The sequence below is a fragment of the Rhizobium sp. ZPR4 genome, assembly GCF_040215725.1.
GTDB lineage: Bacteria > Pseudomonadota > Alphaproteobacteria > Rhizobiales > Rhizobiaceae > Rhizobium > Rhizobium rhizogenes_D.
This window is the reverse complement of sequence record NZ_CP157967.1, coordinates 3,826,236-4,051,792: the sequence shown is the minus strand read 5'-3', so window position 1 is coordinate 4,051,792 and position 225,557 is coordinate 3,826,236. Positions and strand designations below refer to the sequence as shown.

The following is a 225,557-nucleotide window of genomic DNA, read 5'->3' as shown; positions in this document are numbered from 1 at the left end:
GACATCCGCGCCCATCCGACGGGCGATATGGGTTCGATCGGCATGGCGGGCTCGCCCGAGCAGATGATCCAGACCGCCGTCGGCGGCAACCGCGCCGAAAACCGCTATATCGAGCTGGTGGTCAAGGGTGCGACGGCGAAGATTTCGCCGATCCTGCGTGTAGCCTCCGACCAGTCCGGCGGCTTCATCGCTTCCTGCCGCAATCCCTTGCGTGCGTCTTACGTCCGCACGCACGCGGCACTCGGCGGCATCTCCATGGCGCTTTCGCTCGGCGAAGCGATCATCGAGGCGGAAAAGAAGGGCGGCAGCGCCGTCATCGACGCCATCTGCAAGACGACGGGCGGTCATATCCTGGCCGAAGGCACCATCACGAAGAAGGACGTCGTCTACACGAAGGAAGCCTTCGATATCGGCACCGTCACCGTCGGCTCAGGCGACAAGGCCGTCGTCATGCATGTGATGAACGAATACATGGCCGTCGAGGATACCGGCGGCAAGCGGCTCGCGACCTTCCCCTCCGTCATATCAACGCTGTCGCCGGAAGGCGAGCCCTTGAGCGTCGGCCAGCTGCACGAAGGCATGAAGGTTTTCATCCTGCATGTGCCGATGGATATCATTCCGCTCTCTGCCAGCGTGCTCGACCCGACTGTCTATCCCTCCGTCGAAAAGGCGATGGGGATCGAGATCGCGAAATACGCGCTAGAGCCGGATGATTTTAGGTCTGTTCGACCTAAAATCTGAATCCGCTCTAGAATCAGAGAAGTAGAGCGTGATGTCGTCCGAAAACCGCCTACACTTTTCGGCATCACGCTCTGGCCGGCAAGAAAGGCTGAAAAGCACAGGAGGCTTGAATGGCCCGCGACGCCGGTCTTGAGGAATTGCTGAGAGACGAGCTTGGGGAACGACCCGGGCTTAGCGAGAAAGCGATGTTCGGCGGCTGGGCCTTTCTGCTCAATGGCCATCTGCTGTGCGGCGCCCGTGACGACGGGATGCTGATCCGCCTTGGCAAAGGCAACGACACCTGGGCGCTGGAGCAGCATGACGTCAAACCCATGCTGTCCCGCGGCCGGGAAATGCAGGGATGGGTGCGCGCCGGGCCGGGAGCCTATGGCAACGACATGCTGCGCAAGCGGCTGCTTCTGGCCGCGCTGGACTTCGTCGAAGGCCTGCCGCCGAAATAGCCGGGCCGCCGAAACAACAAAGAAAACAGGGAAGGGAAATCCATGCCGAAAGCCAATCCACGTCACCCGAAATTCCCCATTCCGGGCGGCCCGGAGCTGCGTGCGAAAGGCTGGCGGCAGGAGGCCCTGCTGCGGCTGCTCGAAAACGTGCTCTCGGTCGGCGAAGATCCCGACAATCTCGTCGTCTATGCTGCTCTTGGCAAGGCGGCCCGCAACTGGGCGGCGCATAAGGGCATCGTCAAGGCGCTGACCGAGATGGATGAGAACCAGACCCTGCTCATCCAATCCGGCAAGCCGATCGGCCTCATCCGCACGCATGACAAGGCGCCGCTCGTCATCATGGCGAACTGCAACATCGTCGGGCAATGGGCAAAGGCCGAGGTGTTCTACGAACTACAGCGCAAGGGCTTGATCTGCTGGGGCGGCCTGACGGCCGGCGCCTGGCAATATATCGGCAGCCAGGGTGTGATCCAGGGTACCTACGAAATCTTCATGCGCATCGCCGAGCGCCGCTTCGGCGGCGATCTCTTCGGCCGTTTCGTGCTGACCGCCGGGCTCGGCGGCATGGGCGGCGCGCAGCCGCTCGCCGGCCGCATGGCGGGTGCTGCGATCCTCTGCGTCGATATCGATGCGGAACGCGCCAGGAAGCGCCAGGAAATCGGCTATTTGCAGGAAATCGCCCCGGACCTCGATTCCGCGCTGGCGATGATCGATGCGGCGGTCAAGGAGAAGCGGGCGCTATCCGTCGGCCTCGTCGGCAATGCGGCCGAGATCTATCCCGAGATTGCACGCCGCGGCATCGTGCCCGATATCGTCACCGATCAGACCTCGGCCCACGATCTCGTCTATGGCTATGTGCCAAAGGGCATGAATCTGCAGCAAGTTAGGGATCTTCGCGACGACGGTCAGGGCCAACTGATGGCGGCAAGCCGCGCCTCGATCGTCGAGCACGTGAAGGCCATGCTGGATTTCCAGAAAAAGGGTTCCGAAGTCTTCGACAACGGCAACCTGATCCGCACCCAGGCGAAGGAAGGCGGCGTCGCGAACGCCTTCGATATCCCGATCTTCACCGAAGCCTATCTGCGGCCGCTCTTCTGCCGCGCTATCGGCCCGTTCCGCTGGATGGCGCTTTCGGGCGAGGAAAGCGATATCGCCCGCATCGACGATCTGCTTCTGGAAATGTTCCCGGACAACAAGATCATCACCAACTGGATCAAGCTTGCCCGTGAGCATGTGCCGTTCGAAGGGCTGCCAGCGCGTATTGCATGGCTCGGCCATGGTGAGCGCACAGCACTTGCCCGCCGCGTCAACGAGCTTGTCGCAAGCGGCGCGCTGAAGGGTCCGATCGCGTTTTCGCGCGACCATCTCGATGCTGGCGCCATGGCACACCCGAACATCATGACCGAAGGCATGAAGGACGGCTCCGACGCTATCGCCGACTGGCCGCTGATCGACGCCATGATGCTCTGCTCGTCCATGGCCGACCTTGTTGTCGTCCATTCGGGCGGCGGCGGCTATGCCGGCTACATGACGAGCTGCGGCGTCACGGTGGTCGCCGACGGCACGGCTGCCGCCGACGAACGGCTAGACCATGCGCTCACCAACGACACGGCCCTCGGCGTCATGCGCTACGCCGATGCCGGCTATGAGGAAGCGCTGGACGAAGTTGCGAAAAAGGATGTGCCCTATATCCGTTTGGGATAAGCGCGTCTATTCTTGGCAGCTTCTAGAGACTATGGTCCCGGGCAATTCGAAACAACCTGTTTGACACGCAATTCCGGACGAAAAACCGCTACGCGTTTTTCCCGGAATTGCTTTGGAGAGTTGCCCGTGATCCCCTGGACCTTGCTCGACACTGCGAAAATCCCCGGCGGCGGCGAGCTGCGCTTGAAGCAGCGCGGCCAGGAATTCTCCATCATGCTCGGCACCAACGAGCTGATGAACAGCCGCCTGAGCGGCTCCGAGCGCGCACTTGCGACACTTTCCTGCGAGAAAATCAAAGGCCGGAAGACGCCGCACATACTGATCGGCGGTCTCGGCATGGGCTTTACCTTGCGCGCGGCCCTCGGCGAACTCGGCTCGGACGCCAAGGTTACGGTCGCGGAGCTGGTTCCGGCTGTCGTGACCTGGGCACGCGGGCCGATGGCGACGGTCTTTGATGGCTGCCTCGATGATCCTCGTGTGGCCATCCACGAGGGTGACGTGCGCCCACTTATCCGCGCCCGCAAGGCGGCTTACGACGCCATCCTGCTCGATGTCGACAACGGCCCTGATGGCATCACGTCGGAGGCCAATGACGGCCTTTACGACTATCAGGGTCTGAAGGCGGCGCGTGATGCGCTGCGGCCCGGTGGCGTCCTTGCGGTCTGGTCTTCGGGACCTGACGAGCGCTTTACAAAGCGTCTGCGCGACAGCGGCTTTACCGCCGAGGTGGTCAACATGCGCGCCAATGGCAAGACAGGCGCGCGTCACGTCATTTGGCTAGCCACCAAAAGCTAGACCATTTCGCTAGAGATAGCGCGTTTCCTCCGGTGCGCGATCGAAGCGATCGTCGCGGCCGTCGAAATATCCAACGGGAAGCGAGGCGAGTTCCTCATCGGTGGCATCGTCCAGGCAGCTGATGCTGATCGCATAGAACTTGCCGCCGAGTGCGGGATTTTCGCCCCAGTTGAAGGAGCTGATGCCGCAATTCTTGCAAAAGAGGTGGTGCAGGATGCGCGGGCCGAACTGATATTCGCCGATGCTGTCTTCGCCCGAGGTCAGGCGGAAATCGGCAGGCGTGGCGACGGCCAGCCAGTTGCGCTTCTTCCTGCAGATCGAGCAGTTGCATTTGAAGGTGCCGCCCTGCAGATCGAGATCGGCTTCGTAAGCGACGGCGCCGCAATGGCAGCTTCCATGATAGGTCTTCTTCATCACTCTCATCCTTCCCTTGAGGTGGCTTCTGCGTAGGCAACGTATTTGTCGAGGGCCTGCTCCCAGCCGCCCGTCTGCAATCTCAGTTCGGTATCATCAGGCAGTTCGACCTTGCGGAAGACGAGACGCGTCTTCTCGCCAAGCTCTTGAAATTGCACGGTCACCTGCATGGGATGGCCGGGTTTTCCATCCTGATTTTCCCAGGCGAACGTGAAGACGAGGCGCTCGGGCGGAACGATCTCCAGATAGCGCCCGTGGCTCCAATATTCCTTGCCCTCCTGCGTCAGAATGCAATGCCGCCAGGCGCCGCCCTCCCGCAGGTCGACGGAGACCGATGAGGCCGTCGTGGTCTGCGGTCCCCACCAGCGCATCAGATGTTCAGGCTCGGTCCAAAGGCGAAACAGCAGGGCACGCGGCGCGGCAATATCGCGGGTCAGCACGATCTCACGCGGCGGGCGCAAGCTGCCGCCCTCAGTTGCTGGGGTCATTCTTTCCTCCCTTTTGCAATAGTGCCGCGTAGGCTTCCAGGCGATCGAGATTGTCGTTCCAGAACTGACGGTAGTTCTCCAGCCAGTCATCGACCTGCCGCAGCGGCTTCGGCTCCAGCCGGCAGGGTCGCCATTGTGCCTCCCTCCCCTTTGAAATCAGGCCAGCCTTTTCCAGTACCTTCAGATGCTTGGAGACAGCGACCAGCGACATGTCGAAAGGTTCAGCCAATTCCGAAACGGATGCCTCGCCAGTCGCCAGCCGCGCCAGGATCGCCCGGCGGGTTGGATCGGCAAGGGCTGAAAGGGTCATGCTCAATGTGTCCATGCGGATTAATAAACCATACAGTTAATTAACTTATAGGTTTAATATAGGCCAAAAATTCGGGAGTCAAGCAGCCGCATTCAGAGGCAAGCCTGATAAGAAGCAATCCGTATGGAGTTGTATGATCTCAGGAGAGACTATTGGACACTTCGATCAAGTTGTTGTCCGGATCGCGGAAATAGACCGAGAGAATGGGACCGGTTGCGCCCGTTCGGCGCACGGGGCCTTCCTCGATTACGACGCCCTCGGCCTGCAAGTGTGTGATGATGTCATCGAGCGGCGTGGTGCTGATAAAGCAAAGATCGGCCGAACCTGGCGTCGGCCGTTCGGCCTTAGGCTCGAACTCATGTCCCGCACGGTGCAGGTTGATCTTCTGTGTGCCGAAGGTCAGGGCCTTGCGGCCCTCCCCGAAGGTTTCGACACCCATGCCGAGGACGCGGGCATAGAATTCGCAGCTTTCATCGATGCTCGCAACCGTGAGCACCAGATGATCGAGGTGGTCAATGCGGATCATGGCAACCTCCTGGGCTCAGCGACGCGCCAGCCTGGCAACGGCAAGGGCGCTGATGAGACATAGTGCCAGCATGACGAGGATGAAGGCAACCACGGCATTCCAACCATCGGCAAGCCAGAAATAACCGCCGACCGAACCGGCGATGCTGGAGCCGAGATAATAGGCCAGCAGGTAAAGCGAGGAGGCGTGTCCCTTGAAGCCGCGGGCAAGCCGGCCCACCAGCGCACTGGCGACGGAGTGGGCCATGAAGAACCCGATCGTCACCAGGACGATGCCGAGAATGATCAGCGGCAGCGAACTGGAAAGCGTGACTGCCGCACCGACCGCTGCGATGAGCACACCGATCGGCAGCACGATGAAATGGCCGATGCGATCACCGAGGAGGCCTGCGACCCAGGAGGCGACGATGCCGAAGAGATAGGCGGTAAAGATCAGGCCCAGCTCGGTCTGGCTGAGATTGTAAGGCGCGGCGACGAGGCGGAAGCCGGCATAATTATAGACCGTGACGAAGGAGCCCATGACGAGAAAGGCGATGGCAAAGAGAAATGGCAGCGCTGCATTGCCGAAGTGGCCGCCCCAGGCCTTTACGTGAAAGCCGGCATCGAAGCCCTTGCGCGGCGTGAAATTGCGCGACGGCGGCAGCAGGTAAAGAAAGCCGACTGCGGCGATCAGGCCGAGAATGCCGACCGTTGCCAGCGCCGGGCGCCAGCTCAGATATTCGGCGATCGTACCCGTCACAACGCGCCCGGCCATGCCGCCGAAGGCGTTGCCGGCGATATAGAGACCCATGGCGCCACCGAGGCCCCGCGGCTCGATCTCTTCCGCCAAATAGGTCATGGCGACGGCTGGCACGCCGCCCAGAAGGAAGCCTTCAAGCGCACGGACGACCAGCAGCATATGCCAGCTCGGAGACACCGCGCAGATGATCGTACAGATGGCCGCGCCGAGCAGCGAAATGAACATCAGACTGCGGCGGCCGAGGCTTTCGGAAACGGCAGCAGCGCCGAAGATCGCAAAGGCCAGGAAGCCGGTCGAAAGCGATAGAGACAGCGAACTCGCGGCAGGCGTAACACCGAAATCCTGAGAGAAGATCGGCATCAGCGGTTGCACACAATAAAGCAACGAAAAGGTGGCAAATCCGGACAGGAACAGCGCGATGGTCGCGCGGCGGAAGGCAGGCGTGCCGCGTGTCAGGAATTGGCGAAGCTCCGTCGGCGGCTCGCTCTTAACGAGCGTCAATTCAGGAGCTGATGGAACTTCGGAAGCAGTGATTTCCTGCTTGCCAACGGCGCGAGACATGGGGGCACCCAACCTTTCTTGCGCTAAAATCTAGCCAGATCATCTCCATTAGTCCAATATATGGAACAGGCGATCTCAATAGCTTTTGGAGATAGCGATGGAGCTGCGTCATATCCGCTATTTTCTGGCGCTCGCGGAAGTGGGGAATTTCACCCGCGCCGCGGCCAATCTCGGCATCGGCCAGCCGCCGCTCAGCCAGCAGATCCGGGACCTGGAAAACGAGGTGGGCGCGCAACTGTTCCACCGCGTCCCGCATGGCGCGGAGCTAACGGCCGCCGGCGAGGCCTTTCTGGTCGAAGCGAGAGCGGCTGTCGATGCGGCGGAAAAGGCAAAACTTGCCGCCCAACGCGCCAATCGCGGCGAGATCGGCCGCCTATCACTCGGCTTTACAGCGTCTTCCGCCTTCAACACCATCGTCACGGCTACGATCCGAGAGTTTCGGGGGCACTGGCCGGAGGTGCGGTTGTCGCTGACCGAGATGAACACCAATGCGCTGATGGAACGGCTGATGCGCGGCGAGATCGATGCTGCTTTCATTCGTCCGGGCCTCGAAGATCCCAGGGATGTGCGCCTGAAGCGCTTTGCCGACGAGCCGATGCTGATTGCACTGCCGGCCCATCATCCGCTGGCGAAAAAGGAGCGCGTGCCGATCGCGGCGCTCGCGGGCGAGCCTTTCATTCTCTTCCCGCGCATGGTGGGGCTTAGCCTCTACGACGATATTGTCGGGGCCTGTCGCGAGGCGGGCTTCGACCTCGTGGTGACGCAGGAGGCGCCGCAGATCCCTTCCGTCGTCAATCTCGTCGCCGCCAATCTCGGCGTTTCCATCGTCCCCGCCTCCATCGCGCAGATCAAGCTCGATGGCGTCGCCTACAGGCCGATCGACGGGCCGCCGGTTGTCGCGCGTCTCGGCCTTGCCAGCCTCAAGGCGCAGCGATCGCCCGTTATTGCCAATCTCATGAGCCTGATTGCATAGTTAGCCAGAGCATTTCCGTTTCAGGAGTCACGGAAATGCTCTGGCTATTTGTTTTCACGCAATTCCGGACGCAAAACCGCTTCACACTTTTGCTGGAATTGCTCCAGCTCCCAATAGGGCGGATCGTCAAAAGCCTTCTTCAAGTGATCGGCCATCGCGCGGAGTTTGGCCGAGGGATTGCGTCCCTCCGGATGGGCCATGAAGATGAACTCCGGCTCCGGCCGATAGCCGACATCGATTTCGACGAGCCGCCCTTCCCTCACCGAAGGCCCGGTGATGAAGGCCGGCAGCAAGGCAATGCCGAGCCCGGCAATCGCTGCATCGTGGAGGACATCGCCGTTGTTGACGCCCAATGCCAGCTTCGCACGGATGACGACAGCACCCTCCGGCCCCTCGAACCGCCAATCGGCGACGCCGCGATTGGTGTAGAAAATACCGCGATGATCTTCGAGATCGGAGAGCGAGGCGGGTTTGCCGTGGCGGCTGAGATAATCCGGCGAAGCCACGAGAAGGCGGCGGCTGCGGGCGAGCTTCCACGCGACAAGACGTGAGTCGGCAATCAGGCCATGACGAATGATCGCGTCATAGCCATCCGAGGCGGCATCGACCCGGCGGTCGTCGAGATCGAGCGTCAGCTCGATTTCCGGATGTTCGGCGAGAAAAGGATAGAGAGCCGGCCCCAGATGCAGGCGCCCGAAGGTGACGGGCGCGGCGATGCGCAGAGGCCCCATCAACGTGCCGCGCCGCTCGGCGAGATCGGCGGCGGCCTCGCGCACCTCCTGCGCGATGCGGGTCGCGCGCTGCAGAAAGGCGGTGCCGTCCTCTGTCAGGGTCAGCTTGCGGGTCGTACGGTGAAGCAGGGTCGCGCCCAATGCCTTTTCCATGTCCGACAGGCGCTCGCTGACGACGGATTTCGACAGGCGCAGGCGTCGCGCCGCCTCGCTGATCGAGCCGGCCTCTGCTACGGTCACAAACGTCACGATCCCGTCGATTTTCAACATCGTTCGGCGTTTCCGAATTCGAATTCCATTATTTGCAGACTAATCCGAACGATCGGAAAAGGCCATCTTCCGTGTATCGGACAAACCGAAAGTCACATCCTCACACAGGAAATGGAACAATGAACCGCTTGAATGGAAAAGTTGCAATCGTCACCGGCGCCAGCTCCGGCATCGGCCGCACCACGGCAAAGCTCTTCGCCGCCGAAGGCGCCAAGGTCATCATCGGTGCTCGCCGCGCGGCAGAGCTTGAAAGCCTTGCCGCCGAGATCAAGGCTACCGGCGGTGAAGCTGCCGTATTGGCTGGCGATGTACGCTCGGAAGACTACCACAAGGCACTGGTCGCCCTTGCCGTCGAGCGCTACGGCAAGCTTGATATTGCCTTCAACAATGCCGGCACGCTCGGCGAGGCCGGTCCCAGCACCGAAGTTTCGGAGGCGGGCTTTGCCGAAGCATTGACGATCAACCTCACCGCATCGTTCCTCGCCGCCAAGCATCAGATCGGCGAAATGATCAAGCACGGCGGTGGTTCGGTGATCTTCACATCGACCTTCGTCGGCCATACCGTCAGCTTCCCCGGCGTTGCCGCCTATGCGGCTAGCAAATCCGGCCTGATCGGCTTGACGCAGACGCTAGCCGCCGAATTCGGCCCGCAGAATGTGCGCGTCAATGCCGTACTGCCAGGTGCCGTCGATACCGATATGTATCGCGAAATGAACGACACGGCCGACAAGCAGGCTTTCGTCACCAACCTGCATGCGCTGAAGCGCGTTGCCGGCCCCGAAGAGATTGCCCGCTCGGTGCTCTATCTCGCCTCCGATGACGCAAGCTTCGTCAGCGGCACGGCTTCGCTCGTTGACGGCGGCCTTTCGATTACGCGCACCTGATCTCGTGGCTTGCCGACGCAACGATCGCACCGGCAACTTCGGAACACGGACATGATCCCGCAAGACATGAATTGGTTGCGGGATCATGCCGCTGGAATGCTTTGAATAGCTAAGGATAGGTTGTGGATTCTATCTTCCTTGCGGCCTTTCCGATCAGAACATCGTATTATTGTTCTTCGACGTCTCGGGGATCGGCTGCACCGAATCCCAATGTTCCTGGATCTTGTTGTCCTCGACCCGGAAGATATCAACGATGGCGCTGCCGCGGTCGCCGGGCTGGCGAATGGCGTGGACGCGCAGGATGACATAATCGCCGTCGACCATCACGCGCTTGATCTCGCTCTTCGACTGCGGATAGTTTTTCTTCAGGTACTCAAGGAAACCACGCAGGCCTTCGGGACCATCGGCGGCCATCGGATTGTGCTGGATGTACTTGCCGAGATATTTGGAGGCAGCGTCGAAATCCTTGTCGTTCAGCGCCTTCTGGTAGAAATCCAGAACGATCTCCTTGTTCTTCTGCTCTTGCGGCGAATAGGCACGCTCGGCAAAGGCCGGCATGGCAGCGGCCATGATTGGCAGGGCGATCATCGCGACTTTCATCAGCTTCAAGGCGTTGCTCCTTTGGTCGTTAACGTGTTCACTTTTGTCGAGACCAAGGGTAGGGGCAAATGACAAGGACGTGAGGGCGACGTGATCGTCTGCCTGAAATGGCAGGAGGGACGGCTCACAACCGTAATGAGAGAATGCCGCGATTGCCTATGACACACCAAAGGCTTAGGCTTACGAGCAAAAGAACAGGCGACGGGTTCAGGCATGGTTCTCGCAGGAAAGCGCATCCTTCTCATCATCTCCGGCGGTATCGCGGCCTATAAGAGCCTCGATCTCATCCGCCGATTGCGCGAGCGCGGCGCAAGCGTGCGGCCCGTCATGACATCGGGTGCGCAGGAGTTCATCACGCCGCTTGCCGTCGGCGCGCTGGCCGCCGACCATGTCTTCACCGATCTGTTTTCACGTCAGGACGAGCAGGATGTCGGCCATATCAGGCTGGCGCGCGACTGCGATCTCGTGCTGATCGCGCCGGCAACGGCCGATCTGCTCGCCAAGATGGCAAACGGGCTGGCGGACGATCTTGCCTCGACCGTATTGCTCGCCACGGACCGGCCCGTGCTCGCCGCCCCCGCCATGAACCCGAAGATGTGGGCGCATCCGGCGACCAAGCGCAACATCGAGACGCTGCGTGGCGATGGCATCGCCTTCGTCGGGCCGATGACCGGCGAAATGGCCGAGAGCGGCGAGGTCGGCGCCGGCCGGATGGCGGAACCGCTCGATATCGTCGCCGCTGTTGAGAGACGTCTGGATAACGGCGCCAAGCCGCTTGCCGGCAAGAAGGCGATCGTCACTTCGGGACCGACGCATGAGCCGATCGACCCTGTACGTTATATCGCCAACCGCTCATCGGGACGGCAAGGTCATGCGATCGCCGCAGCGCTCGCGGCGCTCGGTGCCGATGTCACCCTCGTTTCCGGCCCGGTCACCATACCCGATCCGGTTGGCCTCAACGTCATCCATGTCGAGCGGGCAGATGAGATGCGTGATGCCGTTCTGGCTGCTCTGCCCGCCGATATAGCCGTGATGGTGGCGGCGGTTGCGGACTGGCGCGTCGCCTCGGCGTCGGATCAGAAGATCAAGAAGCATCCGGGCGAGTCGATCCCGACGCTGGCGCTCACGGAAAATCCGGACATTCTGAAGACGGTCGGCCATCACACGCAGCGACCGAAACTCGTCATCGGCTTTGCCGCCGAGACGCAGGATGTCGAGAGCAATGCCCGCGCCAAGCTGGAACGCAAGGGTGCCGACTTCATCGTTGCCAACGACGTTTCACCGGCGACCGGCATCATGGGTGGCACGCACAACCGTGTGAAGATCATCAGCCATCACGGTGTCGAACAGTGGCCCGATCTCGACAAGGATGAGGTGGCCGTGCGGCTCGCGGCACTGATCGCAGCTCAGTTTACGCAGGGATAGCGGCTATCGGCTGGCGCTCTGCGGCTGCTCGCTCTTCCGGCTGGAAGGGCGTGACGTGGACGCCGGTGTCATCGATCATGACCGCGCTGCCATCGGGGATCTCGCGCCAGGCATCCACATCGTCGTTCAGCGGCTCGGAAACGAGGCAATTGCCGGACCCGACCGGTGAGGCGTAAAGCGTCGGTGCCTTGCGGTCGGTCGCATAGCGTATGGCATAAAGCGACTTGCCGTCGGAAAAGGCCGCCGTAAAGCGCACCAGCACCGATCCGGTCAGATGCAATGACAGCCCCTCAACGAAGCCGATGGTTTCAGCCATCGCCGCGATCGGATTGGCATCCATGCCGAAATGCATTGCCAGCAGGAACAGAAGTTCGGAATCGGTGGTGCCGCTGCGGGCATTGAAAAGCCGGTCGTCGAGCATGGCTTCCATCGGCCGGCGAAGGCGGTCGAAATTGGAAATCTGGCCGTTGTGCTGGAACGACCAGTTCTCGAAGACGAAGGGATGGCAATTGTCGCGCCGCGTGCCGCCGCCGGTGGCCGCGCGGACATGGGCGAGGAAGAGCGGCGAGCGGATCTGCCGCGCAAGGCTCTTCAGATTGCAATCGGACCAAGCCGGCAGGATATCGCGATAGCGCCCGGGCTCCGGCCGATCGCCGTACCAGGCGATGCCGAAACCATCACCGTTGGTCGCCGTCTTGGCGCGGGTGGCGCAATGGGATTGTTCGATCAGGGAGTGGGCAGGTGAAGACACCAGCTCCTCCAGATAGAGGGGGTCTCCACGATAGGCTGCCCAGCGACACATACGTCTTTCTCTCCGATTCCCGCTGTCTTCCTGTCCTGCGGGAGAATGGCAAATCTTGGACGATTGTTTATGCAGAATGGGTAATAAAGTCTTAATTTTCCATGCCGCGATCTGCAACATGACAGATATTTGACGCTCCGTCCGATCACGTTTGGCGTCGCAACATTTTCTTCGTGAAGCCCGATGCCACAGGGCTTCGACCGGAGATTTGGCAACGCAGGAAATTTCCATGCGACAAGAAGTGTGAAGCTCCAATGGATCGCCCCCCTTGCATCGGCTCGAATTTGAGCTACCTTTGAGTTGTCTGAAACGTAACGAAAGGAAGGTGATCCAATGTCTAGTGGGATTTCGGTCTTGGTATCTGGCATGGAAATGGTTGTGAACGTTGCGAGGCAGCCCTCGCTCTGACCAACACCTTCCCGAAGCGTTCGCCGCTTCAGGCCAGTTACGGGCCAAAGCTCATGGGGGGTCGCTTAAGGCGGCCCCTTTTGCATTCATAGGCGCCGTTATCCAGGCGATCGCCACCGCCTCCCCGCAAGCAATTTCGTTTTTTTCCTTGCCGAATGGGAAGAACGCGTTAGCTAAGGCAGCATGTCTTCTCAGGAACAGCCCGAACAGGGTGAAGCCAAGCCGAGGCCGCTGAACGAGCCGGCCCTTACCGCACTCTCATTGTATCCGCAGGACTGGGCCTTGTTCCTCGACATCGATGGAACCCTGCTCGATCTTGCCGAAAGACCGGAAGCGATCGTTGTTCCGGACTATCTGCCCGGAACGCTGCATGCGCTATCCCGTCAACTCGGCGGCGCGCTCGCCTTGGTGACAGGCCGCGCCATCGAATTCGTCGATCCCCTTTTCGCCCCTTTCCGCTTTCCCGTCGCCGGTCTGCATGGCGCGGAACGGCGCGATGCGGCTGGACGGCTGCGGCGCGCGCATATTCCGCCCGCTTTCCAGGCGTTGAAGGACGTCATTCGACATGAAGCGCTCGCCTGGCCCGGCGCCATCGTCGAGGATAAGGGGGCTGCCGTCGCGGTTCACTTCCGGCATGCACCGGCAAACGAGGCTGCGATCAGTGAAGCCATGCAACGCCATCTGGAGGAAGCCGGTCCCGACTGGACCCTGCAGCGCGGCAAGATGGTAATCGAAATCTGCCCTTCCCACGCCAGCAAGGGACATGCGGTCGAGGCGTTTCTCACCGAGGAGCCGTTCGAGGGACGCCGCCCGGTCGCGATCGGTGACGACGTGACCGACGAGACGATGTTTGCCGCCGCCAACCGTGTCGGCGGCCAATCCGTGCGCATTGGCGATGCCAGCGGAAAAACGCTGGCGCGTGCATCCATTGCCTCGCCCGCGCGTTTAAGAGACGTGCTGGCAACGCTCGTCAAATAATCCATCGATCCATACGGCGCCCTCCAGCTTCTGATTTTTTCGCAATTCCGAACGGAAGCCGCTGCGCATTTTTTCCCGGAATTGCCTTGGCCTTCTCGAAAGGAAGAATTCGTTGAGTCGTCTCATCATCGTTTCCAACCGCGTTTCCGTGCCCGACCACAAGGGCGCGGCAGCCGCCGGTGGCCTTGCCGTGGCGCTGCAGGCTGCCCTTGCCGAGCGCGGCGGCATCTGGATGGGCTGGTCCGGAAAATCGAGCGGCGACGTCGAGCCGGAACCGCTGCAGATGACGCAGGACGGCAATATCACCTATGCCCTCACCGATCTGACCCAGACCGACGTCGAGGAATATTATCAGGGCTTTGCCAACCGCGTGCTCTGGCCGATCTGCCACTACAGGCTCGATCTTGCCGAATATGCCCGCAAGGAAATGACCGGCTATTTCCGCGTCAACCGCTTCTTTGCCCATCGGCTGGCGCCGCTCATCGAACCCGACGACATCATCTGGGTGCATGACTATCATCTCATTCCGCTGGCGGCGGAGCTCAGGCAAATGGGTCTGAAGAACCGTATCGGCTTCTTCCTGCACATTCCCTGGCCGCCGGCCGATGTCGTGCTTGCCATGCCGGTGCATGAAGAGATCATGCGTGGTCTTTCCTCCTACGACCTGCTCGGGTTCCAGACGGACCATGATCTGGAAAACTTCGCGGGCTGCCTGAAACGCGAGGGCATGGGCATCGAGAAAAGCCCCGGCCACTTCAGCGCCCATGGCCATGATTTTCGCGGCGGCGCCTATTCGATCGGCATCGAGACGGCAGGCTTTGCCGAATTCGCCCGCAGGGCCGCGTCGCACAGCATGGTGCAGAAGGTCCGCCAGAGCATCGAAGGTCGCGACCTGATCCTCGGCGTCGACCGACTCGACTACTCCAAGGGCATCACGCAGCGCATCGACGCCTTCGAGCGCTTCATCACCAACAACCCGGCTCACCAACGCAACGTCACCTATCTGCAGATCACGCCGAAATCGCGCTCGGAAGTGCCGGAATACGAGGCAATGCAGCATGCCGTCGCCGAACAGGCCGGCCGGGTCAACGGCGCGATCGGCACGGTCGACTGGGTTCCCATCCGCTATATCAACCGCTCGATCAGCCGCCCGATCCTGGCGGGTCTCTACAGGCTCGCGAAGGTTGGGCTGGTGACGCCGCTGCGCGACGGCATGAACCTCGTTGCCAAGGAATATGTTGCTGCGCAGGACCCGGATAATCCCGGTGTGCTGGTGCTCTCGCGCTTTGCCGGCGCCGCGCGAAAGCTGAAGGGTGCCCTTTTGGTCAACCCGTATGATGTCGACGGCACCGCCAACGCGCTGGCGCGCGCCATCAACATGCCACTGCAGGAGCGGCAGGAGCGCTGGCGCGGCATGATGGACTATCTGCTTGAGAATGACGTATCGCACTGGTGCGAGACGTTTCTTAACGATCTCACGTCGGAATAGCTCACGTTTGCCCGGCGGCGGCCTCGGCAAGCAACCATTGCGCCAACTGCTCGGCATGCGGGTTCGGCGCCGATGGCGGCAACAGCCAATAGCCGCGCTCCGGCGCTTCCAGCATCGGGCCGGCCATCACCACTGTCCGGGCGGCCAGCAGGGTGTCGACTAGACCCATCCAGCCGATCGCAACGCCCTGCTCGCTGAGGGCTGCCTGCACGACCAGCGAATAGGTGTTGAAACGCAGGTCGCCGCGCCCGGCATAGGCATCGCGGGCAATGCCGAATGCCGAAAGATAGCTCTCCCAGTCGAACCAGGGCGATGGCATCTCCGAATCGAGATGGACGAGCGTCGTGCCGGCGAGCTGCGAGGGATCGGTGAACGGGCCGTGCCGGTCGGCAAAACCTCTGGTGCAGATCGGCACGACCTTCTCCGGCAGAAGCAAGGTGGCTGTCTGACCGAACTCGCTGCGCGTGCCGAAGAAGACGGCGATATCGCCGCTCTCCGGCGCGCCGCGATCCAGCCGCTGCGTGGCGACGATCTGGATATCCACCTCGGGATGGAGAAGCCGGAATGCGTGCATGCGCGGGATCAGCCAGAGAGCGGAAAAGGCGTAGTCGGTCCGCAGGCGAACGGACGGACGCTCCGCCTCGATACGAAAACTGCGCACCAGACTATCGACGCTACCGACGGATTTCTCGACGATCTCGAACAGGCGCTGACCTTCCGGCGAGAGCGCGACGCCGCGATGCTGGCGGCGAAACAGGGGGACACCTATCTGCTCTTCGATGCGGCGGATCTGGTAACTGACGGCGGGTTGCGTCAGGCCAAGCGCCGAAGCCGCGGCAGACAGGCTGCCCGAACGCCCCACCTCCAGAAAGATCCGCAGCCAGCCAAGATCGACCAGACGTTCAGCCATAAAATTTCCTTTTGCCAGCCATCGAAAAATGCCCGCTTCACAGGAGGAACTCTAGTGATGTTCAATAAAAGAATCCAATAACAAGAGGGAGCCTTCGTCATGCGCATGTCTGCAACGGGTCGGCTGGCCGCCGGCGCTCTTCTTTCCGTCCTTTCCTTTGCCGGCATCGCCCGGGCCGATGGCGATAGCTGCAAGACCATCCATATGTCGGACCCCGGCTGGACCGACATCACCTCGACCAACGGCGTGACCGGCGTATTACTGACCGCGCTCGGCTACGAGCCAGATATCAAGACCCTCTCCGTGCCGATTGGCTACCAGGCCATGAAGACGGGCGAGATCGATGTCTTCCTCGGCAACTGGATGCCGGCGCAAAAGGCTTTCGTTGACGATCTCAACAAGGCGAAGGCAGCCGAGGTGTTGAACCGCAATCTTGAGGGAGCGAAGTTCACGCTCGCTGTCCCGACCTATGCCGCTGACAAGGGCATCAAAGACTTCGCAGATCTGCAGAAACATGGCGACGATTTCGGCCGCAAGATCTATGGCATCGAGCCGGGTGCGCCGGCCAATGCCAATATCCAGAAGATGATCGACGCCAACGATTTTGGCCTGAAGGGCTGGGAGCTGGTGGAATCGAGCGAGCAGGCCATGCTGTCGCAGGTCGAGCGCGCCTCGAAGGACAAGCAGGCGATCGTCTTCCTCGCCTGGGCGCCGCATCCGATGAACGAGCGGTTCAAGATCGCCTATCTCTCCGGCGGCGACGCCTATTTCGGCGCGAATTACGGCGGCGCCGAAGTCTATACGCTGGCGCGCACCGGCTGGTCGGCGCAATGCCCGAATGCCGCCAAGCTCTTCCATAACCTGACCTTCGACATCGGCATGGAAAATTCGCTGATGGGTTCGATCCTCGGCGGCGACAGCGCCAAGGATGCGGCGACCGCCTGGTTGAAGGCGCATCCGGATGCCTTGACGCCCTGGCTTGCCGGCGTCACCACTATCGACGGCAAGCCCGGCCTCGACGCCGTCAAAGCCGCCATCGGCCTCTGAGTTTCAAGAAAGACACCAGCATGTCCCGCCCGAATATCCTCATCCTCATGGTCGATCAGTTCAACGGGACATTCTTTCCCGACGGCCCGGCCGATTTCCTGCATGCGCCGGTCCTGAAGGCGCTGGCGAAGCGCTCCGTGCGCTTTGCCAATAGCTATACGGCAAGCCCGCTCTGTGCGCCGGCGCGCGCCTCCTTCATGTCCGGGCAACTGCCGAGCCGCACCCGCGTCTACGACAATGCCGCCGAATTCTGCTCGGACATTCCGACCTTTGCCCATCACCTTCGCGCCGCCGGCTATCAAACGGCGCTGTCGGGCAAGATGCACTTCGTCGGCCCGGACCAGATGCACGGCTTCGAGGAGCGCCTGACGACGGACATTTATCCCGCCGATTTCGGCTGGACGCCCGACTATACCAAGCCCGGCGAGCGCATCGACTGGTGGTATCACAATCTCGGCTCGGTGACCGGCGCGGGCACTGCCGAGATCACCAACCAGATGGAGTATGACGACGAGGTCGCCTATCATGCGACCCGCAAGCTCTACGACCTCTCCCGCCGCCAAGACGAACGGCCTTGGTGCCTGACCGTCAGCTTCACGCATCCGCACGACCCCTATGTCGCGCGCCGCCGTTTCTGGGATCTCTATGAGGATTGCCCGGCGCTCGACCCTGAGGTTGGCGAGATTCCCTTCGATCAGCAGGACCCGCATTCGCAGCGGCTGATGAAGGCGTGCGACCACACCGCTTTCGACATCACGCCGGAGCAGATCCGCCGGGCGCGGCGCGGCTATTTCGCCAACATCTCCTATGTCGACGAAAAGATCGGCGAGATTCTCGAAACGCTCGAGCGCGGCCGTATGGCCGACAACACTATCATCCTCTTCGTCTCCGACCATGGCGACATGCTCGGCGAGCGCGGGCTCTGGTTCAAGATGAACTTCTTCGAGGGCTCGGCTCGCGTGCCGCTGATGATCGCAGCCCCCGGCTGGCAGCCGAAGCGGATCGACCAGCCGGTTTCGACGCTGGACGTGACGCCGACGCTAGCCGCCCTTGCCGGCATCGACATTGCCTCGCTGCGTCGCTGGACCGATGGCGAGGACCTGACGCCGCTGGCTCTTGGAACCGGAGGCCGGAGTCCCGTGCCGATGGAATATGCCGCGGAGGGCTCCGAAGCGCCGCTCGTTGCCTTACGCGACGGCCACTACAAGCTGACCCTTTGCGAGAAGGACCCGCCGATGCTCTTCAATATCGCCGAGGACCCGAAGGAGCTTAATAACCTGGCCAGTGACCCGGCCTATGCGGAAACGCTGAACCGGCTGACGGCGCAGGCCATGACACGCTGGAACCTTGCAAGCTTCGACGCTGCCGTGCGCGAAAGCCAGGCACGGCGATGGGTTGTTTACACCGCCCTGCGTAACGGCGCCTATTATCCCTGGGACTACCAGCCACTGCAGAAGGCCTCGGAGCGCTACATGCGCAACCACATGGATCTCAACGTGCTGGAGGAGAACCAGCGGTTTCCGCGCGGGGAATAGGGCGAACAGGATTTCGGTAGCCCATTGCCGGTTGAGGCGATAAGGTCGCGCGCATCACAAGGGAGACTATCCATGAAAATCAGCGCAAGAAACCGCCTCAAAGGCAAGGTCGTCGAAGTCACCAAGGGTGCGACGACCGCGCATGTCCGCATCGATATCGGCAACGGCTCGATCGTGACTTCCTCGATCACCAACGAGGCCGTCGACGAGCTGGGCTTGACGGTAGGATCTTCGGCCTATGCCGTCATCAAGGCATCCGACGTCATGGTCGCTGTCGACTAACGCAGTTCCAGGAAAAGCGCGCAGCGGTTTTCCGTCCGGAATTGCGTAAAACAATCTAAGCATCGCGCTTCTGGCAGTAATGCGCGGTTTCGCCGTCGCCGGTCTGGAAATCTCCGGGCTGCGGCGGCGCGATCGGTTTGAATAGAGTGCGATCCGGCTTCAGATCGAGCAGCGGCGTGCCGTCCAGGCAATCGAGGCCGCGCACCAGCAGCACGGGACCCTCGACGGCTTCCAGCTTGACGATGGACGTACCAATGGGATTGGGCCGAACGGGTGAGCGCAGCGAGAAGGTGCCATGCACCTTGCCATTGCTGGCCGGGCTTTGCAGCACGAGGTCCCGCCGAGACCGATCCAGCCAATAGAGAACTTCCAGCCGCTCGAAGACATCCACCCCCTTCAGTGCCGGCACCCAGGGTTCGAAGATCTCGATCCGGCAGATCGGGCCGTCATGCCTGCCCTGCCGTGGCGTCTCCATGCGCGATGTCCAGGGTGTGGAGATGCGGCCGATGAATGTGAGACCGGCATCCGAGGCTGCGGGCGGTTCGACAGCCACCTCGTTTTCGCGAATTTCGTTTTCCCGAACCATGAATGCCTCCCTGATCCCTGCGGTTACTTCAGGCCCTTCAGCAGGGTCGTCAGCTGATCATCGGTCAGATCGACCTGATAGAACAGCTTGTAGAACTGCTTCACGTCATCGGCAAAGTCGCTGCGGAAGAGCTTCGGATAGAGCAGCTTCTCCATCCAGCGCACGCCGAGCAGCCGATTGACGCCGGGTGGGGAATCGAACCAGCCGAAGGGCAAGGATGGCGGCACGAAGATCTTGCCATCCTTGACGGCTTTGATCGCAGCCCATTGTGGATCGCTCTTTACCGAAGCCGCGAAACTGGGGTTCTCGGCGATGATGATATCCGGATTCCAACCGACGACCTGCTGCGGCGTGACCTTGGTGAGCCCACCTTTGCCGGCGGCAGCGGCGACATTCATCGTGCCCACGGCATCGAGAATTTCGAGGTTGATAGAGCCGGAGAGCCCGGTTTCCAGACCATCGGCGCCGCGGCCGTAATAAACGCGCGGGCGCGGATCGTTCGGCAGCGTCGCCAGCTTTTCGTTCAGATCCTTGATCGCCGAATCGGCGTAGTCGGCAAGTTTGTCGGCGCGATCCTTGACGCCGATCAGGGCGCCGAGATCGCGAAGCGTATCGGCGGTGCGGGCAAAGCTGCCATCGACCAGGACATAGGGGATATGCGTTTGAGACTGCACCTTGTCGGCCAGAGCCTTGTAGGTTGGGTCGACCGTGCCGGCATCGAGGATGATGTCAGGCTTGGCATCGATGACCGCCTGCGCGCTGATCGTGCCGTCCTTGCCCGTCAGGCGCCCGATGGTGGGCAGCGCCCGCACCGATGGCAGCAGATAGGCCTTGGCGGCGTCATCGGGCGCGTGAACCCAGCCCACCAGCTTTTCAGGCGCCAGCACGTAGACCAACGCGGTTGCCGGCGGCCCGGCCACCAGAATGCGGTTGATCTTGTCCGGCACCGACACCGTGCGTCCAGCCGCATCGGTGATGATTCGCGCCTCGGCTGCGACCGGCATCAGGCCAACAAAGGCCAGAGCAAGAACCGCAAGAAATCTTATCATGAAAGCTGCTCGTTCTGATCGAGGGGACCCCGGGGCGGCACTATGGCATAGCGCTATATCGGATGGAACATCGCGAAGGCACTATTCCAAAACGAAACGCATCCGAACCGATCACGTCGGCTTGAGGCATGATTGGCCGGGCTTTCATTACATCGCATGTAATTGAGAACGGCATTCGCCCTGGAGTATCTAAAGACCATCTTCTTGCAGGAAGAGCTTTTAGCCCTTCAACGAAAGAGAGCTTTAGCCCGGCATGACGTCGATGGCCACGACGTCACTCGAACGGCAAGCTCAGGAGAATTCCATGACGACCATGTCATTCACCAAGAAAGAAGCCCCGCAATGGCTGCTCGCCTTCTGGCGGGAAATCGACGACAAGACCTTCGGCGAAGGCTTTGATTGCCTGGCGGAAGACGCCACATGCAATCTCGGCATTGCCGACTGGAAGGGGCGCGAGACCATTCGCCAGAACCTGCGCGCCTTCATCGATACCGGCTTCACGGCATTGCACGATGTCACCGAATATTGGGACGCCGGATCGCTGAAAGTGTTCAGAGGAACCGTGACCATGACCCCTAATGACCGCACCCAGCCGGTGGTCAAACCGGTCATGACGCATTTCTTCTACATGGACGAGGCAGACCCGACGAAAGTACGCCATTGGTACGGCTCGGTCGGGCCGGTCGCTTTCTCATAAGAACCGAAGCAGGCGGGGCTGCCCAATATGGCCCCGCCACATCAAACGAACGAAGCGAGGCTTTGCAGGATGAGTTCCCTTCGCGCCGAACCGAGATTGTCGAACGAGCTCGGACCGCAGCTGCGCGCATGGCGCGACACACGCGGCAAGAGCCAGCTCGAGCTCTCCCTCGATACCGGCATTTCGCAGCGGCAGATCAGCTTTATCGAAAGCGGCAGGAGTACGCCCGGCCGCCAGAATGTCCTGCGGCTCGCCGATGCCCTGGACGTGCCGTTCCGCGAGCGCAACACGCTGCTACTCGCCGCCGGCTATGCGCCGATCTACTCCGAAGGAAGCTTTGACGATCAGGAGATGCAGGGCGTCAGCAACGCACTCAAGCGCATGCTGCTTCAGCACGAGCCCTTCCCCGCCATCGTGATGGACCGCTACTGGAATGTCCTGATGACCAACAATGCGACGCTGCGCTTCTTCGGTCACTTCACCGATATGGACGCACGCCCGAAGCCGCGCAATCTCCTGCATCTGATGTTCGATCCGTTAGGCATGCGGCCCTTCATTCCGGATTGGGAGAAGACGGCCGAAAGCCTTATGGGGCGTGTTTTCCGCGAGTCGGTCGGTCGCGTCATCGACGCACGGACGAAGGAGCTTATCGATAGCCTGCTCGCCTACCCTGACGTGAACGCCGAATGGCAGACATCGCCGGCGATCGAGAATGCGCCAGTGATCCCCCTGTCCTTCGTGAAGGACGGGCATGTTCTGGAATTCTTCTCACTGGTGACGACAGTCGGAACGCCGCAGATGATCACGACCCAGGAGTTGCGGGTCGAATGCATGTTTCCGCTCGATGACGCCACGGAGACATGTTACGCCGCGCTGATGAACGCAGCCGAAGGGTGATGCCACAGGCCGATTGCCTGTGGCTGCAGTCTCCGACATCAGGCCGCCTTGACGGCGTGATATTCCTTGATGGCGACCATCTTGATAGCCGGGTAACGTTCGGCCTCGTAGCGCAGCGAGAAGCCGTCCTGTGCGAGGAAGACCGGATCGCCGTCGAGATCGCGGGCGATATCACCACGACGTGCGGTGACGAACTTTTCGAGGTCGGCGGACTGGTCAGCCGAGATCCAGCGGCAGACGGAGAAGCGCGACATTTCGAAGGAAACCGGCAGGCCATATTCGGCCATCAGCCGCTCCTTCAACACGTCGAGCTGCAGCGCGCCAACCACGCCGACGATGGCGGGAGACCCGTCTTCCGGCGAGAAGAGCTGCACGACGCCTTCTTCGGCCATCTGCTGCAGCGCTTCCTTGAGCTTCTTTGCCTTCATCGCATCTTCGAGACGAACGCGGCGCAGGATTTCCGGTGAGAAGTTCGGCACGCCCTGGAAGACGAGGGATTCGCCTTCCGTCAACGTATCACCGATGCGCAGCGTTCCATGGTTCGGGATGCCGACGACATCGCCGGCATAGGCGGTATCGGCGAGCTGGCGCTGCGAGGCGAAGAAGAACTGCGGCGCTGTGAGACCGAGCTGCTTGCCGGTGCGCGACAGCCGCGCCTTCATGCCGCGCTCCAGCTTGCCGGAGCAGATGCGGGCAAAGGCGATGCGGTCGCGGTGGTTCGGGTCCATGTTGGCCTGGATCTTGAAGACGAAGGCCGTCATCTTGTCGTCGGTGGCGTGAACCGTTCTGATATCGGCGACCTGGTCGCGCGGCGGCGGCGCGAATGCGCCGAGCGCATTGATGAGATCGCGAACACCGAAGTTGCGCAGCGCCGAGCCGAAGAAGACCGGCGTCATGTGACCTTCGAGGAAGGATTCCCGGTCGAAAGGACGGCAGGCCTCGATCGCCAGTTCCGTCTCGTCGATGAAGGCCTGACGCTCGTTTTCCGGCAACCGGTCTGCAACGGCCTGCGGGCCGTTTACCTTGGTCGCCTCGACCTCGGTATCGGAACCGCGCACGGTGTTGTCGGCAATATGATAGGAGCCGCAGAAGGTCTTGGAGCGGCCGATCGGCCAGGTGATCGGCGCCGTATCCAGCGCCAGCTTCTCTTCGACCTCATCGAGAATCTCGAAGGGATCACGGCTTTCGCGGTCCATCTTGTTGATGAAGGTGATGATCGGGATGTCGCGCATACGGCAGACTTCGAACAGCTTCAGCGTCCGCGGCTCGATACCCTTGGCGGCGTCGATGACCATGACCGCGGCGTCGACAGCCGTCAGCGTGCGATAGGTGTCGTCGGCGAAGTCTTCGTGACCGGGCGTATCGAGAATGTTGAAGACATTGCCTTCATATTCGAAGGTCATGACGGAGGTGACGACCGAGATGCCACGCTCACGCTCGATCTTCATCCAGTCGGAGCGCGTCTGCATGCGATCCTTCTTCGCCTTGACTTCGCCGGCGAGCTGAATGGCGCCGCCGAACAGCAGCAGCTTTTCGGTGAGCGTCGTCTTGCCCGCGTCCGGGTGAGCGATAATAGCGAATGTGCGGCGGCGGGAGACCGCCTCGGCTAGACTTTCGGCCATGCGTGTGAATCCTGTGAATTGCGGCCGTATCTAGCGACTCAAAGCTCCAAATGCAATTGACTCCGGCTTTCGAAGGCAAACTATTGCCGCATGACCATTCACACCGATATCACTCCGACCTTGAACCTCATTCGCCGGCCGCATGGCGAGGGCCTGGAACTGCCCGCCTACGAGACCAAGGGCGCGGCCGGTATGGACCTGCGTGCCGCCATCGACGACGGTGCGACGCTGACGATCGCACCGTGGACTCGGGTGCTCGTTCCAACAGGCTTTATCTTCGAAGTCCCCGAAGGCTTCGAGGCGCAGATCCGTCCGCGTTCTGGGCTTGCCTTCAAGCATGGCATCACCTGCCTGAACTCGCCCGGAACCATTGATAGCGACTATCGCGGCGAAGTGAAGGTGCTGCTGGCCAACCTCAGCGAGGAGCCGTTCGAGATCACCCGTGGCATGCGCATCGCGCAGATGGTGATAGCGCCGGTCATGCAGGTGCGTATCGCCGAGATTGCCGAGATCAGCGAAACTACGCGCGGAGCAGGCGGTTTCGGCTCGACCGGCGTGTGATGCCGGAGCTTGCCCAAGCGCTTGGCCTGACCCTGCGCCAGGATTATTTCGCTGATCGCGCCGCATGGTCGAGCCTCGTTGATCTGTTGCAAGACACGTTCTCGATCGACGTCAGCATTCAAGACCAATTCGGCGGCCCGGACCCGACAAGCATGCCCTTCGGCTACTTTGATAGCGAGGGGCGCTGCGTCGCCAATTTCAGCGCCTTTTCCATGCCGATGGTCATCAATGGCCGTGTCATCAAGGCAGCAGGCTATCAATCGGGTGCGGTCCGGCCAGAATGGCGCGAGCGAGGCCTCTATCGCGATCTCATGCAGCGCGCCTTTGCCCGAACTGCAGCCGAAGGCTACGAACTCGATCTCCTGCTCACCGACAAGCCGGCGCTCTATGAGCGTTACGGCTTTCGCATCCTGCCGCAACATATCTCCGTCGCGCGAGTGCCAAAGCCCCAGAAATCCGATTTGACTGCCCGGCAGCTCTCGCTGGAAACACCTGAAGATCTGCACATGGTCAAGACGCTGCTGCAAGACCGGCAGCCGGTCTCCACCCGATTTGCCGTTGTCAGGCAGATGGAGATGTTTCTGCTGAATGCCTCTTTCAACTCTGCGATCCGCCTGACGGCGCTTGCTGACGACACGGTCGTTGCGTGGACGTTCGACGGCGCCACCTTCTGGATTCTCGATGTGGTGGGGCCAGCCATCCCCTCACTGACAACCATCCTGTCTGCGCTCGACATCGAACCCGAGCGTATCGAAATCTGCTTTTCTCCGGATCGCCTGGATTGCGAGGCGTCGCTGGAGCCCTATGAGGGCTATACGATGCTGATGGTGCGCGGCAAAGCGGCGGACGATATCGCCGGACCGCTCATGCTCTCGCCGATGGCGGAATTTTAGCGCGAAAGCGGCGGCAGCCGACGCTTGACGGGCGTCGCCTTGATCATCGAGGTATTCGTCTCGGCGCGTTCCGTGATCTTGTCCAATATTCCATCGAGTTCGCCCATGGAGCGCACCACCAGCCTCCCGATGAAGCAATCATCGCCGGTGACCTTGTCGCATTCGATGAACTCCGGCGTCTCCTGAATAATCCGCTCGACCACATGCAACTGGCCGGGCAGAGGCCGGATGCGAACGATCGCCTGCAGCGGATAGCCGATGGCCTCCGGCGCGATATCGACGGTGAAGGCTGAAATAATACCCCGCTCTTCCAGCCGCCGCAGCCGTTCCGCGGCACTCGGCGACGAGAGGCCGGCTGCTTCGGCAAGCTCTTTCAAGGATATCCGCGCATTGCGCGCCAGCGACGCGAGCATCCGCTGATCGGTATCATCGAGATTCAAGGCCGCATTAGGAGCACTCATGTTATAGCCTCGTTTAATTAGGCAAGTTCGCAGGATTACCTTATTAAACTTATATCACCTGCCCCTGACCCGCAATATGATTGGCTCCGATAGATGGGAGCCAAGGCGATGAACGAGATAAAGCGCGGCACGATGGAAATGACGGCGGCGATGCTGATTTCAGGCACGATCGGCTGGTTCGTGCTGATGTCCGGGCAGGCCGTAACCGGGGTCGTCTTCTGGCGTTGCTTCTTCGGCGCGCTGACGCTGCTTATCATCTGCGCGGCCATGGGTCTGCTGCGTCCCGGCATCCTCACTCTCAAGACGTTTTCCATCGCGGTCGGCGGCGGGATCGCCATCGTCCTCAACTGGCTGCTGCTTTTCGCGGCCTATTCCCACGCTTCCATTTCCATCGCCACGACGGTCTACAATACGCAGCCCTTCATGCTGCTCGGGCTTGGCGCAATGTTCCTCGGCGAACGGATTACCTTCACCAAGCTCTTCTGGCTTGGCCTCGCCTTTGCCGGCATGGCAGTCATTGTCGAAGGCAAGCCGGCCGAAGCTGCCGGTTCGGGAAGCTATGCGATCGGCATCTTGCTTTCGCTGGGTGCGGCCTTCTTCTATGCGCTGGCGGCGATCGCCGCCAAATGGCTGAAGGGCACGCCGCCGCATCTGATCGCGCTGATCCAGGTGTCGACGGGCATCCTGATGCTGGCGCCCTTCACCAATTTCTCGGCGGCACCCCAGGATGTTGGCGGATGGTCGATCCTCGTTACCATGGGCGTCGTCCATACCGGAGTAATGTATGTGCTGCTCTACGGCGCCATCCAGAAGCTGCCGACGCATCTGACTGGCGCGCTGTCCTTCATCTATCCGATCGCCGCCATCGTCGTCGACCGCTTCGCCTTCGGCCATGTGCTCGGCGTCGCGCAGATCTTCGGTGCAATCATCATTCTCGGGGCTGCGGCCGGCATGAATCTTGGCTGGACGATCCCCCTGCCCTGGCATAGAAACATCGATCTTTCCAAGAGGACGGCCGAATGATCACCTGCTACCTGCGCTATGTCATCGACCCCTACAAGCTTGCACAGTTCGAGCATTACGCCAAGCTCTGGATTCCACTGGTCAACCGGCTGGGCGGCATGCATCACGGCTATTTCATGCCGCATGAGGGCGCCAATAACGTCGCTTTGGCGCTTTTCAGCTTCCCGAGCCTTACCGCCTATGAGGAATATCGGCTGAAAATACCCGAAGATGCGGAATGCCAGGCCGCCCTTGCCTATGGCGAGGAAACACGCTGCATCATCAGCTACGAGCGCAGCTTCATGCGGCCGGTATTCTAAGGTTATTGAGCCGGATTCGGACAGACTTCGGAGCGACCGTCGAGGCCTTCGGCCATCTTTTCGAATGTCGCCGTCGATCCGGCCTTGCTCCCGCCGATGCGCAGCACATAGAGGCTGTCGAAATCCTTGCCATGCCATTTCGGCACGGCCTTCGCATTACCGCCGTTCTCGCTCATCAGCTGACGGGCGAGATCGACGATCTGCTTGTGCTCCCACGCGACGAAGATCAGTTTGCCGGCATAATCCGGCTTCTTCAGCTCGGATTTCAGATCGTCGATATCCTCATAACCGAAGCTGGTATCGACAGGCAGCCCGAGCGCAATGGCAGTCGGCTCGATGGTCGCAAGCGGCCGGATATAATCGTAGGAAGTGCCGGAATCCTTCTTCCGCTTCGATGGATCAGGCGCGAAGATCGCCGCCGGCTTGCCGAAGAGTTTTGTCAGCACCGGTGGTAAAGCCAGCGCTCGGTTGAGGCCCTGGCAGCTCAATTGGCCAAGACCCGCCTCGGGCTTTTCGCCATGGCGCATGAAGACGATCGTCTGCGTGCCCGTCTCCGCCGCCGAAGCGGCGCTCCAGAGCGATGCGAGTGCCAGAAGGCTGGTGGCGAGCGGCAGCGAAGCGCTCCGCATCACCGCTGGGCCTCGAAAGCCATGCGCACGGCGAGCCCGGCCAGCACAGTGCCCATCAGCCAGCGCTGCACCAGCGCGAAGGACGGGCGGCGGGTGAGGAACATCGCGATCCAGCCAGCACTCAGCGCGAAGATGGCATTGAATGTCACGCTGATGATGATCTGCGCAAAACCGAGAACGAGCGATTGAGTAAAGACGCTGCCGGCGACGGGATCGATGAACTGCGGCAGCAACGACAAATAAAGGATTGCGACCTTCGGATTGAGCAGGCTGGTGACCAGCCCCATGGTGAAGAGCCGGCGCGTGCTATCCTTCGGCAGCTCGCGCACCTGAAAGGCGGAACGGCCGCCAGGCTTCAGCGCATTCCAGGCAAGCCAGGCGAGATAGGCCGCACCCGCAAGCCGCAGCGCATCATAGGCGAAGGGAACGGCAAAGACGAAGGCGGTGATACCGAGCGCGGCCGAGAACATGTAGAAGAGGAAGCCGCAGGCGACGCCGCCGAGCGAGATCAGGCCCGCCGCCGGCCCCTGCGAGATCGAACGCGACACCAGATAGATCATATTCGGCCCGGGTGTCAGCACCATGCCGAGAGCGATCAGGGCAAAGGCGATCATGCTGGTCAGATGCGGCATAGAGCCTCCGGCGGGAAAAGGGCTTCAGAAGGAAATTTCGGTGGACGCGACCAGCTTGATTTCATGCGGCCCGGCATCGAAGCCGTCAAGCAGCATATTGTGATGGGTGACAATGTCTTCGAAGCTCAGCCGGCCCATATCCGCCGTGGTGTGCCCGTCCGCAATCAACGTCACGTCGAAGCCCAGCGAAACGGCGCGCCGCACAGTCGTATCCACGCAGAATTGCGTCATGCAGCCGCCGACGATGAGATGGGTGATACCCCGCGCCCGCAGCCGCGCCTCCAGATCCGTCTCGAAGAAGGAATCGCAGCTTGTCTTATGCACGACGACATCGCCGGCTTCGGGCGCGATTTCCCGGCGCAGCTGCCAGCCCTCGCTGCGCTTGACCAGCCGATGCCCCGGCGCGCCGTCATGCTGGACGATAAAGGCCGGAATGCCGGCTGCGCGGGCGCTGTGTTTCAGCGCCGCAAGCTTGGCGATAACAGCCTCGAGCGCGGCATCAATGGCCGGTTGACGCTCCGGTTTCCCGAGGCCTGTCAGGATGGAATTCTGAAGATCGATCAGGAGCAATGCGGAAGACATGATATCCTTGGGCAAAGCAGTTTCGACGCGCCGTTAACGCCTTGGTAATATGTTCGCGGCGCCGGCGCAATCGCTTGAAAACGCAGAAGTGGTGCGATAGAGCGAATACCATCTCAGGAGGAAAGCTTCATGACGCTCGCGGCCCTGTTTGCCTATTGCGGCGCTCTCTTCATCGCCGCCGCCATCCCCGGTCCAGGCATTACGGCGATCGTGGCGCGGGCGCTTGGCTCCGGCTTTCGCGAGACCTTCTTCATGGGCCTCGGTCTCGTGCTCGGCGACACGATCTACCTGACTGCCGTGATCCTCGGCCTCGCCTTCGTGGTGCAGACCTTCACCGAGGTCTTCATCGTCATCAAGATCGCCGGTGCGCTCTATCTCGGCTACATCGCCTGGAAGCTCTGGACGGCGGGCCTGCTTGCGGCCGATATCGCGGCCAAGAAATCCAACGGCGCCAGCATGTCCTTCCTCTCGGGCCTGCTTGTCACGCTCGGCAATCCGAAGACCATGCTTTTCTACGTCGCGCTGGTGCCGACGCTGATCGATATCGGCAGCATTGGCCTGCGCGAATACGCAACCCTGGTGGCAGCGACTTTCGTCATTCTTCTGATCGTTCTCGTGCCCTATATGCTGCTGGCGTCGCGGGCGCGCACCTTTCTCAAGAAGCCGAGGGCGCTGCAGATCCTGAACCGGGTCGCCGCCAGCATCCTCGCCGCCACCGCCGCCTTCATCGCAGCGCGCGCCGCCTGAAAAAAACATTCTCAACAAAGGCGATTGGGAGATTCTTTTCTCACGCACCTTGCGCGGCGAACGTGTGCACACTCTGGTTTCCGCAGCCGTTTGATCCTATTGTCATTGCATAAATCCAATATAGGGAGAGCTACCCATGTCCGACACCCGCAAACCCGGCCGCGGCCGCGTCTATGCCTCGATCACCGAGACCATCGGCGATACGCCGATCGTCCGCCTCGACAAGCTGGCGAAGGAGAAGGGCGTCAAGGCCAACCTCTTGGCAAAGCTCGAATTCTTCAACCCCATCGCGTCCGTGAAGGATCGTATCGGCGTCGCCATGATCGAGAGCCTGGAAACCCAGGGCAAGATCGCTCCCGGCCGGACCGTGCTGATCGAGCCGACCTCAGGCAACACAGGCATTGCGCTTGCCTTTGCCGCAGCCGCCAAAGGCTACCGGCTGATCCTTACCATGCCGGAGACCATGTCGATCGAGCGTCGCAAGATGCTGGCGCTGCTCGGCGCCGAGCTGGTGCTGACCGAGGGACCGAAGGGCATGAAGGGAGCGATTGCCAAGGCCGAAGAACTGGCCGCGTCGCTGCCGGATGCCATCATTCCGCAGCAGTTCGAAAATCCCGCCAATCCGGAAATCCATCGCAAGACGACGGCTGAGGAAATCTGGAACGATACCGACGGCAAGGTCGACATCTTCGTTTCCGGCATCGGCACCGGCGGAACGATCACCGGCGTCGGCCAGGTGCTGAAGGCCCGCAAGCCAGACATCAAGGTCATCGCCGTCGAGCCGACGGATTCGCCGGTTCTTTCGGGCGGCAATCCCGGCCCGCACAAGATCCAGGGCATCGGTGCCGGCTTCGCGCCGAAGGTTCTCGATACGCATGTCTATGACGAGGTAATCACCGTCAGCAATGACGAGGCGTTTCAACAGGCCCGGCTCGTCGCAAAGCTCGAAGGCGTGCCTGTTGGTATTTCCTCCGGCGCGGCGCTGACGGCAGCCATCAAGATTGGCCAGCGTCCCGAAAACGAAGGCAAGACCATCGTCGTCATCATCCCCTCCTTCGCCGAGCGCTATCTGTCGACGGCGCTGTTCGAAGGCCTTGGCGGCTGAAATGAGCTGCAATAAATTGATTGAGAAAGGGGTGCTGCGGCGCCCCTTTTTTGTTCGGACAAGCCGAAGACAGCACCGTGCCACCTCAGCTCCGGATTTTCAGGCATGCGCGGCCAGCCGCTCGCCGGCGATGCGATAGGAGATGGCTTCAGCAAGGTGGATGCGCCCAACGGTTGGTTTATCGTCCAGATCGGCAAGCGTTCGCGCGACCTTGAGGATGCGATGATAGCCACGGGCGGAGAATTTCATTTTCTCGGCGGCATCACGCAGCAGCTGTAGGCCTGATGCATCCGGCTCGGCGATGGTTTCGATCATCGCGGTCGAGCAGCGGGCGTTGGTGGTGATCTCCATCATGCCAGCCCGTTCGAAACGCTCCCGCTGCCGTTCGCGGGCACGGGCGACACGCAAAGCAACATCGGCGCTGCTTTCCGAGGCCGTTGGCCGGATGAGATCAGCGGCGGAGACCGCCGGCACATCGATGCGGATATCGATACGATCGAGCAGCGGGCCGGAAATGCGACCTTGATAATCGCTCGCGCAGCGCGGCCCACGGGCGCAGGTGTGCCCCGGCTCGCCAGCCATGCCGCAGCGGCACGGGTTCATCGCCGCCACGAGTTGGATACCGGCCGGATAGGCGACGCGATGATTTGCTCTGGCGATAACACACTCGCCGGTTTCGAGCGGCTGACGCAGCGCATCGAGCGCCTGCGGTGAAAACTCCGGCAGCTCGTCGAGGAAGAGAATGCCGTGATGGGCGAGCGACACCTCGCCAGGCCGCGCGCGCAGACCGCCGCCGACCAGCGCCGCCATGGTGGCCGAATGATGCGGCGCGCGATAGGGCCGCCGGTCGGAGAGCTTGCCGCCCGAAAGCTGGCCGGCGATCGAATGGATCATCGACACTTCAAGCAGCTCGTTCGTCGACAAGGGCGGCAGGATCGATGGCAGGCGCGAGGCGAGCATCGACTTGCCGGAGCCAGGAGGCCCGACGAAAAGAAGATTGTGCCCGCCGGCCGCCGCCACTTCCAGGGCGCGCTTGGCGCTTTCCTGCCCCTTGATATCGGCAAGATCGGGCAGATTGGCAGCACTCGCGCGAACGGAGGGCTCCGGCCGTGACAGGACCTGCGTACCACGGAAATGATTGGCGAGCGCGATCAGGCTGCGCGGCGCCAGAATGTCCATCTCCTTGCCGGCCCAGGCAGCTTCCGGCCCGCTTTCGGCCGGGCAGATCAGGCCCTTGCCCGCAGCGTTGGCGGCGATCGCCGCGGGAAGCGCGCCGGCAACAGGCGCAATCGTGCCATCGAGATTGAGCTCGCCGATAACGGTGTAGGACGACAGGGCATCGGCAGGGATCGCGCCGAGCGCCGCCATCAGGCCGAGCGCGATGGCAAGGTCGAAATGGCTACCTTCTTTCGGCAGATCCGCCGGCGCAAGATTGACTGTCACTTTCTTTGGCGGCAGCGCAAGGCCGGAAGCGTGCAGCGCTGCCTGAACCCTTTCCCGGCTCTCTGCGACAGCCTTGTCCGGCAGACCGACGATATGCATCAGCACCTTGCCGGGCGCGATCATAACCTGCACTTCGACGGGTACGCCCTCAATGCCCTGAAACGCCACCGTACTGACGCGCGCTACCATGCCCTATCCCCTGTCGCGGAACCCGTTTGCCGTTACGTGCCCCGATCAGCAAACTTCGGGTTGCAATCTGGCACAAGACAAGGAATGAAACAAGAACAATAAATGAACAGAAGCTTCTCTCAGTCATGCCGAAATCATCGACATGACTGAGTGCGCATTATTGTCCAGCTGGAAGCGTGGTCGAGAACAGCCGATCAGGCCCGCTTGGCCTCGATCGCATCCCAGAGCAGGCTGGCGATGTCGGCGCCGCCGAAGCGCTTCACTTCGCGGATGCCGGTCGGCGACGTCACGTTGATCTCGGTCATGTAGTCGCCGATGACGTCGATGCCGACGAGCAGGAAGCCACGCTCCTTCAGCGCGGGGCCGATGCGGGCGCAGATTTCCTTTTCGCGCGCCGTCAGATCGGTCGCTTCGGCACGGCCGCCGACATGCATGTTGGAGCGGGCGTCATGCTCGGCCGGTACGCGGTTGATCGCGCCGACGGCCTCACCATCGACGAGGATGATGCGCTTGTCACCCTTGCGCACGTCAGGCAGATATTGCTGTGCGATGAACGGCTCGCGGAAGAGCTGGCCGAACATTTCGAGTAGCGACGAGAGATTGCGGTCGTCGCGCGTCGAATGGAAAACGCCAGCGCCGCCATTGCCGTAAAGCGGTTTCAGGATGATATCGCCCATCTCCTCACGGAAGCGGCGGATTTCGCCGGCATCGCGGGTGATCAGCGTCTTCGGCATGAGATCGGCAAATTCGGTGACGAAGATCTTTTCGGGCGAGTTGCGCACCCAGGCCGGATCGTTGACGACGAGCGTCTTCGGGTGGATGCGTTCGAGCAGATGCGTCGAGGTGATGTAGGCCATGTCGAATGGCGGGTCCTGGCGCAGCAGCACCACGTCCATGGTCGAGAGGTCGACGCGCTCGGCCTCGCCGAGCTCGAAGTGATTGCCCTTCACATCGCGCAGGATCATCGGTTCGACGGAGGCATAGATCTTGCCGTCGCGCATGCTCAGCCGCTCGGGCGTATAGTGGAAGAGCTTGTAGCCGCGGTTCTGCGCCTCGAGGCTCATGGCGAAGGTCGAGTCGCCCGCAATGTTGATGCTCCGGACATGGTCCATCTGGACCGCAACATTCTTGATACCAGCCATAGTCAGCCCTCGCTCGAATTTGCGGACAGATGTAGGTCGGCCCGCCTGCAAACGCAACGGCTATTCAATCGCTTCCGTGGAGCTGTGCGGCACTCAGGCGGCAAGGCCCTGCGTGTTGCCTTGCCGGACGAGGTTGCGCAGACGATAAGCCATGGTCAAAGGCTTCGGGAACGGCTTGCGCAGGAAGGCGACCTTGCGCAGATAGCGGTCGATGCGCCATGTCGCCCAGGTGCCGCCGGCGAAATAGGCGACATCGCCGGCATGCAGCGTGCGCTCGACACCGTCTTCCGTGGTGATGTGAACCTCGCCTTCGAGGATCATCACCGTTTCATCCCAGCCGAAATACCAGCGGAATTCGCCTGCGGTGCAATCCCACAGCGCAGTCATCGCGGCATCGTCCTGTCCGCGCGAGTGCTCGGCGATACGGGCAACCGGATCGCCCGACAATATCCAGGAGCGTTCGATCGGCGACGGCTTCATTTCCATCTCGTCGCTGGCGCCCGCCACGAAATTCTTCGACGGCGACATCGCAACAACGACCGGGACGGCACGCGCGGCAAAGGCCGCCATGCTCGCCAACATCAGTTTCAAGACCATGCAATCCCCCAAATTCCATGCGCGTCTACGATCTCATCGCATGGAAGGAGTAACGGCACGGTTCATCAAACCGAACGCATTTTAACGATTGCAGCGATTAAAGCGCATCGCGATCTTTCAGATTCGCTTCTCGCGCTTTAACCCTTTGATTTCATGCATGTCGTTGTCGCAAAACCGCCGCACACTTTTGCGCGACATGCACTAGGCGGAAAAACCTTCGATCGTGCAGACGATCATGTCGTGATCGGAGAGCGGCTTGCCCTCTCCGTTGAGAGAGGAAACGAGGTGGCTCTCGCCGATCTTCAGGCCGCGGGCGATGAACCAGTCGAGCTTCATGGCGCGATCGGGAAAGCGCGTGATCAGGCTCGGGCGCGTGCTTGTCTGGTCGAGCGGGCCGCCGTGGCATTCGAAGCCTCGACCCTCGGCCATGGCGAACAGCGTATCGGTCGCGTAATCGCCGCCGGTGTGGTTGCCGGTGTTGAGATCGCCGCCGATCAGGATCGGCAGGCCGGGCGCGAAGGCCTCGACCGCATCGATCAACGCCGCCATTTGACGCTCGCGATAGGCAGCGGTCGCCACACTTTCGAGATGAACGGAAACGGCAACCATCGGGCCGGCCTTCGTCTCGACGATGGCGCCGACGGCGCAGCGATCGCCGATGCGCGGCTGCTCGTTGCTGTCGTTGAACCAGACGGCCTCGCCCGGCAGGCGGATCAGGAACGCATCCTTCAGAGCGACCGAGGCCATCAGCGCATTGCCGTGAAAGCCCTTCTCATTGAAATCATCGCGGCAGTAGGAGCGCTCGATTTCCGAACCGAGGCTGAGCTCCAGGAACTCGACGCCATAGGCATGGTTCATGCCGAGTTCGCCGGCGACGATAGCGGTGGGGTCGCGCTGCTCGGTGCGGGCCATGCCCAGATCCATTTCCGACAGCAGAATAAGCGGCGCTCCGGTTTCCCGCAGCTTGGCCGCGCTCTCCTCGGGAAACAGGCAGCGCTCGAGGTTCCAGGCGGCGACCGTGAACGGGAAGACCAAGGCCTCGACCTGCGCATCCGCCCCGTCGATGCGCACCGTATTCAGGCAGGCAAGCGATGCGAGCTTCGCGGCATGAACGGTGGGGATCTTTTCGAGAGAGACGAAGCTCTTGCGCTCTTCCTGCGAGGGAACGGTGAAGGCGGAAACGGTATTGCGGATCATGGTGAAGCCTGTCGAAATGAGGAGCGCCGGCGAAAAAGCCGCGAGTGCTGGTTGCCCGGCAATAGGCTGATTTTGTGACGGTCCTGTAACGCCTCAGTCAAAACGCATCGGGAAAATGCTGCGGCCAGCGGCCGGGCAGCATGGCGACGATATCATAGCGCTGCGAGAGGCGGGCGAAATCCGGCTGGCGGGCAAGCCAGAGATCGCTTGCGGCACGGATTCGCCTTTGCGAAGAGACGGAAACGGCGTCGATCGCCTCCTGCGCGCCGCGCCGCGACTTGACCTCGACGAAGACGGCGAGATCGCCCTTGCGGGCGACGATATCGATTTCACCAAGCTTGGTGCGGTGGCGGATCGCCAGGATGCGATAGCCCTTGAGCATCAGGAAGGCTGCGGCGAGATATTCGGCGATATGCCCGCGCCGCCAGGCCTTTTGCCGTTTCCGCGTCTCGCCTGTCTCAGGCCTCGGATCAAGCATGGCGCTCCTTCATATCGAGCAGGCGCTGATACAGCTCCTTGCGCGGCAGGCCGGTGAGGCGTGCAGCCTCGGTCGCGGCCTTGGCGGTCGGCATTGTCCCTGAGAGATCGGCCAGGATCGCATCGACATCGGCCTCCGCCGTGACGCTTTCGGCGGGCGGACCGACGAGCCAGACGATTTCGCCCTTCACATTGTCGACGGCATCATAGAATGCGGCGAGTTCGGACAATGTGCCGCGTCGGAATTCCTCGAAGGTCTTCGTCAGCTCGCGGCAGACGGCACCTGCGCGCTCGCCCCCAAGCACATCGGCGGCGGCGGCAAGGGTTGCGGCGATGCGATGCGGCGATTCAAAGAAGATGAGAGTGGCAGGCACGGCTGCCAGCTCGGCCAGCCGGTCCCGCCGGCCTTTATCCTTGGCCGGCAGGAAACCGGCGAAGAAGAAGGCGTCGTTCGGAAGACCGGAGCCGACAAGGGCTGCGAGCGGCGCCGAGGCGCCGGGGATCGGAACGACCTTGTAGCCCGCCTCGATCGCCTGCACCGCCAGCCGGTAGCCGGGATCGGAGACGAGCGGCGTGCCGGCATCCGACACCAGCGCCACCGAGCGGCCGGCCTCCAACGCCTGCAGCAGCCGCGGACCGGCCTCATCGGCATTGTATTCGTGATAGGCATAGGGCTTGTTCTGGATGCCATAGCGGTCGAGCAGAACGCGGGTGACGCGCGTGTCCTCGCAGGCGAGCACATCGGCGCCGGCGAGCGTTTCCAGCGCCCTCAGCGTGATGTCGCCGAGATTGCCGATGGGTGTCGCGACGAGATAGAGCGCCGGTTCGAGGGGGCGGGCCGGAATCTGATTGTTATGCAGGCGGAAACTGCGCGCTCCGCCGCTCAATTGGTCTTCGTTCATGCCGGTCCTGAATTCGCTTGGGATAAGCAGCCTTTATGGGCGAGGCGCGCACGGACGGCAAGAGCGGTGCAATTCCTGTGGAGCATTGTCGACGAAATGTCGAATTGGCCCTTGGCAATTGATCCATGCCTCTTGCATTCAGAGGGAGAAGTCTGCCAAGTTGCCTGTCCAATCTTTCGGGCCTCGTCCGAAAACATGTCGCTCGGGCGCCTCGGGCCGCCCGGCAAGTCACGGTCGAAAGCGGTAGCATCCATGCGTATAACAATTGAGCGGTCGAACCTCCTGAAGTCGCTGAACCACGTACATCGCGTGGTCGAGCGCCGCAACACGATCCCGATCCTGTCCAACGTGCTTCTGAAGGCCGATGGCACGAACCTCGACATGAAGGCGACCGACCTCGACCTCGAAATCACCGAGGCAACGCCCGCCAATGTCGAGCAGGCCGGCGCCACCACGGTTCCCGCTCATCTGCTCTACGACATCGTGCGCAAACTGTCCGACGGCTCGGAAGTGCTGCTGGCCACCAATGCCGACGGCAGCTCGATGACGGTCGCCTCCGGCCGCTCGAAGTTCTCGCTGCAATGCCTGCCGGAATCCGATTTCCCGGATCTCACCGCCGGCAGCTTCAGCCACTCCTTCAAGCTGAAGGCGGCCGATCTGAAGATGCTGATCGACCGGACGCAGTTCGCGATCTCCACCGAGGAGACCCGCTATTATCTCAACGGCATCTTCTTCCACACGATCGAAAGCGATGGTGACCTGAAGCTTCGGGCAGTCGCCACCGACGGCCATCGCCTGGCCCGCGCCGATGTTACCGCCCCCTCGGGCTCGGAAGGCATGCCCGGCATCATCATTCCGCGCAAGACGGTCGGCGAACTTCAAAAGCTGGTGGATTCGCCGGACGCGGTCGTCACGGTCGAAGTGTCCGACGCCAAGATCCGTCTGACGATCGGCTCCATCGTCATGACGTCGAAGCTGATCGATGGCACCTTCCCGGACTATCAGCGAGTCATCCCGGCCAACAACGACAAGGAAATGCGCGTCGATTGTCAGACCTTCGCCCAGGCCGTCGACCGCGTATCGACGATCTCTTCCGAGCGCGGCCGCGCCGTGAAGCTCGCTCTGTCCGACGGCCAGCTGCTGCTGACGGTCAACAACCCGGATTCGGGCAGCGCGACCGAAGAAGTCGCCGTCGGCTATGAGATGGACCCGATGGAAATCGGCTTCAATGCGAAGTATCTCCTCGATATCACCGCGCAGCTTTCGGGCGATTCCGCTGTGTTCCTGCTGGCCGATGCCGGCTCGCCGACGCTCATCCGCGACACGGCCGGCGACGACGCGCTCTATGTGCTGATGCCGATGCGCGTGTAGAGCATGATGCCGAAAAGTGTGAGCGGTTTTCGGACAACATCATGCTCCACTTCTTTGATTCCAGAGCCGGATGATTTTAGGTCGAACAGACCTAAAATCATCCGGCTCTGGCGAAACCAAAGCGCCCTTTGATGCGTTCATACAACGCAGGGGCGCTTTTATTTGGTCCTTTGTCGATTGCGACATTTTCTCTTGTTATTGCGTCATCCCGTTGCAAGATCCTAGAGAAGCGGTATGTAAGTCGCGACGGTAACATCTGGTGGGGGGAGAGCATGGCGCTGCGTCTCAAGGAACGGCTGGGCAAGAAGTTCGACGAGGAGATTCGTTTCTTCAAAGGCATGATGCAGGGACCAAAGACCGTCGGGTCGATCGTTCCCACCTCGTCGATCACGGCCCGCAAGATGGCTGGTGTCATCAACACCCAATCCGGCCTGCCAGTGTTGGAACTCGGACCGGGAACCGGGGCGATCACCAAGGCGATCCTCGGACGCGGCATCGAACCGGAGAACTTGGTCGCCATCGAATATTCGACCGATTTCTACAATCATCTCGTACGCCGTTACCCTGGCGTCAACTTCATCAATGGCGATGCCTTCGATCTCGATACGACGCTCGGCGTGCTGCGCGGACAGACCTTCGATTGCGTCGTCTCAGGCATTCCGCTCCTCAATTTCCCGATGAAGGCGCGCGTCGCCTTACTGGAAAGCCTTTTGGACCGCATGCCGCCCGGTCGGCCCATGGTGCAGATTTCCTATGGACCGGTTTCACCGATCATCGCCAAGCCGGATCGCTACCATATCCGCCACTACGACTTCATCGTCCGCAACATTCCGCCGGCCCAGCTCTGGGTCTATAGCCGCGGCTGAGGCAATCGCTGGGACAATCCATGTATGCTCTTTATATTACGCACCCGCAGGTGCGCATCGATCCGGATGTGCCGGTGCCGCAATGGGGCTTGTCCGACATTGGAGCCGGGCGGGCGCGACTGGCGGCAAGCCGCCCCTGGGCGCGAGAGCTTGGCCTCATTATTTCCAGCGGCGAGCGCAAGGCGATCGAAACGGCCGAGGCTTTGGCCGCGGCAAGCGGCGCACCGATCGAGATCATCGAGGCCACGCACGAAAATGACCGCAGCGCCACGGGCTTTCTGGCTCCGCCGGAGTTCGAGAAGGCAGCCGACTGGTTCTTCGCCAATCCACATGAAAGCTTCAAGGGCTGGGAACGCGCCATCGACGCGCAGGCGAGAATCGTCTCCAACGTCGAGGCCGTTCTTGCGCGGCACGATCCAGAAGTACCCATCGCCTTCGTCGGTCATGGCGGCGTCGGCACGCTGCTGAAATGCCATCTGGAGGGAAAGCCGATCGCGCGGCAGGGCGACCAGCCGCCGGGCGGCGGCAATCTTTTCTGTTTCGATCTTGCGAAGCGCGTCGTCTCATGCGACTGGACACCCATGGAAGACTGGATGGGATGGGCTTGATATGACCGCACGCGACCGCTTGATCGTTGGATTGGATGTTCCAAACCTTCAGGAGGCCGAGAAAGTGGTCAGCGCCCTCGGCGACGATATCCTCTATTACAAGATCGGCTATCAGCTCGCCTTCGCCGGCGGCCTGGAATTCGCCCGCGATCTTGCCGCCAGCGGCAAGAAGATCTTTCTCGACATGAAGCTGCTCGACATCGACAACACGGTGGCCTCCGGTGTGGAGAACATCGTCAAGATGGGCATGTCGATGCTGACGCTGCACGCCTATCCGAAGGCGATGAAGGCGGCCGTCGAGGCGGCCAAGGGGTCCGATCTCTGCCTGCTCGGCGTCACGGTGCTGACCTCGATGGACGAAGAGGATCTCATCTCCGCTGGCTATGAATACGATCCGCATACGCTGGTACTGCGCCGGGCTGAACAGGCGCATCTCGCCGGCATGGGCGGCATCGTCTGCTCGGCCGAGGAGTCCGCCGCCGTCCGCAAGATCATCGGCCCTGACATGGCGCTGGTGACCCCCGGCATCCGCCCGGCCGGCAGCGATAAGGGCGACCAGAAGCGGGTGATGACGCCGGCCGATGCCATCAAGGCCGGATCGAGCCACCTCGTCGTCGCCCGACCGATCGTCAAGTCGGCCGATCCGAAGGAGGCCGCCCGCGCCATCCTCGCCGAGATCGACGCAGCACTCTAAACGACCAGAACAAGCAGGGAGGAAAACATGGCAAAGGGATATTGGATCGCGCGCGTGGATGTCCGCGACCCCGAACGCTACAAGGACTACGTTGCCGCCGCGAAGCCTGCCTTCGAGAAATATGGCGCGAATTTCCTTGCGCGTGGCGGAGCGTTTACCCCGCTTGAAGGACAGGCGCGCGGCCGCAATGTCGTCATCGAGTTTCCGTCGCTGCAACATGCCGTCGATTGCTACAACTCGCCGGAATACCAGATCGCGGCCAAAATCCGTCAGCAAGTGGCTGATGCTGAAATGGTCGTCGTCAAAGGGGTTTAAACCCTTTGAAAAGCCGACGCTGCAATGCAGCGCGATAGCACTTCACCTCGGCGCTCGGATCGGCTAAGACGAAACCAGATAAGCCCAATCCAAGCCTTTCGAGGAGCCTGCCATGACCCTGTCCAACCTCCCGCCGCTCGTCACCGTGTTCGGAGGATCAGGTTTCATCGGGCGGCACGTCGTGCGTGCGCTTGCCAAGCGCGGCTATCGCATCCGTGTCGCCGTTCGCCGTCCCGATCTTGCCGGTTTCCTGCAGCCACTCGGCAATCTCGGCCAGATTTCGATCGTCCAGGCCAATGTGCGCTATCGTAACTCCATCGACCGCGCCGTCGAAGGCGCCCAGCATGTCGTCAACTGCGTCGGCATTCTCGCCGAAAGCGGTCGCAACACCTTCGATGCCGTGCAGGAATTCGGCGCCAAGGCGATTGCGGAAGCCGCCCGGGGCGTCGGCGCGTCTCTGACGCATATTTCGGCACTCAGCGCCGATGCCAACTCGCCTTCGGCCTATGCGCGCACCAAGGCTCGCGCCGAAACCGCAATCCTGTCGATCAAGCCGGATGCAATCATCCTGCGTCCCTCGATCGTCTTTGGTCCGGAAGACGAGTTCTTCAACAAGTTTGCCGACATGTCGCGCACGGCGCCGTTCCTGCCGCTGATCGGCGGCGGCAAGACGAAGTTCCAGCCCGTCTATGTCGAGGATATCGCCGAATCGGTTGCCCGCAGCGTCGATGGCAAGCTGAAGGCCGGAACGACCTATGAGCTCGGTGGCCCGGAAGTGCTGTCCTTCCGCGAGTGTCTCGAGACGACGCTCTCCGTCATCAGCCGCAAGAAGGCGCTCGTCTCCATCCCCTTCGGCCTTGCCTCGCTGATCGGCTCTGTTGCCTCGCTGGTGCCGCTCATCAAGCCGCCGATCACCGCCGACCAGGTAACGCTTTTGAAGAGCGACAATGTCGTTTCCAAGCAGGCGGAAGCGGAAGGACGCACCTTGAAGGGCATCGGCCTGCTGCCGACGCTGCTCGTTTCCGTGCTGCCGTCTTATCTGGTGCGCTACCGCCCGCAGGGTCAGTTCACAGGCTCCGGCAAAGCCGCCTGACGATTCGGCTACTCTACGAAATTCTTGCGCCGCCCGGTTTCTCCGAGCGGCGTTTTTTATTGCCCTACGAAGACAGAATCGTACTTTAAGGCGCTGGCAAAGCCCCGCCATTCACAGCTTGGCGTTGCTCAAAAGACGCACTCCGGAAATAGTAGCATTAACGTCAAATTTAATATGAACATTTATTGCTATTGCTCATCTCACTGACTAACACAGCCGCGCGTCTCAGGCTTGGACAACAAACCGGTCGGTGGCGCGCTTCACACTTCTGCGGAAAGGCATTCTTCGATGGGCAAGTCTATCGCGCTTCTGTTTGCGTGCGCGGCACTGGTGATTCTCGCAGGCTCCTTCGTGGCTCGCGGCAGCATCGCTTCGATCAAGGGCGAATGTGCGCCGACCTACGGCGTCGACCCCTGCACGACGGGTTCCATCGACGCGTCCTCCCCGAACTGATCGGGCATGAAAAAGGCCGGTTTTCACCGGCCTCACTTTTTCCAGGATTGCAGCACGGGCGATCGGCCTCAGCCGAAATAGAGCCCGATCAGGCCGACCGTGCCGACGGCAATGCGCCACCATGCGAAGGGGGCGTAGCCACGGCGCGACACGAAGTCGAGCAGCGCGCGCACCACAAGCAGCGCCGAGATGAAGGCCATGACGAAGCCGATAACGATCAGCTGACCATCGGCCATGCTGAGATCATGGCGGCTCTTCCACAAATCCAGCGTGAAGGCACCGACCATTGTCGGCATGGCGAGGAAGAAGGAAAATTCCGCGGCCGAACGCTTGTCGGCGCCAAGCAGCAGCGCGCCGACGATGGTCGAACCGGAGCGCGACGTTCCCGGAATCATGGCCAGGCACTGGAAGAAGCCGATCTTGACCGCCATCGGCCAGGAAAACTCATAGGCGCTGGTGTATTTCGGCTTGAACTGGATCTTGTCGACGACAAGGAGAACGATGCCGCCGAGGATCAGCGAGATACAGATCACCAGCGGCGAGTTAAACAGCACGGTCTTGATGAAATCATGCGCCAGCGCGCCGATGACGGCAGCCGGCAGAAAGCCGAACAGGACGGCCAGAACGAAGTGCCGGGCCTTGACGCTGACGGGGAGCGCTTTGGCGATCTGGACGAGGCGATTGAAATAGACGAGCAGAATGGCGAGAATCGCGCCGAGCTGGATCAAAACTTCAAAAGTGCCGGCCGATTTGAAGCCGAGAAAATGTCCGAGCAATATCAGATGGCCCGTCGAGGAGACCGGAATGAACTCCGTAAGCCCCTCCACAAGGCCTAAAACCAACGCGATAATAATTTGTTCAGCCATATCGTGTCCTTTGTCTAACGGCAGGGCGGCCCGATTCGCTTGTGCAAACTAGGCCAAGATCCTATAGCTTCAACCGATGACAAATGACTAGGGCCGCAAAATCGCGACCCAAAAGACTCCATAGCATCAATCAGAAACACCCGAGTACCAATGCCGACGCTGTATCATCACCCAATGTCATCTTCCTCCCGGTTCGTTCGTCTGATCCTGACGGAATATGGCTATCAGACGGAGCTGATCGAGGAACAGACCTGGGAAAAGCGACGCGATTTCCTGGCGCTGAACCCTGCCGGCACCCTGCCTGTCTATGTCGATGACAGCATGCGGGCGCTCTGTGGCGCCTCGGTCATTTCCGAATATCTCGACGAGACCCATGGCGTCTTGAAGCGCGACCGCCGGCTTCTCGCCGAAGATCCGTTCCAGCGCGCTGAAATCCGCCGGCTGACGGAATGGTTCATGCAGAAGATGGAGCAGGATGTGACCCGGCCGCTGACGCGCGAACGCGTCTTCAAGCTGCAGATGACCGCTGAACAGGGCGGCGGTGCTCCCGATTCCAAGGTCATGCGCATGGCGCGCGGCAATATCCGTCAGCACATGAAATATCTGTCCTGGCTGGCGGGTTCGCGGCAGTGGCTGGCCGGCGAGCGGCTGAGCTATGCCGATCTTGCCGCTGCGGCCTCGGTTTCCGTGCTAGATTATCTGGGCGAGATCGACTGGACGGAATCGCCGGTCGCCAAGGAATGGTATCAGCGGCTGAAGTCGCGCCCGTCCTTCCGGCCGCTCCTGGCGGAGCGCGTGCGTGGTGTCACCCCGGTCTCGCACTATGCCGATCTGGATTTCTGACGAGGGCTTGATATGCCCGATGATCGCGAAACGGAAAGAGCTAACAAGCGCCGGAAAGCATTGACCGCGTTCCTGCGGGAAGAAGCGCGCGCCCAAGGTTTCGATCTCTGTCGCATCACCAAACCCGACGCTATCCCCGAGGCTCCTGTCAGGCTCGGTCAGTTTCTGGACAAGGGCCATCACGGCACCATGGGCTGGATGGCGGAGACACGCGACCGCAGAGGCGATCCGCGCGTGCTCTGGAGCGAGACGCGCTCCATCGTCGTCTTCGGCCTCAACTACGGCCCGGACGAAGATCCACGCGGCATTCTGGAGAAGAAGGACAAGGCGGCGATATCGGTCTATGCCCGAAACCGCGATTATCACGACATCATCAAGGGTAGGCTGAAAGAGATCGCCACTCGCTTCGCCGCGCGCTCGAAGGAAGACGTCAAAGTCTTCGTCGACACAGCACCCGTTATGGAGAAGCCACTCGCCGGTGCGGCCGGTCTCGGCTGGCAGGGCAAGCACACCAATCTCGTCAGCCGCGCCTTCGGCTCCTGGCTCTTCCTCGGCTCGATGTTCACCACGGCTGATCTCGAGCCAGACGAGCCCGAGGTCGACCATTGCGGCTCCTGCCGGGCCTGTCTCGACGTCTGCCCGACATCGGCCTTCCCGGCGCCCTATCAGCTCGATGCGCGCCGCTGCATTTCCTATCTCACCATCGAACACAAGGGGCCGATTGACCCAGAGCTGCGGTCGATGATCGGCAATCGCATCTATGGCTGCGATGACTGCCTTGCCGCCTGCCCCTGGAACAAGTTCGCAAGCGCCGCCTCGGAAATGAAGCTGGTCGCGCGGGACGATCTCAAGGAACCGTCGATCACCTTTCTGCTTGATCTGGACGATGCGACCTTCCGCACATTCTTCAGCGGCTCGCCTGTCAAGCGCATCGGCCGCGACCGGTTTATTCGCAATGTGCTCATCGCGGCAGGCAATTCCGGCGAGCGCTCTCTTATAGAGAGATGCCGCCAATTGGCTGGAGACCCCTCGCCCGTCGTGCGCGGAATGGTGATCTGGGCGCTGTCGCGGCTGATGACGGCTGGCGAATTCAACGCATTTGCGGCACAAAGAGGCGACGAAGCGGACGAAGAGGTTCGCGCCGAATGGGCATTGGCGGGAGTATTATGATGCATGTGATGATTTTCGGCTGCGGCTATTCCGGAACGGCCATCGCCAAGGCCTTCGCCGGCTCCGGCATCCGCATCACCGGCACGACCCGCTCCGCCGACAAGGCGGCATTATTGACGAAGGAAGGCATCGAAGCCTTCGTCTTCGACGGCGAGACGCTCGATCCGGCTCTGGCCGAGACGATGGCCACAGCGACGCATCTGGTGCAATCGATCGCGCCGGGCAAATCCGGCGATCCGCTTCTACGGCTGGCGCAGCTCAATCTCAAGGCTCTGATGCCGAAGCTGGAATGGATCTGCTATCTCTCGACCGTCGGCGTCTATGGCGACCACAAGGGTGCCTGGGTCAGCGAACAGACATCGCTGCATCCCATCGCAGACCGCTCGGTTGAACGGGTAGAAGCTGAAGACGGCTGGCTGCGGGTCGGCATCAGGCTTAATCTTCCCGTCGCGGTCCTTCGGCTTTCCGGCATTTATGGCCCGGGCCGCAATGCCTTCTGCAATCTGGAAAAAGGAACCGCGCGGCGGCTCATCAAGGCGAACCAGGTGTTCAATCGCATCCGCGTCGAAGATATCGGCGCCTGCGGCCGCTTCCTGTCCGCGCGCAAACTCGGCGGCATATATAATGTCACCGACGACGAACCCGCGCCGCCGCAGGATGTCGTTGCCGAGGCTGCCCGCCTGATGAGTGTCGAGCCGCCGCCGGAACAACCCTTCGAAACCGCCGAGCTGACGCCGATGGCACGCTCTTTCTATGGCGAGAACAAGCGCGTTTCGAACGCGAAATTGCGCGCGCTCGGCTTCCAGTTCCGCTACCCAGAGTATCGCATGTCGCTTGCCGAACTCTGGTCCTCCGGAGAGTGGCGCGGCTGAGAGGCCACCCTTCACACCAAGCGGAATCGCATGAAAATTCCTACTTAGCCGGCTGCTCTAGTTCAATTTGCTCCGCATTTATGGTTAACGACCTCTAAAATTGCACAAATGCGGCAGCGATTATGGCAAAGCCGGAAAATTATTTTTCGGATTTTCGTGATCTCCAGCACTGATGGGCCTCGCCGAGAAAATTCATTTCATTTTTAACTGATTTTATTAGGTTTTTTCCACAATCAAGCAAATCTACTGAATAGTCACAGTATTTGCCGAAAATCACAAATGTTACAGTCTGTAACATTCCGTGATTATCGGTGGCACTTTTTCGCCATTTTTGGCCTGATTTAAGCCCCGCCGCCTACCCAAGGCGCAAGTTCAATAGCTTGAGGGAAAAATCGGTTTGAAGAAAATCGCACGTTCTTTGGCAATCGCCGCAACTATATCCGCCTCCATTGCTGTCGTTTCGACACCGGCATTTGCATCCGCTGGCTGCGGAGGCGCTTCATGGTACGGGGGAAGCTCCCGAACTGCTTCCGGGGAACGTATGAGTTCCAAAAATCTTACTGCAGCCCACCGCTCGCTCGCCTTCGGCACGCGCCTCCGGGTCACCAACAAGCACAATGGCCGCAGTGTCGTCGTTCGCATCAACGACCGTGGACCTTTCATTCGCGGACGTGTTCTCGATCTTTCCCGCGCTGCTGCTCAGAACATCGGCATGGTCGCTTCGGGTACCGCCAAGGTCTGTTACGAGGTTGTCGCCTCGAAGTAATCGCCGGGAGCCGGAACCACCGGCAAATCGGCATGACGCTTGCTCTCTCGGCCAATCGCGGCTACCACGCGATTGAGACGTCTCAAAATCCGCCGCCATGGGCATTGTTTGCGCGGATCGGCGAGCCGTCAGCGGTTTTGGCAGGGCGCAGATTCCCAAGATGAGCTCCAACGGGTTCCGGGTCATGCGCAAGCAGGAGAGTGTGAATGCGTCTGGGCGGCCGATTGCAGGGGGCCATCGAAGTTCTTGCCGATATCGAAGCGCGCAAGCGACCGGTGGCCGATGCCCTGAAGGATTGGGGCCTTGCCCATCGCTTCGCCGGGTCCGGCGACAGGGCCGCGATCGGCAATATCGTTTATGACGCCCTACGCATGCGCCTATCCCACGCGTGGCTGATGGGAGACGACAGCCCCTCGGCACTCGCCCACGCCGTCCTCTTTCGTCAATGGGGCCTGACGCCCGAGGCGCTGGCTGCCGAACTCGACGGCGATAAATTCGCCCCCGAAGCTCCGAGCGCCGAAAATCTGACTGCCTTTGCAGCCCGCAAACTCGAAGATGCCCCTCTCCATATCCAAGGCGACATTCCCGAATGGGTCGAACCTTCCTTCAACCAAGCCTTCGGCGATGGCTGGCTTTCGGAGGCACAGGCCCTTTCAGAACGCCCGACGCTCGACCTTCGCGCCAATGCGCTGAAGGCCGACCGCGCCAAAGTCGTGAAGGCGTTGGAGCGCGCCGGCGGGCAGGCATCAAAAATCGCGCGGTTCGGCATCCGCATTCCCGCCGGCGAAGGCGCGTCCCGCCTGCCGAACGTTACCGCCGAGCTCTCCTTCCAGAAGGGCTGGTTCGAGGTGCAGGACGAAGGCTCGCAGATCGTCGCCGATCTGGTTCTGCCTGAAGAAGGCGACCAGGTGCTCGATTATTGCGCCGGCGGTGGCGGCAAGACGCTCGCCATGTCGGCTGCGATGCACAACAAGGGCCAGGTCCACGCCTATGACAGCGACCGGCGGCGGCTGGCGCCGATCATCGAGCGGCTGAAGCGGGCCGGCACCCGCAATGTCCAAGTCCACGACGAGCGCAACAGCCTGCTCCAACTACGCGGCAAGTTCGACAAGGTGTTGGTCGACGCGCCCTGCACCGGCACGGGCACCTGGCGGCGCCGTCCCGATACCAAGTGGCGGTTGACGCAGAAAAATCTCGACGAGCGCACCAGCCAGCAGCAGGAAGCGCTGGCTCAAGCCGGCGAATTCGTCCGGCCCGGCGGCGCGCTGCTCTATGTCACTTGTTCAGTCCTGCCGGAAGAGAACGAGGCGCAGGTGAACCGTTTCGTCGCCCATAATCCGGACTTCGAAGTGGTGGAAACATTGAGCTCCTGGGGCAAACTGTTCGGCAAGGATGCCCCGCAGCCCCGTTCCTCCGACGGCAAGACCATTACGCTGACACCCGCCTCCACCGATACGGACGGCTTCTTCTTCTGCCGCCTGCAGCGGAAGATGTGAGCTGAGCTCCGCGCGCAACGGAACTGTCGCTCCGAGAATGACTGTTTCAGTCTAGTGGTGATCGAACTGGCGATTATGGCCAGGCGGTCATGCCGTCGTCACCTTGCTTCGATTGCCCGGCCAACAACCTGCCAAGCGTACATCCGCACATTTGCAGGCGAATCCATTCCGCAGGCGGCGCCTGGATCCATCACCTCTCGCCTTAAAATCATTCTAAACTAGAGCGTTTGACACAAGTTTGTTTTTCATACATGACACAAATTGCCAAGTTTTGACGGTGCCCCCGCTGTCACAGGAGAGGAACATGAAACTGAAAAACAAAATTGGCGCCGCGCTCGCGGTGGCCGTTGTCACGACTGCGGCCTACGGCCTGCCGGCTTTCGCAGCCGCTCCCGAGCCGGCTGCCGTTCTCAAGCATTATTCGGAACTGGCACATGCCAAATATCAGGACTCCCTGACGACGGCGAAGGCGCTCGACAAGGCCATCGACGCCCTGATCGCCAATCCAAGCGACAAGACGCTGAAGGCCGCCCGCGCCGCCTGGATCAAAGCTCGCGTTCCCTATGCACAGACGGAAGTCTATCGCTTCGGCAATCCGATCGTCGACGACTGGGAAGGCAAGGTGAACTCCTGGCCGCTGGACGAAGGCCTGATCGACTATGTCGACGCCTCCTATGGCACCGAAAGCGATGAAAACGCACTCTATGTCGCCAACGTCATCGCCAACAAGACGATCAAGATCAACGGCAAGGATGTCGACGCCTCGCATCTGACGCCGGAATTCCTGTCGGGCACGCTGCATCAGGCTGGCGGAGTCGAAGCCAACGTTGCGACCGGCTACCACGCCATCGAATTCCTTCTGTGGGGCCAGGACCTGCACGGCACCGGACCGGGCGCCGGCGAACGCCCCGCCACCGACTACGATCTGAAGAATTGCACGCACGGCAATTGCGACCGCCGTGCCGAATATCTGAAATCCGCCTCGACGCTGCTCGTTTCGGACCTGCAGGACATGACCGACAAGTGGGAGCCGGATGGCGAAGCCACCAAGCATGTCGAAGCCGATCCGAAGGCCGGTCTCACCACCATCCTGACCGGCATGGGCTCGCTCTCCTATGGCGAGCTTGCCGGCGAGCGCATGAAGCTCGGCCTGCTGCTGCACGATCCGGAAGAAGAGCAGGATTGCTTCTCCGACAACACCTATAACGAGCACAATGGCGACGCCATCGGCATCGCTTCGGCCTATAACGGCAACTATACCCGCGTCGACGGCACCAAGATGAAGGGTCCGTCGCTGCACGATCTGGTCAAGGCCAAGGACGCAGCGCTCGACAAGGAGATGGAAGGCAAGCTCGACACCACGCTTGCTGCCATGAAGGCGCTGGTGCATCGCGGCGAGACGGTCGAGAAGTACGACCAGATGATTGGCGAAGGCAACAAGGAAGGCAACGCCACTGTGCAGAAGGCCATCGACGGCCTGCTCGACCAGACGAAGAGCATCCAGCGCGTCATCGCCGCTCTCGACCTCGGCACGATCAAGCTCGAAGGTTCGGACAGCCTGGACAACCCGAACGCCGTCTTCACGAAGAAGTAATAAGGGAGGGCGGCAGCGCGACAAGGCGCTGCCGCCCCAATACCCATGACAGGTTTACCGGCCAATCGCGCCCTTTTGCCCGCCATCGCCGCGGGTTTTTTGGTTTTTTCCATCACGCTGGCAGCCGCCGATATTCTCGATTTTCCGACCACGCGCGGCGATCTCTCTGCCGAAGAGCTGAAGCGTGTGCGCGACGTGACCCGCGCTACCAGCAACTTTCTCAAGGCCGAACCCTATGAAACGATGCAGGGCGGCGGTCTGACCTCGATCGACAAGGTCACGCGCGATACTTTCTCCCAGCCCTCGGCCAAGCTAGACCAGGAGCAGGGGCAGGATTTTCATCTCGGCAACGCGCTCTTTCGCAAGCTTTGGGTCTCCGCCCCCTCCTCCACCCAGGCCTCCGACGGGCTGGGACCGCTGTTCAACGCCCGCTCCTGCCAGAGCTGCCATATCCGCGATGGACGCGGTCATCCGCCTGAAGAAGCGAGAACTGCCGCGACCTCGATGGTCCTGCGCCTTGCACGGCCCGCCGTGACGCCGGAGGAGCAGCAGGCCGTCAAGGATTTTCACGCGCTGAACTTCCCGGATTCCACCTATGGCGCGCAGCTTCAGGACCTCGCCGTTCCCGGCCTTTCAGCCGAAGGCAAGGTGACTGTCAGCTATGGCGAGGAGACGGTGACGCTTGCCGGCGGGGAAGCCGTGACCTTGCGCAAGCCGCATTATGGCATCAGCGATCTCGCCTACGGGCCGATGGACACCAGCACCACGCTTTCAGCGCGCATCGCGCCGCCGATGATTGGTCTTGGCCTGATCGAAGCCATTCCGGACGCCGATATCCTTGTCAATGCCGACCCGGACGACAAGAAGGGTACCGGCATTCGCGGCCGCCCCGCCATTGTCCGCGATCACCGGACCGGCCAACTCGCGCTCGGGCGTTTCGGCTGGAAGGCCCAGAATGCAACCGTGCGCGACCAGGTGGCCGATGCCTTCTCCGCCGACATCGGCATCTCGACGCCTGATCGGCCGAACCCTTATGGCGATTGCACGCCCAAGGAAGCTCGCTGCCTGACCATGCCGAACGGCGTACAGAAGCGGCTGGGGGACACCGAGGCCCCGGACCCGGTGCTCCCTCTCGTTACCTTCTACTCCGAAAATCTTGCCGTGCCGGCCCGACGCATGACGAGCCAGTCCGCCGTGCTGCATGGCAAGGACATGTTCTACCGCTCGGGCTGTGCCGCCTGTCACACGCCAAAATTCGTCACGCGCGATGGCCTCAAAGGTAGCGACGGCAAGCCGTCGCCGCAGGCCTTCCAGCTGATCTGGCCCTATTCCGACTTCCTGCTGCACGATATGGGCGAAGGCCTTTCGGATGGGCAGCAGGTGGGCGTGGCATCCGGTCGCGATTGGCGCACACCGCCGCTCTGGGGTATAGGCCTCACGCAGACGGTGAGCGGCCAGCAAGCCTACCTGCACGACGGCCGCGCCCGCACATTGACCGAAGCCATCCTCTGGCATGGAGGAGAGGCGGAAAAAGCCCGCAACGCATTCGCCGGTCTTTCGAAAGACGACCGGCAAGCCCTGATCAACTTTCTGGAGTCCCTTTGATGCACCACTGGAAACGTCTTGCAGCCAGCCTCCTGCTTACCGTTGCGGCCTTGCCTGCTCACGCCGAGGATGCGACGGCCAATGGCGCCGGCCTGAACGAAGCCGCCGTACCGGCGACTCTGCAAAAGGCGGTCGATGATGTGATCCGCCCCGGTTACCGCGCCATGCACGACTCCGCCTCGAAACTGACAACGGCGATAAAGGCGCTCTGCGCCGACCCGACGGATGCGACGCTTTCCGGCGCGAAGTCGGCCTTCGGCGATACGGTGAAGAGCTGGTCGCGCATCGAGATCGTCGATACCGGCCCCATCATCGAAAAGAACCGCTTCGAACACATCCTCTTCTATCCCGACCGCAAGGGCGTCGGCCTCAAGCAGGTGCAGGCGCTGATCGCCAAGGCGGACGAAAACGACACGACCGTCGAGGCCGTCGCCGGCAAGAGCGTGGCGCTGATGAGCATGACGGCGTTGGAATATGTGCTCTTCGGCAACGGTTCGGATGTTCTCGGCAGGGACAAGCAGAGCTTCCGCTGCCGCTATGGCGCCGCTGTCGCCGGCAATATCGAAAATACGGCCAAGGAAATCGCCGACGAGTGGGATGCGCCCGGCGGCGTGCAGAAATCCTGGAAGTTTCCCGGCAAGGACAGCAATGACTTCATGGACAACAAGGAGGCCGTCACCGCCCTGCTCGGTATCCTCGTGCATGGCGCGGCCAATGTTCGCGACCAGCGGCTGGAAACCTTCTACAAGGGCGATCCGGCAACGGCCCGGCCGAAGATGGCGATCTACTGGCGCTCGGCCAACACCTGGACCTCGTTCACGGGTAATATCGAGGGTCTGAAGACGCTTTGGGAAAAGGCCGACATGGCAAGCCTGCTGCCGGCGGACAAGCGCGCTGTCGCCACCAAGATCGACGGCCTGCTGAACGAGCTTGCGACGACGGCACCGACAATCAACCCGGATATCGAGACGGCTATCGGCAACGATGCCGAGCGCGCCAAGATCGACAAGCTGCTCGCCGTCAGCCGCGACCTTGCCACCAGCTTCAGCGACCAGTACGGCGGCGCCATCGGGCTTTCGGCCGGTTTCTCCTTCGCGGACGGAGACTAGAACATGATGCCGAAAAGTGTTTGCGGTTTTCGGGCGACATCATGTTCTACTTCTTCGATTTTAGAGCGGATGATTTTAGGTCGAACAGACCTAAAATCATCCGGCTCTGGGCGCATGCGCAGCGGCCTGATCGATCGGAGAGCTTTCGTCAAGGCAGCGGGGCTGACCTTCCTCGCAGCGCTGAAGCCCGGCGCCTTGATGGCGCTGGAGCGGGCGGATGCGGTCTACGCGTCCGGCCTCCGCGCGGCCGACGGCTCCTTCGCCGTGGCGACCGTGACCGAAGAGGGCCGCATCATCGATCAGGTGGCGCTGCCCGCCCGGGCTCATGGCATGGCATTCTCGAAGGCGACCGGCAAGACCGTCGCCTTCGCACGCCGGCCCGGCACCTATGCGATGATCTTCGATCCCTGGAACAAGGGAGAGCCGATCGTCATCGCCGCCAGGGAAGGCCGGCACTTCTACGGGCATGGCACGTTTTCGCCCGATGGCAGGCTGCTCTATGCCAGCGAGAACGATTTCGACAGGAATCGCGGCATCATCGGGCTTTACGACAGCGGCAACCGCTTTGCCCGCATCGGCGAATACGAAACCTATGGCGTCGGCCCACATGACATGACGGTTTCCGATGACGGCCGGTTCCTGATCGTTGCCAATGGCGGCATTGAGACCCATCCGGATTTCGGCCGCACCAAGCTCAACCTCGATCATATGGAACCGTCGCTGACACTGATCGATGCGGCAAGCGGCCGGCTGATCGAGAAACATGTTTTGCCGCCGCAATATGCCCAGGTCTCGACCCGGCATGTCGATATCGATGCGAGCGGCCGCGTCTGGTTTGCGTGCCAGTATGAGGGCCATCGCAACGACCTGCCGCCGCTCGTCGGCCATTTCGCGCGGGGCGAGGACCTGAGCTTCGTCACCCTGCCCGACGATACGACGCGGGCGCTTGGAAATTACGTCGGTGCCATTGCCGTCAATCGTGCCGAAAACCTCGTCGGCGTGACTTCCCCGATCGAGGGGACCTCGGTGACGCTGGATGCGAAGACGGGCAAGGTGCTGAAGGTAGAGAGCATCGCTGACGCCGCCGGTATTGCGCCGGCTCCTCGCGGGTTCGCCGTTTCTTCCTATGACGGTGATTTCCTGGCTGAGCATAGCAATGTCGCGTGGGATCAGCATATCGTGCGGATCAAGCGGCCTGCGGCCTGACGGAGTAGGTTTTTCTCGCTCATCGGATGGAATTGAGTTTGCTGAGCCTCCGATACCTCCGCGAACCCAGGTTCCAACACCTCATCACCGCCGGGCAAACTCCGCCTGCTCCGCCGTGACTGCCACGGCGGCCGCCTTGGCGGCCATACGCAGCCAATCGGAGCCGCGGGCATCGAGATCGGCCAGAATGCCGGGAATAAGCGAAGCGTCGTTGGCGTGGCAATTGGCGATTTCGAAACCCATCAGATCCAGCATATTGGGCGACAGCAGCACCTCGGCATCGCCTTCGACCTCGATCTTGCGGCTGTTCGGCGACAGGCGGCGCACCAGCAAGCTACCACTCACCTGATAGCGTGGATCGGACGAGCGCGCCCGCCCACCGGCGATAACACCCGTGCGGATCGTCTTGTTCGAGGGGTCATGCTTCAGCGACCAGCCGGATTGCAGCAAAGCCTTGACCTCGCGCAGCACCGGCCCGCCGTGCCATTCGACATAGGCGACGAAGCGTGGCCGGCCGAGGCTGCCCGTGCCGGCGAGACGCGGCTTCGGCTCGAATGCGGTTGCCGGGTCGGGTAAAGCCTTTTGCAGCGCCTTGAGGTAACGATCGGCGACCGGGCCGTTTGCCGGCGGCAGGTTGCGATATTTTTCCCAGAAAGCCTTGCGTTCGGCATTCGGCAGCAGCACGGCATTGCGCAGCCATTTGTAATCGCGCTCGAGGATGATGGGCGACGGCTCGCGCAAGCCGCGTCGATAGCCGGCAAGGATGCTGTCGGCAACCACGCGCGGCGTCGGACCATCCTCGCTGCGCGCCAAAATGGCGCTCGTTGCCAAACGCACGAGATCGAGTGCATAGGGCATGACGGCCGCCTCGTCGAAGTCATTCGCACCCCAGACGAGCCGCCCCTCCTCGTCACGCCAGGTGCCGAAATTTTCCAGATGCGTATCGCCGATCGCCAGCAGCTGCGGCGCGGACTTGAGCTCGGGGCAGACGTCGAGGATGGTTTCGGCCCAGCGCCAATAGGTGCCGCGCAGGAAGGAGAAGCTGTCGGCCTTCATCAACTTGTTTTTCTTATCCAGCCCAAGCTCGACCAGATCGGCGCCGAGCTGCGCCCGCATCCAGGTCTCATAGGCTGTCACCGATTGCCGGATCGTCGTCATCTGCGCCCTCGCACAAGCTTGATTGCTTCGGATAACACGGCGATCCCATCGTGGAAATTCGATGTCTGAATGCCAGGACGGTACACCTCTCCTTTTCCACCGGATAACCCTTGTCCAAACCGCCTCTCCGTGCCAATTTCGCACCCGCGAAAGGGGACGGCATGACAGGGGCAGACGAGACGGGGAGCAGCGGCGACTTTCGGACCCGCATCCGAACGAGCTTCGAGCGGCAGGCGGCGATGGCAACGATCGGCGCGGAGCTGACGCGCGTCGAGCACGGCACGGTCGAGATCGAGCTGCCCTTCGATATCAAGCTGACGCAGCAACACGGCATCCTGCACGCCGGCATCATCGCCGCAGCGCTGGATTCGGCCTGCGGCTTTGCCGCCTACAGCGTCATCGATCCCTCCGCATCGATCCTCACGATCGAATTCAAGATCAATCTGATGTCGCCCGGGCGCGGCGAGCGCTTCCTGTTTCGCGGCGATGTCACCAAGCCCGGCACGACGATCATCGTCGCCGACGGGCGCGGCTACGCCATCGGCGATGGGCCGGCCAAGCTGATTGCCTCGATGACGGGAACGATGATGGTCATCCGGGGCAGAGAGGGAATTAGCGGATGAAATTCGAATTGAAGCGGGTATCGGGCAAATCGATCCTGTTCGTCATGGCGGCCGAGGCCGAGTATGGACCCTTCCTGCGCTCGCGCATCGATCCGCTGATGACGGGCGTCGGCCCGGTCGAGGCGGCAATCGCGCTCACCCGCGCCTTCGCCCAGCTCGAAGCCCAGGGTGATCTTCCCGATCTCGTGGTGTCGCTCGGCTCGGCCGGCTCCGCCAAACTGGAGCAGACGGAGGTCTATCAGGTCACCTCCGTTTCCTATCGCGACATGGATGCTTCGCCGCTCGGCTTCGAGAAGGGTCGCACGCCCTTCCTCGATCTGCCGGCGACGATCGAACTGCCGCTGCGTATCCCCACCATCGCCGAAGGCAGCCTTTCGACGGGCGCCAATATCGTCTCCGGCGCGGAAGCCTATCAGCGCATCGGCACAGACATGGTCGATATGGAAACATTTGCTGTCCTGCGCGTCTGCCAGACCTATGGCCTGCCGCTGATCGGTCTGCGCGGGATTTCCGACGGCCAGGTCGAGCTGCAGCGCATTTCCGACTGGACGGAATATCTGCATGTGATCGACCGCAAACTGTCCTACGCTGTCGACGGGCTGTTTACCGCACTGGAAGACGGGGTATTCTGGTTCTGACAGGCTGGAAACCAAGTAGAAGCAGAGACAATCGGGACAATAAAATCGGCTTGCGCTTGATTTGCCCGATTGCCAGGGAAAGCGCTTTTCTTTAAAGGCTCGCCATGACCCAGACAGCACATCCAGACACCGTTCTCATCGTCGATTTTGGCAGCCAGGTGACGCAGCTCATCGCGCGGCGTGTGCGCGAAGCAGGCGTCTACTGCGAAATCGTTCCCTTCCAATCCGCCGAAGCCGGCTTCAAGCGGCTAGAGCCGAAAGCCGTGATCCTCTCCGGCAGCCCGGCATCGACCGTGGACGAAGGCTCGCCGCGAGCGCCGCAGATCATCTTCGACAGCGGCATCCCTGTCTTTGGTATCTGCTACGGCCAGCAGACCATGTGCATGCAGCTCGGCGGCAAGGTCGAAAGCGGCCATCATCGCGAATTCGGCCGCGCCTTCCTCGAAGTCGACAAGGATTGCGCCCTCTTCGAAGGACTTTGGTCGAACGGCTCGCGCCATCAGGTCTGGATGAGCCATGGCGACCGCGTCACCGCGCTGCCTGATGGCTTCGAGGTGGTCGCCACCTCTTCGAACGCACCTTACGCCTTCATCGCCGACGAGAAGCGTAAATATTACGGCGTGCAGTTCCATCCGGAAGTCGTGCATACGCCCGATGGCGCCAAGCTGATCGGCAACTTCATCCATAACATCGCCGGCATCAAGGGCGACTGGTCGATGTCGGCCTATCGCGCCAAGGCGGTGCAGGCGATCCGCGATCAGGTCGGCGACAAGCGCGTCATCTGCGCACTGTCAGGCGGTGTCGATTCCTCCGTTGCCGCATTGCTGATCCACGAGGCGGTCGGCGACCAGCTAACCTGCATCCTCGTCGACCACGGCCTTATGCGCAAGGACGAGGCGGCAAACGTCGTTGCCATGTTCCGTGAGCACTACAATCTGCATTTGCTGCATGTCGACGCGTCCGATCGCTTCATCGGCGAGCTGGAAGGCGTTTCCGATCCCGAGACCAAGCGCAAGATCATCGGCCGCCTCTTCATCGAGACCTTCGAGGAAGAAGCCAAGAAGCTTGGCGGCGCCGATTTCCTCGGCCAGGGCACGCTCTATCCCGATGTCATCGAGAGCGTTTCCTTTACCGGCGGTCCCTCTGTCACCATCAAGTCGCACCACAATGTCGGCGGTCTGCCCGAGCGTATGAAGATGCAGCTCGTCGAGCCGCTACGCGAACTCTTCAAGGACGAAGTGCGCGCGCTCGGTAAGGAGCTCGGCCTGCCCGACAGCTTCATCGGCCGCCATCCCTTCCCCGGCCCCGGCCTCGCCATCCGCTGCCCGGGCGGCATCACTCGCGAGAAGCTGGAAATTCTGCGCGAAGCCGATGCCATCTATCTCGACGAGATTCACAAGGCCGGCCTCTACGACGCCATCTGGCAGGCATTTGCCGTGCTCTTGCCGGTCCAGACCGTCGGCGTCATGGGCGATGGCCGCACCTACGAATTCGTCTGCGCGCTGCGCGCCGTGACATCAGTCGACGGCATGACGGCGGATTTCTATCACTACGACATGGAATTCCTCGGCCGCGCCGCGACCCGCATCATCAACGAAGTCCGCGGCATCAACCGCGTGGTCTACGACGTCACGTCGAAGCCGCCCGGCACGATCGAGTGGGAATAAGAAGAAGGGCGATCGCCCTTCTTGGGTAGCTTTCTTGGGAACGAAGGCCTGATCGCCAATTCCGCAAATCAGGCCTCCGGGCAACAGTCATGAGGGCGCAATTGCGCCCTTACTTCACCGTGATGCTCAAGCCGCTGATGTCGGCATTGACCTGCAGGCCGACCTGCCTGCCCGTCAGTTCGAGCTGGGCGCCCTTGTCATTGGTCATGACGATCATCTGAGCGCCTTTGCCGATTGCGCCGCCGCCGCCGGCGGCACCGTAAACCCCGCTCACATCCCGGGCGCGGCGAATATGGCGCACCGTACCCTGGAAATAGGTCTTGGAAGCCCCGAAGGCGAGACCGCCGGAGATGCCGCCGATCGAAACCGGATAGCGTTTGCCATGGAAGGTCAGCGTGCCCTCGCCGCCGGAGCCGCCGACGAAGAAAGCCGCCTTGTAGACGGAGAAACGGATCGTGCCGCTATCGGCATGCGCGGCGCTGGCGAAGCCAATTCCTGCGGCAGCGATGGCGGCAACCGCGACTGAACGAAATCCAGACGAAATCTTCATGATGAGCTGTTCCTCAAAATGCGCCGCTTCCCCAGCCGGCCGGGCACGACGTCAGCGTCGTATCAAAGTTAGAGATAAACGATCTCGCACGATCTTTAGTTCCAAAGCACGTTAATAACAACGCGTTAGGACGCATGCAAATAATCGGATGGGAACGAGGGGCAGACGCTTCGCGATGAGTTTCGCTGATCGATGTCTGACTATGAAGAAACGGAATCACTCCCTCTAGTCTACATATGTGGCACACAAGGGGCTTGCTTCAAGACCCAGCTCCTCTCGTATAACCGCCGGCGCAAACCAGAAGCGGGAGCGCGGACATGGATGTACCTGTTACGAAACATGCGGTGGTTATTGCCGGCGGAGGTCCGACGGGCCTCATGCTGGCGGGCGAATTGGCCTTGGCGGGTGTAGACGTGGCCATAATCGAGCGACGTGCCGATCAGGAGCTCGTCGGCTGGCGTGCCGGCGGTCTGCATGCACGCACCATCGAGATTCTCGATCAGCGCGGCATTGCCGGTCGGTTCCTCTCGCAGGGGCAGATAGCCCAGGTCGCCAGCTTTGCCTCGGTACGCCTCGATATCAGCGACTTTCCCACCCGGCACAATTACGGCCTGGGGCTACGCCAGAAACACATAGAACGCATCCTGGCCGACTGGGCTGGCGAACTCAACGTGCCGATCCACTACGGCCTTGGCGTCAGCGGTTTCATACAGGATGACGATGGAGTCGATGTTCAGCTTTCCAATGGGACAACGCTACGAGCGAACTATCTCGTCGGATGCGACGGAGGACGCAGCCTGATCCGCAAGGCAGCGGGCATCGACTTCCCAGGATGGGATGCAACTGTCAGCAATCTGATCGCCGAGGTGGACATGGCCGAGGAGCCGGAGTTGGGCATTCGTCATGACGCACTCGGCATGCATTCCCTCGGCAGGTTCGAATATGAAATCCGCGATGGCAAGATCATCTACCCGGATGAGGGGCCGGTCGGGGTGATGGTGACCGAGCGGCAGTTGAAAACCTCGAGCGAGCCGACGTTCAGCGATCTCCGCGACGCTCTTGTCGCCGTGTACGGCACCGACTACGGCGCCCATAACCCCAGCTGGATTTCCAGATTTACTGATGCGGCGCGACAGGCAGCATCCTATCGCAAGGGTCGCGTGCTGCTTGCCGGCGACGCCGCGCATATCCATCCCCCGGATGGCGGACAGGGCCTCAATATCGGCGTACAGGATGCCGTGAACCTTGGATGGAAACTGGCCCAGGTGGTCAAGGGCATGTCGCCGGAAAGCCTGCTCGATACATACTGCACCGAACGCCATCCGATCGCCGCCCGCGTGCTGCGCAACACCCTGGCCTCCGTCGCGCTTCGCCGGCCCGACGAACGCACGAAGATCCTGCGCGACACGGTAGTCGAATTCCTCGGCATGGACGAGCCGTGCAGACGATATGCTGCCATGATGTCCGGCCTGGACATTCATTACGACCTTGGCGAAGGGCATCCGCTGCTTGGGCGCCGTATGCCCGATCTGGATATCGCCACCGCCGATGGACCGCTGCGGGTCTTTTCACTGCTGCCCAATGCCCGGCCCTTGCTACTCAATCTCGGCAAACCCGACAGCTTCGATATCGCGCCGTGGGCAGATCGGGTGCAACTGATCGACGCCCAATATGCCGGACCATGGGAGCTTCCGGTGATCGGCACCATTGACGCACCCACTGCAGTCCTAATTCGGCCAGACGGATATGTGGCCTGGGTTGGAGAGCCAACCCGGCTGGGGCTCCCAGAGGCGCTGACCACGTGGTTCGGGCCGCCCACGGTTGCGTGATGCGCCCAGGCCGGCATCATTCGGACAGCCAACGACAGATCAAGCCTGGTCAGCCCGTGGCGGTTCGGCCGTTTATCGGCTAGCGTGACGAAAGCGCCGCGCTAGCCGCCGCTCCCGCAGGAAATCAGATATGCAGGATGATGCGCCAACGAAGATCATGAATGAGCCGATCGAGATCACGGAGCAGGCGAGCGGGCTCGCCGAGATTCTGGCCCCTCATCTCTCCGTGGTCTTCTGCGGATTGAACCCCGCGCTTACCGCGCATCGCGACGGGCATAATTTTTCCAACCGCAGCAACCGCTTCTGGCGAGTGTTGCACCTTGCCGGCTTCACCCCTCGCCTGCTGCGGGCGGAGGAAGAGCGCGAGATGCTGCAATACGGCCTCGGTCTGACGTCAGCTGTCTCCCGCCCGACGAAAAGTGCCAGCGAGCTGAAGAAGAGCGATTACATTGCCGCTGCACCTGTGCTCGAAGAGAAGATCAGGAGGCTTGCGCCGGCAAATCTGGCATTTCTCGGCAAAGCTGCCTATGCCGCCATCAGCCTGCGACCCGATGTCGAATGGGGCAGGCAACCAGAGGCGTTTGCGGGCACCACGATCTGGGTCCTGCCCAATCCGAGCGGCCTCAACCGGGCTTTCGATCTGGCGAAACTAACGGAACATTATCGCGAGGTGAGGCTGGCGATTGAACGCGAAAGGGATCTCATCAAATAGCCGACGCTTCCCGGTCGGCCGGCGATCACCCAAGCCGGACTGTCGTCACGATCAGTTATCCTTTTGCGGATCAAGCACGCCGATCGTGTGCAGCCACTGTTCCGCCAGCACCGGCCAGTGACTGATGGGAAACTTTGTGGGACGAAGACCGAAGGCGTGGCTGCCTTGCGCGTATAGATGCATTTCCGTGGGGACGCCGGCTTTCTGCAATGCGATATAGTAGACGAGCGATTGCTCCACACCATCGACATGGTCGTCTTCGGCCTGCAACAGGAAGGTTGGCGGGGTGTCGGCGCTGACGTGGATGTCCGGGCGCAGGCTCATGTCTGCCTCGTTTCGGGTGGCTTTGTCCTCATCCTCATGCACCCATAGATGGCCGGGATAGAGGGCCATGGCGAAGTCCGGCCGGCAGCTCAACTTGTCGGCATCGTCGACCGGCGCATATGTTCGCTGCGAGAAATGCGTACTGAGCGCGGCAACGAGATGTCCACCGGCGGAAAAGCCGATGACGCCGATCTTGTGGGGATCGACATGCCACTGCGCGGCGTGCTGGCGCACCAGCCCCAGCGTGCGCTGGGCGTCCTGCAGAGCCGTTTGCACCTTCGGATAGTGGCGCTGTCCTTTTTCCCATGTGGGGCCTGAATTAGGCACCCGGTACTTGAGCAGAACGCAGGTGACGCCGCGCGAGGTCAGCCAGTCGCAGATTTCCGTGCCCTCCAGGTCCATCGCCAGAACCTTGTACCCTCCACCCGGGAACACCACCACGGCCGCGCCCGTGTTGCGCCCCGCGGGGGCGTAGACGGTCATCGTCGGCTGGGTGACATCCGTGACCGTCGCCGAGCCGGGAAGAACAGATTCGGGCTTCGCATTGGGCAGCGCGTCCGGCACCGCGCCGGGCCAGATCGGCACCTGGACATGACCGGGTGGCGGTTGCCAGGTAGCTGACTGTGCTGGCGAATATGCACCAACGAGCGTGAGGAGAGAAATTACGACGATCGATTTCTGCATGGCACGACATGCCTCGCTGGGGAGCACCAATTCGTATTGATGAACAAAATCCACTCACCCTCGATGATGATCGATTGTAGCTTTATCATGGCCTCAATCAGGCGCACTGCGCCGATCAATCGGGAAAGCCGATGCGGCAAGGATTGCACGCTCAGCCGCGACCCAACTCGCCGAAAGCCTGTTCAAGCATCGGCTGCCACTCGGCAAATTCCGTCGGCGGGTGCACCTCGCCGGCATTCGCTTCGATGCGGGTACGCGACAGGGTGAAGCCGGGCATGGTTTCGGTGGGCTTCATCTTCAATCCAGTCAGCACCTGATGAAGCTGGGCGGCGCATTTATTGCCACCATGACCGCCATAGGAGACGATCATCGCCGGCTTGCCTGCCCACTCCCGATAGAGGTGATCGAGCGCGTTCTTCAATACGGCCGGATAGCCCCAATTATACTGCGGGCTGACGAAGACGAAGGCATCGCCGCTCATGATCTTTTCGCTCCAGGCCTTGGTGAGATCGGTGCGATAATCACCCGTGGCCGGGATGCTGGGTTCGCCGTCCATCGGTAGGGGCCAGTCACGCAAATCGACGATCTCGAATTCGGCCGACAGGAGCTCGCGCCCGACCGAGGTCACCCATTTGGCGACAGCGGGGCATATGCGGTTCGGCCGGACACTGCCGACGATGACGAGGATTCTGGATGCCATGGTGTTTGCTCCATATATGTGCATAATACACTTAATTGAAGCCGACCGGCCTTGTAAAGGTGCAAAATACACGCTTTCCCAATGAGCTGCCAATTGGCCATGCTGCTAAGAGAGTGATGGGACCATGGCCTGACCCGAGGTGCCTACCCCGCCTGGCCAACAGGCCGGGCAGATATGCTCATATAGCGGGAAAGCAGATGCAGGTTGCGGCCAAGCGACATGCCGATGAAGCCGGCCCAGATTGCGGCGCAAGCGATGGAACGAAGGGGCGGAAAACCAGGCGGCATGGGTTACGACGACGGCGATTTTCCAGCCGCTGACGTGGCTCTAGGATCCGAATGCCCCACATGATAGCTATTGCCGGTCGATCACACGGAACGATAGCGGAAACTCCTATTTCAATAGCGGGCAAAATCGAACCAGCATGTACACAGTCAAAGAATTCTCCGGCCGAAAAATCGTCATCGGCGATGACAACGGTCCACTTCTCGCCAGCGAGAGGGACGTGAATGACTGGATCAGCGCTGTATGGGATGCCGAAGCCCAGTTGGTGGTCGTGCCGACATCGCGGCTGAGCGAAGACTTCTTCCAGCTCTCGACCCGCATCGCCGGCGCGATCATCCAGAAATTCGTCAACTATCGCGCCCAGCTCGTCATCATGGGCGACATCTCCCGATGGGTCGCGGGCAGTAACGCCTTGCGCGATTTCGTCTACGAGTCCAACAAGGGGCGTGAGGTCTGGTTCCTGCCCGATCTGGATGCGGTTGCGCAGCGCCTGCAGCAGAATACCCAAAGCTAAATCAAAGGTCTGCCTTTATGGAAGCGACGCTTTCCCCGCCGAGACTGGAAACCGAACGGCTTGTCCTGACCGGACATACGCTCGATGATTTCGAGCCGCTTGCCGGCATGTGGAGCGATCCGCTGGTCGTGAAGCATATTTTCGGCAATGTCGTCTCCACCTCCAGGGAGTCATGGATGCGGATGCTGTCCTATCACGGCCTTTGGCCGCTGCTTGGGCATGGCTATTGGGCGATCCGCGAGAAATCCTCCGGCCGCTATGTCGGCGATCTCGGCTTTGCCGATTTTCACAGGGTGATGGAGCCGCCGATCAAGGGCATTCCGGAGGCAGGCTGGGCATTGGCGGCATGGGCACATGGCAAGGGCTTTGCCACAGAAGCTTTGGCAGCAGCCGTTGCCTGGCTCGACCAGCAGCCGCGATTTGACCGCAGCGTCTGTCTGATCTCGCCCGACAATACCGCTTCGATCCGTGTTGCCGAAAAGGTAGGCTATTGCGATCCGAAGCCGATCCGCCTCAACGACAAGCAGACGCTGTTGTTTTCCCGCGCCCGGCAAGCATCAGAAAAATAGAGCGAGCGGCCGAAGCCTCCCGCCCCGCTTCGTTACCTAAAACGCCAGCGACTGCTGCACCGGCTTCGGCGGCGCAAGCTGGACGCCTTCCAGCTCCAGCATGCGGGCCTTGGAGTTGGAGCCGCCTGGCGCGGAAAAACCGCCGATCTTGCCGCCTGCCGCCAGAACGCGGTGGCAGGGGATAATGAGCGCCACCGGGTTTTTCGCCATGGCCTGTCCGACATCGCGTGCGGCTTCCGGCCCGGCGCCAAGCTGCTTGGCCAATGTTCCGTAGGTTGTCGTGTGGCCCCAGCCGACCTGCCGGGCGGCATCATAGATCTGCTTGAAGAATGCATCTTGCTCGCCGAGGTCGAGCGTGACGTCGGAAAAGTCGATCTCCTCACCGGCGAAATAGCGCTTCACCTTGGCGACCGCCTCAGCGACCTGCGAGGTCGGCGTGCCGGGCTGCGCATTCGGCAAGCGGCGCAGAAGCAGGCGTTCGGTCGCGCCGGCGTCCTTGGTCGGCAATTGAAAGCGCAGCACGCCGACATCATTCCAGGCGATGCCGCAGAAGCCGCCAGCAGTTTCGAAGATCAGATAAGTCTGCCTTGTCTCGTTCATGACGAAAGCTCCCGTGTTTCCACTTGTCATGAAAATCGTCCTTGGGAGCCTCGAATTCAACCCGATTCTTGCAAAGAACGAGAATTGCCACCGTTTTAACGGCGATGGAATGCCGCTGAGACGGTCACAGGCACAAGTATCAATATCCGCCACCAGTCGGAGGGGCGTTCAGCGTCATGCCGCCGCCAGAATTGCGCTCACCCGAAGTAGAGCAAGAAGCAATGCCAAGGCCGATGAGAGCGAGAACAATGGCTGCGGCGACTGATCTGGTGAACATGGCTGTGATTCCTGTTGGTGAGAATGGGCACGAAGGCCCGAACCTGGAATGAACAGATCAAGCAGACCTTTTATTCGATCGCTTTTTTAAAATGGCGCTCACAGCCGGGCGCTCTGTCAATCCATTATATGTTCTTGATTTGTTCTTGAGTTAGCAATCGCTTTACTCTATCATTTTGCGGTCAAAATCAGGAAGGGGTAGAGCGGTAAAGCTTTGAAGCAACCCATGAAGAACAACAGGCAACTCTCGCTCTATCTCAGCGGCGGATCGTACAGCCGGACACCGCAGCCAGTCGATCAAGAGCCAGTTAGCGAGCTCTATTTTGCGGTCCTTCCCGATGCGGAGAGTGCCGCTCGTAGTCACAAGCTCGCAGGCAATTTCCATCGTCAATACCGATTTTTCGCAAGACCACGAAGAGCCGATCTCCTGCATGTGACGCTCTATACGATCGGTTCGTTCCGCTGCTTGCCCGAGGAGACAGTATTTGCAGCGATGGAGGCCGCTTCGAGAGTGAGAAAGCCATCCTGTCCAGTGGTTTTCGATCAGGCCGTCAGTTTCGGCAATGGCAGCAATCGCCCGCTTGTTCTGTGGAACAGGAACGGGAACCCCGAACTCAAGGCTATCCATCAGGAATTGGTCGACGCCATGCGGCTCACGGGTATTGCGCCGGAGAAAGAAAAACCCGTAGAGCCGCATATGACGCTGCTCTATCGGGGGCAAATCGTTCCGGACATTGCGCTTGAGGAACCCGTGAGCTGGACAGCCAAAGACTTTGTCCTCATCAACAGCCTGCAGGGTCAATCGACCCACCAGCATCTATGCTACTGGACTCTGCGCGACTGAGCGATCCGGTCAAGCCTTCGGCTGATTGCCATCCGCCATCACCGCCGCCACAGCATCATCGACACTAAAGCTGCAGCGCTTGTCGACATCGGCAACACCCGCGACTGTCATGAGATCGCGAACGCGGTCGTGCACGCGAGCAAATTGAACGCGGAGGCCGGCTCGCTGCATGGCGCTGTCGAACTCCATCAAGGCGTCCATCGCCGTGCTGTCGATATCGGAGCTTTCTTCAAGGCTGAGAATGGCTGCCCGCAACCCAGCTTCGCTGCGGCTGCCGGACAATATCTCGCCGAAGATCGTATCAGCATTGCCGAAAAATAGGATCTCGCCGGGGCGCCAGATGGCAATGCCCGGTATCTCGGAGGCATCGTCATGTCTGCTGACATCGACGAAGTCATGGCTGTTGTTGAGCCGCCCCAAACGGGCAACATGGGGCGAGGCCAGGCGGTGCATCATCGCGGCAAGCGAGAGCGCGATCGCCAGCAGCATGCCGTTGAGGACGCCGAAGGCCAGCACACCGAGCGCGGCACCCACTGCCACATAGAAATCACGGTGCAGTCGGCGCAAGCGTAGGATGGGACTGGGATCGAGCGCGTGCGTAAGAGCCGCGATCACGACGGCCGCGAGCACGGGCTCAGGCAGAAGAGCAACAAGCGGGCCGGCACAGGCAATCAGGATCGCCAGGCCAATGGCGGCGAAGACGGTGGTCGCCCGCGTCTTCGCGCCGGCCGCCTCGCTGGCGAAACCGGCGGAAAAACCGGCTCCAACCGGCATGCCCTGGACGACGGCGCTGGCGATATTGGCGGCACCCAGCGCACCGAGCTCTCGATTGACCTCCAGCGTCTCGCCGTAGCGCAGCGCCAAGGCCCGCATCGTACCCCAGGACTCGGCAAAGAGGATGAGGACAAGCGGCACGGTGAACTGCACCAGCCGCGAATAGGCGGTCCAGTCGGCGTCCGGCAGCGACGGCCATTGCGGCAGGATCTCGATAGGGCCAACCAGTTTGACGCCATGACCTTCCAGGCCGAACAGATAGGAGGCGAAGATGCCGGCGACGAGCACGAGGAAGGCGCCGGGAATGCCAGGCAGTCGCTTCAGCAGCAGCAACGCCGCCAGCGCGACGATACCGACTGCGACGCTGATCGGATTCCATTGCAGGATAGCGCCGAAGAGTGCAGCCGCGTAGGTCAGGATATTCGAGCCCTGCGCCGGCACGCCGACGAGGATCGGCAGCTGATGCAGGATGATGGTGATCGCCAGCCCCAGCGCGAAGCCGCGCAGAACCGGCCGCGAGATGAAACCGGTGATGCCGCCAAGGCGCAATGCGCCAGCGATGACAAAGAGAATACCGGCGAGCGCCACGGCGACCGTCGCAAGACCCGCTTTGACCGTGGCATCGCCCGGCACGACCGCCAATGTCGCCGCAAGAATGGCGGCGGACGAAGATGTGGGAGAGACGATGGCAAAGCGGCTACGGCCGAATATGGCATAGACGAGACATCCGGCGATGCCGGCGAGAATCGCACGATGCGGCGGCAGGCCGGCAATGCCTGCGTAAGCGACCGCTTCCGGCAGCATCAGGCCGGCAACCGATATGCCCGCGACCAGATCCGCCCTGTCCACCACGAACCAACTGCCCAGCTTCGTCATCGATCACCGACCATAGGGATGGCGCATCCACTTATGGATAGAGATTCGCGGCGAAGCTGCAACAAGAAAATATGGCCTGGGGTTGCCCTACGCTCCCGCGCCTGTGCCATCCCGGATAGGGCAGCTTTGGCCGATAACATCGCAGACAAAATCCATGACGGCGCGGACAGCAGGCGAACGGCGCAGATCCGGATAGGTTACCAGCCAAAGGTCTCGCGTGGGTGACGGGGTCGTTGCCGGAAGGCGCGCCAGGGCATGTTCGCTGTCCCCGAGGAAAGTGGGAAGCACGAGAACGCCGATACCAGCGCGCGCCGCTTCGAGCTGCCCGAAGATATCGCCGGCGCGAAATACGATTGGCCGGTCGGCCAGCAAGCTGCGCAGCCACGTCTCCCGTGTCAGATGCTCAAGGCCAGCATCGTAGCCGATGAAGACCCAGTCTTCCTCGGGCATCTGCGCAAAGGATGGGGCGGCGTAAAGAGCGAAGCGCATCACGCCGATGCGCCGAACCAGCAGATCGCTCTCCTCCGGCCTCGTCGTTCTCACAGCGATATCCGCCTCGCCGTGATCGATCGCGACGCGGCGCGAGACACCGGCGATGGTCAAGGTGATGTCCGGATGGTCGATGCGAAACAGGGCGGCTTTCGGGGCGAGAAGATGAGCGGCGACCGATGGAGGCGCACTGATCTTGACCGCCGCGGAAAGTCCGGCGACGGCGCTCTTCGAATAACGCCTGATCGCCTCGACATTTTCATCGATGCGCCCCACCAGTTCGGCAATGGCGCGGCCGTCTGCCGTCAGAGGCGAGGTGCGCGGCCGCCGGTCGATGAGGCGTAGATCGAGCGAGCGCTCCAGCGCGGCAATGCGCCGGCCAACCGTTGCGTGATCCACTCCAAGCTCCCGCGCCGCTGCAGACAGCGAGCCGGTTCGCGCCAGGGCGGCGAAATGGTGAAGGTCCTGCCAGTCTATCATCGGTGCATTATTGCACAGATGCGGTGAGTTCATACCGAATTTATTCAAGCCGGGGTTTATGGTCAAAGATCTCCTGAAAGGAGACTTCCGCATGCCCCTAGCGATCGCCATTACCGGCCCCGGCGGACCCGAGGCCATGAAAGCCATCGAACTCCCTGCCACTGAGCCAGGCCCCGGCCAGGCCCGCATCCGCCAGAGCATTTCCGGCGTCAATTTCGTTGATATCTATGTCCGTTCCGGACTTTATCCGCTGCCGCCAGGGCAAAGCGTGCTCGGCTTCGAGGGCGCTGGTGTCATCGAAGCAGTCGGCCCCGAAGTTGCAGGATTGAAGGTCGGCGACCGTGTCGCCTATATCGGCCATCCGCTTGGCAGCTATGCCGAGGTGCGGACATTATCGGCTGCTCGCCTGGTGAAACTGCCCGATGGCGTCAGCGAACGCGTTGCCGGTAGTACGATGCTGCGCGGATTGACGGCCCAAATGGTGCTGCAAAAGGTCTATCCGGTAAAAGCAGGCGAATGGGTGCTGGTGCATGCGGGCGCCGGCGGTCTCGGCCAGCTCGTGACACGCCTTGCCAAGCGAATCGGCGCAAACGTCATCGCCACGGTCGGTTCCGAAGCCAAGGCAGAATACGCCTACGAGGCCGGCGCAGACGTGGTTCTTCTGCACACGTCCGAAGATTGGGTGGAGGAAACACGCCGCATTGCCGATCGCCGCGGCGTGCATCTCGCCGTCGATGGGATCGGCGGCACCATGCTGTCGCAGACATTTGCCGCCGTACGCCCCTTCGGCGTGGTCGCAAGTCTCGGCCAGGCAGGCGGCCCCATTCCACCGATCCAGATCGAGGAGCTGACGGCACCCCGGGCGATCGGCCTGTCGCGCCCGAGCGTATTGACCTATGCCAGCGATCCGGACCTCTACCGCCAAGGCGCTACGGCGTTGATGGCTGCACTGCAGGCAGGTCTCATCAACCCGATTGGCGCCGAATATGCGCTCAAGGATGCAGCTCAGGCCCATGCCGACCTTGAGGCCGGACGAACAACCGCCAGTGTCATATTGACCATGTAGCGCCCGGTGAGCGGGGCCTCCTTGCAGGCTCCGCCCACTGCGACGGGCAGTTTCGGCTGCCGACGCACAATCAATTCATCCCGTCAATGGCTTTTGCTGCAAGGCAGCAATTCGTTGACCATGGCCGCCTTTGCCTGATACCCGTTATTCGTGGCGACGCACGGTCGTCTGGCCGCCGTCACCTCAGTTATCCGAACGAATTCCGTCCTTCGTGGCAAATAGCATGGACACCGCTGCCGGTGCCCGCAGGCGATATCCCGTGAACACTGCCTCTGAGACCATCCGGTCCACTTCGACCCTGTCCCTCATCTCGATCGTTGCGCTGACATTCTTCGGCTACCTCGCCATCGGCCTGCCGCTTGCAGTTCTGCCGACTTATGTCGACAGCAGCCTCGGCTTCGGCGTCGTCTGGGCTGGTATCGCCGTCAGCACGCAATATGTGGCGACCATCGTCAGCCGCGCCCATGTCGGCAGGCTCTGCGATCAATATGGACCACGCCGGTCGGTTCTCCTCGGCTTCCTTGCTTATGGTCTGTCAGGCGCTCTGACGATCGCCTCCACATTTACGATCCAGGTCCCGGCAGCGAGCCTTCCTCTCCTGCTTGCAGGCCGGCTGGCGCTCGGCATCGGCGAGAGCTGGGTGAGCACAGCGGCGATCACCTGGGCGATAGGCCTGATGGGCTCGCGCGAGACCGTCCGCATCATCTCCTGGAACGGCATTGCCACTTACGGCGGCATCGCGCTCGCAGCACCGTTCGGCGCCTGGCTGCAGGGGCAATACGGTTTCTTCGCCATCGGCGTCGTCACCATCATTCTTGCGGTTGCCGGCTTCATGCTGGCGCAAACGCGCCCGCCCGTGCCTGGCGTGAAAGAAAAGGGCATCGGCACCGGCCAGGTGCTGAGCCGCGTCGCGCCCTTCGGCATCGCGCTTGCCCTTGCCTCCAGCGGCTTCGGCGTCGTCATGGCCTTCGTGGCGCTCTTCTTCCACAGCCGCGGCTGGGATGGTGCCTCTTTCGCCCTTAGTGCTTTCGGCCTTGCCTTCATGGGCGTACGCCTGGGTCTTGCCCAGGCAGTCGCGCGCTTCGGCGGCCTGCCGCTGGTGCGCATTTCCCTCGTCGTCGAAATCATCGGCCTGGCGGCCCTTGCCTTTGCGCCCTCCCCGACCATCGCCATCATCGGCGCGGCTCTTGCCGGTGCCGGCTTTGCGCCCGTCTTCCCGGCACTCGGCAACGAGGCCATGGAGCGCATCCCGCCGCAGAACCGCGGTGTCGCGCTCGGGCTCTACTCGATCTTTCTCGACGTGTCGCTCGGCTCGACCGGTCCGATCGCCGGCCTGTTCGCCGATCATCTCGGCTATGCCGCACCCTTCTCCTTCGGCGTCGGTGCGGTTTTGCTCAGCCTGATCCTGAGCTTCGGCCTGCGCAGGAACCGTAGCCGCTAGAAGCCACTTTGGGGCGTTTGTCCTCGATCCTGGTATCGGTAGATGGCGACAAACGGTTGCGGGTTGCGGTAAAGGCTTGATATGGGTCTCCGATTGTCATCAGCAGGAGGCCCGCCCATGAACGTCACCGAAATCGTCATCGAAGGCGACACTCCGGGGATCGCCTGGCGGCTGCCGGTTCTTCATTTTGCCGGCACCAAGCCCGATGCGCCAAAGATTTATATCCAGGCGGCATTGCATGCCGGCGAGCTGCCGGGCACCGCACTCGTTCATTTCCTCTGCGAACACCTGCGGCAGGCTGAAGCGGACGGCACCATCCTCAGCGATATCATCGTCGTGCCGCATGCCAATCCGATCGGCGCTGGGCAATCGCACTTCGGCGAGATGCAAGGCCGCTTCGATCTCGGCACGCGCACCAACTTCAATCGTGATTTCCCGCTGATCTCGTTGCGCGATCGCGATCTCCTCATCGAAGGTCTGGAGCGCTACCCCGCCGTCGACCGGCTGAAGCGCCAGCTGATCCATATGGCGCTCGGCGCCGATCTGGTGATCGATCTGCATTGCGACGACGAATCCCTGCAATATGCCTATATCGACGAGGCGTTCTGGCCCGAGGCCGCCGATCTTGCGGCCGCGTTGAAAATGGATGCCGTGCTGCTGTCCGATGGCGAAAGCTCGGCCTTCGAGGAGGCCGTCAGTTTCGCCTGGAAATATGAGGTGCCGGGCGAAAAGAAAGCGCATCTGCCGGGCAAGCTTTCGGTGACGGTGGAATTGCGCGGCACCCGCGATGTCTATCCCGACATAGCGAAGCAGGATGCCGAGGGGTTATGGCGTTTCCTGGCCGCGCGCGGCGCGGTGCGGGACGACAGCGTCGCGCTCGGTACCTTTGAAGGGCCGGCCGTGCCGCTCGACAATATCGAGATGATCCGTGCGCCACAGGCAGGCACGGTGCTCTTCCATCGCAACATTGGCGAACGCGTCGTGGAAGGCGATCTGCTGGCAACGATCATAACAGCGCCCGGTATGCCAAATGGGACCATTGAGGTTCGCGCGCCGCAAGCCGGCCTCATCGTGACCCGTGTTTCAGACCGGCTGGTGCGCCGACGCGGCGATCTGATGAAGATCGGCTCCGATAAGCCAAGCTCCGTCGCCCGCAAGCCAGGAACGCTGGAAGACTGACTTCCTTTAAAGCAATTCCAGGAAAAGTGCGCAGCGGTTTTCCGTCCGGAATTGCGCAGAAACAAACAGATAGAGCGGTTTGGCGATTCCGTGAAACGCTAAACCGCTCTAGCGGCGATCGATCACCCTACAGCGCAGGGTAAAGGCGATCGTCGCCGCCTCGCGGAGAAGCACGCCAAAGCGACTGAGGTGATACTGCGCTCCGGCAAGCGCAGCATGCATCTGGCTTCTTAGCCGGGCAAGAATTGGATGATTTCTCATGGCGATCATGCCTCCGATCGAGTTGATGCAGGCAATGCTCAAAGCATCGAGGTCGTAACCATCGACTTCGTCCAAAATATATGTATGCAGTATGCATATATTTTATGAAAATGTCAAGCCGCCTATCTCGAGGCTATGCCATGAAGGCAATAGGGCAGCGGTCCTGGTCGCACACGCCCTGATCGCAAACGCGGCAGACGACGTCCTGATCGTCGCCGAGATCGACCAAGGCTGGCAGCAGCTTCTCGATGAGATGGCCGAACTGCTCCGTCTCTTTCGGTCCGAGCACCGCGAACGCCCGATGAATGACCGCCCGGCGTGCGGCAAGGCTGCGCTCGAAAAGCGCGCGCCCTCTTTCCGTCAGCTGCAGCGAGCGGGCGCGCTTGTCTCCCTCGACACCGCCGGCCCGGAGCACGAGATCGGACGCGACCAACTGGTCGACAAGGCGCACAGTCGCGGAATGGGAGAGCGCGATCATTCGGCGCAAGGTCTCGATCGTCAGCCCTGGCTCGGTGCCGATTTGAACGATGGCGGCGATTGCGCTCGGGCCAAGGCCCGTTTCATCAGCAAAGGCCTTTTCCATCTTATCCACCAGAGCAAGGCTCATGGCGCCGAAAAGATTCTCCAGCCGCAATATTTCCTTGTCCGCCGCCATGCTTCACCCGCACCATAAATATGCACGCTGCATATTTACAGGATGATAGATGGCAACTGCAATGGATGAGCGAACCGCTTCGCCCCATGATCGGCTTTCATCCGCCTTTATTCGCATGGTATGCGCTATCGGACAGCAAGAGACGGATTCGACATGACGATCACCATTTACGGCATCAAGAACTGCGACACGATGAAGAAGGCGCGCACCTGGCTCGAGGGCCACGGCATCGCCTATGATTTCCACGACTACAAGGCCGCTGGCATCGACCGGGATCACCTGGAGCGCTGGACGAAGGAAGCCGGCTGGGAAGTCGTGCTCAACCGCGCCGGCACCACCTTCAAGGCATTGCCGGACGCGGATAAGGCCGACCTTTCGAAGGACAAGGCCATCGCGCTGATGATAGCGCAGCCCTCGATGATCAAACGCCCGGTGCTGGAGGCTGACGGAAAGCTGCTGATCGGCTTCAAGCCCGATATCTACGCGGCTGCATTCGGCAAGACCGCCTAGAGATAAATCCATGTCAAAAACCACCCGCGCGACACAAGTGCTGACCCGGGCGAAGGTCGCCTTCACCGTGCATGCCTATGATTACGATCCGAATGCGGAGCGTGTCGGGCTGCAGGCGGCGGAGGCGCTTGGCGAGGAGCCGCATCGGGTGCTGAAGACGCTGATGGCTGAGGTGGACGGCAAGCCGGTCTGCGCTGTCGTCCCGTCAGATCACGACGTCAGCATGAAGAAGCTCGCCGCAGCCTTCGGCGGCAAGTCTGCCGCTATGATGAAGCCAGTCGATGCCGAACGGCTGACGGGATACCATGTCGGCGGCATCAGCCCTTTCGGCCAGAAGAAGGTCGTACCGACAGCGATCGAGGCGCAGGCGATGACCGAGGCCTATGTCTATATCAACGGCGGCCAGCGCGGTCTGCAAGTGCGGCTGAGCCCGCAGGACGCCTTGACCGCGCTCAGGGCCAAGGCTGCGCCGCTGATTGCCTGACCATCTGCAAGATCGGACAAAGCGCCTTCAATTTCGCCGCAAACCGGTCTAAGTCTTCAGACCATCTTCGATATCAGCCAAGCAGGTTTTGCCATGACATCAGCCTCCCCCAACCATCATCCCGTCGATCAGGCCAAGCTGGAAAAGCTTGCGGAAGTGGCCGTAAAGGTCGGGTTGCAGCTGCAGGCCGGCCAGGATCTGCTGATGACGGCGCCAGTTGCGGCGATGCCGCTGGTGCGGCTGATCACGCGCGAAGCCTACAAGGCCGGTGCCGGTCTCGTCTCCACCTTCTATTCGGACGAAGAAACGACGCTTGCCCGCTATGAATACGGCCAGGATGCGAGCTTCGACCGCGCCGCGACATGGCTTTATGAAGGCATGGCCAAGGCCTTCTCCAACAACACGGCACGCCTCGCCATTGCCGGCGACAACCCGATGCTGCTGTCCAATCAGGACCCGAACAAGGTTGCGCGTGCCAACCGCGCAAATTCGGCTGCCTACAAGCCGGCGCTCGAAAAGATCTCGAATTTCGACACCAACTGGAACATCGTCTCCTATCCGAACCCCTCCTGGGCAAAGCTGGTCTTCCCGAACGATCCGGAAGCGATCGCGGTTGCCAAGCTTGCCAAGGCAATCTTTTCCGCCTCGCGCGTCGATGTCGAAGATCCGATCGCGGCCTGGGCGGAGCACAATGCCAATCTGCACAAGCGTTCGGCCTGGATGAACGGCAAGCGCTTCTCAGCCCTGCATTTCCAGGGACCGGGCACCGATTTGACAGTCGGTCTTGCAGACGGCCATGAATGGCATGGCGGCGCCTCCACCGCCAAGAACGGCATCACTTGCAACCCGAACATCCCGACGGAAGAGGTCTTCACCACGCCGCATGCGCTGCGCGTCGAAGGCCATGTCTCCTCCACCAAGCCGCTGTCGCATCAGGGAACGCTGATCGACGATATCCAGGTGCGCTTCGAAGGCGGCCGGATCATCGAGGCCAAGGCGACGCGCGGCGAGGAAGTGCTGAACAAGGTGCTCGACACCGACGAAGGCGCCCGCCGGCTCGGCGAAGTGGCGCTGGTGCCGCATTCCTCGCCGATTTCGGCGAGCGGCATCCTGTTCTACAACACGCTGTTCGACGAAAACGCCTCCTGCCATATTGCGCTCGGCCAGTGCTATTCGAAATGCTTCCTCGATGGCGCCACGCTCAGCCAGGAGCAGATCAAGGCGCAGGGCGGCAATTCCAGCCTGATCCACATCGACTGGATGATCGGCTCCGACAAGGTCGATATCGACGGCATCAATGCCGATGGTTCGCGTGTGCCCGTCATGCGCAAGGGCGAGTGGGCCTAACAAGGCCCAGGCATTTGAACGCAATCGTGCCGCGGTAACCCCTGCCGCGGCATCTTTTTTTGGCAAAAACCACGGGATCAGATCGTCGCCAACGCTCGTTTGACGCGTTCGAGATGCGCCTTGCGCCCGGCATCAGTGACGCGATCCATATCGTGCAGCGCCAGCATGCGGAAATTCAGCCGCTTGGCGCAGAAGGCGGCGATGCCGCGCTTCAGCAGGCGCCGCACCGGATTGCCCATATAAAGATGTACGACCCACCAGGGCGAGCCGGTTGTTGTCAACGCCCAGAACAGACGGATATTGGTGAGTTTTGGCACGATGCGCCCGCCGGCCGGATCATGGGTAAAGGCGACGCCGGGCGCAAAGGCTCGGTCGAAGAAGCCCTTGAGAATGGCCGGGAAATTGAACCACCATTGCGGGAAGACCAATATCAAGCCCTCGGCCGCCCGTAGCAGCGCGACGATGTCGTCGACACCCGACGTATCATAAGGCTGGTCGAAATAGCCGCGTCGCTCGGATTCGGTCAGGCGCGGGTCGAAGCCTTCGCGATAGAGATCGAGCAGATCGACCTCATGGCCGCCGGCGACGAGGGTTTCCCGCACCAGCTTCGCCACGGCTGCGGCAAAGCTGTCTTCCAGGGGATGGGCCAGCACCAGTAGGATGCGCATCAGAACAGGCTTCCCTGCTTCGGCGGAGCGGCTGGTTCCGCCGGTTTGGTGGTGCGTTTTTTCGCAGGCGATGCGGCTGATGGTGGCGTGGACGAAGGCGGCGTGGTGGCATCATCGCCCGTGACTGCACCGATGCGGCCGTCGGCAAACTCGATCGAGATGGCCGCACCCGTCGAAAGTGCTGCGGCGAGCGAAACCGGGCGGTCGTCCTCGTCGCGCACGACGGCATAGCCGCGCTTCAGGACGTTCTTGTAGGAAAGCGACTGCAGGATACGCTCCTGCGCCACCAGTTCGCTGCGGGCACGGGCCAGCTGATGGCGGATGGCGGTGTCGGCGTGACGGACGAGATTGCCGAGGCGGTCGCGGGCGCGACCGGTTTGCGCTTCGAGGCGCGAGGGCAGCGTGGCGAAGACGGCATCGGCCCGTTCGATGCGGGCACGGGACCGGTCGAGCATGCGCTCGATGGTGCGTTCGGCGCGGGTCATTCGCTCATTAAGCTGCTGACGGCGCTCGGCAATCCGGTTCGACAGGATATCCGGCCGCAACTGCGAGGCCGTGCGCTCGAAGGAACGACGCTTGTTCAGCGTGTTCAGCTCCAAACCCCGGCCGAGGCCGGCGGCCGCCTCGTCGAAGCGGCGGCGCGGCAGGGCCAGGATCTGGTCGAGCGACGGCAGGGCTCGCAGCAGCGCACGCACCGCCTGCCGCCGCTGATCCATCTGCCTGCCCACTCCGCCCTGCAGCCGGGCGGCAAGGCTTGCAAGCTGCGCCTCAAGTTCCGCTTTGACCGGCACGGCCATTTCGGCCGCGCCTGTCGGCGTCGGTGCGCGCACGTCGGCGGCATAGTCGATCAGCGTCCAATCCGTCTCGTGGCCCACGGCCGAGATCAGCGGGATCTCGCTGCCGGCCGCAGCGCGGACGACGGCTTCGTCGTTAAAACTCCAGAGATCCTCCAGACTACCCCCGCCGCGCGCGACGATCAGCACGTCCGGACGCGGGATCGGGCCGCCAGGCGCAAACTCGTTGAAGCCGCGAATGGCATTCGCCACTTCATCGCCCGAGCCCTCGCCCTGCACCTTCACCGGCCAGACCAGCACATGCACGGGGAAGCGATCGGAGATGCGATGCAGGATATCGCGAATGACGGCGCCCGTCGGCGAAGTCACGACGCCGATCACGGCAGGCATGAAGGGGAGCCGGCGCTTGCGCTCTGGATCGAAAAGGCCCTCGGCGCCGAGCTTGCGCTTACGCTCCTCCAGCAGCGCCATCAGGGCGCCGGCGCCGGCCGGCTCCAGGCTCTCGATGACGATCTGATATTTCGACGAGCCCGGGAATGTGGTCACCTTGCCGGTGGCGATGACCTCCATCCCCTCCTCGGGGCGGAATTTCAGCTTGGAGAAGGTGCCTTTCCAGATCACCGCATCGATGCGGGAGCGGTCATCCTTCAGCGAGAAATAGGCATGGCCCGAGGAATGCGGCCCGCGATAGCCGGAGATTTCCCCGCGCACGCGCACCTGGTCGAACGCATTCTCGACCGTGCGCTTGATCGATCCGGACAATTCCGAGACGGAATATTCCGTCAGGTTCGAGGGCGAATCATTCTCAAAAAAGCTGCTCATATCCTCTTTCTAGCCGATGTCGCGGAAAATGCGGAGCCTTGTGCTTACCCCTTAAGTCTGAATCGATCGAAGCGGAGGATTGTGCGCATATTTAAGGGACTGCCGCCTCCTTTGCATGTGTCATGAAGGGCGCGGAGCTTATTGCTTCATCAAGCGTTAACCCTACGGACAAAGCCTTTCTTAGCCATCCATGCGTAAACCTGTGCAAACTGATTCTTGGTAAAGAGGATATGGAGCGATGATATTCGCGACCGCCACGATCATCGGAATTGCCGCCGGCCTGCAGCGCACGACGATCGGCGCCCTGCTCGGCGTGGCACTGGTGAGCATCGCCTTCATGGCAGCGGTCGCGATGTCTGTCACGCCGCCGCCGTTGATGACGCTGTTCATCGCGCTCGGCGGCTACAATCTCGGCTTCATCGGCTATCTCATTACCGCCGATGTGATGGAACAACGCCGCGCTTAAAAGCAACGTCAGGAAGTGTTCGGCGGTTTCCCGTCAGGAATTATGTAACGTGGGAGGGTTCAGACACTCCAGGAGGAGCTGAAACGCTCCAGCTCAATTCTGTGGCTTGAAGCGGAAGAACTGCACATCCGATTCAGTCGATGCAGCAATGGGCTCCAGATAAACGGGTACACGCCCGGCGCTGAGCTGCGCATAAAATCCCTTGGGCGCCCGCTCGCTCATGATTTCCACCTGCGGATCATCCTTGCAGAAAGCGACAATCGTCACCTTTGCGTCACGCAGAAGCACCTCGGCCTGTTTCGGCTCCGCAAGACCGATATGCAGCTCGGCCAGCATCCCGTTGGGATCACGATGATAGGGGCCAGAGAGGGTACGATGGGGCGTGAAGCGCAAAATCGGCGCTCCCATGTTTGAGGCGGCCGCGACGACCCCAGGTTCGAGCCCAGCAATCGGCGCCAGGGCCTCCTCGGAGGCACAATTGGAGGTCTCCTCCGCTTTGGCCGGGGTCGCGACCATAAAGCCGTTGACAACCCCCTTGTTCGCAAGCGCACCGCCCACGGCCCAAACCGCCGGAACGGAAGCCAATAGCGTCGCTGCATAAAGCAGAACGGAGCGAAGATTTCTCGTATCGGCCATGTAGCTTTTGCGCAGTTCGGCGATCACCAATGCCAATGGCGGTATGGCCAGCAGATTGGCGAATTCTGCGCCACGCACCTGCATCAGCGTAATCATCCAATTGATCGCGATCAGAGCCATCAGCATTGCATGGAGGCTCGCGCGATTGCCCCGCAGGATACGAACCGCGCAAATGAGCATCGCCAGAAAACCCGTCGCATAGAAGGCGCCGAGCGTGTCGGGCTGTCGGTGGGCAACGGAGATGATCGACTGTGCCTCGGTCACCCTGCTAAGCCAGAGATCCACCAGCATGGGGTCCAGATCGGCAAGCGGATTGCGCAGGCATTGCGGCGCAAGCGCGACGGTCGTCGCAAACACGAATGCGCCGTTGACCGTGAGAATTGCAATGCGCCAAGGCCGGGAGAGACGGCTGGCAAAGAGAGATGACAGGAGAAGCCCTACGCAGCCGGCACTGGTGATGCCATAAAAGCCCAACGAAAGATTGTCGCAGGTGACCATGGAATAGAAGCGCGGCGGCACCAGCGAAAAGAAGGCGGCGCTGACGGCTACCGTCAGCGTCAGGGCAAAGGCTTTCGCGGCCGGTGCGAAGACTTCGCCTTTCCAGGCCCACAAACAGGCAACCGACATGCAGGCGACGGCGACAAAGGGTGTCGTCTCCGCGCCGATGCCGAGCTGAATGGCAAGCGCAACGGCGGCGATCGCAAAGTTACTGGGCTTGTAGCTTTCGTCGACCAGCATTGCAATGGCAAGGGCGACGAGGCCAAGCTGAACATTGTCGTGATCGATGGATCCCGGCACGAAACGCGGCGAAAGCAGCACGAAGAATGCTGTCAGGATCAGTGAAAAGTGCATGCCTTGCGGACCGGCGATGCGCCTGCCTGCGAGACCCATGAAGAACATCAGCGGCAGGATGAGCATCAGCGGCCAGATGGTCAGTGCCGCGGCTTCGGCGCCTTCGGGTGAAAAGAACATCCGGAAGAAGAGGATAAGGCTTGCGATCGGCAAATCGATGAAGCGCGACCAATGCATCAGCGTCCCGTCCTCAAGGCCAAGGCGATACTGCATCATGTCGAACCAGCCCTGGCCGGCGAGAAAATCGCGCACTTCGACAAGACGCATGGCGTCGTCATTGTCCGGGCCGACATAGTCTGTGAGGTTACGATGAATGACGAGCTGCGCGACGATGATGACGACGGCATAGACGAGCGCAACGAGGGCAGGATGAGACCAGCGCAGAGACGTCTTCTTCTCTGCCGTTCCGGCTGCCTCGGGCGGCAATGCCAGCGTCTGCGCCATCTCGATAAACCCCATGTTGGAAGGATAGTCGGGGATACGCTAACGGCTGCCGATCAAAAAAAAGTAAAGCCCATGCCCATTGCCGCTTTCATCACGATAATGTTTTTCGCAGCGCCGATATCCCGCCTTTTTTATTTCGCAGCCATAGGGTCTTATTAATAGCCAACGGGATAAGCTCTCGTCCGGATCGTCAATCGGGCCTCAACTTGACTTCACGCGTAGCAACCGGCCAAGACCATGTGGAATGAGAAGCTGAATATCGCCGTCCTCCTGCCCTGCTACAATGAAGCCGCAACGATCGGCGAGGTCGTGCGCGGTTTCCGCAAGGCGCTGCCGCAGGCAGCGATCTATGTCTACGACAATAATTCGACCGACGGCACCGCGCTGCATGCCATGCTTGCGGGCGCGACCGTCGTGCGTGAGCGGCGGCAGGGCAAGGGACATGTGGTGCGCCGCATGTTCGCCGATGTCGAGGCCGACATCTATCTGATGGCCGATGGCGACGGCACCTATGCCCCCGAGGACGGAGAAGAGCTGATCCGCACGCTGCTGACGGAAGGCTCCGATATGGTCGTCGGCACCCGCCGCAACGTCCAGAACGATGCCGGCCGCCAGGGTCATGCCTTCGGCAACCGCATTTTCAACTGGCTCTACCGCACCATCTTCGGCGCCGATTTCACCGATATCTTCTCCGGTTACCGCGCCTTCTCGCGCCGCTTCGTCAAGAGCTTCCCGGCCGTATCGGGCGGCTTCGAGATCGAGACGGAAATGTCGGTTCATGCTTCCAGGCTGAAGCTGCCCGTCAGCGAACTGGAACTCGACTACGGACGGCGGCCGAAAGGCTCGCATTCGAAACTTTCCACCTTCCGCGACGGCGGCAAGATCCTCTGGATGTTCGCCATGCTGATGAAGGAAACGCGGCCTTTCGCCTTCTTCGGCATCCTGAGCGCCATTTCGATGGAAATGAGCATTGGCTTTTCTATTCCGGTCTTCGTCGAATATTTCGAAACCGGGCTGGTAACACGCATGCCGACCTGGGTGCTCTCCCTGGCGCTAGTGATGATTTCCTTCATGCTGTTTACGGCCGGCCTGATCCTCGATTCCGTGGCGCGCGCCCGCGCCGAACAATTGCGCATCCACTATATGAGCCTGCCAAAACCGTCCTCGCGTGAAAGCGGCGATGACAGAACGGTCTACATGGCCGAGCTCGAAAAGCCGGCAAGCCGGAAGAAAAGGGCCAAGGCCGCATGAAGAAGCTTTTTCGCTTCCTGATCGCCGGTAGCATCGGCTTCATTGTCGATGCGGGTGTCCTGCATATCTTGCTGTGGTTCACGCCCATCGGCCCCTTCATCGGCCGCGCCATCTCGATACCGAGCGCACTGCTTGCCACGTGGGTGCTCAACCGCAACTTCACCTTCGGGCGATCCAACCGCTCGCTGGCGGCGGAAGGCTTCCGCTACGGTTCGGTCGGATTGACCTCGGCTCTGCTGAATTATGCTCTCTTCAGTTCATTGCTGATGACCGAGCCGTCATTGCGGCCGATCATCGCCCTGACGCTTGCATCGGCGGCGGCGACTGCGTTCAGCTTCTTCGGCTATTCGCGCTTCGTCTTCCGCCACCGGCAAAATTCCTGAGAATAACCCTCAGACCGGCTCCCAGCCATCCTTTTCGCTGGCGCGGTAGATGGCGTCGATGACCTTCTGGTTGAGCTTCGAGCTTTCCAGCGACACGATTTCCGTACCCTCGCCGAGCGCGGCCGATGCGAAGGCCTCCGCCTCGCGCTTGTACTGGCGGCTGTCGGGGAAGCGGAAGATCTGCGATTCCGAATGGCCCCGATTGGTCAACTCCAGCTCTTCCGCGCCATAACGATCGGCATTGAAGGGCGACTTCACCTCGATGAAGCCTTCCGTGCCATGGAAGACCATGACCTGGCGGTTGGCCATCTGCGTGGAGATATAGAAGGTCATTTCGAAATCACCGAAGTCTGCCTTCACACTCGAATAGATGTCGGTGCCGAATTCCGGGTCACGCTCCGTTACCGCCTGAATGCGCAGCGGTTCGCGGCCGGTGACGAAGCGGGCGCTGATCGTCGGATAGACACCGATATCAGGCAGGCCGCCGCCGCCAAGCGCGGGAATATTGCGCATGTTTCCGGCATCGCGGTTGAAATAGGTGAAGGCGCCCTGGATGTGGCGCAGGCGGCCGATGGCGCCATCGGCAAGCAGCGCACGGACCTTCCGCCAGACCGGCGCATAGGTGACCATATAGGCTTCCGTCACCAGCACCTTGTTGCGATCGCGGGCGGCGATCAGGCTGTCGATCTCATCCGCCTTGAGCGCGATCGGCTTTTCGCACAGCACATGCTTGCCGGCATCGGCAGCCTTGATCGTCCATTCGACATGCTGAGAGGTCGGCAAGGGGATATAGACGGCGTCGATGGCGTCGGAGGCAAGCATCTCCTCATAGGAGCCGAAAGCATGCGGCACGGAGAAGCGGTCGGCCATCTGACGGGCGCGATCGAGATCACGGCTGGCGATGGCAGTCACAACGCAATTTTCCGCATCCTGAATGGCAGGCACCACCAGATCGCGGCCGATTTTGGCCGTCGACAGAATTCCGAAACGCAGCATGATCTCTCTCCTGAAGCATCATCCCGAAGCATGTGGCTGCATGGCGATGATCGCCACCCGGCTCTTCCGGCGGGATGTTTTGTGAACACGGTGGGTAAAGCGAAACGAAGGCCGCTACGCTCTCGATGACATCGACGCCAACCTTATGCGGCCCTTCCTGAAGGCGCAACGCCTCAGGCCGTCTCCGTGCGCGGATCTGGAGCAAGCCCTTCACAAAGCATGTCCGTATTTGTCCCCTTTCTGTCCGCCAGATGGCTTTCGAAGCCTTCAAGTAAGGTCTAGTCTCGGCTATCCTTTCAAGCACAGGAGATACGAAAATGTCCCATGCGGATACCGCACTGCTCGTCATCGATGCCCAGGAATCCTTTCGCCAGCGTCCTTATTGGCGAACGGACGACCTGCCTGTTTTCACCGACCGCCTGCAGGCACTGATCGACGGCGCCAAGGCGAAGGGCATTCCCGTCGTCCAGATTTTCCATGTCGAGGACAGCGACGCGCATTTCAGCCTGAAAAGCGGCTTTGTGCGCAAGCTCGATGAAATCTCGCTGGAGGCCGATGCAGTATTTCACAAGCGCCGCCACTCGGCGCTCGTCGGCTCCGGCCTCGATGTCTGGCTGGTGGCAAACGGCATCCGCAAGCTGATCGTTTCGGGTATCCGCACCGAACAATGCTGCGAGACGACCACCCGGCACGCGTCCGATCTCGGCTATGAAGTCGACTATGTCACCGAGGCAACGCTGACCTTCCCGATGACGCATGCCTCGGGCACGGTCTTCAGCGCCGAGGATATCAAGAAGCGCAGCGAGCTGGTGCTATCGGGCCGCTTCGCCCGCATCGCGACGGTCGAAGAGGCGCTTGCCGACGCATCGATCCGGAGTGCCGCATGACCCAAAGCGACCGGCGCCTCCATCGGCGGATCATTCCTGTCTACGTCCTCCTGCCGCCTTATACGCTGCTGATGGACGTGGCCGGGCCGGTGGAGGTGTTGCGCCGCGCCAATATCGAACAGGACGACGTCCTGTTCGACTATCAGTTTATCGCTGCCCAGCCATCGCAGACGACTTCGGTCGGGCTGACGCTTGCCGATCTCAGGCCGTTGCCGGATCACATTCCCGATGGCGCCTATGTCATCCTGTCCGGCAGCGTCACGCCGCCCGATGATGCCGAGGATATCGAGCCGGAGCTTGCCAAGCTTGCGACCTGGCTCCGAGGCGTAATCCATCCGGGCATCACTCTCGTCACCATCTGCTCGGGAGCGGTGCTCGCCGCCCGCGCCGGCCTGATGGACGGCTATGCCTGCACCACACATGCCGCCTGCCTCGACGAGGTCAGGGAACATGCCCCGACAGCAAGGGTTCTCGACAACCGGCTCTATGTCGAGGATCGGGACCGCTATTCAAGCGCCGGCATCACCACAGGCACAGACCTGATGCTGCATCTCGCCTCCAAGCTCACCTCGCCGGTGACGGCGCTGACCATTGCCCGCCACATGGTCGTCTATATGCGAAGGACGGGTGCCGAGCCGCAGCTTTCCCCCTGGCTCAGCGGCCGCAACCATGTTCACCCCGCCATCCATCGCGTTCAGGATGCGATCATGGCCGATCCGGCCCATGGCTGGTCGCTTGCCGAGCTTGCGGGCATCGGCGCGATGAGTGCGCGGCATATTTCGCGGCTGTTTCAGGAACATGCCGGCCTGTCGGTGACGGCCTATATCAATCTGATGCGTGTGACGCTGGCGCGCGACGTCCTTGCCAATTCACGGCTGGACATGGAGCGCGTAGCGGAAAAATCCGGCTTCGCATCGCCTCGGCACATGCGGCGCGTCTGGTCGAAATACAACACGCTGCCGCCCAGCCACTATCGGCGCTCGACGGCCGAATAAAGAAATCGTTAGTGGCCTTTGGGGCGAAACGCCGATAGCCTTGCCTTGTCCCTTCGTGCCGGCCCCCGCTCGCCGGCCTGCCCCTCAAGTGATTTGGAGAGATATCATGGACATGCGCAAGCTTGGACGAACCGATCTGTTTGTCGCCCCGATCGTTTTCGGCGGCAACGTCTTCGGCTGGACGGCCGATGAGAAAACCTCCTACGCACTGCTCGACGCCTTCTTCGACGCCGGCTTCAATACGATCGACACGGCCGATGTCTATTCGCGCTGGGTTCCCGGCAACAAGGGCGGCGATTCCGAAGAGATCATCGGCAAATGGCTGAAGCAGGGCCGCGTTTCCCGCGACAAGGCCGTCATCATCACCAAGGTCGGATCGGACATGGGGCCTGGCAAGAAAGGCCTCAAGGCAGACTATATCATCGAGGCGGCCGAAGCTTCGCTGAAGCGGCTGCAGACCGACCATATCGACCTTTACCTCTCACACTGGCCGGATCCTGAAACACCACATGAGGAATCGCTTGCCGCCTATGCCAAGCTGAAGGAACAGGGCAAGATCCGCCATGTCGGCTGCTCGAACCTCGATGCGACGCAGCTTCAAGCCTCGCTCGATGCCGCCGCCAAGGCCGGCCTGCCGCACTATGACGTGCTGCAGCCCGAATATAACCTCTATGCCCGCGACAGCTTCGAGGGACCGCTGGCGGATCTCTGCGTCAAGGAAGACATCGGCGTCATCACCTATTTCAGCCTCGCCGCCGGCTTCCTCACCGGCAAGTATCGGACCAAGGCGGATACGGAGGGACGGGCGCGCGAGAACCGGGTTGCCGCCTATCTCGACGACAAGGGCCTGCGCATCCTCGCAGCGCTCGACAAGGTCGCGGCCGAAACCGGCGCAAAGCCCGCCGAGATCGCGCTTGCCTGGCTGCTGCGCAAGCGCGGCGTCACCGCCCCGATCGCCAGCGCGACTAGCCTCAGCCAGCTCGACGCGCTAATCAATTCGGCGAAGCTTTCGCTTTCCGATGATGCCATGCGCCTGCTCGACGCAGCTGGTGAATAGATAGAGGCAGACCGATGACCGTGACGATCCGAGACGCCAGGCCCGAAGACGAAGCGCGCTGGCGTGCGCTTTGGGACGGATACCTGGCCTTCTACGGCGTCACCATCGCGCCCGACATCACCGATGCGACCTGGCGCCGGGTCTTCGATCCGGCGTCGGCCATCTTCATGCGCGTGGCCGAAGTCGGTGGCGAGGTGAAGGGCTTCACGCTCTGCATCACGCATGAGGGCACCTGGGTGCGCGCGCCGGACTGCTATCTGGAAGACCTGTTCGTCGACGAAAGTGCCCGAGGCCGTGGTGTCGGCCGGGCGCTGCTCAACGATCTCGTCGCGCTCTGCAAGAAGAACGGCTGGGCGCGTCTTTACTGGCACACCGAAGAAGGCAATGCGACCGCCCGCAAACTCTACGACACCTATGTCGAGAGCGACGGGCATATCCGCTATCGTGTCATTATCTGAGTTTCGGAAAGCCCTCATAGTGGGCGGAATGATCGCCCTCCCAGTTCGCCATGCCCCGCTTGGTCAGCATGCCGCGTGGGCTGACATAGCTCTGGATCGTTCGCATCGGCCGCTCGTGCCACTGGATGTTGAAGGCCCACAGCTTCGGGAAGAAGCAGAGCGACGCATAGGGCAGATGATCGTGGATCCACCAGGCGAGCTTCTGCCAATCGCCCTCATGGTTATGATGATCGATGAGCCAAGGCACGACGATGCAGACGGCAGCCCCCATGCAGCCATCGAGATCGCGCATGTCCCAGATGTGATGCGCGGCGGTGTGCGGGTTGGTCGAGCAATTCAGCCCGTTCCTGTTGCCGAAAGCGTTGACCTCGGGAGAGCGATAGCCGGAGCGGATATGTAGCCGGCCAAAGGTCGCTTCCAGCGGCTCCAGCAATTCCTCGCAGAGCCTGCGGCCCGTCTCGATCGCCAGATCCGGGTCTTCCGGAATATTGGGGATGCGATAGAAATCAGCGATTTCCGAATGCAGGAAATCGCGAAAGAAGAAGTTCTTCGACAGTCTGACGCGGCCGAGATCCTCGAGCCCCTTCATCGATCCCGGTTTTCTCATCGCTGCAATCCCCTTCTGAAATCATCCGATCAGTCGAGACGAGTTATCGCATCATCGCCACCCGAATTCTGTCAGCAGCCGCGCATTGCTCGTTCCAAAGCAATTTCGAGCGCTCTAAGGCCCTGTGTATTTGAAGAAATCTATGAAGGCTCTGAGCGCCGGGCGCATCTGGCGGCGGCTTGGGTAATAGATGCAGAAGCCGGGATAGGGCGGGCACCAATCCTCCAGAACACGGATGAGCTTGCCCTCGGCCAGCTCCTGCTGCACACGAATATCGAAGAGATAGGCGAGGCCGGCGCCATTCAGCGCGGCTAGGACGCCCAGCCGGTCCTCGATGACGATCAGAGGGCCATCGATGGCAATGACCAGCTCGCGGCCATCCTTCTCGAACTCCCAACGATAGAGCGAACCATCGGTGAAACGCCGCTTGATGCAACGATGATGCACGAGATCGCGCGGATGCTGCGGCTTGGGATTCTTCTCGAAATAGGCGGGGGAGCCGGCAATGACGGTGCGGATGTCAGGCGAGACCTTCACCGCGATCATGTCGCCTTCGATGCTTTCCGCCAGACGGATGCCGGCATCGTAGCCGTCCTTGACGATGTTGCTGAAGCCATCCTCGTTGGCGATCTCCAGCGTGATGTCCGGGTAGGTGTTGAGGAAATCTCCAAGCCTCGGCGCCATGAGGAGATCGGAAGCAAAGCGCGGGGCGGTGATGCGCAGCGTCCCCGCCGGGCGGCCTCGCGTCGCAAGCGTATCCTCCAATGCGATATCGATTTCCTCCAGGGCCGGCGCCAGCCTTTGAAGCAGCGCCTGACCTTCCTCCGTCGGGAGCACGCTGCGCGTGGTGCGGGCGAGCAGCCGCACGCCAAGGCTTTCCTCGAGGCTGGAAACGGCATGGCTGACCGCAGACGGTGCGATCGACAGTTCCTTGCCGGCAGCACGGAAACTGCGATGGGCGGCGACGGCGGCGAATACCGCGAGCTGGGAGAGCTGAGTTCTGTTCATTGATCTAAATTATAGAACAACCTATTAGGATTTGCATGGATTTTCATTCATTATGTCGGACCCTAATTTGAGCGTGTAGGCAGCAGGCATCGACCACTGCCGCTCTCATACGTCTCAAAAGGAACACACCATGAAAACCTGCAGGCTTGGTAAGGATCTCACCGTTTCCGCCGTTGGGCTCGGCTGCATGGGCATGAGCTTTGCCTATGGCGCCGCCGACGAAGCCGAATCCGTCAAGACGCTCCATCGCGCCGTCGATCTCGGCGTCACTTTCTTCGACACAGCTGAAGTCTATGGCCCCTTCACCAACGAGGAGCTGCTCGGCCGCACGCTGAAGCCCGTTCGCGACCGCGTAGTCATCGCCACGAAATTCGGTTTCAAGCTCGATCACACGAAATCAGGCCCGGCTGCCATGATCGGCGTCGACAGTCGGCCCGAACATGTCAGGCAAGTCGCCGAGGCTTCACTGAAGCGGCTCGGCACCGATGTCATCGACCTCTTCTATCAGCATCGCGTCGATCCGAACGTGCCGATCGAAGATACGGTCGGCGCCATGGCGGAGCTGGTGAAAGAGGGCAAGGTGCGGGCGCTCGGCTTGTCCGAGGCCGGCTCCGCCACCATACGCCGCGCCCATGCGGTGCATCCGATCGCTGCCCTCCAGAGCGAATACTCGCTCTGGAGCCGCGATCCGGAAGAGGATGTGCTTGCCACCTGCCGCGAGCTCGGCATCGGCTTCGTGCCCTACAGCCCGCTCGGCCGTGGCTTCCTGACGGGTGCGATCCGCCAGACTGGCGATCTCGCCGACGACGATTTCCGCCGCTCGCTGCCGCGCTTCCAGAGCGAGAATTTTGACGCCAACGCGGTCCTCGTCGCGAGACTTCAGACGCTTGCCGAGGAAAAGGGCGTGACGGCCGCACAACTGGCGCTCGCATGGGTGCTGCATCAGGGCGACGACATCGTGCCGATCCCCGGGGCGCGCAAGCTGCACCATCTCGAGCAGAATTCGTCGGCTGCCGATATTGTGCTGTCGCCGAAGGAAGTGAAGGAACTCGGTGACATCATCTCACCGGAAACTGTTGCCGGCAAACGGTATACGGATGCCTCTCTTGCCATGACGAATATATGACAAACGGGCTGCCTTTCCTGCCCAGGCAAAGACACCGGCCATCAAGGCCGGTGTCTTTTTGGGACTGAAAAGAAAAGTGAAGCCTCGCCGAGACGCAACCAAACATGCGAATCGCCTGATTTGCAGCCTCTTTCAAGCGCGTAGACAAATCGTCATAGGCGCAAAGCGCACGCCGCCGCTCGACGCTCGGTTGACAAACGGGTCCGAAATTTGAAGATTGCCGCCATCAAAAACGGGCAGCGTTGGGAGGACTTATGTCTAAGCGCGCGTTTATCGGCTTCTCTGCTTTTCTTCTCGCCACTTTCGCATCTCTGACCCCTTCGGTCGCGGCTGACGTAAAGCGCCAGGTGGTCACCACGAAGGATGGCGATTACTTCGGCTTCGATCTGCGCACAGAGCAGAACGTGACGCTGGACCAGTGCTCCGCCTCCTGCATCGGCGACAAATCCTGCAAGGCCTTCACCTACAATCCCAAGGTGAAGTGGTGCTTCATGAAGTCGGACTTCAACCAGCTCAACAATTTCCCCGGCGCGATCGCCGGCAAGATCGTCGAGACGGTGGCCACCAGCGAGCCGGATATCGGCGCAGCCCCTGCCCTTTCCTTCCTCTCCGACAATTTCGTCCAGAGCGCGCGCGATGCAAAGAACACGCTGACACTTGGCAATGAGCTGAAGGGCCAGGGCGTCGAAAGCCTGATCGCGCTCGGCCGCATCGAGCTGACCTCGGGCAATGTCAACAATGCACTGAATGCCTTCCAGGGTGCGCTCTCGCTGAGCCCCGACAATGGCGACCTGTGGGTCGAGATGGCGCGCGCCGCCAATACGATCACGAACGATACCTCCGTCGCCACGAGGGCCGCCTATGCCGCGCTTAACGGCTATCAGCTGACCCGCACGACGAGCAGCCGTGCCGATGCTCTGGCCGTGCTTGCCGAAGCACTGAAGAACGCGCAGAACTATCGTCCGGCGCTCAGCGCCTACAAGGCGAGTCTCAACCTCGTCAGCTCCGCCGCCGTCCAGGCAGCCTATAACGATCTCCTGGCCCGTCAGGGCTTCCGTGTTACCGGCAACACGCTCGACAACGACAATGCCTCGCCGCGCGCCTGCGTACAGTTCTCCGAAAAGCTGGTGAAGAGCGGCGTCGACTATACGCCCTTCGTCACCCTCAACGGCGCCGCGCCGAAGGGTGTCGACGCCAAGGACAACCAGATCTGCGTCGAAGGCCTGGAATTCGGCCAGCACTACCGCATTTCCCTGCGCGCCGGCCTGCCCTCCTCGGTGGATGAAAACCTCGCCTCGCAGGTCAATGTCGACATCTACGTCAAGGATCGCGCCGCTTCGCTGCGCTTCACCGGCGACAATTTCGTCCTGCCCTCGACCGCGCGTCGCGGCATCCCGATCGTTTCAGTCAATGCCAACACGGCCAATCTCAAGCTCTACCGCATCGGCGACCGCAATATCGCGCAGCTTCTGAACAACTCTCAGTTCCTGACGCAGGTGGACAGCTACAGCGCCCAAACCATCCAGGACACCAATGGCGAGCTGGTCTGGCAGGGTTCCATCGAGATCAAGCAGGAACTCAACAAGGAAGTCGCAACCAGCTTCCCGGTCGACGAGGCGCTGCCGCAGCGCAAGCCCGGCGTCTATGTGCTGACCGCGGTTGCGCCCAACGGCGGCCACGAGTGGGACCCGCAGGCGACGCAGTGGTTCGTCGTTTCCGATATCGGCGTCACCACCTATGCCGGCACCGACGGGCTGAATGTTTTCGCCCGCTCGCTCGGCAGCGCTAAGCCGCTCGCCGGCATCCAGCTGCAGCTGCTTGCCAAGAACAACGAAATCCTTGGCACCGCAAAGACGGACGACAATGGCCGCGCCGTTTTCAGCGCCGGCCTGATGCGCGGCACGGCGGGCATGACGCCGGCCGTCATCACCGCCCAGAATGGCGACCAGGATTATGTCTTCCTCGACATGACCCGCGCCGGCTTCGATCTTTCCGACCGCGGCGTGGCCGGCCGCACCGCGCCCGGCGCGATCGACCTGCTCACCTGGACCGAACGCGGCATCTACCGCGCCGGCGAGACCGTGCATGCCTCCGCCCTTGCCCGCGACGTCAGCTCGACGGCGGTCGATAGCCTGCCGCTCACCTTCGTCTTCCTGCGCCCGGATGGCGTGGAAGACCGCCGTATCGTCACCGATGGCGGCAAGCTCGGCGGCTACAATGTCGACCTGCCGCTGCAGCAGACTTCGATGCGCGGCACCTGGACGATGAACATCTATACCGACCCGAAGGGCGCCTCCATCGGCTCGCAGACCTTCCTCGTCGACGATTTCGTGCCGGATCGCATCGAATTCGACATGAAGAGCGACGCCAAGGAAATCGAAGTTGGCCAGCCGACGCCTGTTAATGTCGACGGACGCTACCTCTATGGCGCGCCGGCCGCCGGTCTCAACCTTGAAGGCGAAGTAACGCTGAAGCCGACGCGCCAGAGCGACGCCTACAAGGGCTATCAGTTCGGCCTCGCCGACGAAGGCGCAGGCAAGGCAAATGCAAACAATGACGACGATGACAGCAGCAGCGGTGACAGCAAGGCCGAGAGCACGCAAGTGCCGCTCGAAGACCTGCAGGCGCTGGATGAAAACGGCAAGACCACCTTCGACGTCACGATCAACGACACGCCTTCGACCACGCAGCTGCTGAACGCCAATATCACGGTGCGCATGCAGGAAGCCGGCGGCCGCGCCGTCGAGCGCTCGCTGACCCTGCCCGTCAAGGCGGATGGTCCGCGCATCGGCATCAAGCCGGAATTCGACGGCGATCTCGGCGAAAACTCCGTCGGCAACTTCCACATCATCGCCGTGGACGCCAACGGCCAGAAGCAGGCCATGCAGGGCCTGACCTGGAAGCTGCTCAGCGTCGAGCGCAATTATCAATGGTATCGCGATGGCAGCAGCTGGAAGTTCGAGCCGATCATGTCCACCAAGCAGGTGGCGGTCGGCACGGTCAACGCCACGACGGATGGCGCGGCGATTTCCATGCCCGTCACCTGGGGCCGCTATCGCCTCGAAGTCTCCACCGCCGATGCCAACGGCCCTCAATCCAGCGTCGAGTTCAATGCCGGCTGGTATGTCGCCTCCACCTCGACGGAAACGCCGGATGCGCTCGAAATCGCGCTCGACAAGGAAAGCTACCATGTCGGCGATACGGCCAAGCTGAAGGTGACCTCGCGCTATGCCGGCCAGTTGATGGTGACGGCGGGCTCGGAAACGCTGATCTCGGTCACCAATGCCGATATCGGCGCGACGGGCGGCGAAGTCGATATCCCGGTCACGGCCGATTGGGGCGCCGGCACCTATCTGACGGCAACCCTCTTCCGCCCCGGCGACGCCCAGGAAAGCCGCATGCCGATGCGCGCCATCGGCATCAAATGGGCGCCGGTCGACCCCGGCGAGCGCAAGCTGCAGATCAAGATCGACGCGCCCGAGAAGACGCTGCCGCGTCAGCCACTGAACGTCGCTCTGCAGGTCGCGGGCGCGGGCGCCAACGAGGACGCCTATGTCACGATCGCCGCCGTCGATGTCGGCATCCTCAACCTGACCCGCTACCAGCCGCCGGCACCGGATGACTGGTATTACGGCCAGCGTCAGCTCGGTCTCGAAATCCGCGACATCTACGGTCGCCTGATCGATGGCTCGCTTGGCGCGACCGGCAAGCTGCGCACCGGCGGCGACGGCGGACAGGCGGCCCTGCAGGCAAGCCCGCCGAAGGAAAAGCTGATCGCCTTCTTCTCCGGTCCGATCAAGCTCGATGCCAACGGCAAGGCCAATGTCAGCTTCGACATCCCGCAGTTCAACGGCACGGCACGGCTGATGGCCGTTGCCTGGTCGAAGGCCGGCGTCGGCCACGCGACGCGCGACGTGATCATCCGCGATCCCGTCGTCGTCACCGCAAGCCTGCCGAAGTTCCTGGCGCCCGGGGACAAGGCAAACCTGCGTCTCGACGTCGCCAATACCGATGCCCCTGCCGGCGAGTACACGCTCGCGGTGACGGGCAACAGCGCGGTGACGGTGGACGCAAATGCCACACAGCAGAAGATCAACCTTCAGACCGGCGGAAAATACAACATCACCCTACCGCTGACCGGCGGACAGCCGGGTGACGGCACGGTTTCGATCAAGCTGTCGAATGCGTCGGGCATGTCGCTCGACCAATCGGTCGATATCCCGGTGCGCCCGTCGCAGCTGCCGCTGACCGAACGGCGCGTCATCGCGCTTGCCCCCGGCAAGAGCCTGACGGTCAATGCCGACCTTCTCGCCGACAGCGTGTTGCCCGGCGCCTCGGTCAGCGTCAATGTCAGCCGCTCCAGCGCCTTCGACGTGCCGGCGCTGCTGATGAGCCTCAGTCGCTATCCCTATGGCTGCGCGGAACAGACGGCGAGCAGCGCCATGCCGCTGCTCTATTTCAGCGACATGGCCATCAAGAACGGCCTTGCCGACGATACCGAGATCCACAAGCGCGTGCAGGACGCCATCTATCGCGAAATGTCCTACCAGTCCTCCACCGGCAGCTTCGGCCTCTGGGGGCCGGGCTCCGGCGATCTCTGGCTCGATGCTTACGTGATGGACTTCCTGACCCGCGCCCGCGAGCAGAAGTACAGCGTGCCGGACCAGGCCATGGTGCAGGGGCTCGAAAACCTCCAGAATGCGCTGAGTGCCAATACCAACGTCAAGGATAACGGCAACGAGATCGCCTATGCGCTCTACGTGCTGGCGCGCAACAAGAAGGCTTCGATCAGCGATCTGCGCTACTATGCGGACACCATGCTGAACGATTTCCCGACGCCGCTCTCCAAGGCGCACCTGGCTTCGGCTCTCGCGCTTTACGGGGATGCACAGCGCTCGCGCAACATCTTCGTGGACTCGCTGCAGATGTCGCAGCAGGCGGCGGTGACCAAGGTCAGCTTCATCCGCTCGGATTACGGTTCGTCGCTGCGCGATGGCGCCGCCGTGCTGGCGCTGGCGGCCGAAAGCCGTCCGGTGCCCCCGATCATTCCGGAACTCGCAAGCGTCGTCGCCAAGGATTGGCAGAGCCGGAAATATACCAGCACGCAGGAACAGACCTGGATGCTGCTCGCCGCCCGCGCTCTGCAGAACGGCGATGACGGCCTGACGCTCGATGTCAACGGCGCCGCCCATAGCGGCACCTACATGGCCCAGATGAGCGGCGACGCCCTGATGGGCCATCCGCTGACTGTCACCAACACCACCCGCCAGCCGCTGTCGGCTGCCGTGACTACGGTCGCGGCTCCGGTTGCGCAGCTGCCGGCCGGCGGCAACGGCTTCAAGATCGAACGCAAATACTACACGCTCGACGGCGAAGAGGCGAATGTCAGCCAGGCACAGCAGAACGAGCGCTATGTGGTCGTGCTGCACGTGACCGAAGACAATGACTGGCCGCAGCGCATCCTCGTGACCGATCTCCTGCCTGCAGGCTTCGAGATCGACAATCCGAGCATCGTCAACAGCGCCCAGCTCTCGAACTTCGACTTCCTCAGCGAAGTTCAGCCCGCCCATGTCGAATTCCGCAACGACCGTTTCGTCGCCGCCTTCGACCAGAATTCCGGAGCAGACCGTGACATGACCTTCGCCTATGTCGTGCGCGCCGTGACCCCCGGCGTCTACGATCATCCGGCCGCAAGCGTCGAGGACATGTATCGTCCGCAGTTTTCGGCCCGCACGGCGATGGGCCGCATGGAGGTGCTGGGCGCCCAGCAGTAAGAAGCAGTCATGAAGGCGCGGTGGAAAATTGCGATCGGCTTTGGAGCCACTGCCTTGATGGTGGTGGCTCTGGTCTTTGGCCTGGAAGCCGCAGACCGCGCCTATCCGCCGCCGCTCGACAATGCCCGCATAGTCTCGGCCGAAGTGCTCGACGCCAATGGCGATCTGCTGCGTGCCTTCGCAACGCCTGAGGGCCGCTGGCGGCTGAAGACCGGCGTTGCCGATGTCGATCCGCAATATCTGCGCATGCTGGTCGCCTATGAGGATCGGCGCTTCTACGACCACCACGGCGTCGATCCCATGGCGATCGGCCGCGCCTTCCTGCAGCTCGTCACCCACGGCCGCATCGTGTCGGGCGGTTCGACGCTCTCCATGCAGGTGGCGCGCCTGATCGAGCCGCGCAGCGAGCGCTCGATGACGGCAAAGCTCCTGCAGGTCGTCCGCGCCATCCAGATCGAGCGGCGGCTGACCAAGGAACAGATCCTCGACCTCTACCTGACCCACGCGCCCTATGGCGGCAATCTGGAAGGCGTGCGCGCCGCGAGCCTTGCCTATTTCGGCAAGGAGCCGAAGCACCTGACCGTCGCGCAGGCAGGCCTGCTGGTTGCCCTGCCGCAGTTGCCGGAAAAGCGCCGGCCGGACCGCAATCTCGCCGCAGCACAAGCCGCCCGCCATCGCGTGCTCGAGCGCGCCGCCGTCGCTACCGTGATCGGTGAGGGCGAAGCGGAACGCGCGTCGCTCTCGCCTATTCCAGCGGACCGGCGGCAGCTGCCGGCCTATGCCGCCCATCTGGCCGAACTGGCACTCAAGAAGCAGCCCGGCGTCATCAAGCATAAGACGACGCTGCGGCGGGATGTGCAGCAGGGTCTGGAAGCCGTTGCCGATGCGGCGGCGAAGCGGCTCGGGCCGAAGGTGTCTGTCGCCATGATCATGGCCGACGCCAAGACCGGCGAGATCATCGGCGAAGTCGGCTCGGCCAATTATTTCGATTCCTCGCGCGCCGGCTGGGTCGACATGACGCGCGTGCTGCGCTCGCCCGGCTCGACGCTGAAACCCTTCATCTACGGTCTTGCCTTCGAGCAGGGTTATGTGGCGCAGGAGACGATCATCGAGGATCGCCCCGCCGATTTCTACGGCTATCGCCCGCGCAATTTCGACATGAGCTACCAGGGCGATGTCAGCGTGCGCCAGGCGCTACAGCTATCCCTCAATGTGCCGGCCGTGCGTCTGCTCGACGCGGTCGGGCCGACTCGCCTGCTGGTGCGCTTCCGTCGCGCCGAGGTGAAGCCGAAGCTGCCGCCGAACGAGGCGCCCGGCCTTGCCATCGGCCTTGGCGGCGTCGGCGTGACGCTGAAGGATCTGGTGCAGCTCTATGCCGGGCTTGCCAATCGCGGCAAGGCGATGCGCATCGGCGATGGCGTTCAGGACGAGCCGGGACCGATCGACGGCGAGCCGCTGATGGAGCCGATCGCGGTCTGGAACATCACCGATATTCTCTCCGACATCATCGCGCCGCGCGGCAGCAAGCAGCTCGGCATCGCCTACAAGACCGGCACCAGCTACGGCAATCGCGATGCCTGGTCGATCGGCTATGATGGTGCGCATGTGCTTGGCGTCTGGGTCGGCCGCCCGGACAATGGCGCCGTGCCGGGGCTTGCAGGCTATGTTTCCGCCGCCCCCATCCTGTTCGAGGCCTTCGCCAAATCGGGCGTTGCCATAACCCCCTTCCCTCCGGCTCCCATGGGCGCCGTACGCATCGCGCCGACCGAGCTGCCGATCAGCCAACGGCGCTTTTCCGTGACTGCAGCCGGCCTACTGGCCGCCTCCAGCCGCGAACCGGCGCCGCAGATCGTCTATCCGCCCGAAGGCGCGCGCGTCGATCTCGGCGCCAGCAGCGGCAACGACCAGATCATGCCGCTGGCGCTGAAGCTGCAGGGTGGACGGGCGCCGTTCCGATGGCTCGCCAACGGCAAACCGTTGCCCGACATGTCTCGTCGCCGCACCAATCAATGGACGCCCGATGGCGCTGGCTATTCGACGCTGACCGTCATCGATGCCGCCGGGCGTGCGGCAAGCGTGCGCGTCTTCGTGGAATAATATCCTTCAAATCATTGCGAGCACGCTGCCCGCATTTTTGTCAGCCGGCGGCGTCCATGATATCCTAGGCATGACTCAAACGAGGAATGGCGAGATGTCGGAAGAGCAGGCAATCCGTGCGGTTGTTCATCTCTATGTCGATGGAATGGCATTCGCGAACGAGCCGGCGCTGCGCAAGGCCTTCCATCCGCGGGCTGGTATCATCGGCAATTATCAGGGCGCGGTGGAATGGATGACGCGGGATGAATTCATCGCCGCCATCGTCGAGGAAGGCAGCGCCCCGCCCGGCACCATACCGCTGATGGACATCGAGCTGATCGACATCGAAGGCGATGCCGCCAGCGTCAAGGTTGTCGACGAATTCGCCGGGATGAAGTTTTCGGATTATCTGTCGCTGGTGAAGATCGATGGACGGTGGAGCGTGGTGAACAAGGTGTATCATCTGCATCGGTAGTGATGCGGCACCGAGTATGCCGGGCCTTTGATACCCCCCTCTGTCGCTTTCGCGACATCTCCCCCACAAGGGGGGAGATTGTTGAGAGTATGCCGCTCATCCTCGTTGAAACAGAAACCTCGGTTTCAAAAGATGCGATGTCAGCTTGAGGCGAAAGACTGCCGCAGGTTGCCAATCTCCCCCCTTGTGGGGGAGATGTCACGAAGTGACAGAGGGGGGTGACGCACCCTCCGCGAACTCTTCGACAGCCAATTACCCTCTCAGCACCCCACCCGTCGACTTCGTGACATTCGCGACGATCTTCTGCGTCAGCGCCTCGAAATCCTCGTCGGTCAACGTGCGCTCGGCCGGCTGGATCTGCACTTCGATGGCAATCGACTTCTTGCCTTCGCCGAGCGATGCGCCCTCGAAGATGTCGAAGACGTTGACGCCGGTCACGAGCTTGCGGTCGGCACCGACGGCGGCGCGGACGATGGCGCCGGCTTCCACCGACTTGTCAACCACGAAGGCGAAGTCGCGCTTGACGGCCTGGAAGGGAGAAAGCTCCAGCGCCGGCTTCGTGCGGGTCGCCTTCTTCTTCGGTTCGGGCATGGCATCGACATAGACTTCGAAGCCGGCGAGCGCACCCGACACATCGAGCGCTTCCAGCGTCTTCGGATGGAATTCGCCGAAATAGCCGAGCACGACCTTCGGACCCATCTTGATGGTGCCGGAGCGGCCGGGGTGATACCAGGCCGGGCCGCCCTGCTCGATCTGGATGTTGGTCATCGGCAGGCCGCAGGCCTCGATCACGGCGAGAGCATCGGCCTTGGCGTCGAAGACGTCGACCGGCTTGCCGCCGCCCTTGGCGGCGTTCGACCACATGCGGCCGGCGCCGGCAAGCGTTGCCGTACCGCGGCGGATACCGCCGGCGACGCGACGCTGTCCCTCAGGCGTATCGCTCTCATAGGTGCCGGAGACTTCGAAGATCGCGACGTCGCCATAGCCCTTGTCGGCATTGCGCTGCGCGGCCGACAGCAGGCCCGGCAGCAGCGAGGGGCGCATGTCGGACATGTCTGATGCGATCGGGTTGGCAAGCTTCAGCGCATTGGAGCCACCGCCGAAGAGCTTCGCCTGATCTTCGGAAATGAAGGACCAGGTGACGGCTTCCAGCATGCCGCGCGACGCCAGTGCACGCTTGGCGGCGCGCGTACGGATCTGCAGCGTCGTCAGGATCTTGCCGTTGACGGCCGCATGGCTTGCCAGCGGCTGCGGCTTGATGTTGTCGACGCCATGGATGCGCATGATCTCTTCGACGAGATCGGCCTTGCCGTCGACATCCGGGCGCCAGGAGGGAACGGCGACCGAAATGCGCTCACCCGAACCAGAGACCGAGAAGCCAAGCTTCGTCAGGATGGACTTGCTCTCATCGGCCGAGACTTCGAGGCCGGTGAGGCGCTTGACTTCCGACAGCGGGAAATCGACGACCTTGGCCTCATAGCCCTTGTAGCCTTCGACGCGCGCCTTGGCAGCCGTGCCTCCGCAGCAGGCAAGCACCAGCTCGGTCGTGCGCTCGAGGCCAGGCACCATGTATTCCGGGTCGACGCCGCGCTCGAACCGATAGCGCGCGTCGGTGATGATGCCGAGGCCGCGGCCGCTCTTGGCGATGTTCATCGGGTCCCAGAGCGCCGATTCGATCAGCACGTCCGTGGTGTTCTCGTCGCAGCCGGAGTGCTCGCCGCCCATGATGCCGCCGATGGACTCGACGCCGTTGTCATCTGAAATGACGACATTGCTCGGGTTGAGCTTGTACTCGCGCTCGTCCAGCGCCAGCACGGTCTCGCCGTCCTTGGCGCGGCGCACGACCAGATTGCCCTTGACCTTGGCGGCGTCGAAGACGTGCATCGGCCGGCCCTGGTCGAAGGTCATGTAGTTGGTGATATCAACAAGCGCGCTGATCGGGCGCAGACCGATGGCAGCCAAGCGCTGCTGCATCCACTTCGGGCTCGGGCCGTTCTTGACGCCGCGCACGAGGCGGAGCGCAAAGCCCGGGCAAAGGCTGATATCGTCGAGATCGATCTTGAGCTCGGTCGACGTCTCGCCTTCGATCGCGAAAGACGGCGTGCCGCGCGGCTTCAGCGTGCCGAGGCCGGATGCGGCGAGATCACGGGCAATGCCGTAGACGCCTGTGCAATCCGGACGGTTCGGCGTCAGGTTGATCTCGATCATCGGATCGTCGAGGCCGGCATAGGCGGCGAAGCTCGTGCCGACAGGTGCGTCGTCCGGCAGATCGATGATGCCGTCATGGCTGTCGGAAATTTCGAGTTCCTTTTCCGAGCACATCATGCCGCGGCTTTCGACGCCGCGGATGTTGCCGATGGCAAGCGTCACGTCGATGCCGGGAACATAGGTGCCGGGAGCGGCGAAGGCGCCGACGAGGCCGGCGCGCGCATTGGGAGCGCCGCAGACGACCTGCACGGGCGCGCCGCTGCCGGTGTCGACCATCAGCACCTTCAGACGATCGGCCTGCGGGTGCTTTTCGGCCGAGAGAACCTTGGCGATGACGAAGGGCTTGAACGCGGCCTTGTTGTCGACCTCTTCCACTTCCAGCCCGATCTGTGTCAGGCGGGTACAGATCTCGTCGAGCGATGCGTCGGTTTCCAGATGCTCTTTCAGCCAGGAGAGTGTGAATTTCATGTGCTTTATCCCTTCCTTACGCGCTCAGACCGCCGAACAGGGTCGGCATATCGAGCGGGCGGAAGCCATAGTGGTTCATCCAGCGGACATCGGCGTTAAAGAAGTCGCGCAGGTCGGGCATGCCGTATTTCAGCATGGCAATGCGGTCGAGGCCCATGCCCCAGGCAAAGCCCTGATATTCGTCCGGATCGAGGCCGCCGTGGCGCAGCACGTTCGGATGCACCATGCCGCAGCCGAGGATTTCCATCCAGTCGGTACCTTCGCCGAACTTGACGATCGGGCCGGAGCGGTCGCACTGGATATCGACCTCGAAGGACGGTTCCGTGAACGGGAAGAAGGACGGGCGGAACCGCATCGTCACATTGTCGACCTCGAAGAAGGTCTTGCAGAACTCTTCGAGCACCCAGCGGATATTGGCGACGTTGGCCGTCTTGTCGATGACGAGGCCTTCGACCTGATGGAACATCGGCGAATGCGTGGCGTCGCTATCCTGGCGATAGGTCTTGCCGGGAATGATGATGCGGATCGGCGGCTTCTGCGCTTCCATGGTGCGGATCTGCACCGGCGAGGTGTGCGTGCGCAGCACCTTGCGCTCACCCTTTTCATCCGGCTGGAAGAAGAAGGTGTCGTGCATCTCGCGGGCCGGGTGCCCCTCGGGGAAATTTAGCGCCGTGAAGTTATAATAATCTGTCTCGACATCGGGGCCTTCAGCGATCGAGAAGCCCATGTCGCCGAAGATCGCGGTGATTTCGTCGACGATCTGGCTGATTGGATGGATGCGGCCGCGCTCAGTCGGCGACGAGCGCACCGGCAGGCTGACATCGACGGTCTCGGCCTTCAGCTTCGCGTCGATTGCGGCATCGCGCAGCGCACCCTTGCGCTCGTTGATCGCGTCGGTGACAGAGTTTTTCAGAGCGTTGATCGCCGCACCACGCGTCTGCCGTTCTTCCGGCGACATCGAGCCCAGCGTCTTCAGCAGTTCCGAAACCGAGCCCTTCTTGCCGAGTGCAGCGACCCTGACGGCTTCGATCGACTGCTCGTCGGTCGCCGCGGCCACCTCGGCCATGAGTTGGGTTTCGAGTGTTACGAGTTCCGTCATCTGATCCTGCCTTGCGGGCGGCGGGCTTGGAACGCCGCTCATTCCGCGGAATAATGGATGAACGCCCACATCAGACAGCTTGTGGCAACGATGAGGCGCTGCAGATCACTATCCATGTGCAGGCGGCCAATCAACCGGGCAAATGACAAAAACACGCCGAGAATGCGGTCCTTGGCACTTGTCGCCCGATGCGCGACCCATTTTTCGAGCCTCGCCCAACAAGGAAGCCTGACACGATGGAAAAGCATATGCTGCAAAACACAAAACCCGCGCCGGTTTCGCCAGCGCGGGTTTCATAATGAATTTACGAAAGACGTGCGAGGCAGCGTTAGTTAACGGCTGCTTCGAACTCGTTCTTCGTGCCGGCGTCCTTGAGGTACTCAAGCGCCTTCTTCGAAGCGGCGACGAGCGCGCCGAAAGCTTCCGACTCATGGATTGCCATGTCGGAGAGAACCTTGCGGTCGACTTCGATGCCAGCCTTGTTCAGACCGTCGATGAAGCGGCCGTATGTCAGGCCATGCTCGCGGACGGCAGCGTTGATACGCTGGATCCAGAGGGCGCGGAAGTTGCGCTTGTTGACCTTGCGGTCGCGGTAAGCGTACTGCTTGGAACGGTCGACGGCGGCCTTGGCGGTACGGATGGTGTTCTTGCGACGGCCGTAGAAGCCCTTGGCTGCCTTCAGAACCTTCTTGTGCTTGGCGTGGGCGGTAACGCCTCTTTTTACGCGTGCCATTTCATGATCTCCTTAGTCTATAGCGTTACGAATAGTCTTAGAGACCGTTCGGCAAGTAGTTCTTGATAACCTTACGGCCATCCGGTTCTGCGAGAACCATGGTGCCGCGGGCGTCGCGAATGAACTTGTTGCTACGCTTGATCATGCCGTGGCGCTTGCCAGCAGCGGCTGCCTTGACCTTGCCGGATGCGGTGATCTTGAACCGCTTCTTGGCAGAGGACTTCGTCTTCATCTTGGGCATTTTGCTACTCCTTCGATGCTTCCTGGCGCGCTTTGCTTAAAAGCCCTTCCCACAGATCCGGACTGGCCGGGCTGCAACAAGGTGCCGGAGCGTTTGTTGTTGAACGGCGGATACGGTGACGAACCATTCCACCAGCATTCTGAACTGCCACGGCATGCCCTGCCGGTCAGTTCGGACGCGCGCTTATAACCGCACTTGCCCTGAAGTGCAACGGTGCGAATGCAGGAATCTTTGCAGATCGATGACAACGCGCAACCGGACCACAAAAAGGAAAAAGCCGCCCAATGGGACGGCTCCGACCTCTTATTTCAACCTGCGCCTCACTTCGGCGCAAGTACCATCATCATCTGGCGGCCTTCGAGCTTGGGCTCGGCCTCCACCTTGGCGATCTCGATCGTATCTTCCTTGACCTGCTGAAGCAGCTTCATGCCCAGTTCCTGGTGAGCCATTTCGCGACCGCGGAACTTCAAGGTTACCTTCACCTTGTCGCCTTCTTCAAAGAAACGACCGATCGCCTTCATCTTCACCTCATAGTCATGGGTGTCGATGTTGGGACGCATCTTGATTTCTTTGACTTCGACAATCTTCTGCTTCTTGCGCGCCTCGGCGGCCTTCTTCTGGTTGGCGTATTTCAGCTTGCCCAGATCGAGGATCTTGCACACAGGCGGTTCAGCATTGGGGGAAATCTCCACCAGATCGAGACCGGCCTCCTCTGCCATTCTCAATGCCTGGTCGGTCGGGACAATGCCCATATTCGCGCCGTCGGCAGCGATGAGCTGAACTTTGGGAATGCGAATTTCCCTGTTGGAACGTGGCCCGTCCTTTACGGGCGCATCGGTTTTAAAGGGTCTGCGAATGGTCGTATTCTCCACGAATTGTTTCGGATAGTTGCAAGCCTCTCGCTCCCCGTCGGCGCAACTGACGGAAATGTCGTAAAAGCTGTGTTGAAGTCAATAGCATGACAGCAGGAAAAAAGCACCTCCCGCGTGTCAATAGAGCGTCACGGAAGCGCGAGATGCGCGAAGGACACAGTATCTTCGCCAATTATATAGAGAGCCCGACGAAAAGATCGAGGATTTTTCAGGTCACGCGGGCGCGAATCTGTTCTATAGGGCAGAAAATCCGGGAGCTTTTCATGTCCGAGACCATCGCCGCCATCCAACCGACCTTCCTTCCCGTTGGCACGGGCGAGAGCGAACGCCAGATCGCCATCATTCAGCGCGGCGCCGGCAAGGGCGCCAGGAATGTCAGCTTCGTCTGGTTGTCCGGCTATCGATCCGACATGAGCGGCACCAAGGCACTGGAACTGGATGCGCTGGCGGAGCGGCTTGGTATCGGCTGCATCCGCTTCGACTATTCCGGCCACGGACAATCCGGCGGCAAGTTCACCAACGGCACGATTTCGCGCTGGCTGGAAGAGGCGCTTGCCGTCATCGACCATACCAAGCCAAAGAAGATCGTTCTCGTCGGCTCGTCGATGGGCGGCTGGATCGCCCTTCGGATCATCCAGGAACTGCGCAAGCGCAAGAAGGCACCCGCCATTGCGGGCCTCGTGCTGATCGCGCCGGCACCCGATTTCACCGTCGACCTCATCGAGCCCAACCTTTCCGATGTCGAGCGGCGATCGCTGGCGGAGCACGGTTATTTCGAGGAGCCTTCGGACTACAGCCCCGAGCCGAACATCTTCACCCGCGCCCTCATCGAGGACGGCCGCGCCAATCGCGTGCTCACCGGCATCATCGAAACCGGCTGCCCGGTGCATATATTGCAGGGTATGCAGGATGCCGACGTGCCTTTCTCGCATTCGTTAAAGCTGGTCGAGCATCTGCCGGCCGACGATGTGGTGTTAACACTTGTGCGCGATGGCGATCACCGCCTCTCGCGGCCACAGGATCTGGAGCGCATGCTCTCCGTGGCCGAGACATTGGCGCTGCACAATACGCCATAAAAACAAATAGATACCAGCGAAACACTCATCGCGCGGCCTCCTTTTCCGGCCGCCTCATGCGCGCGCCTGCGTAATCGCAGGCAGCAAAAGATTATGGCAACTATCTCCTCGATTGTGCCGAAATTAACCATATGAGCCGGTTCCGGCGTTAACACTTAAGTAACGATTGACTTCGCGCACCCCCCTACATTAACAATTTGTTAACAAATGCAGGGACGATACAAGGATAGTGGGCGTGCGTATTAAGGGCTTGTTGATTGCCTTCGCTGCTATAGTTGCGATGTCGTCGGCCGCGATGCCGGCACCTCAGCAGGGTGTTTCGATGACCGTCGGCAACGTGACCTCCCAGCCGATCGGGCACTACGACTTCTGCCAGAGACATACCGACGAGTGCGGGCCGACCCGCAATGTCGGTCCCGTCGACATGAACGCGGCCTCCTGGGCTCTCGTCAACCAGATCAACCTGCGCGTCAACAAAACCATTCGTCCGGCGACCGACATGGAAGTCTACGGCCAGGAGGAATATTGGGAATATCCGAAGACTGCCGGCGACTGCGAAGATTTTGCCCTGCTTAAGCGCAGAATGCTGATGCAGAGCGGCATTTCGGCCTCCAACCTTTTGATGACTGTGGTGCGCAAGCCCGACGGCGAAGGACATGCAGTGCTGACGCTGCGCACCAAGCAGGGCGATTTTATCCTCGACAACCTCGAGGACGAGATCAAGGTCTGGACCAAGACCCCCTATTCCTACCTGAAGCGCCAGGCGAGCTTCAATGCCGGCCGCTGGGTCACCATCGAGAACGGCAACGACGTCCTGGTCGGCGCCGTCAAGTAAGCGCAAGCCAATTATCATCACGCGGAAAGGCCGGCCCATCGGACCGGCCTTTCGCTTTTTCGTCATTTAATAAGAACGGTCCTCACTTTCGAGTGCGGACGAATTTGTCTCCACTACGAACGTCAATGGTTCTTATGGCTCTGCTGGCCTGCCTTGACATGTTGCTCTTGGGTGCCGCCACGCGGGCCTTCAGAGTGCGGCTCACGGGAACTGGTGGATGAAGCACGCCTCGTGTTGTCATTGTCCATGCGCTTGTGGCTCTGCTGGCCAGATTTCACATGCTGCTCGTGGATTCCACCTTGGTTTGCCATTGGATCATCTCCTTTGGTTTGCAGACGAGGCCAAGAGCGGCCTCGTGTTGCTAACCGGTGGCGGCCAAAGGCGTTCCGAAATTTAACATTTCGTGATGACGGACTATCTTCGCTCGACTGGTGGGGACAAAAGATCCTTCATGCCTCACCCATTTCCGATCAGAATGCCGGCACCCAGCACCAGCGAGCCGCCGAGGACGACCTGGAAGGCAGCCCGCAGGAACGGCGTCTCCATATATTTGTTCTGGATGAAGGCAATGGCCCAAAGCTCGAAGAAGACGACGACGGCCGCGGTGATCGTCGCGGTCCAGAAGTGCGGAATGAGGTAGGGCAGCGCGTGGCCGAGGCCGCCGAGCGCCGTCATGATACCACAGGCAAGGCCGCGCTTGATCGGCGAGCCGCGACCGGAGATCTTGCCGTCATCATGGGCCGCTTCGGTGAACCCCATGGAAATGCCGGCGCCGACCGAAGCCGAAAGGCCGACAAGAAAGGTCTGCCATGTCTGCTGCGTGGCAAAGGCGGCGGCGAAGATCGGCGCGAGCGTGGAGACGGAACCGTCCATCAGACCGGCGAGGCCTGGCTGCACATAGGTGAGTACGAACTGGCGGCGTGCCTGCGCATCCTCTTCGTGCTTAACCTCTTCCGGCGTGTGCTTCTCGCCCAGCATGCGGGCGACGTCTTCATGCCCCTGCTCGGCCAGCGCGAGATCGCCGAGAAGCTGGCGCGTCGAGGCATCGGACACCTGCTTGGCCGCTTCGACATAAAAATTATAGGCCTGCTGCTCCATCGCCTCGGCCTCGTCGCGCATGGCATCGAGCGAGAGGTTCTTGCGCAGCCAATCCGGCTTGCGCTCGTAAAAGCCATGCACATGCTCGCGCCTGATCAGCGGGATACGCTCGCCGAAGCGGCGGCGGTGCATGTCGATCAGCGTCTTGCGATGGGTATCCTCGACTTCGGCCATGTCTTCAAAGACCTTGGCGGACTCGGGATAATGCGGGCGCAGCGTATCGGCATAGGCGAGATAGATGCGCGAATCGTCCTCTTCGGCCGCGATGGCAATCGCGAGGATCTCCTGCTCGGAGAGAGAGGTGAAGGGACGTTTCGATGGATGGAACAAGCCTAGCAGCATCGGGGGCAACCTCATGACTTTAGAATTATTCTAAATCTAAAGTGGGTCGCTGCGCCGGTCAAGCATGGAGGTGCCGTTGCGGGGAAAATCACGCCGGAAAAATTTGCAGCCCGCCGGATCGGGCCGCGGCAAATAGCAAGACACTTTGACAGATTGCCGCAACATCTCCATGACGTCTTGGTCGCGCCGGGAAATGGCTTACATAAACGCCGACAGCAGTCAGTGCCGCGAACTTCCACGCGACCGCTTGGAGACTATGATGGAAAACGAGATACAGGCTCGCGCCGCCCATCTTGCCGGCATCCGCGAAAAGGCCGAGGCCGAGATGGCGCGGATGGGCATCGATGCCGCCTTCATCGACAGGCTGGTCGACACATTCTATGGCCGCGTTCAGGCACATCCCCGGCTCGGACCGGTGTTCGACGGACGGCTTGCCGGGCGCTGGCCCGACCATATGGACAAGATGAAACGCTTCTGGTCCTCGGTCGCCTTCAAGAACGGCGCCTATGGTGGCAAGCCGGTGCAGGCGCATCTCGGCGTCGAGGGCATGGCGGCCGACCTGTTTCCGGAATGGCTGGCACTTTTCTCGGAAACACTTGCCGATATCGCACCATCCAAAGAAGCAAGAGACTGGTTCATGGCGACGGCCGAGCGCATCGCCAAGAGCCTGACGCTCTCACTCTTCTATAATCCGGCGCTGGACGATCCCGCGAGGAAGACGGTTTAGGGCGGGCCACGCGAAAATACGGAGCTCGACGGCAGATGCCGACAGGCGAGCGATTGGCGGAGCTTCAAAACTTCGCCGCCAGCAACTGCGGCAAGAGGTGAGCGATGCTCACTCTCTCGACGGCGGCAAGTCACTTCAACCTCGCCGCCGCAAGGTTAGCCGGCGCCTATGCATGTGCTTTGCGATAGGCCGCAACCGCAAGCCAGATTGCGGAAAGCAGAAAGTAAAAAGCTCCGAACGCCGCATAGGGGACGATGTCCAGAATCGTCGGCGCAACCGTGCCGAGGGATCGGCTGAACATGAAACCGCCGGCAAGGGCCGACTGCGCACCACTCAAGATCATCACCCATTGAGCGCCATAGGCGCGCCAGCGCCTCACGCCGGTATAGAGTTGCAACAGGCCCGAGAGGATCGCCCAAGCCCCAAACACGGCGAGGACGGCATAGGTGCTATTATAGGCGGCCACGACAACGGCGAGCGCCGTGACGATGCTGACGACGACGTTCAACGCCTGAGACGGATTAACCTTAAAGCCGCCGTTAACCCGGGCGTCGACCATATTGGCGAGAGCATCCCATACAGGATAGATCACCAGCAGAAACGCGGTGGGCAGCGCTTTTGCACTGAAGAGGATCGCGGCGAAAATCCAGGCGATAGAGAACAGGGCGCGTGTAAAATAGTAGGATTGCAGCCAGTTGGACTGGGGTGAAATGCGGCTTTGCATCGGTAGGTTCCTTGTATTTGCCTACCTACTAGTAGGAAGATAAACTCACCGAGTCAACACGATGCCAGAACACCGTTTTGTGAAAACCAGAAGCGCTGGAGCAATCTTGACAACCAGCCTACCAAAAGGTAGGCAGCGACATGAAATCAATAGCTTCGACTTCGGAAAAAATTCTCGACATCGCGCAGTCTCTCATCGTGGCGGGAGGTTACAACGGCTTCAGCTATGCCGACATCTCCGCTGCGATCGGCATCCGGAAGGCGAGCATCCACCATCACTTTCCGACGAAGGCCGAACTGGTCTCGGTGCTGGTGGATCGCTACAGGCAGCAGGCGGAGGCGGGTCTGACGTCTCTGCGCGAAGGGATCTCGAGCCCCTCAGAACAGCTGCAGGCCTATGTGAACTACTGGCATTCATGCATTCGGGACGCCTCGCTGCCCTTCTGCGTCTGCGCGATGCTCGCCAGCGAGATGCAGATGCTGCCGGAAGCGGTCGCTTCTCAGGTCCAAGGCCATTTCCATAGCCTTGCCGGATGGCTTACGTCAGTGCTGCGGGCTGGGGCTGAAAATGGCCTCTTCCAGCTGGACAAGCGGCCTGAGGAAGAGGCTCAAATGCTGATGGCCTCGGTTCACGGGGCAATGCTCTCGGCAAGAGCTTTCGGCGATCCAGGATTGCTCATCGCAATCGTTGCGCCCCAGATCGCCAGGCTTCAAACGCCGGATTGACAGACCGTTGCCGGGCCAAAACTCAACCAATGACCGCTCACGGCCAAAGGCAGCATTTGCAGCAAGGCTATGGGCCTCGCCTCAGCCTTTCGCTGCAAAAATCGTTGCCCCGATGCTGGCGGAAACGACGAGGGCCGTTCCGAACATCTGCGACGGTGTCATCGGCTGCGACAGGATAATGAAGCCGGCAAAAGCGCCGATGGCGGGCTCGAGGCTCATGAGGATGCCGAAGGATGAGGTCGGCATGCGCCTGAGCGCCACCATTTCCAGCACATAGGGCAGCAAAGGCACAAGCAGTGCCAGACCAGCTATTTCGAGGAGCCCAAAACCCGTTAGATGCGACGCGGCCGAGGCAAAGCCGAAGGGCGTCGACACCACCGCCGCGACCAGCAGCGACATGGAAAGCCCTTCGAGGCCCTGGAAGGCATTGCCGACCTTCTTCGTCAAAAGAATGTAGCAGGCCCAACCCGCGCCGGCGCCGATGGCAAAGAGGATACCCGGCAGATTGCCGACCCATTCCTCGCCGTCATAGGCGAGCAGCAGAACGCCGATCGCCGCGAAGATCGGCCACAGAAGCTGGCGGCTAAGGCCGAAGCCAAGGGTCGCGACCAGCAGCGGCCCGAGAAATTCGATAGCAACGGCAAGGCCCAGGGGAATGCGCGCGATCGCCGAAAAGAACGCGGTCGTCATCAGCGCCGAGACGGTGCCGAGCGCCAGCACGCCGAGCCATTGCGAGCGGCTGTAGCTCATGATCTTCGGACGGACGATGATCGCCAGGGCGACGGACGCAAAGACGAGCCGCAGCCATGTGGCGCCGGCCGGCCCATAGGCATTGATGATCGGAGCCGACAGAGCCGAACCGAACTGGATGCAGGACATGGACATGACGCACATCAGCACGCCGGCGGCAATGCCGCCGGTCGATGGCGCAACATCCGGATGCGGCATCAGGGCCGCGCCGCCATCCGTGCCACCTTCGATAAGCTTCTGGTCCATGACCTCTCCCGTTTGGCGGGTTTTTTAGAGGTCTGGCCCTATGCTGGCAAATTCAAACTTTTCATCCTGCGATCAGGCGCTTTGATGCAAGCGCCTCTCAGCTTTCGAGGCCCTTCAGCACATTGGCAACGTTCAGGCCGATTTCGGGCACGCCATAGCCGCCCTCCATACAGACGAGGACGGGCAGCCCCGCGGCCGAGACGAGCTCGCCCATGCGGGTGAAATCCTCCGACGTCAGCTTGAAGAAGGAGATCGGATCGCGCTCGAAGGTATCGACGCCGAGCGAAAGCACGATCGCCTCCGCGCCGAAAGCCCTGATGCGGGCAAGCGCATCGTCGAGTGCTGACGACCAGGCCTCCCAGGGCGTGCCGCGCGGCATGGGATAATTGCGATTGGTTCCGAGACCCTCGCCCTCACCTTCTTCGTCGGCATGGCCAAGGAAATAAGGAAACGCATGGATGGGATCGCCATGCAGCGAGGCGGTAAAGACGTCGCCTCGGCTGTAGAAAATGTCCTGCGTGCCGTTGCCGTGATGGAAATCGACATCGAGCACGGCAACCTTGACCGCGCCATGATCGCGCAGGCGCTGCGCGGCAACGCCGGCATTGTTGATGAAGCAATAGCCGCCGAAGAGATCGAAGCCGGCATGATGACCGGGTGGGCGGCAGAGCGAAAAGGCAAAGCGATTGCCGGCGTTCAGCCAATCGGCGCCCGTCAGGGCGCAGCGCATGGAGGCGAGCGCCGCTTCATAGGACCCTTTGGTGATCGAAGTATCGGCGGCATTGGCATAATGGCCGATCATGCCGACGATATTGTCAGGCACACGCTGGCTGGTGCGCCTGACGGGGAAGGAATTGGCGATCGCCTCGCCCTTGTAGCCGGCAGCGACCCAGCGATCCCAGACGGCGCCGAGAAAATCGAGATAGGCCGGATCATGGACCTTGCGCGCCGTCTCCAGCCCATGGGCTTCAGGCGCAACGACATCGGTAAAGCCGGCCTCCCTGACGGCGGCCAGAATCCATTCGGCGCGGAAGGGCGCTTCGAAGGGCGTGACGAGCTGGCCATCATGCAGCTCGGTCTTCGCGTCCCTGAGCTTGTGATCTTCCGAGTAAATGACACGCATCGTCGCCTCCTCCGTCATCCTGTCGGCGCAAAGGCTTACATGGATCGCGCACGAGAAAAAAGAGCACGGAGCGGTCTTGAAGGTCATCGCAAACAACGGCACCTTCCGCCTGCAATTGAGGAATTGGAGACAGCCGGCATGAAAATCCTGATGGTCGATGTCGATGGCGTGTTGGTTCATGGCCGGCCAAGCGACGGACTGCCGCTTTTCACCTATCTGGAGCGCGATCTCGGACTGAAACTTGAGGTGCTGCAACAGGCGTTCTTCAAGACGTGCTGGGTCGATATCGTCACTGGACGTGATGCGCTGGAGCCGAGGCTTGCAGAGGTTCTCGGCAGGATCGCACCCCATCTCAGTGCGAGAACGCTGATCGACTACTGGTTCGAAAACGATTCCCGTCTCGACCACAGCCTGCTCGAGGACTTGGCCGCGCTGCGCGCCGGGGGAACGAGGATGTTCCTCGCGACCAACCAGGAGCACATGCGCGCCGCCTATCTGATGGGCGAACTCCGGCTCTCCTCGCATTTCGACGGCATCTTCTATTCCGCCGCCCTCGGCTATCAGAAACCATCAACCGAATTCTTCCGGCTGGCGACCGAACGCGTCGGGCTTCCCGCCAGCGAGATCGGCTTCATCGATGACGTCGAGGCCAATATCGAGGCGGCGCGGCAATTCGGCTGGAAGGCGATGCAATGGACATCGGGCTCCAAGTTGCGGGATGCCACTGCCGCCTTCTCTGCCTGAGCGGGCGCTCTCAGGCCGCAATCCGCTTATAGAAAATGGTCGTGTCGCAAAGGCCGCCCTCTGGCCACATGGCATAATCCGGCACCACGCCGACGCGCTGCCAGCCGAGGCGCGGATAGATCGCTTCGGCATCGCTGCCGGTTGCCGTATCGAGCACGAGCAAGGTCTTGCCGATGCGGGCGGCTTCGCGCTCCGCCGCTTCCATCAGGAGGCGGGCAAGGCCCTTGCCCCGTGCGGAGCCGTGCACCAGCAGCTTCTTGAGATCGCCGCGATGCGGCTGGTTCGGCATCTGCGCGGCCCCCACCTGCACTGTGCCGACGACCCTGCCCGCGATCACGGCGACGAAAAGCGATGTCGCGCCGCTTTCGACGCTGTCGGCAACGCCCTGCCAATAGGGCAAGGCATCAGCCGTTCCGTAAGGCTGCATAAAGCCGACGGAGGCGCCGCCATTGACGCAATCGACAAGCACATCGCAGAGATCGGATAGGCTGGCGCGGGCCTCGGCGGCGGAGAGAAGACGAATATCGGTCATGAAAAGGTCCTTGGGTAGCTATGAACGGCCGTGATCGAGGATGACGCTGTAGCGTGCCGGACCCTCGCCGGGATTGTGGAAGGCATGGCCGTCGCCGACGCCCATGAAGAGACAATCGCCGGGCATCAGGTGATGGGTGACATCGCGATGGGTCACCTCCATCTCGCCCTCGAACAGCCAGACATGCTGGCTCATATCGGCGCTCGCCGTATTCGGCGGGAAGATGACCCGCGCACCGGCGGGGAAGATGACCTCGACGACATCGACCTTCGAGCCCGTGCCCAGCGGCGAGACGGCGCGCCTGACATAGCCGGTTCCCGGATCGCGCCAGATCGCCTGCTGCTCGCGGCGGGCAAGCGGCGATACCTCATCCTCTTCCTCGGCGAAGAAAGCCGATAGTGAGAGGCCGAGCGCCGCGCAGAGCCGCGACAGCAGCGAAGCCGTCGGGCTCGCCTCCGCCCGCTCGATGCGCGAGATCATGGCGCGGCTGACGGCCGAGGCAGTGGCAAGCTCATCCAGCGTCAGGCCGCGGGCGACGCGCAGCTCCTTGATGCGCACGCCGATCGCCAGTTCCAGATCATCATCCGCCATTATCAATGTCTCACGCCTTGGAATTCTACTATATGAGAAATACACGATCTCATGATGGAATCAAGTCCGCATCGGCGCTCCCTGGCGGCGGGCCGGAAAAGGCTAACATAACGTGAAGATAGCCGCCAAAGCCCCGCTTTTCCGCTTTGCGGCGCGGGGCGGCGCTGCTATATGGCGCGCATGAGCACCAATTCCACCACTCCGCTTTCGCATATCCGCAACTTCTCGATCGTGGCCCATATCGACCACGGCAAATCGACGCTGGCCGACCGCCTGATCCAGACGACGGGCGGCCTTGCCGAACGCGAGATGTCGGAACAGGTGCTGGACAATATGGAGATCGAGCGCGAGCGCGGCATCACCATCAAGGCCCAGACGGTGCGCCTGCACTACAAGGCCAACAATGGCGAGACCTATATCCTCAACCTGATCGACACGCCCGGACACGTCGACTTCGCCTACGAAGTCTCGCGCTCGCTGTCGGCCTGCGAGGGATCGTTGCTTGTCGTCGACGCCTCCCAGGGTGTGGAAGCGCAGACGCTCGCCAACGTCTATCAGGCGATCGACAACAATCACGAGCTCGTCACCGTCCTCAACAAGATCGACCTGCCGGCGGCCGAACCCGACCGCATCAAGGATCAGATCGAGGAAGTGATCGGCATCGACGCATCGGACGCCGTGCTGATTTCGGCCAAGACCGGCCTCGGCATTCCCGACGTTCTCGAAGCCATCGTCCATAAGCTGCCGGCGCCGAAAAGCGCGGGCGGCGAAAAGGCCCCGCTGAAGGCGCTGCTGGTCGACAGCTGGTACGACACCTATCTTGGCGTCATGGTTCTAGTGCGCATCATCGACGGCACGCTGACCAAGGGCCAGACCATCCGCATGATGGGCACGGACGCGAAGTATCAGATCGAGCGCGTCGGCGTTCTCACGCCGAAGATGGTCGCCGTCGACAGCCTCGGCCCCGGCGAGATCGGCTTCATCACCGCCTCGATCAAGGAAGTGGCCGACACCCGCGTCGGCGACACCATCACCGAAGACAAGCGCCCGACCGCGGCGGCGCTGCCGGGCTTCAAGCCGGCCCAGCCTGTGGTGTTCTGCGGCCTCTTCCCGGTCGATGCCGCCGATTTCGAAGACCTGCGCTCGGCCATGGGCAAGCTGCGCCTCAACGACGCCAGCTTCTCCTTCGAAATGGAATCGTCCGCCGCTCTCGGCTTCGGCTTCCGCTGCGGCTTCCTCGGCCTCTTGCACCTGGAAATCATCCAGGAGCGCCTGGAGCGCGAATTCAATCTCGACCTGATCGCGACGGCCCCTTCGGTCGTCTATCAGCTCACCATGACCGACGGCACCGAGATCGAGCTGCACAACCCGGCCGACATGCCCGACGTCGTCAAGATTGCCGAGTTCCGCGAGCCGTGGATCAAGGCGACGATCCTGACGCCGGATGACTATCTCGGCTCGATCCTGAAGCTCTGCCAGGACCGCCGCGGCATCCAGACCGAGCTGACCTATGTCGGCAACCGCGCCATGATCACCTACGACCTGCCGCTCAACGAAGTCGTCTTCGACTTCTACGACCGCCTGAAGTCGATCTCGAAGGGCTATGCCTCCTTCGACTACAGCCTGACCGACTATCGCGAGAGCGATCTCGTCAAGATGTCGATCCTCGTCAATGCCGAGCCGGTGGACGCGCTTTCCATGCTCGTGCACCGCTCCGCCGCCGAAAAGCGCGGTCGCGTCATGTGCGAGAAGTTGAAGGACCTGATCCCGCAGCACATGTTCCAGATCCCGATCCAGGCCGCCATCGGCGGCCGCATCATCGCCCGCGAGACGGTGAAGGCACTGCGCAAGGACGTGACCGCCAAGTGCTACGGCGGCGACGCTACCCGCAAGCGCAAGCTGCTCGACAAGCAGAAGGAAGGCAAGAAGCGCATGCGGCAGTTCGGCAAGGTCGAAATCCCGCAGGAAGCCTTTATTGCCGCGCTGAAGATGGGGGATGAGTGAGCGACCCGAAGAGCGGTATCTCAGCTTCCGTCGAGAATAACGCTCGCGCCAGCAAAATTGAGCGCGAGCGTCTCTGGCTCATCGAAAATACAGATGCGATTGCCAAGGCGAATGCCGATGTCGAAAGACATGGTCTGCCTTTTGCGCAGTATCGCCAGTTCTGACGGCACAACTTTGCCGCTTCAGCATTAGGCCTGCCCCATATATTCCTTCGTCAGCCCTTCATACTCCTCCATCGCCGGCAGCGCGGCATAGCTGTGCTTGGCCGGCGTCGTCACCCAGGGCAGCTTTTCGCTCGTCCAGGTCTCGATGAACGGCGTGAACCAACTTGGGTCGTCGAGCATGGTGGCGCGGACATTGACGAACCAGTCGACACCTTCAAGCTTGGTGAACATCCAGCTCATGCAATGCGGGCAGAAATAGTGATGGATGGCGTCGCCGTGCAGGCCGCCGATGACAGGTTCGCCCGCCGTCACCTCGAAACCATCCGAGGGGATGGCGGCGCTCAGCGAATAAGGGCCGGCAGTCATGCGCTGACAGCCTGTGCAATGGCAGGCCATGGTCAGCAGCGGCCTGGCGCTGATCCTCAACCGCACCTGTCCGCAACGGCAACCGCCCTCGCTTGGTAGTCCCAGCGTACTCATGATGTCATTTCCTCCTATTTCATAGATTATCGACGCGCGGCACGTCGCTACCAGCATCAGCCGCCCTGCAATTGACGAAAGCTCCTTGTGATCCTCAAGCCTCCGCGACTTGCAGAAGCTCCGTTCGGGCGCCGATCGTCCGCACCCAGGCCCTGGCGATGGCAAGGCCAGCCGTCTCGGCCGCAGCAGCATGCCTGGCCACGAGCTCCGGGTAGCGATCGAGCCAGCCCGGTTCCTTGCGCTCGATCGTCTCCTTGAATTCGCCGCACCAGCGCTCGACCACGGTGGCATTGGCCTCGAAGTGGAACTGCGTGCCATAGGTGGCGCGGCCGATGCGGAAGGCCTGGTTCGGCGTGATGCCGTTTGCCGCAAGACGCGTAGCGCCGGCCGGCAAGGTAAAGGTGTCGCCATGCCATTCGAAAATGGTGAATTCCTCGCCAATGTCGGCCAGCAGCGGGTCTGCCTTACCCTCTTCCGTGAGGCCGACCGTCTTCCAGCCGAATTCATGGGCGGTGCCGAGATGGTTTTCCGCTTCATAGGCGCGCGCCAGGATCTGGCTGCCGAGGCAGATGCCGAGCACGGCCTTGTCCTCGCCCTCGAAACGGCGCATCAGCCGCGCCAGCTCCGGCAGATAGGGATGGGTATGGTCGTCGCGAGCGCTCTGTTCGCCACCGAGCACGGCCAGCGCGTCGTAAGATGACGCATCCTTCGGCAATGCCTCGCCGCTCCATGGGCGGAACCATTCGATCACAGCTCCGGCTTCCTCCAGCGCGATGCCAAGCGCGCCGAGCGGCGTGTTCTTCATATTCTCGATGATGGCGACGCGCATTCCGATGATCCCCGAACATGTTGCCGGCAGAGATGAGCATGTGGCGGCGGGAGAGGCAAGTGGCCAGAGCGTTTCAGCGCTCGACGGAAATACAGAGCCGCTCTGGCCATCTGCCCTTGCGCAATTCCGGACGGAAAACCGCCTGGCACTTTTTCTGGAATTGCTTTGGCTTGCAGCGAACTAAAGTTGAGCCTAGATGTCAGCAAAATAGCGAAGGACCACGACGATGAGCGACAAGCCCCGCATCACCATTCTCTACTGCACCCAATGCAACTGGCTGCTACGCTCCGGCTGGATGGCACAGGAGTTGTTGCAGACCTTCACCGACAGCCTCGGCGAAGTGGCGCTGATCCCCGGCACCGGCGGCGTCTTCGAAATTCGCATCGATGGTGAGCTGCTATGGGAGCGCAAGCGCGATGGCGGCTTCCCGGGACCGAAGGAGCTGAAGCAGCGGGTGCGCGATGTCATCGACCCCGACCGTGATCTCGGCCATACCGACCGCGGATCGCTGGAGAGCTGAGCCTCCTGCCGCTCGGGGTTATCAGTCGAAAGGCGAACGGCAGGGCTGAGTGCCGTGGTTGATCGTCGTATAGCGATTGGTGCCGGGATTGTATGTTCGGTAACGTTCGGCGCACCAGGTCTGATGCTGCCTAAGTTTCTGAGCTGGCGAAGGATAGAGAGCCCTCGGCGGCGGCGCATAGGTTTCGCGCGGGGGCATTTGAACACGCGGGCTGTCGAACCGTTTCACCCCTCCCGTATAGGGTGGCGTGATCGGAAGCGGCTGGCCGGGCCTTGTGTAGAACTGCCGTTGCCCGAAACCGAAGCAGCCTCGGGAATCGCAGATGACCGAATTCGTGGTGCTCGGCGGAATGGCGATTTTCGGAGAATTCGAAGCAGCGGCAGCCAAACCTGCCTGCCCCAGCAAGGCGAGCGCCAGAGCGCAACCGGAAGCGATCTTGCTGAAGACAGCCATGACGAACTCCTGTTCCATACGCCGTGAAGCAATGTCCCTTTCACAAGGGCCATGCATCTATGTGGGATTGCAAGAGGGGCAAAACCAGTGCTTGGGCGTGCACACAGCCGTGATCTCGATCGGTTGATCCGCAACGCAGCTTGCTCCATAACAGCGCAATCATTTCTAGGAGATTGCCAGTGAGCAGCTTGAAATTCGGCACCAGCGGCCTTCGCGGCCTATCCGCAGACCTCACGGGACGGGCATCGGCGCTCTATGCGACGGCCTTTGCCCGCCATCTGCTGAAGAGCGGCCATGCCAAGCCGGGCGACCTCGTCCTCGTTGGCCGCGATTTCCGCGAATCGAGCCCGGCGATCTCGGCCACCTGCATCGGCGCGCTGAAGCGGGCGGGCCTGACGCCGATCGACTGCGGCACATTGCCGACACCGGCGCTGGCGCTCTACGGCCTGCAGCTGAAGGCGACCTCGCTGATGATTACCGGCTCGCACATCCCCGCCGACCGCAACGGCATCAAATTCTACCGGCCCGACGGCGAAATCGACAAGCGCGACGAAGTGGCGATCAGCGAGGAAGCCCTGGCAATCGGCGATTCCGTTCTCGACGAAACGCCAGCAGAAGCGGAAAACCGCACGGCGGAGACGGAGGCGCTGTTCCTGGAGCGCAACAAGGGCCTACTGCCTTCCGGCAGCCTCGCGGGCCTCACCATCGGCATCTATCAACACAGCACGGTGGCGCGCGATCTCTTCGGCCAGGTGCTGCAGCACTACGGCGCCCGCGTCGTGCCGCTCGGTCGTTCCGAGAGCTTCATCCCGGTGGATACCGAAGCGGTCTCGGCCGAGACGATCCGCCTCATGAAGGGCTGGGCGCCGGAGCATGGCCTGGACGCCATCGTCTCTGCCGATGGCGACGGCGACCGGCCGCTGGTCGCGGACGAAACCGGCGAGCCTCTGCGCGGCGACCTGCTCGGCCTCATCGCCGCGAACTTCCTCGGCGCACAAGTGGTCGTGACGCCGGTCACCTCCAATTCCGGCATCGAAGCCGCCGGCTCCTATGCCGTCACCCGCACCCGCGTCGGCTCGCCCTATGTGATTGCCGGCATGGACGAAGCCGTTGCCGCCGGCAAGGCCAATGTCATGGGCTTCGAGGCCAATGGCGGCACGCTGACGGCCAGCCGCTTCACCATCGAGGGCAAGACCTTCGAGCCGCTGCCGACGCGCGACAGCTTCCTGCCGATCCTGGCAACGCTCTACGCCGCCGCAAAGACCAAGAAGCCGCTCTCCGCCGTGGCCGGCAGCTATCGCCTGCCCTTTGCCGCCGCCGACCGTCTGGAGAATTTCCCCGTGGAAACCAGCGCGGCGCTGATGGCCTATCTGCGCGCCTCCGACGCCAATCTTGCGGATTTCCTCAAGCCCATTGCGAGCGTCGCCTCGAAGAGCGACATCGACGGCCTGCGGGTGACACTTGTGGATAACCGAATCATCCATTTCCGCCCCTCCGGCAATGCGCCGGAAATGCGCTGCTATGTGGAAGCATCGAGCGAAAACGAGGCAAAGGCCCTGCTGGAACAGGGACTTGGCCTGATCAGCGCATGGGCCGCAGCCCGGGTTTGACCCGGGCTTCACCCGCTTTTTTCACGATTGCCACGAAAACTTCAAAAACCCTGTTGACACCGGACGGCCACCCCCTTACATGCGTGTCCGTCGCCCAGATGGCGGAATTGGTAGACGCGCAGGTTTCAGGTACCTGTGCCGCGAGGCGTGGAGGTTCGAGTCCTCTTCTGGGCACCATTTCCCTTTTTTAATCGGTTTCATCCGATGCGGATTTTTTTGGATCCGTATGCTGAACCTATTGATATCCCCGGCAAAATCGAAAGCCATATGTCAGGTTGCGTCAATCCGTTTCATCAGATGGATTGCAATCACGACCGACATAACTCCGAACGCCGCTTTGGATTCACCGGCCAAATTCGGAACCGTGCCTCGGGTCAGATCGCTTTGGCGAGAATGACTGAAAAGCACGACAAGCGCACCGGTTCATTCGGTCTCTAGCTGCTGATGAAGCTGTCGAACACAATAATTCATGTCTTGATTGCGAGCGCGACGAGCAACGGAAAACATGCATCCTCGGCGAATATCCGAAAATTAGCTCACCACACCGCTCGATTGTCAGCCCCAGGTTTCCGACACTTTCCCTGTGCCATACCAAATCGCGCTGACCACTATGAACGACAGAACGCCATCCGAGACATAATGCCAGCCGGTTTCGACCGACATGAAAGCGATTGCAGCAAAGAAACCCCATGCAATGATGCCCAGCCAACGATTGAAGCTCGCCAGGAAGAAAGCATTCAGTGCGGCAACCGCCACATGAATGCTCGGCATGGCGCTGATGCCGCTGCCGAGATAAAGCTGCCCGCTCCGATATGCCAGGAACAAATAGTTTGAAGTCTGCCAGGTATCCGTGGCATCGCCTAGACTCCGCATGGTAGCGGCAAGATCAGCAAAACGATCACCGCCGTAGATCCGGTCGTAGAAGATCGGGCCGACTGACGACAGGGCTGTTGCAAGGACTGTCCCGCAAATAATCAGCATCAGAGCGTGGGCGAGCAGATATCTGGCACCGCGCTTCCGATCCGACCAAAGGCCAACGAAGACGAACATGGCGAACCACATCACCTTCCAGGTGACTTCGTATTGGAACGCCAGAAAAAGAAGCATCGGTCTATTGACCATCAAGTGGCTGAAGAACCAGGCGTCCGCGCCGAAGATCGTTCGATCTATGCTGGCCAGCAGAGGATCAGCGTAGAAAGGCACGATTTCGGGGATCGCGATCTTGAAGGTCGTGAAAGCGGTGAGGAACAGCAGATAGCCCAAGACGATGGCTGCCGTCTGCAACCCACCGTTTCGAAGAATGCGCAGTGTGCCCCGCAACGGAGCCATCATGTCAGTCAGGATGCCTCCGGCGATAGCGCCAGCGGACAAAATCATCGGGATGCCGATAAGGAATGTCTGCACATAGATGCGCAACAAAGTGAAATAACGGAAGGGCCAGGAGACCGCTGCGAGCCCGACATACAAAGAACAAACGGCGAGAAGAAGGACCCAGCATCGGCTTGCACTGTGTTGGGTTGCCATTGCAATCGAAGTTGGTTGATCCGACATCAAATCAAACTTTCAAATTCAAGTGGCAAGATATTATCTCAGGCTGCCTTACTAATTGGTTGCTATGTTCACTTCGCTCCCCAGGATTGCCAGTGACTTCCCTTCATCTATCGGAGGCGCGCCGTTTGCGGTCTGCATCTGTCCATCTCGAACGTAGCTAAGCCTGTTCAGCCCTAGTTCTCTCGAACCGCACCGCCGTCAGATCGACGGCAACGAGTTCGGAGGACATGTTCGAACCGCGTTCAAAGCCCGCTATTTCCTTGGTAGCTGTTCACCGGAAACGGGAATGCTCCCTGCCGGCGGCTCTGCGGGGCAGATCGGCACAAGCCAGCGAGGTTACCATGCTGTCGAGCAAAAGCTGCATGGCCAGCGTCACTCTGGGCTGCGTCAGTGCTTCAGGCTTTTCAGCCGCCTTAAACCGTTGACTGTTGGGACAGCCGCGACCTAATAGGATAGACCTTGAGGGATTTTCGATGGATCATAAGAGCGACTGGTACGATCTGATCGTGGGCAATGGCAATGTCAACGAAGGGCTCGGGAGGATGATCGGGTTCATCCTCGCGGTTATCGTGATCCTCAGCCTGATCTTCTGGATGATTTGAGCGCTGCCGGTTCGAATATCCCGGGCCGCCTCATCACTCCCACCATATATTGCACGTCGATCTAGTGCAGGCTTTCGGTGTCCGGCCTGACGCTGAGCCCCGCTTCGTGCGCCGCATCCAGGAAGGCCTTGCGCGACTCCTCGGCGGAAGCTTTGCCGAGCACGGCATCGAGGCAGACCAGCACGGCCTCATCGACCGCAGGCCCGCCACTTACCGGCCACTCCTCGCTCATACAGTTCGCCGCATCGAGCGCATTGGTTATGATTGCAAAATGTCCCGCGCCGCCAAGCTCGACTATGACGGGATTGCTCCAATCACCATGTTCCATGACCCTACCTCCTCATCCCGGCCATTTTGCGATAACGGGGAGTGGCGCGAGATGTTCCGGGACTGCGGGGGTGCGTTTAAGATTTTATTGGGCTTCCTTGGACCCGACCCAGTGTGAGGCACGCCGCGCGACGATCATCCGGCTTGCTTGCTGCCGGTCTCTCAAGACAAGACACCGATCGCCGCATCCGCGCTTCCCGCTTTGCGCAGACCTCCATCCCGCTATAGCGCTACCTCTTGCATCTCCAACTCGTTAACCTCTGCTCCAGGGAGGGCAAGACGAATAAGGGGAACAAAAAAATGAACCACGTCTGCAATCTGCTCTGGCTGGCCTTTAGCGTCGGCCTTCTCTTTGCCGCGCTGAACCGACGTTTGGTCGGAGATTATCTCAGCATGTGGTACCTGCTCGTGATCACGGCAATGGCGGTGATGGCCTGGGCGGGTTTCTTCCCGACTGACATGGCGACGCTGCGGGCGGGCTAATGTCCTATACCGGCATAAGAAAGCCGCCGAAATGCTCGTTCGGCGGCCTCAGGGCATTCGGATATCAGCGGATGATGCTGCCGCCGACAACGCTTAAAGCTTCGGACTCAGCGGCACGATGGCGGCAAAGCGCAGCCAGTCCTTCTCTGCCTTGGGCGTCCAGGCCGCCTCAGCAATGGCGGGCAGTCGCGGGAAGACCAGACGATTGAAATAGTCGCGGGAGATGAAATTCTCCTGCCAGATGCACGCCTGCACCCCCTTCATCAGGTGTTTCAGCTCATCGGGGAAATCGCCCTCGGCCTCGTAGGCATAGGTATGGGCTGGCGGCACGGTGCCTGCCCAGCTCGCGCCCGGCTCCTGCCAGGCGTCGGCCTGCACCATGTCGAGATAATAGGCCTGGCCAGGCGTCATGACGACCTCATAACCCTCGCGCGCCAGCTCGATGCCGACCTCCGGCTTTTCCCAGGCCATCAACAGCGTGCTCTTGGGATCGACGCCGCCGCCGTGTGCGACTTCGTTCCAGCCGGCAAGTTTGCGGCCACGCTCGGTGAGCATCGCCTTGATGCGCTTCAGGAAGTAGGACTGAAGGGCAAAGGTCCCCGATATGCCTTCCTGCTCCATCAGCTTGCGTGCGAGCGGCGACGTAAGCCAGGACCCATTGGCGACCTCATCGCCGCCGATATGGATATATTCCGAAGGGAAGAGCTCGACCATTTCATCGAAGACCTTGGCGAGGAATTCATAGGTGAGCTCGATCGCCGGGTTCAGGGCGTTGTTCGGATAGCCCTGCACGGAGTGATAGCTGTCCGGCGCCTCCTGCCCGTCCATCAGCTCAGGCAGAGCGACGAGGGTGGCGGTGCTATGGCCGGGAATGTCGATCTCGGGGATGACCTCGATGCCGAGCGCTGCGGCATGGGCGACGATTTCGCGGACATCATCCTGCGAATAGAAGCCGCCGACCGGCTCGGCCGCGTTACCGAGCTGCGGCAACAGCGGCTCGTCCGGTCCGCGCAGCACGCCCGTCGTGGTCAGCTGCGGATAGGCGCGGATCTCCAGCCTCCAGGCTTCGTCATCGGTCAGGTGCCAATGGAAGATATTGAGCTTCAACCATGCAAGGATGTCGAGAAGGCGCAGGACATCGTCCTTCGGGGTGAACTGCCGGGAGACGTCGAGATGGCAGCCGCGCCAACCGTAGCGTGGCCGGTCGGCAATCACGCCTGCGACCGGGAAGCGGAACTTGCCGGGCTCCCGCCGCGCGCCATCGAGAAGCTGCGCCAGCGTCGTCAGGCCATAGAGACGGCCTGACGCAGTGGAGAAGGCAAGCACGACCTCATTGCCGGAAAAGGAAAGCTCATAGGCTTCGCGGGCAAGTGCCGGCTGCTCAACGAAACGCAGCGCCCGGCCCTGCGGCGCAGCAATGAGGCTGAAAGGGATGTGATTGGACGGAAAGAGGCGGCGGAACAGCGCCTGCGCCGTGGCCAGCGCCTTGACGCTCGCGGCATCCGTGCCCTTGGCCGGATAGAGCGCGACCGGGAAGTCTTCGCCCGGCTTGACGTCGATCTTCGCCGGCCAGGGCTGGATGGCATAGGGGAGCTCCAGCCTGCCTTCCGGCAGCAGCACCGGCGGCGGCTCGCTGGTGCGATCGGCAAGCAGCAGGTCCGAGGTGAAGACCGTGACATGCGTGCCATCTTCCAGCGTCACATAGGCGGACTTAGCGCCATCGGTGCAATGCCGCGCGATGCGGTGAAGTGAGGAGACGGTGAATGTCCAGCTCTCTCCGGGCGCGATAGACACGCCGGCCGGCGGCGCAAACTCATGAAAATTGGCGTTGCGGCGGACGAAGACGGCATTGTCGCAGGCTTGCGGATCGACGAAGCGCGTCAGGGTCGTATAGGCGAGGCGAAAATTCGCAAGAGGCACATCCGAAAAATTGAAAAGTGTCAGGGTCAGGCGACCATGCTTTCCGCCCTCGGGAGACCATGTGTTTTCAAGATGATAGGAGGACGACAGCATGGCGTTCCCTTTTGGCAGCGAGCTTCAGTAGTGTTCGGACTGTGAGAAGGTGTGGGCAAGCTCGGCCTGCCCTGCCGTCAGGCCACAATCAACAGGCAGGCAGACGCCAGTGATCGCCGAGGCAAGCGGGCTTGCAAGGAAGGAGACGGCATTGGCAACGTCGACCGGATCGACGACGCGCCGCAGCGCATACCAGCGCTTCGCCTCCTCGAAGACATTCGGGTTTGCGGCGGCGCGCGCCTCCCAGGCCTGGGTGCGCACGGTGCCGGGCGCGACCGCATTCGAGCGGATACCGAACTTGCCGTATTCGACTGCGACCAGCCGGGTGAAATGCAAAAGCCCGGCCTTGGCGGCGCTATAGGCCGGATGGCCGAAGACGGCCATACCGTTGACCGAAGCGATATTGATGACCGATCCCTTCGACGCCTTCAGCATGTCTTCTACCGCACGGAAGCACAGGAAGGCCGCCTCGAGATTAAGGGCATTGTCGGCACGCCAGATGGCAGGCGTGGTATCGTGAAGACTGACGGCGCGGGCAGCACCCGCATTGTTGACGAGCGTCTTCACCACGCCGAGATCCGATGTGGCCTTGGCCATGGCGGCGACGTCAGCATCGCTGGTGATATCCGCCTTGAGTGCAACGAAACGCTCCGCGGAGCCGAGTTCTCCCGCTGCCTTTTGCACAGCTGTCTCGTCGATATCGACGAGCAGGATGATATCGTGGTCATCCGCCAGACGCTTTGCGATGGCACGACCGATATCGCCGGCCGCCCCTGTGACGATGGCAACGGATTTGCTCATATGTTTCCCTCTGATTTAAGTCCCGGAACGGCGAACACCCGCCGCTCCTTATTGTTGCTTCCCGCACGGCTCCTGACGCGAAACCGTTTGGAGCCTTCCTTAATCCCCCAGCAGCTGGCGGTCGTCGCCATCGCGATGGGTCACCAGCTGCTGTTTGATACGGCGCAGCGTCGCCGTTGCCTGTGGCTGGATGCGGTAGGCAATCAGGCTGGCGAGAATGTCCACCACGGCGAGGTAGGCGATGCGGGTCGATGTCGGCCGGTAGATATTGTCGCCCTCCGGCAGATCGACGGGCAGCGTGATCTCCGCGGCGCGCGCCACCGGGCTTTCACTCTGCGTCAGGGCGATAGTCGGCACCTTGGCTTCGCGCGCCAGCGCAAAGGCGCGCACCAGCTCGGCATTGCGGCCGGAGAAGGACGAGCCGATCAGCACGTCCGTCGGTTTGGCGGCCGCAGCCATCATCAGCTGCATGCTATGGTCGGAACTTGCGGTAATGCGGAGGCCAAGCCGGAACAGGCGGTTCTGCAGCTCGGTCGCGATCATCGAGGAATTGCCGCCGGAGCCGAAGGCATAGATCATCTCCGCGCCGGCAAGCCGGTTCGCCGCTCGCTCGATAGCGGCAACATCCAGTCCACGATGCAAGAGGAAGAGCGCGTTTTGCGCTTTGGTGATGATGTCCTGGGCGACGTCGGCAGGCGCGATGCTCTTCGGCTCGGGCTTCAGATAGCGCATGCCGACATAGGCGGTGCGCGCGAGCTGCACCTTGAAATCGGAAAAGCTTTCGCAGCCCAAACGCCGGCAGAAGCGGGTCACCGTCGGCGGGGAGACATCCGCCTTGCCCGCAAGCTCGATGATGGAAGCATTGACGGCGAATTCGAAATCATTGAGGACGATATCCGCGATACGGATTTCGGATTGCGAAAGCCGGCCCCTCTCGTCCTGCATGGTCGTGAAGATATCCATCAGCCCCCCTTTGTCGCTGTTTTCCTAACGTCCGACACGTAGTAAGCGACGCGATCCATCTCAACCTCACCTATTTCCGCCGGCACCTGTGAACAGGTTTGCGAGCAGATGCGGCTTGTCATTCGTTCCCATTCAGCCGGAACCCCGACATGCGATGGCCACCATGCGGTTCCTGCAAATTATTTTCTTGATACGTTGACAAATGACCATAGAAAGCAGAATTTGACCAGTGAAAATCGTAAATTATGAAAAGAATTTAAATGGCGGCTGCTATCATGCGTGATCCTTTCAAGAATCCCTTCTCCGCCAGCGATACCGCCAGGCATTCGATCTGGGAGATGCTCGTCCCGCGCGATATCGATGCTTTTCTTGCCGCCGACTGGTCGATGGTTACGGGCGATTTCGTTGAAGAAGGCTTCATCGGCATCGATGGCAAGCGCGCGGTCAGCCCGGACAAATGGCGCCTCGCCTTCCCGACGCTGTCGGCCTATCGCGACGAGTGGCTGCGTCAGGCACGCGACTTCGCCACGCAATCCTTCGCCGAGGATGCGCGTACCGCCATCTTCACGACAACGACCCTCGAAGACATCGAGATCGAAGGCGACATGGCTCTTGTGCGCAAGAAGTTCGACGGCAGCCTGAAGAGGTCGGACGGCGGCATCGACGTGATGAAGTGGCAGACACTTTATTACTGCCGGCTGCATGAAGGGCGCTGGAAGATCTGCGGCTTCACCGGCTATCTGCCGAACCCCATGGAATAGAGGCGACAGCATTGCGCATTTTCACCGCGGCCCTCGCGACCGAGACGAATACCTTCTCCCCCATCTGCATCGACCGGCGCGCCTTCGAAGCCTCTCTCTATGCGCCGCCCGGCATGCATCCGGAAACGCCGACGCTATGTTCCGCACCGATCACCGTCGGCCGCCGCATTGCAGCGGAAAAGGACTGGGACGTGATCGAGGGTACCGCCACCTGGGCCGACCCTGCCGGACTGGTGAATCGCCAGACATATGAGGGACTGCGCGACGAAATTCTCGAGCAGCTGCGGGCGGCGATGCCTGTTGATGCCGTCGTCCTCGGTCTGCACGGCGCCATGGTTGCGGATGGCTACGAGGATACGGAAGGCGACCTCCTGTCGCGCGTGCGCGAGATCGTCGGGCCGGATATCCTGGTCTGCGCCGAGCTCGATCCACATAGCCATCTGACCGCGAAGCGCCGCGCGGCGGCTGATTTCTTCGTCTATTTCAAGGAATTCCCGCATACGGACTTCGTCGATCGCGCCGAAGACCTCTGGCGCATCGCCATCGACACGCTGGAAGGCCGGGTCAAGCCGGTCATGTCCGTCTTCGACTGCCGCATGATCGATGTCTTTCCGACGTCGCGCGACCCCATGCGCTCCTTCGTCGACAAGATCATGGCGATGGAAAAGAGCGACGCCGATATCCTGTCCATTTCGGTCATTCACGGCTTCATGGCGGGCGATGTACCGGAAATGGGCACGAAGCTGCTCGTCGTTACCAATAATAAGCCGGATAAAGGCTCCTCGGTCGCTCGTGATCTCGGCCTGGAACTCTTCTCGAAGCGCGGCACTTTCATCATGCCGCAGATCGACGAGAAGCAGGCCGTGAGTGAGGCCATGGCCGCGACGTCCGGCCCGGTCGTCATTGCCGACCTATGGGACAATCCCGGTGGCGGCACGGCGGGCGACGCGACGGTCATCCTGCAGGAATTGCTCGATCGCGGCGCTACCGACACGGCGATCGGTACGATCTGGGACCCGATGGCCGTGCGGATCTGCATGGCGGCCGGTGAAGGCGCGGAAATCTCACTGCGCTTCGGCGCGAAATCGGCGCCGGGCACCGGCAATCCGATCGACGGTCTCGTCAAGATCATCCGCCTTGTCCCCAATGCCGAGATGCGATTTGGCGAGAGCTTCGCTCCCTTCGGCGATGCCGCACATATTCAGCTCGATGGCATCGACATCATCCTGAATTCGACACGCGCCCAGAGCTTCGACCCGAGCCTGTTCTCCGTCATGGGCATCGACCCCAGAACGAAGAAGATCCTGGTCATCAAATCGACCAATCATTTTTATGCATCCTTCTCGAAGATCGCCGCGGAGATCCTTTACTGCTCCGCAGGAACGCCTTATCCCAACAATCCGGCCCGCACGCCCTATCGTCGCGCGCGGAAGGATCTCTGGCCGATGGTGGCAGACCCCTTTGCGGAAGAACGGAAAGACGCCTGATATGGCTCCCAATATTGCCCCGAATACAAGCCGTGACATCGCCCTGGAAATCAGCCCCAAGCCCGGCGACAAGATCGACAGCCTCTCCACGCCGCGCCCGGTCATCGATGAAGACCGGCTGGCGGGCAATATCGCCCGCGTGCAGTCCTATATGGATGAGCATGGCCTGAATTTCCGCCCGCATATCAAGACGCACAAGATCCCGGCACTGGCACGCGCCCAGGTCGCCGTCGGCGCCAAGGGCATCAACTGCCAGAAGATCACCGAGGCGGAAGTCTTTGCCGATGCGGGCTTCGAGGATATTCTGATCACCTTCAATATTCTCGGCCCGGAAAAGCTCGCACGCCTCGCAGCTCTGAACAACCGGATTTCGGACCTCAAGGTCGTGGCCGACAGCGCCGTGACGGTTGACGGACTTTCCAATTACTTCGCGGCGCGCAAGCCGCTGACCGTGCTGGTGGAATGCGATACCGGCGGGGCACGCTGCGGCGTGCAATCTCCCGCAGAAGCCGCAAAGCTCGGCAAGCATATCGCCGGCAAGCCGGGCCTCGTCTTTGGCGGCCTGATGACCTATCCGAAGCCGGATAGTGCTGCCGCGACACAGGAATTCCTGTCGGAAGCCGTAGGGCTCCTGAAAGCGGATGGTGTCGAATGCCCGATCGTCAGCAACGGCGGCACACCGAGCCTGTTCGACGCGCATCTGGTAACCGCTGCGACGGAACATCGTGCCGGAACCTATATCTATAACGACCGCTCGATGGTGCGTGCGGGCCATTGCCGCGAAGAGGATTGCGCCATGCACATCCTCGCAACTGTCGTCTCCAGGCCGACGGAAGATCGCGCCGTCATCGACGCCGGCTCGAAGGCACTGACCTCAGATCTTCTCGGCTTTGCCGATTACGGTCAGGTGGTCGGCTATCCAGACGCCGTCATCAAGGGTCTTTCGGAGGAACATGGCGTGATCGACCTGTCGAAGTGCGCCGGCCCTCGCCCGCGGATCGGCGACAAGATCCGCATCATCCCGAACCACACCTGCGTCGTCTCCAACCTGTTCGACCAGATGGTGTTTCACCGCGATGGCGTCGTGACCCGCGTCGAAGACGTGGCGGCGCGCGGCCTCGTCTGGTAAGTCCACGATCTCATGTCAAAAGAAAACGGCGGCCTTCAGGCCGCCGTTCTTATTCTATCTTGTACCGATAGGCGGCCGCCCCCTCAGGAAGCGGCCTTGTTCAACAATTCCATGTCGATCTCTGTCAGTTCCACTCGACGCTCGAAGGCCTGGCCGCTTTCGTCGAAGAGATGGCAATCGCCGATGCGGATGCCTGTCTTGATTGGCGTGTCCATGCGGATGGCAGCACTGCCGGGCAATGTCGCGCAGAAATTCTCGTCGATCCCGTCAGTCGTCGCATAGGCGACAGTTTGGGCGCCAAGGCGCTCCACGACGGTCGGCACGATGGTCAGGGTCAGATCGCCATCGCCGAGCTGGACGTGCTCCGGCCGGATGCCGAGGGTCAGCGCCTTGCCGACGAAGCCGGGACGCGGCGCCACGGGCAGCAGAGCCTTCTGGCCCTTGTATTCCACCTCAACACCCGCATCGCTGAGGCCAGTGCAGGTGACGGGCAGGAAGTTCATCTTGGGATTGCCGATAAAGCGGGCGACGAAAGTATTTGCCGGCTTGTGATAAAGCTCCAGCGGAGCGCCGACCTGCGATATCTCGCCGGCGTTCAACACAACGATCCTGTCGGCCATGGTCATGGCCTCGACCTGATCGTGCGTCACATAGATCATGGTTGCCTGCAGCTGGCGGTGCAGCTTGGCGAGCTCGATACGCATATCGGCACGCAGCGCCGCATCGAGGTTCGACAGCGGTTCGTCGAAGAGGAAGATCTTCGGCTCGCGCACGATGGCGCGGCCGATCGCGACACGCTGGCGCTGGCCGCCAGACAGCTGGCCCGGCTTCTGCTGCAGACGCTGATCAAGATGGAGAATGCGCGCAGCATTCTCGACCTTGGCCTTGAGCTTGTCCTCTGCCATCTTTTCGACCCGCAAGGGGAACGCGATGTTCTCGAACACCGACATATGCGGGTAGAGAGCATAGGACTGGAAGACCATGGCGATGCCACGCTTGACGGGCGGCAGATCGTTGACGCGAGCACCATCGATCGTGATGTCGCCGCTGGTCACTTCGTCGAGACCGGCGATCATGCGCAGCAAGGTCGACTTGCCGCAGCCGGACGGACCGACGAAGACGATGAACTCACCGTCATTCACGTCGAGCTCAACGCCCTTGATGACCTCGAAATGACCATAGAATTTTTTGACCTGATTAAGGTGCAGCTTTCCCAAACTCTGTCTCCGCGCGGCGCCGCCATGTGGCGGGCAGGGCTCCAAAGGCCGCGCGCATTGCGCGCGGCCCGGTGACTTGCAGACTTACTTATACTGCTCGAGATCGGCAGCGGCCTTCTTCAGCGCATCCGCCGGCTGGGCTTGGCCCGTCACGACCGACTGGACCATGGCGATCATCACGTTCTGGAAGCCCTTATAGTCCTTGAAGAGCGGCTCGGGACCACCATAGGCGATGCCATCGATGAACGGCTTCCAAGAAGCGTCCTTCTTGACGAACTCGTCAACCATCGGAGACGGGCGCAGCGGCGTGAGGCCGGCGCCGCCCTGGAGCTCGTATTCGCCCTGCGGACCGGGAGAGGTGATGAACTTGGCGAGATCGATCGCCTTGTCCTCGACACCGCTGCCCTTGAAGACGGCAAGGCTGTCGGTGATGAGCAGCGTGCCCTGACCCTTGGCCGAAGGGCCGAGCGGCAGCGGTGCAACACCCCAGTTGATCTTCGTTTCCTTCAAGCGAGCGGCGGCACCCGAACCGGCCTGGATCATGCCGACCTTGCCATCGAGGAAGATGGCGCGCATTTCGTTCTGCTCGTAAGCCGTCGGTCCTTCGACCGAGTAAGGCGTGATGTCCTTGTAGGCCTGAAGGGCGGCCAGCACTTCCGGGCTGTCGAGAACGATCTTGTCGCCGTCGATGACTTTACCATTGTTGGTGTAAACCCAGTGCAGGAACTGGTGCATGGTGTTGTCGAAGGTCTTAGCCGAGAGGCCATAGCCGGGGATGCCGGTCTTTTCCTTGATCGCCTTGGCGTCGGCGATTTCCTCAGCCCAGGTGGTCGGCGGCTTTTCCGGATCGAGACCGGCCTGCTTGAAGAGGTCCTTGTTCCAGTAGAGCGCCTTGGTCGAGAAAGCGATCGGCGTGCCCCACTGCTGTCCATCGAACGTTACCGTGCCAACGATGCCCGGATAATAGGCCTTCTTCTCATCGTCCGTCATCGGGATCGGAACGATCAGATCGTTGTCCGCGAACTGCTTGAGCGTGCGCGAGCCGACATAGGCCATGGCAACGGGCGTGCCGGCTGCGGCGAGCGTCGTCGCCTTGTCCTGGCACTGTTCCCAGCCGACGACCTCAGGCTTCACGGCCCAGCCCGGATTCTTGTCTTCCCACTGCTTGATATACTTCACATGGATCGGATCGATGCTGTCACCGCAATAGATCCAGCTGATTTCCTTGTCGGCGGCCTGGGCGTTCACAGCGCCAAGCGCGGTGGAGCCGAGCAAAGCAAGGGCAAGAAGCCCCGTCTTGAAATGGAATGTCACGTTTAAGCTCCCGTTCTCTCTGGTGGTTGATTGATTTTATTGCTTCACCGCGCCGGCGGTCAGACCGCTGACGAGATACCGTTGCAGGAAGAAGATCACGACCAGAGCCGGCGCGATGCCGACGAAACTTGCGGCCATGAGTTCGTTCCAGACGACCTCCTGCCGGCCGAAATAGGCAAACAGCCCAACCGGCAGCGGCATGTATTCCGTCTTCGAATTGAAGGTAAGCGCATAGATGAACTGCTGTGCGTAGGAACCGATGAACGTGGTGATGGCGACAACGGTGATGCCCGGCATGGCGATCGGCAGGATGACGCGACGCAGCGTATAGAAATGGCTGGCGCCATCAACAAAGGCCGCCTCGTCGAGCTCCTTGGGAATGCGCATCATATAAGTGCGCAGCAACCAGATTCCGGAGGGAATGAGGAAAGCGACACCCGGTATGATCATGGCAAAATAGGTGTTCAGCACGCCGAAGGAGCGCATGAGCCGGAACAACGGGATCAGCAGCACGGCGCCGGAGAACATGTTAACGGCAAGAAAGGCACCGAGCAGCAGGCCGGAGCCTCGGAACTCGAAACGCGCGAAGGCATAGGCCGCCGGCACGACGAGGATCAGCACGATAATAGTGCTCACGCCGGAAATCAGGAACGAGTTGAAGATATACCAGCCGAAGCCAGGCACGCTGGTCCACATCGTGCGATAGGCCGCAAAGGAGCCATTTTCGGGAATGAACCGGTAGGGCGACGAGAAAAGCTGACTGAGCGGCTTCAACGAGACCAGGAACCCTTCGACGAAGGGCGCCAGCACGAAGGTCAGGAACAGCAGGATTCCGGCATAGATGCCGATGAGCTCGTACCACTTGTAGCGATTGATCATGGCGGGCTGGCTCATCGCTGCTTGGCTCCCGTGGAAAAGCGGCTGGTCAGGCGGAAGTAGGCAAGGCAGAAGATCGACAGGAAGATGCAGATCAGCACCGCGCGCGCAGCACCCTCGCCATATTTGTAGGACCCGATCGCCGTTCGATAGGTGTCGATGATCATCGTCGTCGTTTCGCCGTTCGGGCCGCCGCGCGTCAAGATCCAGATGATATCGAAGGAATTGAAGGTGGCGATCAGCGACAGCATCGACATGGTGACCAGGGACGGCACCAGCAGCGGCAGGGTGATGCGGCGGAAGCGATAGAAGCGGCCGGCGCCGTCCGTCCACGCGGCCTCATAGAGATCGTGCGGGATCGCCTGCATGGCGGCCAGCATATAAAGAGTGACCATCGGTACGCCGATCCAGACGTCGGTGACGATCGTCGCCCAGAAGGCAGTGCTGCCATAGGCAAGGAAAGCGACCGGGCTGTCGACGATGCCGAAACGCTGGAGCAGGCCGGAAATCATGCCGAACTGACCATTATACATCCAGCCCCACATGAAGATGCCGATCGCCATCGGCACGATCCAGGGCGGCATGGTCAACACGCGAAAGAGCGCGCGGCCCGGAACGGCCGAGTTCAGTAGCGCTGCCCCCAACGTGCCGATGATCATCTTGATCGACACGGAGAAGAACGTCCAGATGAAGGTCCGGACAATGACGCCTGCGAAGGTGTCGTTGAAGATTTTGGCGTAGTTCTCGAAGCCGACCCAATTCGTCACCTTCTTCAACGACGCATCGGTGAAGGACAGGATTATGGTGTCAACGAGCGGATAGGCGACGATGACGGTGACGTAGAGGAGAGCCGGAAGAAGCAGGAGCCAGGCGAAGATGACCGTGCTGCGTTGAACACCCATCCTGCGCCCCTCCCTAGGCGGCTCTTGAATGAAGAGCCTCGTCGAACTCGTCCCAGATCGGTCGGAGATCAACGACGGTCTTCTTCATGCGCGCCTCGTCCATCGAGAGCGCCAGAATGCCGGCCTCCAGCGCATTCTGGGTGGACACCGGCAGGTGCAGACCCGTTTTGACGTGCGCGATGATATCGGCGGCCATCTGTTCGTCGGCACCATAGTGCTGCGAAAGCGTGGTGGCTGCGTAGGTCTTCTCGATCACCTTCTTGCCGGTCAGCATCTCGTGGACGTTGAAATAACCACGAATGAAGTCGCCCTCGGCCATGCCGCGCGAGCCCATGATGGCAAAGCGACGGAACTGGTCCGGCACGTTGAGATTGGTGTGGAAGTTCATGCCGACACCATTGGCATATTCGATGATCGCGACCTGGTAGTCGATGATGTCGCCATCACTGTCGAAGACCTTGTCCGATCCCATCCAGCCGCTCGGCTTGCGATGGAAGAGCTCGAGGTCGTTGATGCCCTCCCTTGCCGGGTCGTTTTCCGGAATGAAGCTCTTGCGGCCGCCGAAGCTTGCGACCCGTTCCGGCCGCGCACCGACCACACCATTATAGAGATCGAGATCGTGGCAGCATTTCTCGAGCATAAAGCTGCCGGAATAATGTTCGTAGCGGCGCCAGTCACGCATGAAGAAGGCGCCGTGATAGGGCTCGATATGCTCGGCCGCCTCGATAGAAACCACGTGGCCAAGCTTTCCTTCCGCCTGGGCGGTCAGAAGATCGCGATACATTGGCGAATAACGCAGCACGAGGCCGACATTCAGGCGCTCATGACCGAACTTTGCCATCAGCTTTGCAAGCTCGATGCTGTCCTTGATTGTCGTGACGATCGGCTTTTCGCAGAAGATCTTGAGCCCGGCCTCGAGGCCGATGCGGATGTGATCGAGATGCATGTGGTTCGGCGAACCGATCATCAGCAGATCGATCTTTTCGTTGGCAATCAGCTCTTGGGGTGTTGCGTAGGCTTTTCCGGCAGAGATGCCCTTTTCGAGCAAACCGGGCAGGCCCGCAGGCTCCGGATCGACATATCCGGCGATCTCGAAGTTCTCGTCGATCGCCTTGAAGACATAGCCCAGATAACCTAGGCGGAATCCCAGCCCAATGATTCCAACGCGCATGCTTTTATGTTCCCATTACGTAATTTATTTTCGTAACCTTGGGGCAAATTTTCGCATTCGTCAACGACGTTCGCGCATTTAACCAAAAACATGAAATTTATTTTCAGATCGCCAACAAAACTTATACGATGTGATCATGAGGCCGCGCTCGTTTTGATTGCGCTGCCGCTTAATTCGGCAGGGTGCCTACGACTTATCTATCCGGACTGTTATATTGCCAATATTGGTAGTTCGGCTTTCTGGTGCTGCCGGAAATAACGCCATCCTGATCGCAAACATAACCGAGACGCGGCAGGCCCCGGTAGAATGGACCTTCGTGAAAATAATCTGCATATACGGTGGCGGTGCGACATTGAAACTTTTCGTCAGCCGCCATTTTCGGCGCAGTTACTCCCGGAAGGTTCTTGTAAGGATAGACGGGAGCGACATATGGCTTGGGCAGGAGCGGGTTGTCGGCAAAGGCGACCGCCGGCATCAGGACCGCAAGGGACAAGGCAGCAATGGCGATTTTCGACTTGATCCACATGAACTGCTACGCTCCTTCACTAATGCGAGCGCAACGATCACACGCCGCATATCATGAATATAGTAGGGCCGCAGCCATGCGCCAACGGGTTCCCCGATCAAAATCGCGCGTAAGCGATGGTTTCCGCATCGCCAATGCAGGCCATTCACGCAACGTTACACCAAAAAAAATGCTTTTATCTACGAATACAACACAGGCGTGTGGCAGCCGTTTGCGACAAGTCATAAGCATGTTATATAGTATGAAAATTGCCATCTTGGTTGCTGTCGGCGCGATTTCTGTTTGAAGGAGTAGCAGTCATTCTCGAACAGATTAATCGCATCCCTCCCCTTGTCGACCCGGAGATTGCTGACGATGCTGCTCAGCGGGTCTCCATCTATGTCATCAATCTCGATCGCTCGCGTGATCGCTGGGAGCGCCTGTGCAATCAGGCCGTCGAATACGATCTGCATATCACGCGCATTCCTGCCGTCGACGGCCGCATCATCGCAGAGGCGGACCGCGTCGATTTTTACCCGCATTCGTTCATCTACCACAACGGCCGCAAGCTTCTGCCGGGAGAATACGGATGCTACCGCAGCCATCTGATCGCGCTTGAGCAATTCGTCGCCAGCGGCGACAAGATGGCGATCATCATGGAAGACGACGTCGAGCTCAACGAGAAGCTGATCCCACGTGCAATCGCCGCGATGGACAGCGTCCAGGGTGCGCGTCTCGTCAAACTCGTCAACCATCGTCTCGTCGGCTTCAAGCAGATCTGCGAAACCAGCGAAAACGATGTCGTCGGCCGCTGCATGCATGGTCCGCAGGGGTCGGCTGCCTGTTATATCGTCAACCGCAAGGCAGCCAAGAAACTGCTGACGACGCTGAAGCCCATGCTTCTTCCTTATGACGTCGCCCTGGAACGCGGCTGGTCGACCGGCGTTGCGACATTCACGACCTTTGAAAATCTGGTCGACTTCAGCCCGCATCGCGCCGACACCACGATCGGCAAGCGCGTGCATTACCGCGCGGTAAAGCGGCATCCCCTGTTGCGGCTGACGGCACATTGGTTCCGCACCTGCGATCAGCTGCGCCGTTGGTACTACGCCGTCAAGGTCAAGCAATAACCGTCAGCAAAGCTTGGCGAAGGCTAAGCATGAAGAGCGGCCGTGCAATGGCGGATACGCTTCTATAGTTGCGCAACGTTGTCGAGGTTCGGCTGATCGACGGTCATGTCCGTCTCGCGCTCGCGATAGACCAGATCGACCACTTCGCTGCTCGGCGCATAGCCCGAAACGAGCTTTTGCAGCAGGGCTCTGGCCAAGGGTATGTCGTTTTCATTCAGCGCCGCCTCAAGTGCGGCAAGCCGCTTCGAGAGCTCCAGCCAGGGCAGGAAATCCTCCTTGGCCTGCATGATGCGAGGATGGCTGGTCGGCTGCGGATTGTCGCCGATCAATAGTTCTTCATAGAGCTTCTCGCCCGGTCGCAGGCCGGTGATTTCAAGCTCGATATCGCCATCCGGCTCGTCTTCGTCCCGTACGGTCAGACCGGACAGTTCCACCATGCGCCGCGCGAGATCGGCAATGCGCACCGGTTCACCCATATCGAGCAGGAAGACATCGCCGCCGCCCGACATCGCGCCCGCCTGGATGACAAGCTGCGATGCCTCGGGAATGGTCATGAAATAACGGGTGATATCGGGATGCGTCAGCGTGATCGGGCCGCCGTCGCGGATCTGCTGACGAAAGAGCGGCACGACCGAACCGGAGGAGCCGAGCACATTGCCGAAGCGCACCATGGCGAAATTGGTACTGTCGGCACCGGGCTTGCGATCGGCGTCCATCGCCTGCAGCACCATTTCCGCCAACCGCTTGCTCGCACCCATGATGTTTGTCGGACGCACGGCCTTGTCGGTGCTGATGAGGACGAAATTCTCGACACCATGATCGCGCGCAGCTTCGGCCGCTATCTGCGTTCCGAGCACATTGTTGCGGATGCCTTCGACGGGATTGTATTCGACGAGCGGCACATGCTTGTAGGCAGCGGCATGATAGACCGTCTTCGGCCGCCAGGCTTCCATGATCTGCCGGATACGCTGGTTGTCCCGGACCGAAGCAAGAAAGGGAATGATGCGCACATCGCCATGGCCGGCGGAGGCTACCGCCTTTTCCAGCTCGCCGTGAATGGCATAAAGGGCAAATTCGCTCTGTTCGACCAAAAGCAGCGAGGACGGTCCGTTCTTCAGAATCTGACGGCAGAGCTCGCTACCGATCGAACCGCCTGCGCCAGTGACCATGACGACCTTGCCGCGAATATTCTTCTCGATCAGGCTGCGATCGGGGGCGATCACGTTGCGGCCGAGCAGGTCTTCGATGTCAAGCTCGCGCAGATCGGAAACCGCGACACGGCCCTGCGCCAGCGCCGTCAGATCGGGCATTGTCCGCACCGTGACGCGAGCCTTGCGCATGTCCTCGAGGATTTCGTTGCGCCGTTGCCGCGTGGCATTCGGCAGGGCCAGGAGCACGCCCTTGATCTCGCCCGAAACTACGAGCGCCGGCAGATCGGCCGGATCGTAGATCGGCAAGCCGCCCATGATGCTGCCATGCAGGTTGCGATCGTCATCGAGATAGCCGACGACATTCAGCTCGGCACTATTGGCAAGGGCACCCGTGAGCTGCCGTCCGGAAGCGCCGGCCCCGTAGACCAGAACCTTGGCGAGCTGATTGCGATTGAGGAGCCGCTGATAGGCATTGCCGAGCCAGTAGCGCGTCCACATGCGCGACAGGCCGATCGCGATCAGCAACAGCAGGGGCTGCAAGATGCCGACCGTGCGCGGCACGCCCGGCACGCTGATCGCGGTGAAAACGGTCATGAAGGCGAGCGCATAGATCGCTACAGCCTTGACGACCGTCACGAAAGCAGACAGCCCGGCATAACGGAAAATCGCACGATAAAGGCCGAGTACGATGAAGATCGGTATGGCGAGCAGAAGAGAGACGATGGCCGGCAGCCACTCCACCCCCTCAAGAATGACCCAGTCGTCGAGGCGGAGACAATAAGCGAACCAGACCGTCAGCACGCAAAGGCTGGCATCGACCAGCAGCGCAAGCGCACGCTTGGTCGAGCGCGGCAAAGCCAGAAACGGCAGAACGAGTTTATCCGCGGGCACCATCGGTCAGCTTTCCCCGGCGCCAGTCATCGGAGCAACGCACCGCTTTTCTCGCATAGATTGTCTCACAAAGTACCGCACAACGCCTAATGACCGTATCGCACTTTCTTTAGCAAGATCCAATCATTCCCAGCGCCGATTTACATCTAGAACACTCGGCGCACAATTGCACCATCAATGCTGAAAAAGCCCGCAGCGCAAAAAAAGGCCCGGTCACTTGCCGAAATAACTACGGATGACAGGATGGCGAAACAGGCCGAGGAGAATGGCAAAGGCCATGCCGAGACCGGCGCCGAATATTGCGCCGGCGATCAGACCGGCGATCATCATCACTTTTCGGCTCGGCCCATCCGCCTTCAGCGGCGGTTCGGCTTCGGAGATCACGCGGATATTGCTCTGTGAGAGATCCTGGGCGTCGCTCGCCTGACCGGACCGTTTCAACAGCGATTCATAGAGATCACGAGCAGCGGTTGCCTTGCGTTGCAGCTCGTTCAGGCCCACGAGCTTGCCTGACGTATTGACCTGCGAGGCCTTCTGCACGGCAAGTTCCTTGGCGATATCCTGCTCGGCCTTCTGCGCCTGCTCGTAATCGGCACGGGCCGAGGTCATCTGCCGCTGCAGTTCCGCGCGAATTTCCGCGGCGAGGCTTTCCAGCGAAGATTTCGCGGCAAGCAGGCGCGGATGGCGGGCGCCTAGCTGACTCTGCAGGCTGCCGACATTGGCTGCCATCGTCGCATATTGCTGCCGCAGGCTGCTCAATGCGGTCGATGTTGCGCCGGACGAAGGGTTGTTGGAAACGACATCCTCGAAACTGAGCTTGCCGGCCGCATCGGCGCGAGCCTTCGCCTCGATCGTCTTCTGCTGGGCGGTGACCAATAGGTCGTTCAGAGCGGTCAGGCGCTTGTCGGAGATCAGATTGCCCTCGACCGCCACCATGTCATTGTCGGCACGATAGGTTTCGACAGCCTTTTCGGCTGAGAGTACCTGCTGCCGCAGATCCTCCAGGCGGGAATCGAGCGCCGTATTGCTGCTCTTGTAGGTGCTCGCAGCCGCCTTGCTCTCTTCCTCCATGAAAGAGGTCACAAGCTGGTTGGCGATCGCAGCCGATTTTTGAGGATCGCCCGTCGTCACTTTCGCAGTCACGACATAGGTGCTGGACTCGCGGGCAATCAGCACGGCTTTCGCCAAGGCAGCGGTGGCCACATATTTTGCTGCCTCGCCGGTGGCGCCGCCATTGAATTTCGGGTCCTGATCGAGCTTCAATGCGCTCACGACGCGCCCCAATACCTTGCCGGAAGACAGGATCTGCGTCTGGCTGTCGATCATCGTCGTGATCAATTCAGGCGCCGTGGGTGCCTGCTGGGCGGAATCGGAGCCTCCGACCGGGCGGGGATCGAAATAGAGGCTGGTTTCGGCGGTGAACTTCTGCGGTATCAGCGGAATGACCGCACCGCCCAGAACGGCGCCGACACCTGCCAGCGCAAGAACCACAAACTTCCACGCCCAGATCGAAGCGATGGCTGATCGAAGATCAAGCAACGGCAACTTTACAGCCGGTATCGGTGCCGCCGGGGCAGCGGCAGATACCGGAGCAACCGCAACCTGCTCGACTGTCGGGACCGCCGCAGCGACAACCGGCTCGGCAACGGGGCGCGGGGGCACCGGTTCCTCAACATTGGATCGCTTCGGCGGGCTTTGCGGGACGGCGGCAGCCGCGATGGGCGCCTCAAGCTCTTCGGAATGTGCTATGGGCTCGGCGGCGGCAACGAAATCCCGAGGGTGCAAGACAGGACTGCGCAGACGCATACCGTCGCGCCGTATGTCAGACGGCTCGGTATCGCGCCAACCCGCAAGTCGGTCCGATCTCTTGCTTCGTTCCATTGAGCTCATGGCAGACTTTCAGTGCTCCGCAGGCGGTTTCCACGCAGCGGGTATCCGAAGTTTAGAAACGTTTGGCTAACGGAACATTAAGGACGCTCTCAGGAAATCGCGTGGCGGCTGCAGGCGCGATCCATCCCTTCATCATTGTTCAACACCATCATCCCTATGAAAAGCCACACCCGCACGGAAGGCAGGGCCATGCCATGAACGCATCGATGACGAAAGCTCTGCGACGCCTGCTGGCCGCCACGGTCTTGCTCGCTTTCATGGCGCAGGCGGAGGGTTCCTTCGCGGCGCAGCAACTATGCTATCGCGGCGTCAATCTGTCCGGCGCGGAATATGGCGAGCGCGGCGGGGCCGTGAATGTGAACTATACATATCCGTCCGAGCAGACCGTGCGCTATTTCGCGGAAAAAGGCATGAATACGATCCGCCTGCCCTTCCGCTGGGAGCGGTTGCAACCGGTGCTCGGAGCGCCCCTTGACGGCGACGAACTGCAGCGCTTGAAGGATGCCGTCGACCTCATCCAGAAACACGGCATGTCAGTCGTTCTCGATCCGCATAATTACGCCTATTATGACAAGACCCAGCTCAAGCAGCCTCCCGCGACCGATCTCGCTTTCGGTGATTTCTGGGCGCGGCTTGCGGTCGAGTTTGCCAATCGGAAGGGCGTGGCCTTCGGTCTGATGAACGAGCCGCACGATATCAAGGCTCCCGATTGGCTCGAACTTGCCAATACCGCCATCCGCAGCATCCGAACCGTAGGCGCACGTAATCTCATTCTCGTCCCGGGCACGAACTGGACGGGCGCACACAGCTGGTCGGCCGATGTGCTTGGCGGCGGCGCAAACGGCACGGTGATGCTCGGCGTCCGGGATCCGATCGATTTCTACGCCTTCGAATTCCACCAGTATCTGGATTCGGACAGCTCGGGCACGCACCCGGTCTGCGACGGCACCGACAATGCCATGAAGGGCATGACCGACGTTACCGACTGGCTGCGCAAGAACGGGAAACGCGGATTTCTGGGTGAGTTCGGCGTCGCCGCCAATGATGATTGTCTCGACGGTCTCAAGCAGGTCCTCGACGTTATGAACGCGAACGGCGACGTCTGGCTCGGCTGGACCTACTGGGCCGCCGGCGACTGGTGGCCGCCGGAGGAACCGCTCAACGTCCAGCCGCACAACGGCCGCGACAAACCGCAGATGAAGGTCCTCGCCGAGAGCCTGGGCCGAAAGGTGTCGCTGGCCCCTTCATGCGCGCTGGTCAAGCCTGCGAAATGACCGGTGACGGCCAACCGGCTCTTTGTCGCGAATCATCGGGCTGATATGCTGCCGCGGCCAGTGAAGACGCCACCATCCCGGATATCTAATGCAAAGTTCAGGCGAAAAGCAGCCGATCAATTTCGTCATTCTCACGATCTCGCTGCTTGCGGTCTGCTATAACTGTATCCTTGCCTTCATCAATCACAACATTACGCCGCTGACGCCAAACTCCGTCGTGCTGTCCGAAGTGCTGCTGCAGGTCGCCGCTTTCACCTACCTGCTGACGAAGGGCATATACGAGGAGGACATAGCGCCGCTCCTTTACCTGCTGCTGACCATCGCGCTCACGGTTTTCGTCATCGCCATCAACAAGCAGGCCTATATCGACCATCTCCGCAACGTGATGATCATCTTCGCCTTTTCGATCATGGGGCGGCTGGCCAACGAGCGCACCGTCAAGCTTGCCTTCAAGATTTCATGCTTCATCGTGCTTGCCGTGCTCGTCCTGGAAATCGTGTCCGTAAAGCAATATGTCGCGCTGTTTCATCCGGCCGAATATTTCCAGAACACGCGCGGTGTGCCGCCGGCCACCTACAGCGATCTCGGCTTGTTTCGCGGCGCGCTCGGCTTCGAGGGCCGGTTTTCTTTCGGCCTGATCGACCACCGGTCATCGTCCATCTTTCTGGAACAGGTCTCGCTCGCCAATTTCTGCGGCGTCATGGTGCTGTATCTGATCAGCTTTTCCAATCGCCTGGGATTGCTGGAACGGCTGCTGTTTTTCTCGACGGTCGTGTTGATCCTGTTGACGAATGACACACGCACAATGCTGATCTTCAGCCTCATCTGCGTCGCAGGCTATTTCATCTATCCCTGGCTTCCGAAAGCGCTGGACCTGCTGACGATGCCCGGAATCATCGTTGTCGGTTTCGTCATTCATGCGCTCAAGCCGACTGTGACAGGCGATAATTTCGTCGGACGCATCAATGGCACGGTGAAGGCTTTCCTCGGCATGGACCTGCAAAGCACGATCGGCCTGCAACTCGACCAGGTCGGCATCTTCTTCGACAGCGGATATGTCTACATCATCTATGGTGCCACGATCTTCGGCCTGATCCTGTTCTGGCTCTACGCCTCGCTCTATCCGGGCGGCGAAACGGTCAACCAGCGACGCCTCGGCCATGCGCTTTCCCTTTTCCTGTTCCTCAATCTGATGATCGGCTCCACGGCCATCTTCTCCATGAAGACGGCAGGGCTCGTCTGGCTTCTCGTGGGATTCCTGAAATTCAACGAGGGCACGCAGGCAAAACAGCCGCAAAAGCTTTCGCTGGCAACCAGCGGCTGAGGCGGGGATACGCCGTTCGAAGGCGCAATAGGAACGGCTTTTTTCTCGCCATCCTGCCTAAATTACCGTCGAAACATGGCTGGGGGGAGGTATTTCCCAGACCTCCGATTTCATTTAAGCAGGCGGCATCCTCGGGATATGAAAAGAAGAGACATGACGAGCTATGTATTAACAGTGGCGTGCAAGTCGACACGTGGGATTGTCGCGGCGATCTCGAACTATCTGGCCGGTGAGGGCTGCAACATCGTCGATTCCAGCCAGTTCGACGATCTCGATACCGGCATGTTCTTCATGCGCGTCTCCTTCATCTCCGAGGAAGGCGTCGGCGAGGCAGCGCTGGTCGAAGGCTTCAAGCCGATCGCCGAGAAGTTCGCCATGGTGTCAGAAATCCACGATGCCAGGAAGCGCATGAAGGTGCTGCTCATGGTCTCGCGCTTCGGCCATTGCCTCAACGACCTGCTCTATCGCTGGAAGATCGGCGCCCTGCCGATCGACATCGTCGGCGTCGTCTCCAACCATTTCGACTACCAGAAAGTGGTGGTCAACCACGACATCCCCTTCCACCATATTCCGGTGACCAAGGCTAACAAGCCGGAGGCGGAAGCCAGGATCATGGATGTGGTCGAGCAGACCGGCACGGAGCTGATCGTGCTCGCCCGCTACATGCAGATCCTGTCGGACTCCATGTGCCAGAAGATGTCGGGCCGCATCATCAACATCCACCATTCCTTCCTGCCGTCCTTCAAGGGGGCGAACCCCTACAAGCAGGCCTATGAGCGCGGGGTGAAGCTGATCGGGGCGACGGCGCATTATGTGACGGCCGATCTCGACGAGGGTCCGATCATCGAGCAGGACACGGCGCGCATCACGCATGCGCAGTCGGCCGAGGATTATGTCTCGATCGGCCGCGATGTCGAGAGCCAGGTTCTCGCCCGCGCCATCCATGCGCATATCCACTTCCGCACCTTCCTCAACGGCAACCGCACCGTCGTCTTCCCGGCAAGTCCGGGGTCCTATGCCTCCGAGCGCATGGGGTGAGGCGCCGAGGTTCGACTTCAGCCCGCTCCCTTTCCTTTTCGCTCCGAAGCGCGATTTGATATCACCGGTATCGAATCGCGCGGAGATCAAGGAGAGGACATGTCATTCTACCGCTTTGGAACGCTGCTGCTGGCGGCGCTCCTGCTATCTGCGCCGGCATCCCATGCCGAAACGGCGGAACAGGACCCCTCCAAGATCGATCTCGCCAAGCTGATCGAATGCACGACCTATGACGTGCCGAGCTACAACAGTTTCGCCCTATGGCTGACCGGGCCGGAAAGCGCCACGGCCATGAAACTGTTCGGCTTCACCGAGCTGCCATCGGACAACCCCTTCCTGCGCGAATTCCAGCTTTCGGCGCCCGTAACCGTTTTCGGACGGCAGACGAACAAGATTGTCTTCGCCTCAACCGGGCCGCTTGCCGTGCTCGACGAGGCAGACCCGCATTCGCTCGCCAAACAGCTTGATGTGACAGCTTCCGTCGACCAGCCGAACAAGTTTCTCGGCGAGAAGGTCATCCTGTCGCGCAAGGACCAGCAGGAAAATTCGGACACCGTGCTGGAAACGCGCATCTCGCTCAACGTCTCCACCATCGATACCCATCCGGGCAAGACGCTTGCCGGTTGCAGCTATTCCATCGAGGTCGAATAGGCTGTTATGCCTAGCCGGCTGCATTCTGCGGCCTATCTTCCCCCTCGCCGCTCGACTACCCTATCTGTTTTGGGTAATTTTCTTTAGGATGGAATGGTTTAGTGTCGATGCGAATGAACCATCCGGGGGATGCCATGGCCGACGCCACGCTCGTGAACCGTATGCAACTGCCGAGACCGGACGTGACACCGGAGGAGGCAACCGAGATCCTGCAGACGCATTACGGTCTGAGCGGGACGCTGACCGAGCTCGGCAGTCAGCAGGACCGCAACTATCGCATCGACGCCGGCGACAATGCCTATGTGCTGAAGATCTGCCGGACCGAATACGAACTGGTCGAGCTGGAAGCGCAGAACGCCGCCATCCGCCATCTGCATGCCAAGCCGGATGCGCCGCGCGTACCCGAGGTCATACCCTCGCTGAACGGTCGCGACATCCTCGCCATTACCCTTCGCGAGCAGGATTACCTCATCCGGCTGCTCCGTTTTCTCCCCGGCCAGACGCTGACACGGCGCAATTACCTGCCGCCGGCTTCGGTGGCCGGGCTCGGTGCGCTTTCGGCGCGGCTGGCGCGCGACCTTGCCGATTTCGACCATCCCGGCCTTCACCGCAGCCTGCAATGGGATCTGAGACGGGCGGGTCCGGTCGCCGTGCAGCTGCTGTCGGCCATAACCGATCATGAGGCGCGCGACCGCATCGCCAAGGCGATGGTCTCCGCCGTCAAGCGCATCCAGCCGCTTGCGAGCCAATTGCGCGTGCAGCCGGTGCATCACGATGTCACCGACGACAATGTCGTCAGCCATCCCGATGCTCATGGACAGCTCGTGCCCGATGGCGTCATCGATTTCGGCGATATCATCCAGGGCTGGCTGGTCGGCGATCTCGCCGTCACCTGTGCGTCGCTGCTGCATCACGCAGGCGGCAACCCCTTCCATATTCTTCCGGCGATCAAGGCCTATCACGCGATCTATCCGCTGGAGGAGGTCGAAGCCAAGGCGCTATGGCCGCTGATCGTCGCACGCGCCGTCATTCTTGCCGCCAGCACCGAGCAGCAGCTCGCCATCGATCCCGACAACGACTATGCGCGCGGGAATCTCGACTTCGAACGCGAAATCTTCGATGTCGCAACCGAGGCGCAGCCGGACGTGATGGAAGCGGCAATCCTGCGGACGATCGGCTTAGATGTCGCCCCGGTCGAGACCGATGGCTGGTCGGCGCTGCTGCCCGACATCGACCCCTCGCAGATTGCCGCCATCGATCTTTCCGTCACCGGGCCTGACTTCACGGACGGCAACTGGCAGAAGCCGGATATGGACTGGCGGCTGCTTGCCCAGACGGCGATTGCCTCCGGGGCTGCGGCAACCCGCTATGGCGAATTCCGCCTGTCTCTCGCCGCTCCACTCAATATGGCTCCGCCGCAGAATTTCGCCCTGCATTGCGATGTCTGCCTGCCGGCCGGCGCCACGGTTGCGGCTCCCTTCGCCGGCCTGCTGCAACGGCAGGGCCAGCATTTCGTGCTGGCCGACGAGGAAATGAGCCTGCATCTCGACGGCGTCGAAAGCGCTCTCGAGGACGGAGCGGCCATCGAGCAAGGCGCGACGATCGGGACGATCGGCAGCGAGGGTTCGGCGATCGGAGGATTGCGCATCCAGCTTTGCCGCGTGCCCAACCTCGTGCCGCCGCTCTTTGCGACTGCGGATCAAGCGGAGGGCTGGTCGGCCGTCTCCCCCTCGCCTGTCGCTCTCCTGAACCCGGCATGCGAGGCGCCGTGGCCGGATGCGTCCACACTGCTGTCATTGCGCAATGCTCGCTTCGCCAAGCCGCAAAAACATTATTATGATGCCCCACCGCAGATCGAACGCGGCTGGCGCGAATTCCTGTTCGACATGCAGGGGCGCTGCTACCTCGACATGGTCAACAACGTCACGACGCTCGGCCATGCCCATCCGCGGCTGACGGTAGCGATCGCCCAGCAATGGTCCCGCCTCAACACCAACTCCCGCTTCCATTATGCGGCCGTTGCCGAGTTCTCTGAGCGGTTGGCAACGCTGGCGCCTGATGGACTCGACAGCGTCTTCCTCGTCAATAGCGGCTCGGAAGCCAATGATCTGGCGATCCGCCTTGCCTGGGCGCATAGCGGCAAAAGGAACATGCTCTGCCTGCTGGAGGCCTATCACGGCTGGACTGTCGCAAGCGACGCGGTCTCCACTTCGATTGCCGACAATCCGCAGGCGCTGACGACGCGGCCGGACTGGGTGCACCCCGTCCTCTCTCCCAATACCTATCGCGGCCCCTTCCGTGGCCCGGATTCAGGGATCGACTATCTCAACGACGTCATGGCCAAACTGCAGGCCATGGACGAAAAGGGAGATGGGCTTGCCGGCTTCATCGCCGAACCGGTCTATGGCAATGCCGGCGGCATCGCGCTGCCGCATGGCTATCTTGCAGGGGTTTACGATGCCGTGCGCCAGCGCGGCGGCCTCTGCATCGCCGACGAAGTGCAGGTGGGTTACGGCCGGCTCGGCGAGCATTTCTGGGGTTTCGAAACGCAAGGCGTCGTGCCCGACATCATCACCATTGCCAAAGGCATGGGCAACGGTCATCCGCTCGGCGCCGTCGTCACCCGCCGCGAGATCGCCGAATCGCTGGAAAAGGAGGGCTATTTCTTCTCCTCAGCCGGTGGCTGCCCGGTCAGCTGCATCGTCGGCCTCACCGTTCTCGACGTTCTCAAGGACGAGAACCTGCAGGAAAATGCCCGTGTCGTCGGCGACCGGCTGAAGGCTGGGCTGATTGCTCTCATGGATCGCTTCCCGCTGATCGGCGCCGTGCATGGCACGGGGCTTTATCTTGGAGTGGAATTCGTGCGTGACCGCGAAAGCCTGATGCCGGCGAGCGAGGAGACGGCTGCAATCTGCGAGCACCTGCTCGATCTCGGGGTCATCATGCAGCCGACCGGCGATCACTTGAATGTGTTGAAGATCAAGCCGCCGCTATGCCTTGCGGCCGAGAGCGCCGATTTCTTCGTGAAGGCCCTGGAAAGAGTGCTTGAGGATGGATTTTGACGTTCTCGTCGCGCCGTTAACCATTGAGGTGTTTTAGCGGCGCGTGAATTTTAATGCTGTCGGGGCATTGTCGAATCTCGCGCCAGTTCCTATCTGTCACTCGGTGATCGGCGAGCCACACCGACACGGGTAGCAACACGAAGGTTTTAAGACAACCTTCCCCGCAATCCGCCAGGCTGGAAATTTTATTTTCCTGATCGTCGACATTTTGACATCTTTCGGAATATGTTTCTGAGGATGCAATCGCTATTATCTACTAATGTAGTGGACAATAGCGCACCGATCGCGGTGCTCCGCTACTGGGGCCCCTTAGCAAGTACAACGCCAATTGAGGAAGTGACATGCTGAATAGAAAAGTCATCGCTTCGATCCTTGGGCGATCCGTACTTGGCAATGACCGTTCGGGCGCGCTCTCCCGCCCGTGCTGTCGAATGTGACGTTCGTCCTCCCTACCGGAATCAAACAGTCAATTCGCCATGTCTGCGCCGTGCGTGCGCAGAGGGAGTCTATTTATGAAGAAGCAAGTAATCGAATACGCCGGCGTTCCCGTCGGCATCGTCGTTCCTGACCAGGATCGGCTCAAGTTCATCGCTGTCAAATACCATGTCCATGATCTGGACGAGCAGCATTTCAGAAACGCGGACGAAGTAAAGCTTGCGATCCGCGATCTCCTCTCCCGCCAGCAGGCAAAGCCGATCCATGTTTGATGGATCGGATCACCTGCGCTTTTACTCAATCCCATCCCCAGCCCTCACCCTTTGATAAAATCAGGGTGGGGGCTTTTTTTATTTGAAGCCGTAGCATGGCTTCCTCCGAAGGGAGCTTCCGGCGGCTCCTTGCGAAACGCCGAAGCTCCAAAGCCTCCAGCCCCGGACCGCTTGGGTTGAACAAACCCATCTTGTCTTTTCCCCCTCTTTACGATCCTATCGCCATGACGACCTCGCGTTGTAAACGGCGAAGGATTTTTCATTGGCTGACCTCCTTAATCTCCTGACCGATGTCGAAGGCGTCGCCGTCGGTCACTCTACCGATCTTGCGCTCGGCTCCGGCGTCACCGCCATCGTCTTCGATGAGCCGGCTGTCGCCTCCTGCACCGTTCTCGGCGGTGCGCCGGGTGGGCGGGATACAGCGTTGCTGGACCCGGCTATGACTGTCGGTACGGTGGACGGCCTCGTTCTTTCGGGCGGCTCCGCCTTCGGCCTCGATGCGGCGGGAGGGGTGCAGGCTGGCCTGAGGGAGATCGGCCGCGGTCTTCAGGTCGGCAGCGCGCTGGTGCCGATCGTGCCGCAGGCGATCCTGTTCGATCTCATCAATGGCGGCAACAAGGATTGGGGGCTGCACTCGCCCTATCGCGACATGGGATATGCCGCCTTCAAGGCCGCAAATAAAGGGCCGTTTGCGCTTGGAAGCGTCGGCGCCGGCACGGGCGCCACGACGGCAACGGTCAAAGGCGGCCTCGGCTCGGCAAGTGCCGTCAGCAGCCAGGGATACAGGATCGCTGCAATCGTCGCCGTCAACGCACTCGGTTCCGCCACCATCGGCGACGGCCCGCATTTCTGGGCGGCTCCCTTCGAGCAAAATGGCGAATTCGGCGGCCTCGGCATGCCTCAGGTGGCCGATTCACGCCTGCGGCTGAAGGGCACCAACATCACCGCCACGACCATCGGCGCCGTCGTCACCGACGCCCAGCTGACCAAGGCGGAAGCACATCGCCTCTCCATCTCAGCCCATGACGGCTTTGCCCGGGCACTCCTGCCGACGCATCTGCCACTCGACGGAGATACGGTATTTGCCGCGTCCACCGGCAGGCATGCGCGCGACGATATGCCTGGTTTCATGGAGCTCTGCCACCTCGCCACGACAGTCATGGCGCGCGCCATCGCCCGCGGCGTCTACGAGGCGACGGCGCTGCCGGTCGAAGGTGGGCAAGCGGCGTGGCGGGATCGCTTCGCCAAGCCTGCCGTCTAACGGGAGATCTCGCGCATGCAGATCCGCGCGCTGATCTATTTCGACGAGCTGGTGCGCACCAATTCGATGCGCCAGGCGGCTGAAAACCTGAACGTGGCGCCGACGGCCATCAGCCGTCAGATCGAGAACCTCGAATATCATTTCGGCACGCAGCTGGTCGAACGCAGTGCTCGCGGCATCAAATTAACGGCTGCCGGCGAATTGTTGGCGGAACGCGCCGGCCGGACGTTGCGCGAGCTCGACCACGTTCACCAGCTGATCGAAGACCTCAAAGGTCTGCAGCGCGGGACCGTCAGCATCTATGCCAATGGCGCGTCGGTCGCCAATATCCTCGCGCCGGCGCTGGCCGAATTCAGCCTGCACTATCCGCGCCTGCACTTCGAAGTGACGATTACCAGCGCTCGCAGCGCTATCGAAGCCGTCAAAAATGCCGAGGCCGATATTGCAGTGACGCTATTTGCCCCACCGCTGTCCGGCACCCAGGTTCGTCTGCGTTCCGAGCTGATCTACGATGTGATTGCCGCCGCCACACATCCGCTTGCGGCCGTCAAGGAGATCACGCTTGCCGAGATCGCAGCGCACGCGCTCGCCGTGCCCGATCGCTCCTTCGGCGCAAGGCAGGCCTTCGATGCGCTGTTCGAGCGTGAGGGACTGAGGCTCGATCCCATATTCGAAACCGGCTCGCTGGAAATGCAGAAGGAACTGGTGCTGCGGGGCGCGGCAATCACCATGCTGCCGGCGCTGACAGTTCAAAGGGAGATCGAGGCGGGTCAGCTCGTCGCGCGGCCGGTCGCGGACGGCAAGGGGGTGAGAACGCCAGTCGACCTCTGCGTCGCACCCGATCGCCAGCTCTCCTTCGCGGCCGGAAAGCTGCTCGATTTCATCGAGCGCTTCATGCGCCAGCAACTTTCCGCCAAGGGGAGGCAGGATTGAACGAAACGCTGTAGAAGACCAAACCAGTGTAGCGGTTTCGGCTACACCGAGCACACATTTTCGGAATTGTGTGTGCGCCTGTGAGATGACACTATCCTGAAAAAGACCGCATGCCGGAGGGAAGCCGGACATGCGGGCAAAAAGCAAGGGAACCGACATGACCAAGTTTTCACGCCCGAGCCTGGGCGACGTCGCGCGCTGGCTTGCCTGTGGCGCTGCAGTTTCCGCCGGCCTACTGATGATGGGTCTGACACAAGCTGAAGCCGCGAAGACGACACTCAATCTCGGCATGAGCGTCGAGCCGACCGGTCTCGATCCGACGATCGCTGCCCCCGTCGCGATCGGTCAGGTCACCTGGCAGAACATTTTCGAAGGACTGGTGGCCATCAACGAAAGCGGCAAGATCGTGCCGCAGCTCGCCAAGAGCTGGGAAATTTCGCCCGACGGCCTGACCTATACGTTCAAGCTGCAGACCGGCGTGAAATTCCACGACGGCGAGGCCTTCGATTCCGCCGCCGCCAAGTTTACGCTCGATCGCGCTCGCGGCGCCGATTCCGTCAATCCGCAGAAGCGCTTCTTTTCGACCATTGCCTCGATCGACACGCCGGATGCTGAAACGCTGGTCCTGCATCTCTCCTCGCCGACCGGCAGCCTGCTCTATTGGCTCGGCTGGCCGAGTTCCGTCATGGTCGGGCCGAAATCCTCCGCCAACGACAAGACGACACCCATCGGCACCGGGCCCTTCAAATTCTCCTCCTGGGCCAAGGGCGACCATGTCGACCTCGTCAAAAACCCGGACTACTGGAACAAGTCGGTCGATGTGAAGCTTGAAAAAGTGACCTTCCGTTTCATTGCCGATCCGCAGGCGGAGGCAGCGGCGCTGAAGGCCGGCGACCTCGATGCCTTTCCGGAATTCGGCGCGCCTGAACTCATGAATTCCTTCGAGGGCGATGCCAGGCTCACGACCAAGATCGGCAATACCGAGCTCAAAGTCGTGGCCGGCATGAACAACACGCGCAAGCCCTTCGACGACAAGCGCGTGCGCCAGGCGCTGATGATGGCGCTCGACCGCAAAACAATCATCGAAGGCGCCTGGTCCGGCCTCGGCACGGCGATCGGCAGCCACTACACGCCGAACGATCCCGGCTACAAGGACCTGACCGGCACGCTGCCCTACGATGCCGCCAAGGCCAAGGCGCTGCTTGCCGAAGCCGGCTATCCAAATGGTTTCACCTTCACCATCAAGACACCGCAGATGGCCTATGCGCCGCGCAGCGCTCAGGTGATGCAGGCGATGTTTGCCGATATCGGCGTGACGATGAACATCGAGCCGACGGAATTCCCGGCCAAATGGGTGCAGGACGTCTTCAGCGGCCGCAACTATGACATGACCATCGTCGCCCATGCCGAGCCGATGGACATCGATATCTACTCGCGCGATCCCTATTACTTCAACTACAAGAATCCGGCCTTCAACGATCTCATGAAGAAGATCCAGCTGACGGCCGATCCCACCGAGCAGAACAAGCTCTATGGCGAGGCGCAGGGCATTCTTGCCGAAGATGTGCCGGCGCTCTTCCTCTTCGTCATGCCGAAGCTCGGCGTCTGGGACAAGAAACTTAAGGGTCTCTGGGAAAACGAGCCGATCCCCTCGAACGTGCTGACCAACGTTTCCTGGGAAGACTGATCGCTTTCGCTTGCAGGGCGGCCGGGCGGAGAGTTTCGCCCGCCGCCAACCATTTCGATGCCACCCATTTCGATGCTAGGGCATGATCGGCCATGGACATGCTATGATCGCACTCCTCATCCGTCGGATTTTCGGGCTTATCCTGACGCTGATTGCCGTCTCGCTGCTGGTCTTTGCCGTCATGGCGCTGCTGCCGGGCGATCCCGCCGCCATCACGCTCGGCACGTCGGCGACGCCGGAAACGCTGGCCGCACTACGGCACGGCATGGGCCTAGACCAGCCCTTGATCGTCCGTTACGGCCAATGGCTAGCCGGCGCGCTGACGGGTGATCTCGGCACGTCCTATACCTACGGCGTGCCGGTCGCGGGCCTCATTGCGGAGCGTCTGGCTGTCACCCTGCCGCTTGCGATCCTTGCCATTGTGCTGTCCATTCTCGTTGCCGTGCCGCTCGGCGTTGCCGCAGCGGCAAGACGCGGCGGCTTCGTCGATATCATCGCCACGCTGTTTTCGCAGATGGGCATCGCCGTACCTGGCTTCTGGGTCGGCCTGCTGCTGGTGCTTTTGTTCGCCACTTCGCTCGGCTGGATGCCGGCGGGCGGCTTTCCCGGCTGGGACAGCGGATGGTGGCCGGCGCTGAAATCTCTGGTGCTGCCTGCCGTCGCCCTCGCGCTGCCGCAGGCGGCGGTGTTGACACGGGTGACACGCTCGGCTGTGCTCGATACGCTGCATGAGGATTTTGCCCGCACGGCGATCGCCAAGGGCCTGTCGCGCAGCCGCGTGCTCTGGGGGCATGTGGTGCCGAATGCGCTGGTTCCGGTGCTGACCATTCTCGGGCTGCAATTCACCTTTCTGGTCGCCGGCGCCGTGCTGATCGAAAACGTCTTCACCCTGCCCGGGCTCGGCCGCCTCGCCTACCAGGCGCTCAGCCAGCGCGATGTGATCGTGCTTCAGGATGTCGTGCTGTTCTTTGCCGGCCTCGTCATCGTCGTGAACTTCCTGGTGGATCTTTCCTATCTCGTCATCGATCCCCGGCTGCGGGCGGGAGGCGCACGATGAGCATTGCTGAAACCGGAGCTGCCACCCAGCCCTCCCGCCGCCGTTTTCGGACATTGCGACGCGCGAACCTCATGGTCGGTGCTTTTATCATCCTTGCTCTCGTCGGCGTCGCCATCGTCTCATTGTTCTGGACACCGGTGCCGCCAGCGAAGATGCAGATCACCCACAAACTGGAGCCCCCCTTCGGCTTCGGGCTTCTCGGCACCGATCAGCTTGGCCACGACATCCTGTCGATGCTGATGGCTGGCTGCTGGAATTCGCTGTCGATCTCGGTGTCATCAGTCGCGATCGGCGGGACGATCGGAACGATCATCGGTGTCTCCGCCGCTGCGCAACGCGGCCTGTTCGAGGCGCTTGTCATGCGCGCCTGCGACGTGATCTTCGCGCTGCCGCCGATTCTTTCGGCCATGATCCTCGGTGCGTTTCTTGGAACCGGGCGCATGACGGCCATCATCGCCATTGCCGTCTTCATGGTGCCGGTCTTTGCCCGCGTCGCACTCGGCTCGGCCTTGCAGGCCTGGAGCCGGGACTATGTGCTGGCGGCACGCGCCATCGGCAATACGCAACTTTCCATCACGCTGCGCCATGTCCTGCCGAACATCATGGGCAGCATCATCGTCCAGGCGACGATCCAGCTTGGTCTTGCGATCCTGACGGAGGCCGGGCTTGCCTTCCTGGGTCTGAGCGTGCCGCCGCCGGCACCGACCTGGGGACGAATGCTGGCCGACGCACAAACCTATTTCCACGTCGCGCCGTGGCTCGCCCTCCTCCCAGGGCTTGCCATCGCGCTCTCCGTGCTTGGCTTCAACCTGCTCGGCGACGGGCTGCGCGATCTCCTCGACCCACGCGAGGCGACACGCTGATTGAGAGATAAAGAGTATAGATCATGACCGAACCTACCGATCTTTCCATCCGAGACCTCCGACGCAAGTTCGCCGACAAGAGCCTGTCTCCCAGCGAATACTGGCTGGCGCTCGAGACGCATATCGAGGCATGGGAGCCGACTATCGCTGCTCTCTATGCCTATGACCCCGAGGATGCACGCAAGCAGGCAGCCGCTTCGACAGAGCGCTGGGCGAAGGGTGCACCGCTTGGGACACTGGACGGCATTCCGGTGACGCTGAAGGAACTGATCGCCACCAAGGGCCAGCCGGTGCCGCTCGGCACGGCGGCCGTCGAGCTCGTCCCTGCCGCCGAGGACGCGCCGATCGCCGCCCGGATGCGCGAGGACGGTGCGGTGATTTTCGCGAAAACCACCTGCCCCGATTACGGCATGCTGTCATCAGGCCTTTCCAGCTTTCACAAGCTCAGCCGCAATCCGTGGGACCCGAGCCAAAATCCGGGCGGCTCCAGCGCCGGTGCGTCGGCGGCCGCGGCAGCCGGCTACGGACCGCTGCATATCGGCACCGATATTGGCGGCTCGATACGCCTGCCGGCAGGGTGGACCGGCATTTTCGGCTTCAAGCCGAGCAATGGCCGCATTCCGATCGATCCCTATTATCTCGGGCGCTGCGCCGGACCAATGACCCGCACTGTCGAGGATGCTGCCTTTTCCATGGCGACGCTTTCGCGGCCCGACTGGCGCGACTGCACCAGCCTCGCGCCTGATAACATCGAGTGGATGGATCTCGATATCGACGTCCGGGGCATGAAGATCGGCCTGATGCTGGATGCCGGCTGCGGCCTGCCTGTCGACGAGGAGATACGCGATGCGGTCGTTGCCGCCGCCAAACGTTTCGAAGAAGCAGGCGCCATCATCGTCGACGTCGCGCCGGTGCTGACCAGGCAGATGCTTGACGGACTTGATGCCTTCTGGCGCGCCCGCTTCTGGGGCGACATGACAGCATTGAGCGAGGAACGCCGCAACAGCATCCTGCCCTATATCTATAGCTGGGCGAAGGGCGGCGCCGATATCAGCGGCGTCGATGCCGTTCGCGGCTTCAACCAGACCTACGAGATGCGCAAGAGCTGCGGCAGGCTCTTCTCAGACGTGGACGCCGTGCTTTCGCCAAGCAATCCGATCGTCTCCTATCCCGCCGAATGGGCTTCCCCCACCAACGACCCGGCGCAGCCTTTCGAACACATCGCCTTCACCGTTCCGTGGAATATGTCGGAGCAGCCGGCCGCATCGATCAATTGCGGCTTCTCCCGCTCCGGCATGCCGATCGGCATGCAGATCGTCGGCCCGCGCTTCGACGACATGCTGGTGCTTCGCCTCTCGAAGGCCTTCGAGGACTGGAGCGGTGGCGTGACGAACTGGCCGAAGCGGCCGGGGTGACAGATCGCATCCCGTTTTGAGCTAGTCGAGCGACAACGGCAGGGACAGGCCGATCTTCACCCGATCCATGGTGACGAGCGACTTGAATTTCGTGACATTCGGATTGTCATAGAAAAGACGCCGGGCAACGTCCTCATAGGCAGACATGGTGGCGACGACGACGATGAGCACGAAGTCGGCCTCCCCGGTGACCCCGTAGCACTGCTGGACCTCAGGCGCTTCCACGAAGCTGCGCTTGATGGCGTTGATCAGGTCATAGCGTTCGTTCGCGATATGCACCTCAACGACGATGGTGATCGGCAGGCCCACCGCTGCCGGATCGACAACCGCGATATTGGCCTGAATGACGCCGCTTTCCTGCATGCGCTTGATGCGCCGCTGCACGGCAGCTGCTGAGAGGTTGACCCGTTCGCCGATCTCGCGTTGCGGAACCGCGCTGTCCTTTTGGAGAATCTCGAGAATCGCCAGGTCGAACTCATCGAGATCGGCGGGTTTGCGCATTTCAATACATCCTTATCGCAAAGAGGAAACAAAATTGCATGAAAGCCGTCAAAATGGAGCTAAATCCTCTTCCCCTACGTACTAGCTTTGCGCCACAAATCATCTGACTTGCAAAGGCACGAGAATGTCACAACCAGACACCGAATACGATATGCGCAGCCCTGGCATCGGCGAGAGTGCCGATTCGAGAGGTTTTCTCCTTGGTGTCGTGGCGATGCTTCTCGCGGCGCTGGCAATGAGCATTTCGCCGAGCCTCGTGCGCCTTGCCGATGTCGGGCCTTTCGCCAGCGCCTTCTGGCGTGTCTTTTTGGCGCTGCCGATCCTTTGGGTATGGATGCGCTACGCGGAGGTCACGGAGCCCAGTGCGCCTCGCGCCAGCTTCACGATGCCGACCATTCTCGCCGGCATCGCCTTCACGGGCGACTTGTTCTTCTGGCATCTCTCGATCATGCGGACGACGATCGCCAACGCCACCTTCTTCGCAACGATGGCGCCGCTATGGGTCGTGATCTTCGGCTGGCTCCTGCTGAGGCAAAGGGTCGGTCGCACTACGCTTCTCGGGCTTCTCGTCTGCCTTGCGGGCGGCACGGCACTTGTGGTCCAGAGCCTGGCGTTCAATCCGGACCGCGCCGTCGGCGATGCTCTTGCCATCATCACCGGAGCCTTCTTCGGTCTTTATTTTCTGGCGGTCGGTGCCGCTCGCCCCGGGACGAATGCCGCGCGCGTCACCTTTGAATTGAGCGTCATCACCGCGACGATCCTGTTCCTCGTCGCCTTCTTTTTCGAACCGCGGATATTGCCGCAATCGATTTCGGGATGGTGTGTGCTTCTGGCGCTCGGCCTCATCAGCCACGCCGGCGGACAAGGCCTGCTTTCGGTCGCGCTCGGACGACTGCCGACCGTTTTCTCCTCGCTCGTCATTTTCCTGGAATCGATCGCAGCCGCGCTTTTTGCCTGGTTCCTGTTTGGCGAAAACGTCACGCTGCTGCAGGCCCTCGGCGGCATCGTCATTGTCGCCGGCATCTGGATCGCGCGCCCTCGCACGCCTTAACCATCGGCACCACAAGCGCCGACAACAGCAGCGGCTACAAGGTCGCGGCGCCCCTGTGCGAGATATCGGCATCCAGATCGTGCAATGCTTTTTCAATCACGCGCAAATCGTCCTGCAGGCCGTCATCGGCGCTCATCGAGCTTTCGCTGCCGGCACGCTGAATAGCCCGAGCCTCGCTGCGCAGCTCGCGCAGCCTGTCGATCTTGCCGCTTTTGCGTAGGTGACTGTCGAACAGAATATCCCGAACCGTCTTTTCCATGGCCGTAATGGGCATGAGTTTTCTCCTCTCGATAGGATATCTCGATCAGAAAGATAACGAACGGGAGAAAAGACGGTTCCGGAGCGCAATCAGTCGATGAAACGGCGATAGCCGGTCGGCCGCTCATAGAGCCAACCGATCCGTTCGATGGCCGCGTCGAAATTCTCGCGGGCGACGGTCATGGTATGGCCGTTGGCGTGGACGATGGTTTCCGGATCTTCCATGATTGCGACATGACCCTTCCAGAAGACGAAATCGCCGCGCTTCAGCTCCTCGCGCTCGATCGGCTGGCCGAGGCCTGCGGCCTGCATGTCGGTATCCCGCGGAGCGGCACGGCCCGTCATCGACAGCGCCAACTGCACGAGGCCGGAGCAATCGATACCGAGGCCCGAGCGGCCGCCCCAGAGATAGGGCGTCTCCAGAAAGCGTAAGGCGACCTCGACAAAGTCGCCGCCCCGGTTATCGCCGACCGGTTGCACATGCCTGGCGAAGATCGCGGTGCCATCCTCCAGGACGACATAGTGATTGCCCCGCGCCTCTGCGGTACCGGTCACATGTACGAGACTGCCCATGGAGAGGATTGCGGCATGCGGCTTGCGCAGCTCCGGCTCGGGATAGAGGAAAGTGCGCTGCGGGATGACGACGTGGGTCGGCGTGGCTGCGCCTTCCTTGATTACCGTCTCCGGGAGATAGCCGACATAACCGTCCGCCAGAGCCTTGACCCAGCACCAGCCATCGCGGCGCTCGAATACCGTCACCTCTTCGCCCATCAAGAGCTCGGTATCGATGCCTGAGGCAAGATCCGGCTTCGGCCGAAGCGCGATGACAGGTATCGTGACGCGCGCGCTGCTGCCCTCGACGAAGCGCTCGGCTTCGACCTTGCCCTTGAGAGAGGCCTCGGCAAGATCGGGCCTGAAAGCATTGAGACGGCGGTCGAGCGTCATGACGAAATTCCCAGACTACAATTTGCGGCCGTGCTCGATGACGAGATCGCCGAGTTTTTCAAGATAGAGCGCACCGGTGACTGTTCGCTTAATGATGACGTTGCGGCGATCGCGATCGTCGCGCACGCGGTCGACCAATCCCATCAGGCCCATGGTGTCGAGCGCCCGCGTAATGACTGGTTTTGTGACGCCGAGGGTCGCGGCGAGGCCCCGCACGGTATGGGGCGGCGGCACAAGATAGATCTGCAGCAGGATCGCCGTCTGCCGCAGCGTCAAATCATGATCCTCGCGGCGCACCTGAGCGAGCGTCACGCCATGCCAGAGGCCTAGAGCCTGCGAGGCGGAGAGTTCGAGCGGCAAGGGCAACCCCGAGATTCGTTACGCTGCCGTTCCAGTCTCGGCGAAGATCGTGGCGGTTTCAAGGGGAATTCGCCAAACCCTTCTCCCCGCAATGCGGGGAGAAGGAACAACGGCATCCTATCGCACGCTCTGCCTGATGTGGTGATACAGCGCCCGGATCGCCTGCGCTTCGCCGCCACCGGGCGAATGCGGACGTTCGCTTGGTGCCCAGCCGAAGATGTCGAAATGCACCCAGCTCGGCGTCTTCGTGACGAAGCGCTTGAGGAACAGGGCGGCCGTGATGGAGCCGGCCATGCCGCCGGCAGGCGCATTGGTGATATCGGCGAATTTGGTGCGGATATCCTTGTCGTAGCCCATATAGAGCGGCATGCGCCACAGCGGGTCATCCGTCTCCAGGCTCGCCTCGGTCAGATCGCCGGCAAGCTCGCTATCGTCGGTGAAGAAGGGTGGCAGGTCGGGGCCGAGCGCGACGCGGGCAGCACCTGTCAGCGTTGCCATGTCGATCATCAAATCCGGCGCGTCCTCGTCGGCATAGGCGAGCGCGTCGGCGAGGATCAGCCGTCCCTCGGCATCGGTATTGTCGATCTGCACGGTCAGGCCCTTGCGGCTCCTGTAGATATCGCCGGGACGGAAGGCATTGGCCGAGATCGAGTTCTCAACGACCGGAATGATGACGCGCAGGTCGACCTTCAGCTTGGCGTCCATGATCATCAGCGCCAAGCCCATGACGTTGGCGGCACCGCCCATGTCCTTCTTCATCAGAAGCATCGAGGCTGCCGGCTTGATATCAAGGCCGCCGGTGTCGAAGCAGACGCCCTTGCCGACCAGCGTGATGCGACGATGACCCTTCTTGCCCCAGCGCAGTTCCAGAAGACGCGGCGCATCGGCGCTCGCACGCCCGACAGTGTGGACGAGCGGGAAGTTTTCCTTCAGCAGATCGTCGCCGATGATGACGGACATTTCCGCCTTATAGTGCTCGGCAAGCGCCCGGAAGGCCGCTTCGAGCTGTTCCGGCCCCATGTCGTTGGTCGGCGTGTTGATGAGATCGCGGGCGAGGAAGACGCCGGCGAGCTGGCGCTTGATATCGGCGGCATCTGCATCGCGCGGGATCATCAGCGTCGGTGCCGCCGTTTTCTCCGACTTGTAGCGATCAAAGCGGTAGCTGCCGAGACCGAAACCGAGCGCGAGCCGGTTCGCCGTCAGGGGCGCTGTTTCGATATGCCAGTCGCCCGCCGGCAGGCTGCGTGCCAGCTTGCCCGTGAGGAAGGGTTGCTCGGACGGATTGGAGCCGAGGCCGAACAAGGCTCCGCCTAGATGCCCTTCCGCGGTCGGGATCAGCAACAACGAGCCGCTTTCGGCCTTGTAACCGGCCTTGCGGGCCCAATCGAGCGCGATGGGATCGATGGTGCCGGTCTCGATATGCGCCGGGGTAACGGCAAAGATCGGCAAGGTCGCGCCACCCTTCGAATTGAAAGGCGTCGCGCGCTCGATGAATTGATAGGGGGCCATGACTATCCTTTGACGATGACTTCAGGGAATCGGGGACTTCAGGGAATCGAGAGTTAACCGTCTGTTAGGGTTAACAGATTATTGCTGGAGCGAACATTGCGTCGAACCTTTCCCTGTTCCGATTCTAGGCCGGGCGCAAGACTATAAGGAATTCAGGGATAAGCGACATGCCCGCCGTCTCAGCTGCGTCTTCATTCAGAACCTTTCTTTTCCGGGGAGCTCCGGCTGCGCTTCTGGCGATCGCGCTCGCAAGCTGCTCGACAACCGGAAAAGACCGGATGACGACCGGCTCGATTCCGAAGACGTCGCAATCTCTCGACACGATGAACAGCACTGATCTGGCGCAGGCAACTGCGGCGTATGGCAAGGCCTATGACGCCAATCCTAAAGATCGCGATGCCGGCGTCAATTATGCCAATACCTTGCGCATGAGCGGCCGCAACGACCAGGCGCTTGCCGTCATGCAGCAGGTGGCGATCGCCAATCCGAGCGATCGCGGCGTGCTGGCAGCTTATGGCAAGGCGCAGGCGGCGGCGGGGCAACTCGACGAAGCGCTATCGACCATCGATCGCGCGCAACTGCCGGACCGGCCGGACTGGCGGCTGGTTTCGGCGCAAGGTGCTATCCTCGATCAGCTTGGGCGCTCCACCGATGCACGGGCCAAATATCGAGATGCGCTGGTGCTGGCCCCGAACGAGCCGACCATCCTTTCCAATCTCGGCATGTCCTATGTGCTGACCGGCGACCTCAAGAATGCGGAAAGCTATCTCCGCACGGCCGTCGCCCAGCCGGGCGCCGACAGCCGGGTGCGGCAGAACCTGGCGCTGGTCGTCGGGCTACAGGGCCGCTTTGCGGAAGCTGAACAAATCGCCCGCCAGGAACTGACGCCGCAACAGGCAAATGCCAACGTCGCCTATCTGCGCGGCATGCTGGCACAGCAGAATTCCTGGCAGAAGCTTGCCGCCAGCGGCGACAGCAGGAAAATAGCCCAGCAATAGAGCGGGAGCGCCGTAACGGCTTCCCTACCCAACTTTCGAATCCGGAAACCGACGACTGAGCGGTTGAGGCCCACGCCCCGTAGCCGCTGGCCTTTAACGCCAGATGTGGCGCGGCAGCCCCTCGGCGACAAGCCGCGCGCCGAGGGCACCCATCACGACGCCGGCCACCCGGTCTATCCATAACTTCGCACCGAGATAGATGGCCCGCGGCCGGTTCGAAGAAAAGGCCATCGTGACCACCGTGTACCAGCCCACTTCAACCAGGAAGACTGCGGGCGGAACCGTAAACAGCAGCCAGGGCGCCGGAGCCGCCGGCAGGAGTGCGGCGAAGATACTGCCGTAGAAAATGGCCGTCTTCGGATTGCTGAGCTGCGTGCCGAGCGCAAAGAGGAAATTGCGCATCACACCGCCTGCAGCCGGCGTCGCAGGGGTATCGATGGGAAGATCGTCCGCCGCACCGCGCCAGATGCGGATGCCGATATAGATCAGATAGAGACCACCGGCGACTTTTAGCGCCAGATACAGCCATTCGACCTTCATCAGCAATGCGCTCAAGCCGAACAGGGCCAAGGTCGCGAAAATGACGCTACCCGTTCCCATGCCGAAGGCCGCGGCAAGACCTGCCTTGCGTGAGCGGGAAACGGCGATGCGCGAAACGAGCACGAAGCTCGGGCCAGGGCTCACGGCCCCGATGAAGACTGCTGCGATGACACTGAAAAATATTGCCAAGGATGACATGCGAGACCTCCCAACATGGTCGACATGAACGCCCGGCGCCTTTCGGGAACGATGCGCCTGGCGCCAATCGGCGACATTGCATGGAAGATAATCATGCCCGCATGCCGCGAGCAAGTCGGCGGCTCAGAATTTGTCCATTGCCTGAATGATCGCCGGGCCGAGAATGACCGCCATCAAGACCGGCAGAAAGAAGACGATCATCGGTACGGTAAGCTTCGGCGGCAACGCGGCCGCCTTCTTTTCCGCCTCGTTCATGCGCTCGTCGCGGCCTTCTTGCGCCATGACACGCAAAGCCTGCGAGAGCGGCGTGCCATAGCGTTCCGCCTGGATGAGCGCCTGCGTCACCGATTTGACGAGATCGATCTGCGTGCGGGCGGCGAGATTGTCAAAGGCGGTGCGGCGATCCTGCAGGAAGGAAAGCTCGGCCGTGGTCAGCACCATTTCCTCGGCGAGTGCCGGGGATTGCTCGGCCATCTCCTCGGACACGCGATGCATGCCAGCCTCGATGGATATGCCAGACTCCACGCAGATCAGCATCAGATCGAGAGCATCCGGCCAGGCGCGTTTGATCGATTTCTGGCGCTTGGTCACCAGATTGGAGATATAGATGTTCGGCGCATAGAAGCCCAGATAGGCGAAACCGATGACGCCAAGCAGACGGATCGGCAAGGGCTTTGCGGCAAACCAGCCGAGAACGAAGACGACGACGATCGCAACCGCCAGAAACAGGAAGGGCAGCAGGAATCGCGCCACCAGGAACATGTTGAGCGCATTTTCCGAGCGCAGGCCGGCAGACCGCAAGCGATTGACGGTATTGGCGTCGACAAGCGCATTACGCAGGTTGAATCGCTCGACGATCTGTCTGACGTTTCGATTGTTGTGGCTGCGTAGCGATGCCTTGCCGCCGTCGGCGCTGAGCCGCGCGCGTTCACGGGCGCGAATCTGTTCGCGCTCTGTCGATACGGCCTTCATGCGCTTGCTGAGATCACCACGCTCCAGCAGCGGCACGGCAATCGTATAGAAGGTCGCGAAGACGGCAATGGCAACCACAACGGCAAGAAGGGTGCCGGGATCGGTCAAATTGGCAGCCAGATCGGACATGGGCTACGCGGCTCCTTCCGCTCAGATCTCGAAGTTGACCATGTTGCGCATGATGAAGATGCCGAGCGACATCCAAATGCCGGCCGCAATCAAGATCAGATGGCCGCGCGGATCGGTGAACAGGATCATCATGTATTGCGGCGAGGTCAGATAGACGAGCAGCATCACGATGAAGGGCAGAGCGCCGATGATGACGGCGGATGCCTTGGCCTCCATCGACAATGCCTTAACCTTTGCCTTCATTTTCTTGCGCTCGCGCAGCACCTTCGAGAGGTTGCCCAGAGCTTCCGACAGGTTACCGCCTGCCTGGGCCTGAATGGCGATGACGATCGCGAAGAAATTTACTTCCTGCAGCGGCATATGATTTGTGATGCGCGCGCAGGCGTCTGACATGCTAAGACCGACCTGCTGCGCTTCAACCACCCGCCGAAACTCCGTCTTGACGGGCTCTCGCGCCTCGCCGGCCACCAACCGTACTGCATCGTTGAGCGGCAGGCCCGAGCGAAGCGAGCGCGTGATGACATCAAGTGCGTTCGGAAACTCTTCCAGAAACTTGCTTTGCCGACGGCTGATGAGGAAGCCGATGACCCAGCGCGGCAGGCCGAAGGCGGACGCAAAGAATACTCCCAAAATGACGAGAGGCGGCGCGCCGACGATGAAAAAGACCAACATGACGAAAAGACCGAAGATCACGCTGAAGATGTAGAAGCGCGACGGCGTCAACGACAGGCCGGCCTGCGCCAGACGTGCCTTCAGCGACTGCTTCTTCTTCGTGTTTTCGGACTGGCGCCGCTCGAGATCCTTCAGCGTATCCTGCACCGATTTGCGCCGTTTGGACATTTCCTGGACGCGATCGCGCGCAGCCTTGACCTTGACGCGGTCGGTTTCGGCCTGCTTGACCCGGTTGACCCGGCCTTGCGCCTTCTTCTGTGTTTCGATCCGCGAATAGAGAATGCCGTAACAGACCGCGGCGGCGGAGACCGCCGTCAGCAGGACAATCAACAGCACTATCGGATCGATACCAAACATCGTAAACCCTATTGCGCCTTCTGTTCCATCTCATCGAGGGCAGCTGCCAGGCGCCGCTCCTCATTATAGTAGCGGGCACGATCCCAGAAATGCGGCTTGCCGATGCCGGTGGAGACGTGCCGTCCGACGATCCGGCCGTTCGCATCTTCGCCCTCGATCTCGTAGCGCATCAGATCCTGGGTAATGATCACATCGCCTTCCATGCCGATCACCTCGGTGATCTGAGTGATGCGGCGCGAACCGTCACGCAGGCGGGCAGCCTGGATGACGACGTCGACGGAGCTGGAAATGATCTCGCGCACGGTCTTGGCCGGCAGGCTGAAACCGCCCATGGCGATCATCGATTCCATACGGCTCAGGCATTCGCGCGGCGTATTGGCGTGGATCGTGCCCATGGAGCCGTCGTGACCCGTGTTCATCGCCTGCAACAGGTCGAAAACCTCGGGCCCGCGCACTTCGCCGACGATGATGCGTTCGGGGCGCATACGCAGGCAGTTCTTGACCAGGTCGCGCATGGTGATCTCGCCCTCGCCTTCAATGTTCGGCGGGCGGGTTTCGAGACGCACGACATGCGGTTGCTGCAGTTGCAGTTCGGCAGTGTCTTCGCACGTGATGACGCGCTCGTCGCGGTCGATATAGTTGGTCAGGCAGTTCAGCAGCGTCGTCTTGCCCGAGCCCGTACCGCCTGAAATGACGACGTTGCAGCGCACGCGGCCGATGATCTGCAGCAGCGTCGCGCCTTCCGGCGTGATGGCGCCGAAGCGAACGAGCTGATCGAGCGTCAGCTTGTCCTTCTTGAACTTACGAATGGTGAGCGCCGGCCCGTCGATCGCCAGCGGCGGAGCAATGACGTTGACGCGCGAGCCATCGGGCAGGCGCGCATCGCAGATCGGGCTGGATTCATCGACGCGGCGGCCGACCTGGCTGACGATGCGCTGGCAAATGGAAAGAAGCTGCGAATTGTCGCGAAAGCGGATTTCGGATTCGACGGTCTTGCCGCCGACTTCGATGAAGGTCTGGCCGGCGCCGTTGACCATGATGTCGGCGATGTCGTCACGGGCGAGCAGCGGTTCCAGCGGGCCATAGCCGAGCACGTCGTTGCAGATATCCTCGAGCAGCTCTTCCTGCTCGGAGATCGACATCGCGAAATTCTTGATGGTGATGATGTCGTTGACGATATCGCGAATTTCCTCGCGCGCGGCCTCGTTGCCAAGCTTGGAGAGCTGCGACAGGTCGATCGTATCGATGAGCGCGGAGAAGACCTGCGATTTCGTATCGTAATATTCTTCCGTACGCGCCGTGCGACGCCGGCTGGGCGTCTGCATCGGCGGCGGGGCGACCTGCTGACGCGGCTGTGCGGCATCACGGGACGGCTCTATCAGCACGGCCGGCGCCGTTGAGCCACCTGCAGGAGCGGGCGCACGCGCCGGTGCCGGCGGAGGCATTGCGCCGCCGCTCTTTGCAGGACCTTCACTTCCGCGCTTGCCAAACATGTCTTCGATCCAATTCTACTGCTGCTGCATAGCCTTCATGAAAGATCGACCTTTCGAAAGTCCATGCGAAATCATAGGGTTACTTCCGCTTCAAAAGGCCAAGCAAACCGCCCTTTCTTGCCTTCTTCAAAGCGACACGCCCGGTGACGATGTGTGATATCTGCGAGAAAGTTTCCGCAATCGGTGACTTTGGATCCGTCTCGGAGATCATCTGTCCGCTGTTGGCAGCATTGCCGAACAGGTTGATGTCAAAAGGTATGATGGCGATCGGGTCCGTCTCCAATGGCGCGCAGAATTCCGAAGGATTGATCTCCGGACGCTTCGGCATGCCGACCTGATTGAGAATGAGGTGTGGCGCCTTGTCGTTGGGCCGCAGCTTGCGCAGAGCATCGATCAGGTTCTTGGCATTGCGCAGATTGGCGAGATCGGGTGCGGCGCAAATGACGACCTCATCGACTGCGCCGAGCACAGAGCGCGTCCATTCCGTCCAAACATGCGGCAGGTCGAGGACTGCGACCGGCGCACTGCGCTGAAGAACGTCGAGCACCGGCAGGAAAGCGTGTCCTTCGAAATCATAGGCACGATCGAGCATCGAGGGTGCCGCGAGCAACGACAGATGCTGCGAGCATTTGGTCAGCAACCGGTCGAGAAAGACTTCGTCGAGGCGCTCCGGCGCATAGACGGCCTCAGCTATCCCTTGCGCAGGGTCCTGGTCGAAATCGATGTTGGCGGTGCCATAGGGCAGATCGAGATCGGCCAGAATGGTTTCGGTCGAGAAGAGGCTGGAAATCCCGAAAGCGCAATTGTGGGCGATGGTGGATGCGCCCACCCCACCCTTGGCACCGATGAACGCAATGCTGCGGCCGAGCGGCTCGGCATCGGGATCGATGAAGATCGATGTCATCGCGGTCATCAGATCGACCATATCGGTCGGCTGCACGATATATTCGGAGATGCCGTTGCGGATGAGTTCGCGGTAAAGACCGATGTCGTTGTGATAGCCGACGATGATGACCTTGGTGCTCGGGTCGCAGACAGCAGCGAGCGGTTCGAGTTCGGTCAGCAGGCCGCGCGGATTGGCACGCGTCTCCAAGATGATGAGATTCGGGGTCGGCGCCGAAGCGAACATGTTCGCCGCGGCCGCGACACCGCCGCTGGTGATCCTGAGGCTCACCTTGGACATGCGCCGATCGTTGGCGCACTGATCCATCACCTGCTGCAACTGCTCGCTTTCGCAGAAGGCATGTATGGATATGCGCGGCAGCGGCCGCAGATTGTCGAGATTGCCCGAGCGCGAGACCTCCTCCGCTTCTGCGGGAGTCGGGCCGATATCGTATTCGATGGCGTTCATGATTTCATCCCGTTGCGCCGGTCTCTTGCATTCAATTTCCGCTGCCGAAGCCGCCGACCGTCGCCGTGCTGATCGGGGTTGAGCCGCTGCGATAATCGGCGATAACCTTGCTGCGCTGATCGGCATCGATCGGCGTCATCGCGCGCGGCGAAATCAGATCGGTCGGATTTGCGACCTGCGCTGCCAGATTGTGCTGGGTCGCACAGCCGAAATTATAGTAGTTCTGATTGTCGAATGCGTTGTCCGAAAGGTCGTCCGGCCATTGGCCGCAGGCATTGGTGGCCGCCGTCGTTGCCGTAAAACGCAGGCGGATCGGCGCGGCATCGCCCGGGCCGCCGGCCGGGTAATAGCTATTGACGATTCGTCCCGATGGAATGCCGTTCGTGACCAGCTCCCGGCGGATCTGCGAGTTGAGTGCCGATGCGGCGAACGCATTTGCCGATTGCCGCGGCGACAGGATTTCCACCGTGCCGCTGGCATGGGCGCGATAATCCTGCACGAAACCGCGAACCGTATCGCGCATGCCTGTTGTCAGGTGCCGGTCACTGGCTGCAACCGGTATGTCGACGCTATGCTCTTTTTCGGTGAGCACGATGGGATGCCGCTGGCGATAGTCGTCCCTGATGGCGCTCGTCGTCATGCCATCCGGGGAGCCGGCGCAGCCGCTGACGGCCGATATCAGCGCCAATGTCGGAAGGATCAGCATCGATCTTGAGAAACGAGGCCGAGCACCGCGGCGTGTATTGCGTTCGAGGCTGGCCATTTCTTGCTCTCTCATTGACCTCGTTGAAAAGGCTGGTGTCATGGTCCCGCTCCTTATTTGTAGATGAAGCCGACTGTGCCGTGGAAATCGGCATCGGCGACCGGCGGACCATCCTTGCGGCCGTAGATCTTGTTGACACGGTTCATGAAGAAGACACCGGCATCGTTCGTCGGCGAAAAATTGTCATCCGGGCGGGCAAGCTTGTCGCGTGCTACGGGTCGCACGAGATAGGGTGTCGCGATGATCACAAGCTCGCTCTCATCACGCTGGAAGCTCTTCTGACGGAACAGGGCGCCAAGGATCGGGATCTTCGATGCGCCAGGCGTTCCCGAGGTCGTCTGCTGCACGTTGTCGCTCAGCAAGCCGGCAAGAGCGATCGATCCCCCGGATGGCAGCTCGACCGAAGTGTTGGCGGCGCGCTGGTTGTAGGTCGGGGTGGATGACGACGCGACCGGTTCCGAGACCTGGGTCTGCACATGCAGGCTGATGCGGCCGCCGGCCAGGACCACAGGCGTGAAGGCCAGCGTGATACCGTATGTATAGGGCGTGATCGTCGTGTTGCCGTCCTTGTCGGTGGTGGAGTAGAGCGTCTGGCCACCGGAATTGAAGGTCGCAGCCTGTCCGGAAATGGCGGTCAATGTCGGCTCCGCCAGGGTGCGCACGGCACCTGCCTGCTCGAGAGCATTCAGATAGGTGCTGATATTGTATTTGCCGAGGGCGTATTTGAAGAGTGTCGAGATACCACCCGCGCCGGTGGCGTTGCTGGGATCGCCGTTTACTCCCAGGAAATTCGTGGTTCCGGTATTTCCGATGCTGCCCAGCTGCGCCACGCCTAGGCCGGAGGAATTGCTGACCAGATTGTCGAAACCGATCTGCTTCAGGACGCTGCGCTTGATTTCGGCGACGGTGACCTTGAGCGTCACCTGATCCTCGCCTTCGATCTGCAGCATGTTGACGATCTGCGAGGTCTGCCGCCCTTCGGCGAAAATCGCGACGGCGTTGTTGTCGCCGCTGCCGGAGGCAGTCTGGTTTCGTGTCGTCGCTTCGCCGCCCTTGAGGAACGCCTGGGCGAGCTGCTGCGCACGGATCGAATCCTGCGGCGTGCGCACCATGCCTGTCAGGACGATGTTGTCGGAGATGATCTCGACGTTGATGTCGGAGTCCGGGATGAAGCGCTTGATATTATCCTGCAGGCCAGCAATGTCGCGCTCGATCTGGAGATCGAGGCTGACGATCTCCTTACCGTCGGCGCCGAAGATGAAGATATTGGTCTGACCGACCGTCTTGCCGAAAAGGTAAATGCGGCGCGAGGTGCGGGTCACCGCATCCGCCATCTTGGGATCGGAGACAAGGATGTCATGCGCGTCGGCCGGCAGATCGACGACGAGTGCTTTGTTGAGACCAAGCTTCAGTGTGCGCTTCGTGCCGAGGCCAGCTATCGTGACGATGCTGTCCGAGCCGCCCGCAAAAGCCGCAGGCATGCGCAGAAAGGCCGGGACATCTGCCAAGGGCAGGCCGGCAAAGGCGACCGAGAAGGAGAGGCTTACGGCAAGGGGGAGGCTGGCTTTCTTGCTTGTCTTTAACATGGTCTCGCCCCTTCTCACTGCGGTTTCGGCCCGGTTGGGCCGTCGGTCACGATCGCTCCCGACTTGATGACTTGGATCATGCCGCCGCCATTGTCGCCGGCCAGCAGATAATCGGCGGCTGTCGTATCGGGCTGCTGCGCGTCGGCAACGGAGCGCAATGCCAGCGTCAGGCGATCGGCCATCTGATGCGCGACGGCCAGGACCTTCGTCTGGTCCGGCGTCAGTTCCAGCGTCGCAGTTGCGCCGACGACGGCTTTGCTTCCGTCCTGCTTTTCCTCAATCTGCTGATCGACAGCCAGAACACGAACGTTGCTGAGCACGGTTTCGGTGACGAGCTGCTGCTGCGAACCCTTGCGCACCATGATGACATCGACCCGGTCGTTCGGAAGGATGAAGCCGCCCGCGCCAGTGGCGACGGAAATCTCCGTGGCAACGGCTCGCTTGCCTGCCGGCAGTAATGAGGAGAGGATACGACTGTTGGAATCGGCGACCTTTTCCTCGCGGATCGGCTCGCCCTCGAATATCGGCAGGCGAACAACCGCGCCGGTCAGATCCTTCAGCGCATCGGGCCGCTCGCGCTCGGTGATGAAGCCTTTGACGATACCGCTTTCCGGCCAGGGCATCCAATGGATCGATTGCTGGTTCAGACGCGAACCAACGGGCAGATTGGCACCGGCAACGAGGACATTGATCGTCGCCTCCTTCTCCACCACCGCCGCAATCTGCTGGGGAACGATATTGCGCGAACCAGCCAGACGCATCGCGAGCAGACCAGCCATCCCGGCCGCGACGGCTGCCACTGCGAGTATCATTATGCGAGCGGGTTTCATGGTCATTCCTTGAGGAACAGGATTCTTCGCCCCACAGAATGACCGGCAATTGGTGTAATTATGGTTAATGGGAGGTTACATTTATTGTTACTTAACCATGATTACTTGATGTATATTAGAAATAATATATGTGCGAGTTTGATTTTTACTCGCCGGCTCAAGATATGCCGTGCATCGCCGCGATCAAGATCGGTGAGGATGGGAAGGCCATGACGCCACCGATGGCAATGGCAATGCCATAAGGAATCTTCTTGGCGATCACCAGCGAATTCGGCAATGGAAGGCCAATGGCCAGTATCGTGTTGGCCTGGGAGCGGAGGAAGACGATGAAAACCGTCAATGCGCCGCCGATAAACGCGACGTAAACAAGAAATTCGACAAGGGATGAATCAAAGCCGAACCAAAGTGCGGCCGCAGCCAAAAGCTTCGCATCACCGCCACCCATGACGTTCAGTGCGAATAACGTAAAACAGGCAAAGAATACAGTACCAGCACCAGCCACATGCATGCCGATTTCCGCAAAGGACAGTCCAATAATCGGTGTCAGCACAAAGAACGATATCGCGAGTGCCAGCGACAGGCGATTTGGGATTGTCATCGTCAGCAGATCAGAGATCGCCGCAAGCGACATGCAGAGTGGAAAGATTAGCAATATCGCGGCTTCGAGCATTTTACCTGCCTTGCCAAATCACTCAATTTAAAAACCGCCCAAATATTTTGGGCGGCTTCTTCGCTACTTACATACGGCCAAAGTACTTACTAGTACTTAGCCGAAGCGCTATTCATCTTGGTAGCGATGTTCGTGAAGGTAGTGCTGAGCGAACCGCCCAGCGACGTCGCTGCGGTGATGATGGCAACCGAGATCAGCGCGGCGATCAGGCCGTATTCGATTGCGGTCGCGCCGGATTCATCCTTCAGGAAACGCGAAAAAATCTTGGACATAAGTTTAACTCCACTTTGTTGACAGCACGTCCGCCAACTGTTGCCGTTGATCGGATGAGTTGCACGGTAGCTTCCCGCCGTTTCCATCGCTTTAAAGAATTAGGTTAATGTGCAGTAAATCCAAAAGCGAAAATAGAATAGTTAATGTGACTTGTATGTTCTTCTGTATGTTTTTAAAGAAAATCTTCAGCCAAATAGAAATTATTAGATGTATGAATATTAGTACGATATACGATTCGTCTCGAATTAATACACGATTTGCAGGAGAAGGCGACGACGAGGGCCTGCGTGGGACATCTGCGCCATAATTGCATGGCAGAAGACAACCTTAATCGTTCATTCACCATTCTTTCTCATTCTATCCAGAGATCCTTTTCGCCATAGTTTTCCAAGAGGCCAAGCCATGCCAATCGGCGGCAGAACAGCATTCCTTGCCGGCATTGTCGCCATGGCCGGCATGACGCCGCAGCTTTCACACGCTGCCGGAGAGAGCATGCTGCGCGTCTATATGGATCACGCGCGCGTGTTGAAGCTGGATCGCCCTGTCAGCAAGGTCATTGTCGGCAACTCGCAAGTTGCCGACGCGACGGTCGCCGATCCGAAAACCATCGTGCTGACCGGCCGCAGCTTCGGCACGACAAACATCATCCTGCTCGATGCCGACGGCAATGCCATCGTGGACGAACAGATCCTAGTGTCGATCGACGAAGGCAATACGGTCCGTGTTTTCCGCCAGACGGATCGCGCTGTGCTGTCGTGTACGCCCAATTGCGAACAGCATGCCCAGCAGAACAATACGACGACGACCCCAACTGCTGCTGCCGGGCAATAACAACATTCGATAAAGCAAATATTCTAAAGTACATTCAGGGAATTGAGCAACAAACGATAATCCTGGTTTCCTCTAAATATGAAGAGAGAAGAGAAACGGATTATCAAGAAAGCAATTCTAGTGTCGTCCGCGTGTAAATCGCCGCGGGCTTCCCATGACGTCAGACAATACCCTTCACGCCAATACAGGCCGCACACGGCGACATGCCCGGGGCAGCTTGCGTGAATTCGTGCGTTCTCGGGACGGGACAGCAGCGATCGAATTTGCCTTGCTTGCAATCCCCTATTTTCTGATCGTCTTTGCAATCATCGAAACCTTCGTCGCCTTTACTGCGGAGCAGGTCGTTTCAAACGCCGTCGATACTTTGGCGCGCCAGATTCGGACCGGGCAGATTACTGCGGCCAATACGACTTCGCAGCAGTTCCGGCAGGCATTCTGCAACGAGATTGCCGTGCTCATTACCTGCTCCTCCTCCGAGGTACAGACGCCGGCGAACCTCTATCTCGATGTAGAGAGCTATTCGAGTTTTGCGTCCATGCCGACGACGATCCCCCGCCAGTCATCGACCGATCCTTATTCCGATCTCAGCACCACCGGCTTTGCTTTTGTGCCCGGCGGCGCCAAGTCGCTGAACATGGTGCGTGCCTATTATCGCTGGCAGATCATAACGGATCTGCTGCGCCCCTATCTTACCAACGTGCATCCAACCAACGGCTCCGCATCAGTCTATCTCATCGTCGCAACCGCGGCCTTTCAGAACGAGAATTATCCGTGAACGGCCTCAAGAGCATGATCGGGAAAGAAAGTACGCCCTTTGGCATCCTGAGACGCTTTGCCCGTAACAAAGATGGTGTCGGCGCGATCGAATTCGCCATTCTTTTTCCCGTACTGCTGATGCTCTATCTCGGTGCCTTTGAGCTTACCGTCGGCCTCAATGCCTCGAAACGTGCCAGCCGTTCTGCAGGTTCGATTGCGGACATCATCTCACAGCAATCGTCGGTCACCAAGTCCGTGCTTGCAACGATGCCCTCCGTTGCCGGCGCGATCTTCGCGCCCTATAGCACGACCGGCCTGACGCTGAAGATCAGCGGTATTTCGATCGACACGACAGGCAAGGCGACCATCGCCTGGTCCTGGGCGCAGGATGGCACCACGCCATACACGGCCGGCTCGACAGTCACGGTGCCGGCCAACATGAATCAGGCGAGCACTTTCCTCGTTCGCAGCGAACTTGCCCTTCCCTATCAGCTCATCAGCTTCGGCGCTAATTTCCTGCCAAGCGGCACCAGCCAGATCACCATCAGCCGGCAGTATTACTACCGGCAGCGCGTCGGCAATTCGATCAGCTGCAGCGACTGCTGATAGCTCGTCCCCAAATCGCGCCCGAAATGCTGCTCCAAAACGGAAAATTGCCAAGTCGATGCCTCCGTTATATGGGTGACGTCCAATAACCCGGAACACCTCCCGGGTGACGGCATTCTATCGGGTGATCTATGGCGCGCGCCTTTCTCTTCGTTCTGGATTCTTTCGGTGTCGGTGGCGGCCCGGATGCGGCAAGCTATGGCGATGAGGGTGCCGATACGTTTGGTCATATCGCCGAGTTCTGCGCCGCAGGCGCTGCCGATCGCGACGGCTTGCGCCAAGGCCCTCTTACGCTGCCGACCATGTCCGGCCTCGGCTTGCTGGAGATCGCCAAGGCGGCAACGGGCAATTATCCCGCCGGCATGCCTTTGCCGGAAAAGCTCTACGGCCTTTATGGCTGCGCGAACGAAACCTCCCGCGGCAAGGATACGCCATCGGGCCATTGGGAGATCGCAGGCACGCCCGTCATGTTCGACTGGGGTTACTTTCCGGCAGAGGGCGATGCCTTCCCGCCGGAGCTGGTGAAGGCCATCTGCGAGGCAGCCGACCTGCCCGGCATTCTCGGCAATTGCCATGCCTCCGGCACGGATATCATCGCCAAGCTCGGCGAAGAACACATCCGCAGCGGCAAACCGATCTGCTACACTTCCTCCGATTCCGTCTTCCAGATCGCCGCACACGAGCAGCATTTCGGCCTCGACCGGTTGATCGGTCTCTGCAAGATCGTGCGCACCCTGCTCGATCCCTACAATATCGGCCGCGTCATCGCCCGCCCCTTCGTCGGTGAGACCGTGGCGACCTTCGAGCGAACCGGCAACCGCCGCGATTTCTCCGTGCTGCCGCCGGAACCGACGCTGCTCGACCGCCTGGTCAAGGCCGAGCGCACGGTGCATGCGGTCGGCAAGATCGGCGATATCTTTGCCCATCAGGGTATCTCCAAGGTCATCAAGGCCAATGGCAACATGGCGCTGATGGATGCGACGCTGAAGGCCATGGATGAGGCCGAGGACGGCGATCTGGTCTTCACCAATTTCGTCGATTTCGACATGGTCTATGGCCATCGCCGCGACGTGCCGGGCTATGCAGCGGCACTCGAGGCTTTCGACGCGCGCCTGCTTGAAGTGCACGAGAGACTGAAGCCCGGCGATCTCGTCATTCTGACGGCCGACCATGGCTGCGACCCGACGTGGCGCGGCACGGATCATACGCGCGAGCGCGTGCCAGTCATGGCCTACGGGCCCGGCATTCGTTCCCGTTCCATCGGCGTCCGGCAGACCTACGCCGATATCGGTGAGACGGTCGCGAAGCATTTGGGAATTGCGGCCGGGCCGCATGGGAGGAGTTTCCTTTGACACCGCATTTGAAGAAAGTGGAGCTGCACTGCCACCTGGAGGGCGCGGCTCCGCCGGCATTGACCCTCGCACAGGCAGAAAAGTACGGCGTCGACACCAGCGCTTTCCTCAAGGATGGTGTCTACCTCTGGAAGGATTTTGCCGAATTCCTCGTCTGCTACGACAAGGTTTCCGAGGTCTACCGTACCGAGGAAGACTATGCGCTGCTGACGGAAACCTATCTGGAAGAGCTTGCCGGCATCGGCACGATCTATAGCGAACTCATCGTCTCGCCCGACCACGGCGACCGCATCGGCCTCGGCGCCGACGCCTATATGGCGGGTGTTTCGGCCGGCATCCGTGCCGCCAAGGCGAAGACCGGCATCGAAGCGCGGCTGATCGTCACTGGCGAGCGTCACTTCGGCCCGGACCGCGTGGTGAAGGCGGCGGAATATGCCGCCAAGAGCGCCAATCCGCTGATAACAGGCTTCAACATGGCCGGCGAGGAGCGCATGGGCCGTGTTGCCGATTATGCCCGCGCTTTCGACATCGCCCGCGAAGCGGGCCTCGGCATCACCATTCATGCCGGCGAGGTCTGCGGCGCCTTTTCTGTTGCCGATGCCGTGGAGCTGGTGCGCCCTGACCGTATCGGTCATGGCGTGCGCGCCATCGAGGATATGGATCTCGTCAAGCGCCTTGCCGATCTCGGCACGGTGCTTGAGGTCTGCCCCGGCTCCAACATTGCACTCAAGGTCTTCCCGGATTTCCAGTCGCATCCGCTGCGCAAGCTGCGCGAGGCCGGCGTGCGGGTGACGATCAACTCCGACGACCCGCCCTTCTTCCACACCTCGCTGAAGCGCGAATACGAACTGGCCTCAACAGCCTTCGGCTTTAGCGATGACGAGATCAACGCGATGACGCGCACGGCAATCGAAGCGGCCTTTGTGGACGACGCGACCCGGGCGACATTGCTGGCGAGGCTGTAAAAGCATGGTTTAGGCCGCAGATTGGGGATGAAATCTCGAAAAGCGGCCTATTTTCTTGCACCAGAGGCGATTTCCGTGGAAGAACCATCTCATATCACGGAATTACTGGAAGGCTGAAACCATGGACGGCGTCACTGTCATCGATCACCCGCTTGTGCAGCACAAGCTCACAATCATGCGCAAGAAGGACACGTCGACGGGAAGCTTCCGCCGGCTGTTGCGCGAGATTTCAACACTACTCTGTTACGAAGTGACCCGCGACCTGGAGCTGACGATCGAGACCATCGAGACGCCGTTGCAGCCGATGGACGCGCCGATCCTCGAGGGCAAGAAGCTGGTCTTCGCCTCGATCCTGCGCGCCGGCAACGGCTTGCTCGAAGGCATGCTCGATCTCGTGCCCTCGGCCCGCGTCTCGCATATCGGCGTCTATCGCGATCATGAAACGCTGCAGCCGGTCGAATATTACTTCAAGGCACCCGAGGATATCTCAGAGCGCCTGATCATCGTCGTCGATCCGATGCTGGCGACCGGCAATTCCTCGATTGCCGCGATCGACAAGCTGAAGGAGCGCGGTGCGCACAATATCCGATTCCTCTGCCTGCTGGCGGCTCCGGAAGGCATTGCCAATTTTCGCAAGGCGCATCCGGACGTGCCGGTCTTCACCGCAGCGATCGACAGCCACCTGAACGAGCTCGGCTATATCGTGCCCGGCCTCGGCGATGCCGGCGATCGTATGTACGGCACCAAGTAATTTCGTCGCTATACTCCTTGTCGAGCCCGGCAGTTACTCAACTGCCGGGCTTTTTATTGATTGCATTAGCGTCGTTTCAGCAAAGCCGGCCTATAGATGGTATGGCCCGCAGGAGGGGCCTTGCCGATGCTCGTTCGCGTTCTTGTCTTTGCCGGTATCATTGCCGTTGCGGCAACCCAGGTGCCGATGCTCGTTGACGGTTTTGGCGAGCGCACCGAAAAGCCGGCGCCGGTGGAAGCAGCTTCCCTCGCCCCACAGAAGACCGAGGTGCCCGTTTCCTATGGCAGCGTTCAGCTACGTGCCAATGCAGGCGGCCACTATGAGGGTGATTTCACGATCAACGGTCGGTCCGTACACGGGATGATCGATACCGGCGCAACCTATGTGGCAATGAACGAAAGTACCGCGCGCAGCCTCGGTATCAGCGGCGTCGATCTCGACTATCGCTACACGGTTCAAACCGCGAATGGCGCGTCAAAAGTCGCCTATATCAAACTCGACCGCCTGGAGATCGGCACCATCCGGGTTCGCGATGTCGATGCCGTGGTGGCAAAGGACAGCGCACTGAGCACGACGCTGATCGGCATGAGCTTTATGAAGAAGCTGAATTCCTATGGCGTGCAGAATGGCACCTTGCTTCTGAAGCAATAAGACGACGCATCTCGCGCGACTGCCAAGCGGCCCTAACACTGCCGCCCCAGATCAGATCCTGCTGATAATGACAGGCAACAAAGCGGGCGCCGCATCCGCGATGCGATAGTTAGCCGACAAATCAGCCATAGCCTTCTGCGCACTTGCCTCGTCCGCCGCGTGAACGGTGGCGATGCGGTCGCCCCTGCTCACCTTGGTGCCGAGCGGCAGAATGCCGCTGAAACCGACGCGATGATCGATCTTGTCTTGCGGGCGGCGACGGCCGCCACCAAGATCGATCACGCTCATGCCGATCCTTCGCGCATCGCAGGCACCGAGCCAGCCATCGGCGACGGCCAAAACCGGCTTCTGCACCGACGCGCTCGCCAGATAGCGATCGGGATGTTCGAGCAAATCGGCCGGCCCTCCGAGGGCATGCACCATGCGGCCGAAGATCTCTGCCGCCTTGCCGGATGCCAAAGCCTCGCGCGCCCTGCCCTCCGCCTCGGCGGCATTCGCGGCGATGCCGGCCTGAACCAGCATTTCAGATGCGAAGGCCAGCACGACCGTTTCGAGCCGCGTGCCTGCCTTGTTGCCCTTTAGGAAATCCAGACAGTTGCGAAGCTCGACCACGTTGCCGGCTGCATCGGCCAGGGGCTCGTTCATGTCGGTAATGAGCGCCGAAGTCTTGACCCCACCGCCATTTGCCACCTCCACCAGCGAGCGCGCCAGCGTCTCGGCTTCCTCAAGCGAGGTCATGAAGGCGCCGCTGCCGATCTTGACATCGAGCACAAGCGTCTCCAGCCCCGCCGCCAGCTTCTTCGACAGGATGGAGGCCGTGATCAGGGGAGCGGAGTCGACCGTCGCGGTAACGTCGCGCACTGCATAGAGCTTGCCATCGGCCGGGGCCAGCGCGCCGGTCTGCCCGATAATGGCGCAGCCGACCTCGTCGACCACCTTGCGGAAACGAGCCGCATCCGGCGTAATCCCGTAACCGGGAATGGATTCCAGCTTGTCGAGCGTGCCGCCGGTATGACCGAGGCCGCGGCCAGAGATCATCGGCACGGCGAGGCCACAAGCGGCCGCGATCGGCGCCAGCATCAGCGAGACATTGTCGCCAACACCGCCGGTCGAATGCTTGTCGGCGATCGGTCTGCCGATCCCCTCCCAGGACAGAATATCGCCGGAGCGCGCCATGGCGAGCGTCAGCGCCACCGTTTCCTCCCGCGTCATGCCTTGAAACCAGACGGCCATGGCAAAGGCACCGATCTGGCTTTCGGCCAGTTCGCCGCGCCCCAATGCACCGATAAACGCGTCTATATCGGCAACCGAAAGGCTGGCGCCGTTACGCTTCTGCCGGATGATCTCCTGCGGAATCATGGATCAATAGCCTGAAGATGCCGTCTTGGACTCACCGCCGCCCAACACGTTCAGAATATCGTCGAGCAGGCTCGACGCACCGAAGCGGAAGGTCGACGGCATGGCCCAATCGGGCGCCATGATGGTCTCGGCAAGGCTAAGATATAGAGCCGCATCGGAAACGGAACCGATGCCGCCGGCAGGCTTGAAGCCGACCTTGCGACCGCTGGCACGGATCGCTCGCAGCATGATGTCGGCGGCCTCGAGCGTTGCGTTGACAGTGACCTTGCCGGTGGAGGTCTTGATGAAATCGGAACCGGCATCGATCGCCAGTTCCGACGCGCGCCGGATCAGCGCGGTATCCTTGATCTCGCCAGTTTCGAGGATGGTCTTCAGGAGAACCGGTCCCTTACATTCGGCCCGCACGGCCACGACCATGTCGGTGACAGCCTGCTCATTGCCGGCCAGAAAGGCACGATAGGGAATGACCAGATCGATCTCGTCGGCGCCGTCGGCGATCGCCTCGCGCGCCTCGGCTGCTACATCCGCCACTTCCATGTCGCCAGCCGGGAAATTCACCACGGTCGCGATCCTGACGGCGTGGTCGGTGCCGAGAATGCTGCGCGCCTGAGCGACGAAACGCGGCCAGATGCAGATGGCGGCCGTATTGCCATAGGGCGATTGCGCGCGGGCGCACAGCGCCTCGATCTGAGCCGGCGTGCAGTCGTCCTTGAGATTGGTCAGGTCGAGAAGGGAAAGCGCAACAGCTGCCGTTTCTCTCAGGGAATGGCCCGTCATTCTGGGTCTCCTTCGTCCGCGATCATTTCTTTCAGGATAGCGGCGAGGCGTGCGCCGCCGACCGGAGCCATGTCCTTCGTCTCGTCGTGCGAGAGCTCGCCACCGGTCATGCCAGCACCATAGTTAGTGATGACGGAGGCAGCGGCAACCCTCAAACCGAAAAGACGTGCCAGAATAACTTCCGGCACCGTCGACATGCCGACGGCATCAGCGCCGAGAATGCGCGCCATGCGGATCTCTGCCGGCGTTTCGAAGCTCGGGCCGGAAAACCACATATAGACGCCATGTGACAGCTTGATCTCGGCCTTTTCCGCCGCCTTGCGCATGCGCATGATCAGATCGATGTCATAGGCGCTGGTCATGCCGACGAAGCGCCTGTCGCTTTCCTCACCAATCAGTGGGTTCATGCCGGAATAGTTGATGTGATCGGTGATCTGCATCACCGAGCCCGGCGGCATCTCCTCGCGCAGCGATCCGGCCGAATTCGTCAAGATCAGCGTATCGACACCAAGAGCCTTCAAGGTCTCGATCGGCTCGCGCATGGCGTTGGCGTCGCCCTTTTCGTAATAATGCACCCGGCCGGAGAGCATGATGACGGGGACATCGCCGAGCTTGCCTGCGACCAGCGTGCCGGCATGGCCTGATACTGCGCTGACCGGGAAGCCGGGCAGATCGGCATAGGGGATGCGCAGGGCGTCCTTGACCTCATCCACGAGAGAGCCGAGGCCGGAACCCAGAATGATACCGTAGCGCGGCTTCAGTTCGCCGAGCTTCTCGGTGAGGATATCGACGGCCGCGCTCATCCGAGTACCTCCGTTTCGAAGCTGAAGGGCAGCATCTCGTCCATGGTCATGGTCTTCTTCACGCCGGTTTCGTCGCAAAGATAGATGCGTGTTTCCTTGCTGGCAAATTCGGCGATCTTCTGCCGGCAGCCGCCACAGGGTGGGCAGAGCGGCAGTTTCTCGGCGATGACAGCCATTTCGACGATCTTCTTGGCGCCGGCCATGACCATATGGCTGATCGCAGTCGGTTCGGCACACCAGCCTTGTGGGAAGGACAGGTTCTCGATATTGGCGCCAGTATAGATCTTGCCGTCCTCGGCGCGGATCGCCGCGCCGACCGGAAATTTCGAATAGGGAGCATGCGCGAAAGCCATCGCTCCGCGCGCGGCCTCGAACAGATCATGCGACATGGTTTAGCGCTCCTTGGTATAGGGCACGCCACCGGCCTTCGGGGGCTTGGCGACACCGATAAAGCCTGCAAGCAGGATGCAGGTCAGGATATAGGGCAGCGCCTGGAAAATCTGTACCGGCACCTCGCCGATGCCCGGAACCGACTTGCCCTGCATGAAATTGGCGAAGGCGTCGAGAAAGCCGAAGAGAAGGCAGGTGAACATGACCGGCACCGGCTTCCACTTGGCGAAGATCAGTGCGGCGAGAGCGATATAGCCCTTGCCCGCCGACATGTTGTTGATGAAGGCAGCCGACTGGGCGATGGCAAGATAGGTGCCTGAAAAGCCGCAGAGAATGCCGGCAACAATCAGCGAGCGATAGCGCAGCCATTCGACCGAGATGCCGGCGGTATCGACGGCGCCGGGATTTTCGCCGACGGCGCGCAGCCGCAGACCGAAACGGGTGCGATAGAGAATCCACCAGGAAATCGGCACCGCCAGGAAGGCGAGATAGGTCAGAATATTGTTGCCCGAGATGACATTGGCGTAGAGCGGTCCGATGAACGGAACGTCGCGAATGGCATCGGCACCCGGCAGGGTGATGCCGGAGAAGCGCGCGGTAGCAGGCAAAGTCGGCGTGCGGCCACCCTGGCCGAACCAGGCCTGGCCGAGAACGATGGTCAAGCCGGCCATCAGGAAGTTGATCGCGACGCCCGAAACGATCTGGTTGCCGCGATTGGTGATCGATGCGAAACCATGCAGCAGACCGACGAGGACGGAGACGAGAATACCGGCGCCAAGACCAGCCCAGGGCGAGCCGCTGATGGCGGCAACACAGGCCGCGGCGAAGGCCGAAGCCAGCATCTTGCCTTCGAGGCCGATATCAAAGATGCCGGCACGCTCGGAAAACAGGCCTGCCAGCGCAGTGAAGATCAACGGAATCGACAGACGGATGGTCGAACCCAATATGCTGATGAGAAGATCATAATAATCCATCGTCCGATCCTCACGTCCTGGCGAATGTCTGGTAGATGCGCACGAGCGCAGGTCGGAACATGTATTCGAGCGCACCCGCAAACAGGATGACGAGACCCTGGATCACCACGATCATGTCGCGCGTGATGTTCGGCATGTCGAAGGAAAGCGCGTCGCCGCCCTGATAGAGAATGCCGAACAGGATCGCCGCCAGGATGATGCCCAGCGGATGATTGCGGCCCATCAGCGACACGGCGATGCCGACAAAGCCCGCACCCAGCACAAACTCCACCTGCAGGCGCGCGGAAGCGCCCATGACGGGATTAAGCGCCATCATGCCGGCAAGACCACCCGAGATCAGCATGGCGATAACGACCGTGCGGGCATAGGGAATGCCGGCATAGACCGCAGCGGTTGGGCTGAGGCCGAGCGTGCGCATTTCATAGCCGAGCTTGGTGCGCCAGACGAGCACCCAGACCAGGAAGCACATGACGAGCGCGATCAGGAAGGACACGTTGAGCGGCGCGGCGCCGATGGTCGAACCGAACATATCCATCAGCCAGCCGAGCTTCGGCAGCTGACCGCCCTCCAGGAAGGTGCGGGTTTCGGGAGCCATCTTGCCGGGCACGATCAGCACATGCACCAGCAGGAAGTTCATCATCGCCGAGGCGATGAAGTTGAACATGATCGTCGTGATGACGACGTGGCTGCCGCGCTTGGCCTGGAGCCAAGCCGGAATGAAGGCCCAGAGTGCCCCGAAAATCGCCGCGCCGATGACCGCAAACGGCATCGTCACATACCAGGGCACGTAGCGGTCAAGCGTCAGCGCCACGAGGGCACAGCCGAGACCGCCGAGATAGGCCTGGCCTTCCGAGCCGATATTGAACAGACCGGCATGGATGGCGACGGCGACCGAAAGGCCGGTGAAGATGAAGCTCGTCGCATAATACAGCGTGAAGCCGATGCCTTCGCCGCTGCCAAGAGCGCCCTGCAGCAGCAGGACGAGCGCATCGAACGGGCTCTCGCCGATAAACCAGACGACGAGGCCTGATATCAGGAAGGCAACAATCAGGTTGAGAAGGGGGATCAGGCCGTAGGTGATCCAATTGGGGAGCGGAACGGAAGCCGTGCTCATATACGCCTCACGCGGCAATGCCGGCCATCATCAGGCCGAGTGTTTGTTCACCGGCCTCAGCCGACTTTTCACCGACGATGTGGCCGGCGAACATGACGAGGATACGGTCCGAAAGCGCACGGATCTCATCCAGCTCCACTGATACCAGCAGGATCGCCTTGCCGGCGTCGCGCATTTCGATGATGCGGCGATGGATGAATTCGATAGCGCCGATATCGACGCCGCGCGTCGGCTGACCGATCAGCAGCGCCTTCGGATCGCGTTCGATCTCGCGGGCGACGACGATCTTCTGCTGGTTGCCGCCGGAGAAATTGGCTGTCTTCAGCCGCGCATTCGGCGGGCGGATATCGTATTTCTCAATCTTCTCGACGGCATCCTTGCGCATGGCGTCGAGATCGAGCATGCCGCCGCGGCCGTATTTGCGGTCGCGATGGTAGCCGAGCATGGAATTCTCATATTCCTCGAACTTGAGCACCAGGCCCATGTGGTGGCGATCTTCGGGAATATGGGCAAGGCCAAGGTCACGGAGTGCTGCGGGATCGGCGTTGCCGATCGGCTTACCGTGCAGAAGAATCTCGCCCGAGGCCGGCTTGCGGATACCGGCGATGGCCTCCAGCAATTCGGACTGGCCGTTGCCGGCAACACCGGCAATGCCGACGATCTCGCCGGCACGGACATCGAAGGAGACGTTGTCGACCATGGTGACGCCGCGACCGTCCTTGACGGTGAGGTTACGCACCGACAGCAGGACTTCGCCGGGATTGGGAGCACCCTTTTCGACGCGCAACAGCACGCGGCGGCCGACCATCAGCTCGGCCAGCTCCTCGACAGTGGTTTCCGCCGTCTTGCGGGTGGCCACCATCTCGCCGCGGCGCATGACCGATACCGTATCGGTGATCGCCATGATTTCGCGCAGCTTGTGGGTGATGAGGATAATCGTCTTGCCCTGGTCGCGCAGGACGCGAAGGATGCGGAAGAGATTGTCGGCTTCGGCAGGCGTCAGAACACCGGTGGGCTCATCGAGAATGAGGATCTCGGCGCCGCGATACATTGCCTTCAGGATCTCGACGCGCTGCTGCTGGCCAACGGGAAGCTCTTCGATCAACGCGTCCGGATCGACTTCCAGGCCGTAATCCTTCTCGAGCCGGCTAAGCTCGGCGCGCGCGGCCGCGACACCCTTGGCGAGAAGCGCGCCGCCTTCGGCGCCCAGCATCACATTTTCAAGGACGGTGAAATTATCGACCAGCATGAAGTGCTGATGCACCATGCCGATGCCGGCCGATATCGCCGTCTGGCTGTCGCGGATGGCGATGGGATTGCCGTTGATGCGGATCTCGCCACTATCGGCCTGATAGAATCCGTAGATGATCGACATCAGAGTCGATTTTCCGGCACCGTTTTCGCCGATGATCCCGTGGATCGAGCCCTTGGCGACGGTCAGGTTGATATCTTTGTTTGCGTGGACAGCACCGAACTTCTTGTCGATGCCCACGAGTTCGATGGCAGATGTTTCGCTCACTATAGGGGGCTCCAGAAACCGGATTCCGGATAAGAAAAGGGCGTATGACGGTTTGCTACGTCATACGCCCTTGTTTCATATCAGCTCTTCGGGCAGGCGTTGTCGGTCAGATAGTCATGGACCTTGACGGTGCCGGAGATGATATCGGCACGAGCCTTGTCGACCGCAGCCTTCATGTCCGGAGTGACGAGCGGCTTGTTGTTGTCGTCCATGGCAACGGTGACGCCGTCTTCCTTCAGGCCGAGCTCCTGGGTGCCGGGCGTGAACTTGCCGTTCTTGGCATCGCTGAAGGCATTGTAGACAGCGAGGTCGACGCGCTTGACGACAGAGGTCAGAACCGAACCCGGATGCAGGTAGTTCTGGTTGCTATCGACGCCGATCGACAGCTTCTTGTTGTCGGCGGCGGTCTGCAGCACGCCGAGGCCGGTCGCACCGGCAGCCGCGTAAACAACGTCGGCGCCCTGGTCGATCTGGTTCTTGGTGAGTTCGCCGCCGCGAACCGGGTCGTTCCAGGCAGCGCCGGTCGTGCCGGTCATGTTCTGGAAGACTTCGATCTTCGGATTGGTAGCACGGGCACCGAGCTCGTAGCCGCACTCGAACTTGCGGATCAGCGGGATGTCCATGCCGCCGACGAAGCCGACCTTGCCGGACTTCGAAGCAATGGCAGCCATGACGCCGGCGAGATAGGAGCCTTCATTTTCCTTGAACTTGACCGAGCGGACGTTCGGCAGATCAAGGCTATCGTCGATCAGGACGAATTCAGTCTTGGGATATTCGGCAGCAACCTTCTGGAGGGCCGAAGTCCAGGCGAAAGAAACGGCGATAACCGGATTGAAACCCTTGCTGGCAAAGTTGCGCAGCGCCTGCTCGCCCTGGGTGTCGCCCGTCGGCTCGAAGTCGCGGTAAGCGATGCCGGTTTCCTTCTTGAACTTTTCAGCGCCGTTGTAGGCAGCTTCGTTGAAGGACTTGTCGAACTTGCCACCGGTTCCGTAGACGATTGCCGGCTTGATATCGGCCGCAAGCGCCGTTGCCGACATGGCAGCCAAGGCGAAAAGGGTCAAAAGGGATTTTTTCATGTGGTGCAGCCCTGTTGTTTCTATCTTGTTGGGTCCTCCCGCAAGCCCGTTGACCAGGCATGTCTGCGGAACCGCCGACCTCCCCCGAGGCCAAGCTGGCGCGCATCCTTGCATGGCTGCACGAAAAATTCACGAGAAATTTTTCAGTTGGTAAAGATTTGTGGGAATTGGTGAAAACCCATCCAAACGACCCGTTTTTTAAACAATTTCGGCCCAAAACTGCAATTTTATTGGTCAGAACAGTTGTCGGCCAGCTCTCCGCAATCGCTAGTTTCATCCGTTGCAGCCATGCAATAGGCCGATCGTCGAATGCTCCCCAGTATCACCGAAATCCCGCAATGACACAGGCTGGAGCGGCTGGCGGCGTCCCGATCAGGCACTGAAGCGGCCGGCGGCCGGCTGGCGCTTATAGGCAATCATCCACAGGAGCAGCGAGATCACCAGGAAGACCGCGAAAGCCGGCTGAAACAGCAGCCATTGCATCGCCATATCATAGAGACGGGGATGGACGTAATAGGCAATTGCCGAGCGAAGACTTGCCAGCGACGACGGGCTGACATCGTTCCAGGCATCGCCCATCGGGGTCATGACCACGGCCGAAGCCGCAACGGATTGAATGGAATCGATGGTGCCAGCGATAACAGCCACCACCAACGCGACAAGGCTCGCAAAACGCAACAGGAAACGCATAAACCCCTCCGGATACTCATTACGCCCGGCCTTTTCCGGCCGATCGGTCTTACGCCGCCTCATCTATCCCATTAGATAAGTTGCGCGCGAAATAAGCGCAATGGGGAGGAGATTCAGAGTTTTGCGCCGATAAGTCAAAAATCTGTCAGATTCGGGTTGATTGCTAGGAATTCATCGGTATATATCGCGCCGTTCCAACGATTTGCTTCCCCAGCGGGTGCGAAACGCCAAAGAAGGACAGGTGGCCGAGTGGTTTAAGGCGCACGCCTGGAACGCGTGTGTACGTGAAAGCGTACCGTGGGTTCGAATCCCACCTTGTCCGCCATTTTCCTCCACTCACCGCCGTTTACTCTAAGCGCCAAGGCGGTCCAACAATTCCGATATCGCGCGCTCATAGTTTCCATGCTCCGGGTCCGTCGCTGCCAACTGCGAGCCATCAGCCTTCTCGTCCATCGCCACCGCAAGCGCTGCACCATGCGTGTAGTCGACAAGAATATGCACCCATAGCAGAGCTCGCGATCGCGAAAGGCCAAGTTCTTTCAGCAGATCCGTCAGGTTATCGGTGATCCGTCTTGCATGGTCAGGGAACACGGCTGGCCGATTAAAGATAGCAAGGGTCAGGCCTGGATGGCACATCACCTTTGTTCGATACGCTCCCAGCAAGCCCTCTATCCGAGACCGAACCGTTCCTTGCGAAGACGCGGCAACATCTGCATAGACGCATTCGGCCATTGCTTTGATCAAGCCATCCCGATCTTGGAAGTGATGATAGATCGTCATCGGATTGACGTTCGCGCGCATGGCGACCGCGCGCATCGTAAACTTTTCAAAGCCCTCGGTGCTCAAGAGAGCCAGGGCTTCAGAAAGGATATTTGCGGGCGATACGCTCTTTTCATCGGCGCGCGGCCTGCCTCGGCTTCGCTTGGTCATCGTGCAATTACATAGGTCGATTGTACCAACCCGGAAGGAAATGGGCGGGTGCTTACGTGCTTGAGATGAACGTCGCGCGAAACCGGGCCGAACAAGGGTCGGCCGCTGCCGAGCAATATGGGAATGCGCGTGATCACCAGATCGCTGATCAGGCCTTCCTGAAGGAAGGATTGGATGACGCGTCCCCCATCGACATAGACGCGACGGCACCCTTCAGCTTTAAGCATGGCCATCGCTTGCTGTGGCGACTTCTGCGTGAAACGGACCTTGTCGGCAAGCTCAGCCGGAACTGGCTCTTCCACCAGAGTGGCCGAAAGAACGAGCACCGGGCGCGTATAGAACCACGGCCTCATCTCACGGACCGTTTCGAAAGTGCCGCGGCCCATGATGATGGCATCGATGTCCTTGATGAAATCGTTATAGCCATGGTCTTCGCCGGAAGCATCATATTTGAGCAACCACTCGATGCTGCCGTCATCGCGAGCGATGAACCCATCCAGGCTGGTTGCAATGAAAACATGGCCGGTCACTATCTCATATCTCCATAATTATACATTGTATAATTATGGATTGCTGGCGTTGTCAAGGAGTGCTGATGAAAGGGTAACCCGAGTGCCGCTAATCCGCTCCGCTTCGCCGAACCAGCGAGATGCAGCCTCGGCAGCGGCTTCAAAGTCTAGTTCAGCGTCACCGACCCAGGCAACCACACCATCGGGCCGCACGAGCAAGGCGCTCAAGCCCAGCCGATCCTTTGCGGCGCTCACGACATAAGTGATCCGGTCACCCCAGCAGCCTGCAAGCGCTTCAAGTGATGCCCGGGCATCGAAATCCAGCAACAAGCCCTTGCCTGTTCTGAGGTGATCGCCAAGTCTCGTTCCATCGACGAGCTCGAAATCAGGCGCGCTCCGACCCACGAACGGATTGGCGTCGCCAAGATCGTAGCGGAGAGAGACGCCCCAGACGCGCTCGGCGAAATAGGTGGCGCCGTCGCGCGTGTCGATCAGATCGCGGATGACGGCTTTGAGTGCGCGTGAGCTCGGGCTCGGTCGCATGAGCGCGACCTGGGCGCGCGACCAGTCGAGCACCTGTGCGCCGACCGGATGCCGTTCACGGAAATAGGTATCGAGCAGGCCCTCCGGCGCCGCGCCGCGGATGGTAGCGGCAAGCTTCCATCCGAGATTCATCGCGTCGCCCAGGCCAAGATTGAGACCTTGGCCGCCCAAGGGGGAATGGATGTGAGCGGCATCGCCGGCAAGCAAAACGCGTCCTCTTTTATAGGCTGTCGCCTGGTAAGCACGATCCGTCCATGTGGTGACAAGCTTGAGCGCCGTCACGGTAACGTCGGTGCCGGAGATGCGGCGCAGTACGGCCTGCACATGCTCGCGCGTGATTGGCTGGGTCCGGTGGAAAGCGCCGCCATCGAAATCGACCATCGCGACCGTCCCCGACGGCGAATAGGTGTACATGCCGGTTGCCGTGTAATGGCGACCGGAACGAAGCTTGTCCGGGTCCGCCATCTCGATTTCGGCGGAATAGCCGGTGAATTCAGGATCGGTGCCGACGAATTCGAAACCGCCGGCCTTGCGGACGGTGCTGCGGCCGCCATCGCAGCCGACGAGCCAGCGCCCGCAAAAGGTCTCGCCTCCGGCGCAGACGCTGACACCTTCATCCGACTGCTCGAAGCTCTCGACGCCGAAGCCGCGCCTGATCTCGGCCCCCATCGCCTGAGCGCGAGCAGCCAGGATGGCTTCGAGGCCCTCCATCTCGACCATCATGCTCCTACCGGCCGGGCTCGGCAGACGATAGGGCCACTTCGAAGCATCAATCTTGTCGTGGAAGAACTGGATGCCGGCGAAATGGCCGCCCGGGTGGCGCGACTGATGCATCCAGTGTGCAGCCGATGCGGCGCGATCGCCCGAACCGTCCTTCGCAGGTTTGGGCGCAGCGACATCATTCAGCAGGCCGCGACGATAGAAGGCTTCGATGGTTGGGGCGGAAAGGCCGCGCATGCCGAATGGAAGGCGCTTCAGGGGCGAGTGCGGATCCTCGGACTGCTCCAGCACCAATACGGAAAGGCCGGCGAGACGCAGCTCACACGCGAGAAACAAGCCGACGGGTCCGCCGCCGGCGATCAGAACATCATAAATCAAGACAGAACTCCTCAAGCGAGCGGCGCCGCAAGGGCGCCAGACATTCCGGCTTCGATCACTCTCGGCCGGCGCGAGTCGTTGGAAAATGCCCATCCCTATTCGGGCGGGCGACGGTCCGGTCACAGGAACAGCCATAAAGCCTGTGCCGATTGCACTGATTTTGTGATCGCGATACGATTTTTACACTCAGTATAAATTTACTTATGGTATAAATATTCTCATGTCAAACCGAATCAAACTCCGGGACCGCAAGAAGGAGATGACGCGTCAGGCGATCTCGGAGGTCGCAACGCGCCTGTTCGTCGAACATGGCTTCGATCATGTCTCCGTCGCCGATATCGCCTATGAGGCTGAAGTCGCCAGAAAGACGGTGTTCAACTATTTTCGCCGCAAGGAGGATCTGGTCTTCGATCGCGAGGATGAGGTGCGGGAGCTGGTGCGGAAAGCAATTGCCGATCGCGGCCGGCAGCCGCCGGTCCATGCCTTCCAGACGCTGATGCGGGAACTTTTGGAAGCACAGCATCCCTTGTTCAGGATCACGGAGCGGCCGATCGCGTTCTGGCGCATGGTCGCGGAAAGCCCGGCGCTGACGGCGCATGCGTGCGGACTGCAGGTGAGCCTTGCCGGTGATCTCTCGGGAATGCTGTCCGATGCCGTGGGCCGGCCCGCTTCCGATCCCGAAGCGCGGCTCGCCGGCACCATGCTGATGGCGACACTGGTGACCGCCTATGGCGAGGCGCTACGCGCCTTTCGCGAAAACCGAAAGCCCGAGGCGGCGCTGTCGAGCGTTCTGGACCGAGGCTTTGCGGGCGTCGACGCGGCACTTGCCGGGACGCCGTACGTCTGACTCTGGAAATCTCCGGGTCTCAGCCTGAAAAGACAAAACCCGACCGAGGGGGCGGTCGGGTTTTCGAATGTGTGGTCAATCAGACCGTCGACCATCGGCGGATCGTGGCCGATGACACCGGCATCACGCAGCTAAAACCTGCAGCTCGGCAAGGTCCTCGAGCAGTGTCGGACCCGTGGGCTCCCAACCTAGCTTCTGCCGCGTTTTGGCGCTGGAGGCCAGCATGTCGCGCGTGGCGAACATGGAGAGCCAATCGAAATATTCCTGAGCCTCTTCCTTGCCGACGGATTTCACCGGTAGGTTCAGACGGCGGCCGATGACTTCGGCGATATCGCGCATCGCGACGCCTTCCTCGGCAACCGCATGGTATTTAGCGTTCGGCTCGGCGCGCTCGACAACGAGGCGATAGAGGCGAGCGACGTCGGTAAAATGCGCTGCCGGCCAGCGATTGCGCCCATCCTCGATGTAAGCGCAGACGCCCTTCTGCCTGAATATCTCGATCAAGGGCGTAATGAGCCCCTGACTGACCGGATCATGCACCTGCGGCAGCCGCACGACCGAGACGTTGACGCCGATCTCGCTCGCCAAGATCCCAGCTTCCTCGGTGGCCGCTCGGGGATGCTTGTCGGAGCCGACGATCGGATTGTCTTCGCGGGCGGGCTCGCCGGGGATCGTGTTGGCGATCGGCGTGCCCGACGTAATGACCAGCGGACGGGCAGAGCCGGCCAGCGCCGAGGCGAGCGTTGCAATGACGCGGCGGTCATCCTCGCAATTCTGGACGAATCTCGAGAAGTCGTGGTTGAAGGCAAGGTGAATGACGCCGTCCGACTGCGAGGCGCCGCTTTTCAGGATGCCCATATCCTCGATCGTGCCATGAAGGACTTCGGCGCCGGCAGCGGCAAGTGCTACCGCCTTTTCTTTCGAGCGCGAAAGGCCGAGCACCTGATGGCCGGCGCCGATCAACTCCCTGACGACATGCGAGCCGATATTTCCGGTCGCACCGGTAACGAATATACGCATATGCACTGTCTCCTTATTTCGTCGGAGACAAGTCTGTGCTCATCGTTTATTCTGGTAAAGTAGTGACCTTATCATAGTAAAGACACTAACAGGATGACCGATCTCATCGAAACCGAAAACGTGCTCGGAACCTATCTCAGGGACCGTCGCGCAAAACTCGAGCCATCCGCGCTCGGATTTGCCGGCGAGCGGCGGCGCACGCCCGGGCTTCGGCGCGAGGAAGTGGCACAGCGCGCCAATATCAGCCCGACATGGTACACATGGCTGGAACAGGGGCGCGGCGGCGCGCCCTCCGCCGATGTGCTGGACCGGATCGCCCGCGCTCTGATGCTGACGGAAGTGGAGCGCGAGCACCTGTTCCTGCTCGGCCTTGGCCGGCCGCCGGAAGCACGTTACCGCAAGAATGATGGCGTGACGCCACGCTTGCAGCGCGTGCTCGATGCGCTGGAGCCGAGCCCCGCACTCATCCGGACCGCCACCTGGGACGTCATCGCGTGGAACCGAGCAGCACCCGTGATGCTGATCGACTACGGATCATTGCCGCCGGAAGAGCGCAACATCCTGCGCTATATCTTTCTCGATCCGCGCGCCCGCGCCGTGCAATATGACTGGGAAAGCGTCGCCCGTTTCGCCCTGGGCGCTTTCCGCGTCGATGCGGCTCGCGCAGGCGCATCAAGCGAGATCGAGCCTTTCGTGGCGGAACTTTGCCGCATCAGCCCGGAATTCAGGGCCATGTGGCGCGAAAACGACGTTCCCGGCACCCATACCGAGGCCATCAAGCATATACGGCATCCCATCCTCGGCCCGCTCGCCTTCGAATATTCTGCCTTTTCGGTCGATGGCCGCACGGATCTCAGCATGATCGTCTACAACCCGGCAACGCCTGATGATGCCGAGCGGATCAGATCGCTGCTGCCGCAATCTTAAAGGAAGAGCAGGCGAAACGGAGGTGTTGGCCGATATCCATCTGTTGACGCCAGCGAGAAAGCCGGCCTAAATTCTGTCCGTCGAAAATGGCTGGCTTGGTCTCGGTAGGCCCAGGCCCTTCTCCCTGAATGGAGAAGCTCTGTTTCGCGCTCGCGCGAATACCCCGACAGTCCCTGCGCCTCGTGCGCGTTTCGGGTCTGCTCGGTAGCTATTTGACGGTGCTCCTCGGCAGACCACATTCGAAGGAGCCGTTGTATGTCCATGATTGATCAATCCAAGCCCATTCTCGTCTATCTCGCCGCCGGCGTTCAAGGTAGCGCCGTCGTCCACGCCGCGCTTCGACGCGGCTTCAAGGTTCGTGCCCTTGTCCGCGACCGAGGGCGCGCCGCCGCAGTCCTGCCCCCTGGTGTCGAGCTTGCCGAAGGGGATCTTCGCGACGCAGCCTCGCTTCTTGCCGCCAGCGCCGGTGTCGCCCATGCCGTGCTGCAGATCCCGATCGGGTCTCAGGCGGATATGCGTATCCAGACAGAGAATGCGGTATCGGCTTCGCTTGCCAGCGGTATGAACTCCGTCGTCCTGAAGCTCGCAAGCGCCAGCCGACCGGCGCCGTGCGAAGAACCGAGCTTCGTCGCCAACGCCATGATCGAAGACGTCGTTCGTGCATCCGGGCTACCGTTCGCCATCGTCCGCCCGACCATGTATCTCGATAATCTGCTAAAGCCATCGGCACGCAAGGACATTGTAGGGTATGGCATATTCGCGCCACCCATTGCCGAAGCCCAGCGTATCGCCTGGACTTCAGTCGATGATTGCGCTCGCGCCGCTGTTACTCTTCTGGAACGTGGCATTTCATCCGGCGATCATCGCATCGCCGGGCCGGAGAGCGTTGATGGAAACCAGCTTGTCACGCGCATCGACGCGGGGCTTGGTCGCCGGATTGCCTATCGTCAACAGCCGCTCGACGAATTCGAGCGGGATGTCGATGCGGCGATGGGGCCGGGAACCGGACGCCGCGTTGCCTCGAAATTCCGCTACTTCGCATCGCATCCGGAAGATGCGGATGCGATGCTGGCCACGCCCTTCGAGCCGCAAGCCGGCCTTGAGGACTTTCAGCCGACTGGCATCGAAGAATGGGCTCGTCAGCACCGGGCGCAGTTCTTCGATGCGCAACAAGTGCCATCAGGCGGCCAAGGCTGATCAGCGGGATGTACGTTCAATCATAATAGGCCGGGACCTGCTTGAACCCCGGCCATGCCTCGAGGTCATGCCCGGTGACCACCATCGCGCCGGTCTGCTCGGCAAGTGCACGCAGCTTGCCGACGGATCGCACCGTGTCGACGGCGGACGACATGAAGCCGGGAAGCGCCTTTTCGTTCCAGTGATCAAGGGTATAGGCGGCATCGATGGCCAGCAATATCGCGCCCGCATTCGGCAGCTGCACGAGAAAGGATTGGTGGCCGACGCTATGGCCCGGCGTGAAGATCATCCGCAGCACGCCGTCGCCATAGAGATCGTAGCCATCGGTAGCGGCGCCCTCCAGGAAGTGCCACTTCACGCCGGGACGGTCGAAATCCCTCCGGAGATAGGCGCCTGCGGCGAACCAATCGGGCGCGAAGGCATATTCATATTCGCGGCGTTGGACGATGTGGGTCGCGTCGGGGAAACGACCGACAGCGCCGCTATGGTCGGAATGCAGATGGGACAGCACGACGAAGCGGATATCTTCACGGGATATGCCAAGCCCTGCCAGCTGCGCGACGCATCCTTGCTCCTCAGTCATCACAGGCTGATAGCTATCGATCACATCGCCCCAATAGCCCCGCGGATCGGAAAGGCCCTCCACCGCCAGCCCACCATCGATGACGACATTGCCCTTCGGGTGGGTGAGTAGAAACCAGGGCACCGGGATTTCAATATCGGCGTCGCCGCCCTGGTTCATCCTGATGTCGTGAGCCTTGCATCGCTGCGTGCCCGATTGAAACATGTAAAGCCTGATATCGCTCATGAGCCTGACCTGTGATTGACGTTTCGGTGCCGTTTTCGGCGATCGAACGCTTTCCCACTAGCCAGCGTCATCCACTTACATTTATCGGCCGAGCCGATATATTGGCGTGCATGGATCTGTTGGTGGCGATGCGCGTCTATGTCAGGGTGTTGGAAAGGGGCAGCATGTCGGCTGCTGCCCGCGATCTCGGCATGGGCCAGCCCGCCGTCAGCGAACGGATTGATCGGCTGGAGCAATATCTCGGAGCCAAGCTTCTGCTCAGAAACACCCGCAAGCTTTCCGTCACCGATGTCGGCGCGGTCTTCTATGAGCGCAGCAAGCAGGTGCTTGACAATGCCGACGATGCCCTGACCATCGTCAACGGCGATCAATCCTTGCGCGGCACGTTGAGGATCGCAGCACCGCATGGCGTCGGCGAGGTGATCCTGCCATCGATCCTTTTGCAGATGCGCAAGCGCCATCCGCAGTTGAAAATCGAGCTGATCCTCAACGACAGGACCGTCGATCCCGTGACGGAGGGTGTCGACATCTCGCTGCGTCTCGGCGATCTCGGCGAAGGCAGCTTCATTGCCCGCAAGCTCGGACATGTCGGCCGCGTGCTCGTGGCGTCACCGGCTTATCTCGACGAGTATGGGACGCCGACAAAGCCCGATGATCTTGCCGACCACCCATTCCTGCGGGTTGCCGGCCTTTTCAACGGCGGACGGCTTCCCTTGATCGACCCGGACGGCCAAATTGAACTTGCCGTCATCGACATTGTCCTCAGCACCAGCCATTGGCGGCCGCTGCACAGTCTTCTGCTCGATGGCGCCGGCATCGGCGTCTTGCAGGAGCCGGTCTGCGCTGCGGACCTGGCGAGCGGCAGGCTGATCCGCCTGCTGCCCGATATGACCGTACCCGGCTTCGATCTGCATGCGCTTTATCCGCAGATCAGGCCGATGCCGCCGCGCATTCAGGTGGTGCTCTCCCTCTTGGAGGAGCAATTGAGACTGACATCTGTATGGGAAAGCTAGACGCAGACCCGATCGACGCTCTGCGTCGCCGCCTCTGGCGTTGCCCGCAAGGTCAGCGCCCAGAAGAGGAATGTCGCGAGGCTGATGGCCGCACCGGACAGGCAGACACCCGTCCAACCCGCATGGGCATATATGATCGTCGATGTCGAGGATCCCAGCGCGCTGCCGATCGAGTAGAAGACCATATAGGCGGCGGTCAGCCTGTTCTGCGCGTCCGGCCTGATGCGATAGATCATGCCCTGATTGGTGACGTGCGTCGCCTGCAGGCCGAAATCGATGACGAGGACACCGATGATCAGCCATAGGATCGAGCGATCCAGCATGGAGATCGGTAGCCAGGCAAACAACATCAGGGCAAGTGCGATCCCCGTGGTGCGCTGGCCATGACCACGGTCGGCCCAGCGCCCTGCCCTGATGGCGCCCAGTGCCCCGGCGGCACCGGCAAGGCCGAACAGGCCGACTTCGGTGTGGGACAGCGAGTAAGGCGGGGCGGTCAGCGGCAGCACGAGCGGCGCGAGCAGCGTGGTGATATTGGCGAAGATCAGCATGGCGATCACGGCGCGGATGCGCAGCACAGGCTCTTCGACAAGCAGGGTGCCGAGCGAGCGGATGAGACCGAAATAGGAGAGACTACCCTTGGGTCTTTGCTGCCGCGGCAGTGTGCGCCAGAGAAGAAGCGCGATCACCAGCGTCAGTACGGCCGAGACGATGTAGACCGTTCGCCAGCCAGAGAGATCAGTCAGCGTTCCCGCAACGCTGCGCGCCAGAAGAATACCGAGCACGATGCCGCTCGTGACCATGCCGACGATATGGCCACGCTCGGCGGGATGCGCGAGACTCGCCGCATAGGCGACGAGCGCCTGCGTGACCACGGCCAGAAAACCGACGGCAGCCATGGAGGCAAGCAGCATGGCGGCACTGGTCGAAAAACCGACACAGACGAGTGCAGCCGCGCTTAGCAGCGATTGCACGATGATGAGCTTGCGCCGATCGACCAGATCGCCGAGCGGCACCAGCAGGATCAGACCGAGCCCGTAGCCGAGCTGTGTCGCGCCGACAATCAGGCCTGCGACCGTGCGCGACAGATTGAGATCATCGGCCATGACATCGAGAAGCGGATGGGCGAAATAGGCATTCGCCACGGCAAGGCCACTTGCGACGGCAAAGAGGAAAATCGTCGCTCGCGTCAACGGCGAATTGGCCGCTCCGGAATATCCGGCCCCCTCAGGCAAACCTTCTCGCGTGGAATGAAGGCGCACGGCATCCTTCGCGCTGCCGGCCGGCGGCGCGTCCTGATCGATCGTCATTGCAAAACTCCCGATTCTTCGGTTTAATAATGAAACCATCGACCGAGTAACATTATTGGTTTAATCATGCAACCATTCTTGCAGACAAAAGACCGGGAAGGCTTAAGCGCATGGTCGCGCGGAAAAGCCTGAAAGGTGATTATTGCCCCAGCGCCCGCTCACTCGATGTGATCGGCGACTGGTGGTCGCTGCTGATCGTGCGCGATGCCTTCGACGGGCTGACGCGCTTTGGCGAGTTTCAAAAGAGCCTCGGCATCGCCAAGAACATTTTGACCGAACGCCTGCGCACGCTTGTGGCAAGCGGCATTCTGGAACTTGTGCCGACAAGCGAAGGCGGCTCGCGCATGGAATATCGGCTGACGGCGATGGGGAAGGACCTCTTCCCGGTCATGGTGGCGCTGCGCCAATTCGGCGAGCGCCACCTCTTTGCGCCGGCGGAAGAGCACTCGCTACTGGTGGACCGGACAACGGGTCAGCCGGTGAAGCTTGACATCCGGGCGCAGGACGGCCGGTCCATCGGCCCGGACGAGACGGTTATCGTGAAGGTGCCGGAGGAGAATTAGAGCAATTCCAGGAAAAGTGCGAAGCGGTTTTCCGTCCGGAATTGCGTAAAAACAAAAAGATAGAGCGTTTTCGCGATTCGAAGAAAAGCGGAAAGGCTCTAGGCGAAGAACCGGGGCCGCGCTCAGCAGTCAGTCCTGTTCTTCCGCCTCTCCGCTTCTTTCCAGCTTGCTGCGCAGAGCCAGCATAACCTCCCGCATCGTTTCGATATCCTCGATCCGAAGCCCTTCCGCCAATTCGTTGACCCACGGCGCCTGCAGCCGCATGGCGGCATCGAAAACCTGCCTCCCCTTATCCGTCAGCACGACCAGCTGCGCCCGCCGATGATGCGGATTGGTCTCGAAGGTAACGAGACCTTCCTTTTCCAGATCGTTGACGATGCGCTGGATGTTCTGGCGATTGGCGCCCATGTCGCGTGCCAACCACGCAACCGGCTGCGGCCGGTCTGCTGCGATGATGGCGCCCAGAATCTGCCACCTCGCACTCGTCAGGCCAAGGGGAGCCACCAGCCTGTCACCGGATGCAAGCACCCGGCCGTGCAGTTTGAACAGCTCGAGAATCAGGCCGGTCAAAGCGCTTCCGACCGAGGTTTGTTTCGCGTCACTCATTTGTCACCATATAATTTAATTGACACTATAATGTCAATTTACTAGATATGCACCACACCACATTGACATCATATAACCATATTGAACGGAGTACGCCATGTCTCACATGCGCCCAATGGACCCAAACTTTCCGATAGAGCGGCAAGTCGGCATCGATGCCGCCCCCGTCGTTCTTGTGAATGTCTTCACCCTCGACAAGGCGGACGAGGACGTCTTTCTCGATGCATGGCGCGACGATGCCGCGTTCATGAAGCAGCAGCCGGGCTTCATCTCGACCCAGCTTCACCGAGCGATCGGCGAAAGCCCAACCTATCTCAACTATGCGGTATGGGAGACGATGGCTGATTTCCGCGCTGCGTTCACGCATCCGGAATTCAGGGCAAAAATTTCGCACTATCCGTCCTCGGCCGTTGCCTCTCCGCACCTGTTCCAGAAGGTCGCAGTTCCCGGCATCTGCGTGGCGTGAACACGCGTCGGCAAGACCCCGGATCATTGGATCGAACTCAAAAGACCTTAGGAAGAATTGCGATGCGGCTCCTCTTCAACATTCTCGCCATCTCGGGTTCGGCGATGTTTGCCGGCGTCATGCTGACGATTGCGGTGACGCTCGGCGGATATTGGAAAAGCCTTCCGCCGTCCGAGTTCCTCGACTGGTTCGGCCAAAACGGCGAGTTCATCGTGCGCTCGATTCCTCTTGTCGTCGCGCCGACGCTCATCGGTCTGGCCGGTTCGCTGTGGCTTGGCTGGAGCGAGAACGGGGCAAGAGCATTATGGATCGGAGCGACGGTGTGCATCGCCGCCGTTCTCATTCTCACCGCCGCCTGGTTCCTGCCGACCAATGCACAATTTGCGGCAAAGCTGGTTCCTCTGGATAAGGTTCCCGCCAGGCTCGATACATGGCTGATGATCCACAATGTACGGATCGCGCTCGCCACGATCGCCTCGGTGCTCGGCATCGTCGCAATCAGCCGATAGCGTCAGAACACCAGCGAACGATGCAGCTGCGCGCCGGCCCAGGCGCCATCACCGACCGCAAGCGACACCGAATGCGGGATACGGGCGGCATCGCCACAGGCAAAGGCGCCCGAGACGGTGGTTTCCTTCGTGGTGTCGGTCTGGATCTGCGTTCCGAACAGCGTTTCCTCGATCGCGCAGCCGAGCCGCTCGGCAATCGGGCTCGCGGGCGACACGCGCGTCGCGGTGAAAAGCCCGGCAAACGGCAGCAGGCGTCCATCGGCAAGACGCACGTCGGCCTTTCCTTCCAGCCTTGTGATCGGTGCCGCCTCGATCGTTACGCCGCGCGCGGCGAGATCGGTGAGCTGCGCCTCATCAGGGACAAAGCTGCCATTGAGGAACAGCGTCACCTCGCCCCATTCCGGCAGCAACTGTGCCTGATGCACCGACATCGGTCCGGTGGCGATGCAGCCGATATGGCCCTGATCGAGCTCGTAGCCATGGCAATAGGGGCAATGGAAGATGCTCTTGCCCCAGCGTTCGCCGAGGCCCTCGATCTCGGGCAAGGTATCGGAAACACCGGTCGCGAAGAGAAGGCGCCGACCGTCGTGACGCGCACCGTCCGCCGTGGTGACGACAAAGGCATCCTTCTCGCCCTCGGCCTTTTCGGCCATGCCCTCGATCCAGGTCAACGTCGGATAGACGGAAAGCTGCTCGCGCGCCTTGCGGGCGATCTCGCCGGGGTTGACGCCATCCTGGCCGAGAAAGCCGTGGGATTCCTCGGCGAAACGATTGCGGCGCTTGCCGGCGTCGATGACCAGCACCTTGCGGCGGGCACGGAGAAGCTGGAGGGCGGCCGCCATTCCGGCGTAGCTGCCCCCGATGACGATGACGTCATGGGTCATGACAGGGTCCTTTTTGAGCGCCAATGCGCATGACGCCGCGCGAATTCGGCGGCGAGATCGGCAAGCGTGACATTTTCGAAGCGCTTGAGCAGCAAAGCCTCGGCCTCCGCAAAGGCATCGTCGAGCACGGAGTTGACCGATTGCTCGACAAGACACTCAGGCGTTTCGTTGCGGTTGCCGATGGCGAAGACGGCCGGTTCACCGAGCGCCTCGTGCAGCTGGCGCAGCGTGACGTTTTTGAGATCGGCCGCGATCGTCCAGCCGCCGGTATGCCCCTTGGTGGAGTTGACGATGCCAACCTCGCGCAGCAGCCCCATGGTGCGCCGCACGACGACGGGATTGGTGCGCATGCATTGCGCCAGGGTTTCTGAGGTCAGCGGCCCATCCTGCTCGGCCATATGGAGCAAGGCATGGAGAACGGAGGAAAGTCGGCTATCGCGCTTCATGTAACTTCAATTATTACGATTCAACGTGAGTTTCAAGAGTGACCTCATTCCAGGCAGAGGCGGGACCTTCGGCTAAGGTCTCTTTCTGAACCGGACGTCACGCGCGGAGGCGCAGATCCTGATCTCGTCTCCCAGCGACCATTCCGCGGCTCTTGCCGCCATGGCGGCGGGCACGCCTTGCGACCCCGGCCCGGCCGGAACGTCATAGGTCGCGTGCGCATCATGCGGCAGCAGCACACCGTAGCCGCGCTCGAGCGCTCCACGCGCCGTCGCCGCCACACACATCTCCGAAAGCACGCCGCAGACTGCCAGCTCACGTACGCCGAAAGCGGCGAGGATGGCGTCTAGGTCGGTGCCATCGAAGCCATCATCCTTCGTCTTCCGGATGACCACTTCGCCTGATAGAGGCGGGAAATAGAGTTTCCATCCCGGCTGAAGCGGCTCGTCCAGCGCCCCGGCCGGACCATCGTTCTGCAGGAAAATCACCGGCGCCCATGCCAACCGCGCGCTATCTAGCAGGACCTCGACCATCGGCGTCAAAGTGGCATGACCAGGAACCGCCTCCGGACCATCCACGAAGGCATTCTGCACATCGACGACAAGCAGGGCATCCGCGAGCGGATGCTCATCGGAAATCTCTTGCTGTCCTCTTTCCATCGATTTCACCCCACCTTGAAACAACCCCGAAGCATATGGGGACGCACCGGGCAACCCGGCAATATGAGACCGCCTCAGAAAGCGGCTTTGACGATCATCTCGGCGCCAAGCAGCAGAAGACAGACCAGAAACCAGCGGCGGAAGGTTGCCGGGCTGACGCGATTGCGGATGATCTGGCCAGCCCACATGCCGCCAAGCGCCGGGACGATCGCCAGAGTAGAGAGCGCCAGATTGTCGATGCGGAAGGCGCCATGCCAGGCGAGCGCTCCGGCAAGTGCCACGGTGGAGACGGTGAACGAGAGTCCGAGTGCCTGGATCAGCTCCTCCTTCTCCAGTCCGAGCGACTGCAGATAGGGCACCGCGGGCACGACGAAGACGCCTGTGGCACCGGTGAGCAGGCCGGTGACCGCGCCGACGAGCGGCGATAGCAGCGGTTCGAACCTTGCGGGCACATGCAGTTGACGGGCGAGCAAAGCATGACCGGCATAGACGATGAGCGCAGCACCCAGCGCAGCGGTCGTCAGACGTGTATCGCCGTCGGCGAGAAGATATGAGCCGGCGAAGGTTCCAACGGTCACGGCAAGAACCAAGAGGAGGAAGCGACGGGCAAGCGCGCCAAAACTCGGACCTGCGAGCAGCTGCCAGACATTGGTGACGAAGGAGGGCACGATCAGCAGGCTCGCCGCGGTGAGCGGCGAGATCAAGACGCCTAGAACGCCCATTGCCACCGTCGGCAGCCCCAAACCGGTGACACCCTTGACCGTGCCGGCGACGAAGAAGGTCGCGAAGATCGCCGCGACGAGCCATATCGAATGATCCATCATGCCCCTTCACTAGCAGACGCGAGGGTTGGCACAATGCGGATGAAGCGAAGATAGCCTTCGGCTGTTCCGAAGGCTGGATATGCGGTAGTCTGCACCTTATGCGCTTCGATCTGACCGACCTTCGCCTGTTCCTCGCCATCGTCGATGCCGGCAGCATCACGCATGGGGCTGCCGATGTCGGGCTTTCGCTGCCGGCCGCCAGCGAGCGGCTGCGCGACATGGAGGCGAATGGCGGCGTGCGGCTTCTGGAGCGCGGTCGACGCGGCGTGAGCCCGACGCCCGCCGGCGAGGCACTGGCCCATCATGCCCGGCTGATCCAGCGGCAACTGACACAGATGCGCGGTGAGCTTGGCGAACATGCAAGCGGCCTGCGCGCGACCATACGGCTTCTCGCCAACACCGCCGCGATCGTCGAATACCTGCCGCCGCGCCTTGCCGAATGGATGGGAAAGCACCCGCGAACCGATATCGACCTCAAGGAGCGCCAGAGCATCGAGATCGCGCGGGCCGTTTCGGCCGGGCTGGCCGAGATCGGCGTTCTGTCGGATGCGGTCGACACATCGGGCCTGATGTTGCGGCCCTTTGCGATCGATCGTCTGGTGGTGGTGGTGCCTCGCGATCATGCGTTGGCAGCGGCAAAGCACATTGCCTTCGCTGATATTCTGCATGAGCACTTTGTCGGCCTAGCGGGCGGGGCCTTGCAAGAACACATCGACGCACGGGCAACCCGGCTCGGCACCCGGCTGAAGATGCGGGTGCGGATGCGGACGTTCGAAAGCATCTGCGATATGGCAGGCCTGGGCATCGGCCTCGGCATCGTGCCGGAAACGGCGGCGCGCCGCTGCGGCCGATCCGCAAAGATCGCTGCGCTTCGTCTCACCGACAGCTGGGCCACCCGCCAGCTTTCGGTCTGCGTTCGCTCGCTCGAAGACCTGCCATCGCCGGCCCGCGATCTTTTCGAGCATCTGGCAACGATATGACCACGGCCTGTTGAAAAGACGCGTTGGGATCGACTAGTCTCGCCATATGGCTGTCGGGAGGAGACGGTGCAATGGGAGGTGGGCATGGAATTTCACGACGACGAGCTTCATCGCTTCGAAGCCGAAGGGGCTGCGCCGTTGCCGCATACCGAGACGGAGGGTCACATCGATCATGATGGTGCCCGCATCTGGTATGCCTCCTATGGCAGCGGCGCGCCCGTGATCCTCCTGCATGGCGGGCTCGGAAACAGTGGCAATTGGGGCTATCAAGTGCCTGCGCTCATCGACGCAGGCCATCAGGTTACCGTCGTCGACAGCCGCGGGCATGGGCGCAGCACGCGGGACGAGCGGCCTTACACCTACGAGCTCATGGCCTCTGACGTTCTCGCCGTCATGGACAGGCTGAAGATCGAAAAGGCTGTCATTGCCGGATGGAGCGACGGCGCCTGCATCGGCATGGTGCTCGGAAAAACCCATCCGGAGCGTGTTTCCAGCGTCTTCTTCTTTGCCTGCAACATGGACCCGAGCGGCACGAAGGAATTCGTGGCGACGCCGGTCATCGAGCGCTGCTTCTCGCGCCACACGAAGGATTATGCGGCCCTGTCGGCCACGCCGGACAAGTTCGATGCCTTCGTCGAGGCTGTCGGCCTGATGCAGCGGACCGAGCCGAACTACACAATCGCCGATCTCGCCGGGATCGATGTGCCCGTCGCCATCGTGCAGAGCGAGCATGACGAGTTCATCAAATCGGAACACGCCGATTATCTCGCGCGGCACATTCCCGGCGCGAAGCTGATTCCTCTGCCTGGCGTCAGCCATTTCGCGCCGCTGCAACGACCGGCGCAATTCAACGCCGCCTTGCTCGGCTTTCTCGCAACAATCCCGGCCTGATACGAGATTCAGTTGCGCACGTCCGATTGTTGGAATAAATGATGGCCATCATCTTATTCGAACTCCCGAGACCGAATCGCCGCTGACAGGCCCTTCCGCCCCGGGGAGCAATTTTGGCTCCAGGCAGGAGAATTTTATGACAGCTACTTTGTTTTCGCCTCTTTCCGTCGGCCCCTACGAGCTTGCGCATCGCATCGTCATGGCGCCTCTCACCCGCATGCGGGCGAGCCAGCCGGGCAATGTGCCCTCCGCATTGAATGCCGAATATTACGCCCAGCGCGCCAGCGAGGGCGGGCTCATCATTTCCGAAGGTTCGCAGATTTCACGCGCCGGACAGGGCATGCCGGCAACACCCGGCATCCACACGGCCGAACAGATCGCCGGCTGGAAGGCGGTGACCGACGCTGTTCATTGCAAGGGCGGCAAGATCTTTCTGCAGCTCTGGCATGTCGGCCGCATTTCCCATTCTTCGCACCAACCTGATGGAGCGGCGCCGATCGCTCCTTCCGCGATTGCCGCCAAGGGTGATGCCTTTACCGCCTCCTTCGAGCGCGTTCCCTTCGAGACACCCCAGGCGATCGATATCGACCTCATGCCGCTTTTGATCGACGTTTATGCCCAGGCGGCCGCCAATGCCAAGCAGGCCGGTTTTGACGGCGTCGAGATTCATGGTGCCAATGGCTATCTGATCGAACAATTCCTGCAAGCCCGCACCAACCAGCGCACCGACCAATATGGCGGCTCGATCGACAATCGCACGCGACTGCTGCTGGAAGTGGTCGAGGCGGTTTCCGAAGTCTGGAGTTCGGAGCGCGTCGGCGTGCGCCTCTCGCCATTCGGTATTGCCAATGACAGCGGCGAGGACGATCCCTTGCGTCTCTACGGCCATGTCATTCGCGAGCTGGACCGGCTGAACCTCGCCTATCTGCACCTGATCGAGCCGCGCGCCAGCGGTGCCGGCCAGGCCGAAGTCGACCACAAGAACGTGCCCTCGGCCGCGGAACTCTTCCGCCCCGCCTGGTCCGGCACGCTGATCGCCGCCGGCAATTTCCGACCTGATACGGCCGAAGCCATGCTCGCCGCCGGCCATGCGGATGCCATCGCCTTCGGTCGCCTGTTCATCGCCAATCCGGATCTGCCAGAGCGTATTCGCCGCGGGGCGCCTCTTAACGCCTATCATCGCCCGACCTTCTACGGCGGCGGCGCCGAGGGCTACACCGACTATCCGACACTCGATGCCAGGGAGGCCGCCGAATGAGCACGCCAAGCGCAATTATCGTCGGAGTGGGTGCCGAGCAGGGTCTGGGTGCGGCACTTTGCCGGCTTCTCGCAGACAAGGGCTATCATGTCGTCATCGCTGGCCGGACGGCGGCAAAGATCGATCAGGTGGCGGCCACCATCAATGCGTCCGGCGGCAGCGCCGAAGCGATCGAAACCGATGCGACGGATGAGGCGGCTGTCGTCCGGTTGTTCGAACATGCCTTTACCGCGCGCGCGGATATTGCCGCGCCCGATTTCGTCGTTTTCAATGCCGGCATCAATCGTCCGATCGGCTTTCGCGATCTGACGGCCGCTCAGTTCGAGGAATTCTGGCGTATCTGCTGCTTCGGCGGTTTCCTCGTCGGCCGTGAGGCGGCGCGTCATCTGGCGCCGCTCGGCCGTGGCACCGTGATCTTCACCGGCGCCTCCGCCAGCCTGCGCGGCAAGGCGGGCTTTGCGCAATTCGCCGCCGCCAAGGCCGGTCTTCGAATGATCAGCCAGAGCATGGCGCGCGAGTTCGGCCCTCTCGGCCTGCATGTCGCCCACACCATCATCGATGGCGGCATAGACGGGGAACGGCTGCGTTTGCGCCGGCCGGATGTGGATGCCGATGGGCTGCTGAATATCGATGCCATTGCCGAGAGCTATTGGCACATTCATCGCCAACATCCGTCGGCCTGGACGCAGGAGCTCGATCTCCGTCCCTACAAGGAAAATTTCTGAGGCCCATCGAACTGATGTTTCAGGGTTTCCAAACATTGCTCTAGCAATTCCGTGACAGCGCCTTGGCAAGAGCGAGAAGCTTCGGGTCTTCAAGCCCGGTGCGATGCCTGACACCGATTTCGCTTTCGGTGTCCGATGGCTCGCTTGGTATCGTGAAAGACCACGCCGACGGACGCTTCTGGCGGCGGAAAAGCCCCGCCAGCCGGCGAAGCAGGCTCGGCCTGCCGGCCGTGCCCTCATGTTCGGGCGACGGCGGATCGGCGGCATACGGATTGCAGGGGTCACCCCATCGATCATCATAGAGATCCTTGAAGAGATAATTGGTCAACATCGGCTTATCTTTCACATTTTGAATCGATTCAAAATCGACTTACATTGCTTTTTTGAATCGGTTCAATCGTACGCTTCAAAAATCGACTGTCAAGCGGAATTGAACCGATACAACTTCATTGCTAGTATCTGTCGGAAAGATATGGAGGATTTCATTGGCCAAGGGCACCATCAGGCTCGCGGACGTCGCCAAGGCGGCGGGCGTATCGCAGGGAACCGCCTCCAATGTTTTCAGCCGACCCGAAGTGGTGCGCGAAGAAGTACGCGAGCATGTGCTCGAGACCGCCAAGCGGCTAGGCTATGCCGGGCCAAGCCTGACGGGCCGACTGCTGCGGGCCGGAAAGGTCAACGCCATCGGCGTCGCCGTGGTCGAGCCGCTTGCCTATTTCTTCAACGATCCCTGGGCCAGGGCGCTCCTGGCCGCCATATCCGAGGTCTGCGACGCCAGCGGCACGGGTCTCGCGCTGGTCTCGGCCAAGGATCGGCACAAGCTCGACTGGAACATCAAGAGCGCGCTGGTCGATGGCTTCATCCTGCTCTGCGTGGAAGGTGGCGAAAAGCTCGTCCAGCTGACGCGTGAGCGGCAATTGCCCTTCGTCGCGCTCGCCTTGAATGACGAGGATGCGTCGATCCCCTCGATCAGCGTCGACAATCTCGGAGGTGCTGCCGTCGCGGCCCGGCATCTGGCCGAACTCGGCCATAGGCGTTTCGGCGTGCTCGCGACCGAACTTTCGGACGACCATGTCGGGCCGGTCAGCGTCGCCGGGATCGGGCGGGCGATGTATTCCACCTCGCGCGATCGAGCACTCGGCTACTGGCAGGCACTCGAAGCGTTCGGCATCGAGCGTGAGGACGTGCCGATCTTTGAGACGCTCAACGACAAGCCAAGCGTCGAAGCCGGGCTCGACTATCTGTTTTCCGCGCAGGAACCGCCGACGGCGATTCTCGCCATGTCGGACAATATCGCCTTGCTGGCGATCAACTGGCTGAGGGCACGAGGCCTTTCAGTGCCGCAAGACATCTCCGTCGTCGGCTTCGATGGCGTGCCGGAAGGCGGCATGGTGGAGCCGGGCCTGACGACGATGGCCCAGCCCTTTGCCGCGATCGCGCAGCGCGCGGTGCAGGCCGTTCTCGACGACGCCGTACCGGCCGAACGCGAGATGATCGATGTCACGCTGATCGTGCGCGGCAGCACGGCGGCTCCGAAGCCGTAGCCGGATCTAGAGCGATTCAGTTTTTCACGGCATCTCTGAACCGCTCTAGCTCTTTGTTTTCACGCAGTTCCGGACGGAAAACCGCTGCGCACTTTTCCTGGAATTGCTCTAAACGGCCTGCTGCCCGCCTTCCAGATTTGCCGCCCGCATCTCCACGAGCTGCCGAGCAGCGGCAGCCGCGGCATCCTTGTCGCTTGCCACCTGCACGGTCGGGAAAGCGAACTGGATGCCGTTCTCATCGAAGGCCTGCTTGATGAGGGCTAGCGCGCTGCGGCGGATGACCGAGAGCTCATTGGGCTTGGCGGTAACCGCCAGCCTGATTTCGATCGCGAAATCGCCGAACTGCTCGACGCCCTTCATCTTCAGCGTCTGAATGATGCTCGGCTTCAGATCCTCGTCTTCGAGCAAGCGCTGGCCGATATCCTTGACGATGCGCTTGAGCTTTACGAGATCGGTATCGTAGGTGACCTTGACGATGATCTTGTCGATCGCCCAGTCGCGGTTCATGTTGTTGACTGCGCCGAGCGAGCCGAAGGGAATCGTCGCCAGCGGGCCGCGCTGGTGGCGCAGCTTGACCGAGCGTAGGCTGAAGGATTCCACCACACCCTTATAGTGACCGCTTTCGATATATTCGCCGATGCGGAAGGCATCGTCCCAGAGGTAGAAGACGCCGCTGATGACATCCTTGACAATGGTCTGCGCGCCGAAGCCCACGGCAACACCGACAACGCCGGCGCCGGCGATCAGCGGACCGATCTGAACACCGAGGCCGGACAACACCATCATGACGGCAATGATGCCGATGACGACGGCAAGAATATTGCGGAAGATCGGCAGCAGCGTCTGCAGCCGGGCGCGACTCGCCCTTATCTCATCCGACTCGTCAACGGCTGGCAGGGATTGCATGACTTTGCCGTCGATATAGGTTTTTGCCAGCTGCCAGACGAGGTCTGCGACCAGGAGGATGATGATGCCGCCGAGAATGCCGCGAGCGACGCGGCCGACATTCGATTCGCTGCCGCTCATCATCGCATGCGCCTCGACCCCCAGCATGTGGCCGAGCCACAAAGCCGCAAAGGTAATGATCACAGCCCGTAAACCGCGGTCGAGCAACACGGCCGCGATCTTGCCGGCGCCGAAAATACCGTCGGCCGCATCATGCAGTGCCTCGATCGCCTGCGTAGATACCGAGAGGACACGCGGCAGCAATATCGCGTAGATACCGATCCACAAAAGGCCGTCGAAGCCGGCAACCCAGAGACACCAGAGCGCCACGAAGAAAATCGTCAACAGCCAGGAAACCGTCTTCGCCCCACGCTTTTCCGGCGCGAGCGGCCTGGACCACACGGCAGCCGTGGCAATCAGAAACAGGCCGATGCCGAGCGTGTAGCCGATGAGGTCCCGCGCGCCTGCTGAAAAGTCCAGCGACGTAACGGCCTGTATGATCGCCCAGCCGCAGGCAAAATAGATGGCAAACAGCGTGCATCGCCGATACCAGTAGTGCGCCACGCGCCGCCGTTCGGCGATGCGGGCGGTCCCGCCGTCCTCATCCAGAACATCATTGGCGCGACGCATCGCGATCAATTCCATGACAAGCTTGCCGATAGAGATCGCCAGTCTGATCGATACCATCGCGATGACGCAGGCGATGGCGAAATTTTCAATGGCCGGCGGCCAATCGAAGGCAAGAAGCGGAACGAGCGTCACCAGGCCATGGATGATGGCGGGCACGACGCCGCCCAGAAACTGGAAGCGCGCGGCCTGCAATTCCGTCTCGGTACCGGCAGTCTTGTCGGTGCGCTGCATATGCTTGGTGTTGATGAAGCGCGCAACGGCGAGTTCGGCCACCAACCCCAGGAAGAAGAGGAGGACAATCTGAACGATGATGCGCACGAGGCCGACCGACTTGCCCTCGCCCTCCAGCTTCTCGGATGCGGTCATCACCTCGTAGGGCAGCGTCATCGCAGCGCCGGAGACCAGCTCCAGGTGATGCCGCGTGTGGCCGAGCATGCCCGACAGGACCGACATCTGATTGCCGTCGTCCGGGGCCGGATCGTTGGCGGGCGCGGCTTTATCGCTGGCGGGCGTAGGTTGACTGTTGAGCTGCGTGGTCAGCCATTGCCTGACATCCGGCTCGTTCAGCAGCTGGATCAGCGTGCGAACCTTGTCGGGCGGCGGGGCGGATGGCTGTGGGGCAGCCGCATTCTGCGCGAACACCACCATAGGTGCAGCCAATGTAAAAAGACAAAAAAGCAGGCCCCTGATCGTCCACCTGCCGCCCCCGACATTCCTCATTTGCGCTGCCCTTCCCGCAATCGGACCATCCGGTCCGTTCCCGCAGACTATACGCGTTTTTTATGCGGGCAAGCAGGCACTTACGGCACCCAATCCCTATTATGCCGCCATTGCCCCGCAACGGCAGCCGCGCTAGGTTCTGCAGCAATACCGTTCAGTACTCGGGGATGCGCGTGTTCAATTTCCTGAAAAGGCTCTTCGGCAAAGGCAAGCCCGCTGAGATGCATCGCGAACAAACTTCCCCGATGCAGGAGCCCGAGAGCACGGCCGCCACGAAAACGCTCGATCTCAACATTCCCGACGAAGCCTTGCAGGATGAAGCAGCCTTTGCCGCCTATCTGCAGGAACGCCTGCCGTTCTTCGGCGACCTGATCCGCGTCGATTACGATTCTGCCGCCGGCAGCTTGACGCTGCACAGCCGCAACGGCGATACGATGACGAAATTCCTGAGCAATGCGCTCCTGTCGCTGCGCGAAAAGCGTGGGCCTGCACGCGCGCAGGCGCTCCTCAACTACCTCAACATGACGGAAGCCATGGTTGACAGCGGCGAGCTCGCCAAGGTTCTGCCGGTCCTGAAAGCGCGCGATTTCGTCGAGGTTGCGCGGCAGCAGATGATGCAGGCCGTCAAGGACGAGCCCAATCCGCCGCAATTCGTCTACCTCGACGAGGCCGAAAACCTGATCAAGCTCTTCGTCGTCAACGGCGAAACGACGGTCAACTACGTCATGGCCGAAGCACTCGACGACTGGGGCATCGATGCCCGGGAACTCGCCGAAATGGCTCAGGCCAACCTGCAGAAGTTCCTTGCCAAGACCGGCGTTCAGATCGCCAAGCGCAGCCGGTTCCAATATGTCGAGGTGGACGGCCAGTTCGAATCCAGCATCGCCTTCCTGCCGAATTTCTGGGCGCAGATACAGGAGCAATCCGGCGGTGCCGCACCCATTGCCGCATTCCTGTCGCGTGACAAGGTGTTCTTCACGCATGAGAACGACATTGAGGGCCTGCAGCTTCTGGAGCTGATCAGCGCCGATCTCAGCGACGTTCCCTACGTTATTTCGCCGGATCAGTATCGCTGGGAAAATGGCAGGTGGACACTCTTCCGGCGCGTCGCACGCATGGAAGCGGCGATCCGCCACTGAAACCGATTGCCCGAAAGCCCTAAACGAACACATCCTGATCGACGCGATCTTCCGCGCCGAAGAACTTCAGATAGCGCTCGACTTCCGCAGGTTCGCCGGTCGCCTTCTGCGGATTGTCGGAGAGCTTGACGGCCGGGCGGCCATTCGCCTCGATCACCTTGCAGACGATCGAAATCGGATTGAGGCCCTTAAGTTCGGTCGGGGCGCAGCCGGCGAAATCATTGGTCAGGTTGGTGCCCCAGCCGAAGCTCATGCGCACGCGACCGTCGAAATGCTTGTAAGTATCGATAATGGCGTCGACATCGAGGCCGTCGGAAAAGATCAGCAGCTTCTGGCGCGGATCGCGGCCCATCTTCTTCCACCATTCGATGATCTTCTCGCCGCCTTCGATGGGCGGAGCGCTATCGGGACGGAAGCCGGTCCAGTCGGCCACCCATTCCGGCGCATTGCGCAAGAAGGAAGCCGTGCCGAAGGCGTCGGGCAGCACGACCAGAAGGTTGCCGCCGTAGAGACGATTCCAGTCGCGCAGCACCTTATAAGGAGCCTTGCCAAGCTCTTCGTCATTCTTGGCAAGTGCTGCTGCGACCATCGGCAGCTCATGCGCGTTGGTGCCGACGGCTTCGAGATCGGAATCCATGGCGAGCAGCACGTTGCTCGTGCCGGTGAAAGCATGAGGCACGCCTTCCTTCAGCGCCTCGACGCACCAGCGCTGCCAGAGGAAGCTATGGCGGCGGCGGGTGCCGAAATCGGAAATGCGCAAGCCCGGCAGCTCCCGCAGCCGCTCGACCTTTTCCCACATCTTGGCCTTGGCGCGGGCATAGAGCACATCGAGCGTGAAGGGACCGAGCGCCTTCAGCGCCGTGCGCGACCGCAGCTCGTTGATGATGGCGAGCGCGGGAATTTCCCACATCGTCGTTTCCTTCCACGAGCCGTGGAAGTCGAGAATATACTGGCCGTCACGCTTCGAGAGCTCATATTCCGGCAGCTGGAAATTCGACAGCCAGGCGAGGAATTCCGGCTCGAAAATCTGGGCGCGGCCGTAGAAGCTGTTACCCGCCAGCCAGATCATCTCCTTCTTGGAGAGGCGGAGCGTACGAGCGTGATCGAGCTGCTCGCGCAATTCCTTCTCGTCGATCACCTCGGCAAGGCGAACGCTCTTGGTGCGATTGATGAGCGAGAAGGTCGCGTCGACGTCCGGATAAAGCTTCCAGATCATCTGCAGCATCAGAAGCTTATAGAAATCCGTATCGATCAGACTGCGGACGATCGGATCGAGTTTCCAGGTATGGTTATAGACGCGGGTGGCGATATCCGTCTTGGTCATGTCGTTCCTGCCCCGTCTCCTGCCCTGCGGACGTCATGCTTTTCGCCGGCGGACGCGCCGGCATGGGTATATAGAGCGGTTCAGTTCTTCACGGAATCTCTGAGCCGCTCTATCTCTTTGCTTTCACGCAATTCCGGGCGGAAAACCGCTGCGCACTTTTCCTGGAATTGCTCTAGCGCCCTGTTATCAAAAAATGTTGAGCGAAAGTCCAGTCGCTGAAAGAAAATTGATACCAGAGCAAATGGGTCACCTATCGGCGGCGGCAACCGAGGCTGAGAGCCTCGTTCGTCGCCCGACACTACAGACTTAGTAACCCCGGCTGCGATCTACCAGATGCTGCAGCGGTTCGCCGCGTTCGAAGCCGGCGATCTGTTCCTCGACATGGCGCATCAACGCCCTTTCCTCGGAGACAGCGGAATCATGCGGCGTGATGATGACATTTTCCAGACCCCATAGCGGATCGTCGGCCGAAAGCGGTTCCACCGTGAAGACATCGAGCGAGGCACCGCCGAGAATGCCGGAACGAACAGCCGAAGCGATATCGGCCTGCACCTGACTCTTGCCGCGGCCGGCATTGATGAAGACCGGCTTGCCGAGCGGACCGTTGCGGCGCAGCTTGGAAAAGAGCGAGGCGTTGTAGATCCCGGTCGTATCCGGCGTCAGCGGCAGTAGGCCGACGAGAATATCGGTTCGCGCCAGAAACGCATCGAGCCCGCCGGCATCGAAGGTTTCCATGCCGTCGATCTCTTTCTTGCTGCGGGACCAGCCGATAACGTTGAAGCCCATGATCTTCAGCTTGGCGGCGGCATCGCAGCCGAGAACGCCAAGGCCCATGACGCCGACGGTGACGTCGCCCGCCTCCGGGCCGTGCTGCGGCGCCCAGACGTGCTGGCGCTGATTCCTGAAATGCCCCTGCACATCGCGCAGATGCATCAGGCACTGCATCACGACCCATTCGCTCATACGCACCGTCAGGCTGCGATCGACGAAGCGGACCATCGGGATATCGGGCAGGCCGGGGATCGACATCATGGAATCGACACCGGCGCCGCCCGAGAAGATCACCTTGAGATTGGGCGCCCGCTCGAAAAGATCGGCATCCGGCTTCCACAGCAGAGCATAATCGATATGGGAAAGATCAACGCCCTTGCTTCCGGGATCGGCCAGATTGATGCTGCCACGATCGGCAAAGGCCGTTTCGAGCGACCTGGCAACGGTTGCAGGGTCGAATTTGAGATCGACAAGAACGGGGCTTTTGGCCGGCATGGCGGTGGTCTCTATTGCTGGATGGCGGCGGTCGGCACCGCCTCGATGTTGAATGCGGCGGCAAGCAGCGCCCTGGTGTAATCCTCTTTCGGCGCCCGGAAGATATCCGCCGAAGCACCCTGCTCGACGACCTTGCCGAAGCGCATGACGATCAGCTCGTTGGCGAGCGCCTTCACCACCTTCAGGTCGTGGCTGATGAAGAGATAGGCAAGATCGTGCTTCTTCTGCAGGTCGCGCAGCAGATCGACCACCTGCGCCTGCACGCTCATGTCGAGCGCCGAAGTCGGCTCATCCAGCATGACGAAGCGCGGCTTCAACACCATGGCGCGGGCAATGGCGATGCGCTGGCGCTGGCCCCCGGAGAATTCGTGCGGGAAGCGCCAGCGGGTGGACGGATCGAGACCCACCTCTTCCAGTGCCCAGCAGACGCGCTTGTCGCGCTCATCGGCCGAAAGCGACCGCTCATGCACCTTGAGCCCCTCGGCGATGATCTCGCCGACCGACATGCGCGGGCTGAGCGATCCGTAGGGGTCCTGGAAGACCACCTGCAGCTGGTTGCGCAGCGGCCGCATCTCGCGGAACGAATAGCCGGCTATATCCTTGCCGATGAAGGCGATGCGGCCCCTGGAGGAAATGAGGCGTGCGAGCGCCAGGCCGAGCGTGGTCTTGCCCGAGCCGGATTCTCCGACGACGCCAAGCGTCTGGCCGGCCCTCAGCTTCAGATCGATACCATCGACCGCCTTCACATGATCGACAACCTTGCGCATGAAACCGGCCTTGATCGGGAACCAGACGCGAATGTCGCTGCCTTCCATGACGACTGGCTTGTTGGTATCGCTTACCGGCGGCTCGCCGCGCGGCTCGGCAGCGAGCAGATGGCGGGTATAGTCATGCTGCGGCCGGGTGAAGACGTCCTCCACCGTACCGGTCTCGACAATATGGCCCTTGGTCATGACGCAGACACGGTCGGCGAACTTTCGGACGATGCCGAGATCGTGGGTGATAAACAGCATCGACATGCCGTGCGTGCCCTTGAGCTCGCGCAGCAGTTCGAGGATCTGCGCCTGCACGGTGACGTCGAGCGCGGTGGTCGGTTCATCGGCGATCAACAGTTCGGGACGATTGGCAAGCGCCATGGCGATCATCACGCGCTGGCGCTGGCCGCCGGATAGTTCATGCGGATAGGCCTTGAGGCGCTTTTCCGGCTCGCGGATGCCGACCTGGTTCAAAAGTTCCAGTGTGCGATTGCGGGCGGCCTCACCCACCATGCCCTGATGCAAGGCCAGGATCTCGCTGATCTGCTTCTCGATCGAGTGCAGCGGATTGAGCGAAGTCATCGGCTCCTGAAAGATCATGGTGATGTCGTTGCCACGCACGGCGCGCAGCTCGTTATCCGACGCCTTCAGCAGGTCCTTGTCCTTGAACAGGATTTCGCCGGAGGGGTGGCTCGCGGACGGATAGGGCAAAAGCTTCAGGATCGAATTGGCCGAGACCGACTTGCCGGAACCGGATTCACCGACCAGCGCCACGACCTCGCCGCGATGGATATCGAAGGAAACGCCGTCGACGGCGATCGAGGTCTGCCCGCCCTGATGAAAGGCGACCGACAGATTGCGAACTGATAGCAATGGGGTGGAATTTTCACTCATCGGAACGTCTTCCTCGGATCGAAGGCGTCGCGCACGGCCTCGCCAATGAAGATCAGCAGCGACAGCATGATCGACATGGTGAAGAAGGCCGAGAGCCCCAGCCATGGAGCCTGCAGGTTGGATTTGCCCTGCGCTATCATTTCGCCCAGCGACGGCGAGCCGGGCGGCATGCCAAACCCTAGGAAATCCAGCGAGGTCAGCGTGGAGATCGAGCCCGACAGGATGAAGGGGACGAAGGTCAGGGTCGCGACCATCGCATTCGGCAAGAGGTGGCGATACATGATGGTGCGGTTGTTGACGCCGAGCGCACGGGCGGCACGCACATATTCGAAATTGCGTGCCCTGAGGAATTCGGCGCGCACGACGCCTACGAGGCCGACCCAGGAGAACAGGAGCAGGATGCCGAGCAGGATGAAGAAGCCTGGCGGCAGAACCGAGGCAATGATCAGCAGAATGTAGAGCACCGGCATGGACGACCAGATCTCGATGAAACGCTGCATCAAGAGATCGGTCCAGCCGCCGAAATAGCCCTGTATCGCGCCGGCGCAGACGCCGACAACGGCCGAGCAGATGGTGAGCGCCAGGCCGAACAGCACCGAGATGCGGAAGCCGTAGATCAGGCGGGCGAGAACGTCGCGGGCCTGGTCGTCGGTGCCGAGCCAGTTGAAATTGCTCCAGTTGCAGTTCGGGTCGGCAGTGCCGGCCGCATAGCCCGAGCAGCGTGTTTCCTTGCTCATCGCCCAGAAAGGCGGCGTCGGCGCCGACATGCCCTTGGGCAGGTTGGAGTTGGCGGTCTGATAGGAATAGTGGATCGGCGGCCAGATCATCCAGCCATTGGCATTGATCTCGTCCTGGATATCCTGGGCGCGATAGTCCGTTTGCGCCAGGAAGCCGCCGAACTTCTCCTCCGGGTAATCGACGAAGATCGGCGTCAGGATCTCGCCCTTGTAGGAGACGAGGATCGGCCGGTCGTTGACAATGAATTCGGCCCCGAGGCTGAGGACGAACAGGACAAGGAAGATCCAGAGCGACCAGTAGCCGCGGCGGTTTGCCTTGAAATTCTCCCAGCGTCGGGCGTTCGTCGGCGAGAACAGACCCTTGCGCGGCGGCTTCACCGTCGTCGGAACTGCTTGTTGATTGGCTGCGTCCATCACACGTCCCTCCGCTCGAAGTCGATGCGCGGATCGATCCAGGTGTAGATCAGGTCGGAGACGAGGCTGACGACGAGGCCGAGCAGCGAGAAGATGAAGAGCGTGGCAAAGACCACCGGATAGTCGCGCTGGACGACGGAGAGGTAGCTGAGGCGCCCCAGGCCATCGAGCGAGAAGATGTTCTCGATCAGCAGCGAGCCGGTGAAGAAGGCGGAGATGAAGGCGCCGGGAAAGCCGGCGATGACGATGAGCATGGCGTTGCGGAAGACATGGCCATAGAGCACGCGCCGTTCGGAAAGACCCTTGGCGCGGGCGGTGATGACATATTGCTTCTTGATCTCTTCGATGAAGGAATTCTTGGTGAGCAGCGTCGTCGTGGCAAAGGCGGCGAGCGACAGCGAAATCAGCGGCAGCACCAGATGCCAGAGATAATCGAGGATCTTCTGCCACCAGGTGAGATCGGCGAAATTGTCCGAGACGAGGCCGCGCAGCGGGAACCAGTCGAAGAAGGAGCCGCCGGCAAACAGCACGATCAGCATGATGCCGAACAGGAAGCTCGGTACCGCATAGCCTATGATGATGATGCCCGATGTCCAGACATCGAAGGTCGATCCGTCCTGCACCGCCTTGCGGATGCCGAGCGGAATGGAAATTGCGTAGGAGAAGATCAGAATCCAGATGCCGAGCGAGATCGACACCGGCAGCTTCTGTGCGATGAGATCGATGACCGTCGTGTTGCGGAAGAAGCTCTCGCCGAAATCGAAGCGGATATAGTTCCACATCATCTGGCCGAAGCGCTCGAGCGGCGGCTTATCGAAGCCGAACTGCTTGTCAAGCTTGGCGATCAGCTCGGGATCGAGCCCCTGCGCGCCGCGATATTTCGAGCTGCTGTCATCGAAGGATTGCTGGGCCAGCATGTCGGTGCCGCCGGACAGGCGGCCATTGGCATTGTCGCCCTGCCCGGTCAGCTGCGCAATGACCTGCTCGACCGGGCCGCCCGGCGCGAACTGCACGATGGTAAAGGAAATAGCCATGATGCCGACGATGGTCGGGATCATCAGCAGGAGGCGTCGCAGAATATAGGCGCCCATCAGTCCGCCGCTCCCTCGAAGGGAAATATCGTCCGCTTCGCCTCAATCCATCTGTCGATCAAATCATATTCCCTTCCGCCGGATGCAAGCCGGCGCAGTCATTATCAGCTTGGAACTATCCGAATCAGCCTCGAGCATTTGGAGCCAGCCGGCCCCTCATTGCAAGAGAGGCTCACTTTCCGGCGTTTTTCGACCACCAGACATCGGGGAAGCCGATGGAGTAGTAAGGCAGCTCGGGCAGATGCTCGAATTTATCCCAATAGGCGATCTTGTTCGTCGTCCCATAAAATAGCGGGACAACATAGTGGTGGGCGAGCAGTACACGGTCAAGCGCCTTGGCGGCAGCGGTCTTTTCTTCGAGGGTCGCGGCAGAAACGAGCTTGCCTATCAACGCATCGACACCCGGATCGGATATGCCGGCATAGTTGCGCGAGCCTTGGCGGCCTGCTGAAGCCGAGCCCCAGTAATCGATTTGTTCGCTGCCGGGCGGCAGCGCCGTGCCCCAGACGTTCCACATCGCGTCATAGTCGAAGCTACGAATGCGGTTGATGTATTGCGATGAATCGACCGTCCTGAGCGTCGCATCGATGCCAATGCGGCGCAGGTTCTGGACATAAGGCAGGTTTGATCTCTCCTGCGAAGGACTGCCGAGCAGAATTTCCATCGTGAAGGGCTGGCCGGTCTTTTCGTTGACCATGCGATTGCCCTTCAACACATAACCGGCTTCCTTGAAAAGCTCGATCGCCTTGCGCAGATTGTCTCGAGCCTTTTGGGCGTCGCCGCCGACCGGATTGGTATAGGGCGTGGTGAATACCTCAGGCGGCACCTTGTCCTTGACGCTGTTGAGGATATTCAATTCTTCGCCCGTGGGCAGCCCCGAAGAGGCAAGCTCGGTGCCGAAAAAGAAGGTGTTGACGCGGGTCAGCTGGCCGAAGGCAAGCGCCCGGTTCATCTCCTCGAAGTCATAGGCGTAGTTCAGCGCCTCGCGCACGCGTTGATCCTTGAACTGATCGCGCCGGAGATTGAGCACCATCGCCTGCATGATGCCGACCGAGCGCAGCGAGTTGGGCAATTCCTCGCGCTTGATGCGGCCGTCCTTGGCGGCTGGAAAGTCATATGCGGTCACCCAATGGCTTGCCGACTGGTCCTGCCAAAAATCCGTATTGCCGCCGCGAAAGGCTTCGAATTCCACATCCTTATCGGCGTAGTAGGTGTAGGAAATCGCCCCGAAGTTATTCTGGCCGATATTGACCGGCAGGTTCTTGGCCCAATAGTCGTCGCGCAGTTCATATCGGATTGATGATCCCGGCTGCACGGAAACGATCTTATACGGTCCGGATCCCATGGCCGGCTCGAGCGTCGTCCGGGTAATATCGCGCGGCTTTCCGTCCGCGCCGGCGCTCTCCCACCAATGTTTAGGCACGATCAGCAACTGGCCGGCGATAAAGGGAAGTTCGCGATTGTTCTTTTCGTCGAAATAGAAGGTGACGTCCCTGTCGCCGGTCTTTTCGGCCCGCGTCACGTGGGAATAGATACTCGTCGCGAGAGGATTGAGCTCTTTGGTGCGATCGAAGCTGAAAATGACGTCATCAGGGGTCACCGGCGTGCCGTCGGCCCATTTCGCTTCGGCGCGCAAGCGGAAGGTCGCGCTCGATATGTCGTCGGGATAGGTGACGCCCTCGGCGAGCAAGCCGTAGGAGGAGGCAATCTCGTCATTGGACGATTTCATCAGCGTGTCAAAAACCATCGGCAATCCGGTGGCCGGGTTGCCCCTGAGCAGCACCGGATTGAGCGTGTCGAACGTGCCTTCGCTCGAAAGCTTCAGCTCGCCACCCTTCGGCGCACCCGGATTGACGTAGTCGAAATGCTTGAAGCCGGGCTGGTATTTGAGGTCACCGAGAATGGCCGTGCCGATGCGGAATTGCGGTTCTTCGGCTTTCGAGGAAACCGGTAAGGCCAGCAGGCAAAAAAGAGAAACGACCAAGCCTGCTTTCAACCGCGACAATGCCATTCATGATCTCCTGTGATTTTTCGAGAATCAGCATAAGGCAAATGAGGGCAAAAAGCAGGACGCAGCAACTCATCTCTTCGCAGAGAGGCTGAAGGACGTATCTGGGGTCAACCCTTTGCCGCGGCTTCTTCAAGACGTTTGCGCAGCATCAGCCGCAATTCGCCGGCGACGCGGCGGTCCTCGGCGGCATCGGGCTCGGTGGCGACGGCGACGACGATGCGCAGCAGTTCCAGCACGATGCCCGACATCAGCGCGATATCATCCGATATCGGCGGCTGCGCCTGCCGCAGGACGCCCGCAATCAGCTCCTTCAGCTCTGCCCGCGAGCGTGCCTTGCGCTCCTTGGGAATATCGCGACGGCCTGCCAGCACCGAAAATTCTGGATACTCCTCCATGAAGGCACCGAGCGAGTGGAAGATCGCCTCGCCGCTATCGGCTGCCGAAAGGCCGGTGCTTCGTTCTGCCATGTCCCGAAGCCCCGCCTTCAATCGCTCCAGGCGTTCGATATGCAATGCCTCGGCGAGCAGGGGCTTGGTCGGGAAGAATTGATAGAGCGAGCCGATGGAGGAATTTGCCTCGGCGGCAATCTCCGTCATCGTTGCCGCATCATAGCCCTTGCGCGCGAAAACTTTTGCGGCCGCCTCAAGCAGAATAACGACGCGATCATGACCGCGCTGCCGCTTCGGCGTGCGCGTCTTCAATTCTTCACTTGATTTTTGTGAGGTTGTCCTCATATTTTCCATTGTGAGGATACCCTCATGTTTCTTTCGGAGCCCTCAGATGTCACTTTACGATCCCAAGACCACCGCTCTCGTTTCCATCGACCTGCAAGGCCTCGTCCTCAGCCGGCCGCTCGCTCCCTACTCTGCCCAGCAGATCATCACCAATACGGTCGCTATCGCAAACAAATTGAAAGCCGATGGCGGAACGACCGTTTTCGTGACGGTCGGATTTTCCACAGACTATGCCGATGCTGTCAATCAGCCGACCGACGAAAGCTTTGCGCTTCCCCCAGGAGGTTTGCCGCCAGCCGCGCTCGAAGGTCCCGCCGAGATGGCGGCGCTGACGCCCGATGTCGCCATCGTCAAGCGCCAGTGGAGCGCCTTTTACGGCACGGAACTGGACCTGCAGCTTCGCCGCCGCGGCATCAGGACGCTAATCCTGACGGGTGTCGCCACCAATTTCGGCGTGGAAGCAACCGTGCGCGATGCCTTTGCGGCAAATTATGCCGTCATCGTCGCGGAAGATGCGGCCACCACCTTCTCGCAGGACATGCAGGATTTCGCGTGCACGAAGGTCTTGCCGCGGCTGTCGCGCATCCGCAAGACGGCAGAAATCCTGGTGAACTGATCCCTCCGAAGCAAAGGTCCATGAGAGGAAAGGCGGGCGGTCGTCGGCCACCTGTGATTGCCGCGGATTAACTTCCATCCTTTTTCAGGATAGTCTCGCCGCAAATCACTTCGAATAATGCCGACCGCCTTTCAGGGATATGCATGGCTTCACTTCTGGCTCGCGCCTTTCGAACGATCGGCAAATTCTCTCTCGCGACCACGATCGGAATGGGTCTTGTCGCCGGCGATGCGCTGGCACAGCAGGCCACCCCTTCGCCCGGTAGCGCCAAGGCTGTTTTCGGCGCCGTGACGCTGCCGTCGCAGGGACCGCCGCAATCGATCGGCTTCTATGCCAAGGGTTGCCTTGCCGGCGCAATCGCGCTTCCGGCTGACGGCCCGACCTGGCAGGCCATGCGCCTGTCGCGCAATCGCCGTTGGGGCCGGCCTGAAACGATCGGCCTGCTCGAGCGCCTGTCGCGCGATGCGGCCAAGAATGACGGCTGGCCGGGCCTGCTCGTCGGCGATATCTCGCAGCCGCGCGGCGGCCCAATGGTCAACGGCCATGCCTCGCACCAGATCGGCCTCGACGCCGATATCTGGCTGACGCCGATGCCGCGGCGCAAGATGACGGCGGAAGAGCGCGAAGCCCTGCCCTTCACCACGATGCTCGCCAAGGACAAGTTCCTGACCATCAACGACAAGGTCTGGACGCCGGCGCATGCGCGCCTGCTGATGCGCGCGGCGAGCTATCCCGAAGTCGAGCGCATCTTCGTCAATCCGGCGATCAAAAAGAAGATGTGCGAGACATGGACGGGCGACCGCAGCAATCTCGGCAAGCTGCGGCCGGAATACGGGCACGACTCGCATTTTCACATCCGCCTCCGCTGCCCCGCCGGTTCGGTGGGCTGCACGGGGCAGGCGCCGGTCGCCGCGGGTGATGGCTGCGACAAGACACTCGCCTGGTGGTTCACTCCCGAACCCTGGGCGAAGCCGAAGCCCAGCACCAAGCCGCCGGTTAAGCCGCGCGAGGTCATGGTTGCCGATCTGCCCAAGGCCTGCCAGGCCGTGTTGGCGGCACCCGCGGTGGCTTCCATGCGCCCTGCCGCCTCTGGCGCCAAGGGTGCGGCCGCTTCAGCCGATACGAACGCGACGCCGGTCTCAGGCGATACGCCGCCCGGCCAAATTCCGCAGCAGTGAGCCCCGCACTGTCCTTGCCGGGGCAGTCTTTCAAAACGCGCTCCCTTGGTATAGAAGGCGGATAAATCGATTGAAAGCATCGGGCGGAGCAAGGATTTCATGGTCGGCAGCAAATGCATCGCATTGATCGCGCATGATCAGAAAAAAGATGCGATGGCGGAGTTTGCACGGCGCAATCAGGCCGCGCTTGCCGATTGGAACATCGTTGCGACGGGCACGACGGGCGGCCGCGTACTCGACGTCTGCCCCAATCTCAAGGTCACTCGCCTGAAAAGTGGCCCGCTCGGCGGCGACCAGCAGATCGGCGCGCTCATCGCCACCAGCGAGATCGACATGCTCATCTTCTTCATCGATCCCCTCACCCCCATGCCGCACGACGTCGACGTGAAGGCATTGACGCGGCTTGCCGTTCTCTACGACATTCCGATGGCGCTCAACGAATCCACTGCCGAGCGGCTGATCAAAACACTGAACCATTAATCCGCCTTGCCGGCGGCAGACCACGGACCTGGCCATGCCCGAGCTCAATCACAGCGATGCCCCCCTGCCTTTCCCAATCCTGATCGGCGATATCGGCGGCACCAATGCGCGTTTCTCCATCCTCGTCGATGCGGACTCCGAACAGGAGCATTTTCCGGTCGTGCAGACGGCGAATTTCGCGACGATCGACGATGCGATCAAACTTGCCCTTGAAAACAGCAAGGTCCAACCCCGCTCGGCAATTCTCGCCATGGCAGGTCCCGTGCAGGGTGACGAGATCCCGTTGACCAATTGCGACTGGGTGATCCGCCCGAAGACGATGATCGCCAATCTCGGCATCGAGGACGTGCTCGTCATCAACGATTTCGAGGCGCAGGCGCTGGCGATCGCCGAGATTTCCGACGAGCATCGCCAAACCATCGGCGAAACATCAGGCAGCCTGACCGCATCGCGCGCCGTGCTCGGACCGGGCACCGGGCTCGGCGTCGGTGGCCTGGTCCATACGCAGCATCAATGGGTGCCGGTGCCGGGAGAAGGCGGCCATATCGATATTGGGCCGCGCACGGAACGCGACCTGCAGATCTGGCCGCATCTGGAAGCCATCGAGGGCCGCATCTCGGCCGAGCAGGTGATCTGCGGCCGCGGTCTTCAGAACATCTATCATGCCGTCTGCGCGGCCGACGGTATCGAGCCGAGCCTGAAGGAGCCGGCCGATATCACCAACCATGCACTTGCCGCCACCAATAGGCAGGCCGAGGAAACGCTGACGCTGTTCGTCACCTATCTCGGCCGTGTCGCCGGCGATATCGCCATGATCTTCATGGCGCGCGGCGGCGTCTATCTTTCCGGCGGCATTCCGCAGAAGATCCTGCCCGCGCTGCAGAAGCCGGAATTCCGCGCCGCCTTCGAGGACAAGGCGCCGCACACGGAAATGATGAAGACGATCCCGACCCATGTGGTCGTCAATCCGCTGGCAGCACTTTCCGGCCTTGCGACCTATGCCCGCAAGCCCACGAACTTTGGCCTTGCCACGGAGGGCCGTCGCTGGCGGCGTTAACCGCTTGCCAAACAGCCCATGGCGCGCCGAAACATCCGATGCGCCATGCCTTTTTGCAGGAGCCGCCGTCCTCTATAATGGGTGTGGCTCCGTGATCGGCCTTAACCAGCGCGGCAAGCCATGTCTAGCCAAAGCCGTGCTAACTCTTTAATAGAGCCGCGGAAGCACGTGCCAGATGCGGCTCGCTTGGTTCAAGACAGGACGCCGATTATTGAAATTGCCTGACCCGAAAAGCAAAAGCGTCGACAGCGAAGCCATCACCGGCATGCTGAAGCGCATTATCGCCGAGAACGGCCGCGATCACATTCGCGGCTATGCCATCGCGATTACCTGCCTGGTCCTCGTTGCGCTTTCGACTGCTTACATCGGCTATATCGTCAAATCGGTCATCGACAGCGCCTTCATCGCCCGCGATATCGTCGATGCCTGGAAGATCTGCTTCAGCATCTTCCTCGTTTTCGTGGTGCGCGGCTTTGCCGGATATTTCCAGTCAGTCATCCTGTCGAAGATCGGCAACAACATCATCGCCCGCTACCAGCGGCGCCTCTATTCGCATCTGATGACGCTGTCGGTCGGCTTCTTCAGCGAAGCCCGCTCCGCCCAGCTCGCCGCCCGGATCAGCCAGAACGTCTCGGGCATCCGCGACGTCATGAACCTGACGATTACCTCGACGGCGCGCGACCTTCTGACTTTTATCGCCCTGCTCGGCGTCATGGTCTTCCAGGATCCGGTGCTCAGCATCGCCTTCGTCATCATCGCGCCGCCGCTCTTCCTCGCGCTGCGCTATATTTCCAAGCGCCTGCGCGCTGCGACGCGCGATGCGATCGTCCTGAACAGCCATGTGCTCGGCGCGATGCAGGAAACCATCCAGGGCGTTTCCATCGTCAAGGCCTTCACGATGGAAGAGGAGCTCGAGCGCAAGATCAACAAGCTGATCACCGCGGCCGAGCACCGGCAGAACCGCATCGCCCGACTTTCCGAGCGCAACGGCCCGCTCATCGAAACCGTCGCCGGTTTTGCGATCGCCAGCCTCTTTGCCTATGCCGCCTATCGCTCGATCTACGACAATGTCTCGCCGGGCGTATTCTTCTCCTTCGCCACCTCGCTGTTGCTCGCCTACGATCCGGCGCGTCGTCTTGCCAAGCTGCAGGTGCAGCTGGAGCGTGCCGTCGTCAATGCGCGGATGATCTACGAGCTGCTCGACATGGAGCCGCGCCAGCGCGACCTGCCGGATGCCAAGCCGCTTAAAGTGACCGAAGCCCGCATCGAGTTCCGCGATGTTCATTTCGCCTATGGTGACGAGGCGGTTCTGTCCGGCGTCAGCTTTTCTGCCGAGGGTGGGCAGACGACGGCGCTGGTCGGCCCTTCCGGCGCCGGCAAGTCCACCGTCATCAATCTGATCCCGCGCTTCTACGACCCCAAGGCCGGTAGCATCTTCATCGACGGGCAGGATATCGCGCATGTGACGAAACGGTCGCTGCGGGAACAGCTCGCCTATGTTTCGCAGCAGCCCTATCTCTTCGAAGGCACGATCCGTGACAACATCCGCTACGGCCGTCCGGACGCGACCAACGCCGAGATCGAGGAAGCGGCACGCCTTGCCTATGCGCATGACTTCATCGAGGCGCAGCCAATGGGCTACGAAACGCCCGTCGGTGAAAATGGCGTGACGCTTTCCGGCGGCCAGCGCCAGCGCCTATCAATTGCCCGCGCGCTGGTGCGCAACGCGCCGATCCTGCTCCTGGACGAGGCGACCTCGGCGCTCGACACGGAATCAGAAGCAGCCGTACAGAAGGCGCTGGAAGAGGCGATGAGCGGCCGCACGGTCGTCGTCATCGCGCACCGCCTGTCGACGGTTGTCCGCGCCGAGAAGATCGTCGTCATGCAGAACGGCCGGGTTGTCGAAGAGGGCAACCACGAGACGCTTGCGACGGCCGACAATGGCCTCTACGCTCGGCTCAACAACCTGCAGCTACCGGCCATATCAAGTAATTCCCGCAAATAGACGATAGAGACGACATGAGCGACGATGCGATGAAGCTGGTGGTGGTTGGCGCGGCGGGCCGCATGGGACAGGCTCTCATCCGTATCATCCACGCAACCGACGGCGTGACCCTGCACGCGGCCGTCGCCCGCCCCGGCTCCGCCTTTATCGGCAAGGATGCCGGCGAGATCGCCGGGCTCGGGCCGATCGGCGTTCCCGTCACCGACGATCCGCTTGCCGCTTTCCTTCATGCCGAAGGTGTCATTGATTTCACCAAACCTGAAACAAGCGTTACGTTTGCCGGCCTCGCCGCACAGGCACGTATCGTCCACATCATCGGCACGACGGGCTGCTCGGATGAGGACGAGGCAAAGTTCAAGGCAGCTGCGCGCCATGCCCGCATCGTCAAATCAGGCAACATGGGCCTCGGCATCAATCTCCTGAGCGTGCTTGTCGAGCAGGCCGCGCGTGCGCTCCCTTCGAACGACTGGGACATCGAAGTGCTGGAGATGCATCATCGCCACAAGGTCGATGCACCCTCGGGCACGGCGCTGCTGCTCGGCCAGGCGGCGGCCAAGGGCCGCGGCATCGATCTCAACGACAACTCCGTGCGCGTGCGCGATGGCCATACCGGTCCGCGCCCGACGAGCACGATCGGCTTTGCGACCCTGCGCGGCGGCGGCGTGGTAGGCGATCATTCGGTGATCTTCGCCAGCGAGAGCGAACGGCTGACGCTGTCGCACAACGCCGGCGACCGCTCGCTGTTTGCCCGCGGCGCGCTGCAGGCAGCACTCTGGGCGCGCGACAAGAAACCCGGCTTTTATTCCATGCTCGATGTTCTCGGGCTCTCCACACGTTGATGCGATCCCGGAGCGGGTCGGCAGAAAACTGCTGATCCGCTCCGGCCTTTTATTGTCTCGCAATTCCTGACGGAAAACCGCTACGCACCTTTCCTGGAATTGCTCTATCAAGGAGAAATTTTATGAGCGGCACTCTCGTTCTCGTTCGCCACGGGCAGAGCGACTGGAATTTGAAGAATCTCTTTACCGGCTGGAAGGACCCCGATCTGACCGCGCTCGGCATCGAAGAGGCCAAGACCGGCGGCAAGGCGCTGGCCGACTACGGCATCAAGTACGATATCGCCTTCACGTCGGATCTCACCCGCGCCCAGCACACGCTCAAGATCATCCTCGATGAAATCGGACAGCAGGGCCTTGAAACGATCAAGGATCAGGCGCTGAACGAGCGCGACTACGGCGATCTCTCCGGCCTCAACAAGGACGATGCCCGCGCCAAATGGGGTGAGGAGCAGGTCCACATCTGGCGCCGCTCCTATGACGTTCCGCCGCCCGGCGGCGAAAGCCTGCGCGACACCGGCGCCCGCGTCTGGCCTTACTACCTGACGGAAATCCTGCCGCGCGTGCTCGCCGGCCAGAACGTGCTGGTTGCCGCCCACGGCAATTCGCTGCGTTCGCTCGTCATGGTTCTCGATCGCCTCAGCAAAGCACAGATCCTCGAGCTCAACCTCGCGACCGGCGTGCCGATGGTCTACAAGCTCAAGGCCGACTCCACCGTCGCCTCGAAGGAAGTCCTCGGCGACATGTCCGGCGCGCATTGAGCGCAAGCATTCGGGCTTGAAAGCCCCTCACCCTAGCCCTCTCCCCGCAAGCGGGGAGAGGGAATTACTTCTTCTAAAACTTTCGGCTCCCACTCTCAATTCTCGACGGTGAAGCGCACCCTGTCGGCGGCGAAGCGGGAAATCGAATATTGCACCGGGACATTGTCGAGATCGGCGTTCAGCGCCTGGGCGACCAGAACGATCGCGCCGGGGGATAACTGCAGGTCGGTCAGATCGCTTTCGTCGGCATGCGTCGCGGTGATTTCGGTGACGACGCGGACATAATCCGGCACGCCAAGCTCCTTGAACGCTTTGGTGATCGATCCGGTCGCCCGATAGATCTCCGCGATGTCGCCGAAACGATCCGCCGGAAACCAGCTCGTGGCGCGCGATACCGGGCGCTGATCCGCGTGACCGAGCGTTTCGAGCCTTACCAGCGGCGCACCGGTCTTGACCTTGAGCTGTTTGGCCAGTTCGGCGCTGGCCGCCTCTTCGCCCGATGCAAGCAATACGCTGCGGGTCTCGCGCACCTGGTCGCCGATCCCTTGCGAAAATCGCGTGCGCCTTGAAATCGGGAAACTCAGGCGCTCCTTGCGCTCGATCAGCGTCCCCCGCCCCTGCACGGCCCGGACGATCCCTTCCTGGGCCAGCGCTGCGAGTGCGCTTCGGATCGTGTGCCTGTTGACGCCGAACT

Annotated in this window: 228 protein-coding genes, 2 tRNA genes and 1 pseudogene (2 of these 231 cut by a window edge); 119 read left to right on the top strand and 112 right to left on the bottom strand. The window is 61.0% G+C overall.

Features of this window, described 5'->3' with window-relative positions; all coding sequences use genetic code 11:
- From ABOK31_RS19505 to ABOK31_RS19490, 4 genes are all read left to right on the top strand, one after another.
- A protein-coding gene (locus tag ABOK31_RS19505; RefSeq protein ID WP_349957272.1) for a DUF917 domain-containing protein crosses the window boundary here: on the top strand, positions 1-741 show its 3' portion. The gene continues 381 nt to the left of window position 1, outside the view; 741 of the gene's 1,122 nt are visible here — the last part of the coding sequence; its start codon lies beyond the left edge, outside the window; the stop codon is at positions 739-741.
- A 110-nt stretch (positions 742-851) separates the two neighbouring features.
- A complete protein-coding gene (locus ABOK31_RS19500) occupies positions 852-1,181 on the top strand; it encodes a TfoX/Sxy family protein (protein ID WP_349957271.1) in 330 nt (109 codons plus the stop codon).
- Between the two features lie 42 nt (positions 1,182-1,223).
- The gene (locus ABOK31_RS19495; RefSeq protein WP_349957270.1) at positions 1,224-2,885 is read left to right on the top strand and encodes a urocanate hydratase; all 1,662 of its coding nucleotides are present in this window, start codon (positions 1,224-1,226) and stop codon (positions 2,883-2,885) included.
- Positions 2,886-3,011: 126 nt separating this feature from the next.
- Positions 3,012-3,680: a hypothetical protein gene (locus tag ABOK31_RS19490; RefSeq protein WP_349957268.1), complete on the top strand. Its 669-nt coding sequence runs from the start codon at positions 3,012-3,014 to the stop codon at positions 3,678-3,680.
- Between the two features lie 9 nt (positions 3,681-3,689).
- On the opposite strand, the gene ABOK31_RS19485 is transcribed toward ABOK31_RS19490, so the two are convergent.
- The 5 genes from ABOK31_RS19485 to ABOK31_RS19465 all read right to left on the bottom strand — a co-directional run bounded on the left by ABOK31_RS19485 (position 3,690) and on the right by ABOK31_RS19465 (position 6,717).
- Positions 3,690-4,094: a GFA family protein gene (locus tag ABOK31_RS19485; RefSeq protein ID WP_174175694.1), complete on the bottom strand. Its 405-nt coding sequence runs from the start codon at positions 4,092-4,094 to the stop codon at positions 3,690-3,692.
- Between the two features lie 5 nt (positions 4,095-4,099).
- On the bottom strand, positions 4,100-4,582 hold the full coding sequence (locus tag ABOK31_RS19480; RefSeq protein ID WP_174175696.1) for an SRPBCC domain-containing protein: 483 nt from the start codon (positions 4,580-4,582) through the stop codon (positions 4,100-4,102).
- Entirely contained in the window at positions 4,566-4,907 is a 342-nt protein-coding gene (locus ABOK31_RS19475) for a metalloregulator ArsR/SmtB family transcription factor (RefSeq protein WP_174175698.1), read from the bottom strand. Before ABOK31_RS19475 ends, ABOK31_RS19480 begins: the two co-directional genes overlap by 17 nt.
- Positions 4,908-5,031: 124 nt before the next feature.
- Entirely contained in the window at positions 5,032-5,418 is a 387-nt protein-coding gene (locus tag ABOK31_RS19470; RefSeq protein ID WP_349957266.1) for a VOC family protein, read from the bottom strand.
- A gap of 15 nt (positions 5,419-5,433) precedes the next feature.
- Positions 5,434-6,717: an MFS transporter gene (locus ABOK31_RS19465; RefSeq protein WP_349957265.1), complete on the bottom strand. Its 1,284-nt coding sequence runs from the start codon at positions 6,715-6,717 to the stop codon at positions 5,434-5,436.
- Positions 6,718-6,814: 97 nt separating this feature from the next.
- On the opposite strand from ABOK31_RS19465, the gene ABOK31_RS19460 reads away from it, so the two are divergent.
- Positions 6,815-7,690, top strand: coding sequence for a LysR family transcriptional regulator (locus tag ABOK31_RS19460; protein WP_349957264.1), 876 nt, complete (start codon positions 6,815-6,817; stop codon positions 7,688-7,690).
- Positions 7,691-7,734: 44 nt separating this feature from the next.
- Here the strand turns inward: ABOK31_RS19460 and ABOK31_RS19455 are convergent, their stop codons facing one another.
- Positions 7,735-8,691 (bottom strand): LysR family transcriptional regulator, encoded by a 957-nt coding sequence (locus ABOK31_RS19455; protein ID WP_349957263.1) that lies wholly within the window; start codon positions 8,689-8,691, stop codon positions 7,735-7,737.
- Positions 8,692-8,810: 119 nt separating this feature from the next.
- Between ABOK31_RS19455 and ABOK31_RS19450 the strand changes: the two genes are divergently transcribed.
- Positions 8,811-9,575, top strand: a complete 765-nt coding sequence (locus ABOK31_RS19450) for an SDR family oxidoreductase (RefSeq protein ID WP_349957262.1) — start codon at positions 8,811-8,813, stop codon at positions 9,573-9,575.
- A gap of 153 nt (positions 9,576-9,728) precedes the next feature.
- On the opposite strand, the gene ABOK31_RS19445 is transcribed toward ABOK31_RS19450, so the two are convergent.
- Positions 9,729-10,175: an ester cyclase gene (locus ABOK31_RS19445; RefSeq protein WP_174176089.1), complete on the bottom strand. Its 447-nt coding sequence runs from the start codon at positions 10,173-10,175 to the stop codon at positions 9,729-9,731.
- A 213-nt stretch (positions 10,176-10,388) separates the two neighbouring features.
- Here ABOK31_RS19445 and coaBC point away from each other — a divergent pair, with 213 nt between their 5' ends.
- Positions 10,389-11,600 carry a bifunctional phosphopantothenoylcysteine decarboxylase/phosphopantothenate--cysteine ligase CoaBC gene (gene coaBC / locus ABOK31_RS19440; protein WP_349957261.1) on the top strand — a complete coding sequence of 404 codons (1,212 nt, stop codon included), beginning with the start codon at positions 10,389-10,391 and terminating at the stop codon, positions 11,598-11,600.
- On the opposite strand, the gene ABOK31_RS19435 is transcribed toward coaBC, so the two are convergent.
- Entirely contained in the window at positions 11,587-12,402 is an 816-nt protein-coding gene (locus tag ABOK31_RS19435; RefSeq protein ID WP_174175712.1) for a class II glutamine amidotransferase, read from the bottom strand. The genes coaBC and ABOK31_RS19435 overlap by 14 nt on opposite strands.
- A gap of 591 nt (positions 12,403-12,993) precedes the next feature.
- Here ABOK31_RS19435 and otsB point away from each other — a divergent pair.
- Positions 12,994-13,788 (top strand): trehalose-phosphatase, encoded by a 795-nt coding sequence (gene otsB / locus ABOK31_RS19430; RefSeq protein ID WP_174175714.1) that lies wholly within the window; start codon positions 12,994-12,996, stop codon positions 13,786-13,788.
- Between the two features lie 112 nt (positions 13,789-13,900).
- A complete protein-coding gene (gene otsA / locus ABOK31_RS19425; RefSeq protein WP_174175716.1) occupies positions 13,901-15,277 on the top strand; it encodes an alpha,alpha-trehalose-phosphate synthase (UDP-forming) in 1,377 nt (458 codons plus the stop codon).
- A 1-nt stretch (position 15,278) separates the two neighbouring features.
- Here the strand turns inward: otsA and ABOK31_RS19420 are convergent, their stop codons facing one another.
- A complete protein-coding gene (locus ABOK31_RS19420; RefSeq protein ID WP_349957260.1) occupies positions 15,279-16,187 on the bottom strand; it encodes a LysR family transcriptional regulator in 909 nt (302 codons plus the stop codon).
- Between the two features lie 105 nt (positions 16,188-16,292).
- Between ABOK31_RS19420 and ABOK31_RS19415 the strand changes: the two genes are divergently transcribed.
- From ABOK31_RS19415 to ABOK31_RS19405, 3 genes are all read left to right on the top strand, one after another.
- On the top strand, positions 16,293-17,234 hold the full coding sequence (locus ABOK31_RS19415; RefSeq protein ID WP_349959034.1) for a choline ABC transporter substrate-binding protein: 942 nt from the start codon (positions 16,293-16,295) through the stop codon (positions 17,232-17,234).
- A gap of 20 nt (positions 17,235-17,254) precedes the next feature.
- A complete protein-coding gene (betC, locus tag ABOK31_RS19410; RefSeq protein WP_349957259.1) occupies positions 17,255-18,769 on the top strand; it encodes a choline-sulfatase in 1,515 nt (504 codons plus the stop codon).
- Positions 18,770-18,841: 72 nt separating this feature from the next.
- Entirely contained in the window at positions 18,842-19,051 is a 210-nt protein-coding gene (locus tag ABOK31_RS19405; RefSeq protein ID WP_168811404.1) for a molybdopterin-binding protein, read from the top strand.
- A gap of 55 nt (positions 19,052-19,106) precedes the next feature.
- On the opposite strand, the gene tsaA is transcribed toward ABOK31_RS19405, so the two are convergent.
- Together tsaA and ABOK31_RS19395 are read right to left on the bottom strand one after the other, a co-directional pair.
- A complete protein-coding gene (gene tsaA, locus ABOK31_RS19400; protein WP_349957258.1) occupies positions 19,107-19,637 on the bottom strand; it encodes a tRNA (N6-threonylcarbamoyladenosine(37)-N6)-methyltransferase TrmO in 531 nt (176 codons plus the stop codon).
- Between the two features lie 23 nt (positions 19,638-19,660).
- A complete protein-coding gene (locus tag ABOK31_RS19395; RefSeq protein WP_349957257.1) occupies positions 19,661-20,686 on the bottom strand; it encodes an iron ABC transporter substrate-binding protein in 1,026 nt (341 codons plus the stop codon).
- Positions 20,687-20,990: 304 nt separating this feature from the next.
- On the opposite strand from ABOK31_RS19395, the gene ABOK31_RS19390 reads away from it, so the two are divergent.
- On the top strand, positions 20,991-21,383 hold the full coding sequence (locus ABOK31_RS19390) for a nuclear transport factor 2 family protein (protein WP_349957256.1): 393 nt from the start codon (positions 20,991-20,993) through the stop codon (positions 21,381-21,383).
- 69 nt (positions 21,384-21,452) lie between these two features.
- Complete coding sequence (locus ABOK31_RS19385; RefSeq protein WP_349957255.1) at positions 21,453-22,280, top strand: helix-turn-helix transcriptional regulator; 828 nt, start codon at positions 21,453-21,455, stop codon at positions 22,278-22,280.
- A gap of 38 nt (positions 22,281-22,318) precedes the next feature.
- On the opposite strand, the gene ABOK31_RS19380 is transcribed toward ABOK31_RS19385, so the two are convergent.
- A complete protein-coding gene (locus ABOK31_RS19380) occupies positions 22,319-23,902 on the bottom strand; it encodes a peptide chain release factor 3 (RefSeq protein WP_168811393.1) in 1,584 nt (527 codons plus the stop codon).
- A 90-nt stretch (positions 23,903-23,992) separates the two neighbouring features.
- Between ABOK31_RS19380 and dut the strand changes: the two genes are divergently transcribed.
- Together dut and ABOK31_RS19370 are read left to right on the top strand one after the other, a co-directional pair.
- Complete coding sequence (dut, locus tag ABOK31_RS19375) at positions 23,993-24,463, top strand: dUTP diphosphatase (protein ID WP_174175730.1); 471 nt, start codon at positions 23,993-23,995, stop codon at positions 24,461-24,463.
- Positions 24,463-25,356 (top strand): GNAT family N-acetyltransferase, encoded by an 894-nt coding sequence (locus ABOK31_RS19370; RefSeq protein WP_349957254.1) that lies wholly within the window; start codon positions 24,463-24,465, stop codon positions 25,354-25,356. Before dut ends, ABOK31_RS19370 begins: the two co-directional genes overlap by 1 nt.
- On the opposite strand, the gene ABOK31_RS19365 is transcribed toward ABOK31_RS19370, so the two are convergent.
- The gene (locus ABOK31_RS19365; RefSeq protein WP_349957252.1) at positions 25,353-25,817 is read right to left on the bottom strand and encodes an Lrp/AsnC family transcriptional regulator; all 465 of its coding nucleotides are present in this window, start codon (positions 25,815-25,817) and stop codon (positions 25,353-25,355) included. The two genes, ABOK31_RS19370 and ABOK31_RS19365, sit on opposite strands and share 4 nt — an antisense overlap.
- Positions 25,818-25,925: 108 nt before the next feature.
- Here ABOK31_RS19365 and ABOK31_RS19360 point away from each other — a divergent pair, with 108 nt between their 5' ends.
- Together ABOK31_RS19360 and ABOK31_RS19355 are read left to right on the top strand one after the other, a co-directional pair.
- Positions 25,926-26,840, top strand: coding sequence for a DMT family transporter (locus tag ABOK31_RS19360; RefSeq protein ID WP_349957251.1), 915 nt, complete (start codon positions 25,926-25,928; stop codon positions 26,838-26,840).
- The gene (locus ABOK31_RS19355; RefSeq protein WP_349957249.1) at positions 26,837-27,139 is read left to right on the top strand and encodes an NIPSNAP family protein; all 303 of its coding nucleotides are present in this window, start codon (positions 26,837-26,839) and stop codon (positions 27,137-27,139) included. The genes ABOK31_RS19360 and ABOK31_RS19355 overlap by 4 nt, the downstream gene beginning before the upstream one ends.
- 2 nt (positions 27,140-27,141) lie before the next feature.
- On the opposite strand, the gene ABOK31_RS19350 is transcribed toward ABOK31_RS19355, so the two are convergent.
- The 3 genes from ABOK31_RS19350 to ABOK31_RS19340 are packed head-to-tail and all read right to left on the bottom strand — an operon-like array spanning position 27,142 to position 28,982.
- Positions 27,142-27,768, bottom strand: coding sequence for a hypothetical protein (locus ABOK31_RS19350; RefSeq protein WP_349957247.1), 627 nt, complete (start codon positions 27,766-27,768; stop codon positions 27,142-27,144).
- Positions 27,768-28,400, bottom strand: a complete 633-nt coding sequence (locus ABOK31_RS19345) for a LysE family translocator (protein WP_349957246.1) — start codon at positions 28,398-28,400, stop codon at positions 27,768-27,770. The genes ABOK31_RS19350 and ABOK31_RS19345 overlap by 1 nt, the downstream gene beginning before the upstream one ends.
- A gap of 24 nt (positions 28,401-28,424) precedes the next feature.
- A complete protein-coding gene (locus ABOK31_RS19340) occupies positions 28,425-28,982 on the bottom strand; it encodes a cysteine hydrolase family protein (protein ID WP_349957244.1) in 558 nt (185 codons plus the stop codon).
- A gap of 129 nt (positions 28,983-29,111) precedes the next feature.
- On the opposite strand from ABOK31_RS19340, the gene ABOK31_RS19335 reads away from it, so the two are divergent.
- Complete coding sequence (locus tag ABOK31_RS19335; protein WP_349957243.1) at positions 29,112-29,729, top strand: LysE family translocator; 618 nt, start codon at positions 29,112-29,114, stop codon at positions 29,727-29,729.
- Between the two features lie 136 nt (positions 29,730-29,865).
- Positions 29,866-30,834: a cysteine synthase A gene (cysK, locus tag ABOK31_RS19330; protein ID WP_349957242.1), complete on the top strand. Its 969-nt coding sequence runs from the start codon at positions 29,866-29,868 to the stop codon at positions 30,832-30,834.
- A gap of 99 nt (positions 30,835-30,933) precedes the next feature.
- Here the strand turns inward: cysK and ABOK31_RS19325 are convergent, their stop codons facing one another.
- From ABOK31_RS19325 to rsmI, 6 genes are all read right to left on the bottom strand, one after another.
- Positions 30,934-32,466, bottom strand: coding sequence for a YifB family Mg chelatase-like AAA ATPase (locus ABOK31_RS19325; protein WP_349957240.1), 1,533 nt, complete (start codon positions 32,464-32,466; stop codon positions 30,934-30,936).
- Positions 32,467-32,660: 194 nt separating this feature from the next.
- Positions 32,661-33,608 (bottom strand): glutathione synthase, encoded by a 948-nt coding sequence (gene gshB / locus ABOK31_RS19320; RefSeq protein ID WP_349957239.1) that lies wholly within the window; start codon positions 33,606-33,608, stop codon positions 32,661-32,663.
- A gap of 93 nt (positions 33,609-33,701) precedes the next feature.
- Positions 33,702-34,205, bottom strand: coding sequence for a cupin domain-containing protein (locus ABOK31_RS19315; RefSeq protein ID WP_174175754.1), 504 nt, complete (start codon positions 34,203-34,205; stop codon positions 33,702-33,704).
- 201 nt (positions 34,206-34,406) lie between these two features.
- Positions 34,407-35,402 (bottom strand): endonuclease, encoded by a 996-nt coding sequence (locus ABOK31_RS19310; RefSeq protein ID WP_349957238.1) that lies wholly within the window; start codon positions 35,400-35,402, stop codon positions 34,407-34,409.
- 97 nt (positions 35,403-35,499) lie between these two features.
- Complete coding sequence (locus ABOK31_RS19305; protein ID WP_349957237.1) at positions 35,500-35,880, bottom strand: YraN family protein; 381 nt, start codon at positions 35,878-35,880, stop codon at positions 35,500-35,502.
- A complete protein-coding gene (gene rsmI / locus ABOK31_RS19300; RefSeq protein ID WP_349957236.1) occupies positions 35,873-36,781 on the bottom strand; it encodes a 16S rRNA (cytidine(1402)-2'-O)-methyltransferase in 909 nt (302 codons plus the stop codon). The genes ABOK31_RS19305 and rsmI overlap by 8 nt, the downstream gene beginning before the upstream one ends.
- A 252-nt stretch (positions 36,782-37,033) precedes the next feature.
- Between rsmI and dnaN the strand changes: the two genes are divergently transcribed.
- The 7 genes from dnaN to ABOK31_RS19265 all read left to right on the top strand — a co-directional run bounded on the left by dnaN (position 37,034) and on the right by ABOK31_RS19265 (position 42,181).
- Entirely contained in the window at positions 37,034-38,152 is a 1,119-nt protein-coding gene (dnaN, locus tag ABOK31_RS19295; RefSeq protein WP_349957234.1) for a DNA polymerase III subunit beta, read from the top strand.
- A gap of 272 nt (positions 38,153-38,424) precedes the next feature.
- Complete coding sequence (pmtA, locus tag ABOK31_RS19290; protein ID WP_349957233.1) at positions 38,425-39,018, top strand: phospholipid N-methyltransferase PmtA; 594 nt, start codon at positions 38,425-38,427, stop codon at positions 39,016-39,018.
- A 20-nt stretch (positions 39,019-39,038) separates the two neighbouring features.
- Entirely contained in the window at positions 39,039-39,626 is a 588-nt protein-coding gene (locus tag ABOK31_RS19285) for a histidine phosphatase family protein (RefSeq protein ID WP_349957232.1), read from the top strand.
- A gap of 1 nt (position 39,627) precedes the next feature.
- Positions 39,628-40,320 (top strand): orotidine-5'-phosphate decarboxylase, encoded by a 693-nt coding sequence (gene pyrF / locus ABOK31_RS19280; RefSeq protein ID WP_174175768.1) that lies wholly within the window; start codon positions 39,628-39,630, stop codon positions 40,318-40,320.
- A 27-nt stretch (positions 40,321-40,347) separates the two neighbouring features.
- The gene (locus tag ABOK31_RS19275) at positions 40,348-40,635 is read left to right on the top strand and encodes a DUF1330 domain-containing protein (protein ID WP_349957229.1); all 288 of its coding nucleotides are present in this window, start codon (positions 40,348-40,350) and stop codon (positions 40,633-40,635) included.
- A gap of 112 nt (positions 40,636-40,747) precedes the next feature.
- Positions 40,748-41,728 (top strand): complex I NDUFA9 subunit family protein, encoded by a 981-nt coding sequence (locus tag ABOK31_RS19270; RefSeq protein WP_349957228.1) that lies wholly within the window; start codon positions 40,748-40,750, stop codon positions 41,726-41,728.
- 288 nt (positions 41,729-42,016) lie between these two features.
- Positions 42,017-42,181: a hypothetical protein gene (locus ABOK31_RS19265; RefSeq protein WP_047628464.1), complete on the top strand. Its 165-nt coding sequence runs from the start codon at positions 42,017-42,019 to the stop codon at positions 42,179-42,181.
- A 68-nt stretch (positions 42,182-42,249) separates the two neighbouring features.
- Here the strand turns inward: ABOK31_RS19265 and ABOK31_RS19260 are convergent, their stop codons facing one another.
- A complete protein-coding gene (locus ABOK31_RS19260) occupies positions 42,250-43,047 on the bottom strand; it encodes an undecaprenyl-diphosphate phosphatase (protein ID WP_174175772.1) in 798 nt (265 codons plus the stop codon).
- A 150-nt stretch (positions 43,048-43,197) separates the two neighbouring features.
- Between ABOK31_RS19260 and ABOK31_RS19255 the strand changes: the two genes are divergently transcribed.
- The 9 genes from ABOK31_RS19255 to ABOK31_RS19215 all read left to right on the top strand — a co-directional run bounded on the left by ABOK31_RS19255 (position 43,198) and on the right by ABOK31_RS19215 (position 53,708).
- The gene (locus ABOK31_RS19255) at positions 43,198-43,890 is read left to right on the top strand and encodes a glutathione S-transferase family protein (RefSeq protein ID WP_174175774.1); all 693 of its coding nucleotides are present in this window, start codon (positions 43,198-43,200) and stop codon (positions 43,888-43,890) included.
- Positions 43,891-43,902: 12 nt separating this feature from the next.
- Positions 43,903-45,060 carry a tRNA epoxyqueuosine(34) reductase QueG gene (gene queG, locus ABOK31_RS19250; protein WP_349957227.1) on the top strand — a complete coding sequence of 386 codons (1,158 nt, stop codon included), beginning with the start codon at positions 43,903-43,905 and terminating at the stop codon, positions 45,058-45,060.
- Positions 45,060-45,932, top strand: a complete 873-nt coding sequence (locus ABOK31_RS19245; RefSeq protein ID WP_174175778.1) for an SDR family oxidoreductase — start codon at positions 45,060-45,062, stop codon at positions 45,930-45,932. Before queG ends, ABOK31_RS19245 begins: the two co-directional genes overlap by 1 nt.
- Before the next feature lie 397 nt (positions 45,933-46,329).
- Positions 46,330-46,698, top strand: coding sequence for a septal ring lytic transglycosylase RlpA family protein (locus ABOK31_RS19240; protein ID WP_174175780.1), 369 nt, complete (start codon positions 46,330-46,332; stop codon positions 46,696-46,698).
- Positions 46,699-46,904: 206 nt separating this feature from the next.
- The gene (locus ABOK31_RS19235; protein ID WP_174175782.1) at positions 46,905-48,194 is read left to right on the top strand and encodes an RsmB/NOP family class I SAM-dependent RNA methyltransferase; all 1,290 of its coding nucleotides are present in this window, start codon (positions 46,905-46,907) and stop codon (positions 48,192-48,194) included.
- Positions 48,195-48,498: 304 nt separating this feature from the next.
- Positions 48,499-49,788, top strand: coding sequence for an imelysin family protein (locus tag ABOK31_RS19230; RefSeq protein WP_349957224.1), 1,290 nt, complete (start codon positions 48,499-48,501; stop codon positions 49,786-49,788).
- A 45-nt stretch (positions 49,789-49,833) separates the two neighbouring features.
- Positions 49,834-51,393, top strand: a complete 1,560-nt coding sequence (locus ABOK31_RS19225; RefSeq protein ID WP_174175786.1) for a di-heme oxidoredictase family protein — start codon at positions 49,834-49,836, stop codon at positions 51,391-51,393.
- Positions 51,393-52,502 carry an imelysin family protein gene (locus tag ABOK31_RS19220; RefSeq protein WP_349957223.1) on the top strand — a complete coding sequence of 370 codons (1,110 nt, stop codon included), beginning with the start codon at positions 51,393-51,395 and terminating at the stop codon, positions 52,500-52,502. Before ABOK31_RS19225 ends, ABOK31_RS19220 begins: the two co-directional genes overlap by 1 nt.
- Positions 52,503-52,616: 114 nt before the next feature.
- Positions 52,617-53,708 carry a DUF1513 domain-containing protein gene (locus tag ABOK31_RS19215; RefSeq protein WP_349957222.1) on the top strand — a complete coding sequence of 364 codons (1,092 nt, stop codon included), beginning with the start codon at positions 52,617-52,619 and terminating at the stop codon, positions 53,706-53,708.
- Positions 53,709-53,792: 84 nt separating this feature from the next.
- Here the strand turns inward: ABOK31_RS19215 and ABOK31_RS19210 are convergent, their stop codons facing one another.
- Positions 53,793-54,866, bottom strand: coding sequence for a DUF2252 family protein (locus ABOK31_RS19210; protein ID WP_349957220.1), 1,074 nt, complete (start codon positions 54,864-54,866; stop codon positions 53,793-53,795).
- Positions 54,867-55,027: 161 nt separating this feature from the next.
- Between ABOK31_RS19210 and ABOK31_RS19205 the strand changes: the two genes are divergently transcribed.
- The 3 genes from ABOK31_RS19205 to guaA all read left to right on the top strand — a co-directional run bounded on the left by ABOK31_RS19205 (position 55,028) and on the right by guaA (position 57,794).
- Positions 55,028-55,489: a PaaI family thioesterase gene (locus ABOK31_RS19205; protein ID WP_174175794.1), complete on the top strand. Its 462-nt coding sequence runs from the start codon at positions 55,028-55,030 to the stop codon at positions 55,487-55,489.
- Entirely contained in the window at positions 55,486-56,127 is a 642-nt protein-coding gene (locus ABOK31_RS19200) for a 5'-methylthioadenosine/S-adenosylhomocysteine nucleosidase (protein ID WP_174175796.1), read from the top strand. The genes ABOK31_RS19205 and ABOK31_RS19200 overlap by 4 nt, the downstream gene beginning before the upstream one ends.
- Positions 56,128-56,231: 104 nt before the next feature.
- Positions 56,232-57,794 carry a glutamine-hydrolyzing GMP synthase gene (gene guaA / locus ABOK31_RS19195; protein WP_174175798.1) on the top strand — a complete coding sequence of 521 codons (1,563 nt, stop codon included), beginning with the start codon at positions 56,232-56,234 and terminating at the stop codon, positions 57,792-57,794.
- Between the two features lie 109 nt (positions 57,795-57,903).
- On the opposite strand, the gene ABOK31_RS19190 is transcribed toward guaA, so the two are convergent.
- Positions 57,904-58,344 (bottom strand): hypothetical protein, encoded by a 441-nt coding sequence (locus ABOK31_RS19190; protein ID WP_174175925.1) that lies wholly within the window; start codon positions 58,342-58,344, stop codon positions 57,904-57,906.
- Positions 58,345-58,661: 317 nt separating this feature from the next.
- On the opposite strand from ABOK31_RS19190, the gene ABOK31_RS19185 reads away from it, so the two are divergent.
- Both ABOK31_RS19185 and mug read left to right on the top strand, forming a co-directional pair.
- Positions 58,662-60,173, top strand: a complete 1,512-nt coding sequence (locus tag ABOK31_RS19185) for an FAD-dependent monooxygenase (RefSeq protein ID WP_349957217.1) — start codon at positions 58,662-58,664, stop codon at positions 60,171-60,173.
- Positions 60,174-60,303: 130 nt separating this feature from the next.
- Positions 60,304-60,885, top strand: a complete 582-nt coding sequence (gene mug, locus ABOK31_RS19180) for a G/U mismatch-specific DNA glycosylase (protein ID WP_349957216.1) — start codon at positions 60,304-60,306, stop codon at positions 60,883-60,885.
- A gap of 51 nt (positions 60,886-60,936) precedes the next feature.
- On the opposite strand, the gene ABOK31_RS19175 is transcribed toward mug, so the two are convergent.
- Together ABOK31_RS19175 and ABOK31_RS19170 are read right to left on the bottom strand one after the other, a co-directional pair.
- A complete protein-coding gene (locus ABOK31_RS19175) occupies positions 60,937-61,893 on the bottom strand; it encodes an alpha/beta hydrolase (RefSeq protein ID WP_349957215.1) in 957 nt (318 codons plus the stop codon).
- Between the two features lie 151 nt (positions 61,894-62,044).
- On the bottom strand, positions 62,045-62,593 hold the full coding sequence (locus ABOK31_RS19170) for an NAD(P)H-dependent oxidoreductase (RefSeq protein WP_349957214.1): 549 nt from the start codon (positions 62,591-62,593) through the stop codon (positions 62,045-62,047).
- Between the two features lie 424 nt (positions 62,594-63,017).
- Here ABOK31_RS19170 and ABOK31_RS19165 point away from each other — a divergent pair, with 424 nt between their 5' ends.
- Together ABOK31_RS19165 and ABOK31_RS19160 are read left to right on the top strand one after the other, a co-directional pair.
- Positions 63,018-63,392 (top strand): DUF4180 domain-containing protein, encoded by a 375-nt coding sequence (locus tag ABOK31_RS19165; protein ID WP_174175933.1) that lies wholly within the window; start codon positions 63,018-63,020, stop codon positions 63,390-63,392.
- Positions 63,393-63,409: 17 nt separating this feature from the next.
- Entirely contained in the window at positions 63,410-63,961 is a 552-nt protein-coding gene (locus ABOK31_RS19160) for a GNAT family N-acetyltransferase (protein ID WP_174175935.1), read from the top strand.
- 36 nt (positions 63,962-63,997) lie between these two features.
- On the opposite strand, the gene ABOK31_RS19155 is transcribed toward ABOK31_RS19160, so the two are convergent.
- Positions 63,998-64,561: a methylated-DNA--[protein]-cysteine S-methyltransferase gene (locus ABOK31_RS19155; RefSeq protein WP_349959033.1), complete on the bottom strand. Its 564-nt coding sequence runs from the start codon at positions 64,559-64,561 to the stop codon at positions 63,998-64,000.
- A gap of 139 nt (positions 64,562-64,700) precedes the next feature.
- Entirely contained in the window at positions 64,701-64,838 is a 138-nt protein-coding gene (locus ABOK31_RS19150; protein WP_159444822.1) for a hypothetical protein, read from the bottom strand.
- 225 nt (positions 64,839-65,063) lie between these two features.
- Here ABOK31_RS19150 and ABOK31_RS19145 point away from each other — a divergent pair, with 225 nt between their 5' ends.
- Positions 65,064-65,681 (top strand): 2'-5' RNA ligase family protein, encoded by a 618-nt coding sequence (locus ABOK31_RS19145; protein ID WP_349957211.1) that lies wholly within the window; start codon positions 65,064-65,066, stop codon positions 65,679-65,681.
- A 9-nt stretch (positions 65,682-65,690) separates the two neighbouring features.
- On the opposite strand, the gene ABOK31_RS19140 is transcribed toward ABOK31_RS19145, so the two are convergent.
- Positions 65,691-67,331 carry a SulP family inorganic anion transporter gene (locus ABOK31_RS19140; RefSeq protein ID WP_349957210.1) on the bottom strand — a complete coding sequence of 547 codons (1,641 nt, stop codon included), beginning with the start codon at positions 67,329-67,331 and terminating at the stop codon, positions 65,691-65,693.
- An 87-nt stretch (positions 67,332-67,418) separates the two neighbouring features.
- Positions 67,419-68,300, bottom strand: a complete 882-nt coding sequence (locus ABOK31_RS19135) for a LysR family transcriptional regulator (protein WP_174175944.1) — start codon at positions 68,298-68,300, stop codon at positions 67,419-67,421.
- A gap of 91 nt (positions 68,301-68,391) precedes the next feature.
- On the opposite strand from ABOK31_RS19135, the gene ABOK31_RS19130 reads away from it, so the two are divergent.
- The 3 genes from ABOK31_RS19130 to ABOK31_RS19120 all read left to right on the top strand — a co-directional run bounded on the left by ABOK31_RS19130 (position 68,392) and on the right by ABOK31_RS19120 (position 71,986).
- The gene (locus ABOK31_RS19130) at positions 68,392-69,366 is read left to right on the top strand and encodes a quinone oxidoreductase (RefSeq protein WP_174175946.1); all 975 of its coding nucleotides are present in this window, start codon (positions 68,392-68,394) and stop codon (positions 69,364-69,366) included.
- Between the two features lie 259 nt (positions 69,367-69,625).
- The gene (locus ABOK31_RS19125) at positions 69,626-70,807 is read left to right on the top strand and encodes an MFS transporter (RefSeq protein ID WP_349957208.1); all 1,182 of its coding nucleotides are present in this window, start codon (positions 69,626-69,628) and stop codon (positions 70,805-70,807) included.
- 117 nt (positions 70,808-70,924) lie between these two features.
- The gene (locus ABOK31_RS19120; protein ID WP_349957207.1) at positions 70,925-71,986 is read left to right on the top strand and encodes a succinylglutamate desuccinylase/aspartoacylase family protein; all 1,062 of its coding nucleotides are present in this window, start codon (positions 70,925-70,927) and stop codon (positions 71,984-71,986) included.
- 108 nt (positions 71,987-72,094) lie between these two features.
- On the opposite strand, the gene ABOK31_RS19115 is transcribed toward ABOK31_RS19120, so the two are convergent.
- Positions 72,095-72,247 carry a hypothetical protein gene (locus ABOK31_RS19115; protein ID WP_174175952.1) on the bottom strand — a complete coding sequence of 51 codons (153 nt, stop codon included), beginning with the start codon at positions 72,245-72,247 and terminating at the stop codon, positions 72,095-72,097.
- Positions 72,248-72,380: 133 nt separating this feature from the next.
- Positions 72,381-72,902 (bottom strand): MarR family transcriptional regulator, encoded by a 522-nt coding sequence (locus tag ABOK31_RS19110; protein WP_174175954.1) that lies wholly within the window; start codon positions 72,900-72,902, stop codon positions 72,381-72,383.
- Positions 72,903-73,055: 153 nt separating this feature from the next.
- Between ABOK31_RS19110 and ABOK31_RS19105 the strand changes: the two genes are divergently transcribed.
- The 3 genes from ABOK31_RS19105 (at position 73,056) to ABOK31_RS19095 (ending at position 75,243) form a co-directional block, all read left to right on the top strand.
- Positions 73,056-73,412, top strand: coding sequence for an ArsC family reductase (locus ABOK31_RS19105; RefSeq protein ID WP_174175956.1), 357 nt, complete (start codon positions 73,056-73,058; stop codon positions 73,410-73,412).
- 10 nt (positions 73,413-73,422) lie between these two features.
- A complete protein-coding gene (gene ybaK / locus ABOK31_RS19100) occupies positions 73,423-73,896 on the top strand; it encodes a Cys-tRNA(Pro) deacylase (RefSeq protein ID WP_349957205.1) in 474 nt (157 codons plus the stop codon).
- A 93-nt stretch (positions 73,897-73,989) separates the two neighbouring features.
- Positions 73,990-75,243, top strand: a complete 1,254-nt coding sequence (locus tag ABOK31_RS19095) for an aminopeptidase (protein WP_349957204.1) — start codon at positions 73,990-73,992, stop codon at positions 75,241-75,243.
- Between the two features lie 77 nt (positions 75,244-75,320).
- On the opposite strand, the gene ABOK31_RS19090 is transcribed toward ABOK31_RS19095, so the two are convergent.
- Together ABOK31_RS19090 and xseA are read right to left on the bottom strand one after the other, a co-directional pair.
- Positions 75,321-75,911: an NAD(P)H-dependent oxidoreductase gene (locus ABOK31_RS19090; protein WP_349957203.1), complete on the bottom strand. Its 591-nt coding sequence runs from the start codon at positions 75,909-75,911 to the stop codon at positions 75,321-75,323.
- Positions 75,911-77,527, bottom strand: coding sequence for an exodeoxyribonuclease VII large subunit (gene xseA / locus ABOK31_RS19085; protein WP_349957202.1), 1,617 nt, complete (start codon positions 77,525-77,527; stop codon positions 75,911-75,913). The genes ABOK31_RS19090 and xseA overlap by 1 nt, the downstream gene beginning before the upstream one ends.
- A gap of 238 nt (positions 77,528-77,765) precedes the next feature.
- Between xseA and ABOK31_RS19080 the strand changes: the two genes are divergently transcribed.
- Entirely contained in the window at positions 77,766-77,993 is a 228-nt protein-coding gene (locus ABOK31_RS19080) for a homogentisate export protein (RefSeq protein ID WP_349957200.1), read from the top strand.
- 93 nt (positions 77,994-78,086) lie between these two features.
- Here ABOK31_RS19080 and ABOK31_RS19075 read toward each other — a convergent pair whose 3' ends face one another.
- Positions 78,087-79,925, bottom strand: a complete 1,839-nt coding sequence (locus tag ABOK31_RS19075; RefSeq protein ID WP_349957199.1) for a hypothetical protein — start codon at positions 79,923-79,925, stop codon at positions 78,087-78,089.
- A gap of 237 nt (positions 79,926-80,162) precedes the next feature.
- Between ABOK31_RS19075 and ABOK31_RS19070 the strand changes: the two genes are divergently transcribed.
- Positions 80,163-81,176 (top strand): glycosyltransferase, encoded by a 1,014-nt coding sequence (locus ABOK31_RS19070; protein WP_349957198.1) that lies wholly within the window; start codon positions 80,163-80,165, stop codon positions 81,174-81,176.
- Positions 81,173-81,559 carry a GtrA family protein gene (locus ABOK31_RS19065; protein ID WP_174175972.1) on the top strand — a complete coding sequence of 129 codons (387 nt, stop codon included), beginning with the start codon at positions 81,173-81,175 and terminating at the stop codon, positions 81,557-81,559. The genes ABOK31_RS19070 and ABOK31_RS19065 overlap by 4 nt, the downstream gene beginning before the upstream one ends.
- Before the next feature lie 9 nt (positions 81,560-81,568).
- Here the strand turns inward: ABOK31_RS19065 and ABOK31_RS19060 are convergent, their stop codons facing one another.
- On the bottom strand, positions 81,569-82,555 hold the full coding sequence (locus tag ABOK31_RS19060; protein WP_349957197.1) for a Gfo/Idh/MocA family oxidoreductase: 987 nt from the start codon (positions 82,553-82,555) through the stop codon (positions 81,569-81,571).
- Positions 82,556-82,872: 317 nt separating this feature from the next.
- Here ABOK31_RS19060 and ABOK31_RS19055 point away from each other — a divergent pair, with 317 nt between their 5' ends.
- The 4 genes from ABOK31_RS19055 to ABOK31_RS19040 all read left to right on the top strand — a co-directional run bounded on the left by ABOK31_RS19055 (position 82,873) and on the right by ABOK31_RS19040 (position 85,952).
- Entirely contained in the window at positions 82,873-83,442 is a 570-nt protein-coding gene (locus tag ABOK31_RS19055; protein ID WP_349957195.1) for an isochorismatase family protein, read from the top strand.
- A complete protein-coding gene (locus tag ABOK31_RS19050) occupies positions 83,439-84,437 on the top strand; it encodes a helix-turn-helix domain-containing protein (protein ID WP_174175978.1) in 999 nt (332 codons plus the stop codon). The genes ABOK31_RS19055 and ABOK31_RS19050 overlap by 4 nt, the downstream gene beginning before the upstream one ends.
- A 106-nt stretch (positions 84,438-84,543) precedes the next feature.
- On the top strand, positions 84,544-85,494 hold the full coding sequence (locus ABOK31_RS19045; protein WP_349957194.1) for an aldo/keto reductase: 951 nt from the start codon (positions 84,544-84,546) through the stop codon (positions 85,492-85,494).
- 14 nt (positions 85,495-85,508) lie between these two features.
- The gene (locus tag ABOK31_RS19040; protein ID WP_174175982.1) at positions 85,509-85,952 is read left to right on the top strand and encodes a GNAT family N-acetyltransferase; all 444 of its coding nucleotides are present in this window, start codon (positions 85,509-85,511) and stop codon (positions 85,950-85,952) included.
- Here ABOK31_RS19040 and ABOK31_RS19035 read toward each other — a convergent pair.
- Positions 85,945-86,559 (bottom strand): hypothetical protein, encoded by a 615-nt coding sequence (locus ABOK31_RS19035; protein ID WP_174175984.1) that lies wholly within the window; start codon positions 86,557-86,559, stop codon positions 85,945-85,947. The genes ABOK31_RS19040 and ABOK31_RS19035 overlap by 8 nt on opposite strands.
- A 114-nt stretch (positions 86,560-86,673) precedes the next feature.
- Positions 86,674-87,567, bottom strand: a complete 894-nt coding sequence (locus ABOK31_RS19030) for a LysR family transcriptional regulator (protein WP_349957192.1) — start codon at positions 87,565-87,567, stop codon at positions 86,674-86,676.
- A 130-nt stretch (positions 87,568-87,697) separates the two neighbouring features.
- On the opposite strand from ABOK31_RS19030, the gene ABOK31_RS19025 reads away from it, so the two are divergent.
- The 4 genes from ABOK31_RS19025 to ABOK31_RS19010 all read left to right on the top strand — a co-directional run bounded on the left by ABOK31_RS19025 (position 87,698) and on the right by ABOK31_RS19010 (position 97,018).
- Complete coding sequence (locus tag ABOK31_RS19025) at positions 87,698-88,693, top strand: aldo/keto reductase (RefSeq protein WP_349957191.1); 996 nt, start codon at positions 87,698-87,700, stop codon at positions 88,691-88,693.
- A 254-nt stretch (positions 88,694-88,947) separates the two neighbouring features.
- On the top strand, positions 88,948-94,467 hold the full coding sequence (locus tag ABOK31_RS19020; RefSeq protein ID WP_349957190.1) for an alpha-2-macroglobulin family protein: 5,520 nt from the start codon (positions 88,948-88,950) through the stop codon (positions 94,465-94,467).
- A 9-nt stretch (positions 94,468-94,476) separates the two neighbouring features.
- Entirely contained in the window at positions 94,477-96,564 is a 2,088-nt protein-coding gene (gene pbpC, locus ABOK31_RS19015; RefSeq protein WP_349957189.1) for a penicillin-binding protein 1C, read from the top strand.
- 94 nt (positions 96,565-96,658) lie between these two features.
- On the top strand, positions 96,659-97,018 hold the full coding sequence (locus ABOK31_RS19010; RefSeq protein ID WP_174176102.1) for a nuclear transport factor 2 family protein: 360 nt from the start codon (positions 96,659-96,661) through the stop codon (positions 97,016-97,018).
- A 252-nt stretch (positions 97,019-97,270) separates the two neighbouring features.
- On the opposite strand, the gene pheT is transcribed toward ABOK31_RS19010, so the two are convergent.
- The 5 genes from pheT to infC all read right to left on the bottom strand — a co-directional run bounded on the left by pheT (position 97,271) and on the right by infC (position 102,624).
- Positions 97,271-99,694, bottom strand: coding sequence for a phenylalanine--tRNA ligase subunit beta (pheT, locus tag ABOK31_RS19005; protein WP_349957188.1), 2,424 nt, complete (start codon positions 99,692-99,694; stop codon positions 97,271-97,273).
- Between the two features lie 16 nt (positions 99,695-99,710).
- The gene (gene pheS, locus ABOK31_RS19000) at positions 99,711-100,793 is read right to left on the bottom strand and encodes a phenylalanine--tRNA ligase subunit alpha (RefSeq protein WP_174175996.1); all 1,083 of its coding nucleotides are present in this window, start codon (positions 100,791-100,793) and stop codon (positions 99,711-99,713) included.
- 328 nt (positions 100,794-101,121) lie between these two features.
- Entirely contained in the window at positions 101,122-101,526 is a 405-nt protein-coding gene (rplT, locus tag ABOK31_RS18995) for a 50S ribosomal protein L20 (protein ID WP_174175997.1), read from the bottom strand.
- Positions 101,527-101,563: 37 nt separating this feature from the next.
- A complete protein-coding gene (gene rpmI / locus ABOK31_RS18990; protein WP_012759782.1) occupies positions 101,564-101,767 on the bottom strand; it encodes a 50S ribosomal protein L35 in 204 nt (67 codons plus the stop codon).
- A 320-nt stretch (positions 101,768-102,087) separates the two neighbouring features.
- Complete coding sequence (infC, locus tag ABOK31_RS18985; protein WP_174176104.1) at positions 102,088-102,624, bottom strand: translation initiation factor IF-3; 537 nt, start codon at positions 102,622-102,624, stop codon at positions 102,088-102,090.
- A gap of 278 nt (positions 102,625-102,902) precedes the next feature.
- Between infC and ABOK31_RS18980 the strand changes: the two genes are divergently transcribed.
- Together ABOK31_RS18980 and ABOK31_RS18975 are read left to right on the top strand one after the other, a co-directional pair.
- Positions 102,903-103,715 (top strand): alpha/beta hydrolase, encoded by an 813-nt coding sequence (locus tag ABOK31_RS18980; protein ID WP_349957187.1) that lies wholly within the window; start codon positions 102,903-102,905, stop codon positions 103,713-103,715.
- A gap of 235 nt (positions 103,716-103,950) precedes the next feature.
- Positions 103,951-104,550 (top strand): transglutaminase-like cysteine peptidase, encoded by a 600-nt coding sequence (locus tag ABOK31_RS18975; protein ID WP_174176000.1) that lies wholly within the window; start codon positions 103,951-103,953, stop codon positions 104,548-104,550.
- 122 nt (positions 104,551-104,672) lie between these two features.
- On the opposite strand, the gene ABOK31_RS18970 is transcribed toward ABOK31_RS18975, so the two are convergent.
- Complete coding sequence (locus ABOK31_RS18970; protein ID WP_349957185.1) at positions 104,673-104,861, bottom strand: hypothetical protein; 189 nt, start codon at positions 104,859-104,861, stop codon at positions 104,673-104,675.
- Positions 104,862-105,006: 145 nt separating this feature from the next.
- Complete coding sequence (mbfA, locus tag ABOK31_RS18965) at positions 105,007-105,990, bottom strand: iron exporter MbfA (protein ID WP_349957184.1); 984 nt, start codon at positions 105,988-105,990, stop codon at positions 105,007-105,009.
- Positions 105,991-106,249: 259 nt separating this feature from the next.
- Between mbfA and ABOK31_RS18960 the strand changes: the two genes are divergently transcribed.
- On the top strand, positions 106,250-106,717 hold the full coding sequence (locus ABOK31_RS18960) for a truncated hemoglobin (protein WP_349957183.1): 468 nt from the start codon (positions 106,250-106,252) through the stop codon (positions 106,715-106,717).
- A gap of 166 nt (positions 106,718-106,883) precedes the next feature.
- Here ABOK31_RS18960 and ABOK31_RS18955 read toward each other — a convergent pair whose 3' ends face one another.
- Positions 106,884-107,441, bottom strand: coding sequence for a DUF308 domain-containing protein (locus ABOK31_RS18955; protein WP_349957182.1), 558 nt, complete (start codon positions 107,439-107,441; stop codon positions 106,884-106,886).
- A 140-nt stretch (positions 107,442-107,581) separates the two neighbouring features.
- Between ABOK31_RS18955 and ABOK31_RS18950 the strand changes: the two genes are divergently transcribed.
- A complete protein-coding gene (locus ABOK31_RS18950; protein WP_349957181.1) occupies positions 107,582-108,166 on the top strand; it encodes a TetR/AcrR family transcriptional regulator in 585 nt (194 codons plus the stop codon).
- 81 nt (positions 108,167-108,247) lie between these two features.
- On the opposite strand, the gene ABOK31_RS18945 is transcribed toward ABOK31_RS18950, so the two are convergent.
- Positions 108,248-109,162, bottom strand: coding sequence for an EamA family transporter (locus tag ABOK31_RS18945; RefSeq protein WP_349957180.1), 915 nt, complete (start codon positions 109,160-109,162; stop codon positions 108,248-108,250).
- A 97-nt stretch (positions 109,163-109,259) separates the two neighbouring features.
- A complete protein-coding gene (locus tag ABOK31_RS18940; protein ID WP_349957179.1) occupies positions 109,260-110,285 on the bottom strand; it encodes a histone deacetylase family protein in 1,026 nt (341 codons plus the stop codon).
- Positions 110,286-110,423: 138 nt separating this feature from the next.
- On the opposite strand from ABOK31_RS18940, the gene ABOK31_RS18935 reads away from it, so the two are divergent.
- A complete protein-coding gene (locus ABOK31_RS18935; protein ID WP_349957177.1) occupies positions 110,424-111,029 on the top strand; it encodes an HAD-IA family hydrolase in 606 nt (201 codons plus the stop codon).
- 10 nt (positions 111,030-111,039) lie between these two features.
- Here ABOK31_RS18935 and ABOK31_RS18930 read toward each other — a convergent pair whose 3' ends face one another.
- Together ABOK31_RS18930 and ABOK31_RS18925 are read right to left on the bottom strand one after the other, a co-directional pair.
- Positions 111,040-111,561: a GNAT family N-acetyltransferase gene (locus ABOK31_RS18930; RefSeq protein ID WP_349957176.1), complete on the bottom strand. Its 522-nt coding sequence runs from the start codon at positions 111,559-111,561 to the stop codon at positions 111,040-111,042.
- An 18-nt stretch (positions 111,562-111,579) separates the two neighbouring features.
- Positions 111,580-112,152 carry a helix-turn-helix domain-containing protein gene (locus ABOK31_RS18925; protein WP_349957175.1) on the bottom strand — a complete coding sequence of 191 codons (573 nt, stop codon included), beginning with the start codon at positions 112,150-112,152 and terminating at the stop codon, positions 111,580-111,582.
- A 171-nt stretch (positions 112,153-112,323) separates the two neighbouring features.
- Between ABOK31_RS18925 and lepA the strand changes: the two genes are divergently transcribed.
- Positions 112,324-114,156: a translation elongation factor 4 gene (gene lepA, locus ABOK31_RS18920; protein ID WP_349957174.1), complete on the top strand. Its 1,833-nt coding sequence runs from the start codon at positions 112,324-112,326 to the stop codon at positions 114,154-114,156.
- 17 nt (positions 114,157-114,173) lie between these two features.
- A pseudogene (locus ABOK31_RS18915) lies at positions 114,174-114,320 on the top strand (type II toxin-antitoxin system CcdA family antitoxin); the annotation flags it as partial.
- A gap of 24 nt (positions 114,321-114,344) precedes the next feature.
- Here the strand turns inward: ABOK31_RS18915 and ABOK31_RS18910 are convergent.
- The gene (locus tag ABOK31_RS18910; protein ID WP_349957172.1) at positions 114,345-114,800 is read right to left on the bottom strand and encodes a GFA family protein; all 456 of its coding nucleotides are present in this window, start codon (positions 114,798-114,800) and stop codon (positions 114,345-114,347) included.
- A 94-nt stretch (positions 114,801-114,894) separates the two neighbouring features.
- Positions 114,895-115,629 (bottom strand): type 1 glutamine amidotransferase, encoded by a 735-nt coding sequence (locus ABOK31_RS18905; protein WP_349957171.1) that lies wholly within the window; start codon positions 115,627-115,629, stop codon positions 114,895-114,897.
- Between the two features lie 226 nt (positions 115,630-115,855).
- Between ABOK31_RS18905 and ABOK31_RS18900 the strand changes: the two genes are divergently transcribed.
- Positions 115,856-116,149 carry a SelT/SelW/SelH family protein gene (locus ABOK31_RS18900; protein WP_349957169.1) on the top strand — a complete coding sequence of 98 codons (294 nt, stop codon included), beginning with the start codon at positions 115,856-115,858 and terminating at the stop codon, positions 116,147-116,149.
- 21 nt (positions 116,150-116,170) lie between these two features.
- Here the strand turns inward: ABOK31_RS18900 and ABOK31_RS18895 are convergent, their stop codons facing one another.
- Positions 116,171-116,602: a BA14K family protein gene (locus ABOK31_RS18895; protein WP_349957168.1), complete on the bottom strand. Its 432-nt coding sequence runs from the start codon at positions 116,600-116,602 to the stop codon at positions 116,171-116,173.
- A gap of 188 nt (positions 116,603-116,790) precedes the next feature.
- Between ABOK31_RS18895 and ABOK31_RS18890 the strand changes: the two genes are divergently transcribed.
- Positions 116,791-118,212, top strand: a complete 1,422-nt coding sequence (locus ABOK31_RS18890; protein WP_349959031.1) for a phosphomannomutase — start codon at positions 116,791-116,793, stop codon at positions 118,210-118,212.
- A gap of 92 nt (positions 118,213-118,304) precedes the next feature.
- Positions 118,305-118,389: transfer RNA gene (locus ABOK31_RS18885), tRNA-Leu, on the top strand.
- Between the two features lie 378 nt (positions 118,390-118,767).
- Here ABOK31_RS18885 and ABOK31_RS18880 read toward each other — a convergent pair.
- Positions 118,768-119,763 (bottom strand): phosphatase PAP2 family protein, encoded by a 996-nt coding sequence (locus ABOK31_RS18880; protein WP_350019277.1) that lies wholly within the window; start codon positions 119,761-119,763, stop codon positions 118,768-118,770.
- 473 nt (positions 119,764-120,236) lie between these two features.
- Between ABOK31_RS18880 and ABOK31_RS18875 the strand changes: the two genes are divergently transcribed.
- A complete protein-coding gene (locus ABOK31_RS18875) occupies positions 120,237-120,365 on the top strand; it encodes a hypothetical protein (protein WP_349957165.1) in 129 nt (42 codons plus the stop codon).
- A gap of 61 nt (positions 120,366-120,426) precedes the next feature.
- On the opposite strand, the gene ABOK31_RS18870 is transcribed toward ABOK31_RS18875, so the two are convergent.
- Positions 120,427-120,693 carry a DUF982 domain-containing protein gene (locus ABOK31_RS18870; protein ID WP_174176035.1) on the bottom strand — a complete coding sequence of 89 codons (267 nt, stop codon included), beginning with the start codon at positions 120,691-120,693 and terminating at the stop codon, positions 120,427-120,429.
- A 299-nt stretch (positions 120,694-120,992) separates the two neighbouring features.
- On the opposite strand from ABOK31_RS18870, the gene ABOK31_RS18865 reads away from it, so the two are divergent.
- Entirely contained in the window at positions 120,993-121,175 is a 183-nt protein-coding gene (locus ABOK31_RS18865) for a hypothetical protein (protein WP_174176037.1), read from the top strand.
- Between the two features lie 93 nt (positions 121,176-121,268).
- Here the strand turns inward: ABOK31_RS18865 and ABOK31_RS18860 are convergent, their stop codons facing one another.
- From ABOK31_RS18860 to ABOK31_RS18850, 3 genes are all read right to left on the bottom strand, one after another.
- On the bottom strand, positions 121,269-123,188 hold the full coding sequence (locus ABOK31_RS18860; protein WP_349957163.1) for a family 20 glycosylhydrolase: 1,920 nt from the start codon (positions 123,186-123,188) through the stop codon (positions 121,269-121,271).
- 24 nt (positions 123,189-123,212) lie between these two features.
- A complete protein-coding gene (locus tag ABOK31_RS18855) occupies positions 123,213-123,989 on the bottom strand; it encodes an SDR family oxidoreductase (protein ID WP_349957161.1) in 777 nt (258 codons plus the stop codon).
- Positions 123,990-124,088: 99 nt separating this feature from the next.
- Positions 124,089-124,952 carry a MurR/RpiR family transcriptional regulator gene (locus ABOK31_RS18850; RefSeq protein WP_349957159.1) on the bottom strand — a complete coding sequence of 288 codons (864 nt, stop codon included), beginning with the start codon at positions 124,950-124,952 and terminating at the stop codon, positions 124,089-124,091.
- Positions 124,953-125,227: 275 nt separating this feature from the next.
- Between ABOK31_RS18850 and ABOK31_RS18845 the strand changes: the two genes are divergently transcribed.
- From ABOK31_RS18845 to ABOK31_RS18835, 3 genes are read left to right on the top strand one after another with little or no spacing between them, the layout of a single operon-like run.
- Positions 125,228-125,713, top strand: coding sequence for a hypothetical protein (locus tag ABOK31_RS18845; protein ID WP_349957158.1), 486 nt, complete (start codon positions 125,228-125,230; stop codon positions 125,711-125,713).
- Between the two features lie 11 nt (positions 125,714-125,724).
- Positions 125,725-127,200: a M81 family metallopeptidase gene (locus ABOK31_RS18840; RefSeq protein WP_349957157.1), complete on the top strand. Its 1,476-nt coding sequence runs from the start codon at positions 125,725-125,727 to the stop codon at positions 127,198-127,200.
- Position 127,201: 1 nt separating this feature from the next.
- Positions 127,202-128,329: a D-TA family PLP-dependent enzyme gene (locus ABOK31_RS18835; protein ID WP_349957156.1), complete on the top strand. Its 1,128-nt coding sequence runs from the start codon at positions 127,202-127,204 to the stop codon at positions 128,327-128,329.
- 83 nt (positions 128,330-128,412) lie between these two features.
- On the opposite strand, the gene ugpC is transcribed toward ABOK31_RS18835, so the two are convergent.
- The 6 genes from ugpC to ABOK31_RS18805 all read right to left on the bottom strand — a co-directional run bounded on the left by ugpC (position 128,413) and on the right by ABOK31_RS18805 (position 134,335).
- Entirely contained in the window at positions 128,413-129,546 is a 1,134-nt protein-coding gene (gene ugpC, locus ABOK31_RS18830; RefSeq protein WP_174176048.1) for a sn-glycerol-3-phosphate ABC transporter ATP-binding protein UgpC, read from the bottom strand.
- 84 nt (positions 129,547-129,630) lie between these two features.
- Positions 129,631-130,860: an extracellular solute-binding protein gene (locus ABOK31_RS18825; protein WP_174176050.1), complete on the bottom strand. Its 1,230-nt coding sequence runs from the start codon at positions 130,858-130,860 to the stop codon at positions 129,631-129,633.
- A 36-nt stretch (positions 130,861-130,896) separates the two neighbouring features.
- A complete protein-coding gene (locus ABOK31_RS18820) occupies positions 130,897-131,754 on the bottom strand; it encodes a carbohydrate ABC transporter permease (protein ID WP_174176052.1) in 858 nt (285 codons plus the stop codon).
- Entirely contained in the window at positions 131,751-132,638 is an 888-nt protein-coding gene (locus ABOK31_RS18815) for a sugar ABC transporter permease (RefSeq protein ID WP_174176054.1), read from the bottom strand. The genes ABOK31_RS18820 and ABOK31_RS18815 overlap by 4 nt, the downstream gene beginning before the upstream one ends.
- Positions 132,639-132,651: 13 nt before the next feature.
- Positions 132,652-133,809, bottom strand: coding sequence for a Gfo/Idh/MocA family oxidoreductase (locus ABOK31_RS18810; protein ID WP_349957155.1), 1,158 nt, complete (start codon positions 133,807-133,809; stop codon positions 132,652-132,654).
- 193 nt (positions 133,810-134,002) lie between these two features.
- On the bottom strand, positions 134,003-134,335 hold the full coding sequence (locus ABOK31_RS18805; RefSeq protein ID WP_174176058.1) for a hypothetical protein: 333 nt from the start codon (positions 134,333-134,335) through the stop codon (positions 134,003-134,005).
- A gap of 248 nt (positions 134,336-134,583) precedes the next feature.
- Here ABOK31_RS18805 and ABOK31_RS18800 point away from each other — a divergent pair, with 248 nt between their 5' ends.
- A complete protein-coding gene (locus ABOK31_RS18800) occupies positions 134,584-135,444 on the top strand; it encodes a glycosyltransferase family 25 protein (RefSeq protein WP_234910438.1) in 861 nt (286 codons plus the stop codon).
- A 62-nt stretch (positions 135,445-135,506) separates the two neighbouring features.
- Here the strand turns inward: ABOK31_RS18800 and ABOK31_RS18795 are convergent, their stop codons facing one another.
- Positions 135,507-137,489 carry a nucleoside-diphosphate sugar epimerase/dehydratase gene (locus tag ABOK31_RS18795; RefSeq protein ID WP_349957153.1) on the bottom strand — a complete coding sequence of 661 codons (1,983 nt, stop codon included), beginning with the start codon at positions 137,487-137,489 and terminating at the stop codon, positions 135,507-135,509.
- 210 nt (positions 137,490-137,699) lie between these two features.
- Positions 137,700-139,376, bottom strand: a complete 1,677-nt coding sequence (locus ABOK31_RS18790) for a GumC family protein (protein WP_349957152.1) — start codon at positions 139,374-139,376, stop codon at positions 137,700-137,702.
- Between the two features lie 257 nt (positions 139,377-139,633).
- Here ABOK31_RS18790 and ABOK31_RS18785 point away from each other — a divergent pair, with 257 nt between their 5' ends.
- The 12 genes from ABOK31_RS18785 (at position 139,634) to ABOK31_RS18730 (ending at position 154,648) form a co-directional block, all read left to right on the top strand.
- Entirely contained in the window at positions 139,634-140,650 is a 1,017-nt protein-coding gene (locus tag ABOK31_RS18785; protein ID WP_349959029.1) for a glycoside hydrolase family 5 protein, read from the top strand.
- A gap of 88 nt (positions 140,651-140,738) precedes the next feature.
- The gene (locus tag ABOK31_RS18780; RefSeq protein WP_349957150.1) at positions 140,739-141,974 is read left to right on the top strand and encodes a hypothetical protein; all 1,236 of its coding nucleotides are present in this window, start codon (positions 140,739-140,741) and stop codon (positions 141,972-141,974) included.
- A gap of 153 nt (positions 141,975-142,127) precedes the next feature.
- Positions 142,128-143,012, top strand: a complete 885-nt coding sequence (gene purU / locus ABOK31_RS18775; RefSeq protein ID WP_349957148.1) for a formyltetrahydrofolate deformylase — start codon at positions 142,128-142,130, stop codon at positions 143,010-143,012.
- Positions 143,013-143,111: 99 nt separating this feature from the next.
- On the top strand, positions 143,112-143,663 hold the full coding sequence (locus tag ABOK31_RS18770) for a hypothetical protein (RefSeq protein ID WP_349957147.1): 552 nt from the start codon (positions 143,112-143,114) through the stop codon (positions 143,661-143,663).
- 134 nt (positions 143,664-143,797) lie between these two features.
- On the top strand, positions 143,798-146,725 hold the full coding sequence (locus ABOK31_RS18765; protein WP_349957145.1) for an aminotransferase: 2,928 nt from the start codon (positions 143,798-143,800) through the stop codon (positions 146,723-146,725).
- A 512-nt stretch (positions 146,726-147,237) separates the two neighbouring features.
- Positions 147,238-147,432, top strand: a complete 195-nt coding sequence (locus ABOK31_RS18760; protein ID WP_015338438.1) for a hypothetical protein — start codon at positions 147,238-147,240, stop codon at positions 147,430-147,432.
- Between the two features lie 262 nt (positions 147,433-147,694).
- The gene (locus ABOK31_RS18755; protein ID WP_174178815.1) at positions 147,695-148,693 is read left to right on the top strand and encodes a P1 family peptidase; all 999 of its coding nucleotides are present in this window, start codon (positions 147,695-147,697) and stop codon (positions 148,691-148,693) included.
- Between the two features lie 15 nt (positions 148,694-148,708).
- Positions 148,709-149,626, top strand: a complete 918-nt coding sequence (locus ABOK31_RS18750; RefSeq protein WP_349957142.1) for a LysR family transcriptional regulator — start codon at positions 148,709-148,711, stop codon at positions 149,624-149,626.
- Between the two features lie 157 nt (positions 149,627-149,783).
- Positions 149,784-151,313, top strand: coding sequence for an ABC transporter substrate-binding protein (locus ABOK31_RS18745; RefSeq protein WP_349957141.1), 1,530 nt, complete (start codon positions 149,784-149,786; stop codon positions 151,311-151,313).
- A 103-nt stretch (positions 151,314-151,416) separates the two neighbouring features.
- The gene (locus tag ABOK31_RS18740; protein ID WP_349957140.1) at positions 151,417-152,370 is read left to right on the top strand and encodes an ABC transporter permease; all 954 of its coding nucleotides are present in this window, start codon (positions 151,417-151,419) and stop codon (positions 152,368-152,370) included.
- Positions 152,367-153,233: an ABC transporter permease gene (locus tag ABOK31_RS18735; RefSeq protein ID WP_349957139.1), complete on the top strand. Its 867-nt coding sequence runs from the start codon at positions 152,367-152,369 to the stop codon at positions 153,231-153,233. The genes ABOK31_RS18740 and ABOK31_RS18735 overlap by 4 nt, the downstream gene beginning before the upstream one ends.
- A gap of 23 nt (positions 153,234-153,256) precedes the next feature.
- The gene (locus tag ABOK31_RS18730; RefSeq protein WP_349957138.1) at positions 153,257-154,648 is read left to right on the top strand and encodes an amidase; all 1,392 of its coding nucleotides are present in this window, start codon (positions 153,257-153,259) and stop codon (positions 154,646-154,648) included.
- A gap of 21 nt (positions 154,649-154,669) precedes the next feature.
- On the opposite strand, the gene ABOK31_RS18725 is transcribed toward ABOK31_RS18730, so the two are convergent.
- Positions 154,670-155,149, bottom strand: a complete 480-nt coding sequence (locus ABOK31_RS18725) for an Lrp/AsnC family transcriptional regulator (protein ID WP_174178827.1) — start codon at positions 155,147-155,149, stop codon at positions 154,670-154,672.
- Positions 155,150-155,273: 124 nt separating this feature from the next.
- Here ABOK31_RS18725 and ABOK31_RS18720 point away from each other — a divergent pair, with 124 nt between their 5' ends.
- Complete coding sequence (locus ABOK31_RS18720; RefSeq protein ID WP_349957137.1) at positions 155,274-156,200, top strand: DMT family transporter; 927 nt, start codon at positions 155,274-155,276, stop codon at positions 156,198-156,200.
- Between the two features lie 34 nt (positions 156,201-156,234).
- Here the strand turns inward: ABOK31_RS18720 and ABOK31_RS18715 are convergent, their stop codons facing one another.
- The 4 genes from ABOK31_RS18715 to ABOK31_RS18700 all read right to left on the bottom strand — a co-directional run bounded on the left by ABOK31_RS18715 (position 156,235) and on the right by ABOK31_RS18700 (position 159,272).
- Complete coding sequence (locus ABOK31_RS18715; protein ID WP_349957135.1) at positions 156,235-156,474, bottom strand: hypothetical protein; 240 nt, start codon at positions 156,472-156,474, stop codon at positions 156,235-156,237.
- Between the two features lie 74 nt (positions 156,475-156,548).
- Entirely contained in the window at positions 156,549-157,403 is an 855-nt protein-coding gene (locus tag ABOK31_RS18710; protein WP_349957134.1) for an NlpC/P60 family protein, read from the bottom strand.
- Between the two features lie 15 nt (positions 157,404-157,418).
- Positions 157,419-157,763: a MarR family winged helix-turn-helix transcriptional regulator gene (locus ABOK31_RS18705; RefSeq protein ID WP_174178835.1), complete on the bottom strand. Its 345-nt coding sequence runs from the start codon at positions 157,761-157,763 to the stop codon at positions 157,419-157,421.
- A 117-nt stretch (positions 157,764-157,880) separates the two neighbouring features.
- The gene (locus ABOK31_RS18700; protein ID WP_349957132.1) at positions 157,881-159,272 is read right to left on the bottom strand and encodes a M17 family metallopeptidase; all 1,392 of its coding nucleotides are present in this window, start codon (positions 159,270-159,272) and stop codon (positions 157,881-157,883) included.
- A 167-nt stretch (positions 159,273-159,439) separates the two neighbouring features.
- Here ABOK31_RS18700 and ABOK31_RS18695 point away from each other — a divergent pair, with 167 nt between their 5' ends.
- Positions 159,440-160,270 (top strand): tetratricopeptide repeat protein, encoded by an 831-nt coding sequence (locus ABOK31_RS18695; RefSeq protein WP_349957131.1) that lies wholly within the window; start codon positions 159,440-159,442, stop codon positions 160,268-160,270.
- 93 nt (positions 160,271-160,363) lie between these two features.
- On the opposite strand, the gene ABOK31_RS18690 is transcribed toward ABOK31_RS18695, so the two are convergent.
- From ABOK31_RS18690 to ABOK31_RS18645, 10 genes are all read right to left on the bottom strand, one after another.
- The gene (locus ABOK31_RS18690) at positions 160,364-161,008 is read right to left on the bottom strand and encodes a LysE family transporter (RefSeq protein WP_349957130.1); all 645 of its coding nucleotides are present in this window, start codon (positions 161,006-161,008) and stop codon (positions 160,364-160,366) included.
- Between the two features lie 123 nt (positions 161,009-161,131).
- Entirely contained in the window at positions 161,132-162,109 is a 978-nt protein-coding gene (locus tag ABOK31_RS18685; RefSeq protein WP_174178843.1) for a type II secretion system F family protein, read from the bottom strand.
- A 21-nt stretch (positions 162,110-162,130) separates the two neighbouring features.
- A complete protein-coding gene (locus ABOK31_RS18680; protein ID WP_349957129.1) occupies positions 162,131-163,138 on the bottom strand; it encodes a type II secretion system F family protein in 1,008 nt (335 codons plus the stop codon).
- Between the two features lie 8 nt (positions 163,139-163,146).
- Positions 163,147-164,631, bottom strand: coding sequence for a CpaF family protein (locus ABOK31_RS18675; protein WP_349957128.1), 1,485 nt, complete (start codon positions 164,629-164,631; stop codon positions 163,147-163,149).
- A 79-nt stretch (positions 164,632-164,710) separates the two neighbouring features.
- Entirely contained in the window at positions 164,711-165,982 is a 1,272-nt protein-coding gene (locus ABOK31_RS18670; protein WP_174178849.1) for a CpaE family protein, read from the bottom strand.
- A 31-nt stretch (positions 165,983-166,013) separates the two neighbouring features.
- The gene (locus tag ABOK31_RS18665; protein WP_349957127.1) at positions 166,014-166,745 is read right to left on the bottom strand and encodes a CpaD family pilus assembly lipoprotein; all 732 of its coding nucleotides are present in this window, start codon (positions 166,743-166,745) and stop codon (positions 166,014-166,016) included.
- A 53-nt stretch (positions 166,746-166,798) separates the two neighbouring features.
- A complete protein-coding gene (locus tag ABOK31_RS18660) occupies positions 166,799-168,331 on the bottom strand; it encodes a type II and III secretion system protein family protein (RefSeq protein WP_349957126.1) in 1,533 nt (510 codons plus the stop codon).
- A gap of 14 nt (positions 168,332-168,345) precedes the next feature.
- Entirely contained in the window at positions 168,346-169,161 is an 816-nt protein-coding gene (cpaB, locus tag ABOK31_RS18655) for a Flp pilus assembly protein CpaB (RefSeq protein ID WP_174178854.1), read from the bottom strand.
- 157 nt (positions 169,162-169,318) lie between these two features.
- Entirely contained in the window at positions 169,319-169,831 is a 513-nt protein-coding gene (locus tag ABOK31_RS18650) for a prepilin peptidase (RefSeq protein WP_349957125.1), read from the bottom strand.
- An 89-nt stretch (positions 169,832-169,920) separates the two neighbouring features.
- The gene (locus ABOK31_RS18645; protein ID WP_349957124.1) at positions 169,921-170,103 is read right to left on the bottom strand and encodes a Flp family type IVb pilin; all 183 of its coding nucleotides are present in this window, start codon (positions 170,101-170,103) and stop codon (positions 169,921-169,923) included.
- Positions 170,104-170,506: 403 nt separating this feature from the next.
- Here ABOK31_RS18645 and ABOK31_RS18640 point away from each other — a divergent pair, with 403 nt between their 5' ends.
- The 7 genes from ABOK31_RS18640 to ABOK31_RS18610 all read left to right on the top strand — a co-directional run bounded on the left by ABOK31_RS18640 (position 170,507) and on the right by ABOK31_RS18610 (position 176,016).
- Positions 170,507-170,935: a pilus assembly protein N-terminal domain-containing protein gene (locus ABOK31_RS18640; protein WP_174178860.1), complete on the top strand. Its 429-nt coding sequence runs from the start codon at positions 170,507-170,509 to the stop codon at positions 170,933-170,935.
- A gap of 154 nt (positions 170,936-171,089) precedes the next feature.
- On the top strand, positions 171,090-171,710 hold the full coding sequence (locus ABOK31_RS18635) for a TadE/TadG family type IV pilus assembly protein (RefSeq protein ID WP_349957123.1): 621 nt from the start codon (positions 171,090-171,092) through the stop codon (positions 171,708-171,710).
- A gap of 14 nt (positions 171,711-171,724) precedes the next feature.
- Positions 171,725-172,297, top strand: coding sequence for a TadE/TadG family type IV pilus assembly protein (locus ABOK31_RS18630; RefSeq protein WP_174179059.1), 573 nt, complete (start codon positions 171,725-171,727; stop codon positions 172,295-172,297).
- A gap of 131 nt (positions 172,298-172,428) precedes the next feature.
- On the top strand, positions 172,429-173,649 hold the full coding sequence (locus tag ABOK31_RS18625; RefSeq protein WP_174178864.1) for a phosphopentomutase: 1,221 nt from the start codon (positions 172,429-172,431) through the stop codon (positions 173,647-173,649).
- Positions 173,646-174,614: an adenosine deaminase gene (locus ABOK31_RS18620; RefSeq protein WP_174178866.1), complete on the top strand. Its 969-nt coding sequence runs from the start codon at positions 173,646-173,648 to the stop codon at positions 174,612-174,614. The genes ABOK31_RS18625 and ABOK31_RS18620 overlap by 4 nt, the downstream gene beginning before the upstream one ends.
- 121 nt (positions 174,615-174,735) lie before the next feature.
- Entirely contained in the window at positions 174,736-175,365 is a 630-nt protein-coding gene (gene upp / locus ABOK31_RS18615; RefSeq protein ID WP_174178868.1) for a uracil phosphoribosyltransferase, read from the top strand.
- A gap of 126 nt (positions 175,366-175,491) precedes the next feature.
- Positions 175,492-176,016 carry a TIGR02281 family clan AA aspartic protease gene (locus tag ABOK31_RS18610; protein WP_174178870.1) on the top strand — a complete coding sequence of 175 codons (525 nt, stop codon included), beginning with the start codon at positions 175,492-175,494 and terminating at the stop codon, positions 176,014-176,016.
- A gap of 51 nt (positions 176,017-176,067) precedes the next feature.
- On the opposite strand, the gene deoA is transcribed toward ABOK31_RS18610, so the two are convergent.
- The 9 genes from deoA to ABOK31_RS18565 form a co-directional block, all read right to left on the bottom strand.
- Entirely contained in the window at positions 176,068-177,375 is a 1,308-nt protein-coding gene (gene deoA / locus ABOK31_RS18605; protein ID WP_349957122.1) for a thymidine phosphorylase, read from the bottom strand.
- Between the two features lie 3 nt (positions 177,376-177,378).
- Complete coding sequence (deoC, locus tag ABOK31_RS18600; RefSeq protein ID WP_174178873.1) at positions 177,379-178,152, bottom strand: deoxyribose-phosphate aldolase; 774 nt, start codon at positions 178,150-178,152, stop codon at positions 177,379-177,381.
- Positions 178,149-178,955 (bottom strand): purine-nucleoside phosphorylase, encoded by an 807-nt coding sequence (locus ABOK31_RS18595; RefSeq protein WP_174178875.1) that lies wholly within the window; start codon positions 178,953-178,955, stop codon positions 178,149-178,151. Before ABOK31_RS18595 ends, deoC begins: the two co-directional genes overlap by 4 nt.
- Positions 178,952-179,344 carry a cytidine deaminase gene (locus ABOK31_RS18590; RefSeq protein WP_349957121.1) on the bottom strand — a complete coding sequence of 131 codons (393 nt, stop codon included), beginning with the start codon at positions 179,342-179,344 and terminating at the stop codon, positions 178,952-178,954. Before ABOK31_RS18590 ends, ABOK31_RS18595 begins: the two co-directional genes overlap by 4 nt.
- Before the next feature lie 3 nt (positions 179,345-179,347).
- On the bottom strand, positions 179,348-180,319 hold the full coding sequence (locus ABOK31_RS18585) for an ABC transporter permease (protein WP_174178879.1): 972 nt from the start codon (positions 180,317-180,319) through the stop codon (positions 179,348-179,350).
- 10 nt (positions 180,320-180,329) lie between these two features.
- Positions 180,330-181,433, bottom strand: a complete 1,104-nt coding sequence (locus ABOK31_RS18580) for an ABC transporter permease (RefSeq protein ID WP_174178881.1) — start codon at positions 181,431-181,433, stop codon at positions 180,330-180,332.
- 7 nt (positions 181,434-181,440) lie between these two features.
- Entirely contained in the window at positions 181,441-182,952 is a 1,512-nt protein-coding gene (locus tag ABOK31_RS18575; RefSeq protein WP_174178883.1) for an ATP-binding cassette domain-containing protein, read from the bottom strand.
- A gap of 80 nt (positions 182,953-183,032) precedes the next feature.
- On the bottom strand, positions 183,033-184,028 hold the full coding sequence (locus ABOK31_RS18570; RefSeq protein WP_174178885.1) for a BMP family ABC transporter substrate-binding protein: 996 nt from the start codon (positions 184,026-184,028) through the stop codon (positions 183,033-183,035).
- A gap of 372 nt (positions 184,029-184,400) precedes the next feature.
- The gene (locus tag ABOK31_RS18565; protein WP_174178887.1) at positions 184,401-184,718 is read right to left on the bottom strand and encodes a hypothetical protein; all 318 of its coding nucleotides are present in this window, start codon (positions 184,716-184,718) and stop codon (positions 184,401-184,403) included.
- A 235-nt stretch (positions 184,719-184,953) separates the two neighbouring features.
- On the opposite strand from ABOK31_RS18565, the gene ABOK31_RS18560 reads away from it, so the two are divergent.
- Positions 184,954-185,043, top strand: a tRNA-Ser gene (locus tag ABOK31_RS18560).
- Between the two features lie 26 nt (positions 185,044-185,069).
- Here the strand turns inward: ABOK31_RS18560 and ABOK31_RS18555 are convergent.
- From ABOK31_RS18555 to ABOK31_RS18545, 3 genes are all read right to left on the bottom strand, one after another.
- Positions 185,070-185,564: a helix-turn-helix domain-containing protein gene (locus ABOK31_RS18555; RefSeq protein WP_349957118.1), complete on the bottom strand. Its 495-nt coding sequence runs from the start codon at positions 185,562-185,564 to the stop codon at positions 185,070-185,072.
- An 80-nt stretch (positions 185,565-185,644) separates the two neighbouring features.
- Positions 185,645-186,181: a dihydrofolate reductase family protein gene (locus ABOK31_RS18550; RefSeq protein WP_349959027.1), complete on the bottom strand. Its 537-nt coding sequence runs from the start codon at positions 186,179-186,181 to the stop codon at positions 185,645-185,647.
- Between the two features lie 30 nt (positions 186,182-186,211).
- Positions 186,212-187,813, bottom strand: a complete 1,602-nt coding sequence (locus ABOK31_RS18545; protein WP_349957116.1) for an FAD-dependent monooxygenase — start codon at positions 187,811-187,813, stop codon at positions 186,212-186,214.
- Positions 187,814-188,018: 205 nt separating this feature from the next.
- On the opposite strand from ABOK31_RS18545, the gene ABOK31_RS18540 reads away from it, so the two are divergent.
- Positions 188,019-188,645 (top strand): TetR/AcrR family transcriptional regulator, encoded by a 627-nt coding sequence (locus ABOK31_RS18540; protein ID WP_349957114.1) that lies wholly within the window; start codon positions 188,019-188,021, stop codon positions 188,643-188,645.
- A gap of 123 nt (positions 188,646-188,768) precedes the next feature.
- Here ABOK31_RS18540 and ABOK31_RS18535 read toward each other — a convergent pair whose 3' ends face one another.
- Positions 188,769-189,665, bottom strand: a complete 897-nt coding sequence (locus ABOK31_RS18535) for an SDR family oxidoreductase (protein WP_349957113.1) — start codon at positions 189,663-189,665, stop codon at positions 188,769-188,771.
- A gap of 93 nt (positions 189,666-189,758) precedes the next feature.
- Between ABOK31_RS18535 and ABOK31_RS18530 the strand changes: the two genes are divergently transcribed.
- Together ABOK31_RS18530 and ABOK31_RS18525 are read left to right on the top strand one after the other, a co-directional pair.
- On the top strand, positions 189,759-190,592 hold the full coding sequence (locus tag ABOK31_RS18530) for a helix-turn-helix transcriptional regulator (protein WP_174178896.1): 834 nt from the start codon (positions 189,759-189,761) through the stop codon (positions 190,590-190,592).
- A gap of 255 nt (positions 190,593-190,847) precedes the next feature.
- On the top strand, positions 190,848-191,789 hold the full coding sequence (locus ABOK31_RS18525; protein WP_349957112.1) for an NmrA family NAD(P)-binding protein: 942 nt from the start codon (positions 190,848-190,850) through the stop codon (positions 191,787-191,789).
- A 16-nt stretch (positions 191,790-191,805) separates the two neighbouring features.
- Here the strand turns inward: ABOK31_RS18525 and attM are convergent, their stop codons facing one another.
- Positions 191,806-192,597 carry an N-acyl homoserine lactonase AttM gene (gene attM, locus ABOK31_RS18520; protein ID WP_349957111.1) on the bottom strand — a complete coding sequence of 264 codons (792 nt, stop codon included), beginning with the start codon at positions 192,595-192,597 and terminating at the stop codon, positions 191,806-191,808.
- A gap of 110 nt (positions 192,598-192,707) precedes the next feature.
- On the opposite strand from attM, the gene ABOK31_RS18515 reads away from it, so the two are divergent.
- Positions 192,708-193,610, top strand: a complete 903-nt coding sequence (locus ABOK31_RS18515) for a LysR family transcriptional regulator (protein ID WP_349957110.1) — start codon at positions 192,708-192,710, stop codon at positions 193,608-193,610.
- On the opposite strand, the gene ABOK31_RS18510 is transcribed toward ABOK31_RS18515, so the two are convergent.
- Positions 193,607-194,917 (bottom strand): MFS transporter, encoded by a 1,311-nt coding sequence (locus tag ABOK31_RS18510; RefSeq protein ID WP_174178904.1) that lies wholly within the window; start codon positions 194,915-194,917, stop codon positions 193,607-193,609. The two genes, ABOK31_RS18515 and ABOK31_RS18510, sit on opposite strands and share 4 nt — an antisense overlap.
- Positions 194,918-195,027: 110 nt before the next feature.
- On the opposite strand from ABOK31_RS18510, the gene ABOK31_RS18505 reads away from it, so the two are divergent.
- Positions 195,028-195,480, top strand: coding sequence for a helix-turn-helix domain-containing protein (locus tag ABOK31_RS18505; protein ID WP_349957109.1), 453 nt, complete (start codon positions 195,028-195,030; stop codon positions 195,478-195,480).
- A gap of 129 nt (positions 195,481-195,609) precedes the next feature.
- On the opposite strand, the gene ABOK31_RS18500 is transcribed toward ABOK31_RS18505, so the two are convergent.
- Entirely contained in the window at positions 195,610-196,086 is a 477-nt protein-coding gene (locus ABOK31_RS18500) for a MarR family winged helix-turn-helix transcriptional regulator (RefSeq protein ID WP_349957108.1), read from the bottom strand.
- 97 nt (positions 196,087-196,183) lie between these two features.
- Here ABOK31_RS18500 and ABOK31_RS18495 point away from each other — a divergent pair, with 97 nt between their 5' ends.
- Positions 196,184-196,552, top strand: coding sequence for an antibiotic biosynthesis monooxygenase family protein (locus ABOK31_RS18495; RefSeq protein WP_349957107.1), 369 nt, complete (start codon positions 196,184-196,186; stop codon positions 196,550-196,552).
- Between the two features lie 62 nt (positions 196,553-196,614).
- Positions 196,615-197,061, top strand: a complete 447-nt coding sequence (locus ABOK31_RS18490; RefSeq protein WP_349957106.1) for a DUF1772 domain-containing protein — start codon at positions 196,615-196,617, stop codon at positions 197,059-197,061.
- A 2-nt stretch (positions 197,062-197,063) separates the two neighbouring features.
- On the opposite strand, the gene ABOK31_RS18485 is transcribed toward ABOK31_RS18490, so the two are convergent.
- The 4 genes from ABOK31_RS18485 to ABOK31_RS18470 all read right to left on the bottom strand — a co-directional run bounded on the left by ABOK31_RS18485 (position 197,064) and on the right by ABOK31_RS18470 (position 199,872).
- The gene (locus tag ABOK31_RS18485; protein WP_349957105.1) at positions 197,064-197,945 is read right to left on the bottom strand and encodes an NAD(P)/FAD-dependent oxidoreductase; all 882 of its coding nucleotides are present in this window, start codon (positions 197,943-197,945) and stop codon (positions 197,064-197,066) included.
- Positions 197,942-198,391: an Rrf2 family transcriptional regulator gene (locus ABOK31_RS18480; RefSeq protein WP_349957104.1), complete on the bottom strand. Its 450-nt coding sequence runs from the start codon at positions 198,389-198,391 to the stop codon at positions 197,942-197,944. Before ABOK31_RS18480 ends, ABOK31_RS18485 begins: the two co-directional genes overlap by 4 nt.
- A 72-nt stretch (positions 198,392-198,463) precedes the next feature.
- Positions 198,464-199,048, bottom strand: coding sequence for an isochorismatase family protein (locus tag ABOK31_RS18475; RefSeq protein WP_349957103.1), 585 nt, complete (start codon positions 199,046-199,048; stop codon positions 198,464-198,466).
- A 74-nt stretch (positions 199,049-199,122) separates the two neighbouring features.
- Positions 199,123-199,872 carry a sulfite exporter TauE/SafE family protein gene (locus tag ABOK31_RS18470; RefSeq protein ID WP_349957101.1) on the bottom strand — a complete coding sequence of 250 codons (750 nt, stop codon included), beginning with the start codon at positions 199,870-199,872 and terminating at the stop codon, positions 199,123-199,125.
- 98 nt (positions 199,873-199,970) lie between these two features.
- Here ABOK31_RS18470 and ABOK31_RS18465 point away from each other — a divergent pair, with 98 nt between their 5' ends.
- The 4 genes from ABOK31_RS18465 to ABOK31_RS18450 all read left to right on the top strand — a co-directional run bounded on the left by ABOK31_RS18465 (position 199,971) and on the right by ABOK31_RS18450 (position 203,726).
- Positions 199,971-200,852, top strand: coding sequence for a LysR family transcriptional regulator (locus tag ABOK31_RS18465; RefSeq protein WP_349957100.1), 882 nt, complete (start codon positions 199,971-199,973; stop codon positions 200,850-200,852).
- An 84-nt stretch (positions 200,853-200,936) separates the two neighbouring features.
- Positions 200,937-201,743, top strand: coding sequence for an alpha/beta hydrolase (locus ABOK31_RS18460; RefSeq protein ID WP_349957099.1), 807 nt, complete (start codon positions 200,937-200,939; stop codon positions 201,741-201,743).
- 136 nt (positions 201,744-201,879) lie between these two features.
- Entirely contained in the window at positions 201,880-203,001 is a 1,122-nt protein-coding gene (locus ABOK31_RS18455; RefSeq protein WP_174178924.1) for an alkene reductase, read from the top strand.
- On the top strand, positions 202,998-203,726 hold the full coding sequence (locus tag ABOK31_RS18450) for an SDR family NAD(P)-dependent oxidoreductase (RefSeq protein ID WP_349957098.1): 729 nt from the start codon (positions 202,998-203,000) through the stop codon (positions 203,724-203,726). Before ABOK31_RS18455 ends, ABOK31_RS18450 begins: the two co-directional genes overlap by 4 nt.
- 40 nt (positions 203,727-203,766) lie before the next feature.
- On the opposite strand, the gene ABOK31_RS18445 is transcribed toward ABOK31_RS18450, so the two are convergent.
- On the bottom strand, positions 203,767-204,057 hold the full coding sequence (locus tag ABOK31_RS18445) for a hypothetical protein (protein WP_349957097.1): 291 nt from the start codon (positions 204,055-204,057) through the stop codon (positions 203,767-203,769).
- A gap of 154 nt (positions 204,058-204,211) precedes the next feature.
- On the opposite strand from ABOK31_RS18445, the gene ABOK31_RS18440 reads away from it, so the two are divergent.
- On the top strand, positions 204,212-205,270 hold the full coding sequence (locus ABOK31_RS18440; RefSeq protein ID WP_349957096.1) for a LacI family DNA-binding transcriptional regulator: 1,059 nt from the start codon (positions 204,212-204,214) through the stop codon (positions 205,268-205,270).
- 108 nt (positions 205,271-205,378) lie between these two features.
- Here ABOK31_RS18440 and ABOK31_RS18435 read toward each other — a convergent pair whose 3' ends face one another.
- Positions 205,379-207,493 (bottom strand): mechanosensitive ion channel domain-containing protein, encoded by a 2,115-nt coding sequence (locus tag ABOK31_RS18435; RefSeq protein WP_234910160.1) that lies wholly within the window; start codon positions 207,491-207,493, stop codon positions 205,379-205,381.
- Positions 207,494-207,738: 245 nt separating this feature from the next.
- Between ABOK31_RS18435 and ABOK31_RS18430 the strand changes: the two genes are divergently transcribed.
- Entirely contained in the window at positions 207,739-208,704 is a 966-nt protein-coding gene (locus ABOK31_RS18430) for a hypothetical protein (protein WP_349957094.1), read from the top strand.
- A 19-nt stretch (positions 208,705-208,723) separates the two neighbouring features.
- Here ABOK31_RS18430 and pncB read toward each other — a convergent pair whose 3' ends face one another.
- The 7 genes from pncB to ABOK31_RS18395 form a co-directional block, all read right to left on the bottom strand.
- The gene (gene pncB / locus ABOK31_RS18425) at positions 208,724-210,028 is read right to left on the bottom strand and encodes a nicotinate phosphoribosyltransferase (RefSeq protein ID WP_174178936.1); all 1,305 of its coding nucleotides are present in this window, start codon (positions 210,026-210,028) and stop codon (positions 208,724-208,726) included.
- Between the two features lie 306 nt (positions 210,029-210,334).
- Positions 210,335-211,294 (bottom strand): glyoxylate/hydroxypyruvate reductase A, encoded by a 960-nt coding sequence (locus ABOK31_RS18420; protein ID WP_349957093.1) that lies wholly within the window; start codon positions 211,292-211,294, stop codon positions 210,335-210,337.
- A gap of 11 nt (positions 211,295-211,305) precedes the next feature.
- Positions 211,306-212,943, bottom strand: a complete 1,638-nt coding sequence (locus ABOK31_RS18415) for an ABC transporter ATP-binding protein (protein WP_349957092.1) — start codon at positions 212,941-212,943, stop codon at positions 211,306-211,308.
- Positions 212,940-214,094, bottom strand: coding sequence for an ABC transporter permease (locus ABOK31_RS18410; RefSeq protein ID WP_349957091.1), 1,155 nt, complete (start codon positions 214,092-214,094; stop codon positions 212,940-212,942). Before ABOK31_RS18410 ends, ABOK31_RS18415 begins: the two co-directional genes overlap by 4 nt.
- The gene (locus ABOK31_RS18405; RefSeq protein WP_174178944.1) at positions 214,094-215,185 is read right to left on the bottom strand and encodes a microcin C ABC transporter permease YejB; all 1,092 of its coding nucleotides are present in this window, start codon (positions 215,183-215,185) and stop codon (positions 214,094-214,096) included. Before ABOK31_RS18405 ends, ABOK31_RS18410 begins: the two co-directional genes overlap by 1 nt.
- A gap of 172 nt (positions 215,186-215,357) precedes the next feature.
- Positions 215,358-217,196, bottom strand: coding sequence for an extracellular solute-binding protein (locus tag ABOK31_RS18400; protein ID WP_349957090.1), 1,839 nt, complete (start codon positions 217,194-217,196; stop codon positions 215,358-215,360).
- Positions 217,197-217,303: 107 nt separating this feature from the next.
- On the bottom strand, positions 217,304-217,939 hold the full coding sequence (locus ABOK31_RS18395) for a TetR/AcrR family transcriptional regulator (protein ID WP_174178947.1): 636 nt from the start codon (positions 217,937-217,939) through the stop codon (positions 217,304-217,306).
- Between the two features lie 37 nt (positions 217,940-217,976).
- Between ABOK31_RS18395 and ABOK31_RS18390 the strand changes: the two genes are divergently transcribed.
- The 7 genes from ABOK31_RS18390 (at position 217,977) to ABOK31_RS18360 (ending at position 224,863) form a co-directional block, all read left to right on the top strand.
- On the top strand, positions 217,977-218,546 hold the full coding sequence (locus tag ABOK31_RS18390) for an isochorismatase family protein (RefSeq protein WP_349957089.1): 570 nt from the start codon (positions 217,977-217,979) through the stop codon (positions 218,544-218,546).
- A 143-nt stretch (positions 218,547-218,689) separates the two neighbouring features.
- On the top strand, positions 218,690-219,724 hold the full coding sequence (mepA, locus tag ABOK31_RS18385) for a penicillin-insensitive murein endopeptidase (protein ID WP_174178951.1): 1,035 nt from the start codon (positions 218,690-218,692) through the stop codon (positions 219,722-219,724).
- Between the two features lie 99 nt (positions 219,725-219,823).
- On the top strand, positions 219,824-220,204 hold the full coding sequence (locus ABOK31_RS18380; protein ID WP_174178952.1) for a methylglyoxal synthase: 381 nt from the start codon (positions 219,824-219,826) through the stop codon (positions 220,202-220,204).
- Between the two features lie 34 nt (positions 220,205-220,238).
- Complete coding sequence (locus tag ABOK31_RS18375) at positions 220,239-221,261, top strand: glucokinase (RefSeq protein WP_349957086.1); 1,023 nt, start codon at positions 220,239-220,241, stop codon at positions 221,259-221,261.
- A 211-nt stretch (positions 221,262-221,472) separates the two neighbouring features.
- The gene (locus tag ABOK31_RS18370; RefSeq protein WP_174178956.1) at positions 221,473-223,266 is read left to right on the top strand and encodes an ABC transporter ATP-binding protein; all 1,794 of its coding nucleotides are present in this window, start codon (positions 221,473-221,475) and stop codon (positions 223,264-223,266) included.
- Positions 223,267-223,280: 14 nt separating this feature from the next.
- Positions 223,281-224,105, top strand: coding sequence for a 4-hydroxy-tetrahydrodipicolinate reductase (gene dapB / locus ABOK31_RS18365; RefSeq protein ID WP_174178958.1), 825 nt, complete (start codon positions 223,281-223,283; stop codon positions 224,103-224,105).
- Between the two features lie 122 nt (positions 224,106-224,227).
- A complete protein-coding gene (locus ABOK31_RS18360) occupies positions 224,228-224,863 on the top strand; it encodes a 2,3-bisphosphoglycerate-dependent phosphoglycerate mutase (protein WP_174178960.1) in 636 nt (211 codons plus the stop codon).
- Between the two features lie 95 nt (positions 224,864-224,958).
- On the opposite strand, the gene phnF is transcribed toward ABOK31_RS18360, so the two are convergent.
- Positions 224,959-225,557: the 3' portion of a phosphonate metabolism transcriptional regulator PhnF gene (gene phnF, locus ABOK31_RS18355; protein WP_174178962.1), read on the bottom strand. The gene runs 136 nt beyond the window's last position; 599 of the gene's 735 nt are visible here — the last part of the coding sequence; its start codon lies off the right edge, out of view; the stop codon is at positions 224,959-224,961.

Coding starts and splice junctions, on each gene's coding strand:
- ABOK31_RS19500 (WP_349957271.1), top strand. CDS start 852: ATGGCCCGCGACGCCGGTCTTGAGGAATTGCTGAGAGACGAGCTTGGG.
- ABOK31_RS19495 (WP_349957270.1), top strand. CDS start 1,224: ATGCCGAAAGCCAATCCACGTCACCCGAAATTCCCCATTCCGGGCGGC.
- ABOK31_RS19485 (WP_174175694.1), bottom strand. CDS start 4,094: ATGAAGAAGACCTATCATGGAAGCTGCCATTGCGGCGCCGTCGCTTAC.
- ABOK31_RS19480 (WP_174175696.1), bottom strand. CDS start 4,582: ATGACCCCAGCAACTGAGGGCGGCAGCTTGCGCCCGCCGCGTGAGATC.
- ABOK31_RS19475 (WP_174175698.1), bottom strand. CDS start 4,907: ATGGACACATTGAGCATGACCCTTTCAGCCCTTGCCGATCCAACCCGC.
- ABOK31_RS19470 (WP_349957266.1), bottom strand. CDS start 5,418: ATGATCCGCATTGACCACCTCGATCATCTGGTGCTCACGGTTGCGAGC.
- ABOK31_RS19465 (WP_349957265.1), bottom strand. CDS start 6,717: ATGTCTCGCGCCGTTGGCAAGCAGGAAATCACTGCTTCCGAAGTTCCA.
- ABOK31_RS19460 (WP_349957264.1), top strand. CDS start 6,815: ATGGAGCTGCGTCATATCCGCTATTTTCTGGCGCTCGCGGAAGTGGGG.
- ABOK31_RS19455 (WP_349957263.1), bottom strand. CDS start 8,691: ATGTTGAAAATCGACGGGATCGTGACGTTTGTGACCGTAGCAGAGGCC.
- ABOK31_RS19450 (WP_349957262.1), top strand. CDS start 8,811: ATGAACCGCTTGAATGGAAAAGTTGCAATCGTCACCGGCGCCAGCTCC.
- ABOK31_RS19445 (WP_174176089.1), bottom strand. CDS start 10,175: ATGAAAGTCGCGATGATCGCCCTGCCAATCATGGCCGCTGCCATGCCG.
- coaBC (WP_349957261.1), top strand. CDS start 10,389: ATGGTTCTCGCAGGAAAGCGCATCCTTCTCATCATCTCCGGCGGTATC.
- ABOK31_RS19435 (WP_174175712.1), bottom strand. CDS start 12,402: ATGTGTCGCTGGGCAGCCTATCGTGGAGACCCCCTCTATCTGGAGGAG.
- otsB (WP_174175714.1), top strand. CDS start 12,994: ATGTCTTCTCAGGAACAGCCCGAACAGGGTGAAGCCAAGCCGAGGCCG.
- ABOK31_RS19420 (WP_349957260.1), bottom strand. CDS start 16,187: ATGGCTGAACGTCTGGTCGATCTTGGCTGGCTGCGGATCTTTCTGGAG.
- ABOK31_RS19415 (WP_349959034.1), top strand. CDS start 16,293: ATGTCTGCAACGGGTCGGCTGGCCGCCGGCGCTCTTCTTTCCGTCCTT.
- betC (WP_349957259.1), top strand. CDS start 17,255: ATGTCCCGCCCGAATATCCTCATCCTCATGGTCGATCAGTTCAACGGG.
- ABOK31_RS19405 (WP_168811404.1), top strand. CDS start 18,842: ATGAAAATCAGCGCAAGAAACCGCCTCAAAGGCAAGGTCGTCGAAGTC.
- tsaA (WP_349957258.1), bottom strand. CDS start 19,637: ATGGTTCGGGAAAACGAAATTCGCGAAAACGAGGTGGCTGTCGAACCG.
- ABOK31_RS19395 (WP_349957257.1), bottom strand. CDS start 20,686: ATGATAAGATTTCTTGCGGTTCTTGCTCTGGCCTTTGTTGGCCTGATG.
- ABOK31_RS19390 (WP_349957256.1), top strand. CDS start 20,991: ATGACGACCATGTCATTCACCAAGAAAGAAGCCCCGCAATGGCTGCTC.
- ABOK31_RS19385 (WP_349957255.1), top strand. CDS start 21,453: ATGAGTTCCCTTCGCGCCGAACCGAGATTGTCGAACGAGCTCGGACCG.
- ABOK31_RS19380 (WP_168811393.1), bottom strand. CDS start 23,902: ATGGCCGAAAGTCTAGCCGAGGCGGTCTCCCGCCGCCGCACATTCGCT.
- dut (WP_174175730.1), top strand. CDS start 23,993: ATGACCATTCACACCGATATCACTCCGACCTTGAACCTCATTCGCCGG.
- ABOK31_RS19370 (WP_349957254.1), top strand. CDS start 24,463: ATGCCGGAGCTTGCCCAAGCGCTTGGCCTGACCCTGCGCCAGGATTAT.
- ABOK31_RS19365 (WP_349957252.1), bottom strand. CDS start 25,817: ATGAGTGCTCCTAATGCGGCCTTGAATCTCGATGATACCGATCAGCGG.
- ABOK31_RS19360 (WP_349957251.1), top strand. CDS start 25,926: ATGAACGAGATAAAGCGCGGCACGATGGAAATGACGGCGGCGATGCTG.
- ABOK31_RS19355 (WP_349957249.1), top strand. CDS start 26,837: ATGATCACCTGCTACCTGCGCTATGTCATCGACCCCTACAAGCTTGCA.
- ABOK31_RS19350 (WP_349957247.1), bottom strand. CDS start 27,768: ATGCGGAGCGCTTCGCTGCCGCTCGCCACCAGCCTTCTGGCACTCGCA.
- ABOK31_RS19345 (WP_349957246.1), bottom strand. CDS start 28,400: ATGCCGCATCTGACCAGCATGATCGCCTTTGCCCTGATCGCTCTCGGC.
- ABOK31_RS19340 (WP_349957244.1), bottom strand. CDS start 28,982: ATGTCTTCCGCATTGCTCCTGATCGATCTTCAGAATTCCATCCTGACA.
- ABOK31_RS19335 (WP_349957243.1), top strand. CDS start 29,112: ATGACGCTCGCGGCCCTGTTTGCCTATTGCGGCGCTCTCTTCATCGCC.
- cysK (WP_349957242.1), top strand. CDS start 29,866: ATGTCCGACACCCGCAAACCCGGCCGCGGCCGCGTCTATGCCTCGATC.
- ABOK31_RS19325 (WP_349957240.1), bottom strand. CDS start 32,466: ATGGTAGCGCGCGTCAGTACGGTGGCGTTTCAGGGCATTGAGGGCGTA.
- gshB (WP_349957239.1), bottom strand. CDS start 33,608: ATGGCTGGTATCAAGAATGTTGCGGTCCAGATGGACCATGTCCGGAGC.
- ABOK31_RS19315 (WP_174175754.1), bottom strand. CDS start 34,205: ATGGTCTTGAAACTGATGTTGGCGAGCATGGCGGCCTTTGCCGCGCGT.
- ABOK31_RS19310 (WP_349957238.1), bottom strand. CDS start 35,402: ATGATCCGCAATACCGTTTCCGCCTTCACCGTTCCCTCGCAGGAAGAG.
- ABOK31_RS19305 (WP_349957237.1), bottom strand. CDS start 35,880: ATGCTTGATCCGAGGCCTGAGACAGGCGAGACGCGGAAACGGCAAAAG.
- rsmI (WP_349957236.1), bottom strand. CDS start 36,781: ATGAACGAAGACCAATTGAGCGGCGGAGCGCGCAGTTTCCGCCTGCAT.
- dnaN (WP_349957234.1), top strand. CDS start 37,034: ATGCGTATAACAATTGAGCGGTCGAACCTCCTGAAGTCGCTGAACCAC.
- pmtA (WP_349957233.1), top strand. CDS start 38,425: ATGGCGCTGCGTCTCAAGGAACGGCTGGGCAAGAAGTTCGACGAGGAG.
- ABOK31_RS19285 (WP_349957232.1), top strand. CDS start 39,039: ATGTATGCTCTTTATATTACGCACCCGCAGGTGCGCATCGATCCGGAT.
- pyrF (WP_174175768.1), top strand. CDS start 39,628: ATGACCGCACGCGACCGCTTGATCGTTGGATTGGATGTTCCAAACCTT.
- ABOK31_RS19275 (WP_349957229.1), top strand. CDS start 40,348: ATGGCAAAGGGATATTGGATCGCGCGCGTGGATGTCCGCGACCCCGAA.
- ABOK31_RS19270 (WP_349957228.1), top strand. CDS start 40,748: ATGACCCTGTCCAACCTCCCGCCGCTCGTCACCGTGTTCGGAGGATCA.
- ABOK31_RS19265 (WP_047628464.1), top strand. CDS start 42,017: ATGGGCAAGTCTATCGCGCTTCTGTTTGCGTGCGCGGCACTGGTGATT.
- ABOK31_RS19260 (WP_174175772.1), bottom strand. CDS start 43,047: ATGGCTGAACAAATTATTATCGCGTTGGTTTTAGGCCTTGTGGAGGGG.
- ABOK31_RS19255 (WP_174175774.1), top strand. CDS start 43,198: ATGCCGACGCTGTATCATCACCCAATGTCATCTTCCTCCCGGTTCGTT.
- queG (WP_349957227.1), top strand. CDS start 43,903: ATGCCCGATGATCGCGAAACGGAAAGAGCTAACAAGCGCCGGAAAGCA.
- ABOK31_RS19245 (WP_174175778.1), top strand. CDS start 45,060: ATGCATGTGATGATTTTCGGCTGCGGCTATTCCGGAACGGCCATCGCC.
- ABOK31_RS19235 (WP_174175782.1), top strand. CDS start 46,905: ATGCGTCTGGGCGGCCGATTGCAGGGGGCCATCGAAGTTCTTGCCGAT.
- ABOK31_RS19230 (WP_349957224.1), top strand. CDS start 48,499: ATGAAACTGAAAAACAAAATTGGCGCCGCGCTCGCGGTGGCCGTTGTC.
- ABOK31_RS19225 (WP_174175786.1), top strand. CDS start 49,834: ATGACAGGTTTACCGGCCAATCGCGCCCTTTTGCCCGCCATCGCCGCG.
- ABOK31_RS19220 (WP_349957223.1), top strand. CDS start 51,393: ATGCACCACTGGAAACGTCTTGCAGCCAGCCTCCTGCTTACCGTTGCG.
- ABOK31_RS19215 (WP_349957222.1), top strand. CDS start 52,617: ATGCGCAGCGGCCTGATCGATCGGAGAGCTTTCGTCAAGGCAGCGGGG.
- ABOK31_RS19210 (WP_349957220.1), bottom strand. CDS start 54,866: ATGACGACGATCCGGCAATCGGTGACAGCCTATGAGACCTGGATGCGG.
- ABOK31_RS19205 (WP_174175794.1), top strand. CDS start 55,028: ATGACAGGGGCAGACGAGACGGGGAGCAGCGGCGACTTTCGGACCCGC.
- ABOK31_RS19200 (WP_174175796.1), top strand. CDS start 55,486: ATGAAATTCGAATTGAAGCGGGTATCGGGCAAATCGATCCTGTTCGTC.
- guaA (WP_174175798.1), top strand. CDS start 56,232: ATGACCCAGACAGCACATCCAGACACCGTTCTCATCGTCGATTTTGGC.
- ABOK31_RS19190 (WP_174175925.1), bottom strand. CDS start 58,344: ATGAAGATTTCGTCTGGATTTCGTTCAGTCGCGGTTGCCGCCATCGCT.
- ABOK31_RS19185 (WP_349957217.1), top strand. CDS start 58,662: ATGGATGTACCTGTTACGAAACATGCGGTGGTTATTGCCGGCGGAGGT.
- mug (WP_349957216.1), top strand. CDS start 60,304: ATGCAGGATGATGCGCCAACGAAGATCATGAATGAGCCGATCGAGATC.
- ABOK31_RS19175 (WP_349957215.1), bottom strand. CDS start 61,893: ATGCAGAAATCGATCGTCGTAATTTCTCTCCTCACGCTCGTTGGTGCA.
- ABOK31_RS19170 (WP_349957214.1), bottom strand. CDS start 62,593: ATGGCATCCAGAATCCTCGTCATCGTCGGCAGTGTCCGGCCGAACCGC.
- ABOK31_RS19165 (WP_174175933.1), top strand. CDS start 63,018: ATGTACACAGTCAAAGAATTCTCCGGCCGAAAAATCGTCATCGGCGAT.
- ABOK31_RS19160 (WP_174175935.1), top strand. CDS start 63,410: ATGGAAGCGACGCTTTCCCCGCCGAGACTGGAAACCGAACGGCTTGTC.
- ABOK31_RS19155 (WP_349959033.1), bottom strand. CDS start 64,561: ATGAACGAGACAAGGCAGACTTATCTGATCTTCGAAACTGCTGGCGGC.
- ABOK31_RS19150 (WP_159444822.1), bottom strand. CDS start 64,838: ATGTTCACCAGATCAGTCGCCGCAGCCATTGTTCTCGCTCTCATCGGC.
- ABOK31_RS19145 (WP_349957211.1), top strand. CDS start 65,064: ATGAAGAACAACAGGCAACTCTCGCTCTATCTCAGCGGCGGATCGTAC.
- ABOK31_RS19140 (WP_349957210.1), bottom strand. CDS start 67,331: ATGACGAAGCTGGGCAGTTGGTTCGTGGTGGACAGGGCGGATCTGGTC.
- ABOK31_RS19135 (WP_174175944.1), bottom strand. CDS start 68,300: ATGATAGACTGGCAGGACCTTCACCATTTCGCCGCCCTGGCGCGAACC.
- ABOK31_RS19130 (WP_174175946.1), top strand. CDS start 68,392: ATGCCCCTAGCGATCGCCATTACCGGCCCCGGCGGACCCGAGGCCATG.
- ABOK31_RS19120 (WP_349957207.1), top strand. CDS start 70,925: ATGAACGTCACCGAAATCGTCATCGAAGGCGACACTCCGGGGATCGCC.
- ABOK31_RS19115 (WP_174175952.1), bottom strand. CDS start 72,247: ATGAGAAATCATCCAATTCTTGCCCGGCTAAGAAGCCAGATGCATGCT.
- ABOK31_RS19110 (WP_174175954.1), bottom strand. CDS start 72,902: ATGGCGGCGGACAAGGAAATATTGCGGCTGGAGAATCTTTTCGGCGCC.
- ABOK31_RS19105 (WP_174175956.1), top strand. CDS start 73,056: ATGACGATCACCATTTACGGCATCAAGAACTGCGACACGATGAAGAAG.
- ybaK (WP_349957205.1), top strand. CDS start 73,423: ATGTCAAAAACCACCCGCGCGACACAAGTGCTGACCCGGGCGAAGGTC.
- ABOK31_RS19095 (WP_349957204.1), top strand. CDS start 73,990: ATGACATCAGCCTCCCCCAACCATCATCCCGTCGATCAGGCCAAGCTG.
- ABOK31_RS19090 (WP_349957203.1), bottom strand. CDS start 75,911: ATGCGCATCCTACTGGTGCTGGCCCATCCCCTGGAAGACAGCTTTGCC.
- xseA (WP_349957202.1), bottom strand. CDS start 77,527: ATGAGCAGCTTTTTTGAGAATGATTCGCCCTCGAACCTGACGGAATAT.
- ABOK31_RS19080 (WP_349957200.1), top strand. CDS start 77,766: ATGATATTCGCGACCGCCACGATCATCGGAATTGCCGCCGGCCTGCAG.
- ABOK31_RS19075 (WP_349957199.1), bottom strand. CDS start 79,925: ATGGCGCAGACGCTGGCATTGCCGCCCGAGGCAGCCGGAACGGCAGAG.
- ABOK31_RS19070 (WP_349957198.1), top strand. CDS start 80,163: ATGTGGAATGAGAAGCTGAATATCGCCGTCCTCCTGCCCTGCTACAAT.
- ABOK31_RS19065 (WP_174175972.1), top strand. CDS start 81,173: ATGAAGAAGCTTTTTCGCTTCCTGATCGCCGGTAGCATCGGCTTCATT.
- ABOK31_RS19060 (WP_349957197.1), bottom strand. CDS start 82,555: ATGCTGCGTTTCGGAATTCTGTCGACGGCCAAAATCGGCCGCGATCTG.
- ABOK31_RS19055 (WP_349957195.1), top strand. CDS start 82,873: ATGTCCCATGCGGATACCGCACTGCTCGTCATCGATGCCCAGGAATCC.
- ABOK31_RS19050 (WP_174175978.1), top strand. CDS start 83,439: ATGACCCAAAGCGACCGGCGCCTCCATCGGCGGATCATTCCTGTCTAC.
- ABOK31_RS19045 (WP_349957194.1), top strand. CDS start 84,544: ATGGACATGCGCAAGCTTGGACGAACCGATCTGTTTGTCGCCCCGATC.
- ABOK31_RS19040 (WP_174175982.1), top strand. CDS start 85,509: ATGACCGTGACGATCCGAGACGCCAGGCCCGAAGACGAAGCGCGCTGG.
- ABOK31_RS19035 (WP_174175984.1), bottom strand. CDS start 86,559: ATGAGAAAACCGGGATCGATGAAGGGGCTCGAGGATCTCGGCCGCGTC.
- ABOK31_RS19030 (WP_349957192.1), bottom strand. CDS start 87,567: ATGAACAGAACTCAGCTCTCCCAGCTCGCGGTATTCGCCGCCGTCGCC.
- ABOK31_RS19025 (WP_349957191.1), top strand. CDS start 87,698: ATGAAAACCTGCAGGCTTGGTAAGGATCTCACCGTTTCCGCCGTTGGG.
- ABOK31_RS19020 (WP_349957190.1), top strand. CDS start 88,948: ATGTCTAAGCGCGCGTTTATCGGCTTCTCTGCTTTTCTTCTCGCCACT.
- pbpC (WP_349957189.1), top strand. CDS start 94,477: ATGAAGGCGCGGTGGAAAATTGCGATCGGCTTTGGAGCCACTGCCTTG.
- ABOK31_RS19010 (WP_174176102.1), top strand. CDS start 96,659: ATGTCGGAAGAGCAGGCAATCCGTGCGGTTGTTCATCTCTATGTCGAT.
- pheT (WP_349957188.1), bottom strand. CDS start 99,694: ATGAAATTCACACTCTCCTGGCTGAAAGAGCATCTGGAAACCGACGCA.
- pheS (WP_174175996.1), bottom strand. CDS start 100,793: ATGACGGAACTCGTAACACTCGAAACCCAACTCATGGCCGAGGTGGCC.
- rplT (WP_174175997.1), bottom strand. CDS start 101,526: ATGGCACGCGTAAAAAGAGGCGTTACCGCCCACGCCAAGCACAAGAAG.
- rpmI (WP_012759782.1), bottom strand. CDS start 101,767: ATGCCCAAGATGAAGACGAAGTCCTCTGCCAAGAAGCGGTTCAAGATC.
- ABOK31_RS18980 (WP_349957187.1), top strand. CDS start 102,903: ATGTCCGAGACCATCGCCGCCATCCAACCGACCTTCCTTCCCGTTGGC.
- ABOK31_RS18970 (WP_349957185.1), bottom strand. CDS start 104,861: ATGGCAAACCAAGGTGGAATCCACGAGCAGCATGTGAAATCTGGCCAG.
- mbfA (WP_349957184.1), bottom strand. CDS start 105,990: ATGCTGCTAGGCTTGTTCCATCCATCGAAACGTCCCTTCACCTCTCTC.
- ABOK31_RS18960 (WP_349957183.1), top strand. CDS start 106,250: ATGGAAAACGAGATACAGGCTCGCGCCGCCCATCTTGCCGGCATCCGC.
- ABOK31_RS18955 (WP_349957182.1), bottom strand. CDS start 107,441: ATGCAAAGCCGCATTTCACCCCAGTCCAACTGGCTGCAATCCTACTAT.
- ABOK31_RS18950 (WP_349957181.1), top strand. CDS start 107,582: ATGAAATCAATAGCTTCGACTTCGGAAAAAATTCTCGACATCGCGCAG.
- ABOK31_RS18945 (WP_349957180.1), bottom strand. CDS start 109,162: ATGGACCAGAAGCTTATCGAAGGTGGCACGGATGGCGGCGCGGCCCTG.
- ABOK31_RS18940 (WP_349957179.1), bottom strand. CDS start 110,285: ATGCGTGTCATTTACTCGGAAGATCACAAGCTCAGGGACGCGAAGACC.
- ABOK31_RS18935 (WP_349957177.1), top strand. CDS start 110,424: ATGAAAATCCTGATGGTCGATGTCGATGGCGTGTTGGTTCATGGCCGG.
- ABOK31_RS18930 (WP_349957176.1), bottom strand. CDS start 111,561: ATGACCGATATTCGTCTTCTCTCCGCCGCCGAGGCCCGCGCCAGCCTA.
- ABOK31_RS18925 (WP_349957175.1), bottom strand. CDS start 112,152: ATGGCGGATGATGATCTGGAACTGGCGATCGGCGTGCGCATCAAGGAG.
- lepA (WP_349957174.1), top strand. CDS start 112,324: ATGGCGCGCATGAGCACCAATTCCACCACTCCGCTTTCGCATATCCGC.
- ABOK31_RS18910 (WP_349957172.1), bottom strand. CDS start 114,800: ATGAGTACGCTGGGACTACCAAGCGAGGGCGGTTGCCGTTGCGGACAG.
- ABOK31_RS18905 (WP_349957171.1), bottom strand. CDS start 115,629: ATGCGCGTCGCCATCATCGAGAATATGAAGAACACGCCGCTCGGCGCG.
- ABOK31_RS18900 (WP_349957169.1), top strand. CDS start 115,856: ATGAGCGACAAGCCCCGCATCACCATTCTCTACTGCACCCAATGCAAC.
- ABOK31_RS18895 (WP_349957168.1), bottom strand. CDS start 116,602: ATGGCTGTCTTCAGCAAGATCGCTTCCGGTTGCGCTCTGGCGCTCGCC.
- ABOK31_RS18880 (WP_350019277.1), bottom strand. CDS start 119,763: ATGTCGGATCAACCAACTTCGATTGCAATGGCAACCCAACACAGTGCA.
- ABOK31_RS18875 (WP_349957165.1), top strand. CDS start 120,237: ATGGATCATAAGAGCGACTGGTACGATCTGATCGTGGGCAATGGCAAT.
- ABOK31_RS18870 (WP_174176035.1), bottom strand. CDS start 120,693: ATGGAACATGGTGATTGGAGCAATCCCGTCATAGTCGAGCTTGGCGGC.
- ABOK31_RS18865 (WP_174176037.1), top strand. CDS start 120,993: ATGAACCACGTCTGCAATCTGCTCTGGCTGGCCTTTAGCGTCGGCCTT.
- ABOK31_RS18860 (WP_349957163.1), bottom strand. CDS start 123,188: ATGCTGTCGTCCTCCTATCATCTTGAAAACACATGGTCTCCCGAGGGC.
- ABOK31_RS18855 (WP_349957161.1), bottom strand. CDS start 123,989: ATGAGCAAATCCGTTGCCATCGTCACAGGGGCGGCCGGCGATATCGGT.
- ABOK31_RS18850 (WP_349957159.1), bottom strand. CDS start 124,952: ATGGATATCTTCACGACCATGCAGGACGAGAGGGGCCGGCTTTCGCAA.
- ABOK31_RS18845 (WP_349957158.1), top strand. CDS start 125,228: ATGCGTGATCCTTTCAAGAATCCCTTCTCCGCCAGCGATACCGCCAGG.
- ABOK31_RS18835 (WP_349957156.1), top strand. CDS start 127,202: ATGGCTCCCAATATTGCCCCGAATACAAGCCGTGACATCGCCCTGGAA.
- ABOK31_RS18820 (WP_174176052.1), bottom strand. CDS start 131,754: ATGAGCCAGCCCGCCATGATCAATCGCTACAAGTGGTACGAGCTCATC.
- ABOK31_RS18815 (WP_174176054.1), bottom strand. CDS start 132,638: ATGGGTGTTCAACGCAGCACGGTCATCTTCGCCTGGCTCCTGCTTCTT.
- ABOK31_RS18810 (WP_349957155.1), bottom strand. CDS start 133,809: ATGCGCGTTGGAATCATTGGGCTGGGATTCCGCCTAGGTTATCTGGGC.
- ABOK31_RS18805 (WP_174176058.1), bottom strand. CDS start 134,335: ATGTGGATCAAGTCGAAAATCGCCATTGCTGCCTTGTCCCTTGCGGTC.
- ABOK31_RS18795 (WP_349957153.1), bottom strand. CDS start 137,489: ATGGTGCCCGCGGATAAACTCGTTCTGCCGTTTCTGGCTTTGCCGCGC.
- ABOK31_RS18790 (WP_349957152.1), bottom strand. CDS start 139,376: ATGAGCTCAATGGAACGAAGCAAGAGATCGGACCGACTTGCGGGTTGG.
- ABOK31_RS18785 (WP_349959029.1), top strand. CDS start 139,634: ATGGCGCAGGCGGAGGGTTCCTTCGCGGCGCAGCAACTATGCTATCGC.
- ABOK31_RS18780 (WP_349957150.1), top strand. CDS start 140,739: ATGCAAAGTTCAGGCGAAAAGCAGCCGATCAATTTCGTCATTCTCACG.
- purU (WP_349957148.1), top strand. CDS start 142,128: ATGACGAGCTATGTATTAACAGTGGCGTGCAAGTCGACACGTGGGATT.
- ABOK31_RS18770 (WP_349957147.1), top strand. CDS start 143,112: ATGTCATTCTACCGCTTTGGAACGCTGCTGCTGGCGGCGCTCCTGCTA.
- ABOK31_RS18765 (WP_349957145.1), top strand. CDS start 143,798: ATGGCCGACGCCACGCTCGTGAACCGTATGCAACTGCCGAGACCGGAC.
- ABOK31_RS18760 (WP_015338438.1), top strand. CDS start 147,238: ATGAAGAAGCAAGTAATCGAATACGCCGGCGTTCCCGTCGGCATCGTC.
- ABOK31_RS18750 (WP_349957142.1), top strand. CDS start 148,709: ATGCAGATCCGCGCGCTGATCTATTTCGACGAGCTGGTGCGCACCAAT.
- ABOK31_RS18745 (WP_349957141.1), top strand. CDS start 149,784: ATGACCAAGTTTTCACGCCCGAGCCTGGGCGACGTCGCGCGCTGGCTT.
- ABOK31_RS18740 (WP_349957140.1), top strand. CDS start 151,417: ATGATCGCACTCCTCATCCGTCGGATTTTCGGGCTTATCCTGACGCTG.
- ABOK31_RS18735 (WP_349957139.1), top strand. CDS start 152,367: ATGAGCATTGCTGAAACCGGAGCTGCCACCCAGCCCTCCCGCCGCCGT.
- ABOK31_RS18730 (WP_349957138.1), top strand. CDS start 153,257: ATGACCGAACCTACCGATCTTTCCATCCGAGACCTCCGACGCAAGTTC.
- ABOK31_RS18725 (WP_174178827.1), bottom strand. CDS start 155,149: ATGCGCAAACCCGCCGATCTCGATGAGTTCGACCTGGCGATTCTCGAG.
- ABOK31_RS18720 (WP_349957137.1), top strand. CDS start 155,274: ATGTCACAACCAGACACCGAATACGATATGCGCAGCCCTGGCATCGGC.
- ABOK31_RS18715 (WP_349957135.1), bottom strand. CDS start 156,474: ATGCCCATTACGGCCATGGAAAAGACGGTTCGGGATATTCTGTTCGAC.
- ABOK31_RS18710 (WP_349957134.1), bottom strand. CDS start 157,403: ATGACGCTCGACCGCCGTCTCAATGCTTTCAGGCCCGATCTTGCCGAG.
- ABOK31_RS18700 (WP_349957132.1), bottom strand. CDS start 159,272: ATGGCCCCCTATCAATTCATCGAGCGCGCGACGCCTTTCAATTCGAAG.
- ABOK31_RS18695 (WP_349957131.1), top strand. CDS start 159,440: ATGCCCGCCGTCTCAGCTGCGTCTTCATTCAGAACCTTTCTTTTCCGG.
- ABOK31_RS18690 (WP_349957130.1), bottom strand. CDS start 161,008: ATGTCATCCTTGGCAATATTTTTCAGTGTCATCGCAGCAGTCTTCATC.
- ABOK31_RS18685 (WP_174178843.1), bottom strand. CDS start 162,109: ATGTCCGATCTGGCTGCCAATTTGACCGATCCCGGCACCCTTCTTGCC.
- ABOK31_RS18680 (WP_349957129.1), bottom strand. CDS start 163,138: ATGTTTGGTATCGATCCGATAGTGCTGTTGATTGTCCTGCTGACGGCG.
- ABOK31_RS18675 (WP_349957128.1), bottom strand. CDS start 164,631: ATGTTTGGCAAGCGCGGAAGTGAAGGTCCTGCAAAGAGCGGCGGCGCA.
- ABOK31_RS18670 (WP_174178849.1), bottom strand. CDS start 165,982: ATGAACGCCATCGAATACGATATCGGCCCGACTCCCGCAGAAGCGGAG.
- ABOK31_RS18665 (WP_349957127.1), bottom strand. CDS start 166,745: ATGGCCAGCCTCGAACGCAATACACGCCGCGGTGCTCGGCCTCGTTTC.
- ABOK31_RS18660 (WP_349957126.1), bottom strand. CDS start 168,331: ATGTTAAAGACAAGCAAGAAAGCCAGCCTCCCCCTTGCCGTAAGCCTC.
- cpaB (WP_174178854.1), bottom strand. CDS start 169,161: ATGAAACCCGCTCGCATAATGATACTCGCAGTGGCAGCCGTCGCGGCC.
- ABOK31_RS18650 (WP_349957125.1), bottom strand. CDS start 169,831: ATGCTCGAAGCCGCGATATTGCTAATCTTTCCACTCTGCATGTCGCTT.
- ABOK31_RS18645 (WP_349957124.1), bottom strand. CDS start 170,103: ATGTCCAAGATTTTTTCGCGTTTCCTGAAGGATGAATCCGGCGCGACC.
- ABOK31_RS18640 (WP_174178860.1), top strand. CDS start 170,507: ATGCCAATCGGCGGCAGAACAGCATTCCTTGCCGGCATTGTCGCCATG.
- ABOK31_RS18635 (WP_349957123.1), top strand. CDS start 171,090: ATGACGTCAGACAATACCCTTCACGCCAATACAGGCCGCACACGGCGA.
- ABOK31_RS18630 (WP_174179059.1), top strand. CDS start 171,725: ATGATCGGGAAAGAAAGTACGCCCTTTGGCATCCTGAGACGCTTTGCC.
- ABOK31_RS18625 (WP_174178864.1), top strand. CDS start 172,429: ATGGCGCGCGCCTTTCTCTTCGTTCTGGATTCTTTCGGTGTCGGTGGC.
- upp (WP_174178868.1), top strand. CDS start 174,736: ATGGACGGCGTCACTGTCATCGATCACCCGCTTGTGCAGCACAAGCTC.
- ABOK31_RS18610 (WP_174178870.1), top strand. CDS start 175,492: ATGCTCGTTCGCGTTCTTGTCTTTGCCGGTATCATTGCCGTTGCGGCA.
- deoA (WP_349957122.1), bottom strand. CDS start 177,375: ATGATTCCGCAGGAGATCATCCGGCAGAAGCGTAACGGCGCCAGCCTT.
- deoC (WP_174178873.1), bottom strand. CDS start 178,152: ATGACGGGCCATTCCCTGAGAGAAACGGCAGCTGTTGCGCTTTCCCTT.
- ABOK31_RS18595 (WP_174178875.1), bottom strand. CDS start 178,955: ATGAGCGCGGCCGTCGATATCCTCACCGAGAAGCTCGGCGAACTGAAG.
- ABOK31_RS18590 (WP_349957121.1), bottom strand. CDS start 179,344: ATGTCGCATGATCTGTTCGAGGCCGCGCGCGGAGCGATGGCTTTCGCG.
- ABOK31_RS18585 (WP_174178879.1), bottom strand. CDS start 180,319: ATGGATTATTATGATCTTCTCATCAGCATATTGGGTTCGACCATCCGT.
- ABOK31_RS18580 (WP_174178881.1), bottom strand. CDS start 181,433: ATGAGCACGGCTTCCGTTCCGCTCCCCAATTGGATCACCTACGGCCTG.
- ABOK31_RS18570 (WP_174178885.1), bottom strand. CDS start 184,028: ATGAAAAAATCCCTTTTGACCCTTTTCGCCTTGGCTGCCATGTCGGCA.
- ABOK31_RS18565 (WP_174178887.1), bottom strand. CDS start 184,718: ATGCGTTTCCTGTTGCGTTTTGCGAGCCTTGTCGCGTTGGTGGTGGCT.
- ABOK31_RS18540 (WP_349957114.1), top strand. CDS start 188,019: ATGTCAAACCGAATCAAACTCCGGGACCGCAAGAAGGAGATGACGCGT.
- ABOK31_RS18535 (WP_349957113.1), bottom strand. CDS start 189,665: ATGCGTATATTCGTTACCGGTGCGACCGGAAATATCGGCTCGCATGTC.
- ABOK31_RS18530 (WP_174178896.1), top strand. CDS start 189,759: ATGACCGATCTCATCGAAACCGAAAACGTGCTCGGAACCTATCTCAGG.
- ABOK31_RS18525 (WP_349957112.1), top strand. CDS start 190,848: ATGTCCATGATTGATCAATCCAAGCCCATTCTCGTCTATCTCGCCGCC.
- attM (WP_349957111.1), bottom strand. CDS start 192,597: ATGAGCGATATCAGGCTTTACATGTTTCAATCGGGCACGCAGCGATGC.
- ABOK31_RS18515 (WP_349957110.1), top strand. CDS start 192,708: ATGGATCTGTTGGTGGCGATGCGCGTCTATGTCAGGGTGTTGGAAAGG.
- ABOK31_RS18510 (WP_174178904.1), bottom strand. CDS start 194,917: ATGACGATCGATCAGGACGCGCCGCCGGCCGGCAGCGCGAAGGATGCC.
- ABOK31_RS18505 (WP_349957109.1), top strand. CDS start 195,028: ATGGTCGCGCGGAAAAGCCTGAAAGGTGATTATTGCCCCAGCGCCCGC.
- ABOK31_RS18500 (WP_349957108.1), bottom strand. CDS start 196,086: ATGAGTGACGCGAAACAAACCTCGGTCGGAAGCGCTTTGACCGGCCTG.
- ABOK31_RS18495 (WP_349957107.1), top strand. CDS start 196,184: ATGTCTCACATGCGCCCAATGGACCCAAACTTTCCGATAGAGCGGCAA.
- ABOK31_RS18490 (WP_349957106.1), top strand. CDS start 196,615: ATGCGGCTCCTCTTCAACATTCTCGCCATCTCGGGTTCGGCGATGTTT.
- ABOK31_RS18485 (WP_349957105.1), bottom strand. CDS start 197,945: ATGACCCATGACGTCATCGTCATCGGGGGCAGCTACGCCGGAATGGCG.
- ABOK31_RS18480 (WP_349957104.1), bottom strand. CDS start 198,391: ATGAAGCGCGATAGCCGACTTTCCTCCGTTCTCCATGCCTTGCTCCAT.
- ABOK31_RS18475 (WP_349957103.1), bottom strand. CDS start 199,048: ATGGAAAGAGGACAGCAAGAGATTTCCGATGAGCATCCGCTCGCGGAT.
- ABOK31_RS18470 (WP_349957101.1), bottom strand. CDS start 199,872: ATGATGGATCATTCGATATGGCTCGTCGCGGCGATCTTCGCGACCTTC.
- ABOK31_RS18465 (WP_349957100.1), top strand. CDS start 199,971: ATGCGCTTCGATCTGACCGACCTTCGCCTGTTCCTCGCCATCGTCGAT.
- ABOK31_RS18460 (WP_349957099.1), top strand. CDS start 200,937: ATGGAATTTCACGACGACGAGCTTCATCGCTTCGAAGCCGAAGGGGCT.
- ABOK31_RS18455 (WP_174178924.1), top strand. CDS start 201,880: ATGACAGCTACTTTGTTTTCGCCTCTTTCCGTCGGCCCCTACGAGCTT.
- ABOK31_RS18450 (WP_349957098.1), top strand. CDS start 202,998: ATGAGCACGCCAAGCGCAATTATCGTCGGAGTGGGTGCCGAGCAGGGT.
- ABOK31_RS18445 (WP_349957097.1), bottom strand. CDS start 204,057: ATGTTGACCAATTATCTCTTCAAGGATCTCTATGATGATCGATGGGGT.
- ABOK31_RS18435 (WP_234910160.1), bottom strand. CDS start 207,493: ATGGTGGTGTTCGCGCAGAATGCGGCTGCCCCACAGCCATCCGCCCCG.
- pncB (WP_174178936.1), bottom strand. CDS start 210,028: ATGACCAAGACGGATATCGCCACCCGCGTCTATAACCATACCTGGAAA.
- ABOK31_RS18420 (WP_349957093.1), bottom strand. CDS start 211,294: ATGCCGGCCAAAAGCCCCGTTCTTGTCGATCTCAAATTCGACCCTGCA.
- ABOK31_RS18415 (WP_349957092.1), bottom strand. CDS start 212,943: ATGAGTGAAAATTCCACCCCATTGCTATCAGTTCGCAATCTGTCGGTC.
- ABOK31_RS18410 (WP_349957091.1), bottom strand. CDS start 214,094: ATGGACGCAGCCAATCAACAAGCAGTTCCGACGACGGTGAAGCCGCCG.
- ABOK31_RS18405 (WP_174178944.1), bottom strand. CDS start 215,185: ATGGGCGCCTATATTCTGCGACGCCTCCTGCTGATGATCCCGACCATC.
- ABOK31_RS18400 (WP_349957090.1), bottom strand. CDS start 217,196: ATGGCATTGTCGCGGTTGAAAGCAGGCTTGGTCGTTTCTCTTTTTTGC.
- ABOK31_RS18395 (WP_174178947.1), bottom strand. CDS start 217,939: ATGGAAAATATGAGGACAACCTCACAAAAATCAAGTGAAGAATTGAAG.
- ABOK31_RS18390 (WP_349957089.1), top strand. CDS start 217,977: ATGTCACTTTACGATCCCAAGACCACCGCTCTCGTTTCCATCGACCTG.
- mepA (WP_174178951.1), top strand. CDS start 218,690: ATGGCTTCACTTCTGGCTCGCGCCTTTCGAACGATCGGCAAATTCTCT.
- ABOK31_RS18380 (WP_174178952.1), top strand. CDS start 219,824: ATGGTCGGCAGCAAATGCATCGCATTGATCGCGCATGATCAGAAAAAA.
- ABOK31_RS18375 (WP_349957086.1), top strand. CDS start 220,239: ATGCCCGAGCTCAATCACAGCGATGCCCCCCTGCCTTTCCCAATCCTG.
- dapB (WP_174178958.1), top strand. CDS start 223,281: ATGAGCGACGATGCGATGAAGCTGGTGGTGGTTGGCGCGGCGGGCCGC.
- ABOK31_RS18360 (WP_174178960.1), top strand. CDS start 224,228: ATGAGCGGCACTCTCGTTCTCGTTCGCCACGGGCAGAGCGACTGGAAT.